Below are 226,562 nucleotides of genomic sequence, written 5' to 3'. Positions count from 1 at the left end.
CGCGGCTTGTTGCATGCCGACCACGGCGACCCCGCGCAGGCCATCGCCGACCTGGAAGCCTACCTGGCGCATGTGCCTGACAAAACCACAGAACAGAACGCGCGGGAAACCGCCGCGATTGCCGAGCGCCTGCATGCGCTTCGGCGCAGCGTCGGGTTTTGAGGTTCCGCCGGATGCGACCAGGAGCGCCGCAGCGGTCAACCCGCGGCACGCACCCTGCGCGGCACGCTGGCGCTGGCGCGGCTGCCCAACGCGGATTCGTAAGTGCTTTCGGCGCCTGCCGCGCCCAACAAAGCGGCGGCCTGCCGGCTCGTGGCGGCAGACAGGCGCAGGAGGTTTTCACGCTGGATCGCCAGCAGACTGCCGATGGCCTGGATGCGCCGCCGCAGCGCCGCGGGCAAAGCCGTTGGGTCGGGCACTTGCGCCATGGCCCGGGCAAAGGTCAAGGCCGCGTCGCGCAGCGTGGTGCTGCACTGTTCGAGTCGCGGAGCATCGGCCGCAAGCAAAGCTGTCGAAACCTCTTGCAGGTGCTGCTCAACCTCTAGCAGTTTTTGTTCCAGCGCCATGGGGAAAACCTGGGTGCGTCGGGTGGGGGGAATAGGACAAGAAGGGACAGCTCAAAACCGCCAAAGCACGCAAGGCTGGCAGTCCAATGTCAACCACGCACGCGGCTGATCATCTCCTCGGCGTTAGCCAGCATCTTGTCCGCGATGGCTTCGGCGTTGACTTTGAACGTGCCCTTTTCGATGGCGCTGCGCACGGCTTTGACCTTGTTGGCATCGAAGTCTGCGCTGGTGCGCCCATTGGCCCCCAGTGCTTGCGCCGCCAGCGATGAAACGGTCACCGCAGCGCTAGGCGTAGCGGCCGTGGAAGATGCAGTGGGGGCCGCATTGGCGCCCTTGGTCGCATCTTCAGCAGCGGCCGCAGGACTCCTGGCCTGCTTGGCGGCAAGCCCTGTCTGCGCCGAGGCGCCTGCAAGTTCGGGTGGTGTACCAATTTTCATCATTTTCTCCGCCGCCCCTCGTGGCCCGTGAGGGCATGGGATAGAGGCATCTTGCCCACTCTTTCGACCGATTGGCGTGAGACTTTAGCGTTTTTTGTCTCGGCGCTACAAAGCCACCTCTACGGCACCTTCGCCGTTGACCACGCCCGAGACGATGCGCCCATTGGCCATGCGCACGCGCACCGTCTGGCCAGCGCCGCCTGCGCTCAAGGCCTGGCCGTCGGCCGTGACGGCGTAGCCTGGCCCCTGCGCCAGCACCTTGACCTGCGCGCCCGCGCCGAACAGCTCGGGCGGGCGCACCATGGACTGGCGCAGCGCCTGCCCCGCCATGAGCGTGCGCGCTGCCGTCTGGCCCACCCAGAGCTCGGGCTTGGCGAGCACGGCGGCCGGCTCCGCAGCCCAATCGACCTCGGCCTCGATGGCGTCCTCGGCCCTGAGCACCGCGCCGTTGGCGACGTTGCTGCGCAACACCCAGGCCGGGCCGAAAGCCTTGACCGTGACGGGCAAAAACACATTCCAGGGGACGCGCCCCTGTACACAGCGCAGCCCCAGGCGCGTGCGCCCCCACAGGCGGCTGCCCGGCGGCAGGTAGGGTTCGACGCGCGCGCAGGGTGCGAGCTGCAGGCGCGGATCGAGCGCACCGACTTCGACCTGCATGCGCAAAGGCAGCGCGCCCGAGGGCTCGCTCGCGAGCGCGTCCTGCAAAAAGCGCTGGCCTAGCGTGCCCAGGCGTGCGCCATCGTCGGCGCCCGCGCCGCTGGTTTGCGCGAGCGCCGCGGAGCAGCCCAGGGCGAGCAGGCCGCGAAAAATATGCATCAAAATGGCATTGAAGGCAGATAGAGACTGCATAAGAAGCTCCTGAATCATGAGCAATGTGCGCAGCCTTCGCCCATTCCTGCAAGGCGGACACCAAGCCCATTTCACCCGCCCTACTGTAGGCGCCGCGCGCGCCGCCCATGCCGGGAATTGCGCGCCGATTCGGCCCGTTTTCGGGCTTTAGGAAAAAACTGCGCTTCCCATAATCGACGCCACACCGCAGCCCAGCCTGCTCCGTACCTCCACCCCACGCAACCACGCGAGGCCCCCGATGCTCAACAAGATGACCCAGTCGCTGGATTTCCAAGGCCAGGCGCTCTTGCTGCGCGCCGAGCGCCAGCGCGTGCTGGCCAGCAACATCGCCAACGCCGACACGCCCGGCTACACGGCGCGCGATTTCCCCTTTGCCGACGCGCTGCGTGCGGCCAGCGGCGCTGCATCTTCGGGCGCCACCGTGCGCCTGGAACTGCCTGTGCAAGCGAGCGCCGGCGCTGCCGATGCTGGCGTCAGCGACCCACGCCACATCCCGCTGCCCCTGGCGCAAGTCGGCGGCCTGGGCTCGGGCGTGGTCGGTGAAAAGCTCGGCTACGCCGTGCAGACCGAGCCCAGCCTGGACAACAACAGCGTCGATCTGGACCGCGAGCGCGCGAACTTCGTCGACAACGCCGTGCGCTACGAAGCCACGCTGCGCTTCATCAACAGCCAGGCCAAGACCATGCTCAGCGCCATCCAGGGGCAGTGAGCGCAGCGCTGCGGCAAAGGAGCAAGACCATGTCCATGTTTTCGATCTTCAATATCTCGGGCAGCGCCGTGAGCGCGCAGGCGCAGCGCCTCAACGTGGTGGCGAGCAACCTGGCCAACGTCGATGCCGTCGCAGGCCCCGATGGCCAGGCGTACAAGGCGCGCCAGGTGGTGTTCCAGACCACCCCCATGGGATCGGACGGCGCCGCCGGCGTGCGCGTGAGCGCCATCAATGAAGACAACACCCCGGGCCGGCGCGTGCACGAGCCAAACAACCCCATGGCCGACGCGCAGGGTTACGTGACCTACGCGAACGTGAACGCGGTCGAGGAGATGGTGAACATGATCTCGGCCTCGCGCTCGTACCAGAACAACGTCGAAGTCATGAACACGGCCAAGTCGCTGCTGCTCAAGACCCTACAAATGGGGCAGTAAACCCATCGTTTCTCAGGAGCCAACGCCATGAGCACCACCATCAACCCCGTCGGACAGACGACTTCATCGAGCAGCACCTCTGCCGTCGGCGCTGCGGCCAACGCTGCCGCCGACCCCGCCGCGGCGCAGGATCGCTTCCTCAAGCTGCTCGTGGCGCAGCTCAACAACCAGGACCCGATGAACCCGCTAGACAACGCGCAGATGACCTCGCAGATCGCGCAGATCAACACCGTCACCGGCATCCAGCAGCTCAACGACACGGTCAACAAGTTCGCGGGCCAGCTCGCGGTGCAGCAGCTCGTGCAGGGCAGCAGCCTGGTCGGGCACCGGGTGCTGGTCGAGGGCGACACGCTCGCCGTCGATGCGCAAAGCGGCCAGGCCACCGGGGGCTTCGACCTCGCAGCCTCGGCTGCGAGCGTCACGGTGCAGGTGCTGGACGCGAGCGGCAAGCAGATCGGCACGGTGGACCTGGGCGCGCTGCCTGCAGGCCGTCATGGCTTCGCCTGGGACGCCTCCAGCTACCAGGGCAGCAGCGCGCCGCACTTCAAAGTGGTTGCGAGCAACGGCGCCGCGGCGGTGAGCGCTACACCGCTGGCCACGCAGCAGGTGAGCGCGGTGAGCGTCTCGAACGGCGCGTTGCAACTGCAGCTGAGCGACGGCAGCAGCGTTGCGCAAAGCGCCATCAAAGCCGTCCAGTGATTTTCAAACACTTTGTTTTCAGGAGCACACCATGGCCTTCCAACAAGGACTTTCGGGCTTGAACGCTGCCAGCAAAAGCCTGGACGTGATCGGCAACAACATCGCGAACGCAAACACCACGGGCTTCAAGTCCTCACGCGCCGAATTCGCCGACATGGTGGCCTCGGCAATGGGCGTCGCGGGCGGGTCTGATGCGGGCATTGGAGTGCAGGTGGCGGACATTGCCCAGCAGTTCACGCGCGGCAACATCAGCACCACGGGCAACAACCTCGACGTGGCCATCGACGGCGGCGGTTTTTTCAAACTACAACAGCCTGATGGCAGCATGGCTTACACGCGTGCGGGCAATTTTCAGCTCGACAAAGCGGGTAACCTGGTGACCAACACCAACGCCAAGGTGCTGGGCTACACCGTCGATCCGACCACGGGCAAGCCGGTCAGCGGCGCGAACCCGGTGCCGCTGGTGTTCCCGACCTCTGCGCCGATCGCGGCCAAGCAGACCACGACAATCAACGCATCGTTCAATCTTGATGCAAGGGCAACCGATGCCGCAGGGAACCTGAGTGCCACGCCACCGATACCAGCAACCCCGCGCACCACCTACAGCACTTCTATCAACGCATACGACAGCCAAGGGGTAGCCACGCCCGTAAATCTTTATTTTGAAAAAAATGGCGCCAACACTTGGGATGTCTATGACAAGCTCGATGACTTGACCACCACCCCTGCGACTGTGCCTCCTGCCGCAGGTCGCATGATTGCGGACAAAAACGGAAAGATCGTTGCGACCGTGGAGCCCATTGCGAGCTCTATCGTCAATGCAGACCCAACCAAGACAAAAGTTGACGACTTTCCTACGGAATTTACCTACAAGTTCTACGGGCCCGATGCGAATGGGGTCTATGCCATACGAGAAGCAAAGCTCACTTTTGCAAATGCCACGGACGCATGGGACTTCACCTATTCCGATTCGCCTGCAAATTCACTTGTGGCATCGGCGCGACTTAAAAGCAACCTCATTGATTATGCGACGGGCACACCGGCCACTGGAGGGACATTGAGCGTCACAGCGTTGACTGATGCCCCGGCTGCAGCCAAGCAATCCTATGAGCTCGGGTTGATGGTGAATCCGAGTCCGGCCAACCCCAACAGCCCGCCGGCTACCGGAAGCAATCCCGCGCCGGCGCCGTTTGCCGTGACGCTCAACTTAGATCAGGTGACCCAATACGGCAGCAGCTTTGCTGTTGCTACGCAAAGCCAGGACGGCTATGCAGCGGGCGAGCTGACCAGCGTGAACATCGAAGACAGCGGCATGGTCATGGCCACGTACTCGAACGGTGTGACGCGGGCCGAGGCGCAACTCGCATTGGCCAACTTCCGCAATCCGCAGGGGCTGCGCCCCATTGGCGGCAACAATTGGGTGGAGACATTCGAGTCCGGTGCGCCCGTGGTGGGGGCGCCCGGCACGGGCAGTCTGGGGGCATTGCGCTCCGGCGCACTTGAGGATTCCAACGTCGATCTCACGGCCGAGCTCGTCAACCTGATGACCGCGCAGCGCTACTACCAGGCGAACGCGCAGACCATCAAGACGCAGGATCAGGTGATGTCCACGCTGGTCAACCTGCGGTGATGGGCGCTGCTCTTTTTTGATACCGAGGGATTGCCATGGATCGCATCATCTACACCGCGATGACAGGCGCGAGCGCTGCGGCGCAGCGCCAGGCCGTGCTCTCAAACAACCTGGCCAACGCCTCGACCAACGGCTTTCGCGCCGAGATGTCGGCGTTTCGTGCGGTACCGCTGCGCGGCGACGGTGCGACCACGCGCGTGTTTGCGCTCGAAGCCACGGCGGGCCATGTCGATACGCCCGGCCCGGCGCAGCAGACCGGGCGCAACCTCGATGCCATGGCCGTGGGTCAGGCCTGGTTTGCCGTGCAAGGGCTCGACGGCACCGAAGCCTACACGCGCGCCGGCCGCCTCGAAGTCTCCACCGACGGCCAGCTCGTCAACAGCATGGGGCAGCCGATGTTGTCCGACCAGGGCACGCCCATCGACGTGCCGCAGGGCGCCGAGGTCACGCTGGGCGACGACGGCACCGTCACGGCGCGCATTCCCGGGCAGCAGCCCACCACGGTGGGGCGCCTGAAGCTCGCCACGCCCACGCCGGACGATCCGCTCAAGCGCGGCGACGATGGGCTTTTTCGCACCGCTTCGGGCGATCCGCTGCCCGCCGACCCGAACGCCAAGCTGCAAAGCGGTGCGCTCGAGGGCTCGAACGTGAACTCGGTGCAGGCCATGGTGGACATGATCACCGCGGCGCGCCAGTTCGAACAACAAATGCAATTGCTGCAGACGGCGCAGTCCGACGACAAGGCCGCGAGCCAGTTGCTGAACATGAACGCATGAATCGGCGCAGGAGCAGCCGCCGCTGCATTCCACCAAGGAGCAAACCGCCATGATGAATTCGCTGTGGATCGCCAAGACCGGCATGTCCGCCCAGCAGACCGAGCTGGACGTGATCTCGCACAACCTGGCCAACGTCTCGACCACGGGCTACAAGCGCAACAGCGCCCAGTTCGCCGATTTGATCTACCAAAACCTGCGCCAGGTGGGCGCCAACGCCGACGAGCAAAACCAGCTGCCCACGGGCCTGCACCTGGGCCTGGGCGTGCGCACCGTGGCCACGAGCCGCAACTTCACCCAGGGCACGCTGCAAGAGACGCAAAACAGCCTGGACGTGGCCATCAACGGCAATGGCTTTTTCCAGGTGACCATGCCCGACGGCACGCTGGCCTATACGCGCGCGGGCTCGTTCCAGCTCGACGGCGCAGGCCGCCTCGTGACGCCCAGTGGCTTGCCCGTGGCCAACGGCATCACCGTGCCGCCCGGTGCCACGAACGTGAGCATTGCCACCGACGGCACGGTGTCGGCGGTGCTCGCGGGCGCCACGGCGCCTTCCACCATAGGCACGCTGGCGATGGTCAACTTCGTCAACCCCGCGGGGCTCGAGCCCGTGGGCGACAACCTCTACAAAGAGTCGGTTGCCTCGGGCACACCGCAGGGCGGCACGCCCGGCACGAACGGCCTGGGCACGATCAAACAGGGTTTTTTGGAGAACTCCAACGTCAACGTGGTGGAGGAGCTCGTGAACATGATCCAGACGCAACGCGCCTACGAGATGAATTCCAAGGCGATCCAGACGGCAGACCAGATGCTCGCCAAGCTGGGCCAACTCTGAGCGCCGCAGACCGCACGCTTTTGCGAGGATTTTTTGCCATGGCCCGCCTTTTTGTCTCTGTTCCTGCGCTGCTGCGCCTGCTCGTGTGCGCCGGCGCCGCCGCGCTCGTGGGCTGCACCAGCCTCATGGAGCCGCCGCCCGTCGATGTGCTGCCGACCAAGCCGCCGCAACTGCCGCCGGCCGCCGCGGCGCGGCCCGCGAACGGCAGCCTGTTCAGCGCCGCGACCTACCGGCCCGCGTTCGAAGACCGGCGCGCGCGCTTCGTGGGCGATACGGTGACCATCATGATCGTGGAAAACGTCACGGCCAAGCAGGAGTCTTCGTCCGGCATTGACCGCAGCGGCTCGATCTCGGGCGGCATCAAGTCCTTTCCGTTCGTGAGCAATTGGCTGGCGAACAAGTCCACCATGGACGTGGGCTCGGAAAACAAATTCAGCGGCCAGGGCAACACGCAAAGCACCAACACCTTCACGGGCTCCATCACCGCGACGGTGGTCGAGGTGCTGCCCAACGGACACCTCGTGGTCACGGGCGAAAAGCAGATCGGCGTGAACCACAACGTCGATGTGCTGCGCTTTTCAGGCACGGTGGACCCGCGCAACCTGCTCGCGGGCAGCGTCGTCAACTCGACCCAGGTCGCGAACGTGCGCATCGAGTCGCGCGGCCGCGGCGCCCAGGCCGAGGCCCAGGCCATGGGCTGGCTCGGGCGGTTTTTCAACATGGTGACGCCGTTTTGAGCGGGTTTGCGGCGCGCGGCAATGGGAATCTTGGGAATCGTGGGAATCTGACCCCCATGCGCACCTCGAATTACTCGTTTTGCGCGGCGGCGCGCAGCACCTGACGCGCCACTTCGGCGCCAAAGCCGCGCGCGGCGAGAAAGCGCATCTGCCGCGCCTGCTCTTGCGCATTGGCGGGCAGCGTGCCAAAGCGCCGCTGCCACACGGCCTGGGCGCGTGCGAACTCGCTCGCGCGCAGGCTGTCGGCGGCGGCACGCACCAGTTCTGCGTCGAGTCCTTTGTGGCGCAGCTCCTGCAGCACGCGCTGCGTGCCCAGGCGCGGCGCGCGGCGGCGCAGCAGGGATTCGGCGGCGCGCGCGTCGCTCAAAAAACCTTTTGCTTCGAGCTCGCCCAGCAGTGCTTCGAGGTCTTCCCCGGCCTGCACGTGCGGCGCGAGCTTGGCGGCGAGCTCGGCGCGCGCGTATTCACGCCGCGCCAGCAGGCGCAGCGCACGGCCTTTGAGCGACGGCGTGGCAAAGCCCATGGAAAGACTACGTTAACGATAGCTACTAGCGCTTGCTGCATAAGCGCTAGAGCCACTTTTTGTGCTTCATTTTCGAAGTGGCTCAAACCGGCTCGCCGCCCGTGGCCGGCGCCACGGCGGGCGGCAGTTGCGCGATGCCCAGCTGGGCGCGCACGAGGTTTTCGATCTCGCGCGCAAGCTCGGGGTTGGCGCGCAGGAACTCGCGCGCGTTGTCGCGGCCCTGGCCGATTTTTTCGCCCTTGTAGGCGTACCAAGCGCCGGATTTTTCGATGATCTTGGCGTTCACGCCCATGTCGATGATCTCGCCTTCGCGGCTGATCCCTTCGCCGAACAGGATGTCGAACTCGGCCGTCTTGAACGGCGGGCTGACCTTGTTCTTGACCACCTTGACCTTGGTTTCGTTGCCTATCGATTCCTCGCCCTTTTTGATCGTGCCGGTGCGGCGGATGTCCAGGCGCACCGAGGCGTAGAACTTGAGCGCATTGCCGCCCGTGGTGGTTTCAGGGCTGCCGAACATCACGCCGATCTTCATGCGGATCTGGTTGATGAAGATGACCATGCAGTTGGTCTTTTTGATCGTGGCGGTGAGCTTGCGCAGCGCCTGGCTCATGAGGCGCGCCTGCAGGCCGGGCAGCGCGTCGCCCATTTCGCCCTCGATCTCGGCCTTGGGCGTGAGCGCCGCGACCGAGTCGATCACGATCAGATCGACCGCGCCCGAGCGCACCAGGCTGTCGACGATCTCGAGCGCCTGCTCGCCGGTGTCGGGCTGGCTGATGAGAAGGTCGGGCAGGTTGACGCCGAGCTTTTGCGCGTATTGCACGTCGAGCGCGTGTTCGGCATCGACGAAGGCGCAGGTGCCGCCCTGCTTTTGCATCTCGGCAATGACCTGCAGCGTGAGCGTGGTCTTGCCCGAGCTCTCGGGGCCGTAGATTTCGATCACGCGCCCGCGCGGCAGGCCGCCCACGCCGAGCGCGATGTCGAGCCCTAGCGAGCCGGTGGAGACGACCTGGATGTCCTCGATCGCCTCGCCTTCGCCCAGGCGCATGATGGTGCCCTTGCCGAACTGCTTTTCGATCTGCGCGAGCGCCGCTTGCAGGGCCTTGGCTTTTTCGCTGTTCGCGGAAGATGCGAGGGGGCTGCCCTTGGTGGCCATGTCCATGAAAAACTCCTTCAAAAAAAGCGGGTGGTGAGCCGGGCGGGTGCGCGGAACTCCTGTGCTGCCCGCAGGGAAAACTGGATACTTGCACAGTAGTTTATGCGCGCAATGCGTGAATTTGGCAGATAATTTAGTCAGTTTGATTGACGAATTGCCATGAGCGAAATACCTCTGCCGACTGCTGCCGACGACGCCTGGCGCCAGACGCACCTGGGCCGCTTGCTCGGCCATGCGCTGCGCCGCTTCGATGCGCGCGTGCTGGAGTTGATGGCGCACAACGTCGAGGTGCCGCTCGCGCTGTCCAACCTCGCGGCACGCAACCAGGTGTCGGCCGCGCACATCCACATCACGCGCCATCTGCGCCTGCAGGGCGACCGCCTGACCGACCTGGCCGCGCGCGCAGGCATGAGCAAGCAGGCCATGGCGGCGCTGGTCGATCAGTGCGAGGCTTGGGGTCTGGTCACGCGCTGCGCCGACGCGCACGACGCGCGCGCTCGGCGCGTGCACTTCACGCCCACGGGGCTCGCGTGGCTGCAGGCCTTTCGCGACGCCGTGGCGCAGGCCGAGGCCGAATTCCGCGCCGAGGTCGGCCCCGAAGTGGCGACCGTGGTGGCATTGGGGCTGGAGGCCTACGCGCAGGGGCTAGCAGCCTGTCGGACTTTGGAATCGTCGGCTGCGAATGCGCCGCAGCGGCCCATTTTTTACCGTCTTCTTGCCCCATAGTCCCGCTATGGGGCGGCGAATCCGGCAAAAACTGGCCTCGCTGGGGCACATTCTCGCTATCGACGCCCAAAGTCCGACAGGCTGCCAGAGACGCCTTGAGGGCCGCAGACAGTGTGCGGGCTGGATTCCAAGTTCGACAAAAGCCTAGCGCGCACCCTGCGCGAGCATGCACACCTGCTGCGCCAGGCGCTGCAATGCCTGCCAGCCGTCGTTGGGCCAGTCGGGCTGCGGCAGGCCCTTGACGATGCCATCGACGACATGCGCGGCTTGCAGCAGCTGCGCGAGCGTGGCTTCGTTCAGGCGCGGCAGCAGGCGTTCGAACAGGCGCTCCTTGGGGCCCCAGATGCGCTGCTCGCGCAGCACCATGGGCAAGGGGCGGCCGGCGTTCAGCGCAGCTTTGGCGCGGTGCAATGCGCGGATGTCTTCGGCCAGCGCCCAGTGCACGAGCACCTCGGCCTCGCCTTCGGCCTGCAGGCCGTCGAGCAGGCGCTGCACGCGCGCCGGCTGGCCGCCGAGCACGGCCTCGGAGAGCTGGAATACGTCGTAGCGCGCGACGTTGAACACGGCCTCCTGCACCTGCGCGAGCGTGAGCTCGCCCGGCGGGTAGAGCAAGGCGAGCTTTTGCACCTCCTGGTGCGCAGCGAGCAGGTTGCCCTCGACGCGGTCGGCAAAGAGCTGCAGCGTGCGCTGCCCCGCCTCGCCCGCGGCCACGCGCTGGCCCTGCTGCTGCAGGCGCTGCGCTATCCATTGCGGCAGCGCGGCGCGCGCGATGGGCTCGATCTGCACGGTGACGCCGTGCGCATCCAATGCACCGAACCACGCCGTGCTCTTGCCGGCCTTGTCCAGCCGCGGCAGGTGCACGAGCGTGAGCGTGCCGCCGCCATCCTGCGCTGCGGCAGCGAGCTCCTGCAAGGCCGCAGCGCCCTCCTTGCCGGGCTTGCCCGAGGGGATGCGCAGCTCGATGATCTGCCGGTCGGCGAACAGGCTCAGGCTGTTGCCTGCGGCGAGCACGCCGCTCCAGTCGAAATGCGCACCGCTCACGGTGAATACGCTGCGCTCGCTGTAGCCACGCGCGCGCGCTGCGGCGCGGATGGCGTCGGCCGCCTCCTGCAGCTGCAGCGGCTCGTCACCGTGCAGCGTGTAGAGCGCACGCAAGCCTTTTTGCAGGTGGGTGGCGAGCTGGTTCAGGGCGAGCTGCATGGCAAAAAATCAAGAACTGAATCGGCCTGTAGTGCATTGTTCGACGCTGTCTGCGACATAAAACCGCGTCTTTTCGGCCTGGGCCGCGTTGCAAATCCTCGCGATACCACCCGGTATCGCTGCGGTTTGCGCCTTGCCCAGACCAAAAATCCATCGGTTTTATTTGTCGCATCAAGCATCAAACACTGCACTAGCCCAGTAAATACGAGCGCTGACAGCTACTCAAAACGCAGCATCACGGCATGCGCACCGCCGCGAGCCGGCGCATGAGCTGCTGCACGATGTCGGTCTGCATGGCACGAAACTGCAGCGCTTCTTCGGCCTCCTTGGCGAGTGCGATCGATTCGCTGTAGCTGATGTCGCGCTTTTGCAGGAGCTCGGTGGTTGGGATCAGCTCCACACCCGTGGGCGTGCGCAGCCGGAACTGCACGCGCAGGCGCAACTCGAGCTCGCGCACCTCGCCCGAAGCGTTGCGGCCCACGACGACGCGCTCCTGCCGTGCCGATGGCAGCTCGAGGATGACGTCGGCCGTGGGCATCGCGGCCGGATCGGTGATGAGCTGCAGTTTGCTGCCCGAGGATTCGATGGTGCGCTGGAGCTCGCGCGCGAGCGGCATGCCCGGCGGCGCCATGATGTAGAGCGAACGGAAGTCGAACTCCGGCACGCCGCGTAGCCGAAAGCCGCAGGCCGAGAGCGCGAGTGCGGGCGCGACCGTGGCGGCGAGCGTGCTGACCCCGCCGAGCAGACGCCGTCTGGACGGGTTCGGCACGGCCGGCACAGCGGACGCATCCGTGGGCGCATCCGTAGATGCAGGAGGCGGGTAGTGCAGCGTGCGCATGGCGTTCAGACCACGATGTTCACGAGCCGACCCGGCACGACCACGATTTTTTTCGCGGCAGCGCCTTGCGCGTGCTTTTGGAAGGCTTCGCTCGCAAGCGCGATCTGCTCTATCGCCGCCTTGTCGGCCTGCGCGGGCACGTGGATCGCGCCGCGCAGCTTGCCGTTGATCTGCAGCACGAGCTCGACCTCGTCCTGCACCAGCGCGCCGGGATCGACCTGCGGCCAGGGCGCGTCGAGCAGCTCGCCGAACGCCTTGGCGTAGCCGAGCGCCTGCCACAGATGGTGCGTGATGTGCGGCGTGGCCGGGTACAGGCAGCGCAGCAAGATGCCAAAGCCTTCCGCGAGCGCGATCTGCGCGCCGGCGTCGTCCGCCGCGGCAGCGGCGCGGAAGTCCTCGAGCGCGTTGAGCATCTTCATCGCGCCCGAGACCACGGTGTTGTATTGCATGCGCTGGTAGTCGTAATCGACCTGCTTGAGCACGCCGTGCACCTCGCGGCGCAGCGCCTGGGCCTGCTTGCCGAAGCGCACGTCCTGCAAGCCTTTGGAGTCTTTTTGCCCGCCAAGGCTTGCTGCAAGAGCGCTGGCAGCTTCCATATTCATAGTGGAGAGCTGCACGCCGAATTGCCACACGCGGCGCAAAAAGCGGTAGCTGCCTTCGACGGCGGCGTCGTTCCATTCGAGCGTGGCCTCGGGCGGCGCGGTGAACATGGTGTACAGGCGCGCGGTGTCGGCGCCGTACTTTTCGATCAGGTCCTGCGGATCGACGCCGTTGTTCTTGGACTTGGACATGGTGCCCACGCCCTCGTAGTCTATGGGCGTGCCTGCGGGCAGGTCGCCCACGGCGTGCTTGAGGCGCGCGCCCACGACCTTGCCGTGCTCATCGAACACCTGCTCCACGTCCTGCGGCCAGAAGTATTCCTTGCCGCCTTTTTCATTGCGCCGGCTATAGATGTGGTTGAGCACCATGCCTTGCGTGAGCAGGCGCGTGAAGGGCTCGTCGATCTGGATCAGCCCGAAATCGCGCATGACCTTGGTCCAAAAGCGCGCGTACAGCAGGTGCAGGATGGCGTGCTCTATGCCGCCGATGTATTGGTCCATCGGCATCCAGTAGCGCGCGCCCTCGGCCACCATGGCCTGGTCGTTGTGCGGGTCGCAATAGCGCATGAAATACCAGGAGCTGTCCACGAAGGTGTCCATGGTGTCGGTCTCGCGCCGCGCGGGCTTGCCGCAGCAGGGGCAGGCGACGCGCAAAAACGCCTCGCACTTGGCGAGCGGGTTGCCGCTGCCGTCGGGCACGAGGTCTTGCGGCAGCACCACGGGCAGGTCTTTTTCGGGCACGGGCACGGCGCCGCAGGTCTCGCAGTGGATGATGGGAATCGGCGTGCCCCAGTAACGCTGGCGGCTGATGCCCCAGTCGCGCAGGCGCCAGGTGGTTTTCTTCTCGCCCAGGCCCTTGGCCGCGAGCGCGGCGGCCACGGCATCGACCGCAGCTTTGCATGACAAGCCACTGAACGGGCCCGAATCGACCGTGACGCCGCGCTGCTTGTCGGCGTACCAGTCCTGCCAGCGCGCAGGATCGAACTGCTCGCCGGGCACTTGCACGACCTGCTTGATCGGGATGCCGTACTTGCGCGCAAACGCAAAATCACGCTCGTCGTGCGCGGGCACGCCCATCACGGCGCCGTCGCCATAGCCCATGAGCACGTAGTTGCCCACCCACAGCGGCAGCGCCTCGCCCGTGAGCGGATGCGTCACCGTGAGGCCCGTGGGCATGCCCTTTTTCTCCTGCGTGGCGAGCTCGGCCTCGGTGCTGCCGCCGGTCTTGCACTCTGCGATGAAGGCCGCGAGCGCGGGATTGCCACGCGCGGCGTGCGTGGCCAACGGGTGCTCGGGCGCGACGGCGCAGAAAGTGACGCCCATGATGGTGTCGGCGCGCGTCGTGAACACGTACAGGCGCCCCGCACCAATGAGCGCGCCGTCGTCGCCGCGGATGTCGTGCAAAAAGGCAAAACGCACGCCCTCGCTCTTGCCGATCCAGTTCTCCTGCATGAGCTTGACGCGCTCGGGCCAGCCCGGCAGCTTGTCGCCCGTGACGTAGTCGAGCAGCTCCTCAGCGTAGTCGGTGATCTTGAGGTAGTAGCCCGGAATCTCACGCTTTTCCACGAGCGCACCGGTGCGCCAGCCGCGCCCGTCGATCACCTGCTCGTTCGCGAGCACGGTTTGATCGACCGGGTCCCAGTTCACCACCTGCGTCTTGCGGTAGGCGATGCCTTTTTCCAGCATCTTCAGAAACAGCCATTGGTTCCACTTGTAGTAGCTCGCGTCGCAGGTGGCGATTTCGCGGCTCCAGTCGATCGCCAGGCCCATGGCCTGCATCTGCCGCTTCATGTACGCGATGTTGTCGTACGTCCACTTGGCGGGCGGCACGCCGTTTTTCAGCGCCGCGTTTTCCGCCGGCAGGCCGAAGGCGTCCCAGCCCATGGGCATGAGCACGTTGTAGCCCTTCATGCGCAGCTGGCGCGTGAGCATGTCGTTGATGGTGTAGTTGCGCACGTGGCCCATGTGCAGCTTGCCGCTCGGGTAGGGCAGCATGGAGCAGGCGTAGAACTTGGGCTTGCTTGCGTCTTCGGTCACGCGGTAGGCGTCGCGCGCGGCCCATTCGGCCTGGGCTTGGCGCTCTATGTCTTGGGGGGAGTATTTTTCTTGCATGGGGGCGGAGGAAAAAAAGGGGCCTGCGCAGGCCCGGCCGCGCCGATTTTAGGCTTAGGCTTCGGGCGGCCTCTCTGGCTGGATGCCGACGGCGCCGCGGCGCATCAGCGCGCCGGTTGCGGCTCGGCCACGAAGCCTAGGCGGTGCAATCCCGCCTGGTGCGCGAGGCCCATGACTTCGACCACGCGGCCATAGGGCACGCGGGCGTCGGCGCGCAGCTGCACTTCGGTGTCGGGCTGGCTGGCGCCAATGCGCGCAAGGCGCTCGGCCAGTTGCGCCTGCGTGAGCGGCTGGTCGCCCAGATAAGCCTGCCCCGCGCGATCGAGCACCAACGTGACCGCAGGCGCCGCTGCGCCGGTCGTAGAGGTGCCTTGCGCGCGCGGCAGCTCCAGGCGCAGGGCGCTCGCGAGCAGCGGCGCCGTGAGGATGAGGATCACCACCAGCACCAGCATCACATCGACCATGGGCGTGATGTTGATCTCGCTCATGGGCTGCGGCGCAGCGCGGCGTTCGAGGCGGCCAAAGGGCATGGTGCGGGCACCTCAAAAGTTCGAATGCGCGGTTTCGGCGGACGCTGCCGGCGCAGACGCGCCGCGCCCGCCATCGGCGAGCAATTCGCGCAGGTCGAGCGCAAAGCCTTCGAGCTCGGCCTCGATGCGCGCGAGCACGCGGCCGAAGCCGTTGTAGGCGAGCACGGCGGGAATCGCCACCGCCAGGCCCGCCGCGGTCATGACCAGCGCTTCGCCCACCGGGCCCGCGAGTTGCGCGAGCGTGACCTGCGCGCTCGAGGTCTGGGCCAGCACGCGCAGCGCGTGGTGGATGCCCCACACCGTGCCGAGCAGCCCGACGAACGGCGCCGTGGCGCCCGCCGTGGCCAGCAGCACCTGGCCCCATTGCAGCCGTGTGAGCACCCCATGCAGCGCGTCGCGCAGCGCGCGCGTGAGCCGCTGCGCGCGCGCCCCCGCCGTGGCGAGCGAACCGTCGGCCGTTTGCGTTGCTACCGAATTCGCAGCCACCACCATAGGCAGGACGAGCGCCTCACGGTCGAAATGCTCTAGGCTTTGGGCCGCCGCGGCGAGATCGGGCGCCTGCCAGAACGCCGCGAGGCAGCGCGGCAGGTCGGCACTCGCGCGGCGCAGCTGGCGCGCCTTCCAGAGGATCACCACCCAGCCCATGACGGACATGGCCAGCAGCACCAGTGCGGCAAGCTGCGTGAGCGCGTCCGCCTTGAGCCACCAAGCGAGCAAGGACATGCGCTACGCCCGCCGCCTACAGGCCCAGCACGTCGGCCATGTCGAACAGGCCGCGCTCGCGCGTCAGCACAAAGCGCGCCGCGCGCAGGCTGCCCTGCGCGTAGGTGGCGCGGCTCGACGACTTGTGCGTGATTTCGATGCGCTCGCCCGTACCTGCGAACAGCACCGTGTGGTCGCCCACGATGTCGCCGCCGCGGATGGTCGCAAAGCCTATGCTCGAAGGGTCGCGCTCGCCCGTCACGCCGTGGCGCTCATAGACCGCGCAGTCCGCCAGATTGCGCCCCAGCGCCCGGGCGACGACCTCGCCCATCTGCAGCGCCGTGCCCGAGGGCGCATCGACCTTGTGGCGGTGGTGCGCTTCGATGATTTCGATGTCGTAGCCCGTGGCCAGCGCTTTTGCGGCCAGCTCGAGCAGCTTGAGCGTGACGTTCACGCCCACGCTCATGTTGGGCGCAAACACGATCGCCGTGCGCTGCGCATAGGCTGCGATTTCGGCCTTTTGTGCCTCGCTGAAGCCCGTGGTGCCGATCACCGCCTTCACGCCCAGCGCGCTGCACACCGCGAGGTGCGCGAGCGTGCCCTCAGGGCGCGTGAAGTCGATCAGCACATCGGCGCCTTGCAAGCCGGCCTGCAGGTCGTCGGTGATCAGCACACCGCTGCTTTGACCCAGGAAGGCCGCTGCGTCGGTGCCCACGGCCGGGCTGCCACGCTGGTCGAGCGCACCTGCGAGGACGCAGTCGCTGCTGGCTCGCACGGCCTCGATCAGCATGCGGCCCATGCGGCCCGAGGCGCCGGCGACGGTGATGCGGCAAGGTTGCGCGGTGGATGGAGGAGCGGAAGGAGATGTCATGAGAAGCAAGCGAGCAAATGGAGACGGGCGGCCTTTCGGGCGCAGCAGCTTGTCAGTGCAGCGAGGATTCGAGCGGCGGGTAGCTCACGGGTGGCGCATCGCTGGAGGCCGATGCGGCGGCGCCGGGCGGGGCTGCAGCATCCTCGGCCGCCGGTTCGGAGGCCGCCGTGCGCGGCGGCGCCGGATAGCGCGCGAGCTGCTCCGGCGTGGCTTCGAGCGGCGGCACTTTGCCAGGCTTGGACTGCTTGCCCAACGATGCGACGAACTCGGTTTCCGAAGGCATGGGATCGCCCTCGTAGCGCTGCAGCACGTCGTTTTCGAAAAACACCGTCAGCCTGCGCGTTTGCGGTTGCTCACCGGGGCGCTTGATCGTGAACACGTAGTCCCAGCGGTTCGCGTGGAACAAACTCGTGACCAAGGGCGTCCCGAGAATTTCGCGCACCTGCTCGCGGCTCATGCCGGGCTGCAGGGCCTCGACCTGCTCGCGCGAAACGAAATTGCCCTGCACCACTTCCACGCGGTAAGGGGTGACCATGCCGGCCAGGCTGTTCGTGGCATTGTTCAGGCTATTGCACCCGCCCGCGGCCAAGGTGACGGCGAGCAAGACGAACCGGCCCAGGCGGGCACTGCGATGGGCATTGACGGACATGGAAAGAGCACGCGGGATATGATCGAGTCATTGTAGCGGTTGGGCCACGCAGGCCCGCCCATCAACCAATCCCATGGCCAACATCGACGAACTCAAGAGCACCGGCCTCAAGGCCACTTTACCGCGGCTGAAGATTTTGGAGATCTTCCAGCGTGGCAGCCAACGCCACATGACCGCCGAAGACGTCTATCGCGTGTTGCTCGAAGAGCGCTCCGACATAGGCTTGGCGACGGTCTATCGCGTGCTGATGCAGTTCGAGCAGGCGGGCATCCTGATCCGCAGCAATTTCGAAAGCGGCAAGGCGATTTACGAAATCAACGAAGGCCAGCACCACGACCACTTCGTCTGCACCTCGTGCGGCAAGGTCGAGGAGTTTTACGACCCCGAGATCGAGCGGCGCCAGCAAGCGATTGCCAAAGCCAAGGGCTGGCGCGTGCTAGACCATACGCTCGCCCTGTATGGGCAGTGTGCCAGTTGCGCCCAAAAGCAAACGCACACGGATTGAGCGCGCGCGGTACGCCGAGATTCACTCCGTCTGCGCGGCTTCACCCAACATCGCCCGGCGATGGCGCGCAACGAACTCCTGATAGGTATTGATACCGCGCATCTGCAAAATGGTGTTGCGCACTGCGGCCTCGACGAGCACGGCCATGTTGCGCCCGGCAACCACCTGGATCACCACCTTGCGGATCGGCACGCCCAGCACATCCTGCATGAGCGGCTCGTGAGGCAAACGCTCGTACTCGCGCTCCATCGTTTCCTTGCGCACCAGGTGCACGATGAGGCGCAAGCGCATCTTGCGGCGCACGGCAGCTTCGCCAAAGATCGCGCGAATGTCGAGCAAGCCAATGCCGCGAACTTCGAGCAGGTTTTGCAGCAGTTCAGGGCAGCGACCCTCGATCGTGGCCTGGTTGATGCGGTACAAGTCCACCGCATCGTCGGCCACGAGGCCATTGCCACGCGAAATCAGCTCGAGCCCGAGTTCGCTCTTGCCCAGGCCCGACTCCCCCGTGATCAGCACGCCCAGGCCCAGAATGTCCATGAACACGCCGTGCATGGTGGTGCGCTCTGCGAAGTATTTGGACAAATATGCGCGCAGCACGTCGATCACGAAAGCCGAGGATTCGCGCGTGGCAAACATCGGAATTTGGGCACGCTCGCACATCGAGATCAATGCGTCCGGCGCCACTTGGCCGTCGGCCAGTATCAACACAGGCGGCTCCAGCGTCACGATGCGCGCAATGCGGCGCTTGCAATCTTCAGGCGTGGCGTTGGTGAGGTAGGCGATCTCACGCGCGCCCAGGACTTGCACCCGATAGGGATGGATGTAATTGAGGTGACCGACCAAATCGGCGCCCGAGTGTGCTGCACGCACGACCTCCTCATCGAAGCGCCGCTCGGAAGCACCCAGGCCAGCGAGCCACTCCCACTTCAAGGTGCTGCGAAACTCCTCGAACAAGACGTCCGCGCTAATGGCGTGGGGTTTCATGGCATCCGATTCAGACGGGCTGGGCCGACTGCCAGCGGGCGATCAGGTCGTGCAATTCGGCGGCATCCGTGGAGGTCTTGAGCTTTTCCCGTAAGTTCGCGTCGCTGAGCAATTCCGCAATCTCGGAGAGGATCTGCAAATGCTTTTGCGTCGCAGCTTCGGGTACGAGCAAAAAAATCAAAAGGCTCACGGGCTGCTCGTCCGGCGCGTCAAAGCCAATCGGCTTTTGCAGCTGAAACACCGCTGCCATGGGCGCTTTGAGCCCCTTGATGCGGCCATGCGGGATCGCCACGCCGTGGCCCAGCCCGGTCGAACCAAGGCGTTCGCGCGCAAACAAACTGTCGGTAATCAGCGCACGCGACAGACCCTGCTGACTTTCGAACAAAAGCCCGGCCTCTTCAAAGGCACGCTTTTTGCTTGTAGCATCGACGCCCACGAGCACTTGTGTCACGGGCAAGATAGCGGCGAGTCGGTTCATGGCAATGAGTGGGCGATTATGCACTGGTTACAACCCTTCCCAGGTAGCGCAGCAAAAACCGCCCGAAGGCGGTTGCGGCTGCGCTGCAAGCGACAGCCGAAGGTCAGGCCTGAAGTTCACGTTTCACAGGTTCGTGGTGGTGATTTTGCACCCGGTCTTTGTGGCGCACGACCTGCCGATCCATTTTGTCCATCAGCTCGTCCACGGCCGCATAGAGATCGGCATGGGCGCTTTCTGCGAACAAGTCGCAACCCTTGACGTGGATATTGCACTCGGCGCGCTGGCGCTTTTCTTTCTCTTTTTGCTTTTCCACGGTAAGAAGCACTTTGATGTCGACCACTTGGTCGAAGTGGCGCGTGACGCGCTCCAGCTTGCTGATGACGTAATTGCGAAGCGCAGGCGTGACTTCGAGGTGGTGACCGCTGATCGTCAGGTTCATGGGAAAGTCTCCTAAGTTCCTAAGGCTTCGAGGGAAAGGAGCGCAGCCCCGCAGCGAGGCCACGCAGCAACGAAAGCAGTTTCACTATGCGCCGGTATGCCATGAAAAGCAATATGGCGTCGTACATCCCTTGCGCTGAACAGGAAACGACTGCACATTGCCCGCCGGCCTGGAACGTAGAATCGATCTTTCGCCTTTCTCGCCTTTCTTCACTTTCCCTATGATGCCGTCGAGCCCACCCGCCCTGCATACCTCCCATTTGCATTCGCTGCCGCTGCTGGCGCGCGGCAAGGTGCGGGACAACTACGCTGTCGGCACGGACCGCATCCTCATGGTCGCAACCGACCGGATTTCGGCATTCGATGTGATCATGGACGACCCGATTCCGGGCAAAGGGGTGCTGCTGACGCAGATGGCCTTGTTCTGGTTCGACAAGCTGCAAGCGATCTGCCCCAACCATCTGACCGGCGAAACGCCCGAGAGCGTGGTGCAGCCCGATGAGGTCGAGCAGGTGCGCGGCCGCTCCATGCTCGTGCGACGCCTGCACCCCGTGCCCATAGAAGCCGTCGTGCGCGGTTATCTGGCCGGCAGCGGCTGGCAGGAATACCAGGCCACGCAAACGGTCTGTGGCGTGCCGCTGCCCGCGGGTCTCTCGAATGCCGCGCGCTTGCCTGAGCCCATTTACACCCCTGCGGCCAAAGCAGCGGTGGGCGCGCACGACGAGAACATCACCTACGAGCGCACGGTGCAAATGGTGGGGCCCGAACGCGCGGCACGCATTCGCGATCTGAGCCTCGCCCTGTATCGCAGCGCAGCACAGTTTGCGCTCACGCGGGGCCTGATCATCGCCGACACCAAGTTCGAGTTCGGTCTTGCGGCCGATGGCAGCCTGGTGCTGATGGACGAGGTACTCACGCCTGACAGCTCACGCTATTGGCCCGTCGAAGGCTATGAGGAGGCCTTGGCGGCCGGCGCAAACCCGCCGAGTTTCGACAAGCAATTTTTGCGCGATTGGCTCGAGCACGCGCAAATCGATGGCAAGCCGTGGAACAAAACGCCACCCCCGCCCCGCCTGCCGCGCGAGGTGATCGAAAAGACCGCCGAAAAATACCGCGAGGCGTTGCAGCGGCTCATGGGTTGATCGCAAGGATCACGGGCGTGGAGATACCGATGAACATTCTCAGCACCGCAGGCAGCAAAGCGCCCGTATCCGACAGCATGACCCGCTCTGTGCACTGGGTCGTGCGCATGAACCACCGCAACCGCACGATGTCTTTCGTCTGGGTGCTGTTGATGCTCGCATCCCACATGTGGGAGCGCGGCTATGGCCCGGTGGCCTGGATGCTGCTGTGCCTGCAGTTTCTGGTCTATCCCCACGTGGTGTATTTCGTCGCGGCACGTTCGAAAAACCAGTTGCGCACCGAACTCGGCAACATGCTGCTCGACGGGCTGATGTTCGGCATCTGGATGGCGGCGCTGAAGTTCCCGCTCTGGATCAGCTTCACGCTGTTCATCTGCGCGGGCATCAACATGACGGTGTTCCGCGGCGCCGCAGGGGCCTTGCTGGCTGCGGCGGTCATCGCCTGCGGCACGCTGGTGGGGGCGGCAGTGTTCGGCCTGCATGCCGAACCCGCTACGGGGACGCTGACGACCAGCCTGAGCATTGCCACGCTGTCGCTGTACCTGCTGGTCGTGGCCAAGGACGCCTATGCCCGCTCAGTGATGCTTTTCCAGACGCGCCAGCAGTTGCGCGCCAAGATGGATGAAGTCATGGCGCTACAGCAGCAGCTGCAGGAGCAATCGACGCAGGACCCGCTCACCGGCCTGTTCAACCGCCGCTACCTCGGGGATGCCATGGCGCGCGAGCTGTCGCGCTGCGCGCGTTCGGGGCTGCCGCTGAGCATCCTGCTCGTAGACATAGACCACTTCAAGCGCATCAATGACGCCTTCGGTCATCAGGCGGGCGATGCCGTCATCGTGCACCTTGCCCAGCTGCTGCGCGAGCACGCGCGCGCGGCCGACGTCGTCTGTCGCTATGGTGGCGAAGAATTCTTGTTGCTGTGCCCCGAAATGCCACTGGCAGCGGCACTGGAGCGCGCACAGCAGTACCGCACGAGCTTTGCCGCGCAGCCACTGCAAGCCGGAGCGGTGTCGATTGCGGTGACTTTGTCTGCAGGCGTCGCGACGTTCCCGCAGCAAGGCGAATCGGCTGAGGCGCTGATTCGCAGCGCCGACCAAGCGCTGTACCGCGCCAAGGCCGCGGGCAGGAACCGCATTGAAGTGGCAAGCCTGGCGCAGTGAGGGCCTCCGACCGGCCCAGGAGCCCGGGCGCCGTGGCCTCTCAGGGTTTGTTTCCGGTCGGGAAGGGCCACGCAACTTGCGGATTCAGGGTCGTTTGTGCCGCAGGAACGGCTGAAGGAACCGCTTTGGCGCGTTTTTTTGCTGGCGCAGCAGCCTTCTTCGCGGGAACCGCCGCTTGTTTCGCAGGAGCAGCGGCTTTTTTTACCGGGGCAGCCACTTTCTTTGCGGGCGTTGCGACTTTCTTGGCGGCTGGAGCCGCTTTCTTTGCAGAGGTCGCCACTTTTTTCGCAGGGGTACCCGCGGCTGTCGCAGGTGCGGCCGCCTGCACTTTCTTTGCAGCCGCAGCGACTTTTTTGGTGGGGGCGGCCGCCTTCGTCGCAGGTACAGCAGCCTTTTTCGCGGGTGCTGTGCTGGCCTTCTTGGCGGGTACCGCTGCCTTTTTTGCGGCGGCTGTGGCTTTCTTCGTGGCCAGGGCTATGGCCGACTTTTTCGCGGGCGCTGCGCTTGCCTCCTTCACAGGTGCGGCGGCCTTTTTTGCAGGTGCCGCGGCTTTCTTCGTGGCCGGGGATGCGGCCGATTTTTTGCCAGTTGCCATCAGTTTCTCCTTGGGTCGATTTGCAGTGGGCACACTCTCGTAATGCTGGGTCGGAGGCAGTCCGTGAAGATGAGGCTCGGCTCCTTGCGCATGAACATGCAAAGCCCCTCGCCAGATCCCCGGGGGAACAACAAATGGGCGGCAGGGGTCATGGTCATGGCTTTCGTGCACCCTGACAGGATCAATCCCAGGAGAGTGCGCCTCCAGACTGGTATTCGATGACCCGCGTCTCGAAGAAATTGCGCTCCTTCTTGAGGTCGATCATCTCGCTCATCCAGGGGAAGGGGTTTTCTTCGTTGGGGAAAAGGGGTTCAAGGCCGATTTGCGTGGCACGGCGGTTCGCGATGTAACGCAGATAGCCTTTGAACATGGAGGCGTTCAAGCCCAGCACGCCACGCGGCATGGTGTCTTCGGCGTAGCGGTATTCGAGCTCGACCGCTTTGAGGAAGAGCTCCTTGACCTCGGCTTTGAACGCTGGCGTCCACAGCTGCGGGTTCTCGAGCTTGAGCTGGTTGATCAGGTCGATGCCGAAGTTGCAGTGCATGGACTCGTCGCGCAGGATGTATTGGTACTGCTCGGCCGCGCCAGTCATTTTGTTTTGCCGGCCCAGCGCCAGGATTTGCGTGAAGCCGACGTAGAAGAACAGCCCTTCCATCAGGCAGGCGAAGACGATCAGGCTCTTGAGCAGGGTCTGGTCGGCCTCGGGCGTGCCGGTGTGGAAATGCGGGTCCATGATCGCGTCGATGAACGGGATCAGGAATTCGTCCTTGGCGCGGATCGCGGGAACTTCATGGTAGGCGTTGAAGATTTCGCCCTCGTCGAGCCCCAGCGACTCGACGATGTACTGGTAGGCGTGCGTGTGGATGGCTTCTTCGAAGGCCTGGCGCAGCAGGAACTGGCGGCATTCGGGCGCCGTGATGTGGCGGTAGGTGCCGAGCACGATGTTGTTGGCGGCCAGGCTGTCGGCGGTGACGAAGAAGCCCAGGTTGCGCTTGACGATGCGGCGCTCGTCCTCGGTCAGGCCGTTCGGGTCTTTCCAGAGCGCGATGTCGCGCGTCATGTTGACCTCTTGCGGCATCCAGTGGTTGGCGCAGGTCGCGAGGTATTTTTCCCAGGCCCATTTGTATTTGAAGGGCACGAGCTGGTTGACGTCGGTCTGGCCGTTGATGATGCGCTTGTCGGCGGCGTTGACACGGCGCTCGGACATTTTTTGCGCCGCGGCCTGGGGCCTGGGGGCGGCGAATGCGGCCGCCGCATTTTCGGGGGCGCGGGGTGCAAGAAACGACTGCGTGCCGAGCATAGTACCGCCGGGAGGCAGTGCAATGCCCGGTGCGACAGATGCGGCGGGGGTGGTTTCTTCGTCCCAATTCAGCATGGTTTTTTCCGTGCAAGGATTATGAAAGCAGTGCTGCAAAATGAAAAGCACTCCAGCGCGTTCTGGCAAGGTTTTTTTGCATTCGAGCGCGTCTGGAGTGTCGGCAGCGCAGGTTATTGGCAGGCTTCGCAGGTCGGATCGTCTATGGCGCAGAACTTGACGTCCGTCGCCGGCAGTGTGGGCGTTGCGGCGGTGGCAAAAGCCGCTGGCGCGCCGCCTTGGCCCGTGCCCACGGCATTGAGCTGCTGGCGGTTCACGGTGCTCATCTCGACGTGCGTGGCGCTTTGCGTGCGCAGGTAGTACGTCGTCTTGAGGCCGCGCAGCCAGGCGAGCTTGTAGGTTTCGTCGAGCTTCTTGCCCGAGGCGCCGGCCATGTAGATGTTCAGGCTCTGCGCCTGGTCGATCCACTTCTGGCGGCGCGCGGCGGCTTCGACCAGCCAGCGCGGCTCGATCTCGAAGGCGGTGGAATACAGCGCCTTCAGGTCGGGCGGCACGCGGTCTATCGGGTGCAGCGAACCCTTGAAGTGCTTGAGGTCCAGCACCATCACGTCGTCCCACAGGCCCAGGCGCTTGAGGTCGCGCACGAGGTAGCCGTTGATGACGGTGAACTCACCCGAGAGGTTGCTCTTGACCGACAGGTTGCCGAACGAAGGCTCGATCGAGGCATCGACGCCGACGATGTTGCTGATGGTGGCCGTGGGCGCGATGGCCACGCAGTTGGAGTTGCGCATGCCGTCCTGTGCGATCTTGCGGCGCAGCGCGTCCCAGTCCAGGCGCATGCTGCGATCGACTTCGAGGAGCCCGCCGCGCGACTGCGCGAGCATGTCCAGCGTGTCGAAGGGCAAGATGCCGCGCTCCCAGAGCGAGCCTTGGTAGCTCGAATACCTGCCGCGCTCGCGCGCGAGCTCGCTCGAAGCCCAGTAAGCGTAATAGCACAGCGCTTCCATAGAAGCATCGGCGAATTCCACCGCCTCTTGCGAGGCGTAGGGGATGCGCAGCTCGTACAGCGCGTCCTGAAAGCCCATCACGCCCAGCCCCACGGGGCGGTGGCGCAGGTTGGAGTCGCGCGCCTTGCGCACGGCGTAGTAGTTGATGTCGATCACGTTGTCGAGCATGCGCATGGCCACGGACACGGTTTTGCGCAGCTTGTCGTGGTCCAGCACCTTGGTGGGCTGGCCATTGGCATCGAGCGGGCCGTCCTTGAGGTGCTGCAGCAGGTTGACCGAGCCGAGGTTGCACACCGCGGTTTCGCTGTCGCTGGTGTTGAGCGTGATTTCGGTACACAGGTTGGACGAGTGCACCACGCCCACATGCTGCTGGGGCGAGCGCACGTTGCAGGCGTCCTTGAAGGTGATCCAGGGGTGGCCCGTCTCGAACAGCATGCTGAGCATCTTGCGCCACAGATCGACCGCCTGCACGGTCTTGCTGGGTTTGATCTCGCCGCGCGCGGCCTTCTCTTCGTAGGCCACGTAGGCAGCCTCGAAGTCGGCGCCGAATTTGTCGTGCAGGTCGGGCACGTCGGAAGGCGAGAACAGCGTCCATGGCCCCTTTTCCAGCACGCGCTTCATGAACAGGTCGGGAATCCAGTTGGCCGTGTTCATGTCGTGCGTGCGGCGGCGGTCGTCGCCGGTGTTCTTGCGCAGCTCGAGGAACTCCTCGATGTCCAGGTGCCAGGTCTCGAGGTAGCAGCAGACGGCGCCCTTGCGTTTGCCGCCCTGGTTCACGGCCACGGCCGTGTCGTTGACCACCTTGAGGAAGGGCACCACGCCTTGCGATTCGCCGTTCGTGCCCTTGATGTGGCTGCCCAAGGCGCGCACGCGCGTCCAGTCGTTGCCCAGGCCGCCGGCAAATTTGGACAGCAGGGCGTTTTCCTTGATGGCTTCGTAGATGCCGTCGAGGTCGTCGGGTACCGTGGTCAGGTAGCAGCTCGAGAGCTGCGAGCGCCGCGTGCCGCTGTTGAACAGCGTGGGCGTGCTGCTCATGAAGTCGAAGCTGGACAGCACTTCGTAGAACTCGATTGCGCGCGCTTCGCGCTCCACCTCGTTGAGCGCCAGCCCCATGGCCACGCGCATGAAAAAGGCCTGCGGCAGCTCGATGCGCGTCTTGCGCACATGCAGAAAGTAGCGGTCGTACAGGGTTTGCAAGCCCAGGTAGTCGAACTTCAGGTCGCGCTCGGGGCGCAGCGCGGCCGCCAGGCGCGGCAGGTCGAACTGCAGCAGGCGCTCGTCGAGCAGCTCGTTGTCCACGCCTTTGCGGATGAACTGCGGAAAGTAATCGACGTAGCTTTGCGCCATTTCGCCGGGTGCGACATCGCGCCCCAGCACCTCGCGCACGATGGTGTGCAGCAGCAGACGCGCGGTGGCGTAGGTGTAGCCAGGGTCTTTTTCGATCAGCGTGCGCGCCGCGAGGATGGCGGCCTTGTAGACCTCGTCCATGGGCACGCCGTCGTAGAGGTTGCGCAAGGTCTCGACGACGATGGGCTGCGCCTGCACGTCCGCGCCCAGGCCCTGGCATGCCGTGGCGATGAGCGACTCGAGCCGCTGCAGGTCGAGCGCCACGCGCGCGCCGCCGTCGAGCACGTGCAGCTGCGGTGCCGCTGGCGCCTGCTGCGCCGCCTGCTGGGCGCGCTCCTGCGCACGGCGCTCGCGGTAGAGCACGTAGGCGCGCGCCACCTCGTGGTGGCCGCCGCGCATCAGACCGAGTTCAACCTGGTCTTGTACGTCTTCGATGTGGAAGGTGCCGCCGCCCGGGCGCGAGCGCAGCAGCGCGCGCGTGACGGCCTGCGTCAGGCCATCGACCACTTCGCGCACGCTGGCCGAGGCCGCACCCTGCGTGCCGTGCACCGCGAGAAAGGCTTTCATCATCGCGATGGCGATTTTTTGCGGCTCGAAAGGCACGACGGCGCCGTTGCGGCGGATGATCTGGTAGTGCGCAAAGGCGCTGGCGCCGGCAGACGTTGCAGCGGCGGCTGGCCCTTGCGGGGCTGGAAAGCCAAGGGGCTCGGGAGATGGCATGGCAGCTTGCATGGGAGTCCTCTCGTCCTTTGGGGAACGGTCGTGAAAGCGGGGGGGGCGCGCAGGGCGCCGTGGCGAGTGCTTCGGGCGGTGACTATAACACTAGATTTAGTGTTTTGAAGTCATGAAAAACGCTACAGGTAGCGTTTGCTTTTGTACGCACCGGGCGCACGAGGCCATTGGGAGCTGCGCCTCAGCCTCGGTGGGCCGGCTGCGCAGCGAAGGGAAAACACGCGGCTGGCCAGGCGAGCGCGGCTCGCAGACGTGCCCAGTCGAAGCCGGCGCCAGGATCGTGCTTGCGCCCGGGCGCGACATGCTCGTGACCGGCCACGTGGGTGATGGGGTAACGCCCGGCGAGGTCGCGGCACAGCCCGGCCAGGACCTCATACTGCGCCGAATCGAAGGGCCCGCCTTCGAGTCCTTCGAGCTCTATGCCCACCGAATAGTCGTTGCAGTTGCTCCTGCCTTGATAGCTAGAAGCGCCCGCGTGCCAGGCGCGCTGGTCACAATCGACGAACTGCCACAGGCGCCCTGTGCGTGCTATGAAAAAATGCGCCGACACTTCGAGGCCGCGGATGCTCTGGAAGTAGGGGTGTGCGTCCCAGTCAAGGGTGCCGGTGAAGAGCTGCTGCACGGCCTGCGTGCCGTATTCGCCCGGTGGCAGGCTGATCGAGTGCAGCACGATCAAACTGACCTCGGCTCCGGCCGGCCGAGGGCCGAAATGCGGCGACGCGAGCCAGAGGGCGCCCACATGCCGGCCGCCGGCCCGCCACGGCGTGGCCGTCTCAGTCTTGGGCATCGCGTGCGTCCTGCGGCATGTCGGGCTCGCCAGGCAGCGCGATCTGCAACCGGTCGATGCGGTAGCGCATCTGGCGCAGACTGATACCCAGGCGCGCGGCGGCTGCGGTGCGGTTGAAGCCGCATGCGTGCAGGGCGCGCACCAGAATGTCGCGCTCCTGCCGGTCGAGCCAGGCCTGCAGGTCTTTGGGCAGTTCTTGTGGCGTGGCGCTCGGCGGCGCGACTTCTGTCGTCTCTCCTGCCCCTGCCGCCTCCCCAGCCGCTTGTGCCGCGCCGCCGGGCGCTGCAGTGGCAGGAGTAGCAAGGGAGGAACCGAGCGCCGCCTCGAGTTCGAGTTCGGGGCCGTCGCTGAGCGCCAGCGCGCGGTGCAGCAGGTTTTCGAGCTCGCGCACGTTGCCCGTGAGCGGGTGCTGCACCAGTGCGGCGAGCGCCCGCTCGGTCAGGCGCGGTGCGGGGACGCCGCTCTCCTGCGCGATGCGCGCAAGCAACGCCGCGCACAACGCAGGCAGGTCTTCGCGCCGCGCGCGCAAGGGCGGCACCAGGACTTCGATCACGTTCAGGCGGTAATACAAGTCCTGCCGGAAGCGCCCGGCCTGCACGTCGGCTGCGAGGTCGCGGTGCGTGGCGCTCACGATGCGCACGTCCACGCTCTCTTCCTGCGTAGCGCCGAGCGGGCGCACGCTGCGCTCCTGGATGGCGCGCAGCAGCTTGGACTGCATGGCCAGCGGCAGTTCGCCGATTTCGTCGAGGAACAGCGTGCCGCCGCGCGCGGCCTGGAAGTAGCCCTCGCGGTCGGCCGTGGCGCCGGTGTAGGAGCCCTTGCGCGCGCCGAAAAATTCCGCTTCGAGCAGGTGCTCAGGTATTGCGCCGCAATTGACGGCAACGAGCGGGCCGTCGGCACGCTGACTGCAGGCGTGCAGCGCCTGCGCCACCAGCTCCTTGCCGGTGCCCGATTCGCCCAGGATCAGCACCGGCGCCATGCTTTTGGCGACTTTGGCGATGCGCTGCTTGACCTGGGTCATCGCGGGCGAATCGCCGACGAGCCGCGCCAGGGCGACCTTGGCGCTGGCCTCTGCCGTCCCCTTGTCGGCGTGCAGCTCGGATGTGCTGCGCGCGGCGCGCGGCGCGGGCACGCCGCCCATGCCTTGCACCGCCGAGGCCACGACGGCACGGAATTGCTTGAGATCGACGGGTTTGGTGAGGTAGTCGAACGCGCCCGCGCGCAGGGCCTCGACGGCGTTTTCGGCCGATCCGTAAGCGGTCATGACCACGCAGCGCTCGCACCTTTGCTGTGCACGCACTTCCTGCAGCAGCTCCATGCCAAAGCCGTCGGGCAGGCGCATGTCGGTGATGACGGCGTCAAATCGCTGGCGTTGCAGCTGCGTGCGCGCTTCCTGCAAGGTGGCGGCGGTTTCCACGCGGTAGCCTTCGCGCAGCAAGGTCAGCTCGTACAGGGTGCGCAGGTCGGGTTCGTCATCGACGACGAGGATGGAGGCGGGGCTGGTCATACGGAAAGAGTCAAACCACGAAGGTGTCGAACAGCGAAGCCGGGGCAGCGGACTGGGCCGTGGGGCGGAAGATGACCGTGAAGGCGTTGCCTTCGACATCGCCGCGGCGGGTGGGCCGGGACAGGCGCTGGTAGCCGATGCTCGCGCCGTGGCGCTGGCACAGCTCGCGGCAAATATAAAGGCCCAGGCCGCTGGAGCGGCTTTGCGACGAGAAAAAAGGCTCGAACAAGTGGCGCTCGACCGATGGATCGAGCGGTGCGCCGTCGCTCCAGACCTGCAGGCTGGCCTGGCCGCTGGGTGTGGTGCGCGTGCTTACTTGTAGCCCGTCAGGCTCCGGACTTTTGTGGCGCAGCGCGTTGTCGAGCAGGTTGTAGAGCACGCGGCGCAGGTGCTCGGTGTCGAACCCCACCTGCACATTCCCCGCCTGCAGGGCCACATTGACGCGGCGCCGGGCCGGCTCCTGCGCCTGCCATTCGCTGCAAATGCGCGCCACGCAGTCGTCGAGTGCCAGCGTGGCGTCGGGCGCGAGTTGCGCCTGTTGCTGCACGCGCGCGATGTCGAGCACGTCCTCGACGATGCGCGCAAGCCGCTCGGCGTTCTCGCGCACCATCTGCGCAAGGCGCCGTTGCGCCGGATCGTGCAAGTCTTCTTCGAGCAGCGCGTTGGCCTGCGTGATGGCTGCGAGCGGGTTGCGGATTTCATGCGCCACCGCCGCCGACATGCGGCCCATCGCGGCGAGCTTTTCGGTGCGCAGCCGCGCCTGCATGGCGCGCAGGTCGTGCAAAAACATCACGCAAAGGCGCTCGTTGGCGCGCGCCGTCAAAGCGGGCTGGGGGGGGGCGCCAGGGGCGGTGCGCGATGGAGTCAGCCAGGTGCGCACATGCAGCGCCACGGGGCTTTCGTCGGGGTGCTGCAGATAGACGTCGGCGGCTTGCGCGTGGCCTTGTACGAAGCTGCGCTGCGCCAGTGCGACCAGCGGCTGCCAGGCGGCGCTGCGCGTGTCGTCTGTCAGAGAGAAAGGTACGGCGGTCGGGTGCCTACCTCCGAGCAAAAGCAGGGCGGCCGGGTTGGCCATGTGCACGTCGGCGTGCGCATCGAGCACCAGCACGCCCTCCTCCAGACTCTGGATCACGAGCGCGCTGACCTCGGACTGCAGCTGCGCCGTCATCAGGCTTTGCTGGGCGTGCTGCTGCTCCCGCACCAGGCGCGCGGCCAGCTCGTGCGCGAGGTAGGCGACGATGAAATAGCCCATGCCGGCGAGCGCGCCTTGCAGGTAGTTTTGCGCCGCGTCCCCAATGCCATGCGCATTAAGCCACCAGGCCCAGGCGAGCAGCAGCAGGCTGACGACGGCCGTCGTCCCCAGCGCCAGCAGCAGCGTGCCATGCACGGCGGCGAGCAAGATGGGCAGGCCGAACAAGGGCGTGTAGTTCATCCCGCCTGCCTGCAGCCATTGCAGGGCACAAACGACGGCCAGATCCATCCCGATGCTCACCATCCATTGTGGCCCTATGGCAGGTGTTGGCGGCGCATTTCGCTTCCAAATGCGTAGCACCAGCGCGGCGCCAAAATAGGCCAGAGAGATCGCCAGCGCGGCAGGCTCCGAGGTGTGGTTGAGCGCCTGCCACAAGATCTGCAGCACCAGCAAGGCCAGCGCCACCATGACCCGCCCCGTGAGAAAGCCGCGCCACAACCGCACGAAAGGCTTGTCGTCCAGGGCCGAGAGGGTGAGCAAAGCCATGGTCAGCGCGGCCGTGCAGGCGCGGGCGCAGGGCGCGGCAGGTGCGCCGTCGAACAATAAAACTTTCCCTCCTGCAGCAGGGCTTCGGAGCGCGGCAGGTGCACGCCGCAGTGGGCGCAGGCCACCATGTCTTCAGGGGCCGCGCGCCGCGGTGCGGGCTTGGAGCGCACGCTGGGCGCCTGTTGACTGCGCCACCAGGCCGCACCCACGGCCACGACGATAAGCACGAGCAGGTACTTCATACGCCGCGGTGCAGGATGACTTCGAGCACGAAGCGCGAGCCCACGTAGGCCAGCAGCAGCAACGCGGCACCGGCGTAGAGCACACGCACGGCGCTGCGCCCGCGCCAGCCAAAGCGCGCGCGCCCGAGCAGCAGCACGGCAAAGGTGAGCCAGGAGAGCAGCGAGAACACCGTCTTGTGTTCCCAGCGCCAGGCGCGCCCGTAAAGTTGCTCACCAAACAGCATGCCCGCGAGCAGCGTGGCCGTGAGCAGCACGAAGCCTGCCGCGACGAAGCGAAACGTCAGGCGCTCGAGCGTGAGCAGCGGCATGCCGCTGTCCGGGTCTTGGCCCGAGCGAATGCGGCGTTCGGCGCGCGTCATGAGCCAGGCATGCACCACCGCGATGGCAAACAGGCCATAGCAGGCGATGCCCAGCGCCAGATGCAGCGGCAGCCAGGCAGAGGCCGTGGCGTGCAGCGGCTGGCCCGGAAACACCTGCGCGAGCAGCAAGGCCAGCGCCGCCAGCAGCGCCAGCGCCCAGCGCGCGCGCAGCTGCGGAAACTGCTGGCGTTCGATGGCGTACACCGTGAGCGCGAGCCAGGCAGTCATCGACAGCGCCGGCGCAAAGCCAAAGCGCGGCGCCTCGCCCCACAACCCCCAGCCGAGCGCCCCGGCGTGCAGCACCCAGGCCAGGCGCAGGGCGCGGCGCGCCCAACCCTCGCGCAGGCGCGCGGCTGCGAGCGCCGGCGCAGCGTAGGCCAGCGCTGCCGCGAGCGCGAGCAGCCAGCCGATCGGAGAGGCACTCGGTAAAATCATGGGCCGCAGTTTATCCCGCGGCGCTCGTCAAAACGCCTTTGCGGCATGCTTTGCAGCGCTGCACTGCACTGCACCGATCCTCCACCTCCAGCCCCTTGCTCCTATGGCCTCCGCTCTGACCGACAAACTCTCGCGCCTCGTCAAAGAAATGCGCGGCCAGGCCCGCATCACCGAATCCAACGTGCAGGACATGCTGCGTGAAGTGCGCATGGCCTTGCTCGAAGCCGACGTGGCCCTGCCCGTGGTACGTGACTTCATTGCGCGCGTCAAAGAAAAGGCCCTGGGGCAGGAGGTGCTGGGCAGCCTCAAGCCCGGCCAGGCGCTGGTGGGCATCGTGCACCGCGAGCTCGCCGCCACCATGGGCGAGGGCGTGTCCGATCTGAACCTGGCCACGCAGCCGCCTGCCGTGATCCTCATGGCCGGCTTGCAGGGCGCCGGCAAGACGACGACCACGGCAAAAATCGCCAAGTACCTGATCGAAAAGCGCAAGAAAAAAGTGCTCACCGTTTCGGGTGACGTGTACCGGCCTGCGGCCATAGAGCAGCTCAAGACCGTGACGCGCCAGGCCGGGGCCGAATGGTTTCCGAGCTCGCCCGAGCAAAAGCCGCTCGAGATCGCGCGCGCCGCACTCGACTACGCCAAAAAGCACTATTTCGACGTGCTGCTGGTGGACACCGCCGGGCGCCTCGCGATCGACGAGGCGCTGATGCAGGAGATCAAGGAGCTGCACGCGGCGCTGCAGCCGGTCGAAACCCTGTTCGTCGTCGATGCCATGCAGGGCCAGGATGCCATCAACACGGCGCGCGCCTTCAAAGAAGCGCTGCCCCTCACGGGCATCGTGCTCACCAAACTGGACGGCGACGCGCGCGGCGGCGCGGCGCTGTCGGTGCGCCAGATCACGGGCGCGCCGATCAAGTTCGCCGGGGTGTCGGAAAAAATCGACGGCCTCGAAGTGTTCGACGCCGAACGCCACGCGGGCCGCGTGCTGGGCATGGGCGACATCGTCGCGCTGGTCGAACAGGTCACGGCCAACGTCGATCTGGACGCCGCGCAAAAGCTCGCCGCCAAAGTCAAGAGCGGCAATGGCTTCGACCTCAACGACTTCCTCGCGCAGATTCAGCAGATGAAGCAGATGGGCGGGCTCTCCAGCCTCATGGAAAAGCTGCCCACGCAGCTGAGCGCGCAGGCGGGCAAGGTCGACATGGGCAAGGTCGAAAAAGACATCCGCCGCAAGGAAGGCATCATCCAGAGCATGACGCCGCTGGAGCGCCGCAAGCCCGAGATCATCAAGGCCTCGCGCAAAAAGCGCATCGCCGAGGGCGCGGGCGTGCAGGTGCAAGAGGTCAACCGCCTGCTCAAGGAGTTCGAGCAGATGCAGGAAATGATGAAAAAAATGAAGGGCGGCGGCCTGATGAAAATGATGAAGAGAATGGGCGGCATGAAAGGCCTGGGCGGCGGCATGCCCAAAATGCCTTTCTGACAACTTCTGAAATTTCAAGCCATTTTGGCCTCTAGCGCTGATCCAGAAAGCGCAGACAGCTATAAATTTAGGATTTTCGCACTCAGCGCGTGAGCGGCAGGGCCAACCCCATGGCCGCGAACAGGCCGCCGCAGACGCGGTTGAAGCGTTTGCCGAAACGCTCGAGCGCCGGGCGGATCAGGTGCGCGAGCCGCGCGAGCAAAAATTCCACGCAGCACTCGGTGACCATGAAGGTGCCGGCCATCACCACGAACTGCAGCCACAGGCTGCGCGCCGGGTCGATGAACTGGGGCAGAAAGGCGCCGTAAAAAAGCAGCGCCTTGGGGTTGGAGACGGCGGCGAACAGCCCCTGGCGAAACAGCTGCGCGCGGCGCGGAAAGAGCGCCTCGTCCACCGCCTGCAACTGCAGCGGTGGCGCGCGCCACAGCTGAATCCCGAGCCACACGAGATACGCCCCGCCCACCCACTTGAGCACCGTGAGCGCGTGTGACAAGGCCTGCAGCAGCGCACCTATGCCCAGCATCGACAGGGCGATCAGCAGCATGAAGCCGAGCGCACCGCCGGCGATCGTGAACAGCGTGCGCCGGTGCCCGTGCAGGGCGCCGTGCGTGAGCGCGAGCAGGCTGTTGGGGCCGGGCGTAAGCGACAGGCCCACGGCGGCGAGCAGATAGATCAACCAGGTGTGCCAACTCATAGCGAATGGAATGCGGTTGCGAAATTGCGCTGGCAGCGCAGCAAAACAAGCCCCGAGTGTGCCGCAGGTCAGGCGATAGGGCGCGGGCGAGCCGGCACAATCCTACCCTTCTCGGAAACCTCCCCGCCCGTGCGACCGACATGGCCCGATTCGAACCACGCTCCTTTTTTACCTGCAGGCAGCCCTGACGCTGCCGTGGCTGTCCTACCGCGCTTATGGCTGGGTAGAGCGCCCCGGTATTCCCCGCCCTACGCTGCGCCCTCCAAGAGCCGCACCGTATTGACATCGGCTTGGCCCTCATAGAAAGCGTCCAAGGCGTGACGGAACACGTCTATTTGCGGCGCAGCGAGCATGAATAGCGTCATGCACGACTGGAACTTGCGGTCGTCGGGCGCGCCAAAGATCTCGTGCGCGGTCTTCTTGCCCGCATGCGCGAGCACGGCCCGGGTGCAATCTAAGAACCTGTTCAGAGTCTTTTCATGGGGTACGCATGGCAGCAAACGGTCACGGTCTAGGCGCCTGCCGCAGCCCATGCTGGCGGCCTGGGCAAGGCGGGCAACGACGAGCGTGGCCGTTTGCTGCCATGCCCTTCGGGTTGCCCCGCAAAGGCAGCGTCTGCGGCGTTGCCCATCCTCGCCGCACATCAGTGCGGCTTGCGGTGGGCGCCTTGCATCCACTGCCTTTGCGGGGCAACGTACCCCATGAAAAGACTCTGAACAGGTTCCAAGAGCCGCGCACCGAGCACGGGATGCGCGAGATACGCCAGGGCCTCGGCCAGGTCTTCGAGCCCGTAGAACTTTGCCGTGGCGCTATGGCCCAGCGCCTTGAGCTGCGGAAAGACGAACCACATCCAATGGCTTTGCTTGTGGCCGGCCTGCAGCTCGGCCATCACCTGGGTCATGACGGGCGCCTGCGCCGTGAGGAATCGCTCCAAGTCCATCACGTTCAGACCCCCGGCGGGAGCTTGGCGGCCATCATCTTGCGTCGGTCCATCCGGCGCCCATCGACGATGAAGGTGCCATCGCCCACCGCGTGCAGCATGCGCTGCTCCTTGCGCCCGGTGTCGAAATACGCCGCGAGCCCCTGCAGCACGACGATGTCATGCTTTTCGATGATGTCCGTGACCTTGCACTCGATGTTGGCCAGACATTCCTCGATCAAAGGCGCCGCGACATGCCGCGCCGGCGCCCGCGTCAGTGCAAAGCGGGAAAACTTGTCGGTGTCCGCGCCCGAGCAAGTGCCTATGCCGACCACCTCGTCGAGCATGTCCACGGTGGGAATGGCGAGCACGCATTCGCGGTTTTTTTGCAGCGCATGAAAGGAATGGTTCCACGCCCCCGTGGTGATGGCGAAGACGGGGCTGAAGTCCATCACCATGGTCCAGGAGATGGTCATGACGTTGTCCTTGCCCGCGTCGCGGGTGGTCACGAGCACCACCGGCCCCGGCTCTATCAGGGTAAAGGCTTTGCTCAGGCTGAATGGCTGCATGAAAGCACCTCTGAAAATGGCACCGAGCTTGCGCGCTCGCGCTCCTGGTGTCAATGGTGGGGAGATGGGCAGATGGGCAGATGGGCAGATGGGCAGATGGGCAGGTGCGCTGCCCACCGTCACCAGGACCTACCTGCAGGGCGCGGCAGCCACGCTTTTGGAACTTGTATCGCGAGGAAAGCTCGAAACGTCCTGCTGCCGCACCAGTCAAAACCTTGATCCAGGGCAAGATTTCGGAACTTTGCGCATCGGCTTTTGCGCGCCCCAGCCGAACCGAGCCCACAATGCGTGGCCCCATTGAACGAACGGTATTGGGGCGAAAAGTGCACCAACAGAGCCTGTTTTTGCCATCGACCCCATTTCAATGGGAGCAAAAAGCAGTCTTTCGCATTAGCACTGTGACAGGGAACTTCGGCGTTAGCACTCTATCTAAGCGAGTGCTAACATTCATTGTCGGCACACGAAAGAGAGGATTCCTGATATGACTACTGCATCTGCAAGCACTACGGCACTGGCCCCTGCCAACCCCTGGGCGCTGGTGCCACCGTTGGGGAATCTGGACGCTTATATCGCAGCGGTCAACCGCCTGCCCATGCTCACGTACGAGGAAGAGCAGCGCTATGCCCGCCAATTCAAGGAACACGGCGACATCGAGGCCGCAGGACGACTCGTGCTCTCGCACCTGCGCCTGGTGGTGTCGATTGCGCGCCAGTACCTCGGCTATGGCCTGCCGCACGGCGACCTGATCCAGGAAGGCAACGTGGGCCTGATGAAGGCCGTGAAACGCTTCGACCCCGACCAGGGCGTGCGCCTCGTGAGCTACGCCATGCACTGGATCAAGGCCGAGATCCACGAATACATCCTGCGCAACTGGCGCATGGTCAAGATGGCGACGACCAAAGCGCAACGCAAGCTGTTTTTCAATCTGCGTTCGCTCAAACAGGGTTTCAAGGCCGACGCTGCCGACACCGACACCTACCGCGAGACGCTGTCCGAGCATGAAATCGACGCCGTGGCTCGGCAGCTCAAGGTCAAGCGCGAAGAAGTGATCGAGATGGAAGCGCGCATGGCCGGCGGCGACGTGCTGCTCGACCCGGCCCCGAGCGAGGACGGCGAGCAGGCGTTCGGCCCCATCGCCTACCTGGCCGACGCGGCGCACGAGCCCACCGCCATGCTCGAATCGCGCCAGCGCGAAATGCTGGCCACCGACGGCATCGCCACCGCGCTGCAAACGCTGGACCCGCGCAGCCGCCACATCGTCGAAGAGCGCTGGCTCAAGGTCAACGACGATGGCTCGGGCGGCAAGACCCTGCATGATCTGGCCGCCATTTACGGCGTGAGCGCCGAGCGCATCCGCCAGATCGAGGCCGCTGCGATGAAGAAGATGAAAAAGGCGCTGGCGCAATACGCCTGATGGTCGCGCTGGCGCAGCCGCGTTTGCGGGCTGCCAAACGATACGAAAAGCGCCGCTCGTAGCGGCGCTTTTTGTTTTCACCCCCCCTGCTGCCGCAGCCGAAACTCACGCGCCTTGCCGAAGTGGCCGCAGCCGATGAAGGGCTGCGGCGGGCGTTCGGCCGAAAGCGGCGAGGGGTGGTTTGCCGTGAGCACGAGGTGGCGCGGGTCGTTGCCGATGAGCGCGCGTTTGTTTTGCGCGTGCGCGCCCCAGAGCATGAACACGACCGGCCGCGGCCCCTGCGCGACATGGCGGATGACGGCGTCGGTGAGCTGCTCCCAGCCCTTGCCGGCGTGGCTCGCGGGCTGGCCTTCTTCGACCGTGAGGCAGGCGTTGAGCAGCAGCACGCCATGGCGCGCCCACTGGGCCAGGCTGCCGCCGGGCTGCGGAAAGGGCGGCGGCGGCACACCGAGGTCGCGCTGCAGCTCGCGAAAGATGTTGCGCAGCGAGGGCGGCAGCGGCACGCCCGGCGCCACCGAAAACGCCAGCCCCTCAGCCTGGCCGCGCCCGTGGTATGGGTCTTGCCCGAGGATCACCACGCGCACCGCCTCGGGCGGCGTGAGTTCGAGCGCGCGCAGCGGCTGCGGCGGGAAGATGGTTGCGCCGGCGTCCAGCCGCGTTTGCAAAAAGCGCAGCAGATTCTGCCCTGTGGGGCTCGCAAAAAACGCATCGACGAGCGGCCGCCAGCCCGGCGCCACGGGCCAGTCGGCGGGATTGGCGCTTTGCAACTGGGTGGAGGGTGGCGGCGCGGCGTTCATGGTTTTTTGGTCAAAATGGGCTTTTGCGCTTGTTGCACCTGCGTAAGCAGCTATTTATTTGATACTGACGAAAATAGTCAGGCAAACAACTCCGCAAGCGCCTCGCCGGGTTCGGCGGCGCGCATGAAGGCCTCGCCCACGAGGAAGGCGTGCACGCCCGCGGCGCGCAGGCGCTCTACGTCCGCGCGCGTGGCAATGCCGCTTTCGGTCACGAGCAGGCGCTCGGGGGGCAGCGCGGGCAAAAGGTTTAGCGTGGTTTCGAGCGACACCTCGAAAGTGCGCAGGTTGCGGTTGTTGACACCGATCAGCGGCGTTTGCAGGCGCAGCGCGCGTTCGAGCTCGGGCTGGTCGTGCACCTCCACTAGCACGGCCATGTCCAGGCTTTGCGCGATGGCCTCGAACTCGGCCATCTGCGCGTCATCGAGGCAGGCGGCGATGAGCAGGATCGCGTCGGCGCCGATCGCGCGCGCCTCATAAACCTGCCAGGCGTCGATGAGGAAGTCCTTGCGCAGCACGGGCAACTCGCAACTGGCGCGCGCCTGTTTGAGGTAATCGATGCTGCCCTGGAAAAACTGCTTGTCGGTCAGCACCGAGAGGCAGGCCGCACTGACCTTGCCGCCGCGGTCGGTGTTGCCCACGGCGTAGCTTTGCGCGATGTCGGCAGGGATGAAGTCGGCGCGCAGCACGCCCTTGCTCGGGCTGGCTTTTTTGACTTCGGCGATCACTGCGGCCTGGCCTGCGGCGATCTTGGCACGCAGCGCCCCCACGAAGTCGCGCGTGAGCACGCGGCTTTCGGCGTCGGCACGCATGGCCGCAAGCGGCATCTTCCTGCGCCCGGCGGCGACTTCTTCGCGCTTGACGGCGACGATTTTGTCGAGGATGTTACTCATTATCTGATAGCTCCTTGCGCTGATCTGGTGCGGGATCTTTGAGGATTTTGATGAAAACATGGCGCATCACGAGCGCCGCCACGATGGTGACCAGCGTCACGCCCAAGGCGATCCACAGGCCTTCGTCGTGCCAGAGGGGGCTCATCGCTCAACCCGCCGCCCGGCTGAACGCCACCACCTGCTCGAGCTTGGCCTGTGCGGCGCCCGAATCGATCGCGTTGCGCGCGCGCGCGATGCCGGTGGCGATGTCGGGCGCCACGCCCGCGGCGTAGAGCGTGGCGCCGGCGTTGAGCAGAACGATGTCTCGGGCCGCGCCGGGCCGGCCTTCGAGTACGCCGCGCAGCATGGCGAGTGATTCTTCGGGCGTGTTCACCTTAAGGCTGCGGTTGCTCTGCATGGCCAGGCCGAAGTCCTCGGGGTGGACCTCGTATTCGCGGATTTCACCGTCCTTGAGCTCACCCACCATGGTGGCCGCGCCCAAGCTGATTTCGTCCATGCCGTCGCGGCCATGCACCACGAGCGCGTGTTCAGCGCCCAGGCGCTGCAGCACGCGCACCTGGATGCCCACGAGGTCAGGGTGGAACACGCCCATGAGGATGTTGGGCGCGCCCGCGGGGTTGGTGAGCGGCCCGAGGATGTTGAAGATGGTTTTGACGCCCATTTCCTTGCGGATGGGGGCGACGTTTTTCATCGCCGGGTGGTGGTTGGGTGCGAACATGAAGCCCACGCCCGTCTCAGCCACGCAGCGCGCGATCTGCGCGGGCGCGAGGTGGATGTTCACGCCCAGCGCCTCCATCACGTCGGCGCTGCCCGATTTGCTCGACACGCTGCGCCCGCCGTGCTTGGCCACCTTGGCGCCTGCGGCGGCGGCCACGAACATGCTGCAGGTGCTGATGTTGAAGGTGTGCGCGCCGTCGCCGCCCGTGCCCACCACGTCGACGAGGTGCGTCGCGTCGGCCACCTGCACCTTGGTCGAGAGCTCGCGCATCACCTGCGCGGCGGCGGTGATCTCGCCTATCGTCTCCTTTTTCACGCGCAGGCCGGTGATGATGGCGGCGACCATCAGCGGCGAAATCTCGCCGTTCATGATCAGGCGCATCAGGTGCAGCATCTCGTCGTGAAAAATCTCGCGGTGCTCGATGGTGCGCGCCAGCGCTTCCTGGGGGGTGATGGGCATGGGCTATGTCTCCGAATCGTTCAAAAAACCAGAAAAATCAGCGCGCCCCCGGCGCCTGCGTGAGCGCGAGCTTGACGCCAAACACGATGAACAGGCCGCCAGCCACGCCGTCGAGCCAGCGCAGCGCGCGCTGCAAGGCGCCCGCACGCCGCGCTGCCCAGGCCGCCACCCAGGCCCAGCCCAGGCACACGAGCAGGCCGTTGACGGTAAACAGCAGGCCGAGCAGCAAGAACACCGCGCCCGTGTGCGCCGTGCCCGGCGCGATGAACTGCGGCACGAAGGCCAGGAAGAACAGCGCCACCTTGGGGTTGAGCACGTTGGTCAGAAAGCCGCGGCGCAGCACGGTGGCGAGCGCGACAGGTGGAGCGGGCGTGGCCGGGGCGGCACTTTCGGCGGCCGGATTTTTGGCATCAAAAATGCAGCTAGTGCCCGTCCCACCTGCGCTAGCAGCTATCGATTTGGAAGTATCCTGCGCGCCACCCGCACGCCAGGCCGCGCGCAGCATCTGCACGCCCACCCATACCAGATACACCGCGCCCGCCCATTTGAGCAGCGCAAACGCCGTCGCGCTGGCCGCGAGCAGCGCCGACACGCCCAGCGCCGCCGCCGCCACATGCACCAGGCACCCCGCCGCAATCCCCAGCGCCGCCGCCACGCCCGCGCGCACCCCGGCGCGCACCGCGTTGGCGACGATGAACATCACATCCGGCCCCGGCGTGAGGTTGAGCACCAAACCGGCGGCGAGAAAGAGCAGGAGGTGGTGGGCGTCAGGCATGGGATTCATCCCTTTGCAATGCGCTCGCGCTCAGCGCAAAAAGTTCGCCAGCATCGCGTGCCCATGCTCGGTCAGGATGCTTTCGGGGTGGAATTGCACGCCCTCGATGCGCACGGCGTCGGCAAAGCCGGTGTGGCGCACGCCCTGGATTTCGCCGTCGTCGTCGCTGGTGGCGGTGATGTGCAGCTCAGGTGGGCAGCTCGTGCGCTCGATCACGAGCGAGTGGTAGCGGTTCACGATGAACTGCCGCGGCAGGCCCGCGAACACGCCTTGCTGCGTGGTGGTGATGGGGCTGGTCTTGCCGTGCATGAGCGTGCGCGCGCGCACGATGCGCCCGCCGAAGGCCGCGCCTATGGCCTGGTGGCCCAGGCACACGCCCAGGATCGGCAGCTTGCCGGCAAAGTGGCGGATCGCGGGCACCGACACGCCGGCTTCGGCGGGCGAGCATGGGCCGGGGCTGATGCACAGGCGCTCGAAGCGGCGGGACTGGAACAGCGCGTCGAGTTCTTGGAGCGTGACTTCGTCGTTGCGCAGCACCTGCACCTGCGCGCCGAGCTCGCCGAAATACTGCACGAGGTTGTAGGTGAAGCTGTCGTAGTTGTCGATCATGAGCAGCCGCACGGCGTGCGCCGCGCTGGCGGGCGCGCTGGCAGCAGTGCCGGCCGATGGGACGTTGGCATTCTGGCCGCTCGCAGGTTGCATCGGCGCGCTGTGCAGGCGGTCGAATGCGCGCTGCTCGAAGGCGATGCAGGTTTCCATGAGGGCGCGGTAGATTTCTTCGAGCACCTCGGGCGGGCCGCCTTCGGCCTGGGCGCGTGCGCGCACGCGCTCCACGATGGCGGCGATGCGCGCCTCGTCGCGCACCTGCTCGGGCGCCTGCTTGATGCGCGCGGCCTGCAGCATGTAGCCCAGGCGCTGTACGAGCAGGGGCACCAATGCGTCGTCGAGCGCATCGACGGCGCGGCGCACTTCGCTCATGGTGGTGCAGTGCAGCACCTGTTCGATGGCCTTGGTCATTCCAGCCCCTCCTCGACGAGTTCGGCGGCGCGCAGCAGCGCGCGCGCCTTGTGTTCGGTTTCGCGCCATTCGAGCTCGGGCACGCTGTCGGCCACCACGCCGGCGGCCGCCTGCACGTAGAGCGTGCCGTCCTTGACGATGCCGGTGCGGATGGCGATGGCCACGTCCATGTCGCCCGCGTAGCTCAGATACCCGCAGGCGCCGCCGTAGATGCCGCGCTTGACGGGCTCGAGCTGGTCGATCAGCTCCATCGCATGCACCTTGGGCGCGCCCGTGAGCGTGCCCGCGGGGAAGGTGGCGCGCAGCACGTCCATGTTGGTCATGCCGTCTTGCAACATGCCTTCGACGTTGCTCACGATGTGCATGACGTGGCTGTAGCGCTCCACGGCAAAGGCTTCGGTCACCTTCACGCTGCCGATCTTGGCGATGCGGCCGATGTCGTTGCGCGCGAGGTCGATCAGCATCACGTGCTCGGCGCGCTCCTTGGGGTCGTTGACGAGCTCGCGCTCGGCGGCCAGATCGGCCTCGGGCGTGGCGCCGCGCGGGCGCGTGCCCGCAAGCGGGCGGATCGTGACCTTGGTGCCCGCGTCGGTGCGCTCCTGGCGCACCAGGATTTCGGGGCTGGAGCCCACCACCTGAAAGTCCCCCATGTCGTAAAAATACATGTAGGGCGACGGGTTGAGCGAGCGCAGCGCGCGGTACAGCGCGAGCGGGCTTTGGTCGTAGGGCTTGTGGATGCGCTGGCCCACCTGCACCTGCATGAAGTCGCCCGCGGCGATCAGCTCCTTGGCGCGCAGCACGGCGGCCAGGTAGTCGTCCTTGGCAAAGTCGCGCTGCGTGGGCGCGCTGGCGCTGGCGCGCAGCACGGGCGGGTGCACGGGGTTTTGCAGCTGCGCGCGCAAGGCGTCGAGCCGTGCGCAGGCACGCGCGTAGGCCTGCGGCGTGGCCGGGTCGGCATAGACGATGAGCGAGAGCTTGCCCGAGAGGTTGTCGATGACGGCGAGCTCCTCGCACTGCAGCAGCAGGATGTCGGGCGTGCCCAGCGTGTCGGGCGGACAGCTGGCCACGAGCTTTTTCTCGATGTGGCGCACTGTGTCGTAGCCAAAGTAACCCGCGAGCCCGCCGCAAAAGCGCGGCAGGCCGGGGCGCAGCGCGACCTTGAAGCGTTGCTGGTAGGCCGCGATGAAGTCGAGCGGATTGCCCGGCGCCGACTCGACCACCTGGCCGTCCGTCACCACTTCGGTGCACGCCTGCTCACCAAAGCCGCGCGCGCGCAGCAGCGTGCGCGCCGGCAGGCCGATGAAGCTGTAGCGCCCGAAGCGCTCGCCGCCGACCACCGATTCGAGCAAAAAACTATAGCTGCCAGCGCTTGATCCATCTGCCTTGCAGGCCAATTTGAGATACAAAGACAGCGGGGTTTCGAGGTCCGCAAAGGCCTCAGCTACAAGTGGGATGCGGTTGTAGCCGGCAGCGGCCAGGGCTTGGAATTCTGCTTCTGAGATCACCGGGGACTCCTGGGGAGAAAGCGGCACCGCGTCGCGTCGAAAGGCTGGCTGAAAGCCGGGTGCCGCCTCGTTCATTCGATTCAAACTTGATCCAAACGGCCCGAGGCTGGGCCGCGCGGGTGCGTCCGATCGCTGCGCCGGACGCGATCAACAAAGGTGTGCTCGTCGCCAGGGCCAGGCTCCCCGGTCGCTGCGACCTGCGGTGGACGTGCGGTGAATGAACATGGGCGCAAAGTGTAGCAAAGCGCCCTGGCGCTTTGGGCCCTGCCCGAGCGTGGGCGGCAAGTGATTGCGCCGCGACGGGCGCCGCCACCGGCGCTGTTTTGTCATCGGCGTTTGGCGCAGGACTTGCTAGGAGCCTGTCGGACTTTGGGCGTCGAAAGCGAGAAGGTGCCCCAGCGAGGCCAGTTTTTGCCGGATTCGCAGCCCCATAGTGGTGCTATGGGGCAAGAAGCCGGTAAAAAATGGGCCGCTGCGGCGCATTCGCAGCCGACGATTCGAAAGTCCGACAGGCTCCTAGGCTCAGAACAAGCAAGTCCCACCCTCTGCGAAAGACGCCCCATGGCCATCCACGTCGCCCTGAACCACATCACGCACTACCGCTACGACCGCCCCGTGCGCCTGGGCCCGCAGGTCGTGCGCCTGCGCCCCGCGCCGCACAGCCGCACCAAAATCCTCGCGTATTCGCAGCGCGTGGAGCCGGCCAAACACTTCATCAACTGGCAGCAGGACCCGTTTGCCAACTACCAGGCGCGGCTGGTGTTCCCCGAGCCCACGACCGAGTTCAAGATCACCATCGACCTGGTCGCGGAAATGGCGGTCTATAACCCCTTCGACTTTTTCCTCGAGCCCTACGCCGAGGAGTTTCCGTTTCGCTACGAGAGCGCACAGCAGCAGGAGCTTGCGCCCTACCTGGCCAAGGAGCCGCTCACCCCGCTCACGCCGCTGTTGGCCGACTACCTCGCGCGCATAGACCGCACGCCCCGCCGCACCATAGACTTTCTGGTCGAGCTGAACCAGCGCCTGCACGCCGACGTGGCCTACACCATCCGCATGGAGCCGGGCGTGCAAAGCCCCGAAACCACGCTGCAGCTGGCGCGCGGCTCGTGCCGTGACAGCGGCTGGCTGCTGGTGCAACTGCTGCGCCACCTGGGGCTTGCGGCGCGCTTTGTCTCGGGCTACCTGATCCAGCTCGCGCCCGACGTCAAGGCCATCGACGGCCCGAGCGGCCCCGACAAAGACTTTACCGACCTGCACGCCTGGTGCGAGGTGTTTCTGCCCGGCGCGGGCTGGATCGGGCTGGATCCGACCTCGGGCCTGCTCGCGGGCGAGGGGCACATTCCGCTGGCCTGCACGCCGCAGCCCTCGAGCGCCGCGCCCGTGGAGGGGCTGGTCGATGAATGCGAGGTGACGTTCAGCCACCACATGCAGGTCACGCGCGTGCACGAGTCGCCGCGCGTCACCAAGCCCTACACCGAAGAGCAATGGGCGCACATCCTGGCGCTGGGCGAACAGGTGGACGCCGACCTGCAACGCCACGACGTGCGCCTCACGCAGGGCGGCGAGCCCACCTTCGTGGCCACGAGCGACCGCGACGCGCCCGAATGGAACACCGACGCGCTGGGCCCGACCAAGCGCGGTTTCGCCACCGAGCTGCTGGGGCGGCTGCGCGCGCACTACGGCGCGGGCGGCTTCATCCACATGGGGCAGGGCAAGTGGTATCCGGGCGAACAGCTGCCGCGCTGGGCGCTGTCGGTGTTCTGGCGCGCCGACGGGCGCCCCTGCTGGCACGACCCGGCGCTGCTGGCCGACGAGCGCGAGAGCGCACACTACACGCACGAAGACGCGCAGCGCTTCATCCGCACGCTGGCCGAGCAACTGCGCATTAGCACGAACTGGATCGAGGCCGGCTACGAAGACACCTGGTACTACCTGTGGCGCGAGCGGCGCCTGCCCGTGAACGTGGACCCGTTCGACAGCAAGCTCGACGATCCGCTGGAGCGCGCACGCCTGCGCCGCGTGTTCGGCCAGGGGCTGGACGCCGTGGTGGGCTACGTGCTGCCGCTGCAGCCGTATGCGCCCGCGTTTTTGGCCGAAGACGGCACGGCCACGCGCACGCGCTGGGCCAGCGGGCCGTGGTTTTTGCGCGACGAGCGCATGTACCTCATGCCCGGCGACTCGCCCATGGGCTGGCGCCTGCCGCTCGACTCGCTGCCCTGGGTGGCGCAGGCCGACTACCCGTACCACATCGAGCAAGACCCATTCGCCCCGCGCGCGCCGCTGCCCGCCTACACGCCACTGCGCACGCAAAGCACGGGCCACGCTGGGCCGGGCCACGGTATTGCGCCGCACCAGATCGGCGGCGGCTTTGCCGAAGGCGGCACGGTGGCCGTGCAGGGCGTGAGCGTGGGCAAGGGCGTGGAGGGCGATGAGGCCCCCGGCACCGGCCTGTCGCCCGCCGTCGCCCCCGGCGTCGGAGCCTGTCGGACTTTGGGCGTCGATAGCGAGAATGTGCCCCAGCGAGAGCAGTTTTTGCCGGATTCGCCGCCCCATAGCGAGACTATGGGGCAAGAAGACGGTAAAAAATGGGCCGCTGCGGCGCATTCGCAGCCGACGATTCCAAAGTCCGACAGGCTCCTAGACACGCGCATGCCGCGCCTGGGCGAATCGGCTGCCTGGCTCACGCGCACCGCGCTGTGCGTGGAGGCGCGCGACCCGCAGCGCGCCAACGGCCCGCTGGCCGAGCGCACGCAAGGCGGCCAAAGTCAGCACCTGTACGTGTTCATGCCGCCGCTCGCGCGGCTCGAGGACTACCTGGACCTGCTCGCCGCCGTCGAAGCCACAGCGCAGGCGCTGGGCGTGAAGATCATCCTCGAAGGCTACCCGCCGCCGCGCGACCCGCGCCTGAAGATGCTGCAGGTCACGCCCGACCCCGGCGTGATCGAGGTCAACATCCACCCCGCGCACGACTGGGCCGAGCTCGTCGAGCACACCGAATTCCTCTACGCCGCGGCGCACGAGACGCGCCTGTGCGCCGAAAAGTTCATGACCGACGGCCGCCACACCGGCACCGGCGGGGGCAACCACTTCGTGCTCGGCGGCGCCACGCCGGCCGACTCGCCCTTTTTGCGCCGCCCCGAGCTGCTGGGCAGCCTGGTGGCGTACTGGCACAACCACCCCTCGCTGTCGTACCTGTTCAGCGGCCTGTTCATAGGCCCCACGAGCCAGGCCCCGCGCGTGGACGAGGCGCGCAACGACCAGCTTTACGAGCTCGAAATCGCGCTGCGCGAAATCGCGCGCAACCGCGCCCTGCACGGCCAGGAGATGCCGCCGTGGCTCGTCGATCGCACGCTGCGCAACATCCTCATCGACGTCACCGGCAACACGCACCGCAGCGAGTTCTGCATCGACAAGCTGTATTCGCCCGACTCTGCCACGGGGCGCCTGGGGCTTTTGGAGCTGCGCGCCTTCGAGATGCCGCCGCACGCGCGCATGAGCATTGCGCAGCAGCTGCTGCTGCGCGCCCTCGTCGCGCGCTTTTGGCAGCAGCCCTGGAGCGGCACGCTCACGCGCTGGGGCACCGAGCTGCACGACCGCTTCATGCTACCGACCTTCGTGCGCATGGACTTCGAGGACGTGCTCAGCGAGCTCGCCGAATTCGGCTACGCCTTCGACATGGCGTGGTTCGCGCCGCACTTCGAGTTCCGGTTCCCGCTCATCGGCCAGGTCACCGCGCGCGGCATGGCGCTCACGCTGCGCAACGCGCTCGAGCCCTGGCACGTCATGGGCGAAGAAGGCGCCATAGGCGGCACCGTGCGCTACGTCGATTCGTCGCTCGAGCGGCTCGAAGTGCACGTGAGCGGCTACAACGACAGCCGCTACGTCATCACTTGCAACGGCCAGGCACTGCCGCTGCAGCCCACCGGTACCGCGGGCGAATACGTGGCCGGCGTGCGCTACAAGGCCTGGGCGCTGCCCTCGGCGCTGCACCCCACGATAGGCGTGCACGCGCCGCTCACCTTCGACATCGTCGATCGCTGGATGCAGCGCTCGCTCGGCGGCTGCCAGTACCACGTCACGCACCCGGGCGGGCGCAGCTACGACAACTTCCCCGTCAACGCCTACGAAGCCGAGAGCCGGCGCCTCGCGCGCTTTTTCCAGATGGGGCACACGCCGGGCAAGCTCGACGCCGCGCCGGCCACGCCCAGCCGCGAGTTCCCGTTCACGCTGGACTTGCGGCGCACCTGAGCGCGCCCCCGCCGCCCACCCGCGCCAACGCCAACGCCCCGCGACACGCCGCCGCCCGCGTTTTTTATGCCAAAAGACCCGTCAGACGGCTCTGCGCCTGCGCAAGCAGCTACGGATTCCAAAGCATCCACGACAGCGGATGGGCACGCAGTCAAAGGTGCAGACGGCCCGGCCCGGGCAAACGGCCCAGCCCGGGCGGGGCCGCCCCACCCTGCCCCGCCCGGCGCGGCCGCCAGCGCCCGCACGAACGCCCAGACCCAGCGGGCATACTCGGGCCCCATGTCCGCCCCTGACATTCCCCTGCCCGGCCTCGACCCCGCTGTGCTGCCGCTGCGCAGCGCCCCGGCCGCGCCGGGCCACTTCGACGAACTGTTCGGCGCCGCCACGCCGGTCACGCCCGATGCCACGCATGCCTCGCAAGTCGCCGACGGCACTGCAGCGCAGCCCGCGCGCAGGCTGAACCCGGTCTGGGCGCGCTTTTTTGCCTATCTGGACAAGGACGACCTCGCGCGCCGCAACGACAACCTGCAACGCCAGCTGCGCGACAACGGCGTGACCTACAACGTCTATGCCGACGCCTCCGCGGGCCTGCAGCGGCCCTGGGCGCTCGACCTGCTGCCGCTGATCGTGAGCCCGCAGGACTGGGCGCAGATCGAGGCCGGCGTCGTGCAGCGCGCGCGCCTGCTCGACGCCATGATGGCCGACCTGTACGGCCCGCGCACGCTGCTGCAGCGCGCGCTGCTGCCCGCCGCGCTGGTGCAGGGCCACCCTGGCTACCTGCGCCCCATGCTGGACGTGCGCCCGCCCGGCGGCACCTGGCTGCCCATCGTGGCGCTCGACCTCGCGCACGGCCCCGACGGGCGCTGGTCGGTGGTAGGCCAGCGCACGCAGGCACCCTCGGGGCTGGGCTATCTGCTCGAAAACCGCATCGCCGTCTCGCGCCAGTTCCCGCACGCTTTCGCGGGCATGAAGGTGCAGCGCCTCGCCGCGAGCTACCGCGCGCTCATGGAGGGCCTGCAAAGCCGCCTGCCCGAAGGCGAAAACGCGCGCATCGCGCTGCTCACGCCCGGCCCGTACAACGAGACCTACTTCGAGCACGCCTACCTCGCGCGCTACCTGGGCCTCACGCTCGTCGAGGGCAGCGACCTCACGGTGCGCGACCAGCGCCTGTACCTCAAGACGCTGCAGGGCCTGGAGCCCGTGCACGCGCTCATCAAGCGCCTGGACGACGAATGGCTGGACCCGCTGGAGCTGCGCGCCGACTCCACGCTCGGCGTGCCCGGCCTGCTGCAGGTGCTGCGCGCGGGCAATCTGCTCATGGCCAACATGCCGGGCTCGGCGCCGCTCGAGTCGAGCGCGCTGCTGGGCTTTCTGCCCGCGATCAGCGAACACCTGCTGGGGGAGCCGCTGCGCCTGCCGTCGCTCGCCACCTGGTGGTGCGGCGAAGAAGCCGCGCTGCGCGAGGTGCTGCCGCTGCTGCCCACGAGCGTGATCCGCCCCACCTACCCGAATGCACGCATGGACACGGTGATGGGCCGCAGCCTGGACGAGCGCGCGCTCGACGAATGGGCCGGCCGCATCGCGCGCCACCCCGAGGACTACACGGTGCAGGCCTGGCTGCCGCTGTCGCAGACGCCCACCTGGACGCCGGACGGCCTGGTGCCGCGCTCGGCCATCCTGCGCGTGTTCGCGCTCGCCGACGGGCCGCAGTCGTGGCGCGTGCTGCCCGGCGGGCTGGTGCGGCTCGCGCCGCGTGGCGAGCTCGTCGCGGCCATGCAGCGCGGGGGCAGCAGCGCCGACTGCTGGGTGCTCACCGACGGGCCGGTGGACCGCACCAGCATGCTCCACCCCGCCACCGGCGTGCCCACGCAGGCGCAGCCCAAGCGCCCCGTGACCAGCCGCGCGGCAGAAAACCTGTTCTGGCTCGGGCGCTACACCGAGCGCGCCGAAAACAGCGTGCGCATGGCCCAGCTCGTGCTGCGCCAGCTCTCGGGCGACGAGCCCGGCGCGCGCCCGCTCGTCGCCTGGCTCTCGGCGCTGGCGCGCGAAAACGCGCTCGTGCTGCCCGACGTGCCCGGCGCCGAGCAGTCGCCGCGCGTGTTCACGCGCAGCCTGATCGCCGCGCTCGCGCCCGCGCCGGGTACGCCGCTGGCCGGGCAGTCGTACAGCGTGGGTTTCAACCTGCGCGCGCTCAAATCCGCCGCCGCGCAGGTGCGCGAGCGCCTGTCGCAAGAGCACTGGAACCTCATCAAGCGCACCGAGGGCGACTTCGCGCGCGACTGCGCCGCGCTCTCGGGCAACGCCGAATACGCCACCGCCGAGGCGCTCGTGGCGCTGCAAAACGCGAGCGAGCTGCTCGCCGCCATCACCGGCGCGCAGACCGACCGCATGGTGCGCGACAGCGGCTGGCGCCTGCTGTCCATAGGCCGGCACATCGAGCGGCTCGTCACCCTGGCGCGCGCGCTCATGCTCGGGCTGGAGCAGCGCAGCCTGCAGGACATCGACGGCTTCGAGGCCATGGTGGCGCTGTTCGACAGCACCATCACCTTCCACGCACGCTACCAGCAGCGCCGCGACATGGCCGCGCTGCTCGACCTGCTCGTGCTCGACCGCGACAACCCGCGCTCGCTCGCCTGGGTGCTGCACTCGCTGCGCGCGCGCCTGCTGCGCCTCGCCGAAAACACCTCTCCCGCAGATACGGCGCTGGCGCTGGCCCTGCCGCAGTCCGAAACCTGGCAGCTCGCCGCCCTGGCGCAGCCCGGCAGCGAGCGCAACTTTGGCGCGCTGCACACGCTGCTGGCCGACTGCATCGCCGCTGCGGGCACGCTGTCCGACGAGATCACGCGCTTGCACTTCAGCCACGCCGACCGGCCCAGCCAGAGCCTCGAAATCTAACCCCCCAAAACCCATGCTGCTGCGCATCCTGCACCGCACCTGCTACCACTACCAAGGCCCGGTGGACCACGCGCAGCACATGCTGCACCTGAGCCCCGTCGATACCGCCGTGCAACAAGTGCGCGCCCACACCCTGCGCGTCACCCCCGAGCCCGCCGCGCAAAGCCAGGCGCGCGACACTTTTGGCAACCTGCGCAGCTTCTTCACGCTGCAGGCGCCGCACGAGAGCCTGTGCGTAGAGGCCGACAGCCTGGTGCAGACGCACGCCCCCGCGCCCCTGCCCCTCGTGGCCGCTGGGGCAACCGTTGCAGCATCAGCAACTGCGGCGGCACCCGCTGCGGCAAGTACCGCCGCTGCCCCTAGCGTTTGCGCGGCGGCGGCCAAAGCCCTTTCCCTCGTCCCTGCCAGCGCCGCAACCGATGCGGCCACCACCGACGCACCTTCCACCGACGCACCGACCGCCCCCGCGTGGCACGCGCCCTGGCAAGCCACTTGGGAGGCCGTGCGCGAGCACTATCGCTACCGCGCCGGCGCGCCCTACGACGCCGCGAGCGAATTCCTCTTCGCCTCGCCGCACGTACCGCGCGACGACGCCTTTGCCGCGTTTGCGCGCCCCGCGTTCGCGCCCGGCACGCCGCTGTTGGCCGCCGCGCAGGCGCTCATGGAACGCATCCACCGCGAGCTGCGCTACACCCCCGCGAGCACGCAAGTTAACACGCCCGCGCTGCAGGCGCTCGCACAGCGCAAGGGCGTGTGCCAGGACTTCGCCCACATCATGCTCGGGTGCCTGCGCAGCCTGGGCCTGCCCGCGCGCTACGTGAGCGGCTATCTGCTCACGCGCCCGCCACCGGGCAAGCCGCGGCTCATAGGCGCGGACGCCTCGCACGCCTGGGTCAGCGTGTATGTGCCGTGGCTGGCCGCCACCGAGGAAAGCGCCACGCCGCCGCACGACACCGACCCCACGAGCGCCTTGCTGCACACGCAGGCGCAGCAGGTGGGCGGCAGCTGGTTCGACTTCGACCCCACGAACCGGCGCAGCGGCTGGGGCAGCCCCGGCGAGGACTACGTCACGCTCGCCGTGGGGCGCGACTTTTCCGACGTCTCGCCCATGCGCGGCGTGATCCAGGGCGGCGGCGCGCACACGCTCGAAGTCGGCGTCACCGTGGCCCCGCCCGACGAGCTGCAGGCCCTGCTCGCGCGCCGCGAGGGCGAGGCGGGCGCACGGGCTGCCAAACCGCAGCCGCCGAAATAACCCCATCCTGCGCAACCCGCACGAAATTGCGGGCTTCCCATGACGGTTGTGGGTTGAGCCGTTGACCGCTCGAAACTAGGACTTTGGGCGTCGAAAGCGAGAATGCGCCCCAGCGAGGCCAGTTTTTGCCGGATTCGCCGCCCCATAGCGGGACTATGGGGCAATAAGACGGTAAAAAATGGGCCGCTGCGGCACATTCGCAGCCGACGACTCCAAAGTCCGACAGGCTCCTAGCCCCAAGGCCGCATGGGGGCCACGCGCTCTACGCCCCGCGGCACTGCAGGGTGGAGCCAACTGCGAGGCTCACGTCGCAATGGGGCCGGCGTGGCCGTCCTCGACGATGAAGCGGGCTTGCGTCGTGACGCCGCTGTCCGCATTCATTGCATCGTCGAGCACGCGCAGCGAAGTCGTCCAGCGCGCAGGCGTAATGTCCGCCAAGCCATAGCCGCGCTGCTCGCAGCGCGCAAACAGCACATGCGGGTTGTGGCGCACGACGGCATCGACGCGGGCTTGCGTCGTGCCGCTGCGCGAGCTGATCGATGTGCCGCAAAACTCGCTTGCGAGCACGCGCGGCGCGGCAGGGCTGCTGGGCACTGCGTCCTCGAGCACCCGGCACACGTAGTTTTGGTGGATGTCGCCGCCCTGCAGCACGGTATTGCGCGGCGCATGTTCGGCAATCGAGCGCAGCAGGCGCGTGCGTGCGGCCGGATAACCATCCCACGTGTCGGTGGATTGCAGGCCCGAAGGGTAGCGGCGCGGCGAAAACAGCGTTTGCTGTGCGATCACGCTCCACTGCGTGTGTCCATGCTGCGCATCTGCTGCCAGCCCTGCGTCGAGCCAGCGCTCCTGCGCCATACCCAGCAAGCTGCGTTGCGGATCGGCAAGCTCGGGGCACGCCTCGGGGCGCACGGCACCCGCGCCATGGCTGCCGGGGGTGCGGCAGGCCTGCCAGCTGCGGTACTGGCGGGCGTCGAGCAAATGCAGGTGCGCAAGCCGCCCCCAGCGCAAACGGCGATACACCTGCAACGATGCAAACTCCGCCCCCAACAAGCTCGTGGCTCGCAGCGGCATGTTTTCATAAAACGCCTGCCACGCCGCATTGCGCTGCGCCACGAAAGCTGCGGGCGCATCCAGGCTACCCCGGTCGGCCGCGTAATCGTTTTGCACTTCATGGTCATCCCACACCACGGCCCAAGGACAGGTGGCGTGCGCCGCCTGCAGCGCCGGGTCACTCTTGTGCAGCGCGTAGCGTGCGCGGTAATCGGCCAGCGTGCGCGCCAATGGCAGCGCGTGCGTGCGGGCAAGCCCGGTGCTGCCCGCAGCGATGGCGTTCTCGTAGATGTAGTCGCCCAAAAACAGCACGAGGTCGGGCGCGTCGGCACACACGTGGCGCCAGGCCGCGTAATGGCCGTCCTCCCAGCGCTGGCACGAAGCAAAAACCAGGCGCAATGCCGCAGGAAGTTGCGTTTGCGCGGGGGCCGTGCGCGTGCGCCCCGTGGCGCTCACGGCGTCCCCGAGCATGAAGCGGTAGTAATACCAGCGATCGGGCTGCAATCCGCGCAACTCCACGTGCACGCCGTGGCCGAGCGCAGGCCAGGCCTGCGCCTGCCCGCGCTGCACGATGCGCCTGAAGGCCGCGTCGTGCGCGAGCTCCCAATGCACGGTGAACGGCTCCCGCCAGCTCTTAGGCTCGGTTTGCGGCGCTTGCACGATGCGCGTCCACAGCACCATTCCATCGGCCGTGGGCTCGCCGCTGGCCACGCCCAGCGCAAACGGATCGTGCTGCAGCGCCTGATTCTGGCTCCAGGCCCACCGTGGCAGGCTGCCGGCCGCTGCGGCCAGACTCGCAAACCGCAAAAAGGCGCGTCGGTGCAAGTTCATGTTCATGATGGATGCCTCTGATGCCGCAGACCAGGAATTCAGGCTGCCACGACGCGGTTCTTCCCGGCGCGCTTGGCCAAATACATGGCAGCGTCGGCACGCAGCAAGGCTTCGGCGCTGGTTTCGGTGTCTTGCAATTGCACCACGCCTGCGCTGAACGTGATCAGCACCTTTTCCTTGCCTTGCATAAACAGGCGCGTGGAGAGTTCACGCTGCAGGCGCTTCATGGCTTCTACGCCGCTTTCCAGCGTTGTGTCAGGCAGCAGCAGCACGAACTCTTCGCCACCGTACCGACCCAGCAAGTCTTGGGAGCGCATCACCGAGCGCGTCACTTCCGCCAAGTGCACAAGGGCGGCGTCCCCCGTCACGTGACCCAGGCGGTCGTTCAGCTCCTTGAAGTTGTCCAAATCCAGCAGCGCCAGGCACAGCGGCGCGCCCAGCCGACGCGCCCGTGCGATTTCGCGCTCCATGGCTTCGTCTAGCCCTTTGCGGTTGAGCGCACCCGTCAACGGATCATGGCGGACTTGCTCACTGACTTGCGCGAGCTCTTCCTGCAGGCGCACGATTTCGGCCTGGCGCTGCTCGGTGCGGATGCGCAAATCCTCGAGTTCAGCGTGGATCAAGCGACTGTCCAAGGCCATGCTGCGGGTCGCTTGCATGGCCTCTTGCAGCACAGGGGCGATTTCTTCGAGCGTCGTTGCCTGACCGATTTGCGTCGCGCAACGCTCCAGGGTTTCGTGATAAACGTCGCTGGCCACAGTCATCTTGGCCAGGCGTTCGATGAAGCTTGAAAGCAAGGCCTTCATCTGCTCCTGCGCCTCGAGGCTGCGCCCATGCGCCTGCGCCTGCTTGATGATGACGTCCTTGAGGCGGCGCTGTACGCCGTCGAGCCGGCGCAAAGTGATCGGCGGCGTGGTGGCGGCTTTCAAGGCCTCGGCCTGCCCTTGCAGCCAGAGATCATTGGCGCTGAGCACCGCGATGTTTTCGAACACCATGTGCAGCAATTCAAGCAAACGCTCCCGAATGGCCGCCTGCTCTTCGGTGGTAAACGACAGGCGGTAGCTGAAGTTGCCAAGCATTTGCTGCGCCGTGGCAATCGAGGGCCGGGGCGAGCGCAAAAATGCCGTGAGTTGCTGCGCCATCTCATGGATGCGCACGTCTTCCTCGCCGAGCGCGGGCAGCGTGGTTTCCACGAGCCGCGCCAGCAACTGAGCAAACTCCTCGGGCAACACGGACGGTTCGGCGGCATTGTCGGGGCCATCGGCAGCGACAGCAACTGTGGCAACGGCGCTCAATCCTTGGTTCGCATACCCCACCAAGGTGCTTTGCAACAAAGCCCAGTCTTTTTGCGTCACTGCGCGCTCGAACTGTTCCAGCAGGCGTTTTTGCGCCGGCGTCTGCGCCGGCATCACGCGCAGGATGCTGCGCAAGCCGGCCTCGGGAAAGGGCGCCGGGCCGCGCACTCCGGCAATCTCCTCGTACAAAGCACGATAGTTGTCCGGAGTGGGCGGCAGACGGCGCGCCGCCAGTTGTTTGAGCGTTTCGCGCGCAATCTCGGAGGCTGGACGGTCGGCCATGGGACGGCTTCAGGGCAAGGGTCGAGGTGGAGGATAGGGTGGATTCAGGCGTTCACCAGCACCAACTTGCCTCGCACGCTGCGCGCGCCCATGTGCGCATAGGCCGCCGGCAATTCGGTCATGGGCAAGGTGCGGTCGATCACGGGCTTGATCTTGCCCTGCAGATACCAATCGACCAACTCGGCCATCATCTTGGCGTACGCCTGTGGCTCGCGTTTGGCGCATTCGCCGAGCGACACGCCCACGACGGAAGCTCCGCGCAGCAAAACCAGATTCAAAGGCAGGGACGGAATGGTGCCCGAAGCGAACCCCACGACCAGATAACGGCCGCGCCAGGCGATCGAGCGGAAGGCCGGTTCAGCCAGATCGCCCCCCACGGGGTCGTAGATCACCTCGGGCCCCTTGCCGCCCGTGAGCGCCTTGAGGGCCTCGCGCAGGTTTTGCTGGCTGTAGTTGATGGTCTCGTCGGCGCCTATGGAGCGGCACAAGGCGCACTTGCTGTCGCTGGATGCTGCCGCGATCACGCGCGCTCCCAGGTTCTTGGCGATCTGGATGGCCGCCGTGCCCACGCCGCCCGCCGCACCGAGCACGAGCACGGTTTCACCTGCCTTGAGCTGCGCACGATCGACGAGCGCATGGTGCGAAGTGGCATAAATCATCACGAAAGCGGCCGCATCCTCGTGCGAAAAACCCGCGGGCAACGGCAGACACTGCGCGGCCGGCACCACCGCGTGCGTGGCAAAACCGCCCACGCCCGGCATGCACACCACATGCTGACCCACCTGCAACTGCGTGACGCCCGGCCCGAGCGCCTGCACCACGCCGGAAAACTCCGAGCCCGGAATGAAAGGCAGCGGCGGCTTCATTTGGTATTTGTTCTGCACGATCAGCAAGTCGGGAAAATTCAGGCTCGCCGCCTTGATCTCTATCAGGACCTCGCCCTCCTTGGGCGTGGGAGTGGGCAGTTCGCTCCAGGTGAGCGCTTCGACACCGACGGGGTTGCTGCAAAGCCAAGCGTGCATGGAAAGTCTCCTATCGTGAATATGGGTTCCAACGGTCTGGACGCGGGATCATAAGCGCGCCGTGCTCCTACAATGCCAGCCCATCCCCGCACTCGCATCCAGGATGAAAATTCTCCTTTGCAACGACGACGGCTACCAGGCCCCGGGCATCGTGGCCTTGCATGCAGCGCTCCAATCCATCGCCGAGGTGGAGGTGGTCGCGCCCGAGCACAACAACAGCGCCAAGTCCAACGCCCTCACCCTGCATTCGCCGCTGTACGTGCACCGCGCGGCGAACGGCTTTCGCTACGTGAACGGCACGCCGGCCGACTGCGTGCACATCGCCCTCACGGGCTTGCTCGGCTACCGGCCTGACCTGGTGGTCTCGGGCATCAACAACGGCGCCAACATGGGCGACGACACGATTTACTCGGGCACCGTGGGCGCCGCCATGGAGGGCTATCTTTTCGGCATCCCGGCGATCGCTTTTTCGCAGGTGGACAAGGGTTGGGGCGAACTCGAGGCCGCCGCGCACAAGGCGCGTGAGGTCGTTCAGCAGCTGCTTGCGCTGCCGCGGCCCGATCAGGAGCCCTGGCTGTTCAACGTCAACATCCCGAACATGCCGCTGACTGCCTTGCGCGCGCCCAAATTTTGCCGGCTCGGGCGGCGCCACGCCGCCGAGCGCGTGATCACCCAGCAGAGCCCGCACGGCGAGGTGATGTATTGGATCGGCGGCGCAGGCCCGGCCAAAGACGACGCCGATGGCACGGATTTTCACGCGACGGCGCAAGGCCATGTGTCCATCACGCCGCTGCAGATCGATCTCACGGATCACGCCAAACTCGCCCACTGGGCCCGCGTCGCGGCGTATTGGACGGGCGCCGAGCAGCCTGCGGTGCTTTGATGGCCCGTAAACCTGGTTTTCCCGCCCAGCTCGACCTGCCAGGGGCCGCCGCCAAAGCTGCGCGTGCGGCACCAGCATCGCTGCCAGCCAGTACCGCCATACCGCAGGGACTGGGCCTGGACTCGGCGGCAGTGCGTGCGCACATGGTGCAAAAACTCGCCCGCAATGGCATCCGCAATGCTGCCGTATTGCACGCCATGGCCACCGTGGAGCGCCATCGCTTCGTGGACAGCGCTCTCGTCACCCAAGCCTATGAAGACATCAGCCTGCCCATCGGACTCGGGCAAACCATCTCCAAACCGAGCATCGTCGCGCGCATGGCCGAACTCTTGCTCGGTGCGCCGGCCGCCCAGCATGGCCTGGGCCGCGTGCTCGAAATAGGCACCGGTTGCGGCTACCAGGCAGCGGTGTTGAGCATGATGGCGCGCGAGGTCTACAGCATGGAGCGTTTGCGTCAGCTGCACGAAAAGGCCCGCCACAACTTGCGCCCGCTGCGGCTGGCCAATGTGCACTTGCTGTTCGGCGATGGCATGCTGGGCTACGCCCAAGGCGCTCCCTATGCCGGCATCCTGGCGGCGGCTGGCGGTCAAGCCGTGCCTCAGCCATGGTGCGACCAACTGGCCGTGGGCGGACGGCTGGTGGCTCCCATGGCGGTGGCGGGTGGGCAGCAAGTGCTGCTCGTGCTCGACAAAACCGCACACGGGCTGCAACAAACCCTGCTCGAGCCCGTGCACTTCGTCCCTCTAAAATCGGGGATTGCCTGAAGGAAAGTCGATCATGAGGGTTTTTCCGAATTTCGTCACCACTGCGCTCGTCGCACTTGCCGCGGCACTGCTCGTGGGTTGCAATTCAACCCCACTGAACAAAGCTCCTGTAGAAGATCGCAGCAAAGGCGCCTCTGCCAGCAGCACCAGTGGTACAGCCCCAGCCCCCAAACCACCGCCAGGCATCGAAAATGCAGGTAAGCTAGGGTATTACACTGTAAAGCCAGGTGACACCCTGATACGCATCGGCCTGGAAAACGGGCAAAGCTGGAAAGACATCGCACGCTGGAACAACCTCGACAACCCCAATTTGATCGAAGTCGGCCAAGTGCTACGCGTAGCGCCGCCGGGCGCGCAAACCGCGTCTTCGACCGCCCCAGCCAGCGGTGGCGCAGTCACCCACCCCGTGGCTTCTTCGACCGCGGCAACAGCGGCGCCCACTGCCTCGTCTGCCAGCGCGTCCAAATCGTCGGCGGCGCCCGCTGGCTCCGCGAGCACGGCAGTAGCGACTGCCGCGCCCAGCCCTGCCGCGTCGGCCACTCCATCGAGCGCCATGGCCGAAGATGACATCTCTTTCATCTGGCCTGCCTCGGGCAGCTTGATCGCCGGCTTCGACGAAGCACGCAACAAGGGTTACGACATCGCCGGCAAAGCGGGCGACCCCGTTTACGCGGCCGCCGACGGGCGCGTGGTGTATGCGGGCGCGGGGCTGCGCGGCTACGGCAACCTCATCATCCTCAAGCACAACAACACCTTTTTGACGGCCTACGCGCACAACCAGACCCTGCTCGTCAAAGAAGACCAGACCGTGAAGCGCGGACAGAAAATCGCCGAGATGGGCAACACCGACGCCGACCGCGTGAAGCTGCACTTCGAAATCCGCAAGCAAGGCAAGCCGGTCGATCCGGCGCGCTATTTGCCTCCTCGCTGAGCCCTGCTGGGCCTTGCTCCAACCCCGTGCAGCACCACCCGGAGCCCGCATCCCCGATTGAGACGCCTTCATCCGCCACGCCTGCCGAGTCGAGTGGCGCGGACATGCTGGCAGATGAGGGGGACGAGCTCGCCGCTGCCGCCGCCGAGTTGCGCCAGCTCGAGATCGGCGCCGCCCAGCATGGCGCGCGCCTCGATCGGGCGCTGGCCGAACTGGTGCCCGAGTTCTCGCGCAGCTACCTGCAGCAGCTGCTCGCGCAGGGGCTGGTGCAGCGCAACGGCCAGCCCGCGCTCAAAGCGGCCGCGCGCGTGCAGGCGGGCGACCGGGTGTTGGTGGAACTGCGCCCCACCCAGCAAAGCCAGGCCTTCAAGCCGCAGGCGCTGCCGCTGGACGTGGTCTATGAAGACGCCCATCTGCTCGTGATCCACAAACCTGCCGGCATGGTGGTGCACCCGGCGCCCGGCAACTGGAGCGGCACCCTGCTCAACGGCCTGCTCGCGCGCGACCCCAAGGCTTTCGAGGTGCCGCGCGCGGGCATCGTGCACCGGCTCGACAAAGACACCAGCGGCCTGCTCGTGGTGGCCCGCGAGCGCAGCACCATGGACGCGCTGGTGCGCATGATCGCCGCGCGCAGCGTGCGCCGCGAGTACCAGGCCATCGCGCACCAGCGCTGGACGGGGCCCGCACTGCGTCGCATCGACGCGCCGATTGGCCGCGACCCGCGCAACCGCCTGCGCATGGCCGTGGTGGACTTGTCCGTCCATGCCGGCAAACCGGCGCGCACCGACGTGCGCTGGCTCGGCGGCGATGACGCTTTTTGCTGGGTCGAGTGCAGCTTGCACACGGGCCGCACGCACCAAATTCGCGTGCACATGGCTTCGATAGGGCATCCGCTGGTGGCCGATGCCTTGTACGGAGGCACTCCCGCGCTGGGCCTGCAGCGCCAGGCCTTGCATGCCTGGCGCCTCGCCTTCGCGCACCCGGTGACGGGGCAGGCCATGGAATTCGTCGCGCCCGTGCCGCAAGACATGCGCCAGGCCTTGCAAAGGCTGGGCTACAATCCGCCCTGATTTTTTGGCTCATCTTGATGACGAGCCCGCCCGGTGTGACAGGCCAGCGCAGCGCGCAGGCACTCCAGGGTGATGGACGCGCAAGGGGCCATGCCTTGGTGGCAAAACCCCATGACTTACGCAAATCAGGCCTGGCAAGGCGCTCGCCGCGTGGCAAGACACTTCGCTGCATCCTTGTTTGCATAAGTCGAGCCACCATTTACGCAGCAATTTTCCTGAATCAATGAATACGATGGATGCCCCGCGCGTCCTCGAAGCCGCCTTGCTTTGCGCGCCGCAAGCACTCACGACGCGCCAGTTGCGCGCCTTGTTCGACGATGCGCTGGATGCCCAGGCGCTGGAGCAGATATTGCGGGCCTTGCAACAGGAATGGGCTGGGCGTGGCCTCGAGTTGGTGCAAGTCGCGGGCGGCTGGCGCTTTCAAAGCCGGCCGCAGCTGCAGCCGTATCTGGAGCGGCTGCATGCAGAAAAGCCGCAGCGCCATTCGCGGGCCGCGCTCGAGACGCTGGCCATCATCGCGTACCGGCAGCCGGTCACGCGCGGGGACATCGAGGAGATTCGCGGCGTCACCGTGAACAGCCAGACGCTGCGACAGCTCGAAGAGCGCGGCTGGATCGAGGTCGTGGGGCACAAGGAAACGGTGGGTCGGCCGGCGCTGTTTGCGACCACGCGCCAGTTTCTCGACGACCTGGGGCTGCAGTCGCTCGACCAGCTGCCTGCGCTCGAGGATCTCGCGGGCGGCGCGCAGGCATTGGTGGACAGAGTCTCGCAGGTCCAGGATGGCACCGCGAACGCTGCGCGCGAAGTGGCCCGCCCCCCGCAGCTGACGCTGGTGGAGCAGGCTGGGCCGGGCGCGAGTGATTTTTTGCGCGCATGAAAAAAGTGAGGCGCCCGAAGCGGTGCCCGGAGGAAGTGATTGATGAACGATTCCACGCTGGACTTGCAAAGTGCCGCCACCGAAACCGCACCCGCTGCCAAGCCGGCGCGCCAACGCCCGGCACGCCCCAAAAAGGCGGCGTCCGAGAGCGCTGCGGCGGCCACGGCAGCGCCCGTTGTGCTCACCGACGATCCCACGTCGCAAGCGCCGCTGCCGGGGCAGGCCGCCGTGGGCGGTGATGGTGCGCAGGCGGGGCCCCCAAGGGCGCGTGGTGATGCGCCGCGCGCGCGCAGCCAAGGGGCGCGCGGCAAGCAGCAGCAGCCCGCAGCAGCCCTCGGCGCACAGGGTTACCAGTTCGCCGACGTGGTCTCGGGGCGCTTCGATGCCGACGAAGCCAGCGCGCCAGCTGCGGTGCACAAGCGCGTGCTGCTGCCGCAGGCCGAAACACCCAAGCTGCACAAGGTGCTTGCGCAGGCGGGGTTGGGGTCGCGCCTCGAGATGGAGCAGTTGATCCTCGAAGGGCGCATCTCGGTCAATAACGAGCCTGCGCACATCGGCCAGCGCATCCAGTACGGCGACCAGGTCAAGGTCAATGGCAAGCCGCTGCGTGTGCGCATCGCCCCGCCGCCCACGCGCGTGATCGCCTACCACAAACCCGTGGGCGAGGTGGTGACGCACGACGACCCGCAAAACCGCCCGACGGTGTTCCGCAAACTGCCCAAACTGGTGCAAGGCAAGTGGCAGTCCGTGGGGCGGCTGGATTTGAATACCGAAGGGCTGCTGCTCTTTACCAATTCCGGTGCGCTGGCCAACCAGCTCATGCACCCGCGCTTCGGCCTCGAGCGCGAATACGCGGTGCGCGTGCTCGGCGCCCTCAGTGAAGAGGAAAAGCAGCGCCTGCTCGAAGGCGTGCGGCTCGAAGACGGCATGGCCTCGTTTCGCAGCATCGAAGAAGGTGGCGGCGAGGGTGCGAACTGCTGGTATCGCGTCACGATCGCCGAAGGGCGCAACCGCGAGGTGCGGCGCATGTTCGAAGCCGTGGGCCACGCGGTCAGCCGCCTGATCCGCATCCGCTACGGCGCCATGGTGCTGCCACGCGGTCTGCGGCGCGGCGCCTGGCTGGAGCTCGACCCGCAGGAGGTGCGGGCGCTGATGCAGGCCGCCGGTGTCGATGTCGATGAAGGCGAGGGCCGCCGTGCCAACGCCGCACGCCAGCGCGGCGCGAAACAAGGCGGCGAAAAACAAGGTGGCGCACCGGCGGGCAAAGGGGGCCCTTTGCGCAGCCCCCCATCCCGGCGTGGCAAAGCCGAAGGCCAGGGCCCGCGCGCGAATGCCCAGCCCGACCCCATGAAGACCTCGGTAGGCTACATCGGCCGGGACAGCCTCTCGCGCCAGCGTCAGACGCAGCGGCGCTCCGGCAGGGGGCGTTTTGGCGGCGGGCGCTGAGTGCACGCAGCGATGCGCAAATTCGGCGGTTTAAAATCAAAAACTTTGCCCTCTGGGTGAGAATTTTTCAACTTACGCAAATCGGGCTCAGGCAAGGCGCTCGCCCCATGGCAAAACACTTTGCTGCATTCTTGTTTGCGTCAGTCCAGTTTCAAAACCACCAAGGAAATTTTTATGGCCATCGAACGCACCCTTTCCATCATCAAGCCTGACGCCGTCGCCAAGAACGTGATCGGCCAGATTTACGCCCGCTTCGAAGCCGCCGGCCTCAAGATCGTGGCCGCGCGCATGGCGCAGCTCTCGCGCCGCGAAGCCGAGCAGTTCTACGCCGTGCACAAAGAGCGCCCCTTCTTCAAGGACCTGGTGGACTTCATGGTTTCCGGCCCGGTGATGATCCAGGTGCTCGAAGGCGAAAACGCCATCCTCAAGAACCGTGAGCTCATGGGCGCCACCGACCCCAAAAAGGCGGCCCCCGGCACCATCCGCGCCGATTTCGCCGACAGCATCGATGCCAACGCCGTGCATGGCTCCGACGCTGCCGAGACCGCCCAGGTCGAAATCGCCTTCTTTTTTGCCGGCATGGACATCTGCTCGCGCTGACGTGCCGACCTGCGCCTGACCTGGCGCAGCGAGTGCAGGCACGGCACACCCGGGCAAGGGGATGCGTATGACGACCAATCTGCTGGAGTTCGACCTCGACGGGCTCGCGGCTTGGTGCGCGCAGCTCGGGGAAAAGCGCTTTCGCGCGACGCAGCTGTTTCGCTGGATCCACCAGCGCGGTGCGCGCGATTTCGACGCCATGAGCGACCTCGCCAAGTCGCTGCGCGACAAGCTCAAGGCGCTGGCCTGCGTTGCGCCGCTGCCCGTGGTGAGCGAGCAGGTCTCGCGCGACGGCACCATCAAGTGGTTGTTCGACGTGGGCGACGGCAATGCGGTCGAAGCGGTCTTCATCCCCGAAGACGACCGCGCCACCCTGTGCGTTTCGTCGCAGGCGGGTTGCGCCATCGGCTGCCGCTTTTGCTCGACCGGGCACCAGGGCTTCAGCCGCAACCTCACGACGGGTGAGATCGTCGCCCAGCTCTGGTGGGCCGAGCACGAGTTGCGCCGGCGCTTTGGCACGAGCGAGCGCGTCATCTCCAACGTCGTGATGATGGGCATGGGCGAGCCGCTGCAGAACTACACGGCGCTCGTGCCGGCGCTGCGCGTGATGCTCGACGACCATGGCTACGGCTTGTCGCGCCGGCGCGTCACCGTGTCCACTTCGGGCGTGGTGCCCATGATGGACCGGCTCGCGCAGGACTGCCCCGTGGCGCTGGCGGTGTCGCTGCACGCGCCCAACGATGCGCTGCGCGACAACCTGGTGCCGCTCAACCGCAAATACCCGCTGCACGAGCTGCTCGATGCCTGTCGGCGTTACCTGGCGCATGCGCCGCGCGACTTCATCACCTTCGAATACTGCATGCTCGACGGCGTGAACGACCAGCCCGAGCACGCCGCGCAGCTGATCGCCCTGCTGCGCCCCGGTGCGGCCGGTGGCGGCGTGCGCTGCAAGCTCAACCTCATTCCGTTCAACCCCTTCCCGGCCTCGGGCCTGCAGCGCTCCCCGGCAGCGCGGGTCGCGGCCTTTGCCAAAATGCTCAACGATGCGGGTATCGTCACCACCGTGCGCAAGACGCGTGGCGACGACATCGACGCGGCCTGCGGACAGCTCGCCGGCGACGTGCAAGACCGCACGCGCGCCGCCGAACGCATGGCACGCCAGCGCACCGTGGTACTGCACCGGGCCCCGGCGCAGCCGCGCGATTCCGTCCGGCCATAGGTACGACCTGGAGGTGTTCCGAATGAGTGCGAAAGAGGTTCTTGGCAGACCATTGCCGCGCGGGAGCTGCCGCTGGGCGCTCGCAGGCTTGCTGGCGGCCGCTTTGGTGGGTTGCGCAACGCCCCCAGGGACGGCGACGGCGGCGCGTTCGGGCGACATCGTCACCTCGTCCGACGAGACGGAAGGACAGCGGCGTGCGCGCATCCGGCTGGAGCTGGCGGCAGGTTATTTCGAGGCCGGCAAAACCACGGTCGCGCTCGATGAAGTCAAACAGGCGCTCATCGCAGACCCGAATTCCGCCGACGCTTACAACCTGCGCGGCCTGATCTACATGCGCTTGAACGACTTCGGGATTGCCGAAGACAGTTTTCGGCGCGCGCTGGCCTTGCGCCCTGGCGATCCCGACTTGCGGCACAACTATGGCTGGCTGCTGTGCCAGCAGCGCCGGTTTGCCGAGGCCGACCAGAATTTTGTCGCCGCCCTCGCCAGCCCCATCTACCAAGCCAAGGACAAGACGCTGATGGCGCGCGGTCTGTGCCAGGAAGCTGCGCAGCAATACGCCGAGGCCGAGCAGTCCTTTTTCAAGGCCTATGAACTCAATCCGGGCAATCCCGTGGTCGGCTACCACCTGGCCTCCCTGCTGCTGCGCCGCAACGATGCCGAAAGGGCACGCTTTTACATCCGGCGCGTGAACAACAGCGAGTTTTCGAACGCCGAGTCGCTGTGGCTGGGCATCAAGATAGAGCGTGCCTTGGGCAATGCCGTGGCCATGGGGCAATTGGCCGAACAGTTGCACAAGCGCTACCCCGATTCCCGCGAATGGGCCGCCTACGAGCGCGGAGCTTTCAATGACTGATTCGCATGTAGCGCAGGTAGAGCCTACGCAAGAAGCTCCCAAAAACGAAGCGGATGCGGTGCGTGCGGGTGCTCTGCTGCGGGCCGCGCGCGAGGCCGCGGGGGTGCATATCGCCACCCTGGCAGGAACGCTGAAAGTGCCACTCGACAAGCTGCAGGCATTGGAAAACGGCGATCTCGCCGCGCTGCCGGACATGGTGTTTGCGCGCGCGCTGGCTTCGAGCGTGTGCCGTAGCCTCAAGATCGACCCTGCGCCCGTGTTGGCGCTATTGCCCCGCGCGGCGCCGGGGCCGCTACCCGAACAGAGCGCAGGCATCAACACCCCCGTCAAGCACATGGCCGGCAAGTCGCTGGATTTTTCCCCCTCCCACGGCAAACACCGCTGGCTGGGCTGGCTCGTGCTGGCTTTGCTGCTGGGCGCTCTGGCCCTCCTTTTCTGGCCGCACGGTGCGCCAGACAGAAGCACCACAGAGCCAAGCCCGGTGAGCGCGGCTGCCGTGGGCGCTGCTGCCGCTACGGCGCCGCAACCGCTCGAGGCGCAGAGCGCGCTGGCGCCAGCGCCTGGGCCCGCGGTGGCACAAGTGGTCGAGGCGCAAACCCCTGCCCCCGCCCCTGCTTCTGTCGCTTCTGCGGCTTTTGCCGTGACCGTCGAAACGCAGCGCCCCAGCGCCTCGGCCACGGCAGCCGCGCCGGACGGCGGCGGCGCAGCCGCTGCTTCGGCTGCGGCGTCTTCATCCCCCGCCCCAGCGCTTGCCGGCTCTGCGGCGGGCACGGACCTGCTGCTTTTGCGCGCGCGCAGCGCTTCCTGGGTACAGGTGCGCGACGCTGCCGGCAAGGTGGTGCAGGAGCGCACGCTGCAAGCCGGTGAATCCTTGTCCGTGACGGGCACGCCGCCGCTCGCGGTGGTGCTCGGACGCGCCGATGCGGTCGAGGTGTTCGTGCGCGGCCAGCCGTTCGCGCCGCCTGCGGTGTCCAAAGGCAAGGTGGCCCGTTTCGAGGTGAAGTAGTGGCAAACAACGCTCCTGGCAGTTCTCTTTCCCCTGCGCCCATCCCCCTGGCGCAGCCGGCGCCGCGGCGCGCGCGCCAGGCGCGCGTGGTCTGGGGCGGGCATGTGGTCACCGTGGGCGGTGACGCGCCCGTGCGCATCCAGTCGATGACCAACACCGACACGGCCGACGCCGTGGCCACGGCGATCCAGGTGCGCGAGCTCGCGCGCGCGGGCTCGGAGCTCGTGCGCATCACCGTGAACACGCCCGAGGCTGCGGCCGCCGTGCCCTACATCCGCGAACAGCTCGACCGCATGGGCGAGAGCGTGCCGCTGGTCGGCGACTTCCACTACAACGGCCACCGCCTGCTCACCGAATACCCGGACTGCGCGCAGGCGCTGTCCAAATACCGTATCAACCCCGGCAACGTGGGCCACGGCGACAAGCGCGACAAGCAGTTCGCGCAGATGATCGAAGCCGCCGTGCGCTGGGACAAGGCCGTGCGCATCGGCGTGAACTGGGGCAGCTTGGACCAGGCCCTGCTGGCCGAGCTCATGGACGCCAACAGCCGCCGCAGCACGCCCTGGGACGCGCGCCAGGTGATGTACGAGGCGCTCATCAGCTCGGCCATAGACTCCGCACGCCAGGCCGAGCGCCTGGGGCTTGCGGGCGCGCAGATCATGCTTTCGTGCAAGGTCAGCGGCGTGCAGGATTTGATCGCGGTGTATCGCGAGCTCGCGCGCCGTTGCGACTACGCGCTGCACCTGGGCCTGACCGAGGCGGGCATGGGCACCAAGGGCACGGTGGCGTCGAGCGCGGCGCTCGCCATCTTGTTGCAGGAGGGCATCGGCGACACCATCCGCGTCTCGCTCACGCCCGCACCCGGTGAGGCGCGCACGCAGGAAGTCGTGGTCGCGGCAGAGATTTTGCAGGCGCTCGGGCTGCGCAGCTTCGTGCCCAGCGTCACGGCCTGCCCCGGCTGCGGGCGCACGACCAGCACCACCTTCCAGGAGCTGGCCAAGCAGATCGACGACTTTTTGCGCGCGCAAATGCCGCAGTGGCGCGCGCGCTACCCCGGCGTCGAGGGCCTCAAGGTCGCGGTGATGGGCTGCATCGTCAACGGCCCCGGCGAGAGCAAGCACGCCGACATCGGCATCAGCCTGCCCGGCACGGGCGAGGCGCCGGCCGCACCCGTGTTCATCGACGGCGAAAAAGCCCTGACCCTGCGCGGCGAACACATCGCGCGCGATTTTCAGCAGGTGGTGGAAAACTACGTGCAACAGCGCTTCGGCGCGCGGCAGGACGCAGCGCAAACCCCGAACGCGTCGGTTTGACGCGAGGGCACTCTCGGGCAATTCAAAAACAGGCAAAACCGCCCGCAGCGCAGTATGGGAGCGCGTTGAACCATCAAAAAACAGAGCAAGCATGACAGAGAACATCGAGAAAAAAACGCCTGCGGCCAAGCCTGAAAAGCTGGTCGCCGTGAAAGGCATGAACGACATCTTGCCGCCCGAATCCGCGCGCTGGGAATGGCTCGAAGGCAAGGTGCGCAGCCTCATGGAGCGCTACGCCTACCGCAACATCCGCACGCCCATCGTCGAGCCCACGGCGCTGTTCGTGCGCGGCCTGGGCGAAGTGACGGACATCGTCGAAAAAGAGATGTATTCGTTCGAAGACAAGCTCAACGGCGAACACCTGACGCTGCGTCCCGAGGCCACGGCCGGTGTGGTGCGCGCCGTGGTCGAGCACGCACTGCTCTACGACGGCGGCAAGCGCCTTTACTACATGGGGCCGATGTTCCGCCACGAGCGGCCGCAGCGCGGGCGCTACCGCCAGTTCCACCAGATCGGCGCCGAGGCGCTGGGCTTCGCGGGCCCCGAGGTCGATGCCGAACTGATCTTGCTCGCGCACGCGCTGTGGCAGGAGCTCGGCCTGCGCGACGTGCGCCTGGAACTCAACAGCCTGGGCCAGCCCGAGGAGCGCAAGGCGCACCGCAGCGCCTTGATCGCGCACTTCGAGCAGCACCTCGAGCAGCTCGACGAGGACGCACGCCGGCGCCTGCACAGCAACCCTTTGCGCATCCTCGACACCAAAAACCCGGCCATGCAGCCCATCGTCGAAGCCGCGCCGCGCCTGCTCGACTTCCTCGGTGCGGCGTCGCGCGCGCACTTCGAGCGCGTCACGGCGATTCTGGACGCGAGCGGCGTCGCCTGGCGCATCAACCCGCGCCTCGTGCGCGGCATGGACTACTACAACCTCACGGTGTTCGAGTTCATCACCGACCAGCTCGGCGCCCAGGGCACGATCTGCGGCGGCGGGCGCTACGACTACCTGATCGAGCAGATCGGCGGCAAGCCCGCGCCTGCCGTGGGCTGGGCGCTCGGCGTCGAGCGTGTGCTCGAGCTCGTCAAAGAGCAGGGTGAAGCCCCGCCTGCGCCCGTGCCCGACGCCTATGCCATCGTGCCCGACGCAGCCGCGCTGCCCACCGTCATGGCCACGCTGCAAGGCTTGCGTGCGCTGGGCGTGCGCGTGCAGATGCACGCCGCGCCGAGCGCGGACGCAGGCATGGGCAGCATGAAGTCGCAGTTCAAAAAGGCCGACACGAGCGGTGCACGCTTCGCGCTCGTGTTCGGCGCGGACGAGCTCGCGCGCGGCGCGCTCACCTGCAAGGCGCTGCGCGACGGCAGCGGCGCGCAAACCGAGCACGCGCTCGCCGACCTCCCCGCCCTGGCCGCCACCCTACAATCGCAGCGCTGATTTCCCCTTCACCACCCATGGCCCAACACCTAGACCTCGAAGAACAAGAGCAGATCGAGCAGATCAAGCATTTCTGGAACACCTGGGGCAACCTGATCACCGCCGTGCTCGTGCTGGCGTTCGGTGCGCTCGCTGCCTGGAACGGCTACCAATACTGGCAAAACCGCCAAGCCACGCAGGCCGCCGGCCTGTTCGATGCCTTCGACATGGCTGCGCGCGCCGGCGACATGCAAAAAATGGAGCAGGCTTTTGGCGATCTGCGCGCCTCTTACGCCAGTACGGTGCAAGCCGCGCAGGCCGGCATGCTGCTCGCCAAGGCGCAGGTGGACAAAGACCAGCTCGACGCGGCCAAGGGCACGCTGGCCTGGGTGGCGAGCCATGCGGGCGACGAGGCCTACCAGGCGCTCGCGCACTTGCGCTTATCGGGCGTGCTCATGGAGCAAAAAGCCCTGGACGAGGCGCTCCAGCAAGTCGCGGGCAATTTCCCCGCGCCATTCGAGGCGCTCGCGGCCGACCGCAAGGGCGACATTCTGATGCTCATGGACAAACGCAAAGAAGCTGCCGCGGCCTACGCACAGGCTTACAAAACCTTCGCCGTCGAGAGCCAATACCGCCGTCTCGTCGAAATCAAACTGCAGGCGCTGGGCGCGGCGCCCGAGGCGAATGCAGCTTCTGCCCCCAGCCCGGCCACGAAAGGATGACGCCCATGACGACCCAAGCCAGCGCCTTTTTGCGCTTTGCGCTCCTGCTGGTGTTCAGTGCCGTGCTCAGCGCCTGCTCGTGGCTGGGCATAGGAAGCAGCGCCAAGCAAAAGCCCGCCGATCTGGGGCCCAATGTGCCTGTACTCGGCGTGCGCCAGTCGTGGACAGCAACCATAGGCAGCGTCGAAGGCCTGCCGCTCGAGGTGCAGGTCAACGGCCATGTCGTGACGCTCGCCGCGCGCGACGGCACGGTGGCGGCGCTCGATGGGCGCACGGGCGGCGACATCTGGCGCACCCAGCTGCGCACCCCGCTGTCCGCAGGCGTGGGCAGCGACGGTAAGTGGACGGCCGTGGTCACGCACGACAACCAGCTCGTGGTGCTCGAAGGCGGCAAGGAGCTGTGGCGCCAGCGCCTGGGCACGCAGGTGTTCACGGCGCCGCTGGTGGCGGGCTGGCGCGTGTTCGTGCTCGGCGCCGACCGCTCCGTGAGCGCGTTCGACGCCGCCACGGGCCGACGCCTGTGGGCGCAGACGCGCACCAGCGATCCGCTGGTGCTGCGCCAGGCCGGGGTCTTGCTGCCCGTGCGCGATACGCTCGTGGCCGGCATCTCGGGGCGCATGGTGGGCTTCAACCCCGACAACGGCAGCATCCGCTGGGAGGCGCCGATCGCGAGCGCGCGCGGTGCGAACGACCTCGAACGCCTGATCGACCTCGTCGGGCGCGTGAGCCGCGAGGGCGACAGCGTCTGCGCGCGCGCTTTCCAGGCGGCCGTGGGTTGCGTGGACACGGCGCGCGGCACGGTGGTCTGGACGCAGCTCGCAAGTGGCGCCGAGGGCGTGCACGGCGACGCGGACTACGTCTATGGCACCGAGAGCAACGGCCTCGTCGTGGCCTGGCGGCGCCTCGACGGCACGCGCGCCTGGACGGTGGACCGGCTCAAATTCCGCAAGCTCACCGCGCCGCTCGCGCTCGGCCGCGCCGTGGTGATCGGCGACAACACCGGCTTGGTGCACCTGCTCGCACGCGACGACGGCGCGCCGCTCAATCGCCTGAGCACCGACGACTCCGGCGTCGCCACGGCGCCCGTCGTGGCCGGCGAAACGCTGATCGTCGTTACGCGCAAGGGTAGCGTGTATGGTTTTCGCCCCGAATGATGGGTACCCAACGCATGAAACCCGTGATCGCCCTCGTCGGGCGGCCCAACGTCGGTAAATCGACGCTGTTCAACCGCCTCACCAAGTCGCGCGATGCCATCGTGGCCGACTTCGCGGGGCTCACGCGCGACCGCCACTATGGCCAGGGCCGCCAAGGCAAGTACGAATACATCGTCATAGACACTGGCGGCTTCGAGCCCGACGCGGCCAGCGGCATCTACCACGAGATGGCCAAGCAGACGCAGCAGGCCGTGGCCGAGGCCGATGTGGTGTTGTTCATCGTCGATGCGCGCGCGGGCCTTTCGGCGCAAGACCATGACATCGCGAACTACCTGCGCCGCCTCGGCAAACGCTGCGTGCTCGTGGCCAACAAGGCCGAGGGCATGCGCGAAGGCGCGCAGCTCTCCGAGTTCTACGAGCTCGGCCTGGGCGAGGTGCACCCTGTCTCGGCCGCGCACGGCCAAGGCATACGCAGCCTGATCGAGTTCGCGCTCGAACCCCTGCAAGGGCCCGAACCCGAGGAAGCGCCCGAAGACACGGCGACGGCGGACGTGATCCGGCTCGCCGTTGCGGGACGGCCGAACGTGGGCAAGTCCACGCTCATCAACGCCTGGCTCGGCGAGGAGCGGCTCGTCGCATTCGACCTGCCGGGCACCACGCGCGATGCCATCCGCGTGCCCTTCGAGCGCAACGGCCAGCGCTTCGAACTCATAGACACTGCGGGACTGCGCCGCAAGGGGCGCGTGTTCGAGGCGATCGAAAAATTCTCCGTCGTCAAGACCCTGCAGGCCATAGAGTCGGCGCATGTGGTGCTGCTGCTGCTCGACGCGACGCAGGGTGTCACCGACCAGGACGCGCACATCGCAGGCTTCGCGCTCGAGAGCGGCCGCGCCGTGGTGCTCGCGGTCAACAAATGGGACGCGGTGGACGAGTACCAGCGCCAACTGCTCGAGCGCTCGATCGAAACGCGGCTGGCCTTTCTGAAGTTCGCCAAGATCCACTTCATCTCGGCCAAAAAGCGCCAGGGGTTGGGCCCGCTATGGGCTTCGATCATCGAAGCCTACCAGTCGGCCACGCGCAAAATGCCCACGCCCCAGCTCACGCGCGTGTTGCACGAGGCCGTGCAATACCAGGCACCCAAGCGCGCCGGCATGTTCCGCCCCAAGCTGCGCTACGCCCACCAAGGCGGCATGAACCCGCCCGTGATCGTGATCCACGGCAACTCGCTCGAGCATGTCGCGGACGCTTACAAGCGCTACCTCGAAGGGCGTTTTCGCAAGGAGTTCAAGCTCGTGGGCACGCCCTTGCGCATCGAGTTCAAAACTTCGCAAAACCCCTACGCCGACAAAGGCGAGTGAGCGCAGCAGCTGCGTTGCGCGCTCGGCACAAACCACTTTCAGGTTGTCCGTGAAACGGTGCGGCGCGCGGGCGCTGATGGATGTTTTGGGCCACGGCAAAGCAATCCGTGTCACTGCGAGCCCCGCAGAGGCGTCGCAATCCAGTCCCGTCCATTGCGGCGTGCGCAAGCGCTGTTACGCAGGCTCCATGCATGTCATTGAGGTCACATTCCAATTTCTGGGTGGCGTTGACGGGGCAAAGGGAGGATGCCGGGATATGCGCCCGGCGGCGCACCTTCTTTTCTTGTCTCGCCAAGAAAAGAAGGCAAAAGAAGGCGACCCTGCTGTCTGCGTCCCTGTGCGCCTGCTCGGCGCCCAGGGCAACCTGCGGTGCTCGCGCCCGGCGGGGTCGCGCGAAACTCGCTGCGCTCAAACAATCGCGCGCCCTTGATCCGCCGGGCGCTGCGCTCCTCGGCGCAGCCAAAAAGGGCGGGATACCCTGCGGGCCTTCGCTGTGCTCGGCCCTTTGCAAGAAGGCACCCGTCATTGCGGCGTGCGCAGGCGCTGTTGCCAAGGCCCCATGGATTGCCGCGGGCCTTCGGCCCTCGCAATGACGGAGAAAGAGCATCCAGCGCCCTCTTGAACCATCTTTAACCCAGATTGTCCATTAGGCGGTGCTGCGCACCTACGCGGGCGTTGGCGGACGTCTGCCGGTCATTTTGGCCGCGGCTTCGGCGTCCATGGCACTGGCCATGGACTTCTCACCCGCGACCAAACTGCCGCGCCAGCCGCCTCGCCACCATCCCGCGTCCTAATGAACAATCTGGGTTTAAGAGAGAACGCCTTTCAGGCGCCGTCCGCTGCCTCCATGCGCGCAAGGGCGTCGAACGGCAGGGTCTGCTTGACCAGAATCAGCGTGCAGGGCGCGTCGCGCGCCACGCGCATGGGCACCGTGGCAATGAAACGTTGCAGCTGCAGGCCGTGCGTGGCCGCGCCCAGGATCATCAGGCTGACGTGGTTGCCGGCGGCGTAGCGCACCAGCGCCTGCGCCACGTCGCTCGCTTCGAGCACATGGAAGCTCACGCTGTGGCCCTGCAAGTCGAGCGGCGCGGCCCATTGCTTGAGACGCGCGATATGTTGGCGGTGCAGGCTGGTTTCGCTGCGTGCGCCGTCGCTGGAACTGCTGGCCGAGGGCGAGAGCACCGTCACGCAGGCCAGGCGCGCGCCAGGACGTATCCCCAGCGAGCGCGCCACCGCCTGGCGCAGCGAATACAGCGTGGCGTCGCTCGCATCCTCATGCGGCACGGCCACCATGACGATGGGCACCTCTTCGATCTGGCGCGCAGGCAAGGGGCTGGGCTGGTAGTGCATGCCCATGGCCTTGATCCAGCGCCGCAGCTGGCTGCGCAGGGTGGGCCCGCGCACCTGCTGGCCGCGTTCGGTCAGGGGCACTTGCGCGGGGTTGCGAAGGTCGAAAGCCAGGTGCGCGGCCGAAGGGTAGCGCTGCGCGGCCTCGGCTTCGAGGCAGCGCAGGATGACCTCCTGCAGCCAGGGCGGCAAGTCGGGGCGGTGGCGGCGCGGCGGCGTGGGCGCCATCCACAGGCGCTGGCGCATGCCGCCGCGCGTGGTCGGGGCGCCAAAGGGCAGCTCGCCTGTCGCGAGCTCGTAGAGCATCACGCCGATCGCGAAGATGTCGCTGCGCGGGTCGCCGCGCACGCCCACCACCTGCTCGGGCGCGATCCACGCGGGCGAGCCCACCGCCAGGCGCAGCTCCTCGGCGAGCAAGTCGGGGTAATGCGCATGCCACGACAGCCCGAAGTCGAGCAGTACGGCGTGGTCGGGCGTCTTGAACAGCACGTTGCCGGGCTTGAGGTCGAGGTGGCAGGCGTTTTGCTGGTGCAGGCTGTGCGCGGCGTCGGCCATGGCAGCGCCCAGGCGCGCGATCTCTTGCGGCTCCAGGCGCTGGCCCAGCCAATGCTCGAGCGTCTGTCCAGGCACGTACTCCATCACCAGGTAGGGCAGCCGCTGCAGGTCGCCTGCTGCGACGAAGCGCGGCACGTGCGGGCCCGTGAGCGCGGGCAGGATTTGCAGCTCGACCTCGAAGCTCACGATGTTCTCGGCACCGTCGCCCGCGGTCATGCGCGGGATTTTCATGGCCATCGGAAAGCCCGGGTCGGGCGCGCCCTGCGCGTACTCGACGCGGTAGATGTGCGCCATCCCGCCCGCGTGTATGCATTCGAGCACGCGAAAGCCGTCGACCAGCGTGCCGGCCTCGAGCAGCTTCATTGCCCACGCTCCAGCCGCTGGGCGAAAAACTCCGGCAGCGCGCCCGTGGCACGGATCGCCGCAGCCGCCGCCGCATGGTCGTACGCCACGCGCTCGAAGCGCAGCAGCCAGGCGCGCGTGTCGAGCAAGGCGTACATGGCGCGCGCATCGCCGTCGCGCGGCTGCCCGACCGAGCCCACGGTGGCCAGCCACTGCCGGTGCGGCGCAACCGGGATAGCCACGCCCGCCACCGGTGCAAAGCGCATCAGGCTGCGCCCCGTGCCGCGGTAAAAAAGGCTTTGCTGGTGCACATGGCCGCAAAACACGTGCTGCACACCCGGGTGCTGCGTGGCGGCGTCCAGGCTTTGCTGCGCGACCACCGCGTTGTCTGCGTAGCGCCAGCGCTCGGGCGCATCGGCGGTGGCGTGCACCAGCAAGATGCCATCGACCACCGCCGTGAGCGGCAGCGCCGCGAGGAAGTCGCGCTCTTCGGCAACAAGCTGCGCATGCGTCCAGGCCGCGCTCAGCGCCGCCATCGAAGGGGCCTGCTGCGCCGCTGCCGGCTGAGGACGCACGGCCTGCGCATCGTGGTTGCCTTGCACGAGCAAAGCGCCCTGCGCCGCGAGCGCCATCGCCTGCTGCACCACGTAGCGTGGATCGGCGCCGTAACCCACGAGGTCGCCGAGCAGCGCAAAGCGCTCGGCGCCTTGTGCGCGCGCGTGCGCCAGGCAGGCATCGAAAGCCTGGCGATTGGCGTGCAGATCGGACAATAAGGCGAGTTTCACGGCATTGATCGTAACCTCGGCAGCTGCAGCGTGCGGCAAGCATGGGTGACGCCACGCTCGCCGGCTCCGTTACCATCGGCGCATGATTTGGTTGTCCCTGGTGGCCTTTTTTGTGGCTTGGCTGTCTTCGGGCTTGGTTGTGCGCTGGCTGCGCGGCCATGCGCAACGCTACGGCCAGAATGTGCCGCAGCGCTTTCATTCGGGCGACGTGCCGCGCCTCGGGGGTGCGGCAATGCTGCTCGGCCTCGCTTGCAGCTGGCTGCTGGGCATCTGGCACACCAGCGCCGGCAATGTCAGCAACTTGTACCTCGGCAGCTGGGTGGGCGCGTGGCTCGTGACGCTGCTGCCCGCGGTGCTTGGCGGCATCGCCGAAGACCTGACGCAGCGCCTGCCGGTGCGCTCGCGCCTGGTCTTGACCGGCGTCTCGGCGGTGCTCGCCGTTGCCTGGCTGGGCCTTGCCGTGCCGCGCCTGGGGCTGCCCTGGCTGGATGCGCTGCTCGCCGCCGCGCCGTGGCTGGGCGCAGGCATCGCGCTGCTCGCGGTCGCGGGCCTGCCGCATGCGTTCAACATCATCGACGGCTACAACGGCCTGGCCGGCATGGTGGCGCTGATCGTGTGCCTCGCGCTCGCGCACGTGGCGCTGCAGGTGGGCGACCGCGCGCTCGCGGCGCTCATGGTGTCCACGGCGGCCGTGACGGCCGGCTTTTTGCTGTGGAACTACCCGCGCGGCGTGTTGTTTGCCGGCGACGGCGGCGCCTACCTCTGGGGCGTGGTGATCGCGCTCGCAAGCATCGCGCTGGTGCAGCGCCACCCGCAGGTGTCGCCGTGGTTTCCCATGCTGCTGCTCATCTACCCGGTGTGGGAGACGCTGTTTTCGATCTACCGCAAGCTCGCGCGCGGGGTGTCGCCGGGCGTGGCCGATGCGCTGCATTTTCACCAGCTGATCTACCGGCGCATCGTGCGCAGCGTGTTCCACGACGACGAGGCGCGGCGCATGCTGATGCGCAACAACCGCACCGCGCCCTATCTGTGGGGCTTCACCATGCTCTCGGTGGCGCCGGCGGTGCTGTTTTGGGGCAATACGCCGGTGCTCATGGCGTTTTGCCTGCTGTTCGTCGTGCTCTATGTGGCGGCCTACCTGACCATCGTGCGCTTCAAGGTGCCGCCCTGGCTGCAGCGTTGAACCGCTTTTGCCGTCATGGCGATGCGGCACAATTTGCGCTTTGTGCATCAACCACCGAACGGCCCGCCGCCATGACCGACCTGCTCTCGATTTCCCCGCGCGACAAGGCAGAAATCCTCGCCCAGGCGCTGCCCTACATCCGCAAGTTCCACGGCAAGACCATCGTCATCAAGTACGGCGGCAACGCCATGACCGACCCGGCGCTGCAGGCCGATTTTGCCGAGGACGTGGTGCTGCTCAAGCTCGTGGGCATGAACCCCGTGGTGGTGCACGGCGGCGGCCCGCAGATAGAGACGGCGCTGCAGCGGCTGGGCAAGAAGGGCGAATTCATCCAGGGCATGCGCGTGACCGACGCCGAGACCATGGAAGTGGTCGAATGGGTGCTGGCCGGCGAGGTGCAGCAGGACATCGTGGGCCTGATCAACCAGGCCGGCGGCAAGGCCGTGGGCCTCACGGGGCGCGACGGCGGCATGATCCGCGCGCAAAAGCTGCGCATGCTCGACACCAAAGACCCGAGCATCGAGCACGACGTGGGCCAGGTCGGCGACATCGTGGCCATTGACCCCAGCGTGGTCAAGGCGCTGCAGGACGACGCCTTCATCCCCGTCATCAGCCCGATCGGCTTTGGCGAGAACAACGAGAGCTACAACATCAACGCCGACGTGGTCGCGAGCAAGCTCGCGGTGGTGCTGCAGGCCGAAAAGCTCATGCTGCTGACCAACACCCCGGGTGTGCTCGACAAGGAAGGCCGCCTGCTCACCGACCTCACGGCGCGCGAGATCGACGCCCTGTTTGCCGACGGCACCATCTCGGGCGGGATGCTGCCCAAAATCTCCGGCGCGCTCGACGCCGCCAAGGCGGGCGTGCACGCCGTGCACATCATCGACGGGCGCGTGCCGCATGCGATGCTGCTCGAAATCCTGACCGACCAAGCCTACGGCACCATGATCCGCAGCCATTGAAGAGGCCCTGCAGCGCACCTGCCGGACGGCTCGAAAATGCTTTTTTGATAGCTGCCAACGCCTATGGCGCCTTGGTTTGCGGTCGATTTGATGCTTATTCCGTGGCACTGCCGGCCTGCGATGCCAACAGGCACCTGCAGGCGCCGAGGCCGAAAGTCAAACCAGGACAAGGGCCTTTTTCTATCTATTGAACCCAGATTGCCCATTAGGCGGTGCTGCGCACCTACGCAGGCGTTGGCGGACGTCTGCCGGTCATTTTGGCCGCGGCTTCGGCGTCCATGGCACCGGCCATGGACTTCTCACCCGCGACCAAACTGCCACGCCAGCCGCCTCGCCACCATCCCGCGTCCTAACGAACAATCTGGGTTGAATAGCAATCAACGCTTGCCATTCCTGGGCTAAAGCGCATTTTTTTCGATCTTTTCGCCCCGGCGACTTGCGCGCGCCCGGGGGGACGCGACTGACCCGCAGCGGACTTGCGGCAAAATAGCACGGTCGTTCTATTTTTTACCATGTCCGCACCGCCCAAACCCCGCCTCCTGGCCACGAAACCACGCGCTGCCAAGCCCAGCGCCGCGCGCGCCTTGCAAAAAGGCCGGCAGACCAAGGCCGCGATCGTCGATGCGGCGCTGGGGCTGGCGACGCACATCGGGCTCGAAGGGCTCTCGATGGGGGCGCTGGCCGAGCTCATGGGCATGAGCAAGTCGGGCGTGTTCGCGCACTTCGGCTCGCGCGAGGAGTTGCAGATCTCGGTGATCCGCGAATACCACGCGCGCTTCGAGCAAGAGGTGTTCTACCCCGCCTTGCAGGCGCCGCGCGGCGTGGCGCGTCTGCGTGCGCTGTTCGAGCGCTGGATGGCGCGCACCTCGGTCGAGATCGACTCGGGCTGCATCTACATCAGCGGCGCGGTCGAATTCGACGACCGCCCCGGCCCCGTGCGCGACGCGCTCGCGTCTTCGGTGCGCACCTGGCACGCGGCCCTGAAGCGCGCGATCGTGCAATGCAAGGAGTGCGGCGAGTTGCGCGCCGACACGGACGAGGAGCAAATGCTGTTCGAAATCCACGGCCTGATCCTCGCGCTGCACTACGAGGCGCGCTTTTTACAGACGCCCGGATCGCTCACGCGCGCGCTCACGGGCTTTGACCACATCCTGCAGCGTTATGGTGCAAAAGTGCCACCAATGCAGGTTTTACCTTCACCCTCCACTCCCAAGGAATGAGCACCATGCCGACTTACACCCCGCCCTTGCGCGACATCGAATTCGTCCTGCACGAAGTCTTCGGACTCAGCGACGAGCTCAAAGCCATGCCGCCCTACGCCGATTTCGACGCCGACACGCTGCGCGCCGTGCTCGAAGAAGGCGGCAAGTTCGCCGCCGAGGTGATTTTCCCGCTCAACATGAGCGGCGACACCGAGGGCTGCACGCTCGACCCAGCGACGCACGCCGTGCGCACGCCGACCGGCTTCAAGGAGGCTTACGCGCAGTACGTGGCCGGCGGCTGGCCTGCGCTGTCGTGCGACCCGGCTTACGGCGGCCAAGGGCTGCCCATGGTCATCAACCAGTGCTTTTATGAAATGCTCAACGCCGCGAACCAGGCCTGGACCATGTACCCCGGCCTCTCGCATGGCGCCTACGAATGCCTGCACACGCACGGCACGCCCGAGCAAAAGCAGCTGTACCTGCCGCGGCTCACGAGCGGGCACTGGACGGCCACCATGTGCCTGACCGAGCCCCACTGCGGCACCGACCTGGGCCTGCTCAAGACGCGCGCCGAGCCGCAACCCGATGGCAGCTACAAGCTCACCGGCACCAAGATTTTCATCAGCGCGGGCGAGCACGACCTGGCGGAAAACATCGTGCACCTGGTGCTCGCGCGCCTGCCCGACGCACCTGCGGGCAGCAAGGGCATCAGCCTGTTCGTCGTGCCCAAATTTCTGCCGCAGGCCGACGGCAGCCTTGGCGCGCGCAATGCGATCTACTGCGGCGGCCTCGAACACAAAATGGGCATACGCGCGAGCGCCACCTGCCAGATGGTGCTCGACGGCGCCACGGGCAGCCTGGTGGGTGAGCCGCACAAGGGGCTGGCCGCGATGTTCGTGATGATGAACGCCGCGCGCCTGGGCGTGGGCGTGCAGTCGCTGGGCCTGACCGAGGTGGCCTACCAGAACGCGCTGGCCTACGCCAAGGAGCGCCTGCAGATGCGCAGCCTCTCGGGCCCCAAGGCCAAGGACCAGCCCGCCGACCCCATCATCGTGCACCCCGACGTGCGGCGCATGCTGCTCACGGCCAAGGCCTGGGCCGAGGGCGGACGCGCGCTCGCGATCTACTGTGCGCTGCTCGTGGACAAGGAGCTGCACCACCCCGACGAGAAGGTGCGCGCCGAAAGCGCCGAGCTCGTCGCGTTGCTTACGCCCATCGCCAAGGCCTTCCTCACCGACAACGGCTACCAGGCCACCACGCTGTGCCAGCAGGTCTTCGGTGGCCACGGCTACATCAAGGAGTGGGGCATGGAGCAATTCGTGCGCGATGCGCGCATCAACATGATCTACGAGGGCACGAACGGCATCCAGGCGCTCGATCTGCTCGGGCGCAAGGTGCTCGCCAACCAGGGCGCGACGCTGCGCAAGTTCGGCAAGCTCGTGGCCGCGCTGGCGCAGCAGGAAGCCGCGAACCCGCAAATGGCCGAATTCATCCAGCCGCTGGCGGGCCTGGGCGAAAAAATGACCCAGTTCACGACCGAAATCGGCATGAAAGCCATGCAGAACCCGGAAGAAGTGGGCGCCGCCGCGACTGACTACCTGCGCGTGGCCGGGCACCTGGTGTTCGGCTACCTGTTTGCGCGCATGGCGCAAGCGGCGCTGCGCCAGATCGCCGCGGGCCATGCCGAACCGTTTTACCGCGCCAAGCTGCAGACGGCGCGCTTTTACTTCGCGCGCCTCTTCCCCGAAACCGCCGCGCTCATGCGCAGCGCGCGCTCGGGCAGCCAGGTGCTGATGGACACCGAGGCGGCGCTGGCCGAATGATTGAACCCAGATTGTCCATGAGGCGGCGCTGCGCGCCTACGCGGGCGCTGGTGGACGTCTGCCGGTCATTTTGGCCGCGGCTTCGTCGTTCATGGCCCCGGCCATGCACTCCTCAGCCGCGACCAAACTGCCTCGCCAGCCGCCTCGCCATCATCCCGCGTCCTAATGGACAATCTGGGTTGAGAGCCATTTTGGCCTCTAGCCCTTTACCAGCAAGCGTTACAAGCTATTTTTAAAAGAGTAATGGGCCGATGCCGCGTGCGGGACTCCAGCATTGCGCTGATACTCGGCCTCTATTCCTTGCCTTCCCTACACCGATCGAGGAGACCCGTTTTGACGACCCCCACCCCCGCTGCACCACACCCTTTCGACGAGGCCATGGCCTTCACGCCCTGCGATGCACCCGCAGGCTGGCCCGGCCATGCGGGCACGCGCTACTGGCAAGGCCGCACGCACCCGGGCTACGCGAACATGGTCGGGCCTTTCGGCGGCATCACCGCAGCGCAAGCGCTCAACGCCGTGATGCTGCACCCCGAGCGCCTGGGCGAGCCGCTCGCCCTCACCGTGAACTTTGCCGGCCCGCTGGCCGACGGCCCGTTCATCGCCGCGGCCACGCCGCTGCGCACCAACCGCTCCACGCAGCACTGGAGCGTGGCGCTGCTGCAGACCGACGCAAACGGCGCGCTCGCCGTCACCACCACGGCCACGGCCGTGACCGCGGCGCGGCGCGAAACCTGGAGCGTGAGCGACACGCCCGCGCCCCCCGTGCCGCGCCCGCACGAGGTGTTGGCCGAAGCACGCGGCGGCGTGCCCATGGAGTGGCGCAACCGCTACGAGATGCGCGCGATCGTCGGCGACTTTCCGCGCGTATGGGACGACAGCCACGGCCACAGCAGCCTCACCCAGCTATGGATGCGCGACGCGCCGCCGCGGCCGCTCGACTTCTGCGCGCTCGCGGCGCTGTGCGACCTGTTTTTTCCACGCCTGTTTTTGCGCCGCGCGCGCCGCGTGCCCATTGGCACGGTGTCGATGACGGTGTATTTCCACGCTGGCAGCACGGAGCTCGCGGCCACAGGCACCGGCTACCTGCTCGGCCAGGCACAGGCACAGGAGTTTCGCAACGGCTTTTTCGACCAGACCGCGCAGGTGTGGAACGAAGCCGGCACCATGCTCGCGACCACGCACCAGGTGGTCTATTACAAAGAATAAGGCCCGCACGAAGCCGCGGACGACACGCACTTTCCCCCATCCTTTGAGAACCCCCCATGAGCTCCAGCAACCAGGACATCCTGCAGCACACCGAAGCCGGCGTGTGCACCATCACCTTCCACCGCGTGGACAAGAAAAACGCCTTCACTGCGGCCATGTACGCCACGCTGGCCGCCACGCTCGCTGCGGCCGAGGCCGACCCGCAGGTGCGCGTGCTCGTGTTCCAGGGCGACGCGACCGTGTTCAGCGCGGGCAACGACATTGCCGACTTCCTCGAGCGCCCGCCCGCCGGCCCAACCGCGCCCGTGTTCGACGTGCTGCGCGGCCTCGCGACCTTCTCCAAGCCCATGATAGCCGCCGTCTGCGGCCCGGCCGTGGGCCTGGGCACGACCATGCTCTTTCATTGCGACCTGGTCTATGCGGGCGACAACGCGGTGTTTTCCATGCCTTTCGTGAACCTTGGCCTGTGCCCCGAGGCCGGCTCCAGCCTGCTCGCGCCGCAAATCCTCGGCTACCACCGCGCGGCCGAGGCGCTGTTGTTCGGCGAGCCCTTCCTGGCCGAAGCCGCGCTCGAAGCCGGCCTGGTCAACCGCGTGGTGCCGCCCACCGAATGCAACGCGCTGGCCCAGGCGCAAGCGAAAAAGCTCGCGGCCAAGCCCTTGAGCTCCCTCATCGAGACCAAGCGCCTGCTCAAAAAAGGCCAAACCCCCGCCGTGCTCGAGCGCATCGCCGAAGAGGCTGAAACCTTCAGCCGCCTGCTCACCGCCCCGGCCGCGCGCGAAGCCTTCACCGCGTTCCTCGAAAAGCGCCGCCCCGATTTCAGCAAGCTCTGAAAGCGCCGCCCGCGCCACGCGGCGAAAGCGTCTTGTGTGCTAGGAGCCTGTCGGACTTTGGGCGTCGAAAGCGAGAAGGTGCCCCAGCGAGGCCAGTTTTTGCCGGATTCGCAGCCCCATAGTGGTGCTATGGGGCAAGAAGACGGTAAAAAATGGGCCGCTGCGGCGCATTCGCAGCCGACGATTCCAAAGTCCGACAGGCTCCTAGTGCAGTGTTCGACGCTATCTGCGACATAAAACCGCGTCTTTTCGGCCCGGGCCGCGTTGCAAATCCTCGCAATACCACCCGGTATCGCTGCGGTTTGCGCCTTGCCCAGACCAAAAATCCATCGGTTTTATTTGTCGCATCAAGCATCAAACACTGCACTAGCGCAAGGCTTGTAAGCGCATGCAACGACCGAGCGCTTTGCTTACCGCTTTTGCGCGTTGCGGCAGGACTCCCAAGGGGCGCGGCGCCTACGATGAAGGTTCTTTTTCGAGGAGAACCGATGGCCGTGCAATCCCCCTTTTTCGGCAAACGTGAACCCGATGCGTTTGCATCGCGCCACAGCACCATGCCCGCCACGGGCACTTCCAGCGCGCCGGCGCCGGCAAGCGCCGGCGCCGCAATGTCCAAAACCGCGCCCGACAGCCAGGGCAGCAAGCTCATCGTCGGGCCCAACATCAAGCTCAAAGGGGTCGAAATCACCGATTGCGACACCTTGGTGGTCGAGGGTACGGTCGAAGCCACCATGGACTCGCGCGTGATCCACATCGCTGCACAAGGCGCCTTTCGTGGCTCGGCAGAGATCGACATCGCGGAAATCCATGGCGAATTCAACGGCGCGCTCACCGTGCGCCAAAAGCTCGTGATCCACAGCACGGGCAAAGTCAGCGGCAAGATCCGTTATGGCAAGCTGGTGGTCGAAGAAGGTGGCCAGCTCGCGGGCGAGGTTGGCGTCGGCGTGGGCACTCCCGCGCATGCCGGCACTGCGGCAGGCACAGAAGCCGGGCCGCATGCCGTCGCTGCCTGACGGACTGCGCACGGGGCACGTTGCCCAAAGCTGCTGAAGAAGCTGCTGACGAACGCCGGGGCACTATCATCCCCGCATGCTGATCGAGACCCTGGAGACCGCGCGCGATCTGGGACGCCTCAAGGAAATCCTGGGCGTGCTGGTGCGCCATGGCTTTGGCGACACGGTGCGCCGGCTCGGCCTGGCCGACAAGCTCGAGCGCGCGGGCGCGAAGCTGCACTGGCACCTGCCCACGGATTTGGCGCGGCTCGAGCCGCCCGTGCAGGTGCGCCTGGCGCTCGAGGAGCTGGGGCCGACTTTCGTCAAGTTCGGGCAGATCCTCGCGGGTCGCGCCGACCTGTTCAGCCCACCCTGGATCGCCGAATTCGAAAAGCTGCACAGCAACGTGCCTGCGCTGCCGCTGGACGCGCTGCGCCCGCAGCTGCGCGCCGACCTCGGTGGCGAGCCCGAAGAGGTGTTCGCGCGCTTCGACCCCGAGCCGCTCGCCGCCGCCTCGATCGCGCAGGTGCACCGCGCACAGCTGCACGACGGCACCGAGGTCGTGGTCAAGATCCGCCGCCCCGGTATCACCGAAATCATCGAAGCCGACCTGCGCCTGCTGCAGCGCCTGGCCGCGCTCGCCGAAGTCGAGCTGCCCCACCTCAGGCCCTTCCACCCGCAGGAGCTGGTGCGCGAGTTCGCGCGCTCGCTGCGGCGCGAGCTCGATCTCGCGGCCGAATGCCGCAACGCCGAACGCATCGCGGCCAACCTCGCGGCGCTGCCCTACATCATGATCCCGCGTGTGCACTGGCGCTACACCGGCGAGCGCATCAACGTGCAGGACTTCATCGCGGGCGTGCCCGGCAACGCGCTCGAACAGCTCACGCCCGAGGCCGGCTTCGACCGTCAGCTGCTGGCGCGCCGCGGAGCACTCACAGTGCTCAAAACCATCGTCGAGGACGGCTTTTTCCATGCCGACCCGCACCCCGGCAATGTGTTCTACCTGCCCGGCAACCGCATCGCCTTCATCGACTTCGGCATGGTCGGGCGGCTCTCGCAGCGCCGGCGCGACGAGCTTTTGCACCTGCTGCTGGGCCTCGTGGAGCCGCAGCCGCCCACGGTGGCCGAAGTCTTGCTCGACTGGACCAGCAACGCGCACGCGGTGAGCCTGTCGCAGCTCGAGTCCGAAATCGAGGATTTCGTCGACCAGTACCAGGGCGTGCCGCTCGCACAGCTGAGCCTCGCGCAGATGCTCACCGACGTCACTGCGATCCTGCGCACGCACCGGCTGGGCCTGCCCTCCGACCTGGCGCTGCTGATCAAGGCCTTCATCACGCTCGAAGGCATGGGCCGCGGTCTGGACCCCGACTTTCACATGGCCGCCGAGGCCGAGCCGCTGCTGCAGCAGGTCGCGCAGGCCCGCTACACGCCGCGCGCCGTGGGCCGGCGTGCCTGGCAGACGCTGCGCCGCAGCCTGAGCACGCTGGAACACCTGCCCGAAGATCTCACGCGGCTGCTGCGCAACGCACGGCGCGGGCGCGTGCAGGTGCACGTGGAGGTCGCGCACCTCAAGCGCGTGGGCGACCAGATCGACCGCTCGGCCAACCGCCTGGCCATGGCGCTGGTGATCGCCGCGCTGATCGTCGGCTCGTCCATCGTCATGACCGTGCGGGGCGGCCCCACGCTGTTCGGGCTGCCGGCCTTCGGCTTCCTGGGCTTCCTGGCGGCCGTGGTCTGCGGCCTGTGGCTGGTGCGCGCGATCTGGCGCAGCAGCCACCGCGGCGAGGATGAGTGAACCCGCCACGCGTGAACCCGACTGCTCGGCCGCGCGCGCCGGGCCGGCACACGCATCCTCAGGGATAACACCGCCACCGCACCACCCGTTGGGTGCGTACAGTGCTTCGTACAATGGGGGGTTCGTCCGACCGTGCCCACTGCGCCCCTTGATCGATGGGCCGGGCTCGTGTACCGCCTTACCAAGGAGACAGCATGCAGGCATTGCTCAAATTATCCAAAGCGATCGACTGGCTCAACGCCCAGGTCGGCAAATACGCCATCTGGCTGATTTTTGCCGCCACCCTCATCAGCGCGGGCAATGCGGTGGTGCGCAAAGTATTCAACTACAGCTCCAACGCCTGGCTCGAAGTGCAGTGGTACTTGTTCGCCTGGTCGTTTCTGGTGGCCGCCGGCTACACGCTGCTGCAGCGTGAGCACGTGCGCATCGACGTGCTCAACAGCCGCCTGCCCAAGAAGGTGCAGGTGTGGATAGACATTCTGGGTTTTGCCTTTTTCCTCACGCCGCTGTGCGTGGTGGTGCTCTACCTGAACATCCCGATGGTGATCGAGAAGTTCCAATCAGGCGAAATGTCGGCCAATGCCGGTGGCCTGGTGCGCTGGCCCGTGTGGCTCGCGCTGCCCGTGGGCTTTGCGCTGCTGCTCTTGCAGGGCTGGTCGGAGCTGATCAAGCGCGTCGCCTACCTGCGCGGCCAGGGGCCGGACCCCATGGGGCGCCTGGGTGAGAAATCGGCCGAGGAAGAACTCGCGCAAGAACTGTTGCGCGCCGCCCAGAACAACGACACCGCGCCCGCTGCCGGCGGCGCTCGCTAACCCCCGGCAGGAGCCTGCACCATGGAATTGTTGACCGCCAACTTCGCCCCCTTCATGTTTGCGGGGCTGATTCTCTTTTTGCTGCTGGGCTTTCCCGTGGCCTTCAGCCTCGGGGCCTGCGGCCTGTTCTTCGGCTTCATAGGCATAGAGCTCGGCGTATTTCCGGCCTCCATCGTCGCCTGGCTGCCGCAGCGCCTGATCGGCATCATGGCCAACGACACGCTGCTGGCCGTGCCCTTTTTCACGCTCATGGGCCTGATCCTCGAGCGCAGCGGCATGGCCGAGGACTTGCTCGACACGGTGGGGCAGGTGTTCGGCCCCGTGCGCGGCGGGCTCGCGCTGGCCGTGATCTTCGTCGGCGCACTGCTCGCCGCCACCACGGGCGTGGTCGCGGCGTCGGTCATCTCCATGGGCCTGATCTCGCTGCCCATCATGCTGCGCTACGGCTACAACCGCCCGGTCTCGGCGGGCGTGATCGCGGCCTCGGGCACGCTCGCGCAGATCATCCCGCCGTCGCTGGTGCTGATCATCATGGCCGACCAGCTAGGCCGCAGCGTGGGCGACATGTACAAGGGCGCCTTCCTGCCGGCCTTCATCCTGGTGGGCTTTTATGTGTTGTTCGTGGTGGCGCTGGCCATTTTCCGCCCCGCGATGGTGCCCGCGCTGCCCCCCGAGGCGCGCACCTACCGCGAGCCCAACGGCAGCAGCGGCTACCCCTCGCTGTTCGTGGTGCTGGCCATCTCGGCGGTGGTGGCGGGCGCCATGGCGCACTACATGCCGCAATTGCACACCTGGTGGCAGGGCGAAGCGGTCGATGTCGTGCCCACCGACGAAAAAGTCGTGGTCGCCATGTGCGGCGGCGTGTTCGTGGCCTGGCTGATCGCGGCGCTCAACCGCCTGCTCAAGCTCGGCCTGCTGTCGCGCCTGGCCGAGCGCGTGACCTTCGTGCTGATTCCGCCGCTGCTGCTGATCTTCCTCGTGCTGGGCACCATCTTTCTGGGCGTGGCCACGCCGACCGAAGGCGGTGCCATGGGTGCGGTGGGCGCGCTGATCATGGCCGCCTTGCGCGGGCGCATGAGCTGGTCTTTGCTCAAGCAGGGGCTGGCGTCGACCACCAAGCTCGCCTCGTTCGTGATGTTCATCCTGATCGGCTCCACCGTGTTCAGCATGGTGTTCCAGGCCGCAGACGGACACAAATGGGTGGAGGAGCTGCTGCGCAACCTGCCCGGCGGGCAGGTGGGCTTTCTGATCTTTGCGAACCTCGTGGTGTTTTTCCTCGCGTTTTTCCTCGACTATTTCGAGCTCTCGTTCATCGTCGTGCCGCTGCTCGGGCCGGTGGCGGACAAGCTGGGCATAGACCTGATCTGGTTTGGCGTGCTGCTCGCGGTCAACATGCAAACCTCGTTCATGCACCCGCCCTTTGGCTTTGCGCTCTTTTTCCTGCGCTCGGTGGCGCCCGAAAAGCCTTATATCGACAAGGCCACCGGCAAGCGCATGGAGCCCGTGACCACCATGCAGATCTACAAGGGCGCGATTCCGTTCGTGCTGATGCAATTGGTCATGGTGGGCGTGCTGATCACCTTCCCCGGCCTCGTGACGGGCAGCCTGGACGCGCAGGTCAAGGTCGATATGGACGCCGTGGGTGCCGAGATGCGGGAAAGCCTGGAGGGCAGCAGCGGCTACGGCACGGGCGACGACGCCGCGACCACGCCCGCTCAGGATGCCGCCAGCGATGCGCAGGCGCCCGCCGCGGCGAGCTCCGCCGAGCCCACCCCACCCGGTGCAGAGGGCTACGGCGCAGAAAGCGACGACCCGATGAAGGCCATGAACGATGCCTTGAAGAAGAAATAGCGCCGAGCATTTCGATCCACAAAAAAGCCGCGACATGTCGCGGCTTTTTTGTGCGGCGCCTGGGAAAGGTTCGTATCCCAGACCCCAGACCCTGTTTCGAACCTCTCAGATTTTGACGGTGTTCATGTATTGGTTGTACGGGAACTCCGAGAAGCGGTTCCACAGAATCTGGTCGCGCTGGAAGGTGCGCATGTCATCGTAGATTTTCTTGAACTCGGGCGACTTGGCGCAGTGCTCGTCATAGACCTCCATGGAGGCCTTGAAGCCCGCATCCATGACCGGCTTGGGAAACATTTTGAGTTTGGTGCCGCTGGCCACGAGGCGCTTGAGCGCGATCGGGTTCAGGGCGCCGTACTTGGCGGTCATGTCCGCCGCTGCAACCGCACCGGCCGCCTTGACGATGGCCTTGTTTTCGGCCGAGAGCTTTTCGAAGGCCTTGTTGTTGATGAAGAACTCGAGGTCGGCGCTGCCCTCCCACCAACCGGGATAGTAATAAAAGGGCGCAACCTTGTTGAAGCCCAGCTTTTCGTCGTCGTAAGGGCCGACGAACTCCACGGCGTCGAGGGTGCCCTTTTCGAGCGCCTGGTAAATATCGCCGGCAGGCATGCTTTGCGACACCACGCCCAGCTTGGCCATGGCTTCACCAAAAATACCGCCACCCAGACGCATCTTGAGCCCCTTGAGGTCGGCCGGCGTCTTGATTTCCTTGCGGTACCAGCCACCCATCTGCGTGGTGGTGTTGCCCGCGCTCATGGTGCGGAAGTTGTATTTGGCGAAGAAGGCGTCGAGCAGCTTGCGACCGTTGCCGTGGTCTTTCCAGGCGCTCATCTGCAGCGTGGTCGGGCCAAAGGGCACGGCGCAGCTCATGGAGAAGATGGGGTCCTTGCCGGCAAAGTAATACGCTGCCGTCAGCGCCATTTCGATCGTGTCTTTTTCGAGCGCGTCGACCACGCCGAATGCCGGCATCAGCTCGCCCGCGGGGTGCACGGAGACCTCGAACTTGCCGCCCGAGAGTTCCTTGACGGTTTGCGAAAATTTTTCACCGCTACCGAAAATGGTGTCGAGCGACTTCGGGAAGCTCGCTGCCATGCGCCAGCGCACCGCCGCCTGGGCGTGCACTGCGGGGGCTGCACCTGCGGCCAGCACGCCAGCGATGCCGGCATTTTTGATCAACGATCGACGATCCATAAGATTCTCCTGAATAAAAACATAGGCTGTACGCACCGCGCGCCAACCCCCGAAACAGGGATTGTAAAAATCTGCAGCCCATCCGCCCTACGGGAAAACCCGTGTCTTCACCCCGAAGCGGCGTGCAATGCATCGCCCGCTTACACCGTCGCCGCAGGCAGCTCAAAGCGCGCACGCACGCTGCGCTCTATACCTGCCGCGTCCAGGCCCTGCAGCGCGAGCAGCTTGGCCGGGTCGCCGTGCTCGATGAAGCGGTCGGGCAGGCCCAGCTGCAGCACGGGCCGCAGCAGGCCTGCGGCGTTCAGCGCCTCGGTGACGGCGCTGCCCGCGCCGCCCATGATGGCGCCTTCTTCCACGGTCACGAGCGCGTCGTGGCTCGCGGCGACTTCGAGCAGCAGATCTTCGTCGAGCGGCTTGGCCCAGCGCATGTTGACCACCGTGGCGTCGAGCGCCTCGGCGGCCTGCAGCGCGGGGTACAGCAGCGTGCCGAATGCGAGGATGGCGATGCGCGGCGCGGTTTCGGGCGCTTCGCCCGCGTGGCCGCGGCGCAGGCGGCGGATTTCTCCTTTGCCGAAGGGCAGCCCCTCAAGGTCTGACAGCGGCGCCACCCCCACGCCCGCGCCGCGCGGGTAGCGCACGGCCACGGGGTGGTTCTGCGCATACGCGGTGCTCAGAAGCTGGCGGCATTCGCGCTCGTCGGCCGGGCAGGCCAGCGCCATGTTGGGAATGCAGCGGATGAAGGCGATGTCGTACGCGCCCGCATGCGTGGGGCCATCGGCGCCGACCAGGCCCGCGCGGTCGAGCGCGAACACCACGGGCAGGTTTTGCAGCGCCACGTCGTGGATCATCTGGTCGTAGGCGCGCTGCAAGAAGGTGGAATAAATCGCCACCACGGGCTTGAGGCCCTCGCAGGCCAGGCCCGCGGCAAAAGTGACGGCGTGCTGCTCGGCAATGCCCACGTCGAAAAATCGTGCGGGAAAGCGCTGGTGGAATTCGACCATGCCCGAGCCTTCGCGCATCGCCGGCGTGATGCCCACGAGGCGCTCGTCCTGCGCCGCCATGTCGCACAGCCACTGGCCGAACACCTGCGTGAAGGTCTGGCGCGGCGCCACGGCGGGCGGCACCAGGCCCACGGCAGGGTCGAACTTGCCGGGGCCGTGGTAGGCCACGGGGTCGGCCTCGGCGAGCTTGTAACCCTGGCCCTTCTTGGTCACCACGTGCAGAAACTGCGGGCCTTTGAGCTCCTTGAGGTTTTCGAGCGTGGGGATCAGCGAATCGAGGTCGTGGCCGTCGATCGGGCCGATGTAGTTGAAGCCGAATTTCTCGAACAGCGTGGCCGGCACCACCATGCCCTTGGCCTGCTGCTCGAAGCGCTTGGCGAGCTCGAGCAGCGGCGGCACGGGGCGCAGCATGGTCTTGCCGACGTTTTTTGCCGCAGCGTAGAAATGTCCGCTCATGAGCTGCGCGAGGTAGCGGTTGAGCGCACCCACGGGCGGGCTGATGCTCATGTCGTTGTCGTTGAGGATGACGAGCAAGTCGGCCTCGGCCACGCCCGCGTTGTTGAGCGCCTCGAAAGCCATGCCCGCCGTCATGGCGCCGTCGCCGATCACGGCCACGCAGTGGCGCTGCACGCCCACGAGTTTGGCCGCGATCGCCATGCCCAGCGCCGCCGAGATGCTGGTGCTCGAATGCGCGGTGCCGAAAGCGTCGTAAGGGCTTTCGCTGCGCAGCGGAAAGCCCGAGATGCCGCCGAGCTGGCGCAGCGTGGCCATGCGCTCGCGCCGGCCCGTGAGGATTTTGTGCGGGTAGGTCTGGTGCCCCACGTCCCACACCAGGCGGTCGTGCGGCGTGTCGAAGACGTAGTGCAGCGCGATGGTCAGCTCCACCGTGCCGAGGTTGGAGCTCAGGTGCCCGCCGGTCTTGGAGACGCTGTCGAGCACGAAGGCGCGCAGCTCGGCAGCCAGGCGCTTGAGCTCCGCGCGCGGCAGACGGCGCAGGTCTGCCGGGTCATCGATGGTCTGCAGCAAAGCGTAAGGTGACTGGGACATATCCTACTTTTTTAATAGCTGCTTGCGCTTATGGGATAAGCGTTAGAGGCCAATTTGACATAAACATTTGAAGGACTGCATGGCGCCTTCAGTGTTCAGGAGGAGCGGCACACCACCATCTCGGCGAGCGCCGCGAGGGCGCGCGTGTCGGGCAGGCTGCTGGCTTCGAGCGCGGCCTGCGCCTCGGTGAGCAGCTGTTGTGCCTGCGCCTGCGCGCCCGCCAGGCCGAGCAGCGAGACGTAGGTCGGCTTGCCGTGCGCGGCGTCCTTGCCCGCGGTTTTGCCCAGCGTGGCCGAGTCGGCGGTCACGTCCAGAATGTCATCGACCACCTGGAAAGCCAAGCCCAGCGCAGCGCCGTAGCGCGCCAGAGCGACCCACGCGGGTGCGTGCGACAGCATCGCACCGGCGCCGCAGGCCGCACCCATGAGCACGCTGGCCTGCAGCAGCGCACCCGTCTTGAGCTCGTGCATGCGGCGCAGCTGCGCGAGGTCGAGCGTGCGCCCCACGCTCGCGAGGTCTATGGCCTGCCCGCCCGCCATGCCCGCGGAACCCGCAGCGCGCGCAAGCAGGCGGCACAGTGCGGCCTGCACCTCGGCGCCAGCGCGCCCATCGTCGGGCGTGAGCAGCTCAAAGGCAAACGCCTGCAGCGCGTCGCCTGCGAGCAGCGCCAGCGCCTCGCCATACTGCACGTGCACCGTGGGCTTGCCACGGCGCAGCACGTCGTCGTCCATGCAGGGCATGTCGTCGTGCACGAGCGAATAGGCGTGGATCAACTCCACCGCGCAGGCCGCGCGCAGCGCCATGTCTTCGAGCGCAGCCTGCGTTTTTTCGTCCTGCGTGGCCGCGCCGCTGCGCATGGCCTCGAACGCCGCGCGCACGAGCAATGCGCGCAGGCGCTTGCCGCCACCGAGCACGGCGTAGCGCATGGCCTCACCCAGACCATCGGGCGCGTCCACGCCCACCCATTGCGACAACGCCTGTTCCACGCGCGCGAGCTCGGCGCGGCTCCAGGCGTCGAGCACAAATTCCGGGGGCTTGGCGACTTGCACGCGGCTCATTCCTGCGTCCAGGGTTGCAGCTGGCCGCCGTCGAGCACCTTGATCTGCTCCTGCACGGCTTCGAGCCGGGATCGGCAAAAGGCCAGCAGCGCCGCACCGCGCTGGTATGCCGCGAGCATGTCTTCGAGCGGCAGCTGCCCCGATTCGATGCGCGCCACGAGCTGTTCGAGCTCCGCGAGCGCGGCTTCATAGCTCGCGGGCATGGTGTCGGAAGAAGAAGCGGTTGCAAGGGCCTGAGGCATGGGCAAGAAGGGCTGGCCGGGATGAAAACGGCGATTCTAGACCGCTGCCTCAAGAACGCATGGCGCCAGGGCATCGCGCTGCAAACGCCAACGCCAGCACGCCACCGATGCCTACCCCACCCCGCAGACCTGCCCGCCCGGGTCGTTGTGCGCGAGCTCGCGCAGGTCCTTGGCTTGCGCCACGTCGAGGTCGCGCGGCAGGGTGACGCCGTTTTTCACGGCCAGGATTTCGGCCATCACGCTCACGGCGATTTCGGGCGGCGTCTTGCTGCCGATGTAGATGCCGATCGGGCCGCGCAGGCGGCGCAGACTCTCTTCGGTCTGGCCGAAGTGCTCGATCAGGCGCGCGCGGCGTGCGGCGTTGTTGCGGCGCGAGCCTATGCCGCCGATGTAGAAAGCCTCGGTCTGCAGCGCCTCGATGAGCGCGAGGTCGTCGAGCTTGGGGTCGTGCGTGAGCGCAACCACGCAGCTGCGCCGGTCGGGCTTGAAGGCCTGCACCACGTCGTCGGGCATGTCGGTCACGAGGGTGGCGCCGGGCACCTGGAAGGCGCTGCGGTATTCCTCGCGCGGGTCGCAGACCGTGACGGCGAAGCCGCAGAACAGCGCCATGGTGGCGAGGTATTCGGCGAGCTGGCCCGCGCCGATCAAGAGCATGCGGTAGCCGGGGCCGAAGGTATTGGTGAGCTGCTGCGCGTCCAGCGTCAGCGCGGCAGGCGCGGCGGCGGGCGTGAGCGTGACCGCGCCGTCGGCCAGGCGCACGCTGCGCTGCACGAGCCGCCCCGCGTCGAGCGCGGCGATCAGCTCACCCAGCGGCGCGGGCGCGGGGTCGTATTCGAGCAGCAGCTCCAGCGTGCCGCCGCAGGGCAGGCCGAAGCGGTGCGCCTCGTCGGCGCTGATGCCGTATTTGACGAATTCGGGCGCGCCGGGCGCGATGCGGTGCGGGTCTTGGCCCTGTTGCGGCGCGGGCGCCTGCGCCGCTGCAGGCCGCTGGTAGCGGCTGGTGTAGCGCGCGATGAGGTCGTCTTCGATGCAGCCGCCCGAAACCGAGCCGACCACCGCGCCGTCTTCGCACAGCGCCATGATCGAGCCCACGGGCCGCGGCGACGAGCCCCAGGTGCGCACCACCGTGGCCAGCAGCGCATGCCGGCCCGCTGCGCGCCAGCCGTGCAGGCTGCGCAGCACCACGAGATCGAGGTTTTCCATCGTTCGCTCCTTCAGTCACGCATTTGTGCACCAAGCCATCGGTCAGGAGGGCTCACTTCGCGAACCACCAGACGAGCAGCAGCACCACCACGGCGCCGCCCACGGCCCAGACCCAGGTCGGGATGCCGCCCGCAGCCGGCGCGGGGACCGGCGCCGGGGCCGCCGCTGCGGCAGCGGGCGCCGGGTAGCGGCGCTGCAGCTCTTCGTCGAAGCGCTGGAAAAAGTCCTCGGCCATGGACTTGGCCGCGCCGTCGATCAGGCGCTGGCCCAGCTGCGCGATCTTGCCGCCCACGGTGGCGTGCACGGTGTAGCGCAGCTCGCAGCGCGGCCGCCCGGATTCGTCGGGCGGCAGCGCTGCGAGCTGCACCTGCGCCGTACCCTTGCCGAAGCCCGCCACGCCGCCCGAGCCTTCGAAGGCGAGCGTGTAGCTTTGCGGCGCGACGATGTCCGAGAGCTTGATCTTGCCCGCGAACTTGGCCGACACCGGACCGATCTTGAGCGCCTGCGCGACGCTGAACTGGTTCTCGCCCGTGGCTTCGATCTTTTCGCAGCCGGGGATGCACAGTTTGAGCACCTCGGGGTCGTTGAGCGCATCCCAGGCCTGTTGCTGGCTCACGGCGAGGGTGCGGCTGGCTTGCATTTCCATGATTTTTTCCTTTATTGCAAGAAATTTGGATGATCGGCGATGCAGTGAATCTATGCACGCAGCAGGCGCGCGAGGCTCGCGGCGAGCTGCTGCAGGTGTTCGAGGTTGTGCACGGCGAGCATGGCGTGCGCCTGGCGGTGCAGCACCGTGGCGCCGCGCGCGCTGGGCTTGTAGTCGGCAAAGCGCAGCAGCGGATTGAGCCACAGCATGCGCGCGCTGTGGCGCCGCAGCCAGGCAAGCTCTTGTTCGAGCAGCGCGGGCGCGCCGGTGTCCAGGCCGTCGCTGATGAGCAGCACCAGCGTGCGCCGCCCGACGAGGCGGCGCGCGTGCCGCGTGCGCAGCTGCGCCAGGCTCGCCCCCATGCGCGTGCCGCCCGCAAAGTCGGTGATGGCGCGGCCCGCCGCGGCGAGCATGGCGTCGGTGTCGGCCTGGCGGAACGCGGGCGTGAGGTCGGTCAGGTCGGTGCCGAAGGCGAACACGTCGCGCCGCAGCGCGCCTTGCGCGCCACCCGATGCCGTGGCCGCATGCAAAAAGGCGAGCAGCAGGCGCGCGTAGCGCTCCATCGAGCCCGACACATCGACGAGCACCAGCAGCGGCAAGGGGCGCGCCTGGCGCGCAAGGCGCGGCAGCTGCACGATTTCGCCACCGTGGCGCGTGGCGCGGCGCAGCGCGCCGGGCCAGTGCAGGCGCGCGCCGCGCGGGCCGGGGCGCGTGCGCCGCGCGGCGTACTGCGGCAGCGGCAGCGCAATCTCGCGCGCCAGGCGCTCCACGAGGCGATATTCGCTCGCCGAGAGCTGCGCAAAGTCGGCCTGGCGCAGGCGCTGCAGTGTGCTTGGGGCCAGCGCGGCGTCGAGCTCGAACTTGTCGTCCGCGGGTGGCGGCGCCGCGCGCGCTGCCTGCAAGGGCGCGAGCGCCTCGGCCACGCGCGGGCGCCGGGGCGGTGCGGGTGCCGGGGCAGGGCCGCGCGGCAGCATTTGCGCGAGCAGTTTCTGCGCGACTTCGGGGTTGCGGAAATACAGGTCGAACAGCTCGTGGAACACCGCGCGGTCTTCGGCGCGGCTCACGAACACGGCCTCGAGCGCGGCGCGAAAGTCCGCGCGCTCCAGCCCCACGAGCAACAGCGCCTGCTGCGCCAAGGCCATGCGCGCGGCATCGACGCGCACACCGGCGCGGCGCAGCGCGCGGCCAAAACCGGCGAGGTTCTCGGCGAGCTTGCCGCGGCGCGCGTCGCCGAGCTGGGACACCGCAGGCGCTGGCGCGCCATAGCCCGCCCGATCAGGCCCACCCTCGGCCTCAGCTCGGCCCCCCGCTCGGGCTTCGGCTGCGGCTTGGATTCCCTGCGAAAAGCCCGTCATCGCCTTGCTCCTGCGCTGCACCCCGACATGGTGCCTCACACGGCTTCTACGGGCTGCAGCAGCGCGGCGGCCATGTCCTGCGTGAGCGCGGCCACGTCCTCGCGCTGCTTGAAGAGCACGCCCGCGGTGTCGCGCACCACTTCGGGATCGACGACCAGCGTGTCGAGCGCAACGAGCGCCTTGGCCCATTCGACGCTCTCGGCGATGCCGGGCACGCGCTGGAAGGCGTCGGCAAAAGGCTGGCTGCGCAGCCGCGCCACGAAGTCGGCCACCTGCGCCGCGAGCGCCGCGCTCGCCCCGGGCACCTGCGCACGCACGATGGCGAGCTCGCGCTCGCGCTCGGGGTAGTCGAGCCAGAGGTACAGGCAGCGGCGCTTGACGGCGTCGTGCAGGTCGCGCGTGCGGTTGCTCGTGAGGATGGTCACGGGCGTGGCCTGGGCGCGGATGGTGCCAAGCTCCGGGATGCTGACCTGGTACTCGCCGAGGTATTCGAGCAAAAAGGCCTCGAAAGGCTCGTCGGCCCGATCGACCTCGTCGATCAGCAGCAGCGCGCCGGGCGCGGGCGCCTGCAGCGCCTGCAGCAGCGGGCGGCGGATGAGGTAGCGCTCCTGATAGACCTCGCGCTCGAGCTGCGCGGTGTCGGCGCCGCTGCGGCCTTCGGCGGCGCGCATGTGCAAGAGCTGCGCGGCGTAGTTCCACTCGTACAGCGCCTCGCGCTGCTCGAGGCCGTCGTAGCACTGCAGCCGGATCAGGCTGCGCGCCAGCACGCGCGCGAGCGCCTGCGCAAGCGCCGTCTTGCCGACGCCAGGCTCGCCTTCGAGCAGCAGCGGGCGCTGCAGCCGCAACGCCAGGAACACCGCGGTGGCCAGGCGCCGGTCGGCAAAGTAGCCCTCGGCTTGCAGGGCGTGCAGCAGGGCATCGACGCTGAGGGGTTGTGGTAGGGGGGCGGGGGCTTGCATTGCTTACTTTTTAATAGCTGCTAGCGCTTGCTACATCTGCACAAAACGGCTATTTTGCTTAAATTTCAACGGCTGTGCAGTACCCCCGGTGCATGCAAGGGCTCACCCCAGCATCTGCGCCACGGCGCGCTGCGTCAGCACGCTGATGAGCTGCGCGCGGTATTCGGCGCTGGCGTGGATGTCGGCGTTGAGCTCGCTCGCGTCGATTTTCACCGCGGCGGCGGACTCGGGCGTGAAGCGCTGGTTCAGCGCCGCCTCCAGCCCCGCGTGGCGGAACACGCAGCCCGCGGCGCCCGTGACGGCCACGCGCACGCCACCCGCCGTCTGCGCCGCGAACACGCCCACGAGCGAAAAGCGCGAGGCCGGCTGCTTGAACTTGAGGTAGGCCGCGCGCTGCGGGATGGGGAAGCGGATCGCGGTGATCAGCTCGCCTTCCTCAAGCGCCGTGGCGTACATGCCGAGGAAGAAGTCGTCCGCGGCGATCTCGCGCCGGTTCGTGATCACGGTGGCGCCCAGGCCCAGCACGGCGCTCGGGTAGCAGGCTGCCGGGTCGTTGTTGGCCACCGAGCCGCCCAACGTGCCGCGCGCGCGCACCTGGCGGTCGCCGATGTGGGCGGCAAGGTACGCCAGCGCAGGGATGGCCGACTGCACCTCGGCGCTCGCGGCCACGTCCATGTGGTGCGTCATGGCGCCTATGCGCAGCGCCTGGCCCTCGCGGCGGATGCCGGCGAGTTCGGCGATGCCGTTGAGGTCGACGATGCGCTCCGGGTTGGCCAGGCGCAGGCGCATCGAGGGCAGCAGGCTCTGCCCGCCGGCGATGGGTTTGCCGCCGGCCGCGGCCAGGCTGGCCGCCTCGGCCACGCTGGCGGGGGTTTCGTAGGTGAAGGCGTACATGCGGGTTCTCCTCAGGCTTTGGCGTTCTGGATGGCTTGCCACACGCGGTGCGGCGATGCGGGCATGTCGAAGTCTTTGACACCCAGCGGCCGCAGGGCGTCGAGCACGGCGTTGATGACCGCGGGCGGCGAGCCGATCGCCCCCGCCTCGCCGCAGCCCTTGGAGCCCAGCGGGTTGTGCGTGCAGGGCGTGCACACGTGGCCGAGCTGGAAGTTGGGGAAGTCGTCCGCGCGCGGCATCGCGTAGTCCATGTAGCTGCCCGTGAGCAGCTGGCCGGTTTCGCGGTCGTACACACAGTTTTCGAGCAGCGCCTGGCCGATGCCTTGCACCAGCCCGCCGTGCACCTGGCCTTCGACGATCATGGGGTTGATGATGACGCCGAAGTCATCGACCGCGGTGAAGCGATCGACGCGCGTGGCGCCCGTGGCCGGGTCCACCTCGACCTCGCAGATGTAGGTGCCCGCGGGGAAGGTGAAGTTGGTCGGATCGTAGAACGCGGTTTCATTCAGGCCCGGCTCGAGCTTGTCGAGCGGGTAGTTGTGCGGCACGTAAGCGGTGAGCGCGACCTGCGCGAAGGGGATCTTCTTGTCGGTGCCGCGCACGATGAATTCGCCACCCTGGAAGTCGATGTCGGCATCGCTCGCTTCGAGCAGGTGCGCGGCGATCTTCTTGGCCTTGGCCTCGATCTTGTCGAGCGCCTTCATGATCGCCGAGCCGCCCACGCTGAGCGAGCGCGATCCGTAGGTGCCCATGCCGAAGGGCACGCGCCCGGTGTCGCCGTGCACGATATCGACGTTTTCGACCGGGATGCCCAGGCGCGCCGCCACCACCTGCGCGAAGGTGGTCTCGTGCCCCTGGCCGTGGCTGTGCGAGCCGGTGAACACCGTCACGCTGCCCGTGGGGTGCACGCGCACCTCGCCGGCCTCGAACAGGCCCGCGCGCGCACCCAGCGCCCCCGCGATGTTGCTCGGCGCGAGGCCGCAGGCTTCGATGTAGCTGCTGTAGCCTATGCCGCGCAGCAGACCTTTGGCGGCGCTCGCAGCCTTGCGCGCTTCGAAGCCGGCCACGTCGGCGAGCTCCTGCGCCTTGTTCATGCAGGCGTGGAAGTCGCCCGTGTCGTACTGCAGCGCCACCGGCGTCTGGTAGGGAAACTGCGTAATGAAGTTGCGCTTGCGGATTTCGTCCTGCGACAGGCCCATCTCCCAGGCGCAGCGCGACACCAGACGCTCTATCAGGTAGGTCGCCTCGGGCCGGCCTGCGCCGCGGTAGGCATCGACGGGCACGGTGTGGGTAAACCAGCCATCGACCTGCGCAAAGATCTGCGGTGTGCCGTACTGGCCTGCGAGCAGCGTGGCGTACAGGATGGTGGGCACCACGGTGGAGAAGGTCGAAAGGTATGCGCCCAGGTTGGCGTGCGTGTGCACGCGCAGTGCGAGGAACTTGCCGTCCTTGTCCATGGCCATTTCGGCGTGGCTCACGTGGTCGCGCCCGTGCGCGTCGCTCACGAAGGATTCGCTGCGCTCGGCCACCCATTTGACGCTGCGGTTGAGCTTTTTCGCGGCCCAGGTCACGCACACGTCCTCGGCGTAGAGATAAATTTTGGAGCCGAAGCCGCCGCCCACGTCGGGCGCGATCACGCGCACCTTGTGCTCGGGCAGGCCCATCACGAAGGCCGTGAGCAACAGGCGCTCGACGTGCGGGTTCTGGTTGGCCACGTAGAGCGTGTATTCGTCGCTCGCGCGGCTGTAGGCGCCGATCGCGGCGCGCGGCTCCATGGCGTTGGGGATCAGGCGGTTGTTCACGAGGTCCAGGCGCGTGACGTGCGCCGCGCCCGCAAACGCTGCATCGACCGCGGCCTTGTCGCCAATGGCCCACTGGAAGCAACGGTTGTCGGGCGCCTCGTCGTGCACCACGGCGCCGGGCACCGCGCCCGCTGCGGCGTCAGCCACGTTGACCACGGCGGGCAGCACGTCGTAATCGACCTCGACGAGCTCGGCTGCATCGCGCGCCTGCTGCTGCGTGAGCGCCACCACCATGGCCACCTGGTCGCCCACGTGGCGCACCTTGCCCTGCGCCAGGATGGGGTGCGTGGGCTCCTTCATGGGCTGGCCGTCGGTGCTCGTGATGAGCCAGCCGCAGGGCAGGCCGTTGATCTTGTCGGCAGCGACGTCCGCACCCGTGAATACGGCAAGCACGCCGGGCGCGGCCTTGGCGGCGTCGGTGTTGATGCTGTTGATCTTGGCGTGCGCATGCGGCGAGCGCACGAACACGGCGTAGCTTTGCGCGGCCAGCGTGATGTCGTCGGTGTACTGGCCTGCGCCCGTGAGGAAGCGGTAGTCCTCCTTGCGGCGCACGGATTCGCCGATGTGCGGCAGGCGGGAAAAGTCGGAAGCACCCATGTCTGATCTCCTTGAAAGGTGGTGGGTGGGTTCAGGCGCCCATGGCCTCGCGGCCCTGCTGCACCGCGCGCACGATGTTCTGGTAGCCCGTGCAGCGGCACAGGTTGCCTTCGAGCAGCTCGCGGATCTCGGCCTCGCTGGCCTGCGGGTGGTGTTTGACCAAGTCCACTGCGCTCATCACCATGCCCGGCGTGCAAAAGCCGCACTGCAGGCCGTGGCACTCCTTGAACGCGGCCTGCATGGGGTGCAGCGTGCCGTCGGGCGCGGCCAGGCCCTCGATGGTCTGCACCTCGGCGCCCTGTGCCTGCACGGCCAGCATCGCGCAGGACTTCACGGCGCGGCCGTTGACGAGCACCGTGCAGGCGCCGCACTGGCTGGTGTCGCAGCCTACGTGCGTGCCGGTGAGCGCGAGCTGCTCGCGCAGCGCGTGCACGAGCAGGGTGTTGGGGGGCACATCGACACTGGCGGCGCGCCCGTTGACGGTGAACTGGACTTGCATCGGTTGGTCTCCTCGAAGCGGGTGGGACGGGGTGAATCGCCTGCCATTGTGGGCCGCGTCCGTGCGCCGGTTTTCGGGGGAAAACCCTGAATTTCCTTGGGGTCTGCGCGGATATTCTCAAAATGCGACAAACCGCACGCTGCGGCTGGGCATGATCTTTCCCCGCCCCGCTGCCCAGCACTTCACACCTTCGAGAGGCCCGGATGTCCGTCATCGCCCCGCCATCGTCCACCGATCGCTGCGCACTCGTCGCGCAGGCACGCCAGGCGCTGCGCGACGCGCCTGGCGCAAATGCCGGTGCCATGCTGGCCGCTGCTGCGGGCATGGAGCCCTGGATCGCGCGCTCGTGGCAGCGCTGCCTGTCCAGCGGCCTGCAGCCCACGCAGCGCGTGGTGTTCGACGCCGTGAGTGCCACCGCCTTGCGCCGCATCCACGAGCAGCACCATGGCTTGCTGCAGGCGGCGCGGCCCGTGCTCGAGCAGCTGGCGCGCACCATCATCGGCATGCACTACTTTGCCCTGCTGACCGACGCGCGCGGCATCGTGCTTGCGGTGCAGGGCCTGCAGGGGAACAGTGATCCGCGGGCACATGCCATCGCGCGTGTGGGCATCGACCTGTCCGAGGCCGCCGTGGGCACCACGGCCATAGGCGCGGCGCTGACCGAGCGGCAAGCCGTGTGGCTGCACCGTGGCGAGCACTTTTTCGAGGACAACACTTGCTATAGCTGCGCCGGCGCACCGCTGTTCGACCCCTGGGGGCGCTGCATGGGCATGCTCGACCTGACCGGCGTCGATGTGCCCGAGCGCCCCGAGCTGCGCCACCTTGCGACACGTTCGGCGCGCGCAATCGAAGACGCGTTGCTGCAACAGCAGCCACACAACCTGCTGCTGCGCCTGAACTGGCCCGGCTGCCCGCTTGGCGGTGAAGGCGATGGTTTGCTCGCGCTCGACGCCGACGGCCAGGTGCTCGGCAGCAACGGCATGGCGCGCCAACTCATGCCGCTGCCCCAACTGCCGCCGGGCACTGCCTTGCACTGGAGCCACCTCTGCGCGCTCCCCTGGGGCATGTTGCGGGATGCGGCTGGTCAGGCCGCACGGCACGGGCCCGCAGCGCTCGAACTGCCGCTCTGGTCGGGCCTGCGCCTGCACGGCCTGGCACTGCCGGCCGCTCCCAAACGCACGCTCGTTTCCCTGCCCGTACCGCCCGGTGCGTCTGGTGCCAACGCCGAAACCGCAGCCGTCGCGCCCGCGCCGCTGCGCGAAACTGAAACGGCGCTGATCCGCCAGGCCGTCTGGGCTGCACGCGGCAACGTCGCGCAGGCGGCGCGGGCCCTGGGCATCAGCCGGGCCACGGTTTATCGCAAACTTGGCGTGCCCAAAAAGCAACTCCCATAACAAAATCCCGCCAATTCACGCACGCGCGCTACGGGAATCGCCCCCGAAATAACCCTACTGGCTACAATCCCATCCCCTTGCCGGCAGGTGGCCAGTGCTCCTGCCGGTTTCATTGTCCAGATGCACGGCGCATCCTCCCTGTGGGGAGTCTTTAGGTCAGGTCACCCATGTCTGATTTAAGTCTTCGACTGCAGCAGGCCGCAAGCCAACTACCCGTTTCCAGCTACTTCGACGAGGCGCTGTTCCAGCGCGAGCTGGAGCGCATCTTTCAGCCTGGGCCCCGCTATGTGGGGCACGAACTCTGCGTCCCGAACGCGGGCGACTACTACGCCTTGCCGCAGGAAAACGGCGGCCGCGCGCTGGTGCGCGATGCGCACGGCCAAGTGCAGCTGATCTCCAACGTCTGTCGCCACCGCCAGGCGGTGATGCTGCAAGGGCGCGGCTCGCTCTACACGCAGCAAAAAGGCAGCGCGGGCGGCAACATCGTGTGCCCGCTGCACCGCTGGACCTACAGCGCGCAAGGCGCACTGCTGGGTGCGCCGCATTTTGCGCAAGACCCATGCCTGAACCTGCGCAACTACCCGCTGCGCTCCTGGAACGGTTTGCTGTTTGAAGACAACGGCCGCGACATAGCCGCCGACCTTGCACAGCTCGGCCCGCGCGCCGAGCTCGACTTCAGCGGCTACGCGCTCGACCGCGTCGAGTTGCACGAGTGCAACTACAACTGGAAAACCTTCATCGAGGTCTATCTCGAGGACTACCACGTCGGCCCCTTCCACCCTGGCCTCGGCAACTTCGTCACCTGCGACGATCTGCGCTGGGAGTTCCGCGAGAACTTCTCGGTGCAGACCGTGGGCGTGGCGGCAACGTTCGGGCGGCCCGGCTCGGACGTTTACAAGAAGTGGCACGAGGTCTTGCTCAAATACCGCAACGGCAAGATGCCCGAGCGCGGCGCGATCTGGCTCACGTACTACCCGCACATCATGATCGAGTGGTACCCGCATGTGCTCACCGTCTCCACCGTGCACCCGATCAGCCTGAACAAGACGCTGAACATGGTGGAGTTCTACTACCCCGAGGAAATCGTCGCCTTCGAGCGCGAATTCGTCGAGGCGCAGCAGGCCGCCTACATGGAGACCTGCATCGAAGACGACGAAATCGCCGAGCGCATGGACGCGGGCCGCAAGGCGCTGTTTGCGCGCGGCGACAACGAAGTCGGCCCCTACCAAAGCCCCATGGAAGACGGCATGCAGCACTTCCACGAGTGGTACCGGCGCGTGATGGGCATGAGTGGGGCATGAGTGTCACCGCCTGAAAACTACTTTAACCCAGATTGTTCATTAGGACGCGGGATGGTGGCGAGGCGGCTGGCGTGGCAGTTTGGTCGCGGGTGAGAAGTCCATGGCCAGTGCCATGGACGCCGAAGCCGCGGCCAAAATGACCGGCAGACGTCCGCCAACGCCCGCGTAGGTGCGCAGCACCGCCTAATGGACAATCTGGGTTTAACAATAGCGGCCTGCGCGCATCCACAAAGCACGCAGGCCGTTTTTTATTCATAATTTTCGCCATGCAAGCCGCCTGGATGATCGCCGCCGCGCTCTTTTTTGCGCTCATGAGCGTGTGCATCAAATTCGCGTCGCCCTATTTCAGTCCGCTCGAGATCGTCTGCTACCGCGGTGCCATCGGCATCGTCTTCATGTGGGCGTGGGCGCGCTCGCGCAAAGTGAGCCTGCGCACCCAGGTGCCCATGATGCACGTGTGGCGCAACATCGTCGGGGTGAGCGCGTTGTCGGCCTGGTTTTACGCCATTGCGCACCTGCCGCTGGGCACGGCCATGACGCTGAACTACATGAGCGGCGTCTGGGTGGCAGCGTTTTTGGTCGGCGGCACGCTGCTCATGGGGCGCATCGCCGACATACGCCGCCAAGGCCCGCTGGTGCTCGCAGTGATGGCCGGATTTGCCGGCGTGGTCATGATGCTGCGCCCCACGCTCGCGCAAAACCAGCTGTTTGCCGGCCTGATCGGCCTGCTCTCGGGCCTGATGTCGGCGCTCGCGTACCTGCAGGTGGCGGCGCTGGGCCGCGTGGGCGAGCCCGAGGCGCGCACGGTGTTCTACTTTTCTGTGGGCGCCGCGCTCGCCGGCGCCGTGGGCATGCAGTTTTTCGAACTGCACCGGCTCGACACCGTGCAGGCGTTGTGGCTGCTGCCCGTGGGTGTGCTCGCTGCGCTGGGTCAGCTGTGCATGACGCGCGCCTATACGCGCGGTGCGACCATGATCGTCGCCAACCTGCAATACTCGGGCATCGTGTTTGCGGCGCTGTTCGGGCTGCTGTGGTTCGACGACCAGATCCCGCTCATCGGTTGGCTGGGCATGGCCACCATCATCGCGAGCGGCATCGTCGCCACGTTTTTGCGCGCCCGCGCGCTGCCCCAGCCACCCGCCGAGGAGCATTGACATGCCAGCCCACACCACCCTCATCACGCCCGCCGAGCTGCAAACCCTGCAAGCGGGCGGCGCACCGCTCTTGATTTTCGACTGCAGCTTCGACCTCGCGCAGCCCGACGCGGGCGCGCAGCTGTACCACGCGGCGCACATCCCCGGCGCGCTCTACGCCCACCTGGACCACGACCTGAGCGCCGCGCCGCAGCAGCCGCGCGCCTCGGGCGGGCGCCACCCGCTGCCGCTGCGCGAAGTGTTCGCCGACTGGCTCGCGCGCCGCGGCCTGCGCCGCGAGATGCAGGTCATCGTCTATGACCGCAACGGCGCCAATTTTTGCGGGCGCCTGTGGTGGATGCTCAAGTGGCTCGGGCACGAGGCCGTGGCCGTGCTCGACGGCGGCCTGCAAGCCTGGCAGGCCGCGGGCGGCGCGGTGCGCAGCGGCCCCGAACCTGCGCCTGATCCAACGCCGTTCATCGCCGGCCCCGCGCTGCGCCGCCTGGTCAGCGCAGCCGAGGTACTGGCCGCATTGGACAAGCCCACGCAAACCCTCATCGATGCGCGCGCCACGCCGCGCTACCGCGGGGAAGTCGAGCCGCTGGACCCCGTCGCGGGGCACATTCCAGGTGCGCTGAACCGCCCGTTCACGCTCAATTTTCAAGATGACGGGCGCTTCAAACCCGCGGACCAGCTGCGTGCCGAGTTCGAGGCATTGCTGGAAAACCGCGCGCCCGCGAGCGTGGTGCACTACTGCGGCAGCGGCGTGAGCGCGATCCCGAACCTGCTCGCGATGGAAGTGGCCGGCCTCGGGCAAACGGCCCTTTTCGCCGGCAGCTGGAGCGAATGGTGCAGCGACCCCGCCCGGCCCGTGGCGCGCGGCTGAGGGCGCGTCTCGCTCACGAAAGCCGTGCGGCGGGGTGGCGTGCAGCAGGTGCGCCCAGTGCAAAAAGCGCTTTTTACCTGCGGCGCTTGTCAGGCAAATTCCTACACGGATAGGCGCGCAGCCTGACACACGAAACCGCCAAACGCCGACTTAATTTTTGATTGGGGCGAAATCACAATCCATTTCAACGGATCGCGCAACGGCACTTCTGCCATGCAAGCGCTCCGACCTTGAAAGGATTGCCGCCATGACCAACGAACAACTCCTCGCCGAAATCCGCGAAGCCAACCTCACCTACCTGATGTTGGCGCAAAACCTGATTCGCCAGGACAAGGCCGAAGCCGTGTTCCGCCTGGGCATCAACGAAGACGCTGCCGACATTCTGGCATCACTGTCGGCCGCGCAAGTGCTCAAACTGGCCTCGAGAAACACCCTTCTTTGCAGCTTCCGCGTCGATGACAACCTGGTCTGGAGCCTGCTCACGAACCACACGCAGAAAAAGTCGGACAACGAAGCCGTCAACACCCTGCACGCGAACATCCTCATGGCCGGGCGCATCTCCGAAGTGCTCTGAGCAGGATTTATCGATAAAAGGACGCCATCATGACCGCCGCCATTGCCGATACAGCTACGAAAACAAAAGCAACAACGCCCGCGAAGTCGAGCCCCAAGAGCGTGCTCGACGAGTCCCGCCAGATCGAGCGCGCGGCCATGCTGATACAGATGGGCGCGCGCATGCAGGTGCTCGAGTCGGAAACCACACTGTCCTACGAGCGTCTGATCCGGCTCTACAAAGAAATTGCCGGCAAGTCACCCTCCAAAGGCCAGTTGCCGTTTTCGACCGACTGGTTCCTGACCTGGCAGGAAAACATCCACAGCTCGCTGTTCCTCAACATTTACGAATACCTGTCCAAGGGCGTGAGCCTGGACGCCGTGGAGCTATTGACCAAAGCCTACCGCCTTTACGACGAGCAGATGCGCATGGCACAAATCGAGCCGCTGCTGTCGTTCACGCGCGCGTGGCGCCTCGTGAAGTTCGTCGATGCGGGCATGCTCACGCGCACGGCATGCAAGCAATGCGGCGGCCAGTTCGTCACCGAACCCTATGAAAACGCGCGCCACTACACCTGCGGCCTGTGCAATCCGCCCGCGCGCGCCGGGAAAAGCAAGAGCGCTGGCGCGCTGACTCTGTAGCCAAAGTCAGCGCGGGGCAAGCAGCCTGTCGGGCTCAGAGTTTGATCTTGGTGATCTTCGAGCCCTGCAACGACACGCCAGCTTCGAGGCCGGCGTTGCTCATCACGAAGCCGACCACGGGCTGTTTGGCGGTCTCGGTGTCTATGCTGCCATTGGCGCCGATGTGCGCCACGGCCACGGTGGCATCGACGCCGGCCACCCAGCCTTCGCTGCTGAGAAACTTCTGCAGCGCGTCGCTGGTGTTGAAGACGTAGATGATGGCCTTGGACTGCGCGCCGATCTGCCAGCCGAGCGAGCCCGCACCCAGGCTGTAGTAGCCCTGGATGCGGCCGTGCTGCAGCAGCGCGCCGCGGCCATATTCGGCACCCACCACGAAGCTGCCGCCGACTACCGACGGAAACACCAACACGCCGGCAGCCTTGGCCACCATCTCACGCGCATCGGGCGATATCTTGTAGAGCCGGTTCAGCGTGGCATTGACGTCGGCGTCGAGCGCGGCGCGCGCCGAGGGTTTGGGCGCCGTGTCTTTCTCGCCCGTGGTCGTGCAGGCGGTCAAGAGCATGCTGCCAGCCACCGCGGCCAGCGCCAAAGTACGCAAAATGGGAGAACGCATGGTCAAACTCCTTTGCTCAGTGAAAAAACCGATCGAACCTGCCCCCCGCGCAGCACCGGAAAAGCCGCACGCTCCGCGCGCATTTTATTGATGCAAACAGCCCGCTCACAGGCTGATGCGCGAAATCTTCGTGCCCTGCAGCGACACGCCGGCCTCGAGCCCGGCATTGTTCATGACGAAACCGACCACGGGCTGTCGGATGGTTTCGCTGTCTATGCGGCCGTTCGCGCCGATGTGCGCCACCGCCACGGTGGCATCGACGCCCGCGACCCAGCCCGTGCTGTCGAGAAACTTCGCCAGGGCTTCGCGGGTATTGAACACATAGATGACCGACTTGGACTGCGCACCGATCTGCCAGCCAATGGAGCCCGTGCCCAAACTGTAATAACCCTGCGTGCGCCCGTCCACGAGCATGGCACCCCGCCCATAGCCGCCACCCACCACGAAACTGCCGCCGATGACCGAGGGGAACACCAGCACGCCGGCGGCCTTGGCCACCATCTCGCGCGTGTCGGGCGCGACTTTGTATAGGCGGTTCAGAGTGTCATTGACTTCGGCATCGAGCGCCACGCGCGCCGAAGTGTTGGGCGCCGTGTCCGTCTCGCCGGTGGTCGTGCAGGCCGTCAAGCCCATGCTGCCTGCAAGTGCGGCCACGGCCAGCGTACACAGAAAGGGAAAACGCATGAACAGACTCCTTCGCAGAATGCCAACGGGCCGCAGTGTAAAGGCAAGACACTCTCCAAAACCGTAGCAATCTTGCGCCTTTGTTTGTGCATGTTTCCGCAGCTTATCCGCTCTCTTGCGGTTGCGCCGCGCTCTGCTGCGGCATGGCCAGAACCTTGTCGATGCGCTTGCCATCGAGGTCCATCACCTCGAACACCCAGCCGGCGCAGCTGATGCGCTCGCCCACTACCGGCAAATGGCCCGACTCGGCCATCAGCAGCCCCGCGAGGGTGTTGTAGCGCGCACGCTCCTCGTCGGGCAGCTCGCGTATGCCCAGGCGCGCCTTGAGCTCATTCACGGGCATGAGGCCGTCGAGCAACCAGCTGCCGTCTTCGCGCTGCGTGGCCCAGGCTTCGCTCGCGGCACCGGGCTGCAGCTCGCCGGTGATGGCTTCGAGCAAATCGTGTGGCGTCATGATGCCTTGCACCACCCCGTATTCATCGACCACGAACACCATGCGCCCCGCACGCGTGCGAAATTGTTCGAGCAGCTCCATGCCCGTGAGCGTCTCGGGCACGAAAACGGCCGGCTGCACATGCGCCTCTATGCTGCCCGGCGTCTCGGGCCCGAGTGCGAGCAGGCGCGCCACACTGATGATGCCGACCACGTCATCGAGCGAGCCGCGGCACACCGGATACCACGAGTGCGCACGCTCGCTCTGCGCGACGAGGCGCAGGCACTCGGCCACCGACGCGCGCGCGTCCAGCCACTGCACGTCAGTGCGCGGCACCATGAGCGAAGTCAGCGGGCGGTCGTCGAGATGAAAGACGTTGCGCACCATCTGGTGTTCATGCTGCTCGATCACGCCCGCAGCGCGGCCTTCTTCGAGGCTCGCGATGATCTCTTCCTCCGTCATCGGGCGCACGGCCGAATCGTCGACGCGCAGCAGGCGCAACACGGCCTGCGTGGAGAGCGCGAGCAAGCGCACGAAAGGCTTGGCCACGCGCGCCACCCAGGTCATGGGCAGCGCGATCATCCGCGCCACGGGCTCGGGGTAGAGCTGCCCCAGACGCTTGGGCACGAGCTCGCCGAACACGATGGTGATGAACGTGATCACCGTGATGACCAGCGCCGTGGCCACGATGCCCGCCGCACCCGAAGCCATGCCCAGGCTTTGCAGCCCGTGCGCGAGTTGCTCACTGAACGCGGCCTCGCCGATGATGCCGTTGAGCATGCCGATCGAGGTGATGCCCACCTGCACCGACGAGAGGAATTGCGTGGGATCGTCGAGCAGCGCGAGCGCCGCCTGCGCACCCTTGTCGCCCTCTTCGGCCAGGGCCGCGAGGCGCAGCTTGCGGCTCGACGCGAGCGCGAGCTCGGACATCGCGAACACGCCATTGAGCAGCGTCAGCAGCGCGATCAGCAGAAAATCCATGGATCTTGGCTAAAAATTGAACACCATGGCACTTTACTGTATCGGCGACGTGCAAGGCTGCGACCGCGCCTTGGGACAGCTACTCGAGCTGATCGGCTTTTCCCCGAGCCGTGACACCGTCTATCTGCTCGGCGACCTCGTCAACCGCGGGCCCGACTCGGCCGCGGTGCTGCGCCGCTGCATGGCGCACGGCGACGCGCTGCGCCCGCTGCTGGGCAACCACGACCTGCACCTGCTCGCGCTGGCGCACGGCGCGCGCAAACCCGGCCGGCAGGACACTTTGCAGGAATTGCTCGCCGCGCCCGACCGCGCGGCCCTGCTCGACTGGCTGCGCCAGCAGCCGCTCGCGCGCCAGCATGTGCATGGGCGGGACGAAGAAGCGCTGCTGCTCGTACACGCAGGCGTGCTGCCGCAGTGGAGCGTGCAAGACACCCTGGCCCTCGCCGACGAGGTGCACGCCGTGCTGCGCAGCGCCGACCTGCGCGACTTCCTGCGCCAGATGTACGGCAACGCGCCCGCGCAGTGGCACGACGGCCTGCGCGGCGTGGAGCGCCTGCGCGTGATCGTCAACGCGCTCACCCGCCTGCGCTTTTGCACGCCGCAAGGTGCCATGGATTTTTCGAGCACCGAAAGCGCCGGCGCCGCCCCGCCGGGCCTGTTGCCCTGGTTCGACGTGCCCGGGCGGCGCACCGCGGGCCACCCGATCGCCTTCGGCCACTGGTCCACGCTGGGCTGGCTCAACCGCCCCGACCTGCTCGCGCTGGACACCGGCTGCGTCTGGGGCGGCGCCCTGAGCGCCGTGCGCTTCGGCCACACCCTGGCCGAGCGCGAGCTGCTGCAGGTGCGCTGTGCCCAGGCCCAGAGACCGGGGGCATGATGCTATTGTTTTGTTAGCTGCTTGCGCTGAAAGGACAATGGTAAAAGACCAAAACAATCGTAATTCACCACGACTGACGCAAATCGGGGTGAGGCAAGTCGTGCGCCCCCCATGGCAAAACACGCTGCGGCATCTTTGTTTGCGTAAGTCCAGTTCACGTGTATTTGGGATGAGATTCCAATCTCCCCAAAAGGGTCGAGCGCAGCGATGGCCCGTGTGGTATCCCCGCCCTTCTGTATGCGCCGAGGAGCGCAGCGCCCGGCGGGTAAAGGGCGCGCGATTGTCTGAGCGAAGCGCAGCGCAGCGAGTTTCGCGCGACCCCGCCGGGCGCGAGCACCGCAGGTTGCCCTGGGCGCCGGTCAGGCGCTCAGGGACGCAGACAGCAGGGTCGCCTTCTTTTGCCTTCTTTTCTTGGCGAGACAAGAAAAGAAGGTGCGCCGCCGGGCGCACATCCCGGCATCCTCCCTCAGCCCCGTCACCTTCGCCAATCGCTGGAATCTGACCCCAATTCCTTGGCTATTTTTGGCTCAGGAACCCGCCTTGAGCAGCGCGGCGATCTTGCGCTTGGGTTTGATGTTGGGCGAGACGCTGTTGCGCGGCGAAGGTAGCGCCTTCTCGACGGCTTCCCATGCCGGCGGCGTTGCACCGGGGTTGGGCTCGTAGGGCTTGTCGAACAAGGGGTCGTGGATCGGCGCGGTTGGGCGAAAGCCGCGCCTTGGGCGCTCCTCCCGTGTCGATCCTCGGGCCGGCTCCCGCCCCCCCTGCTCGCGTCCCGACGTCCGCCCTGCACCCTCGGCCGACGCGTAGCGGCCCTCGCGGCTGCGCGGGCGCTCGTGCTCGAGGGCGAGCGGCTCGGGGACGATTTTTTTCTTGAGGAGTTTTTCGAGCTCGGCCACGAGGCGCGCATCACCGGGCGCCACTAGCGTGACGGCCAGACCCGAGGCGCCCGCGCGCCCCGTGCGGCCGATGCGGTGCACATAGTCTTCGGCGTGGAATGGCACGTCGTAGTTGAACACCGCAGGCACGTCCTTGATGTCGAGCCCGCGCGCGGCCACGTCGGTGCACACGAGCAGATCGACCTCGCCGCGCTTGAACGCTTCGAGCGCCTTCAGGCGTTCGTCCTGGCTTTTGTCGCCGTGCAGTGCCGCCGTTTTGAAGCCCTCGCGCTCAAGGGCACGGGCCAGGCGCGCGCAGCCGAGTTTGCTGTTCACGAAGATGAAAGCCTGCTTTATTTGCAGTGTCCGCAGCAACTGCTGCAGCGCGCTGCGCTTGTCGTCCTCGCCCACGGCGTAAAAGCGCTGCTCCACGGTGGCGGCCGTCTCGTTCGGGCGCGCGACCTCGATGGTCACGGGGTCGTTCAGGTAGCTTGCCGCGAGGCGCTTGATTTCGGGCGAGAAGGTGGCCGAGAACAAGAGCGTGGTGCGCTGGCGCGGCAGGTAGGCGAGGATGCGCTGCAGGTCGGGCAGAAAGCCGATGTCGAGCATGCGGTCGGCCTCGTCGAGCACCACGTATTCGACCTGGTTGAGCACCACATTCTTGGCCTCGATGTGGTCGAGCAGCCGCCCCGGCGTCGCGACGAGGACTTCCACGCCTTTTTTGAGCTCCAGCGTCTGCGGCTTCATGTCCATGCCGCCGAACACCACGGCGCTGCGCAGCTTGGTGTATTTGGCATAAAGCGCGATCTGCTGCGCCACCTGGTCGGCGAGTTCGCGCGTGGGCAGCAGCACGAGTGCCCGCACCGGATGGCGTGCGGGCGAGGTGGAGCTGTTTTCGTGCACCAAGAGGCGCTGCAGCAGCGGCAGCGAAAACGCCGCCGTCTTGCCCGTGCCCGTCTGCGCCGCGCCCATGACGTCGCGCCCCTGCAGCACGACCGGAATGGCCTGCGCCTGGATGGGCGTCATCGCCGTGTAGCCCATTTCGGCCACGGCACGCGCCAGCGGCTCGGCCAGCGAGAGATTGGAAAAAGAACTTGTCATGAGCTCGCTATTGTCGCACTGCAGCACACGCGCGGCATCAAGCCGCCGCATGACGCGGCGACCGAGCGGCCCGACGTCGGGTGGTGCTGCGCGCCTCACGCCTTGGGCAGCGTCACCCCCACCTGTCCCTGGTACTTGCCGCCGCGGTCTTTGTAGCTGGTTTCGCAGACCTCGTCGCTCTCGAAAAACAGCACCTGTGCGCAGCCTTCGCCGGCATAAATCTTGGCGGGCAGCGGCGTGGTGTTGCTGAATTCGAGCGTCACGTAACCCTCCCACTCGGGCTCGAAGGGGGTGACGTTGACGATGATGCCGCAGCGCGCGTAGGTGCTCTTGCCCAGGCAGATGGTGAGCACGTTGCGCGGAATGCGGAAGTATTCCACGGTGCGCGCCAGCGCAAAGCTGTTGGGCGGGATGATGCACACCTCGCCATGAAAATCGACGAAGCTCTTTTCGTCGAAGTTCTTCGGATCGACCACGGTGCTATGGATGTTCGTGAAAATTTTGAATTCGGGCGCGCAGCGGATGTCGTAGCCATAGCTGCTGGTGCCGTAGCTCACGATCTTGCGCCCATCGACCTCGCGCACCTGGCCGGGCTCGTAGGGTTCGATCATGCTGTGCTGCTCGGCCATGCGGCGGATCCATTTGTCGCTTTTGATGCTCATGCTGGGGCCCTGGTTGTGCCGCGGCATTGTAAGCAGGGGCTCGTCGAGCAGGGTCGAGCAGGGCCAGGAGCGCGGCCCGCTCGGCCATCGCTGCATGCCACAATCGCACGAGAAACCAAAGCCCCCCGGAGACGAGCCCCATGCGCATCCTCATTGCCGAAGACGACCAGGTGCTGGCCGACGGCCTGCTGCGCACGCTGCGCAATTCGGGCGCGGCGGTGGACCATGTGTCCAGCGGCAGCGAAGCCGACGCGGCGCTGATGACGCACACCGAGTTCGACCTGCTGATCCTCGACCTGGGCCTGCCGCGCATGCACGGGCTCGAAGTGCTCAAAAAGCTGCGCGGCCGCGGCTCCACGCTGCCGGTGCTCATCCTCACGGCCGCCGACAGCGTGGAAGACCGCGTGCAGGGGCTGGACTTCGGCGCCGACGACTACATGGCCAAGCCCTTCAGCCTGCAGGAGCTCGAGGCGCGTGTGCGTGCGCTCACGCGGCGCAAGGCTGGTGCGACGAGCAGCGTCATCCGCCACGGGCCGCTGGTGTATGACCAGGCGGGGCGCGTGGCCACCATAGACGGCAAGATGGTGGAGCTCTCGGCGCGCGAGCTCGGCTTGCTCGAAGTGCTGCTGCAGCGCGCGGGGCGCCTGGTCAGCAAGGATCAGCTGGTCGAGCGCCTGTGCGAGTGGGGCGAGGAAGTGAGCCTCAACGCCATCGAGGTCTATATCCACCGCCTGCGCAAGAAAATCGAACGCGGCCCGATCCGCATCGCCACCGTGCGCGGGCTTGGTTACTGCCTCGAAAAAATCCCCGGATGACTCGCAAAATAGGAGCTGCTTACGCAGCATCTACGGGCGTAAAAAGCACTTTTTACTTATAACCTTGAAAATCTTCCAGCGCACGCAGCGCTCGTTGTTCGGTGAAATCCTCGACTGGATGCTCACGCCGCTGCTGCTCTTGTGGCCGCTGAGCCTCGCGCTGACCTGGCTGGTCGCGCAGACGCTCGCGAACAAACCTTTCGACCGCGCGCTCGAACACCACGCGCAGACGTTGGCCCAGCTCGTGAGCGTGGTGCACGGCCAGGTGCAGTTCCGCCTGCCGCAGCCGGCCTATGAAATGCTGCGCGCCGACGCCGCCGACACCGTGTATTACCAGGTGCTCGCCCCCGATGGTGCACTGCTCGCGGGCGACGCGAGCCTGCCGCAACCCGCAGGGGACGCACGCCCGGATCAGGATGCCGTCGATACGGTGTGGCTGCGCGACGACGAGTTGCGCGGCGTGGACATCCGCGTGGCCGCGGTTTGGGTGCCGCTCGCACTGCCTGCGGAGCAGGGCCGCCCCGCGCTGGCCCTGGTGCAGGTGGCCGAGACGCGCGAAAAGCGCGGCATGCTCGCGACCGAAATCGTCAAGGGCGTGATGCTGCCGCAGTTCGTGATCCTGCCGCTCGCGGTGCTGCTGGTGTGGCTGGCGCTTGCGCGCGGCATCCAGCCGCTGAGCCAGATCGAGCAGCGCATCCGCGCGCGTCGCCCCGACGACCTGAGCCCGCTCGATGAACGCACGGTGCCGCTCGAGGTGGCGCCGCTCGTGGCTTCGGTGAACGACCTGCTCACGCGGCTCGACGACTCCATCGCGACGCAAAAGCGCTTCCTTGCCGACGCCGCGCACCAGCTCAAGACCCCGCTCGCGGGCCTGCGCATGCAGGCTGACCTCGCGCAGCGCGAAGGCACGAGCACCGAAGACCTCAAGCGCTCGCTACAGCAGATCGGGCGCGCGAGCGTGCGCGCCACGCACACGGTGAACCAGCTGCTCGCGCTCGCGCGGGCCGAGGCCAGTGGCGCACGCCTCGCGCACCAGCCCTGCAACCTCGCGCGCCTGACCATGGAAGTGGTGCGCGACTCGGTACCGCGCGCGCTCGACAAGCACCTCGATCTGGGCTACGACGGCGCCCCGCCCACGGCGCCCGGCGTGTGGGTGCAGGGCAACCCCACACTGCTCAAGGAGCTGGTGCGCAACCTGCTCGACAACGCGATCAACTACACCCCATCGAGTGCCGCGCAGCCCGGCGTGGTCACCGCGCGCGTGCTCGCCGACCCGCCAGGCCAGGTCGTGCTGCTGCAGGTCGAGGACTCGGGGCCGGGCGTGCCCGAGGCCGAGCGCGAGCTCGTCTTCCAGCCCTTTTACCGCGCGCTTGGCAACGAGGCCGACGGCTCGGGCCTGGGCCTGCCCATCGTCAGCGAGATCGCGCGCCAGCACGGCGCGCAGGTGCTGCTCGAAGACGCGCATCCGGGCCGCCGCCCGCCGGGCGCGCGTTTCACGGTGCGCTTTGCGGCGCTGCCCGTGCAGCAAGACACGCCCGCGGACGATGCTCTATAGTGCCGCGCCTGCAAGCTCTCGCCCCGTCGCGTATTCCTGCCCCATGGCCAAAGAAAAAACCCTGTTCACCTGCAGCGCCTGCGGCGGCACGAGCCCGCGCTGGCTCGGCAAGTGCCCGTCCTGCGGCGCCTGGAACACGCTCGTCGAAACCATGCCCGAGGCCGAGCCGGGCAAGAACCGCTACAGCGCCGCCCCCTTCGCGGGGCTCGCGCAGGCGCAGGCCGTGCAGCCGCTCGCGGCGATCGAGGCGCGCGACTTTGCACGCACGGCCAGCGGCCTCGAGGAACTCGACCGCGTGCTCGGCGGCGGCATCGTCGAAGGCGGCGTGGTGCTGATCGGCGGCGACCCGGGCATAGGCAAGTCCACCCTGCTGCTGCAAGCGCTCGACGCGCTGCAGCGCACGGGCTTGCCCACGCTGTACGTGACGGGCGAGGAAAGCGGCGCGCAGGTGGCGCTGCGCGCGCGCCGGCTCGGGCTCGAGCACAGCCCCGTGCAGGTGCTGGCCGAGATCCAGCTCGAAAAAATCCTCGCCACCATGGATGCGCAGCAGCCCGCCGTGGCGGTGATCGACTCGATCCAGACCGTGTATTCCGACCAGCTCAGTTCGGCGCCGGGCTCGGTCGCGCAGGTGCGCGAGTGCGCGGCGCACCTCACGCGCGCAGCCAAGTCCTCGGGCATGGCCGTGGTGCTCGTCGGGCACGTGACCAAAGAGGGCGCGCTGGCCGGCCCGCGCGTGCTCGAACACATGGTCGATACCGTGCTGTATTTCGAGGGCGACACGCACAGCCCGTTCCGCCTCGTGCGCGCCATCAAAAACCGCTTCGGCGCGGTGAACGAGATCGGCGTGTTCGCGATGACCGAACGCGGCCTCAAGGGCGTGAGCAACCCGAGCGCGATTTTTCTGAGCCAGCACAGCACGCCCGTGCCCGGCAGCTGCGTGCTCGTCACGCTCGAGGGCACACGCCCTCTGCTGGTCGAAATCCAGGCCCTGGTGGACAGCGGCGGCCCGAGCCCGCGGCGCCTGAGCGTGGGGCTGGACCGCGACCGCCTGGCCATGCTGCTGGCCGTGCTGCACCGCCACGCGGGCGTGGCCTGCGCCGACCAGGACGTGTTCGTGAACGCCGTGGGCGGCGTGCGCATCAGCGAGCCCGCGTCCGACCTTGCCGTGCTGCTGGCCATCACCTCGAGCCTGCGCGGCAAGGCGCTGCCCAAGGGGTTTTTCGCGTTCGGTGAGGTCGGCCTCGCAGGCGAGGTGCGCCCCGCGCCGCGCGGCCAGGAGCGCCTGCGCGAAGCTGCCAAACTGGGCTTCAGCGTGGCCGTGGTGCCCAAGGCCAATGCGCCCAAAAAGCCCATCGAGGGCCTCACCATCCATGCCGTGGAGCGCGTGGAAGAAGCGCTCGAAGTGGTGCGCGGCCTCGGGTGAGGTCACCCAGAAATTACAAGCAAAATCGGCACTTCAGGCAGATCTGGCAAGCGCTGACAGCTCCTCAAAACAGAGCGATGCAGGTGCAGCCCGCACGCATTGCAGGGTTCCTCAAATCCGGTGGTGCAGCCGCTCGGTGCTGCTGCGCAGGCGCGCGAGCAGCGCCGGGGTGATCTGCGGCAGCGGCAGCACCTCGTCGGCGGCGCCATGCGCGATGGCTTCACGCGGCATGCCGAAAACGACGCACGTGGACTCGTCCTGCACGTAGTTGTAGGCACCGGCGTCTTTCATCTCGCGCATCGCGGCCGCGCCGTCGTTACCCATGCCGGTGAGCATGATGCCGTAGGCATTGGGCCCGGCCGCGGCCGCGACCGATTTGAACAGCACCTCGACCGAAGGTTTGTGGCGGTTCACGGGCGGGCCATCATCGACCACGGCGACATAGTTGGCGCCGCTGCGTGCGACGCGAAACTGCTTGCCGCCGGGCGCGATGTAGGCGTGCCCCGGCAGGATGCGCTCGCCGTTTTCGGCCTCCTTGACGCGGATGCGGCACAGGCTGTCGAGGCGCGCGGCGAAACTCGTGGTGAAGCCCGGCGGCATATGCTGCGTGATGACGATGGCCGGCGCGTCAGCGGGCATGGGCAGCAGCACCTCCTTGATGGCCTCGGTGCCGCCCGTGGAGGCGCCGATGGCGATGAGCTTTTCGGTCGAGATGCGGCCCAGGGGCGGCGCAGGCGCTGCGCTGGCCGGCCCCGCAGCGGCAGCGGCGTGTGCACTGGCTGCAGCCCGGGCCGCCGCCTTGGCGACGATGCGGTGCACGTGCGAGGCCGCGGCGATGCGGATCTTTTCGACGATCTCGTCGGCGAGTGCGTTGATGCCGCTCGCAAGCCCCACACGCGGCTTGGCGACGAAGTCCACCGCACCGAGCTCGAGCGCGCGGATCGTGACCTCGGCGCCGCGCTGCGTGAGCGTGGAGACCATCACCACCGGCATGGGGCGCAGGCGCATGAGGCGCTCGAGAAAGTCGATGCCATCCATGCGCGGCATTTCGACGTCGAGCGTGATCACGTCGGGGTTGCGCTCGCGGATCATCTCGCGCGCGATCAGCGGATCGTTGGCCGTGCCTACGCACTCCATGTCTGGTTGGCGGTTGATGATCTCGGCCAGCAGGCTGCGCACCAGCGCCGAGTCATCGACCACGATCACGCGGATTTTTTTCTTCTCTGGCATGGCTGTCGAATCACAAGAGCATCAAAACAGATCGATCGAACCACCGGCTGCGGTTTTGGCGAGCAGCGCCGCGTTGCCGCGGGTCTCTTGCGCCTCGAGCGTTTCGGGATGGGCATGGGCGAGGCGCTTGACCATGGCTTTGCCCGTCATCGGAAAGAACGCGACCTTGCGCGGGTAGATGTCGAGCACGTCGTCTGCAACGATGGGAATGTGCTCGGTGCGCAGGTATTCGTGCACGAAGCGCGTGTTGCGTTCGCCCACGTTCATGGTGGTGAAATTGTGCATGACCTGCCCGCCGCCGAAGATTTTGGCCTGCAGACGCTCACGCCGCGCACCGAGCTTGAGCATCTGGTTGATCAGCAGCTCCATCGCGTAAGAGCCATAACGGCCCGAGGCGTCGCCCTGCTCGCCTTCGGGCAGCATGAAGTGGTTCATGCCGCCAATGCGCGCTTGGCCATCCCAGAGGCACGCTGCTATGCACGAGCCGAGCACCGTGGTGATGAGCATATCTTCGCCGGTCACAAAGTATTCGCCGGGCAACACCTTCACGGCGACGCGACCAAAATGGTTGTCGATGTAAAAAAAGCCCGCCTCGCCTGGCTGGCGCGGGCGCGCCTTGAGCTGCGCGAGCAAAGCCCGCTGCGCAGCGCTTGCGGCATGGTGCTGGGCAGTGGGACGATGCGGCTCAGCGACGCTCATAGACGGTCTTTCCGCGCAACGTGAAAAGGTCGCGGGCTTCACTGAAGTTTTCGGCATGACCCACGAACAGCAAACCGCCCGGCTTGAGCACACGGTGGATGCGCTCGAGCACGCGCCGCTGCGTGGGCGCGTCGAAGTAAATCATGACGTTGCGACAAAAAACGAAATCAAAAGGCTCTTTGAAGGGCCAGGAGTCGCTGACCAAATTGACCTGCAGGAATTCGATCAGGCGGCGCAACTCGGGCTTGACGCGCGCCAGCCCCGCATTGGCGCCCTTGCCACGCAGGAAAAAACGCTGCAGGCGCTCGGCGCTCAAGCCTTTGAGGCTATCGAGACGATAAACCCCCTCTGCGGCTTTCTTGAGTGCGTGCATGTCGATATCGCTTGCCATCAACTTGAAAGGCGCATGCGGGCCCAAAGTCTCCACGACCGTCATGGCGATCGAATACGGCTCCTCGCCCGTGGAGGCTGCGCTACACCAAGCGTGCCAAGGCGTGCCTGCAGGCTTGCTGCGCAAGTGCGCGGCAAGCAGCTCGAAATGGTGCGGCTCGCGAAAGAAAGCCGTCAGGTTGGTCGTGAGCGCATCCACGAACTCCTGCCATTCGCCGCCTTCGCGGGGGTCTTGCGACTCGAGCCAATCGAGGTACTCCCGAAAGCTTCGGTGCCCCGTTTCGCGCAGGCGGCGCGCGAGTCGGCTGTAGACCATGGCCTGCTTGCCCTCGTGCAGGCTGATGCCCGCGTGCTCGTAGATGAGCTTGCGCACGCGCGCAAAATCGGCTGGCGTCCAGGCGAATTCGCGACTCTGCAGCGCAGCATCGGTGGCAAGCGCAGCATCGGCGGCATGGCGTGCAGCCACCGCCCGCTTTTGTACGCGCCCCTCTTGTGCTGGCGCGGGGCGAACCATTGCGTCCATGGAACGAGCACTGCCCTACAAAGGACTACACCAACCCCATTTCCGGGCTGGTCATGAGCTTTTCGATGTCGAGCAGGATCAGCATGCGCTCGCCCACCGAACCCAGGCCGGTGATGCAGGCCTTGTCTATGCTGCTCTCGACCTCGGGCGCAGGGCGGATTTGCTCGGGCAGGAGTTCGAGCACGTCGCTGACCGAATCGACTACGATGCCCACCACGCGCTGGTGCAGGTTGAGCACGATGACCACGGTGAAGCTGTCGTACGCGGCCTGCGCGCAGTGAAAGCGCAAACGCATATCGACGATGGGCACGATGGTGCCGCGCAGGTTGACCACGCCCTTGACGAACTCGGGCGCATGCGCGATGCGCGTGGGCGGCTCGTAGCCACGGATTTCCTGTACCTTGAGGATGTCTATGCCGTATTCCTCCTGCCCGAGGCGAAACGTGAGGTATTCGCGCGCGGCGGCCGTCGTGGCTTCTTCGGTCTTGCTGGCTACTGCTTCCATGGTTTTCCCTCTGCAAAATCAATGCCGTGCACGGCGCACCAGGCCCGCGGTGTCCAGAATCAGGGCCACGCGACCATCGCCCAGGATGGTGGCGCCGGAGACGTTGGGCACCTTGCGGTAGTTGGTTTCGAGGTTTTTCACCACCACCTGGTGCTGCCCCAGCAATTCATCGACGAGCACGGCGACGCGGCTGCCGTCGGCCTCCACGACCACCATGATGTCGCTCGACTTGCTGGTATCGAGGCGCGGCACCTCGAAAATCTTCTCGAGCGCGATCACGGGCATGTATTCATCGCGCACCTTGACGAGCTGCGCCCCCTGCGCCACGGTGTTGACATCGCTGGGCTGCACCTGGAAAGATTCCACCACCGAGGACAGCGGCAGGATATAGACCTCGTTGTCCACGCCCACCGACATGCCGTCCATGATGGCCAGCGTGAGCGGCAGGCGCACGGCCACGCGCGTACCCTGGCCTTCGACCGAGTCGATTTCGACCGTGCCGTTGAGCGCCGTGATGTTGCGCTTGACCACGTCCATGCCCACGCCCCGGCCCGACACGTCGGTGACCACATCGGCGGTGGAAAAACCCGGCGCGAAAATGAGCTGCCAGACTTCGGCGTCGCTCATCTGGTCGGACACGTCCAGGCCGCGCTCGCGCGCCTTGCGCAGGATTTTCTCGCGCGACAGGCCCTGCCCGTCGTCGCGCACCTCGATCACGATGGAGCCGCCCTGGTGCGAGGCCGCGAGCGTGATGGTGCCGTGCTCGGGCTTGCCCTTGGCGCGGCGCTCGGCGGGCAATTCGATGCCGTGGTCGCAGCTGTTGCGCACCAGGTGCGTGAGCGGGTCGGTGATTTTTTCGACCAAACCCTTGTCGAGTTCGGTGGCTTCGCCCACGGTGACGATCTCGACTTTCTTGCCGAGCTTGTGCGCAAGGTCTCGCACCATGCGTGGAAAGCGGCTGAACACGACCGACATCGGAATCATGCGGATGGACATGACCGCCTCTTGCAAATCGCGCGTGTTGCGGTCGAGGTCGGCCAGGCCCGCGAGCAGCTGCTGGTGCACGGCCGGATCGAGCCCGCGGCTGTTTTGCGCGAGCATGGCCTGCGTGATGACGAGCTCACCCACCAGGTTGATGAGCTGATCGACCTTGCTCACGGCCACGCGGATCGTCGTCGATTCGAGCGACTGCGCCGGTGCGGCGTGCGCCGCCTGCACCGCCTGCGGGGGCGCGCTGCGCGGCTCGGCAGCTGGCGTGGCGGGGGCGGGGGCGGGGGCGGCCGGAGCCTGCGCCGCAGCTGCAGCCGGCGCGGCGGTCGCCTCGCCAAAAAATCCATAGCCGACCGCATCCGCAGCCGACGCAGCCGCTGGCGGCACAGCGCGTTCGGTGATGCGCACCTGATCCTTGGCCACGTGGAATGCGAGCAGGTCGAGCAGATCTTCATTGGAAGCGCTGGTCTGCACGGCAAAGCGGCGCATCTTCGGGTCAGAGGCCGGCAGGTCGCTGATCGTGCCCAGGCCCGGGATGTCGCGGAACAGCTCTTTGATCGCGTCGCCCAATTCAGCAGGCCGCGCAAGCGGCCCGACTTCGATCTCGAGCTGACGCGGCTGGCCCGCAGGCGGACTTGCCACGGCAGGAGCGGCAACGACCACAGCGGCAGGTGCCGGGGCGGGACTGGGTGCCGGGGCGGGTGCCGGCGCGGCGGCTGTCACGGCCCCTGCAGCGAGGGCGCCAATGCGACGCACCAGTTCGTCCGTGGGCACGGCCGCCCCCTGCTCGCCCGCTTGGTGGCGCGCGAGCAGGCTGCGCACCGCGTCTGCAGCCTCGAGCAGCACATCGACCATTTCAGGTACCGGCTGCAGTTCGTGGCGGCGCAGACGGTCGAGCAAGGACTCCATCTGGTGCGTGAGCTCGGCCACGTCGGTGAAGCCGAAAGTGGCGGCACCGCCCTTGATCGAATGCGCACAACGAAAGATGCCGTTGAGTTCTTCGTCGTTCGCGCTTTGCAAGTCCAGGTGCAGCAGGATCTGCTCGAGCTGGTCGAGGTTTTCGCCCGCCTCTTCGAAAAAGATTTGGTAGAACTGGCTCAGATCGAAATCCGCGCCGGCACCCGTTGCTTCATGCTGGGTCTGCGCCATGGGGGCTCCTGTGTGCTGCGATATGTGCCCGGCAAGGGACTGGGTCTAGGAATGCTCAAGAAACGAGCTTCTTGATGACTTCGATCAAGCGCTTCGGATCGAAGGGCTTGACCAGCCAGCCCGTGGCTCCGGCGGCGCGTCCGGCCTGCTTCATCTGGTCGCTCGACTCCGTCGTCAGGATCAGGATGGGCGTGGTCTTGAAGTGCGGCAGCTCGCGCAGCTTGCGCGTGAGCCCTATGCCATCGAGCCGGGGCATGTTCTGGTCCGCCAGCACCAGGTCCACGGCCTGGGCTTGCGCTTTCTCGAGGGCATCCTGCCCATCGACGGCCTCGATGACTTGATAGCCTGCTGCCGTAAGGGTGAACGCCACCATTTTCCGCATGGAAGGTGAATCATCAACGGCAAGAATCGACGGCATGGAACACTCCAAGAAACTGAAACGGGCAAAAGTGCATAGGTTAACTGTAACTTTGCAAGACGACGCGCCGCTCAAAACAACTCCACCGAGCCCGCATCCATCTCGCCTTGCGTCACGGGGTTGGGCCGCTCGGGCAGCATGGGCATGCATGGCGCCACCTCTTCGCCCTCCTCCGGCGGCATGGCTTCGGCCGCGAGCCGGAATGCACAGCCCTGCAATACCTTTTGGGTGTGCGCGATCAACTGCACCGCCATATCGTGAAACTGCAACTCCGTCACCGCACCGTGCAGTGCTTCACGCACTGCCGCGAACTGGGGAGATGCGGCCACGGATGCATCATCCAGCAAAGCATTGGCATCTTGAAAGCGAGCGAGCAGGTTTTCTGCCGCATGATCGAGCAGCCCTTCGAGACGCCGCAAGTCGTGCATGACGACCAACAGCGCGTCCTGGATCTCCGCCACGGCCACGACGGGCACCTCGACCTTGGGCTCCTGGGATGTCTGTGCCATGACTTGCATAGGGTGAGTGTGTCGATGCACGAAACGAAAGAAAGGGTTTTACCGCAGCGGATGCCCAACGGCTCGTAGGGACAAATTCGATGCGCTTGCGCTACATTCGAAGCGACTGTTTGTTCCAAAATGTATCGCTTTCTATGATAACGCCGTTATGCAACGTGCTCCATCAGGCCAAGCCCTGAATATTCTGCACCTCGAAGACTCGCCCGCGGACCACGCGCTCGCGCGCCTGGCGCTGCGCCGCGCGGGCATGGAGTGCACGCTGCAGCAGGTGGAGACGCTCGCGGACTTCGCGCACGCTCTCGCCGCGCAGCGCTTCGACGTGATTCTGGCCGACTATCGGCTCGCGGGCTTCACCGCGCTCGACGCCTGGAAACTGGTCGAAGCGCTGCCTGTACCACCACCTTTCGTGCTGCTGTCGGGCGCGATCGGTGAGGCCGCCGCCGTCGATGCGATGCGCCTGGGCATGGCCGACTTCGTGGCCAAGGACGACATGGCGCGCCTCGCGCACGTGATCAGACGCGCCATCGAGGTGCACGAGGCCCGGCGCGCGCGCGAACTGGCCGTGGCCGAGCTCGCAGCATCGCAGCGCCGCCTCGCCGAGCTCACCGAGCACCTGCAAAGCTCGATCGAGCAGGAGCGCGCCGCGATCGCGCGCGAAATCCACGACGACATCGGCGGCGCGCTCGCCGCGCTGCGCTTCGACCTCGCCTGGATCCGCCGCCACAGCCATGACCCCGAGCTGCAGCAGCGCGCCGACGCCGCCGCCGACACGCTGCAACAGGCACTTAGCGCGAGCCAGCGCATCATGATGAACCTGCGCCCGCCCATTCTCGACCAGGGTTTGGTCGCGGCCGTGCAGTGGCTCGCGGCGAACTTCGAGCGGCGCACCGGCGTGCCCGCGCAGGTGCGCACGAGCCGCGAGCACATCGCCGTGCCGCCCGCAGTGCAGCTCGTGGCCTATCGCACCGCGCAAGAGGCGCTCACCAACGTCGTCAAGCACGCCCAGCCGCGCCAGGTACACATCGAGCTCGCAGACAGCGAAGGCATGCTCACGCTGGAAATCAGCGACGATGGCCGTGGCATGGCGCCCGCACAACGCGACAAACCCAAAGCCTTCGGCCTCAAGGGGCTGCAAGAGCGTGCGCGCACGGTCGGAGGCTGGCTCGACGTGAGCAGCCAGCCCGGGCGCGGCACGAGCGTAGTTCTCTCCGTGCCCCTGCCACCCTCGCCGACGGCCGCCGCGCCAACCAAGGACTTGCCATGATCCATGTCGTCCTCTGCGATGACCACGCGGTGCTGCGCCGCGGCATTCGTGACACGCTCAGCGAAGAGCCCGACATCCGTGTGACGGGCGAAGCCGGCAGCTACGGCGAGCTGCGCGAAGTCTTGCGCAGCGCGGCCTGCGATGTGCTGCTGCTCGACCTGAATCTGCCCGGGCGCAGCGGCCTCGAAGTGCTCGCGAGCCTGCGTGAGACGCACCCCGCGATCAAGGCGCTGGCGGTTTCGATGTACCCCGAAGACCAGTATGCGCTGCGCTGCCTGCGCGCCGGTGCGCAAGGCTACGTCAACAAGGCCAGCGACCCCGCCGCGCTCGCCCAGGCCGTGCGCACCGTAGCCCAGGGACGCAAGTACCTCACGCCCGAAGTCGCACAACTTCTCGCTGACAGCCTTGCGCAGCCCAGCCCTGAACTGCCCCACGCCGCACTTTCGGAGCGCGAATTGCAGACCCTCATCAAAATCGCTTCCGGCCGCAAGCTCTCGGACATCGCCGAGGAGCTCATGCTCAGCCCCAAGACCGTGAGCGTCTATCGCGCGCGCGTGCTCGAAAAACTCAAACTCTCGAACAACGCCGAACTCACGGTCTATGCGATCCGCAACCATCTGGTGTGACCGCCGGTCTCATCCGTGCGGGCAAGCGAAAAATCAAGCGCCGGCCGGCGGCTTGCGGTAAAACGCCCGATACCAGTCTACGAAGCGGCGCACCCCCTCTTTCACCGGCGTCGCGGGCGCGAATCCCACCCACCTTTGCAGCGCACTCGTATCTGCCGCCGTGCTTTGCATGTCGCCCGGCTGGCGTGGCAGCAGGCGTTTTTGGGCCCTCACGCCCAAGGCTTCTTCGAGCGCTGCTATGTAATCGAGCAATACGGTGGGCCTGCCATTGCCGATATTGAAAATGCGATAAGGGGCGGAGCTCGTCGCAGGGTTCGGATGCAGCGGGTCGAACTGCGCATCGGGCGTGGCCGGCTTGTCGAGCACGCGCAATACACCTTCGACGATGTCGTCGATATAGGTGAAATCGCGCACCAGCTGACCATCGCCGTAAACGTTTATGGTCTCGCCCGCGAGCATGGCGCGCGTGAACTTGAACAAGGCCATGTCGGGCCGGCCCCAGGGGCCATACACCGTAAAAAAGCGCAGACCGGTCATGGGGATGCCATAGAGGTGCGCGTAGGTATGCGCCATGAGCTCGTTGGCCTTTTTGGTCGCAGCGTAGTAGCTGATCGGATGGTCTACCGCATCGCTTTCAACGAAAGGCATCTTGGCATTGCTGCCATAGACGCTCGAGCTGCTCGCGTAAACCAAATGCTCGACCCGATGCCTGCGACAGCCTTGCAAGAGATTGGCAAAACCGAGCAGGTTGGCATCGGTGTAGTCATCCGGGCAGTCGATCGAATAGCGCACCCCTGCTTGGGCTGCGAGGTGCAGCACGCGGCAAGGACGCACTTCATCGAACAATGCGGCCAAACCTTGTCGGTCGGCCAGATCCAGCTTGACGAAGCGAAATCCCGGCCGCGCCTGCAGCTGCGCGAGGCGCGCCTGCTTGAGCGCCACGTCGTAGTAGGGGTTGAGGTTGTCGATGCCGACGACGGTGCCGCCGCGCTCCAGCAAGCGTAGCGCGCAGTGCATGCCAATGAACCCGGCGCAGCCGGTGAGGAGAACGACATTCATGGGGTGATGGGGGCCGGCAGCCATACGTATTCATACCGCAGGGGCGGCGTGTTGCGGGGCATTTTGTCCAGGGGAAGATCGAGCGCGTGCACTGGCACAGAAGGCAGAACGGCAAAAACGCCATCCCACCAACCCGCGGGAGCGCGATCGCCGCGTGCCACGAGCAACAGCCCCACGCCCGCCGCAAGAGCGCGCTCGCGCGCCGCGCGAATGCAGCCTGCCTGGGCAGGGCCGGATTCAGCACACGCGAGCGCAAAGCCTTGCGGAAAACGCGAATGCAGCATGGCCGCGATCATGTGGTCGGAGCCGACGATCACGCCGCGACCATCGTAGCCGGCGCGCGTGAGTTGCGCCGCAAGCATGGGCACGGGGTGGTTGAGCTCATCGGCATCACCACGCCAGCCCGCAATCCAGGGGCGCACCGTGGCCAGCACCAGAAACGACAGAGCCACGCAGACCACGGCGCTGGTGTAGCCGCGGCCCACGGCGGGCGCGAGCAAAGCCGGACGCCAGACATACAGCGCCAACGGGGCGATCGACAGCAGGGGCAGAACCCAGCGCTGCTTGAAATGGCTCACGCCGCCGAACAGCACCATTCCGACGAGGGCCAGGCACACGAGGAGCAGATACCGTCCCAACAGCGGCCAGGCCCAGCTGCGCCAGTCAGGGGCACACCCGTCAGGGGCACCAGTGGCAGCGCGGGCAGAGGCGTCGTCGGGGCTGCGGCAAAAGTCCGTGCGCCACAAATGACCACGGTAACTGAGCAGCACGACCAGCAGCCACAGGCCCAGCGTGGAAAGCACCGCCAACCCCAGACTGGCTAAGCCCTGCACCCATGCTCTTTGGCTCGAGATGTCCATCTTTTGCAGGGTTTCCGCGGTCGCCTGGTGCCAATGCGAAAGCAACCAAAACCCATGCGGAGCAAAAATCAGCAGCGCAAGGATCGGTGCCAGCCACCAGCCACGCGCCAATAGAGCACGCCGCGTCTGCGGCACGCTGGCGGCAGCGAGCAGCAAGGCCGCAAGGAACAGCGCAAAACTGTATTTGGACAGCATCCCCAAACCGCAAAACAACCCAAGCCAGGCAAAATTCGCCGGCCGCGGCGCACGGATTTGACGCAGCAGCGCCCACCAAGCCCCAAAACCCATCGCCGTCACCAAGACGCTGTGCGTCTGGTCGCGCAGCGCATGCCAGCCGAACGGCAGCATCAGCACCAGCGCGCCGGCGACACGCCAAGCGCCCTGCGGCCCAAGCAAGGTGCGCGCCGCTTGCCAAGCGAGCACGTAGGTCAGGGCGATCAGCATGTGCTTGACGAGCGCGAGCGCGAGCACGCTTGGCCCCAGCAATTGGCACACCGCCCATTGAATCCAGGTGTAGAGCGGTGGCTGCGGCCCATAGCCAAGGGCAAACTGCTGCGCCCACAGGATCTGCTCCGATTCATCCCACTTCATGCCCGGCGAAATCGCTACGCGGGAGACCACATGTGCCACTGTCAGCAACACCAGCCACGCGAGCGGGTGCGCGTACAGGCGGGCTTGCCAGTCTCGGGAGGACGGTGTTTGCGCGGACGTCATGGAAAAAGCTGCGGGCATCGGCACAAGGGCTGTTGGCGCGGCTGCCGCAGACAGGCACTGGATGAAGGGCTTGCTGCTGCAAAGGCGCGGCAGCACGGCAGCGGGGTAGTATAGGAGGCTACCGTCTATTCTTTGGAACCTGCGCCCCGTGACTGCACCTGAGCCCGACGTTTCCATCGTCGTCCCCATTTACAACGAATTCGACAACCTGCCCGAGCTGGTGGAGCGCATAGACGCGGCCATGCGCATGCAGCCGCTCAGCTACGAGTTGATCGCGGTGGACGATGGCTCGACCGACGGCAGCGCCCAGCGCTTGCGCGAGCTCGCCGCTACCCGGCCCTGGCTGCGCGCCGTGTGCCTGGTGCGCAACTATGGCCAGTCGAGTGCCCTCCAAGCGGGCTTCGACCGCGTGCGCGGCCGCTACGTGGTGACCCTGGACGCCGACTTGCAAAACGAGCCCGGCGACATCCCGCTGCTGCTCGAGCGGCTCGAAACCGACCCTAGCGTGGACATGATTTCCGGCTGGCGCAAGAACCGCCAGGACAAAGCCCTGTCGCGGCGCCTGCCGTCGGTGCTCGCGAACCGGCTGATTTCCCGCGTGACGCAGGTGCAATTGCACGACTATGGCTGCGCCCTCAAAGCCTACCGCCGGCCCATCATCGAGCGCATCCGGCTCTATGGCGAGCTGCACCGCTTCATCCCCTCGCTCGCGCGCGACGCGGGCGCGCGCATCGCGGAGGTGCCCGTGCGCCACCATGCGCGCACACGCGGCGTCTCCAAGTACGGCATAGACCGAACGTTTCGCGTCATCCTCGACCTCATCTTCATGGTGTTTTTCATGCGCTTTCGCCAGCGTCCGCTGCATGCTTTCGGCGGCCTGGGCCTGTGGCTGGCCACGCCCGGCATGCTGATTTTGGCCTGGCTGCTGGTGCAAAAGCTCCTGGGCGCAGACATCGGCGGGCGGCCCCTGCTGTTCGCAGGTGTGCTGCTGGTGCTCATGGGCATGCAATTCATCGCCGTGGGACTCGTGGGCGAGCTGCTCACGCGCATCTACTATGAATCGGGCGGCGGGCACCAATACTATGCGCATGAATATGGTGCGTTGGCGCAAGCGCTGACCACGCCAAGCTCCGACGGCCAAGCGCAGGCGCCCTCCGCCCCGGCACGCTCTACGGTTTTGCCGTGATCGGTTCGCGCAAAGCCTGGCTCAAAGGGCTGGGCGGGTTGGCCTTGCTCGCGCTCGTGGCCTACCTCGCAGACCCGGCGGCCCTGCTCCTGAGGCTGCGTGCGGCCGACGCGCGCTGGCTGCTGCTCGGCCTCATGGCCTCGATAGCCTCGAACATGGCTTCTGCATGGCGCTGGCACGCGCTGGCGCAGTGGCTGGGCCTGCCCATGCGTCGAATGGACGCGCTGCGCTGGTATTTTCAGGCCATAGGGCTGAACGTGCTGTTGCCTGGCGCGGTGGTCGGCGGCGATGTCTATCGGGCCATGGTGGCTTTCAGCACAGCCCAATCCGTAGCGGCCCCGGCACCGATGCACGCCGTGCATGCGAAGGCTGCAGCGTCGTTGTCCGTGTTGTTCGATCGCTTGAGCGGCGTGTGGATGCTTTGCGCCATGGGCGCATGTGGCGCCGCAGCTTCGGCATCGGTGCTTGCGCCCGCGCTGCACATGACACCGAATGCCTTGGTCATGGCAGCCTGCGCGGGAGGCCTCGTCTGGCTCTGCCTGCCCTGGGCACTGCTGGTGTGGCTGCGCAAGCGTGACCCCAGTGCTTTCCCAGCCTGGATCGCGCCCTTGGCCTATGCCGCCGCACGCCCCGATGCCATACACCAGGGACTGGTGCAGGCTTTGGCGTCGGCGCTGGTGCAATGCCTGTCTGCGGCGGCGCTGGCCTTGGGCGGTCTGGCTTTAGGCGTCGATGTGCCTGCCGCCGCCTGGGCCTTTGCCATGGCACCGATCTTTTTGCTGGCCGCACTGCCTGTCAGTGTCGGCGGCTGGGGCACGCGCGAAGCCGCTAGCATCGCGGCCCTGGCCCCTTTCGGCGTTCCCGCCGCCGCCGCCGTCGGCGTGGCGCTGATTTATGGAGCGTATGCCCTGGCGCAAGGAGCGCTGGGTGCCCTGGCATTTGGTCTGCCCGGCAAAAGCCGCCAAAAAGACCCCCGCCCTCGCTGATGGGGCGCAAGACACCATGGCAGCGGCACGCATGGACGAAAGCCCGTCAGACATCAGCCTGCACTGCTTGCGCGTCGTGTTGCCATGGCGGCAGCAGCGCTCCGCAGTGCATGCAAAAGCGCGCTTCGGGCAAATGGCCTTCGCTCAAACACTCGGGACAGGTGCGCGTGGTGACGGGAGTGGGCGCAAGTCCTAGCATCGCCTGGCGCTGCGCGGCCATCTCGGCCGTCACGATGCCCGTGGGCACGGCCAGCGTGCCCCAACCCAGCAACATCATCATCGAGGAAATGAATCGACCCAACTCGGTCTTGGGCGCGATGTCGCCGAAGCCCACGGTGGTCATCGTGGTGATGGCCCAATACACGGAGGTGGGAATGGTGGTGAAGCCGTTGGCCGGGCCTTCGATCACGTACATCAAAGTCCCGAGCACCAACACCACCATGAGCACGCCGGTGATGAACACCGTGATCTTGCGCCGGCTGGCGCGCAAGGCCAGCGCCAGACCGCGGTACTCGGTCATGTAGGCGGTGAGCTTGAACACGCGAAACACGCGCAACAGGCGCAGCACGCGCACGTCGATCAGCACATGCGCTTCGGGCAGCAGCAGGGCCAGATAGGTGGGCAGCAGCGCGAGCAGATCGACGATGCCGAAAAAGCTCGTGGCGTAGCGCCATGGGTGCGGCACGCAGGCCAGGCGCAGCAGGTATTCGAGCGTGAACAGCAGCGTGAAGGCCCATTCGGCGCTCGTGAAAAGGCCGCTCCAGTGCTGGTGCAGCGTGGGCACGCTGTCGGCCATGACCACGGCCACGCTGAGCAGGATCGCCACGATCAGGCCCTGGTCGAACCAGCGTCCGGCGCGCGTGTCCGATTCGAAAATGATGGTATAGAGGTGCAAACGCCAGCCCTGTAGCGGCTGACCGGCCAAAGCTTTGCGTGACGGCAACCCCGGCCGCTTGCCTCTTTTTTGATACATTTTTTCGTTCCGCTCCACTTCGACCGCACTCCTTCCCATGCTTCCGCTGCTTCACATCGATGGTGCCGTTGCCACCATCACCCTGCGCCGCCCGCGCGTGGCCAACAAGCTCACGCCCGAGGATTTGCCCGAACTCATCCGCCACGTCGCCACCGTCAACCAGACGCCCGGCGTGCTGGTGCTGGTGCTGCAGTCCGAGGGTAAGCATTTTTGCAGCGGCTACGACATCGGCCAGGTTGCGCAGAGCCAGAACAAGGGCAGCGCTTTCGGCGAAATGGTCGATGCGCTCGAAAACTGCCGCGCCGTCACCATCGCGGCGATCCAGGGCGGCGTCTACGGCGGCGCCACCGACATGGCGCTGGCCTGCGATTTTCGCGTGGGCACCAGCGCAGCCGAAATGTTCATTCCGGCCGCACGCCTGGGGCTGCATTTTTACCAAAGCGGCCTGGAGCGCTATGTCAGCCGGCTTGGGCTCGACATGGCCAAGCGCCTGTTCCTCTGCGCCGAAAAACTCGACGCGCGTGCCATGCACGCCTGCGGCTATCTCACGCACCTGGTCGAGGGCCCCGACCCTGCCGAGGCCGTGCGCGCCCTCGTGCAGACGCTCGCGGCCATGGCGCCGATTGCCTTGCTGGGCATGAAAAAGCACCTGAACCAGATCGCGCGTGGCCGCGCCGACGCCGAGAGCATCGCGCGCGAAGTGCAGCGCAGCGCGGCCTCGCAGGACTTGCGCGAAGGCAGTCTGGCCTGGCAGGAAAAGCGCGCGCCGGTCTTTCAGGGGCGCTGAATTTTTTGCCCCTATTTTTGATAACCCACGATTGATTCTTCCCATGTCCATCTGGAAAAAACCCATTTCACTGCAAGCGCTGCAAGACGCCCAAACCAACACTGCCGCGAGCCACCTCGGCATAGAAATCACCGAAATCGGCCCCGACTTCCTGCGTGGGCGGGTGCCCGTGGACGCGCGCACCAAGCAGCCGTTCGGTCTACTGCATGGCGGCGTGAGCGTGGTGCTGGCCGAATCGCTGGGCTCCATGGGCGCCTACCACGCCTGCCCTGAGGGCCACCACGCCGTGGGCCTGGAGATCAACGCCAACCACATCCGCTCGGCCACGCAGGGCTGGGTCACCGGCACGGCACGCGCCGTCCACATCGGACGCTCGACCCATGTGTGGCAGATCGACCTCGTGAACGAGGACGGCCAGTTGACGTGCACCTCGCGCCTGACCATGGCGATCCTCGCGCCGCGCTGAGTGTAAATATCGGTAAAGAGGGCTTGTGGCGCAGCGATAGGCGCGGTAGCGTTCGCTGCACCATGTCCAGCTTAGCCCACCCCGCCGCCAAAATCGACCTCACGGGCTTGCTCGCGGCCATATCCCAGGCCAACGCGGAGGATAGCCTGAACAACCCGCTATCGCCTGCGCAATGGGAGCTTCTGGGCAGTTACCTGCAGCCGCTGAGCGTGCCCAGTGGCCATGTGCTGTTTCCCCAAGGCTCCCTCGATCGGACTTTGTATTTCATCGAAAGCGGCAACCTGAGCGTGCACTACCAAGACGATAAAGGGCGCCTTCGCATCGCCCTGGTCGGCCCTGGCACCATCGTCGGGGAAGGGGCGTTCTTCGCGCATCGCCCACGCAGCGCGACCGTACAGGCAACCGCTGCGAGCAAACTCTGGTCGATCGCCGCATTGCGGTTTTCCGAATTGTCCAACCGCCAGCCGGCCATCGCGCTCGGTGTGGCGATGGCGGCTGGCGCGGTGATGGCCAAACGTCTGGCAAACCGCAGGCGACGTATCGCCATCACCTGAGTCACATTCCGGGCGCATTCGAGCGCTGCCTGAGCAACTTGGCCCTGTGCGGGACGCTAAACTCCTGACTCTGCTTCCCTCGCGATCAGAAGTTACACACATGTCTTTGCTCGACTGGTTCACCCGCAAACCTTCCAAAGCGGCTCACGATGCGGGCGGTGCGCGGGCGGCACAGCCAGAGCAGGCGGCCCGTCCCCTGCTCTCGCCCACTCCGAACTCCGCATGGAAAAATGAACGCATGGAGCGGCGCGAACTTTTGTATGGCGTGGTGCGCAATGCAATGATTCGCGCCGGGATTCTGTCGGCCAGCTACAAGTTCAAGGTGCTGTCGCTGGACCCACGCGGACGCGAGTTCGTCGTCATGATGGACTTGGCCAGCGAATGCGTTGCCCACCCTGGTCGCCTCAGCGGCATCGAAGCCTTGATCAGTGAAGCTGCAAAAAACCACCACGAGATTGTTGTCAAAGCCGTTTATTGGCGCATCAAGGATTTCGCCACCACCAGCCCCGCCGCACCGTATATGGCCGATTCTTCTATGGTGCCCGACAAGATCCCCGCCATCCATCTGCCCCCTGAAAGCCCCCCGGCGCCACGCTCTTACGACCCCATCGCCGAAGACGAGGTAATGGCATTCAAGCGCGCTGTCGCTGCCGCCCAGGGCGGGAAGGCCAAGCCAGCCGCATTCAGCCAGACTGGCGCCACTGTGTCTTCAGGCCCTTTGCTCTCCCCGGCCCGCCCCACAGACCACGAAGCCCCTGATAAGCCCGATGTGGACGCGCACGCGCACATCCTCGGCAACACCCAATATGGCACGCTGACCTGACCGCGCCTGCATTCCTGCCCCGCTCGGTGGCATCAGCCCTGCAGTAATTTGTCCTCAGCCAAGGCGAGTGCGGCTGGCTGGCCCGAAAGCACCAACGTGTCGCCATCTGCCAGCACCCAATCGTCCGCCGCCTCGACCAGGCGACCATTGGCGCGCCGCAGGCCGACCACCCGCACACCGACCGCATGCAAGGCCAGGTCGCCCAGCTTCTGCCCGATGGCCCGCGCATCCGGGGGCAAACTCACCGTGGCCAGGCGCTCTTGCTCGCGCTCGGTGGCGCCATCGTCGTCCGCGCCGTGGAAATAGCCGCGCAACAGGCGATAGCGTGCGTCGCGCTGCTCCTGCACGAGGCGCAGCACGCGGCGCATGGGCACCCCCACCAGGGCGAGCGCATGACTCGCCAGCATGAGCGAGCCCTCGATGGTCTCGGGCACGACCTCGGTCGCTCCGGCTTCGCGCAGCTTTTCGAGTTGCAAATCGTCCTGCGTGCGCACCACCACGGGCACCTGTGGCGCATGCGTGCGCGTATGCGCCAAGACTTTGAGCGCACTCGGGATGTCGATATAGGTCACGACGACCGCGCTTGCGCGCGCCAGACCTGCCGCCATCAGCGCCTGCGGGCGGCTCGCATCGCCATAGACCACCGATTGCCCTGCCGCCGCGGCCTGGCGCACGCGGTCAGGGTCCAGGTCGAGCGCGATGTAGGGAATGTTCTCGCGCTCGAGCATGCGCGCCAGGTTCTGCCCACAACGGCCATAGCCGCAGATGATCACGTGCCGGCTGGTGTTGATGGTCTGGCGCGCGATGGCCGTCACCTGCAGCGATTGCTGCAGCCAGTCGCTCGCCACGAGGCGCATCACGATGCGGTTGCTGTACATGATGAGAAACGGCGTGGCCAGCATCGACAGCACCATGGCCGCAAGTATCGGATGCATGAGCGCCGGCCGCACCAGTCCTTGATCCTGGGCCAGCGACAGCAGCACGAAGCCGAACTCTCCTGCCTGCGCGAGATAAAGCCCCGTGCGCAGCGCCACCCCCGTGCTCGCACCCATGCCGCGCGCGAGCAGCAGGATCAGCGCCGTCTTGAGCACCAGCGGCACCATGAGCAGCACCAGTACCAGCACGGCATGGTCGACGAGCACATGCCAGTCGAGCATCATGCCAATGGTGATGAAAAACAGGCCCAGCAGCACGTCGTGAAAAGGACGGATGTCCGTGCCCACTTCATGGCGGTACTCGGTCTCGGAAACCAACACCCCGGCGATGAAAGCGCCCAGCGCCAGGCTCAGACCTGCTAGCTCCGTGAGCCAAGCCAGGCCCAGCGTGATCAAGAGCAGGTTGAGCATGAACAGTTCGTCGCTCTTGCGGCGTGCCACCAGCGTGAGCCACCAGCGCATCACGCGCTGGCCGCCGCTGAGCAGCAGGCCCACGAGCAAAGCCGCCTTGAGCAAGGCCCACGCGAGCGAAGAAAACAGCGCCTCGGGCGCCGCGCCGAGCGCAGGAATCAGCACCAGAAGCGGCACCACGGCCAAATCCTGGAACAGCAGCACGCCCATCACGCTGCGGCCGTGTTCACTTTCGAGCTCGGCGCGCTCGGCCATGAGCTTGACGACAATCGCCGTGCTGCTCATGGCCAGAGTGCCCGAGAGCGCGAGTGCCGTCTGCCAGCCCATCTCCCAGATGCCGCCGAGCACGCGCCCCAACAGCAGCAGCAGGGCCGTCACGACGAGCATGGTCGCAAGCACCTGCAGCAGGCCCAGGCCGAACACCTGCCGGCGCATGGCGCGCAGCTTGGGCAGGCTGAATTCGAGCCCGATCGCGAACATCAGAAACACCACGCCGAACTCGCCCAGATGGCGCGCCCCTTCAGGGTTGCGCGCGAGCCCGAGCGCGTGCGGCCCGATCAGCACGCCCGCCGTCAGATAGCCCAGCATGGGCGGCAGCTTGAGGCTGCGAAACACCACCACGCCGAGCACGGCAGAGAGCAGATACAACAAAGTCAGCGCGAGTGAAGACATGGGGCCGATGCTATCCCACAGCTCTATAAAATCGCCCGAATGACCCCAGCCTCCGGCGCCCCGCGCCTCTTCGATGCAGAGCAGACCCTGCGCCTGGCGCGCGAAACCTTCGAAATCGAAGCCGCCGCGCTGCGCGCCCTGGCCGCGCGCGTGGATGCGCGCTTTGCCCAGGCGGTGCAGCTGGTATTGCGCACCAAAGGCCGCGTGGTCGTGATGGGCATGGGCAAGAGCGGCCACATCGGGCGCAAGATCGCTGCCACCCTGGCCTCCACGGGCACGCCCGCGTTCTTCGTCCACCCGGCCGAGGCCAGCCATGGTGACTTGGGCATGGTGACGGCCGACGACCTGGTGCTGGCCATCTCCAACAGCGGCGAGAGCCACGAGCTCACGGCCCTGCTGCCCGTACTCAAGCGCCTGGGCGTGCCACTCGTCGCGCTCACCGGCCAGCTGCAATCGACCCTCGCGCGCCATGCCGACCTCACGCTCGACTGCAGCGTCGAGCGCGAGGCCTGCCCGCTCAACCTCGCCCCCACCACCAGCACCACGGCGCAGCTCGCGATGGGCGACGCGCTCGCCGTGGCGCTGCTCGAGGCGCGCGGCTTTCGGCCTGAAGACTTCGCGCGCTCGCACCCCGGCGGCGCGCTCGGGCGCAAGCTGCTCACGCACGTGCGCGACGTGATGCGCACGGGTGACGCCCTGCCGCGCGTGCGCCCCGAAGCCACGTTCAGCACCCTGATGCGCGAGATGAGCGCCAAGAGCCTGGGCGCCGCGGTGATCGTCGATGCGCAGGATCGCGTGCTCGGCATCTTCACCGACGGCGACCTGCGCCGGCGCATCGAAGCCGGCGCCGAGCTGCGCACGGCCACCGCCGCGCAGCTGATGCACGCGAACCCGCGCTGCATCGCTCCCGACGCCCTCGCCGCCGACGCCGCCGAGCTGATGGAGCGCCACGCCATCACGAGCGTGCCCGTGGTCGATGCGCAAGGCACGCTGCTGGGCATGGTGCACATCGGCGACCTCATGCGTGCCAAGGTGATCTGATGCGCACCACCCCTTCTGCGAACCGCGCACCCGCACAGTCCTTCGCTCCCGAGCTGCTGCTCGCCGCGCAAGGCGTGCGCGTGGCATTTTTCGACGTGGACGGCGTGCTCACCGACGGCGGGCTGTATTACAGCGCCGAAGGCGAGTCGCTCAAACGCTTTTCCACCCTCGACGGGCACGGCCTCAAGCTGCTGCGCCAGGCCGGTATCACGCCGGCGGTGGTCAGCGGGCGCGACTCGGCGCCGCTGCGCCTGCGCCTGCAGGCCCTGGGCGTGGAGCATGCGGTGTTCGGCACGGAAGACAAGGCCCCCGCGGCCGAGCGCATCCTCGCCGCGCTGGGGCTGGACTGGGCGCAGGCCGCCGCCATGGGCGACGACTGGCCCGACCTGCCCGTGCTGCTGCGCAGCGCCTTCGCCTGCGCGCCGCCTGAGGCACACGTCGAGGTGCGCCGCGCGGCACACTACGTCACCGCGGCGCGCGCCGGCGCCGGCGCGGTGCGCGAGCTGTGCGACCTGCTGCTCATGGCGCGCGGGCGCTACGCGGCCTTGCTCGAAGCGTACCGACCATGAGTGCACGCCGACCGCTGCGCGCCGTGCTGCGCCAGACAACGGAAAGACTCTCGCTCTATCTGCCCATCCTCGTGATGGCGGTGCTCGCGCTGGGCTCCTGGTGGCTCGTGCGCAATGCCCCGCGCGCACCCGGTCTCACGGGGGCCCAGCCCGTGCGCCACGAGCCCGATTACTTCATGCGCGACTTTGCCGTGAAGAACTTCGACGCCACCGGCCGCCTGAAAAGCGAAGTGCGCGGCGCGGTGATGCGCCACTACCCCGACACCGAGACGCTGGAGATCGACGAGGTGCGCATGCGCGCGCTGGGCCAGGATGGACGCTGGAGCGTGGCCACTGCCAGGCGCGCGCTCAGCAACGCCGACGGCTCCGAGGTGCAACTGTTCGGCAACGCCGTCGTCACGCGCGAGCCGCTACCGCCGCAGCCGGGCAAAACGCCCCAGCCGCGCATGGAATTTCGCGGCGAATTTCTGCACGCCTTCACGCAGACCGAGCGCGTGCGCTCCAACCAGCCCGTGACCCTGATTCGCGGCGACGACCATTTCACGGCCGACGCCATGGAATACGACAACGTCGAGCAGGTGTTGCAGATGCGCGGCCGGGTGCGCGGCATCCTGATGCCCAAGCCGGGGCGCTGAGCGAGAGGCTCGCCGCCCCAATTGCTCCTTTTTTGATTGCAAATAATGGGGCAAAAAAAAGCCACTAGCGCTCATTCAGCAAGCGCTAGCAGCTCTTCTTTTTGCATCAAAATCCCATGATTTCATGCCCTGTACCCCGTGCCGAACCGTCACAGCGCTTGCGCCACGGCGTAGCCTTCTTCGCGAATGGCGGCGGCCAGCGCCTCGCGCGGTGCGCTGCTGTCCACTTCGACCTTGCCTTGCGCGCGGTCGATCTGCACGCGGGCTTGCGGATCGACCTGCTGCAGCGCCTGCGTCACGGCGCGCTCACAGTGCGCACAGGTCATGCCCTGGACTTGAAACGTGTATTGCATGGCGGATGTCCTCTTGCTGAAAAAATAGGATGATGCCCTCTTTGCGAACGCTATAGGGTGCTTCATGGACATTGCTGAGCCTGCTTCAGGCGATTGTTGCGAGTTGGACCTGGGCATAGGCGGCATGACCTGCGCGAGCTGCGTGAGCCGCGTGGAACGTGCGCTGCGCAAGGTGCCCGGCGTGCAGCAAGCCACGGTGAACCTGGCGACCGAGTCGGCGCGCATCGTCTATACCGTCCCGCCGGGGCAGGACGCGCAGGCCGTCGAAGCTTTGCTGCGCCGCGCCGTGCGCAATGCCGGCTACGAGCCGCGCAGCGCCGAGGCGCAGCTGCAGGCCGAGGACGCCTCGCCCTGGGCGGGCTTTGGGCCGGTGGCGCTGGGGCTGCTGCTGTCGGCGCCCCTCGTGCTGCCCATGCTGGGCGAGCTGGCGGGCAGGCACTGGATGTTGCCGGCCTGGCTGCAGTTTGTGCTCGCGACGCCCGTGCAGTTCGTGCTCGGGGCGCGGTTTTACAAGGCGGGCTGGCATGCGCTCAAGGCGCGCGCGGGCAACATGGACTTGCTCGTGGCGCTGGGCACGAGCGCGAGCTGGAGCCTGTCGCTGTGGCTGTGGCTGACGGCGCCGCCCGAGCAGATGCCGCACCTGTATTTCGAGGCGTCGGCGGTGGTGATCACGTTGGTGCTGCTGGGCAAGTGGCTGGAAGCGCGCGCCAAGCGCCAGACCACGGCGGCGATCCGCGCGCTGCATGCGCTGCGCCCCGAGGTGGCGCACCTGCTCGGGCCGCAGGGCGAGGCGGATGTGCCCGTGGCCGAGGTGCTGGTGGGCGACCGCCTCGTGGTGCGCCCGGGCGAGCGCATCCCCGTCGATGGCCGGGTGCTCGAAGGGCAGACGCAGGTCGATGAGTCCATGCTCACGGGCGAGCCGCTGCCGGTGGCGCGCGGGCCGGGCGATGCGCTCACGGGCGGCGCAATCAACGGCGACGGGCGCATCGTGATGCAGGTGACGGCCGTGGGCGCGCAGACGGTGCTCGCGCAGATCATCCGCCTGGTCGAAGACGCGCAGGCGGCGAAGGCGCCGATCCAGCGCCTGGTCGATCGCGTGGCGGCAGTGTTCGTGCCCGTGGTGCTCGCCATTGCGCTGCTGACGCTGATGGCCTGGCTTGCCGCGGGCGCGGGGCTGGAGGCGAGCCTGATCCATGCCGTGGCGGTGCTGGTGATCGCCTGCCCCTGCGCGCTCGGGCTGGCCACGCCCGCAGCCATCATGGTGGGCACGGGCGTGGCGGCGAAAAACGGCATCCTCATCAAGGACGCGCAGGCGCTGGAGATTGCGCACAAGGTCGATACCGTGGCCTTCGACAAAACCGGCACGTTGACCGTGGGCCAGCCGCGCCTCACGGCGTTCGAGCCGCTTGCCGAGCGCGACGCGGCGGCATTGCTGTGCGCCGCCGCAGGTCTGCAAAGCGCCAGCACGCACCCGCTCGCGCGCGCCGTGCTGCAGGCGGCGCAGGAGCGCGGTGTGCAGCCCGGCGCCGCAGCGGCGGTGCAGGCCGTGCCGGGGCGCGGCATGGAGGGCGAGGTCGATGGCCGCCGCTACCTGCTGGGCAGCCTGCGCTGGTTGCAGGAGCTGGGCGCCGATCTTGGTGCGCTGGCGGAGCGCGCGCAAGCATTGCAACAGCAAGGCGCCACGGTATCGGCGCTGGCCGAGCGCAGCGCGCAGGGCCTGGTCATTTGCGCGCTGCTGGCCTTTGGCGACGCGCCCAAGCCCGGCGCGCGCGCGGCGATCGCAGCGCTCAAGGCGCGCGGGCTGCGCACGGTGATGCTGTCGGGCGACAACCGCGGCGCGGCCGAGGCCATGGCGCGCCAGCTGGGCCTCGACCCCGACGCGGGCGAAGTCATCGCCGAAGTGCTCCCCGGCGACAAGGCTGCGCACGTGCGCGCGCTGCAGGCGGGCGGCCACGTGGTGGCGATGGTGGGCGACGGCGTGAACGACGCGCCGGCGCTGGCCGCGGCCGACGTGGGCCTGGCCATGGGCAACGGCACCGACGTGGCCATGCACGCGGCCGGCATCACGCTGATGCGCGGCGACCCGCATCTCGTGGTGGCGGCGCTCGACATCTCGCGCCGCACGGTGCGCAAGATCCGCGAAAACCTGTTCTGGGCCTTTGCCTACAACGTGGCCGGCATCCCGCTCGCGGCGCTCGGCTACCTGAGCCCGGTGGTCGCCGGCGCCGCCATGGCGCTGAGCTCGGTGAGCGTGATGACGAATGCCTTGTTGCTCAAACGCTGGCGCATGCCCGAGTAAGCCGCTTTGGGTCGTAAAAATGGCGGAATTGTCTGGCACACTGCAACATCTTGTTGCACGTCCTGGTGTGCAAGCAGTTTTCCCGGCAATTGAGGTAGGCAAGCCATGAATTTCATGTTTTGGATGATGCGCCAGTTCACGATCCGTCTGCGCATGCTCGGCGCCATCGGCGTCGTGTTGCTGCTACTGGTTTTGGTTGGGGGTGCGGGGATGTACGGCATGCAGCGCATCTACGCCTTGAGCGAGGACTTTTTGGCACGCTCGTTTACCGACATCAGCCGTTTGGCCGAGCTGCAGGTTGCAGTCGGGGCGATCCGACAGCATGAAAAGAACATGATCATCCAGTATGAAAAGCCCGAGGCCGTGCGGCAGGCATACCAGCAGTGGCTTGGTGCCTTGCAAGAGGCCGAGAAAGTGGCCACCCGGTTTCAAGAGAGCGGGGACGGGCCGAAAAAATCCCTGACAGTGCAGATCCTGCAGCGACTGAACGCCTATCGCACCCAATTCGCGCCCATAGCACGGCAACTCGAGGCCGGCGGCTACGACACGGCCACGGTGGCCCATCGCATGAGCAGCAAGGCGGTCGCCCAGATCCAGGATGCATCCAAAATGCTTCAAGACTTAGAGCGCCTGCTGCGAGCCGAAGCTGCAGCAGCCATAGAAAAGCAGCATGCCGTTGCAACACAGACGCGCTGGTGGTTCATGCTGGCATTGGCGCTTGCGGTGCTCGTGGTGGTGCCGCTCACCCTGCTCAACATGGAGTCGATCTGCCGCCCCTTGGCGCAGGCACGCCACATGGCGCAGGCCATCGCTGGCGGAGACCTGTCGCAAACCATCGCGGCAGAGGGCCGGGACGAAGCCGCCGACCTGTTGCGCGCCTTGGCCGAGATGCAAGCCGGCTTGAGCACTTTGGTGGCGCAGGTGCGCGACGCCAGCGGCCAGATCGCCATGGCCAGCCAGGAAATCGCCGCCGGCAACGAAGACCTTTCCGCCCGCACCGAACAAACGGCAAACCACACCCAGGCGGTGGCTGGTTCGATCACGCAGCTCACAGGCGTGATCGAACACACGGCAACGGAATCTCAGCAAGCGCGCCAACTCGTCGCAGTAGCGGCAGACACTGCCACGCAAAGCGGCTCTGTGGTGCAAAAGGCCGTGGCGAGCATGCACGAAATCGCGGCCTCGAGCCGCAAGATCGGCGACATCATCGGCCTGATCGAAGCGATTGCGTTCCAGACCAACATCCTCGCGCTCAACGCCGCGGTCGAAGCCGCGCGTGCCGGCGAGCAGGGACGGGGCTTTGCCGTCGTAGCCAGCGAGGTGCGCAGTCTCGCGCAACGTTCAGCCACCGCGGCGAGCGACATCAAGGATTTGATCGACGCCAGCGTGTCCGCAGTCCAAGATGGCGTGCGTCACGTCGAAGGTGCAGGACGCGCCATGCAGGACATCGTGACAGGGGTGCAGCGTGTACGCGACATCATCGGCGAAATCACGGCGGGCGCGACCGAGCAATCCGCGGGCATTGCCAAAGTCCACCAGGCCATGAGCGAGATCGACCACATGACGCAGCAAAATGCCGCGCTCGTGCAAGAGTCCGCCGCAGCCGCGCAGTCGCTGCGCGAGCAAGCCCAACGGCTCTTGCAAGTGGTAGAGCAGTTTCATCTGGCGGCGCAGACACGCCCCACGGCGATCGCAGCCTGAGGGTACCTGCTGTCATACGTGCGCCGAACAAAGAGGGGGGCGGGAAATCCCCAATGCACCAAAGCAGTGAAGGCGCGTACAGTGAGCCCCACTCGAAAGCGCTGCCTGCGCCAAACGAGGGAGCCGAGGAGACACCCACAAGCCAACAATCCTTTCAAAGCGCCCACCGAGGCGCACCTTTTTCGATGCGCCGGCGATCCCGGCGCTTTTTTTTGTAAAATTGGCACAAAAGCCTGATGTCTCAAGCGCTTTTTGCTATTTATTTGATATTTATTTGATACTGACCCAAGGCTGCGACAATCGCCCTATGGAATGGATTGCCATGGCACTCGCGGCAATGCTCGCCGGAGGTATCGATGCCATCGCCGGCGGAGGCGGGCTGGTGATGCTGCCGGCCTTGTTTGCGGCCTACCCCACCACTGCTGCGGCCACGCTCTTGGGCACGAACAAAGCCACCTCGGTGTGGGGAACGGCCATGGCCGCCTGGCGCTACAGCCAGCGCGTCCCTTTGTGCTGGCGCACCATGCTGCCAGCGGCAGCGAGCGCTTTTGTCGCCTCCTGGGCGGGCGCTTGGACGGTCACCTTGCTTCCTTCGGACGTGCTGCGCCGCCTGCTCCCCTTGGTACTTCTGCTGGTACTGCTGTATACGCTCTCCAAAAAAGAGTTCGGCAGAACGCACACACCAAGATTTTCTGGCAAAAAAGAGGTGCTTTTTGCGAGTCTGATCGCCGTCAGCATCGGTTTTTATGACGGTTTTTTTGGGCCAGGCACCGGTAGTTTTTTCATCTTTTTGCTGGTGCGCGTGCTCGGTTACGATTTTCTCCATGCCTCTGTGTCCGCCAAACTGCTGAATTTCTCCACCAACGTGGCCGCGATCGTGCTCTTTGGCAGCAAAGGCCATGTCTGGTGGCCCCTCGCGCTCACGCTGGGCGCGGCCAACGTCGTTGGCAGCCTGCTTGGCACCCATCTTGCGTTGCGTCACGGGGCTGGTTTCGTGCGCGGCATTTTCATCGCGGCGGTGGGGGTGTTGATTCTCAAGACAGGCTGGGATGCGTTCTTGCGCTGAAACCGCACCGCACGCAGCACAGCTTGCCGCGATGGGGCGAAGAATCTTTGACATGGGCACCTCCCAGACGTTATAGTTTTCAGAGCGCTTGCAGATCCAAGCCGTATGCGAAGCTCTTCAAAATACCAGGCTCAAACGATCAAGTTTCCTATGAAATTCTTTCGCATCCTCGCCACCACCCTGCTCACCCTGAGTCTGCTCGGCGCGGCCCAGGCGCGCTCGCTCGACGTCATCCGCAAGGACGGACGCATCATCGTCGCCACCGAAGGACAGTTCGCGCCTTTCAATTATTTCAAAGGCAGCACCTTGACGGGCTTCGAAGTCGAACTCGCCGAACTCGTCACGCAGCGCATGGGGCTCAAGACCGAATGGAAGACGGTGGGCTTCGACGCCCTGCTCACGGGCTTGCAGCAAGACCGCTGGGATCTGGTGATCGCCTCGCACGGCGTGACGCCCGAGCGCGCCAAGGCCGTCACCTTCACTGCCCCGCATTACTGCTCGGGCGGCATCGTGGTGTCGCTCGATCCGGCGATCCGCAGCGCCAAGGACTTGGCCGGCAAGGTGGTGGCCGTGCAGACGGGCACGAGTTACCTCGAGAGCGTGCAAAAAATCCCTGGCATCAAAGAGATGAAGAACTTTCCCACCGACGTCGATGCCCGCAGCGCACTGCTCTCGCACCGCGTCGATGCCTGGGTCACTGACCGCTTCGTGGCCAAAGAGATGATCGCGAAGGCTCCAAACGCCGGCATGAAGCTCGGCGACATGGTGTTCGTCGAGCGCATCGCCGCGGCCGTCGCCAAGGGCAACCAGGCGCTTGCCGACGCCTGGTCCAAAGCACTTGCGCAAACCATGGCCGACGGCAGCTACACCGCCTTATCGCAAAAATACTTCGGCGAAGACGTGCGTTGCCACTGAGTCTGCAAACGCTGCCGCCTTCGCTTTACGACCTGCATGTTGACCGCCCTTTGGCCTGCGCACTGGAGCCGCTCGCAGCGCAGCAACGCCACGTTGGTGGCCGCCGTCATTCTCATGGTGCTGGCCCTGGCCCTGCTGGGGCAGTTGCTGGCTTTGCTGCCCGAGCCGATCGGCCCAAACGCGCAGGCTTTTTCTGACGGCGCGCGCACTACGCTGTGGCTCACCTTGCTCAGCGGCACGCTGGGGCTGGTGCTGGGCGTGTGTGCAGCGCTTGCCCGCACGGCCCGCTGGGCCCCGCTGCGCCGCGTCGCGGGGTTTTACATCTGGGTCATGCGCGGCACGCCCTTGCTGGTGCAGATTCTGTTCGTTTACTTCGCGCTGCCGGCCTTGATCCCGGGGCTCAATCTACCGGAGTTTGCGGCTGCGGTGCTGGCGCTGGGGCTCAACGTGGGCGCATACAACGCCGAGGCTTTGCGCGCCGGCCTGCTGGCCGTGCCGCGGGGCCAGACCGAAGCGGCGCGGGCGCTGGGCCTCACGCGCCGGCATGTGTTTTTCGACGTGGTGTTCCCGCAGGCGTTCAAGATCGCCCTGCCGCCGCTGGTGAGCAACTTCGTCGCCCTGCTCAAAGATTCGTCGCTGGCCTACGCGATCGGCGTCGTCGAACTCACCAACGTGGGCAACCGCATCCAGTCGGCCACGTTCCAACCCGTGGCCACGCTCAGCACCGTGGCACTCACGTATCTGCTGCTCACCACGCTGGTGACGCAGGTCTCGAATGCGCTGGAGCAACGCTTGGACATCGAGGGGCGCTTGCAATGACGGCCGCCCGCCTCTCCGACACGACAACGGCCGCACCCACCACACGTGGCGTGCCCTACATCGAGGTCGAGAACGTCAGCAAGTCCTTTGGCAACCATCAGGTGCTGAAAAACGTGAGCACGCAGTTTTATGCGGGTGAGGTGAGCGTCATCATCGGCGCTTCAGGCTCGGGCAAGAGCACCCTGCTGCGCGCCATCAACCGGCTCGAGCCGCACGACAGCGGCAGCATCCGCATCGCGGGCGTTCCCGTCACCGACGACCCGGCCACCCTGCAGCAGCAACGTTGTGAGGTCGGGATGGTGTTCCAGCAGTTCAACCTGTTCGGCCACATGAGCGTGCTCGACAACGTGGCGCTGGCGCCGCGCCGGCTGCGCCACCTGAAGCGCCCCGAAGCCAATGCGCTGGCCCTCGAACTGCTGGCCCGCGTGGGCATGCAGGCGCATGCGCACAAATACCCCTGGCAGTTGTCGGGCGGGCAGCAACAGCGCGTAGCCATCGCGCGTGCGCTCGCCATGGCGCCCAAGGTGATGCTGTTCGACGAGCCGACCTCGGCGCTCGACCCCGAAATGGTGCAGGAGGTGCTCGACGTGATGCGCGGGCTGGCGCGCGGCGGCATGACCATGATCGTGGTCACGCACGAAATGGGCTTTGCGCGCGAGGTGGCCGACCGCGTACTGTTTTTCGACCAGGGCCGCATCGTGCATGATGCGCCGCCGGCGGAGTTTTTCAAGCACCCGCCGAACGAACGCATTCGCGCTTTCATTGGCCGCTTGGGCGCCTGACTCCTAAAACACACAGCAACCATGGGCAGCTGCGCAGGCGCGCCGACGCTCAGTGGCGGAACAAATCCAGGATGCGATTGCGCTCCTCGCTCGAAGGCGGCGCAGCAGGGGCCGTTGCGGTAGAGGCTGGAGCAGAAGCACCGTCGAGACCCAGGCTGGTCACCCCGGCGTTGCGCGCGTATTCTTCATAAAACCACTCGCCGCCCACGTTCACCACGCCGGGCGGCACCGCGGGCTCGGAAACAGGCACGCCGCGCAGCGCGTGCTCCATGAAGCGAATCCACACCGGCAGGCTCAAACCACCGCCCGTTTCGCGGCTGCCGAGGTTGCGCGGTGTGTCGTAACCTATCCAGGTGATCGCGGTCAAGGTCGGTTGGTAGCCTGCAAACCAGGCATCTATCGCATCGTTGGTCGTCCCCGTCTTGCCGTAGAGGTCGGGTCTTTTGAGCGTGGCCTGCGCGCGCGCCGCCGTGCCCGAACGCGTCACTTCCTGCAGCAAGGTGCCCATGACGAAGGCATTGCGCGCGGGGATGGCGCGTGCGCTGTCATCGAGCGCGGGAGGCTTGGTTTCGGAGAGCACGCGCCCCTTGTGGTCGGTCACACGTGCGATCAACCAGGGGTTGACGCGGTAGCCCCCATTGGCGAAGACGGAATAAGCCGTCGCCATCTGCATGGGCGTGACCGAGCCCGCACCGAGCGCCATGGTCAGATAGGCGGGATGCTTTTCGGCCTCGAAGCCGAAATGGGTGATCCACTCCTGCGCCGTTTTGGGCCCCACTGCCTGGAGCACGCGAATCGAAACCATGTTCTTGGACTTGGCCAGTGCCGTGCGCAAGGTCATGGGGCCGTCGTATTTGCCATCGTAGTTTTTCGGCTCCCAAGGTTGCGCGCCAGTGGCACCGGCATCGAAAAACAGCGGCGCATCGTTGACCACCGTGGCTGGCGTGAAGCCCTTTTCGAGCGCTGCCGAATAGATGAACGGCTTGAAGCTCGAACCCGGTTGACGCCAGGCTTGCGTGACGTGGTTGAATTTGTTCTTTTCGAAATCGAAGCCGCCCACCAAGGCCTTGATGGCACCTGTGCTGGGATCGATGGCCACGAAGGCCCCCTCGACCTCCGGCAATTGGGTGATCTCCCAGGTATTTTTGGGCGTTTTGATGATGCGGATCACGGCGCCTTGGCGAATCTTGATGTTGGGTGCGGCCTTGTCGCTGAGGCCCGATTCCGCAGGTTTGAGGCCGTCGCCAGTGATTTCTATGCGGTCGCCGTTGGCACGCAGCGCTACCACTTTGCGCGGGCTCGCCTCGAGCACCACCGCGGCGAGCACGTCCCCGTTGTCTGGATGGCCCGCCAGCACATCGTCGACGGCATCTTCAAGCTCTTGCGGATCACTGGGCAAAGTCACGAACTGCTCGGGACCCCGATAGTGCTGACGGCGCTCATAGTCCATGATGCCACGGCGCAAAGCTTGGTACGCGACATTCTGGTCGCCCGCATTCACGGTGGTATAGACGTTCAGGCCGCGCGTATAGGCTTCATTGCCATATTGGGAGAAGACCAGCTGACGCACCATCTCGGCCACGTATTCGGCATGCACGCGTGCGCTGTCCGATGCGGTTCGTAGCTTTACCACCTCCTGGCGCGCGGCAGCGGCTTGCTCGGGCGTGATGAAGCCGTTTTCCTCCATGCGGTCGATGATGTAGAGCTGCCGTGCCCGTGCCCGTTTGGGGTTGCTGATCGGGTTGTAGGCCGAAGGCGCTTTGGGCAAGCCCGCCAGCATGGCCGCCTCGGCGATCGTGATCGACTTCAGCGGTTTGCCAAAGTACGCCTCCGAAGCCGCGGCAAATCCATAAGCGCGATTGCCCAGGTAGATCTGGTTCATGTAGATCTCGAGGATCTGGTCTTTGGTCAGCGAGTGCTCGAGCTTGAACGTGAGCAAAATCTCATAAATTTTGCGCGTAAAGGTCTTTTCGGAAGAAAGATAGACGTTGCGCGCAACCTGCATGGTGATGGTCGAAGCGCCTTGGCTTTTCACATGGCCAAGGTTCGCGAGCGCCGCGCGCAGCATGCCTTTGTAATCGACGCCGCCATGCTCGAAAAAGCGCGTGTCTTCGATCGCCAGCACGGCGTCTTTCATCACCTTGGGGATCTCATTGATCGGCGTGAGCGTGCGCCGCTCCTCGCCGAACTCGCCGAGCAGCGCGCCCTCGGCTGAATAAACGCGCAGCGGCAGCTTGGGCCGGTAGTCGGCGAGGTCGGAAACGTCCGGCAGATTGGGATAGGCCATGGCCAACGCTACGGCAATGACGAACGCCAAGGCCAGCGCGCCGGCAAGCGATAGTCCACCTATCCACACGAGGATGCGCATGCTCCAGCGCAGCCAGGCAGGACGCTGGCGGGAGGCTGAGGCCACCGGGGCGGATGGCTCTTTATTCGAGGAAGGCGACATGGAGACTCGGAAGCGAAAGCCTTGGATTATCCCAAATTCGTCATTTGAGCGCTGTTGAGCGCATGTAAGTATTTGATTTCATGCGCATTTCCGCATGAAAAGCATTTCCCTGGCCAGCGTCACTGCGCGCCAACCCCGATGTTTCGTGCATTTTTGGGCTGGTTGGGGAAATGTTCTGGACATTTCACGCACTCGCAATGCCGGCGGCCAGCGCGCGGACTTGCCGCAATGGCCGCATGCCCTGTGCGCCCGCACCGAGCCGCGCTGGCGTTTCGTCTGCTTTTGACAACGCGTATCCGCAGTCATCAGCAGCAAACATTTTGTTCGGGAACTATCTTGCTGATAGCATCCACGGACAGTATGAAGTTATGTTGCATTGATTTGGCGAGTTGTTACAGGGGGCGATCTTGATCTCTTTGGGGTCTTTATTTCGTCGAGAGCCAGCGCCGCTGCTCGGCATCGACATCAGTTCTTCCAGCGTCAAGCTCGTCGAACTCGGACGTGACAAGTCGGGCCGCTTGGTTGTGGAGCGTTGTGCCATCGAGACGCTGGAACGCGGCTGGGTCAACGAGGGGAACATCGAAAACTTCGACGAGGTGGCTGGCGCCTTGCGACGTCTCGTGCACAAATGCAGCACCCGCACCAAGAACGTCGCACTAGCCCTGCCGTCGTCGGCGGTCATCACCAAAAAAATCACTTTGCCGGGCGGTATGACGGAACAAGAGCTGGAAGTTCAGGTGGAGTCGGAGGCAAACCAGTACATCCCTTTTTCTCTCGATGAGGTGAGCCTCGATTTCTGCGTGATCGGCCCGAACAAAAATGCTCCAGAAGAGGTGGACGTACTGCTCGCAGCATCCCGCCGCGAAAAAGTGCAAGACCGTCAAGCCTTGGCGGAAGCTGCCGGGCTCAAGGCAGTGATCGTGGACATTGAATCGTACGCGGCCCGCCTCGCGGCAGGGCGCTTGATCAAGGCTCTGCCGGGCAAAAGCGAAGACGCTTTGGTGGCCTTGTTCGAAATTGGTGCGCTCACGACCAGCATGCAAGTCATTCGCAACGACGACTCTCTCTATGAGCGCGACCAAGCCTTTGGCGGCGCTCAGTTGACGCAACTGATCGTACGCCAGTACGGCTTCTCACAAGAAGAAGCGGAGAGCAAAAAACGCAATGGTGAACTCCCCGAAGATTACACCTCCACCATCTTGCGTCCGTTCGTGCAAAGCATGGCCCAAGAGCTCAGCAGGGCATTGCAATTCTTTTTCACCAGCACCCCCTATAACCGTGTCGATCACATTCTATTGGCAGGAGGGTCAGCACCATTGCCGGGACTGCCCGAAGCAGTGACCCAGCAAACGGGGTTTTCCTGCAGCGTGGCCAATCCGTTCGAGGGGATGGAAATCGGCAGTGCCGTACGCCTGAAGAAAATGGCACGAGAAGCGCCTTCTTATTTGACGGCGTGCGGATTGGCCATGCGGAGGTTTTTACAGTGATTTTGATCAATCTACTCCCGCATCGCGAAGCTGCGCACAAGCGGCGGCGTGAGTTATTTCAAGCCGCGATGGTCGCATCACTATTGGCTGGCTTTGCTGCGTCTGGACTCATTTACCTTTGGCTGCAGAACAAAATCAGCGATCAGCAAGAAAGAAACGGATTTTTGCAAAGCGAAATCAAAGTCCTCGAAGGACAAATCAAGGAGATTGCCTCGATCGAGGAAGAAATTGCCGCATTGCGCGCGCGCCAGAAAGCCGTGGAAGACTTACAGGCAGATCGAAATCTTCCTGTGCATTTGCTCAATGAACTGGCGCGCCAGCTGCCCGAGGGCGTTTATGTGACCAGCCTCAAGCAGACCGGGCAAACCATAGCGATGCAGGGAATGGCGCAATCCAACGAGCGAATATCAGAATTACTACGCAATCTAAGCGGCAACACACCTTGGTTCTCCAAGCCCGAACTGATTGAAATCGTGGCCAGCAATGTCTCCCTGAGCCCCCGTGACCAGCGGCGCGTAGCCGCCTTCAGCTTACGCTTTCAGCTGATGCGCTCCAGCGAGGTACAAAAATCTATGCCGGATGGCAACGTAGCGCAGACAACGAGCTCTGCACACTGACGAAAGTGAGCCATGGCAAAAAAACTTTCACAAAAAATTGATCTTGCAGCGTTGCAAATCATATTGCGCCGGCAATTCACCAACCTTGACACCAAAGATCCGTCCACATGGCCCATTGCTCCTAAAATATTGTTGTGCCTTTTCTTGGTCATCGCAGTAGTAGTTTTTTCTTGGTACATCAAACTGACGGATTACCAAGCAGAACTGGAAAGCGAACAAAACAAAGAGGTCGCATTACGCGAAGACTACCAGAAAAAATTGGTCAAGGCGGTCAGCCTGGATGCGCTAAAAAAACAACGCGAACAAATACAGCAGTACGTGATTCAGCTGGAAAAACAACTCCCGAGCAAAGCAGAAATGGCAGCCCTGCTTTCAGACATCAACCAGGCTGGACTCGGGCGCAGCCTGCAGTTCGATCTATTTCGCCCAGGTCAGGTAATAATACGAGATTATTATGCAGAGCTGCCCATCAACATTCGGGTCACGGGCAAATATCACGACATCGGTGAATTTGCTTCCGATATCGCGCATCTCCCGCGCATCGTCACGTTGAATGACATCTCCATCGTCCCTAGCAGTAAAGATGCCGGCGGCAGTTTGACAATGGATGCCACAGCGCGGACTTTTCGCTATTTGGATCCAGACGAGATACAAGCGCAAAAGAGGGGAGGAAAGAAATGACGAGCCGCCTACGCGCCCTTCTCCTGTTATGTTCTTTATTGGGGTTGGTGGCTTGCGGCGCTTCCAATGAAGATGAGCTGCGTCAGTGGATGACAGAGCAGCGTGCAAATACCAAACCGCATGTCACGCCGATTGCCGAGCCAAAAAAATTTCAGCCCCAGGATTATACTGCGGGTAACGAAATTGACCCATTCAGCCCTGTTCGACTGACGCAGGCGTTGAAAAAAGACTCGGCGCGCATCGCCTCCAATGCCGCCTTGATTGCCCCAGAAATGGCGCGACGTAAAGAACCTCTGGAAGCCTATCCACTCGATGCCATGACCATGGTTGGGAGCATGAACAAAAATGGCAAGCCCGTAGCCCTGCTCAAAGTTGACAACCTCTTATACCAGGTGCGAATCGGAAACTATCTAGGGCCGAACTACGGCAAAGTCATTGGAATCACCGAAACGGCAATCCAAATCCGCGAAATAGTGCAGGATGCAACGGGCGACTGGACGGAGCGCATTGTATCGCTCGAACTACAAGAGGGTAAGAAATGACAATCACGAAATTATGGCCCATAAGGCAATGGCGCAATGTTTGCGTGGCTCTGGTCGGGCTCACCTTGGCCACCATCGCTGCGGCTCAGAATTCCATCACCTCCGTCACAGGAAGCATCCAAGGTGGATCTGAGGTGCTTCGGATAGACCTGTCCGAGCCGATTTCGAGCGCACCCAGCGGCTTCGTCATTCAGTCTCCTGCACGCGTGGCACTGGATTTTCCCGGCGTTACCAACGCTTTGGGTCGTTCTACCGTGGAGATCAACCAAGGGAACCTGAAGTCTGTCAACGTAGTGCAGGCCGGGGACAGGACCCGTGTCGTATTGAATTTGAAACAGGCCACACCCTATCAGACTGAAATACGCGGCAAATCCCTTTTTGTCTCGCTGACTCCCATCACCAGCACCACGGTGGCAGCGCCACAAGCAACGACTTTTGCAGAAAATTTGAACAGCGACGTTCTGCCATTGAAAGACGTGGACTTCCGTCGCGGCAACGATGGATCCGGGCGGATCGTCATCAGCCTCGCAAACAACCAAGTTGGCGTGGATCTGCGCAAACAAGGCAAAGGCTTATCGGTGGATTTTTTAAAAACTTCGCTCCCGGAAGGTTTGCGCCGCAAATTGGATGTTACGGATTTCGGCACTCCCGTGCAAACGATCACGACCACGCAACAAGGCGATCGTGTGCACATGACCATAGACATTGCCGGAGATTGGGAACATAGCGCCTACCAAGCGGATACGCAATTCGTCGTAGAAATACGGCAACAAAAGAAAGACCTCTCCAAACTTACTCCTGGCCCCGGTTTCACGGGTGAGCGACTGTCGCTGAATTTTCAAAATATTGAAGTGCGATCGCTTTTGCAGGTGATTGCGGATTTTACCAACTTCAATATCGTGACATCGGATACCGTTACCGGGTCTTTGACTCTCAGACTCAAAGACGTGCCATGGGATCAAGCCTTGCAGATCATCATGGACGCCAAAGGCTTGGGCATGCGCAAATCAGGTTCCGTACTTTGGATCGCCCCAAAGGATGAAATAGACGCGCGTATCAAAAAAGACCTGCAAGCGGCAGATGAAATACGCAAACTGGAACCACTGAAAACCCAATCCTTTCAGCTCAACTACGCCAAGGCCAACGACATCGTCAGTCAGTTGACCAACACCAACACCGGAGGCACTGGTGGCAACAATACGCGTTTTCTTTCCGACCGCGGCAACGTGATTGCCGAACCGCGTACCAACCAGATCTTCGTGACTGACACCCCCAGCAAACTGGAAGACGTGCGCCAATTGCTGTTATCTCTCGACGTGCCCGTGCGTCAAGTGTTGATAGAAGCACGCATCGTGGAAGCGCGGGATTCGTTTGGGCGGTCGCTGGGGGTTCGTCTCGGTGGAGCTGATCTGCGCGCACAAAATGGCGGCGACGGCGGCTACAAGCTGAGTGGAAACAACCGGGTTGTTTTTGGCACGAGTTATAGCAATGCAGTGGCCTCTGCGGGTGCTGGAGGTACCGTTGATACGACGGGAAGCTTCGTAAATTTGCCAGCCAGTCTGCCAAACGTCAATGGAGCAGCCAGCTTTGCGCTTTCGATTTTCAACTCCGCCGCGAACAGGTTTCTAACATTGGAGCTCTCGGCGATGGAGGCGGACGGCAACGGCCGCATCGTCTCAAGTCCGCGTCTGATCACCGCAGATCAAACCAAGGCATTGATTGAACAGGGCACTGAATATCCTTACTCCGTGACTGCCCCCAACGGAGCCACATCGATTGCCTTCAAAAAAGCCGTTCTCAAACTGGAAGTGACGCCACAAATCACGCCGGAAGGCAACATCATTCTGGACTTGGATGTCAACAAAGACAGCCGCGGCGAGACGACAACACAAGGCGTCGCCATAGATACCAAGCACGTAAAAACCCAGGTACTTGTAGAAAATGGTGGGACGGTGGTCATCGGCGGCATATTTTCGTTGGATGAAAGCGATCAGATCAACAAGGTTCCCCTTTTGGGGGACATCCCTGTCATGGGAAATTTATTCAAAAACAGAACCAAACAATCTACAAAACAAGAAATGCTAGTTTTTATCACCCCGAAAATCATCAGTGATCGCGGCCCGACCCGATAGGCAGATGAAATACTCAATTTAGGAGTTCCAGATGAAGTTACACATCATTCCAGTTTTGGCGCTGGTAGCCGCTTTGACCGCTTGCGGTGGTGGAGGAGGAAGCCCCGGAACCTCACATTTCGGAAGTGGAAGTAGTCAAACAGTGAGCAGTGACCCAGTCATAAAATCCGCGTCTTTGCTCGATTCGAGCGGTGCTGCAACGACGTCAATCGCAGCATCTGGTTTCACGCTGTTGAGCGTCAAGCTCACCGACCCTAAGGGGAATCCACTCCCGAACCAGCTCATCGATGTGAGTGGAGATACAAACCAAGTTGCTTTTCCTGAAGGCCCATCTGGCCTTACCAATGCCTCCGGGGTGGCCACCATCAAACTCACGCGTGCATCCTTGACTGCCACTGGCGCCGGATCCTTAACCGTAACTTATAGTTATAGAGTAGGTAATTTTTCCGCCTATCCCGATGGATCACCTGCCCCGACGGCGGACAAGGTCATCACTGCCTATGTGGGTTACCAACTGGCTGCGGCCAATGTGACGCTCTCGAATTTGGACGTTGGTGCTTCAACTTTACCTGCCTATGGCACTCGACCTATATCCGTGCAAGCGACCATCAATGGCGCACCGGCCACCTCGCCAGTGCAGGTGACCTTTTCCGCATCCTGCGGGCAAATATCTCCCTCCTCTGCCTCGACGAACAGCAGTGGTATCGCGCTCGTAAGCTATTCTGCTACCGATCCTGCCGGCGCCGCGCAAAGTACCCAAGGCTGCAGCGGTCAAACGGTACAAATCACGGCGAGCATTTTGGGTGGAAGCTCCTTGTCGGCCAACTTGAATGTCCAAAGCGCGCCAGCCACGAACATGAGCTTCGTCGATGCGACTCCTACCCGCATTTATCTGGCAAATTCGGGCGGGCCGACACAATCCATCGTTCGCTTCAAACTTGTGAACGCTCGTGGAGAGCCTTTGCTCGGGCAAAGCGTGACTTTGAGCTTAAAGACATTGAATGGCGGAATCCCTAAAGCCACTTTGGGAACCGTTGGCAACACGAGTCCCATCACGAGCACCACGGATGCCAATGGTATGGTTTCCGTCGCGGTGTTTTCAGGCACAGTACCCACCAATGTATTGGTTAACGCAGCCTTGACCAGTAACTCCGCGGTGCAGACCGATTCGGCCGTGCTGGCCATTGCATCGGGGCGCCCAGTGCAATCGCGAGTGAGCTTGTCGCTTGAAAAATTTTCTATTGAAGGCTGGAACACCGATGGGCAAGAAGCCACGGTGACGATGTCTTTGGCGGATCGCCAAGGCAACCCGGTTCCCGATGGAACCGTGGTCAACTTTGTCACCTCTGGGGGGGTGATGATTCCCCCCACTTGCACCACGGGATCTGCCCCTGGCGATTCGCGCTGCACGGTCAGCATCCGTGCGCAAAATCCGCGCCCCACGGGTGGTCGAGTGGCCATCATGGCCTATTCCCCAGGGGAAGAAGATTTTGTCGATGCCAACTTCAACAACGTCTATGACTGTGGCGAGTCCTTTACGGATCTGGGTACGGCTTATCGCGACGATAACTTCAATGGCATTTTTGATAGCGGAGAGTTTTCCGTACCACGTGCAGCAGAGCCCAGTGCCTGCGCAGTGGCGGCGGTAACGCCCACTCCTACGCATGGTGACGGGGTTTGGGGTGCGGCAGATGTGCGTGGTCAAATTCCCATTGTGTTTGCTTCTAGCCAAGCAATCATCGGCGGTAGTTTTAGCGGCTCCACCTTCACGACGACCGTTAGGGATGTCAACGGCAATAGCATGCCGACCGGCAGCCAAATCACAGTGACTGGCGCCGCTACGGGTACCGATGGCCATACCTGCACGATCAAATCGGATGCCACACTGACGATTCCCAACACCTACGGTGCCACGGCATTTCCAGTGGTCTTTGCATGCAACTCCGGAGATGTCCTGACCGTGAAAGTCACCACCCCCCTGAACGTCGTCACTACCAGCAACTTCACCGTTCAATGATGCGCCAAGCCGCATTTGGCGAGTGCGTCGCCCTCATCGGCCTCCCAGGCTCGGGCAAATCCACCGTGGGTCGGCAGCTCGCGCGGCGCCTGAAGGTGGGGTTCGTCGATTCCGACCAGGTGCTCGAACGGCGCCTGGGGTGCACGATCCGGGAGTTTTTCGAGCGCGAGGGTGAGGAGCGTTTTCGGGACTTGGAGCAGCGGGTGCTCGACGAATTGACGCGCGCTGCCGATTCCCACGAGTCTTGCGTGCTCTCCACGGGGGGCGGGGCGGTGCTGCGTGCGGCAAACCGGGCAGTGCTGCACGAGCGCTGCACCGTGGTGTATTTGCGCTCGTCGCCCGATGAAATCTTCCGGCGCCTGCGGCACGACAAGTCGCGTCCGCTGCTGCAGGTGGCGGACCCGCTCGCACGTTTGCGCGAGCTGTACGCGCAGCGCGACCCGCTGTACCGTGAGACGGCGCATTTCGTGATCGACACGGGACGCCCTTCGGTGGCCACCTTGGTCAACATGATCGTCATGCAGCTGGAATTGGCGGCGCAGTCCGTGGCTGCCACTGCGGCTGCCGGAACAAAGGCGGGGCGCGGTTGATTTCCATCCGGTAGCGGCACACCATGGCGGCGCGTGGCGGTGCGCGTGGCTGCTCTACACTTGCCGGTATGCCTGCAGTGAACCGTCCCGCCTCGTCCGGCGCCCCTCCCGACTCCTCCCCGACTTTGCACCGAGCAGCCCCGACTGGTGGACGCACGCCTGTGCAAGAGGTGCGCATCGCCTTGGGCGAGCGCAGCTATTCGATCTTCATCGGCAGCGGTTTGCTCGGCGATGCAGCGTGCTACGCTGGCTTGCCCACCGCTTCGGCGGCGCTGATCGTGAGCAACACCACCGTCGCGCCTTTGTACGCCGAGCGCCTGCGCGCCGCTTTGCAGGGCATTTATCCCACGGTGCATTGGCTCGCGCTGCCCGACGGTGAGCAATACAAGGACTGGCAGACGCTGAACCTGATTTTCGATGCGCTGCTGCAGCACGGCTGCGACCGCAAGACGGTGCTTTTTGCACTCGGCGGCGGTGTGGTGGGCGACATGACGGGGTTTGCGGCCGCGTGCTACATGCGCGGCGTGCCGTTCGTGCAGGTGCCGACGACCTTGCTCGCGCAGGTCGATTCGTCCGTGGGCGGCAAGACCGGCATCAACCATCCGCTGGGCAAGAACATGATTGGCGCGTTCTACCAGCCGCGCCGCGTGGTGTGTGACCTCGACACGCTGGACACGCTGCCCGCGCGCGAATTCAGCGCGGGGCTGGCCGAAGTCATCAAATACGGGCCCATCGCCGACATGGCCTTCATGGATTGGCTCGAGACGGCCATGGACGCGCTGCGGGCACGCGACCGCGGCGCCCTCGCGCATGCGGTGCGGCGCAGTTGCGAGATCAAGGCCGCGGTGGTGGGGCAGGACGAGCGCGAGTCGGGCTTGCGCGCGATTCTCAACTTCGGCCACACCTTCGGCCACGCGATCGAGGCGGGCCTGGGCTACGGCCAATGGCTGCATGGCGAGGCCGTGGGCGCGGGCATGGTGCTCGCGGCCGAGCTGTCGCGCACGCTGGGGCTTGTCGATGCGGCATTCACCGCACGCCTCGTGCGCCTGATCGAGCGCGCCGGGCTGCCGGTGCGCGCGCCGGTGCTCGATGCCAAGGACAACGCGGGGCGCTACCTCGAGCTCATGCGCGTGGACAAAAAGGCCGAAGGCGGGGCGATCCGCTTCGTGCTGATCGACGGCCCCGGGCGCGCAGTGCTGCGCGCCGTGCCCGATGCGCAGGTGCGCGCGGTGATCGATGCCTGTTGCGGCTGAGCGCGGCCTGCGAAAATACTCCTGTATGGATAGCTGCTTGCGCTTGATACATAAGGGCTAGAGGCCGATTTGATTCAAAATTCAGAGCTTGCCCCTTACGCCTGCGACCCCGCGCATTCGCGTGGGCGGCGCTACCCGCAGGCGGCCGCACCGACGCGCAACGCGTACCAGCGCGACCGCGACCGCATCGTGCATTCGACGGCGTTCCGGCGCCTGGTCTATAAGACGCAGGTGTTTTTGAACCACGAGGGCGACCTGTTTCGCACGCGGCTCACGCATTCGCTCGAGGTGGCGCAGCTTGGGCGTTCGATCGCGCGCACGCTGCGGCTGCATGAAGACCTGGTGGAGGCGATCTCGCTCGCGCACGATCTGGGCCACACGCCCTTCGGGCACGCGGGGCAGGACGCGCTGCACCGCTGCATGCAGGCGTGGGGCGGCTTCGAGCACAACCTGCAAAGCCTGCGCGTGGTCGATCATCTCGAAGAGCGCTACCCCGACTACGACGGGCTCAACCTCACATTCGAGACGCGCGAGGGCATCCTCAAGCACTGCTCGCTGGAGCATGCGCGGCAGCTCGAGGCGCAGGAGCCCGGCGGCGTGGGGGCACGCTTTTTGCGCCGCGAGCAGCCCAGCCTCGAGGCACAGCTGTGCAACCTCGCCGACGAGATCGCCTACAACGCGCACGACATCGACGATGGCGTGCGCTCGGGCCTGATCACGCTCGCGCAGGTGGCCCAGGTGCCGCTGTTTGCGCAGTTCATGGCCCAGGCGCTGGCCGAGCACCCGCAGCTGCAGGCGCCCGAACGCCAGCGGCGGCTGCTCTACGAGGCCACACGCCGCATGCTGAGCGCGCAGGTGTACGACGTGATCGACGCGACGCGGGCCGCTTTGGACGATGCAGGCGTGGCGAGCGTGCAGGAGGTGCGCGCCCAGGCTGCGCCGCTGGTGCGCTTCAGCCCGGACATGCGCGCGCAGTCCGCGGCGCTCAAGCGCTTTTTGTTCCAGAACCTGTACCGCCACCCGCAAGTCGTCGAGACCACGGGGCGTGCACAGCGCGTGGTGGAGGAGCTTTTTGCAGCCTATTGTGCGCACCCCGCGCAGATGAAGCCTGGCTTTGCGCAGCGCGCCCTGCAAGGCGACGCGGCCGCGCGGGCGCGTGCCGTGGCCGACTTCATCGCGGGCATGACGGATCGCTTCGCGCTGCGCGAGCACCAGCGGCTCACGGGCCGGCATTGGCTCGATTGACGCCGGGCGCGTGCCGCTCCTGTGCTGGCTCCGGTGCCTGCGCCGCAGCCGCGGCATCGGCACCCCACGCGCGCTGCCAGCGTGCATAGTCTGCCGGGTAGGCAATGCGGTAGCGCAGCTCCTGCTCGGCCGCCACGTCGCTGCGCCCGAGTACGCGCGCGCTGACGATCAGGGGCTCGATCACGCGCGGCTCTGGCGAAAAATGCAGCAGGCTTTGCGCGAGCGTGAAGGTCTGCGCCGCGTTCGCGGGCGTGATCGCCGTGAGCGGCGTGCTTGTGAGCAGCGCGAAATCGACCGAGTCGGCAAAAAACAGGGTGTCGGAGACTTTGGCGATGGTGTTTTCGCGCAGCGCGGCAGGGCGTTCGGACACCGGGCGGTAGATCTGGCTCACGCGCCAGTAGTCCCAGCCCGCATAGGCGCCCAGGCCCAAAATACCTGCCCAAACCAGCGCTGCGCCAGAGCGCAACAGCGCAGAACGCTCCCAAAACCGGGGCAAATCGCGCCACAGCAGCGCCACGGCGACGAGCGCCGCGAGCTGGAACGGCCCGTACCAGAGCGGAAACTCCACCAGGCTGTGCAGCCCGATGAGTGCGAGCACGCCCCAGGCGAGCTGGCGCGCGGGCTCGGCCTCGCGCCAGGGGCGCGCGCGCCAGACCCAGGCCAGCACGGCCACGCAGGCCAGCAGCGCCACGGGCACGCCCAGCTCCACGGCCAGGTGCAGCGGCAGGTCGTGCGCGTTGTCGAGCAGCAGGCAAAAGCGCGTGCCGGGGAACAGCGTCATGTAGTGCGCGTAGTCGAGCTCGCCCCAGCCCCAGCCCGTCCAGGGCTTTTGCGCGATCAGGTACAGCACGTTCGACCAGAGCACGCGCCGGCTCACGCACGCGCGGCCCGCGCCGCCAAAGCGCAAAAACAGGTCTTCGGCCTGAAAACCCGTCCACTGCAGCAGCCAGCCCGGCAGCAGCCAGGCCCAGGCCAGGTACAGCAAGACACCCACGACCGCCAGGCCGAGCGCCAGCCGTCCCGTGCTGCGCCGCCACAGCGCGAGCAGCGCCACGATCACGAGCCACTGCAGCGCGCCGGTGCGCGAAGTGGTCGCCGCGCTCGCGAGCGCGATCCAGGCAAGTGCCCACGCGAGCAGCACGCCCGCCAGCACGGGCCACACCTTCCTTGCGCCCCGCGCCGGTGGCTGCTGCAGCTGGGCCTGCGCCTGCACCACGAGCCACAGCAGCGCCCACGCGCCCAGCGCGAGCAGCGTGGCCTGCTGGTTGCGCTGGCGCAGATTGCCTATGGCCTGGCCGGGCGTGGAAGGCTGCACCCACGGCGCGAGGCCCACGTCGCCCCAGAAATACTGCACCAGCCCGACGCCACCCGCCACGAGGGCCGCGAGCACCAGCCCGAACGCGCATTGCGTGGCAAAAAATTCCGGCCCATCGCGTCCGGTGCAGATGCCCGCACGCCGCCGCGCCGCCGCGCGCACGCCCGCGAGCGCCGCGAGCAGCAAAATGCAGGCCCACGCACCCCACACGGGCCAGAAGTTGCTGAGTGGCGGCGCCGTGTACGAAAACACGAAAGGCCAGGCCACGGCCAGCAGAGTGAGTGGCGCGACGAAGGCATCGAGGGGCATGGCGTGGGCAAATGCGCTGCAAAGAAGGCGGGGACGTGAGCGGCGAATCATAGGCGCATGGGACAATCCGCAGGATGTACGCATTGTTTGAAGAGGCCGGCAAATTCCTCACCGGCCGCATCCTCTCCGAAGCCGAAAGCTCCGCGCAGGTCGAGCTCGAATCGGGCAAGCGCATGAAGGTCAAGGCGGCGAACCTGCTGCTGCGCTTTGCCCAGCCCGAGCCGGCGCCATTGCTGGCGCAGGCGCAAGAAGTGGCGCAGGGCATAGAGCTCGACTTGGCCTGGGAGTTCGCGCCCGAGGGCGAATTTGGCTTTGCCGATCTGGCGCGCGAGTATTTCTCGGCGAGCGCGCCGCTGGCCGAGCAGGTCGGCATGCTCTTGCGTCTGCACGAGGCGCCGCACTACTTTCGCCGCGCGGGCAAGGGCCGCTTCAAGAAGGCGCCGCCCGAGGTGCTGCAGCAGGCGCTCGCCGCGCTCGAGAAGAAAAAGCAGCAGCAGCAGCAAATCGCCGACTGGGCGCAGGAGCTCGCCGCGGGCCGCTGCCCCGCGCCGATCCGCGCGCAGCTCTACAAAATCCTGTTCAAACCCGACAAGAACGCGCCCGAATACAAGGCCGTGGTCGAGGCCAGCCGCGCCACGCACACCGCGCCGCTCGCGCTGCTGCAAAAGGCCGGCGCGATCGACTCGGCCTACCAGTTCCATTGGCAGCGCTTCTTGTTCGAAAACTTCCCGCAGGGCACGGCCTTTCCGCCGCTGCCCGTGCCGCCGCCGCCCGAGGATTTGCCGCTCGCACCCGTGCAGGCGTATTCGATCGACGACTCGCACACCACCGAAATCGACGACGCGCTCTCGCTGCAGGGCCTGGGCACGGGCACCGTGGTGCTGGGCATCCACATCGCGGCGCCGGGACTGGGCCTGGCGCCGGGCAGCGCGCTCGACCAGGTGGGGCGCCGGCGCCTTTCCACCGTGTACATGCCGGGCTACAAGATCACCATGCTGCCCGAAGACGTGGTGCAGGCGTACACGCTGGAAGCCGGGCGCGCGAACCCAGCGGTGTCGCTGTACGTGACCATCGACGAGGCCACGCTCGACATCCGCGCGAGCGAAACGCGCCTGGAGCGCGTGCCCGTGGCGCACAACCTGCGCCACGACCAGCTCGACCACATCGTCACCGAAGCCTGGCTCACCGACCCTACGGTTCAATACGAAAACACGCCTGAGCCCTTGTTGGAACTGCGTGAGCAGCTCACTTTTTTGTACCGCCTTGCGCTCGCCCTCAAGGCGCGGCGCGAAGTCGTGCGCGGCAAGCCCGAGAACTTCACGCGGCCCGACTACAGCTTTCGCCTCGTGGGCAACGACGGCGCCGAGCCCACGGGAGATGAGCAGGTGCAGATCAGCGTGCGCCGGCGCGGCGCGCCGCTGGACTTGATCGTGGCCGAGGCCGCGATCGTCGCCAACAGCCGCTGGGGCGCGTGGCTGGCCGAGCTGGGCGTGCCCGGCATCTACCGCAGCCAGGCCAGCATGGCGCCGGGCATGAAGGTGCGCATGGGCACCAAGGCGCTGCCGCACGCAGGGATTGGCGTGCCGTGCTACGCCTGGAGCACCTCGCCGCTGCGCCGCTACACCGACCTCGTGAACCAGTGGCAGATCATCGCCTGCGCGCGCCATGGCCGCACGGCCGCGCTCGCCGCGCCCTTCAAGCCCAAGGACGCCGAGCTGTTCGCCATCCTCAGCAGCTTCGACGCCGCCTACAGCAGCTACAACGCCTACCAGGCCAGCATGGAGCGCTACTGGACGCTACGCTATCTGCAGCAAAACGGCATCACCGAGCTCACCGCCACGGTGCTCAAGGAAGGGCCGCAGGGCGACGCGCTGGTGCGCGCCGACAGCCTGCCGCTGGTCTTTGGCGTGCTCGGCGCGCAAGGGCTGCCGCGCGGCGCGCAGGTGCGCGTGCAGCTCGGCGCGATCGACGAATTCACGCTCGAGGTGCGCGGCACCGTGCTCGAGCGCCTGGACACCGGCACGCCCGCTGGCGCCGAGGAAGCGCTAGACTTGGACGAAGGCGGCGAAGAAGGCGAAGAAGCCACCGCCTCCGGCGCCATCACCATCGCGCTCGATCTGGCCGGCGACGCAGCCGCGGACGCCACCACGGGCGCCGCGCCGGTGGCCGAGCCCGATTCCGTCCCAGCCGATCCCATCCAAGCCACCTCGTTCGCACCGTGAACCCGCTCGCGTCGCTGCGCTCCCTCGACCTGTTCCAGCGTGCCCTGCTGTTTTCCGTGGCCGTGCACGCCGCGGTGCTCACGGTGCGCTTCGTGAACCCCGTCGCGGTGCAGCGCGTGTTTCAGGACACGCCACTCGAAGTCATCCTCGTCAACGCGCGCTCCGACGAGCGGCCCGACAAGGCGCAGGCCATCGCGCAGACGCAGCTCGCCGGCGGGGGGGAGGCCGAGCGCGGGCGCGCCACGAGCCCGCTGCCCTATTCCGCGCTGACCGCCGAGGGCGACGACTTCGAAGATGCGCAGCGCCAGGCCGACGCCCTGCTCGCGCAGCAAACCCAGCTGCTCGCGCAGCTGCGCCGCCAGCTCGCCAACCTGCCGCCGCCCGACCCGCGCCCAAGCAGCGACAACCCCGGCGCTACGGCGCAGGAAGACAAGCGCCGCCAGCTGCTCAAGCTGCTCGCCGAGATCGAAAAGCGCATCAACGAGCAAAACGCCCGCCCGCGCAAGCGCTACATCAGCCCGAGCACGCGCGAAGCCGCCTACGCGATCTACTACGACGCGCTGCGCCGCCGCGTCGAAGACAAGGGCACGGAAAACTTCCCTGAATCCCAGGGCAGAAAGCTCTACGGCGAGCTAACCATGATCCTCACCGTGAACCACGACGGGCGCGTGCTCGCCACCGAGGTCGTGCAAAGCTCGGGCAACGCGCTGCTCGATCGGCGCGCCGAAGCCATCGCACGCGCCGCCGGGCCCTTCGGCCCTTTCAGCGCCGAAATGCGGCGCCAGGCCGACCAGATCGCCATGGTGGCGCGCTTCAAGTTCACGCGCGAGCAAACCCTCGAAACCAACATGCGTTCCGCGCCATGACCCTTGCCGCGACCCCAACCCCGGTGCCCTCGACCGCCGCCCCCGACCTCTATTGCGTCATGGGCCACCCCGTGGCGCACAGCCGCTCGCCCGCGATCCACCGTCGTTTTGCCGAACTCACGGGCCAGCACATTGCCTATGACGCCTGCCTGCTGCCGCTCGACGGCTTTGCGCAGGGCGTGCGCGACTTCATCGCGCGCGGCGGGCGCGGCTGCAACGTCACCGTGCCCTTCAAGCACGAGGCCGCGCAGATCGCCACGCAGCGCAGCGCGCGCGTGGCGCTGGCCGGCGCCGCGAACACACTCATGTTCATGGCAGGCGGCGGCATTTACGCCGACAACACCGACGGCCTGGGCCTGGTGGCCGACATCACGCGCAACGCGGGCGTGGCGCTTGCCGGGCGCGACGTGCTGCTCGTGGGCGCGGGCGGCGCGGCCGCGGGCGTGCTCGGGCCGCTCATCGAAGCGGGCGTGCGCCGCCTCACCGTGGCGAACCGCACGTTGGCCAGGGCGCAAGCCCTGGTGCAGGCGCATGCCGACCTCGCGAAACTCCTGAAAGTAGAGCTTCTTGCGCAGTCTCCACAAGCGCTGGAGGCCGATTTCGATGTGGTCATCAACGCCACCGCGAGCAGCCTTGCAGGCGCCGAGGTGCCCGTGCCCGCGCGCGTGCTGCGCCCCGGCAGCCTGGCCTACGACATGATGTACGGCCCCGCTGCGCAGGGCTTTTTGCGGTGGGCGCAGCAGCACGGCGCGCACCCGCGCGACGGCCTGGGCATGCTCGTGGAGCAGGCGGCCGAATCGTTCGCGCTCTGGCGCGGCGTGCGCCCGCCCGCGGCGCAGGTGCTGGCCGAGCTGCAGGCGCAGCTGCAGGCCGAGGTACCCGCCGCCGCTCCCGTCCAGGCGCCGGCGCAGCCACCTGCAACCCTGCGCAAAGCCTGAACCCCGAGACCCCGCGATGAAACCGCTGCTGCGCTGGCTCGCTCTGGTGCTGCTCGCCGCCGTGGCGCTGGAGCTGTTTTTCGTGCTGCGCATCGCGCTCATGGCCGTGGTCGATCCGCAGTCCACGAGCTTTCAGCGCTCCGAAATCTGGGCGCAGCTGCACAGCCGCGGCAGCCTGCGCTGGCAGCAGCAATGGGTGCCGTATGCGCAGATTTCCGACCACCTCAAACGCGCCGTGATCGCGTCCGAGGACGACGGCTTCGTGAACCACGAAGGGGTGGACTGGAACGCCGTCGAAAAAGCCTGGGAGCGCAACGCCCGGGCCGAGGCGCTGGCGCAGGCACGCGCGGCCAAGGCCGGCAAAGCGGCACCTGCAGCCAGCCCCGCGCAGCCCCAGCGCGTGCCCAAAATCCGCGGCGGCTCGACCATCACGCAGCAGCTCGCGAAAAACCTGCTGCTCTCGGGCGAGCGCACGCTGCTGCGCAAGGGGCAGGAATTCATCCTCACCATGGCGCTCGAGCTTTTCCTGAGCAAGCAGCGCATCCTCGAGATCTACCTCAACAACGTCGAATGGGGCGAGGGCGTGTTCGGCGCCGAAGCCGCGGCGCAGCACTACTACCGCAAGAGCGCCGCGCGCCTGGCGCCCGCCGAGGCCGCGCGCCTGGCCGTGATGCTGCCCGCGCCCAAGCGCTTCGAGAAAACGCCTGGCTCGGCCTACCTCGCAGGCCGCACGCGCACCATCCTCGCGCGCATGGGCAGTGCACAATTGCCGTGAGTGCGCTTCTGTTTTATGAATGAAAATGGCTTCCAGCCCTCATCCAGCTTGCGCTAGCAGCTATCATAGGAGTAGCGTATGCGCATCCTGGGCATAGACCCCGGCCTGCAGACCACGGGCTTTGGCGTGATCGAGGCGCAGGGCCAGGCGCTGCGTTACGTGGCCAGCGGCACCATACGCACCACGGCGCTCGCGCTGGGCGACCTGCCCGGGCGGCTCAAGCTGCTGTTCGACGGCATCGGCGAAGTCGCGCAGCGCTACCAGCCCGCGGCCGCAGCGGTGGAGATCATCTTCGTCAACGTCAACCCGCAATCCACGCTGCTCTTGGGCCAGGCGCGCGGCGCCTGCATCACCGCGCTCGTCGCGCGCGAGCTGCCCGTGGCCGAATACACCGCGCTGCAGATGAAAAAAGCCGTGGTCGGCCACGGCCGCGCCGCCAAGACCCAGGTGCAGGAGATGGTGCGCCGCCTGCTGCAGCTGCCCGGCCTGCCCGGCCCCGACGCCGCCGACGCGCTGGGCCTTGCGATCACGCACGCCCACGCCGGCGCCGCGATGGCGCGCCTGGGCAACGCCGCCACCCTGCAGCGCCGCCAGCACGCGATGTTCAAGGGCGGGCGCAGCTATTGAGCCGAAAACGGCCGAAGAGACCGTAGCGCTGTGCACCCTGGCAGCGCCGCGGGAAAACCGGCCCGGCTATCATTGCCGGCCCCGGCGTGGCAGGCTTGCCCCATCGCTCGTGTTCGTTTTCATTGGCTTTGCGCCCCGCTCCCATGTCCAAAGGCTTGAACCTCGCCCAGCTGCAGGCCGTGCACTACACGCAGGGCGCGTGTCTGGTGCTCGCCGGCGCCGGCTCGGGCAAGACGCGCGTGATCACGCACAAGATCGCGCACCTGATCGACGCACACGGCCTTGCGCCGCAGCGCATCGCGGCCATCACCTTCACCAACAAGGCCGCGGCCGAGATGCGCGAGCGTGCCGCGGGCCTGATCGGGCGGCGCGCCAAAGACCTGCTGCTGTGCACCTTCCACGCGCTCGGCGTGCGCCTGCTGCGCGCCGACGGCCAGCGGCTCGGGCTCAAGCCGCAGTTCAGCATCCTCGACAGCGACGACGTGCTCAGCATCCTCAAAGACGCTGCGGGCGGCAGCACCGACGCGGCCACGGCGCGCCAGTGGCAATGGGCGCTGAGCCGCTGGAAAAACATGGGCCTGAACGCCGCGCAGGCGCTGGCCCAAGCCAAGAACGAAGAAGAACACCAGCTCGCGCGCATCATGGCGCGCTACGAGGAGCGCCTTGCGGCCTACCAGAGCGTCGATTTCGACGACCTCATCGGCCTGCCGCTCAAGCTGCTGCGCGAGCATCCCGAGGTGCGCGAAAAATGGCAGACGCAGCTCGGCTACGTGCTCGTCGACGAATACCAGGACACCAACGCCACGCAGTACGAGCTGCTCAAACTGCTCGTGGGCGCGCGCGGCCACTTCACCGCCGTGGGCGACGACGACCAGAGCATCTACGGCTGGCGCGGCGCCACGCTGGACAACCTCAAGCGCCTGCCGCAGGACTTTCCGCAGCTCAAGGTCATCAAGCTCGAGCAGAACTACCGCTCGACCAGCGCCATCCTGCGCGCGGCCAACAACGTCATCGGGCCCAACCCCAAGCTGTTTCCGAAAACGCTGTTTTCCGAACTCGGCGAGGGCGAGCCCGTGCGCGTGATCGACGCCGACAACGAAGAACACGAGGCCGAGCGCGCCGTCGCGCGCATCCAGAGCCTGCGCGCCGCGAGCAACCCGCCGCCGGCTTGGCGCGACTTTGCCATCCTCTACCGCGCCAACCACCAGGCCAAGCCCTTCGAAAAAGCGCTGCGCCGCGCCAATATCCCCTACAAGGTTTCGGGCGGCACGGGTTTTTTCGACCGCGCCGAAATCCGCGACCTGTGCGCCTGGTTTCGCCTGTGGAGCAACAACGACGACGACCCGGCCTTTTTGCGCGCGATCACGAGCCCGCGGCGCGGCATAGGCCCGCAGACGCTCGCGCAGCTGGGCCAGTTTGCGGGCCAGCACAAGCAAAGCCTGTTTGGCGCGCTCTTCAACGCCATGCTGCCCGCTGCCGTGCCGCGGCGCGCGCTCGACGGCCTGCACGAGTTCGGGCGCTGCGTGAACGATCTCGAATACCGCGCGCGCCACACCCTGGGCGCCGAAGCGGCGCGCGCCTTTCTGGCCGACTGGCTGCAGGAGATCGGCTACGAAAAGCACCTCTACGAAAGCGAAGACAGCGACAAGGTCGCCGCGGCGCGCTGGAGCAACGTGCTCGAATTCTGCGACTGGATGGCCCAGCGCGCGGGCGGCCAGGCCGACGATGCCGCGGGCGGCGTGGTGACCACGCAGGCCAAGAGCCTGCTCGAAGTCGCGCAGACCATCGCGCTGCTCTCGACCATCGCCGACCGCGAGCAGGATCAGGACTGCGTCACGCTCTCCACGCTGCACGCAGCCAAGGGGCTGGAGTGGCCGCACGTGATGCTCGTGGGCGTGACCGAAGGCATGCTGCCGTTCCAGCCCGGCCAGGCTGACGATGGCGAGGGCGCCACGCGCACCCCGAGCGCCGACGAGCTGCAGCGCCTGCAGGAAGAGCGCCGCCTGATGTACGTGGGCATCACGCGCGCGCAGCGCACGCTCGCCGTGAGCTGGAGCAAGCGGCGCAAAAAGGGCCGCGAGATGGTGCCCACGCGGCCCAGCCGCTTCATCGCCGAAATGGCGCTGCAGGCGGGCAGCACGCGCGAAGACCCGCGCGCCAAGCTCAAGGCGCTGCGCGCCGAATTCGCAGCCAAGGCGCAGCCGCAAACTGGTCAAACAGCCAGCGCGAGCGCCGGCACGCAAGTCCCATGAAATCCCACATTGCTCTTTTATTGATAGTTACTTGCGCTTGCGTATCAAGCGCCAGAGGCCAAAATGACATAAATTCGTCCGCGCCCTGCCCCGCTGCCGTGGACACCAGCCAGGCGCAGCTTTTGGGCCGCTGGCGCGCCGAGTTGCCAGGCCGCAGCGCGCCCGTGCTGCTGCAGCTCACGCCGCACCCCGAATTGCGCGAGAGTGTGCATGGCACACTGCAGCGCGACGGCACCACGGTGCTGCTCAGCGGTGACGTCGATCAAGGCCAGCTCACGCTCGAGGAATCCACCGACGGCAAGCACATCAGCGCGAACTGGCTGGGCACCGTGCAAGAAGGCAGTTGCGGCAAGGAGATACGCGGCACATGGAACAGCGACACCACCCCACCGATCAGCATCCCCTTCGTTTTGCGCAAACAAGCGCCCGAATGAGCGCGGCGCGCCTGCTTTGCGGCTGGCTGACCTTGACCGGCTGCGTCGGCGCGCTCGCCCCGGCCGCGGCGCGCGCCCAAGCCCCCGCTGCGCCGGCACTCGAGCCAGCGTCCGAGCCGGCCCCTGCATCTTCGCGCCTGCCCTCACCTTCTGCATCCCCATCGATTGCAACGCCTGGGCCAGCGGCAAACGCAGCCGCTTGGCAGCGCTGCACCGCGTTGCCCGACGACACGGCGCGCCTGGCCTGCTTCGACCAGTGGGCGGGCCAGCAGGCTTGGCAGCGCGCGCCCACGCAGTCCACGGCCGCCGCAGGATCGCCCCCGGCCAGCGCCGCACGCTCACCCACGACCCCCGCCAGTCCCACACCCGCAGACCTGCCTCCGACGCCCGAACCCATCCTCGTGCAGGTCGACGGCTGCCGTGACACGCACTACAGCCTGCTCGCGCGCTTTTGGGAGCTCGAACCAGGCTCGAGCTGCGGCGTGTTCCGCTTTCGCGGCTACCGGCCGATCACCGTCTCGGTGGTCGGCGCGAACACCGTCAACGACCAGCCCAGCTCGCCCGCGCCCGGCCACACCGCCACGCCGGTCAACTACCGGCGCACCGAGATGCGCCTGCAGCTGTCGGTGCGCACCAAGCTCGCGCAAGGGCTGCTCACCCCGGATGCCTCGCAGCGCCTCGATTCGCTGTGGTTCGGCTACACGCAGCAGTCGTACTGGCAGCTTTTCAGCGGCGACATCTCGCGCCCGTTTCGCAACACCGACCACGAGCCCGAAGTCGTCTATGTGTATCCGACCGACGCGCAGCTGCCCGGGGGCTGGCGCTGGCGCTACAGCGGCGTGGGGCTGGTGCACCAATCGAACGGCCAAAGCCTGCCGCTGTCGCGCAGCTGGAACCGCGTCTATCTGATGACCGGCGTGGAACTCGACACCCGCTGGGCCGTCACGGCCCGCGTGTGGCACCGCATCGCGGAAAACGCCACCAACGACGACAACCCCGGCATCAGCAACTACGTGGGCCGCGCCGAGCTGCAGGCCACCTGGAACCCTGATCAGGTCAACACCTACATCGCCACGCTGCGCAACTCTTTCGGCAGCGCCTGGCGCGGCTCGGCACGGCTCGAGTGGCAGCACACGCTGGGCGAAAAGCAAAGCAACCTGCGCCTGCACACGCAGCTCTTCAGCGGTTACGGCGACAGCCTGGTGGACTACAACCGCAAGCGCACGGTACTGAGCCTCGGCGTGAGCCTGGTGGATTTCTGAAAATCGTTACAAAAAAGACCGACTTCCCCGCGTTTTCTCTGGAACCACGGCGCGCCGCAAGCCGCAAAATGCCTCGCCAGAGGAGAACGCGATGGACCTGCAATACCAGATCAAAGCCGGCAGCTATTACCTGTACGACCTGCGCGAAGCGCCCAGCGCCGTCACGGGCGAGCGCCGCTTCAAACTCAAGACGGACACGGTCGCGCTGGCTTTCGACCGCCACACGGGGCAATTGCACCAGCATGGCAGCCCTGCGCGCATCCTCTCGTGGGCCAGCATGGTGCGGCGGCGTCTGCGTGCCGCAGGCGCGCCCGAGGTGGCCAATGATCTGGTCGTGGTCTCGGGGCCGCTGCCCGTCGATGAGCTCAACAAATGCCTGCGCATCCAGGGCTACTGCCGGCGCCTGCTGCCGCGCCTGGCGAGCCTGCCGCACGGCAAATTCCAGCGCCCCGCGCCTGCGCACGCGCATGCCCACACCGCGTACCGCAAGGCGGCGTGAGCCAGCCGCGGCTCAGCTCAGCACCACGCTCGACAGCCGCCGGCGGTAGCTCGCCACCACCGGGTCTTCGGGCGGAATCTGGCCTTCGGCCACCTTGGGCTTGGGCGGCTCGATGAGCTCGAGGATGGCGACGTAGGTCTTGCGCGCGGCGTCATCGTTCCAGTGCTTGTCGCGCATGAGGATTTCGAGCAGCTCGTCCATGGCCTCGGTCCAGCGCTGCTGCGCCATGAGCCAGCGCGCACGCGCAAAGCGCGTCTCGAAGTCGCGCTTGTTCGCCGCGATCTTTGCCGCGAATTGGGCGTCGGCGTCGGGGCCCAGTCCTTGCGCAGCCACGAACTCGATCGCATCGAGCCAGGCTTTGAGCGCCCCGAGCCGCCGATCCACCGCCGCCTTGGCCTGCACGGGCGCGAAGGCGGCCTGGGCTTCGGCGACGCGGCCCAGTTGCAGCAGCAGCTTGACGTAATCGAAGCGCGCCTCGTCGTTGGCGGGGTCGGTGGTCACGGCGTGCTGCAGTTTTTCGAGCGCGGCGGCCACGTCGCCCGCGGCCAGGGCGTCCTGGGCCGAGGCTTCCTGCACCTCGGCTGGCGCCGGCGCCTCATCGGCAGGGGGCACGTGCTTGTCGAGAAAAGCGCGCACCTGGCCCTCCGGCAGCGCACCCATGAAGCCATCGACGGGCTGGCCGTCCTTGAGCAGCACGCAGGTCGGGATGCTGCGGATGCCGAACATGCCCGCGAGCTCCTGCTCCTCGTCGGAGTTGATCTTGACCAGCTTGAAGCGGCCCGCGTATTCGGTTTCGAGCTTTTCGAGGATGGGGCCCAGCGCGCGGCACGGGCCGCACCACGGCGCCCAGAAATCGACCAGCACGGGCACGCTCAGCGAGGCGTTCACGACCTCGGTTTCAAAGTTTTCCAGGGTGACATCGATCATGGGAGGTGGCCTCGAAGGGGCTTGAGAATGGCAAAAGTAAAATCGCGCGCTGCCAACACCACTACCGGCCCGGCCGGCGGCGCAGCGCCGCACCTTCAGCATTATGACCAGCATCCAGATCGGCGTCGTCATGGGTTCCAGCAGCGATTGGGACACCATGCAGCACGCAGTAGCGATTCTCCAGCAATTCGACGTCGCCCACGAGGCGCGCGTGGTCTCGGCGCACCGCATGCCCGACGACATGTTCGCCTACGCCGAGGCCGCCGCGGGCCGCGGGCTCAAGGCCATCATCGCGGGCGCGGGCGGCGCGGCGCACCTGCCGGGCATGCTCGCGGCCAAGACGCCCGTGCCCGTGCTCGGCGTGCCCGTGGCCTCGCGCCACCTGCAGGGCGTGGATTCGCTGCACAGCATCGTGCAAATGCCCAAGGGCATCCCGGTGGCCACGTTCGCCATCGGCACGGCGGGCGCGGCGAATGCGGCGCTGTTTGCAGTGGCGCTGCTGGCCAACGAAGACGCGGCGCTGCGTGCGCGCCTGCTGGCCTTTCGCGCCGAGCAAACGGCCGCCGCGCGCGCCATGACCCTGCCCCCGCCCGCCGCCGTATGAAGCCCGCCGCCACGCCCCTTTTGCCCGGCGCAACGCTGGGCGTGCTCGGCGGCGGCCAGCTCGGGCGCATGTTCGTGCACGCGGCGCAGAGCATGGGCTACTACACCGCCGTGCTCGACCCCGACCCGCACAGCCCCGCTGGCCGCGTGAGCCACCACCACATCCAGACCGCCTACAACGACCACGAGGGCCTCGCGCGCCTCGTGCAACTGTGCGACGCCATCACCACCGAGTTCGAAAACGTGCCCGCACAGGTGCTGGAGGCGCTCGCGCAGCGCCGCCGCGTGGCGCCGGCGGCGGCAGCCGTGGCCGTGGCGCAGGACCGCGCCGCGGAAAAGGCGCATTTCGTGCGCTGCGGCGTGCCCTGCGCGCCGCATGCGCTGATTGCGAGCGCACAGGACTGCTCCGCGCCCGCGCACGCCGCGCTGCTGCCGGGCATCCTCAAAACGGCGCGCCTGGGCTACGACGGCAAAGGCCAGGCGCGCGTGCACACGCTGCCCGAGCTCGCCGCCGCCTGGCAGGCGCTGGGCGGCGTGCCCTGCGTGCTCGAACAGCTGCTGCCGCTCGATTTCGAATGCTCGGTCATCGTTGCGCGCGGCAGCGACGGCCAGTGCGTACACCTGCCGCCGCAGCGCAACCTGCACCGCGACGGCATCCTGGCCGTGACCGAGGTTCATGCACAAAATATGCCGCCAGCGCTCATGCAGCAAGCGCTGGAAGCTGCAATTTCAATAGCAAATGGCCTGGCCTACGTGGGCGTGCTGTGCGTGGAGTTCTTCGTGTTGCAAGGCGGCCGCCTGGTCGTGAACGAGATCGCGCCGCGCCCGCACAACAGCGGCCACTACAGCCTCGACGCCTGCGATGTATCGCAGTTCGAGCTGCAGGTGCGCACGCTCGCCGGCCTGCCGCTCACGCCGCCGCGCCTGCACAGCGCCGCCGTCATGCTGAACCTGCTCGGTGACCTGTGGTTCACGCGCGGCGAGGCGGCACAAACCCCGCCTTGGGCCGCACTGCTCGCGCTGCCCGGCACCCACCTGCACCTGTACGGCAAGGCGCAGCCGCGGCGCGGGCGCAAGATGGGCCACCTGACCGTCACCGCGGCCACGCCCGAGGCCGCGCGCGCGGCCGCCCTGCAAGCCGCGGCGCTGCTGGGGATCGATCCCTTCTGAATCGTCCACCGGCCCGCACCATGATCCTGCCCGGCACCGACCCCGCCGCCATCGCCGCCGCCGCGCACGCCTTGCGCACCGGCGCGCTCGTGGGCCTGCCGACCGAAACGGTGTATGGCCTCGCAGCCGACGCCGACAACCCGGCCGCGGTGGCGCAGATCTTTGCGCTCAAAGGCCGCCCGAGCGACCACCCGCTGATCGTGCACGTGGCCGACAGCGACCGTGCCGCGGCCGTCGCGCACTTCGCGAGCGAGGTGCCGCCGTTCGCGCAGGCGCTCATGGATGCGTTCTGGCCCGGCCCGCTCACGCTGATCCTGCCGCGCCGCGCGGGCGTCGCCACGGCCGCGGCGGGCGGCCAGCCCAGCGTGGGCCTGCGCTGCCCCGCGCACCCCGTGGCGCAGGCCGTGCTGCGCGCCTGCGCGGCGCCGCCCGATGCGGGCAAGGGTGAGCGCCGCGTCCTGGCAGCCTGTCGGACTTTGGGCGTCGAAAGCGAGAATGGGCCCCAGCGTGACCCGTTTTTGCCGGATTCGCCGCCCCATAGCGGGACTATGGGGCAAGAAGACGGTAAAAAATGGGCCGCTGGGGCGCATTCGCAGCCGACGATTCCAAAGTCCGGCAGGCTGCTGGGCCTCGCCGCGCCCAGCGCCAACCGCTTCGGCCGCGTGAGCCCGACCACGGCTGCGCACGTGCAGGCCGAATTTGGCGACGGGCTCCTCGTGCTCGACGGCGGCCCTTGTGCGGTGGGCATCGAATCGACCATCATCGACTGCACGCGCGGGCGGCCCGTGCTGCTGCGCCCCGGCGCCATCACGCGCGCGCAAATCGCGGCCGCCTGCGGGCTCCAACCGCTCTCGAAAGAGGAGCTTCCAGCGCAGACCCCGCGCGCCTCGGGCACCTTGGAAGCGCACTATGCACCGACGGCCAAGGTGCGCCTCATGGACGCGCGCGCGCTGCAGACGGCGCTCGACGTGCTCGGCGCCGATGCGGCGCGGCTCGGCGTGTATGCGCGCACGCCGCTGCGTGGCGTGGCGCCGCAGGTCGTGCTGCGCCGCATGCCCGAGGATGCCGCCGCCGCGGCGCAAGAATTGTTCGCCGCGCTGCGCGCCTTCGACGCCGCAGGCGTGGCGCTGATCTGGATCGAAACCCCGCCCGACACCCCCGCCTGGGAGGGCGTGCGCGACCGACTGCAGCGCGCAGCGGCGGCGGCTTGAGCCTCTTCGCTGGTACGCACCCGCCTTGCGCGCCACCTTTCTTTTCTCTGCATCGTTAAACTTAGCGCTTCGTTTTTGGAGAAACTTCTATGGCAGCAAATTGGATGCGCCGCATCGCCCTCGCTTTGTTTGCGGGGGCCACGGCCATGGTGCTCGCAGCCTGCGGCTCGAGTTCGGTCGCGTCGGCACTCACGCCGAGCCGCTTCATCGTCTTTGGCGATGCGCTCAGCGACATCGGGCAAAACGGCGGCAAGCGCTACACGGTCAACGACGGCTCGGTGAACAACTGGACGCTGCAGCTCGCTTCGCACTACGGCAAAACCATCGCGCCCTCGTCTGCGGGCGGCCTGAGCTACGCCACGGGCAACGCGCGCGTGCTCGCCACGCCCGACGCCGCAGGCGGCAGCGCGCCCCCGCTTTCCGCGCAGATCGACAGCTTTCTCGCTGCGAACCAGTTTTCTTCGAGCGACCTGATCGTGATCGACGGCGGCATCAGCGACTTGATCGTGAACATGCAGGCCGTGCTCGCGGGCAGCATGACGCCCGACGCCATGGTTGCTGCCGCAACCCAAACCGGCGCAGACCTGGGCGCGCAGGTGCGCCGCCTCGTCAATGCCGGTGCCAAGCACGTGCTGCTCGCAGCCGCCTATGACCTCAGCAAGACGCCCTGGGCCGCGACCATCAACCAGAAAGACCTGCTCTACAAGGCCAGCCGCGCGCTCAACGACAGCCTCAAGGTCAGCATCGTCGATCTCGGCGCCAACGTGCTGTACGTCGACACCGAGTATTACGTGAACCTCTACGTCAACTCGCCCGGCTCGTTCAGCTTTTCCGTGACCAACACGCCCGTGTGCACGTCCATAGACCCGGGCAACGGCATTGGCATAGGCACGAACCAGGTCAACTCGCTGCTTTGCACCAGTTCGACGCTGGTCTCCGGCGCCGACCCGACCAAGTACGTCTTCGCCGACCCGATCTACCTCACGCCCTCGGCGCACCGCCAGTTTGGCGATTACGCCTACGACCAGCTCACGCTGCGCTGGTAAAAGCTGCCGCTAAACCAAAAAGCCGCCCTTCGAGGCGGCTTTTTCGTTCCCGACGCTGGCAATCACTTCACGCTGTCGAACAGCGCTTTGGCATAAGCGTGGCAAAACGGCGGCTCGTAGCTGCCGTGGTAATTGCCGTAATAGGTCGCATAGTCGGCGGACGTGGGGTCGGTCGGCGCTGCGCCGCCCGGGCCGAACGTGGCCTGCACCTGTGCATCGACATCGACCGACACGACGTTGGTGATGCCGCGGGCGTCGAAGTCGGCCTTCAGGACGTTCTGGTGCACCGCGGGCGGGATGGTCGGGTCACCGGCGCCGCCGCACAGCAGCACCTTGGCGCGCGGCGTCCAGCCCAGCAGGTCATTGCGGCGCGCCGCGATTGCCAGCGGGTGATTCGGGTCGGTCTGTATGCCCGTGATGAACGCGGGCTGGAACAGCGCGTCGCGCGCCTGCGTGGGCGTGCCGCCAGGCAGCTTGCCTGTCGTGACCAGCGTGGTGTAGGTCAGCGTGGGGCTGGGCAGCAGATTTTCGATCGTGGCCGCGTAAGGGTCTTTGAACACCGAACGCACGTCGGTATAGACATCGCCGTAGATTTTTTGCCAAGCCGTGATGAAAAACGGCACGAAGAACTGTATGCCCGCGATGGCTTCGGGCACGCGCAGCGAACCCGAGAGGTTGTAGGGCCCGGCCATGTGCGCGGCGGCCACGATGTTGAATTCCGCCGGTGCGTCGCGTTCGGCGGCGCGCTGCGCCGCGGCCGAAGAATGTCCGCCCTGCGAATAACCGGCCAGCATGGTCTTGCCCGACAGGCTGGCCCCCACCGAGGAAGCGGCCGTGCGTGCCGCGCGGATCGCGTCGAGCACCGAACTGGCCTCCGAATCCGCGTGCAGATAGGGGTGGAAACTGTAGCTCGACTTGGCGTAGCCCAGGTAATCGGTCGCCACCACCGCATAGCCCTGCGCAGCGTACATGGCCGCGAGCAGGAAGGTTTCGCCGTTTTGCGGGTTGGCGAGGGTGCGCGGCTTTTCCACCGAGGTGCCGGGTGCGTAGGCGACGAGCGCCGCAGGGCCGGTGCAAGCAGCCGCGCTCCCCGCCGGCACGAGCAGCACGCCCGAGGCATCGCTGTGCTCGCCCGCACGCGCGCCCGGCGTGGCGTAGTGCAAGGCCACCACCTTGACGTCGCATTGCGCCGTGCCGCTCAAGGGCTGCAGGCCCAGGCTGGCAGAAGTCTCATTGATTTGCGCGGCACTGAGCGTAGCCACCGTGGCGGGCGGCTCGAGCAAGGCGCCGCGGCCCGGCTCGTCGGAGCCGCCGCCGCAGGCGCTCAGGGCCAGCAGACTCGCAGCGATGCAGGTGAGGCGAAAAGGCAGCATGGGAATCCTTTGTTGGACAGAGAAGGCCCATCATGCACGCACTTTTCCCGCCCCATCTATCGGGATTAACTCGGATCAGACCGGATCGTCCCCAGACCGGGGGAAAGACCATCCCGCGTCCTCATGGACCATCTGCGCTCAATCCACCTGCAACGCCAGCAGCACGCCGAAGCCGAGCACCAGGCTGCGCAGCACCCCCGCGGCCTGCGCGTCGGAGGAGAACGCCGTGGTCAGCTTCGGGCGGCGTGCGTCCACGATGTGCAATTCGCCCCATTCGGCTTGCAAAGTCTGCGTCAGCTCCTCCAGCGGCCCCGTGGCCAGCACTGGCGTGGCCTGTGCGCCGCGTTCTTGCAGCCAGGGCAGCATTTGCGCAAACAATTTTTCGGCCCAACGCTTGCGCCAGTTTTCGCGGCTGCTGTGGCTGACCCATTTGCTGATGCGGTGCGTGATGCGCGGCGCGCAGGCCACCAAAATCCAGCGCGAGCTTTGCGCTACGGCCGGGTTCGCTGCAATGTGCTGCTGGGCGTGCGCCGCGTCGTCAACATAGACGAGTACGGGTTTGGCGGCAGCGGCAGGCGTGGCAGCGTCGTGAGGAGGTTTCGGTGTGGTGTTGTTGACATTCATGGCGACCTCAATGGACCGTTTGTGGGTTCTTGCCAGTAGCCTGACGACGTTTTTGCCAAGCGCCGGCGCCGAGCACGCCCACGATGGCCAACGCGATCAAGCCCCAATACGCGAGCTGGTGCGCCACTTCGGGGCCTTTGAACACGGGGGCGAGCAGCTTTTCGTTGACGATCATCTTGCCCGCCGTGAACGCCAGCACCGCCGCCCCGAGCTGGATGATGGCCGGAAAGCGCTCGACCAGCCTGAGCACCACGGTGCTGCCGAACACCACGATGGGCACGCTGATCAAAAGGCCGGCGATGACCAGCGCCATCGAGCCTTGCGCCGCACCCGCGACGCCGAGCACGTTGTCTATGCCCATGAGCGCGTCGGCGACGATGATGGTCTTCATCGCGCCCCAGAAAGAGGTGACCGTGGCTGCGCCGTGCGCGTCGTCCTCGTCTTTTTCGGCCAGCAGCTGGTAGGCGATCCACAGCAGGCCCAGGCCGCCGACGAGCATGAGGCCAGGAATCTTGAGCAGCCACACGACCACCAGCGTCATGAGCGCGCGCACCACGATCGCGCCCACCGTGCCCCAGACGATGGTCTTGCGCTGCAGATGCTTGGGCAGGCTGCGCGCAGCCAGCGCGATCACGATGGCGTTGTCGCCCGCGAGCACGAGGTCTATGAGAATGATGGCCAGCAGGGCCGTGAACCATTGGGGAGAAAAAATTTCCATGGGCAGTTCCAGTCGGGTGAAGACACACAAATCACCCACTGCCCGCTGGACTTTGCTGCCCTCCCCGCTGCGCAAAAAAGCAGGACGCAAGCACGCTTCGGCCAACCCGGCAATGGGTCCAACCGAAGGTCTTGCTCGGCAAACGGCGCAAACCATTTGCCCGGAAGGCCGGAGGCGCCACGGTTTTACCCACCATCGCGCCTCGTACTGACGACGTTTCCGATACCGCGTAGGCCAGCGCAAGCGGCGTTGCGGCGGGAGCTACTCCCCTTCGAGGGGGCGATTGCACCATGTTTCGAGCGCCGGCACAAGATGCACTGGCGCTCAAGGAAGTGTGGCGACGGCGGCTTCGAGCGCGGAGATGAACAGATGCGCCACGTCACAGCCGGTTTGCGCGTGGATTTCCTGAAAACAGGTGGGGCTCGTGACGTTGATCTCGGTGAGGTAGTCGCCGATCACATCCAGCCCCACGAGCAGCAGACCGCGCGCATGCAAGATGGGCGCGAGCGTGCGCGCGATTTCCCAGTCGCGTGGCGACAGCGGCTGGGCCACGCCCTTGCCGCCCGCGGCGAGGTTGCCACGCACCTCGCTGCCCTGCGGGATGCGCGCAAGGCAAAAGGGCACGGGCGCGCCGCCGATGAGCAGCACGCGCTTGTCGCCCTGCACGATCTCGGGCACGAACTTTTGCACCATCACGGTCTGCGCGCCGTGGCGGTTCAGCGTCTCGGTGATGCTGCCCAGGTTCAGGCCGTCGGGCCCGACGCGGAAAATGCCCATGCCGCCCATGCCGTCGAGCGGCTTGAGGATGATGTCCTGGTGCTCGGCGTGGAAGGCGCGGATCTCCTGCGCGTCGCGCGTGACCAGCGTGGGCGCGCAAAACTGCGCAAACTCCATGATCGCGAGCTTTTCGGGGTGGTCGCGCAGCGCGCGGGGCTGGTTGAAGACGCGCGCCCCTTCGCGTTCGGCCTGCTCGAGCAGGTGCGTGGCGTAGAAGTATTCGCTGTCGAAGGGCGGGTCCTTGCGCATGAGCACGGCGTCGAAGTCGGCCAGCGCGACCTGGCGCAGCGGCCCGGCCGTGTACCAGTCGTCGGCGCGGCCCGTGAGCGCGACCTCGCGCACCTGCGCGTGCACGCGAGCGCCGCTGCGCCATGAAAGCTGGCTGGGCTCGCACACGGCCAGCGTGTGGCCGCGGCGCTGCGCCTCGCGCATCATGGCGAATGTGGTGTCTTTGGCGATCTTGAAGGTTTCGAGCGGGTCGGCGATGAACAGCAGGTGCATGGTGAGAGAGGAAAAAAGGAAGCGAATGTCAACCGCGCGCGACACGTCCGCGCTGCAAGCCCTGCACGGCGAGTGCGAGACTGCCCGCAACCACGCCCCAAAAGGCCGAGCCCACGCCGGCCAAGGCCACGCCGCTCAGGGTGACGAGGAAGGTGATCAGCGCAGCCTCGCGGTGCGCTTCCTCGCGCAGCGCCCCGGCCAGGCCGTTGCCTATGGTGCCCAGCAGCGCGAGGCCCGCGATCGCCGCGACCAGCTCTTTCGGGAAGGCCATGAGCAGGCTCGTGATGATCGCGCCGAACAGGCCGACGACGACGTAAAACGCCCCGCACGCAACGGCGGCGGTGTAGCGCTTGGCCTGGTCTTCATGCGCCTCGGGGCCCATGCAGATCGCGGCGGTGATGGCGCTCAGGTTGAGCGCGTGCGCGCCGAACGGCGCGAGCACCACGGTGGCAAGGCCCGTGAGCGTGATGAGGCGCGAGACCTGGATTTTGTAGCCCGTCGCGCGGATCACGGCCACGCCGGGCAGGTTCTGCGAGGCCATGGTGACGATGAAAAGTGGCACCGCGAGGCTGATGGTAGCCGACAGGCTGAACACGGGCGCCGTGAACACCGGGCGCGCGAGCTCCAGATGCACGCTGGTCCAGGCCAGTTCGCCGCGCAGCAGCACCCAGGCCACGCCTACGGCCAGCGTGACGACCACCGCGTAGCGCGGCACGAAGCGGCGCGCGAGCAGGTAGCCACCCAGCATCAGCAGCACCAACGGCAGCGCCGTCTGCGCCGCAGTGAAGGCCTGCAACCCGAAGCGCGCGAGCACGCCGGCGAGCAGCGCCGAGGCGATCTCCATTGGAATGCGGTTCATCGCGCGCTCGAACCAGCCGGTCGCGCCGGCGAGCGTCATGAGCACCGCGCAGACCAGAAACGCGCCCACGGCGTGCGCCATGTCGAAGCCGCCTTCGATGCCGGCCGTGGCGATCACGGCGAGCCCTGGCGTGGACCAGGCCACCATCACCGGCATGCGCACGAGCAGCGAGGGCACCAGCGTGCACAGCCCTGCACCCAGCCCCAGCGCCCAGACCCAGGAGGTGATTTGCGCCGGCGTGGCGTGCAGCGCCTGCGCGGCCTGGAAGATGATGGCCACGGAACTCGTGAACCCCACGAGCATGGCCACGAAGCCTGCGGTGACGGCCGAGAGGCTGAGGTCTTTGAACAACTGCATGGCCGCGATTCTGGCATCGCCGGCGCTGGCGTGCTGGGCAGGGGCATCGGGCCCAGCGGCTTTATACGGCACCGCGCGTGACCAGCGCGGGCAAGACGCCGGAACAAGTCCAAAAATACTACGTTATCAGTAGTTGCCCGCGCTTGATGGCCCTTGGCTCAGGGCCAAAAACGCTCAAGAATCAAATCTCGATCTTGGAGCCGAGCTCGACGACGGCGTTGTTGGGCAGATTGAGGAAGTCCGCTGCCCCGCTCGCGTTGTGGTGCATTTGCGCGAACAGTTTTTCACGCCACGGCGCCATGCCGCCGCCCATGGTCGGAATGACGATGTCGCGCGAGAGAAAGTAGCTGGTGTTCATCGGGTCGAGGTCGCAGCCATGTCCGCGCAGCAACTCGAGTGCGCGCGGCAGATCGGGGTCGTTTTTGAAACCGTAGTGCACGATCACCTGCCAGCAGTCGCGCCCCAGCGACTCGATCTCGACGCGCTTGTCCAGGCCGATCCAGGGCACCTCGTGGTTGCGCACGGTGACGAACAGGTTTTGCCGGTGCAGGACCTTGTTGTGCTTGAGGTTGTGCAAGAGCGCGTTGGGCACGATGCCCGGCTCGGCAGAGAGAAAAACCGCCGTTCCATCGACGCGCGTGGGCGGATGCAAAAACACCGCCGCGAAAAAATCACGCAGCTTGAGCGCATCCTGCCGCAGGCGCGCGTTGAGCAGCGCCCGCCCTTCTTTCCAGGTGGTCATGACCACGTACAGCGCTGCGGCCATGGTGAGCGGAAACCAGCCGCCTTGCACGATCTTGAGCGCATTCGAGGCAAAGAACAACAAATCGATGGCCAGAAAAAAGCCCGTCGCTGCTATGCACAGCAAGAGCGGGTAGCCCCAGCCGTAGCGCAGCACGAAAAAGGTCAGGAGGGTCGTGATCACCATCACCAGGCTGACGGAAATGCCGTAGGCCGCCGCCAGCGCCGTCGAAGAACCGAAAAAAGTCACCGCCACGACCACGCCCACGAGCAAAGCCCAGTTCACGGCCGGTATGTAGATCTGGCCCGTGTCACGGATGGAGGTGTGCAAGATGCTCAGACGCGGCAGGAAACCCAGCTGGATGGTCTGCTTGGTTGCCGAGAAAGCGCCGGAAATGAGCGCCTGCGAGGCGATCACCGTCGCCGCCGTGGCGAGCACCACCAGGGGCAAGAGCGCCCAATCGGGCGTCATCATGAAAAACGGGTTGGCCACGGCCGAGGCGTCGGCCAGCACGAGCGCTCCCTGGCCGAAATAATTCAGCACCAGGCAAGGCATGACGAGGCCGAACCAGGCGATACGGATCGGCTGCTTGCCAAAATGCCCCATGTCTGCATACAACGCTTCGGCCCCCGTGAGACACAGGAACACCGCGCCCAGCGTGATGAAGGCGAGCCTTGGATGTGCAATGCCAAAGCCCACGGCGTGCCAAGGAAACACGGCGCGCAGCACAGAGGGATTGCCCACGACCTGCAGCAAGCCCAGCACCCCGATCGAGAGAAACCACAGCACCATCACCGGGCCGAAGAATTTACCGATGTCCCCGGTGCCGCGGCGCTGAAACACGAACAGCAAAAACAGCACCACGAGCGACAAAGGCACGACCAGGCCCTTGGCTGCCGGCGTCAATACCTCCAGACCTTCGACGGCAGAGAGCACGGAGATCGCGGGCGTGATCACGCCGTCACCAAAAAACAGCGCCACGCCGAATACGCCGACGACGAGCAAGAGGCTGCGCAGGCGCGGGTTGTCGTGGATGGACAGCGAAGCGAGCGCGAGCAAGGCCATGAGGCCGCCTTCGCCGTGGTTGTCCGCGCGCATGATGAGCGCGACGTATTTGAGCGAGACGATCAAGGTCAGCGCCCAAAAGAACATGGACAACACGCCAAGGATGTTGTCGTGCGTCAACGGCACGTGGCCATTGATGAACACTTCCTTGAAGGCATAGAGCACGCTGGTGCCGATGTCGCCATAGACGACACCGAGGGCGCCGAGCGAGAGCGCGGCAAGAGAGGATTTCGAGCTTTGCACGGAGATGCTCCCGGCCGCCAAGCCTGGGAGTTTCGTTACATCGAAGGCACTGATTGTGCCCTCAGCGCAGGTTTTCAGTGCGCGTGCGATCGCCTCTGTTGCAGTGCGGCAACTGCCGTGCGCGCCGCAGGCTGCAATCGGCGCTCAGTCATAGACCTCGGCATTGGGGTCGGTGGCCTCGAGCTCGTAGCTCGAAGCGAGCATCGCCAGGCGCGCCACCACGCCGTACATGTAAAAGCGGTTGGGCGCGCTGGTGCCCGGGCGCATGCCGGGCTGGGGCATTTGTGTGCTGTGCGCGAAGGCGAGCGGCACGAAGCTCGCGCCCGGTGCATTGAGGTTCTCGTTCATGCTGCGCTCGGGGTGTACGCGGTAAACGCCGCCGATCACGTAACGGTCCATCATGTAAACCACCGGCTCGGCCACGGCCTCGTGCACGCGCTCTTGCGTGGACACCCCCTCCTGGATCAACACGGCCTGCACGGGCAGGCCGTCCTTGGTGACGGCCATTTTGCTGCGCGCCTTGCGCCCCAGTGCTTCGAGCTCCTTGGCGTCGTGCACGGGCATGGCCCCCGTGCTGTAAGACCCCTGGTCGGCTTTGAGGATCACGAAGGGTTTTTCGTGGATGCCATATTCCTTGTATTTGCGCCGCACTTTCGCGAGCAGCGCATCGACCTCGGACTGCAGGCGCTCGATGCCCTGCCCCTGGGCCCAATCGACGTCTGCGCACAGCGCGGAAATCGGGTGGATCAGCCAGTGGTCTATGCCCAGCATCTTGCCGAAGCGCTTGGCCACTTCTTCGTAGCACTTGAAATGCGTGCTTTTGCGCCGCACCGTCGCGCCCGCGTGCAGCGGCGGCAGCAGGTATTGCTCGTACAAGTCCTCAAGAATGCCCGGCGTGCCGGTGGCCAGTTCGTTGTTGAGCAAGATGGTGCAAGGGTCGAAATGCTTGAGCCCGAGCCGCCCGCCCGTGCGGATCACGGGCTCGAGCACCACGCTGTCGCCATTGGGCAGCTCGATGCGCTCGGTTTTTTTGACGCCGGGGTCGATCGAGCCCACGCGCACGTTCAGCCCCGCGCGTTGAAAGATGCGCTGCAGCTGCACCACGTTGGCGAGATAAGACGGGGTGCGCGTGTGGTTTTCGGGGATGATGAGCAGATTGCGCGCCTCCGGGCAGATCTTTTCGATCGCGGCCATCGCGGCTTGCACGGCCAGCGGCAGCATGTCCTCGGCAAGGTAGTTCCAGCCGCGCGGAAACAGGTTGGTGTTCACCGGCGCGAGCTTGAAGCCGGCGTTGCGCAAATGGGCCGAGGCATAAATCGGCGGCGTGTGCTCCATCCACTCGAGGCGAAACCAGCGCTCTATGGCCGGCATGGCGTCGAGCATGCGCTGTTCGAGTTCGTTGATCGGCCCCGTGAGGGCCGTGATGAGGTGCGGAACCATGGATGCTCTTTGTCTGATACGACGCCGGGGATTGTAGGGGGCCGTTTTGCGCCAAAGCCACGCGGCGCAAGGCTCAGCGAAACACCACCGTCTTGTGCCCGTTGAGCAGCACGCGGTGTTCGCTGTGCCACTTCACGGCGCGCGCGAGCACCAGGCTTTCAGTGTCGCGCCCGCGTGCGGCGAGGTCTTCGACGGTGTCGGTGTGGTCGGCGCGCGCCACGTCCTGCTCGATGATGGGGCCTTCGTCGAGCGCGGCCGTCACGTAGTGCGCCGTCGCGCCGATGAGCTTGACGCCGCGCTCGTGCGCCTGGCGGTAGGGGCGCGCGCCCTTGAAGCTGGGCAAAAAGCTGTGGTGGATGTTGATCGCGCGGCCTTCGAGCCGGGTGCACATGGCGTCGGAGAGCACCTGCATGTAGCGCGCGAGCACCACGAGCTCGGCGCCTTCGGATTCGATGATTTCGAGCTGGCGCGCCTCGGCCTGCGGCTTGGTCGCGGCCGTCACGGGGATGTGGTGAAAGGGCACGTCGTAGCTCGCGGCCAGCTGGTAAAAATCGCGGTGGTTGCTGATGATGGCGCGGATGTCCAGGCGCAGCAGCCCGCTTTTGTGGCGAAACAGCAAGTCGTTGAGGCAATGGCCCTCGCGGCTGACCATGAGCACGGTCTTCATGGGCGCGGCCGCGGCGTGCAGGCCCCAGCGCATCTGGTAGGGCTGGGCGAACGCGGCCCAGTCGGCCTGCAGGCTCGCGTAGTCATGTGCGCCGCAGGCGAACTGCACGCGCATGAAAAACAGGCCCGTGGCGTGGTCGTTGAACTGCGCGGCTTCCTCGATGTTGCCGCCGCGCTCGAGCAAAAACCCTGAGACGGCATGCACCAGGCCCCTGCGGTCGGGGCACGAGAGGGTGAGAATATAGGTTTGGTTCGCGGAAGGGGTCATAAGCGCACGATTGTCGCAGCCCCGCGTGCGCGAACCTTTTGCTTTTGCAGACAGATAGACAAACAGTGGAAATGAAACCATCCCGCAGCACCGCCGCAAGCGCAGACGCAGGCGCGTACCGCCCGCCGCGCGGGCTCGCGCCCTGGCGAGGGGCGTTGCTGTACCTCGTCTTTGGCGCGCTCTGGATTTATGGGGGCGACGCCTTGCTCGAGCGCTGGGCCAGCGACACCGCCGAGCTCACGCGCTGGCAGACCATCAAGGGCTGGCTGTACGTGCTGCTCACGGCGCTGCTGGCCGGCGTGCTGCTGCGGCGCGCACAACAGGCGCAGGCCGAAAGCGCCAGCAGCGCGGAGCGCCAGCGCCTGGCGCACACGGCGGTCGATCACACCGTCGAGGGCGTGGTCGTGACCGATGCAGACAGCCGCATCCTCTCGGTCAACGCGGCGTTCACGCGCCTCATGGGCTACACCGAGCAGGAGGTGCTGGGCCAGACGCCGCGCCTGTTCAAGTCCGGGCGGCACGACCAGGCGTTCTACCAGGCCATGTGGGCCCAGGTGCTGAGCAAAGGCCACTGGCAGGGCGAAATCTGGAACCGGCGCAAAAATGGCGAAATCTTCCCCGAGCACATGTCGTTGAGCGCGGTGCGCAACGCCGCGGGTCAAATCACACACTATGTGTGCGTGTTCAGCGACATTTCTGCCGAAAAGGCGCAGCACGAGCGCATGGAGTTCCTCGCAAACCACGACCCGCTCACGGGCCTGGCCAATCGCCTGTGGCTGGTGCAGCAGCTCGAAACCGCCGTGCAGCAGGCGCGTGCGAGCGGCGAACTCCTGGCCGTGCTGCAGCTCAACCTCGATCGCTTCAAGGACGTGAACGACAGCTACGGCCACACCGTGGGCGACCAGGTGCTGCGCCACATCGCGCAGCAGCTGCAGTCGGTGCTGCGCCCCGGTGACCTGCTGGGGCGCATGGCGGGAGACGAGTTTGCCGTAGTGGCGCGCCATCTGCGCCACCCCGACGAGGCCGCCACCGTGGCGCGCCAGTTGATCGCCGCGGTGGCCGTGCCCTGGCGCTCGCCCGAGGGGTTCGAGGTCGAGTGTGGCGCCAGCGTGGGCATTTGCCTGTTCCCGGAACATGCGGACACCGCCACGGCGCTGCTGCAGGGCGCGCACGCCGCCGTCTATGGCGCCAAGGCGCAGGGGCGCGGCGCCTGGTGTTTTTACGCCGAGGAAATGACGCAGGCCGCGCGCGAGCGCCTCACGCTCGAGTCGCGCCTGCGCCGGGCGCTGCAGCAAGGGCAACTCGTGCTGCACTACCAGCCGCAGATCGACATCGCCACGGGCCGCATCGTGGGCGCGGAAGCGCTGGTGCGCTGGCTCGACCCCGACGAGGGCCTGATTTCGCCGGCGCGCTTCATTCCGCTAGCCGAGGTCTCGGGCCTGATCGAGCCGCTGGGCGCCTGGGTGCTGGCCGAGGCCTGCCGCCAGGGGCAGGCCTGGCGCGCCGCGGGCTTGCCCGAGATCACGCTCGCGGTGAACGTCTCGCCGCGCCAGCTGCGCCAAAGCGACCTGCCCGCCGCGGTGGCGCAGGCGCTGGCGCAAAGCGGCTTTTCCGCAGCGCAGCTGGAGCTCGAGATCACCGAGAGCGCGCTCGCCGAAAACCATGAACACGCGCTGCGCATCCTGCACGAGCTGCGCGCGCTCGGCGTGCAGCTGGCGATCGACGACTTCGGCACCGGCTACTCGTCGCTCGTGCAGCTCAAGCGCTACCCGATCCAGGTGCTCAAGATCGACCAGGGCTTCGTGCGCGACATCCCCCACAACAAGGACGACATGGCCATCAGCGCTGCCATCGTCGCGATGGGCCACAGCATGGGCCTGCGCGTGCTCGCCGAAGGGGTGGAGACCGCGGAGCAGCTCGAATTCCTGCGCGCGCAGGGCTGCGACCGCTACCAGGGCTACCTGCGCAGCCGCCCCGTGCCCGCAGCGGAGTTCGAAGACTTGCTGCGCGCCGAGGCGCCGCACTGAACTGCAGCCGCACCAGCGCTGCTGCTAGGGCGCTGGCGGGCGCCTGCCGGTCATTTTGACCACGGCAAAGAACCCTAGTGCAGTGTTTGATGCTTGATGCGACCAATAAAACCGATGGATTTTTGGTCCGGGCAAGGCGCAAACCGCAGCGATACCTGGTGGTATCGCGAGGATTTGCAACGCGGCCCAGGCCGAAAAGACGCGGTTTTATGTCGCAGATAGCGTGGAACACTGCACTAATCATTGCGAGCCCCACGAGGGGCGCGGCAATCCCGCTCTGTCCATTGCAGGAAATTGGGGGGGCCAGATTCCAATTTCCGGCCGGTGGTGATGGGGCAAAGGGAGGGTGCCGGGATGTGCGCCCGGCGGCGCACCTTCTTTTCTTGTCTCGCCAAGAAAAGAAGGCAAAAGAAGGCGACCCTGCTGTCTGCGTCCCTCTGCGCCTCGCGGCGCACAGGGCAACCTGCGGTGCTCACGCCCGGCGGGGTCGCGCGAAACTCGCTGCAGCGCTGCTGCAGCTCAAACAATCGCGCGCCCTTTTCCCGCCGGGCGCTGCGCTCCTCGGCGCAGCCAGAAAGGGCGGGGATACCTCACGGGCCTTCGCTGCGCTCGGCCTTGGTCTGACAAGCTCCCGTCGTTGCGAGCCCCACGAGGGCGCGGCAATCCAATCGTGTCCATTGCGGCGTGCGCAATCCTCACGGATTTCCGCTGCGCTTGCGCGCTCGCCGTGGCGGTCTCATGCGCGCGGCTTCGATTGCCGTCGTCGCGTGCGCACTGCTTCGGCCAGGCCGCGCAACACAGGCACGGTCTGCGCCCAGCCGATGCAGGCGTCTGTCACCGAGACGCCGTGGCGCAGCGGCTCGCCGGGCACGATGTCCTGGCGGCCTTCGTGCAGGTGGCTTTCGATCATCACGCCCATGATGCGCGCGTCGCCCGCGGCGATTTGCTGCGCGACCTCGGCCGCGACCGCGATCTGGCGCTGGTGCTGCTTGAGGCTGTTGGCGTGCGAGACGTCGATCATCACCTGCGGGCGCAGCCTCGCGGCCTGCAGCAGCTGGCACGCGGCGTCCACGTCGGCAGGGCCGTAGTTGGGCTGCTTGCCGCCGCGCAGGATCACGTGGCAGTCCTGGTTGCCGCGCGTCTCGAAGATCGCGGCCTGCCCCATCTTGGTCATGCCCATGAAGGCGTGCGGCGCCTGCGCGGCCACAATGGCATCGACGGCCACCTTCACGCCGCCGTCGGTGCCGTTCTTGAAGCCCACGGGGCACGAGAGGCCGCTCGCGAGCTGGCGGTGGCTCTGGCTTTCGGTCGTGCGCGCGCCGATCGCGCCCCAGCTCACCAGGTCGCTGATGAACTGCGGGCTCAGCAAGTCGAGAAACTCCGTGCCCACGGGCAGGCCCAGCGCGAGCACGTCGAGCAGCAGCCGGCGCGCCATCTCCAGCCCCTCGTTGATGGCAAAGCTGCCGTCGAGGTGCGGGTCGTTGATGTAGCCCTTCCAGCCCACCGTGGTGCGCGGCTTTTCGAAATACACGCGCATCACGACGAGCAGCGCGTCCTGCAGCGCCTGCGCCTCGCCCTGCAGGGCGCGCGCGTATTCGAGCGCCTGGTCGTGGTCGTGGATCGAGCAGGGCCCGACGACGACCACGAGCCGGTCGTCCTGTCCGTGCAGCACGCGCGCGATCGCGGCGCGGCTTTGCTCCACGAGCTGCTGCGCGGCCTCGGGCGCGGGCAGCCACTCCTGCAGCAGCGCCGGCGTGACCAAGGGGCGCACGGCCTTGATGCGCGTGTCGTCGGTGCGCGTGTGGTCGTGCGTGGAGAGCGGCGCGGCGGCGGGGAGGACATGCTGGGTCATGGTGGTTTGCTATTAATTCAGGATCGATTTTTACAAAAGAAAACGGCCTCTTGCGCAGATTCATCAAGCGCAAGCAGCTATCGAATCAAGTGCGGATTTTGCCTATTTTTGCAGCCGTATCCGCGGCCTCGTCGGCCCCTGCGTCGGCACTGTCTCCTGCCGCCTGGCGCGCAAGCCAGCGCGGCACGGCGGGCCGCGCGAGGCGCTGCAGCTGTTGCAACATGCCGAAGTCCGGCTGCGCCACGCCCCAGTGCGCACGCAAATCGTGCTGCATGCGCGTGAGCAGCGCCGCGGCCATTTCGGCGTCGGCGAGCGCGCGGTGCGCGCGGCCCGTGGCCGGCAGCTGCAGGTGCGTTGCCAAGTGGCCCAGGCTGTGGCTGCCCGCCTGCGGATACAGGCGCCGTGCGAGCAGCACCGTGCAAACGAAGGGCTGCGGCGCCGCGAGCCCGGCCAGCGCGAGCTCGTGTTGCCAGAACTTGCGGTCGAACGCGGCATTGTGCGCGACCATGGGCACGCCCTGCACCAACCGCGCCGCCTCGCGCATCACCTCGGCCGCGGGCGGCGCCGCATCGACCATGGTCTGCGTGATGCCTGTGAGCCGCGTGATGAACGGCGACACCCAAGCACCGGTGCGCATCAGGCTTTGAAAGCGCTCCACCACGCGCCCGCCTTCGAGCAGCACCACCCCCACCTCGGTCGCCCGCGCCCCATCGCCGGGCGCCATGCCCGTGGTTTCGAAGTCGATGACGGCGATGCGGTGTGGCATGGTGCTGAGGAGAAATTGGGGCAGAAATCGGGGTCAGAAATCGGGGTCAGATTCCAATCAGAAATTGGGGTCAGAAATTGGGGTCAGATTCCAATTATTGGCGAAGGTGACGGGGCAGAGGGAGGGTGCCGGGAGGTGCGCCCGGCGGCGCACCTACTTTTCTTGTCTCGCCAAGAAAAGTAGGCAAAAGAAGGCGACCCTGCTGTCTGCGTCCCTGTGCGCCTGACCGGCGCCCAGGGCAACCTGCGGTGCTCGCGCCCGGCGGGGTCGCGCGAAACTCGCTGCGCTGCGCTTCGCTCAGACAATCGCGCGCCCTTTCCCCGCCGGGCGCTGCGCTCCTCGGCGCAGCCAGAAGGGCGGGGGTACCACACGGGCCTTCGCTGTGCTCGGCCTTTTTGGTGGGGGCAGATTCCAATTTCCTGCGCGGCTTTCTTCGAGGCGAAGATTGAAACATGCCTCGGTTGGAGAATCATAGCCAAATACGCCTTTCAGGCAGATTTATCAAGCGCAAGCAGCTACTGATAAAAGAGCAATCAGCCTACCCCACCCTCACACCGCCGCGCGCTGGCGCAGCGCAAAGGGCGGGAGACCCTGGAGCAGGCGTTGGCCGTAGGCCGTGCGGGTGAGGCGGCGGTCGTAGCAATAGACATGCGCCTGGTCTTGCTCGGTGCGGATCGCGCGGCCCACCCACTGCGCGAGGCGGATGGCCGTGGCGGGTACCACGAGTTCGCTGAAGGGGTCGCGCCCCACGGCGCGCAGCCACTCGGCGCGCGCTTCGCCCACGGGGTCGTCGGGCGGGGCGAAGGGCAGCTTGGCGATGAACACCGATTCGCACAGCCGCCCCGGCAAGTCCAGCCCTTCGCCGAAGGACTGCATGCCGAAGATGATGGAAGGCTCGCCCGCGGCCACGCGCGTGCGGTGGCGCGCGAGCAGCTGCGCGCGCGGCAGCGTGTTTTGCACCAGCACCACGCCGCGCAAGGCGGTGGGCAGCGCCTCCACGGCAAGGCGCATTTGCTCGCGCGAGGTGAACAGCACGAGTGCGCCGGCCTGCACGTGCACGAGGTCGTGCAGCAGCGCATCGACCATTTCGGCACCGTAGGCGCGCGCGTCGCGCGGGTCGGCGCGCGTTTCGGCGGCGATCAGCGTGCCCTGCGTGCTGTAGTCGAACGGGCTGGGCACTTCGAGCGTGCGCACCGCCGCGTCGCCGTGCAGGCCTGCTTCGCGCAGAAAGAAGTCGAACTGTCCGCAGCTCGTGAGCGTGGCCGAGGTGAGCACCGCGGCGCGCACCTCGCTCCACAGCCGCGCCTTGAGCATGGGCCCCGGCAGGATGGGGCTGGCGTGCGCGCGCAGCACGGCAAAGTCGCCCGCGCCTTCGAGCGTGAACCATTTGGCGTAGGGGGCCGCTGCGGATTCGCCGCCCGCTGCGACGTCGGGCCCGGCATTTCCTCGCGCGCCCTCCGCCCCGTCCTTGCCTTGCGTCCGCTGTGCCCGCTGCGCCGACGCTTCGATCAGCAGCGCCTGCGCGCAGGCGTGCAGGCCTTCGAGCCGCGGCGCCAGCGTGCCGACTTGCGCGTACAGCAGCGAGAGCGTGCGCGCCTCTTGCGGGCGTTCGCGTATGGCCTCACGCAACGCCTGCGCGACGGCGCTCAAGCACGACAGATACTCCGCAGCGCTTGCGGCCAAGCTGTTCAAGGGCTCGACGAGCGCCTCGGGCAGCACGCCGCGCGGCACGCGCACGCGCGCGCTGCTCCAGCCCTCGCCCCAAGCCCGGCCCGGCCCGGCGGATGCGCCCTGCGTGGCCGGGCGCAGCGCCGCGCCGTAGTGGTCGAGCACGCAGCGTCCGAAGTCCTGCGCACCCTGGCGCAGCTGCGCTGCGTGGCGCGGCAGCTCGGCGAGCTGCGGCACCTCCACCAGCGTGGCCACGCGCAGCGCGCGGCTCGTGAGCCGGTCTATCCAGCCCAGCCGGCTCAAGTCCATGCTGCTCGCGAACTGGCTCAGCGCCGTGGCGGGCAGGTGGTGCGCCTCGTCGAGCACCAGCAGGCAGTTGTGCAACTCGGGCAGCGTGCGCGAGCCCAGCGACGACAGCAGCAAGTCGTGGTTCACGACGATCACCTGCGCGCCCACGAGCTCCTTGCGCTTTTCGAAATAGCTGCAGTGCGCGAACGCCGGACAGTATTTGCCCGTGCACGAGGCCGCCTCGGCCGCCACGGGCGCCCAGAGCTCGGCCTCGGGCGGCGGATCGAGGGCGTCGCGGTCGCCGTCCCAGCTGCCGCGCGCGAGCGATTGCGCCAGCGTGGCGTAGAACTGCTGGCGCGCCTCGGCCGCGTGGTGGGGCTCGGCGGCGCGTGCGGCGGCCTCCTCGTCGGGGAAGAAGTCGTCCTCTGCCATGCCAGACTCACCGCTTGGCGCCGCGAGCCGGTCGAGCTTGAGCTGGCACACGTAGCGCCCGCGCCCCTTAGCGAGCGCGAACTTGAAGGGCTGCGGCAGGCGCGCGGCCAGCGCGGGCAAGTCCTTGTGCACGAGCTGCTCCTGCAGCGCCACCGTGGCCGTGGAGATCAGGACGCGCGTGTTGCGCGCGAGCGCCAGTGCCACCGCGGGCGCGCCATACGCGAGCGACTTGCCCACGCCCGTACCCGCCTGGATCACGGCGATCGCACGACCTGGGTTGGCACCGCTCTCGGCCGCAGATTCCGCGGCGGGGGGGTCACTGGCTGGCACCTTGTCGGGCGCAGCCTCGGATTCGGCGCCCGGGCCCTTGCCCAGCGTGGCCACACTGAACACGCGCGCCACCTCCTCGGCCATGCGCCGCTGCCCCGCGCGGCTGCGAAAACCCTCGGTGGCCTGTACCACCGCATCAAACGACTGCAGGGCCGCAGCGGCCCATTCACTGGAAGACATGGGCGAGAGTGTGGCACGGATGCCGGCGTGGCCCTGCGCGACACTTGGCAGCGCACCTGGCGACCAAGCGACGCGCGCGTTCGGTGCTACTCATGCCTGCGCCGACGGCCCTATCTCCGTCTCCGACCGGCGCGAGCGCGGCATCTGCACCACGGCTTCCTGCGCCGCGCCAGCGGGCGGCTGGGCGGCCTCGGTGCGCGTGCTCGCGCAGCCCGGCGCACAACTGCTGCACCCGCCGCAGCCGGACGGCGCCGGCAGCGCACGCGCGAGGCGCGGGTGCACGCGCGCCAGCCGCGCGCGCCAGCCGGCCGGCAGCCAGCGCCACAGCAGATAGGCCAGCGCCAGCGCGACGAGAGCGATGCTCAAGACTTGTTGCCACATACCCTACCCTCCGAAGGCCAGCGCCACGCGGTACGTGATGAAGCTCGCCACATAGGCGAGCGCAAACAGGTAGCCCGCCAGGATCAAGGGATAGCGCCAGCCGTTGGTTTCGCGCCGCACCGCCGCGAGCGTCGAAATGCACTGCGGCGCGAACACGTACCACACGAGCAGCGCGAGCGCCGTCGCGAGCGACCAATCCTGCGCAAGCACCGGGCCGAGTTGCTCGGCCACGTCATCGCCCGTGGCCGAAAGCGCATACACCGTGCCGAGCGCGCTCACGGCCACCTCGCGCGCGGCCATGCCAGGCACCAGCGCCACGGCGATCTGCCAATGGAAACCGATCGGCGCGACGAGCGGCTCGAGCAACCGGCCTATGCGCCCGGCGATGCTGTATTCGATCGCCGCGCCCGCAGCCCCCGCGGGCGGCGCCGGGTATGAGGAAAGGAACCACAGCAGGATGGACACGGCCAAAATGATGCCGCCCACGCGGCGCAGAAAGATCAGCGCGCGCTCGTACAGCCCGAACGCCAGGCTGCGCAGGCTGGGCCAGCGGTAGGCCGGCAGCTCCATGAGCAAAGGCGTGGGCCGCGGGTTGCGACGCGCCCACTGCGCGAGCGCCGCCACAGCCATGGCGCTCACGATGCCGCCCACGTAAAGCGCAAACAGCACCAGCCCCTGCAGGTTGAAGACGCCGCCCACGCTGCGCGCAGGGATGAAGGCGCCGATCAGCAGCGCGTACACCGGCAGCCGGGCCGAACAGGTCATGAGCGGCGCGATCATGATGGTCACGAGCCGGTCGCGCCAGTGCGTGATCGAGCGCGTCGCCATCACGCCGGGCACGGCGCAGGCAAAGCTCGACAGCAGCGGGATGAACGAGCGCCCCGACAGCCCCACCTTGCCCATCAGGCGGTCGAGCAAAAAGGCCGCGCGCGGCAGGTAGCCCGAATCCTCGAGCGCGAGGATGAACAGGAACAAGATCAATATCTGCGGCAAAAACACCAGCACGCTGCCGGCGCCGCTGAGCACGCCGTCGGCGAGCAGGCTGCGCAAAGGGCCGGGCGCCATGTGCGCGCGCACGCCGTCGGCAAGCCAGGCCACGCCGCCCTCGATCGCGTCCATGGGCCACTGCGCCCAGCTGAACACCGCCTGGAACATCAAAAACAGCGTCACCGCGAGCAGCAGCATGCCCCACAACGGGTGCAGCACCACGGCGTCGATGCGGTCGTCCAGCTGCAAGGTCTGCGCGGGCGCGCGCACCGCCAGCGCGAGGATGCGCCGCACCTCCTGGTGCATGGCGAGCACGCGCTGCGCCGGGTCTGCGGGCAAGGCCGCGAGCGCCGGCGGCACGGGCTGCGGCGCCATGGCCTGGGGCGCAGCGGCGACGGTGTCCAGCCACTGCAGCAGCTCGCGCGCGCCGTCCTGGCGCACGCCCACCGCCGCGAGCACGGGCATGCCGAGCTCGCGCGCGAGCACCTCGCGGTCGATCGCTATGCCCTGGCGCTGCGCCACGTCGCTCATGTTGAGCACCAGCACCGCGGGCAAACCGAGCGCGCGCACTTCGAGCACCAGGTGCAGGTTCAAGCGCAGGTGCGTGGCGTCAGTCACGCACACGAGCACATCAGGGCGCGGCGCGTCGGCACGGCGCCCGAGGATGATGTCGCAGGTCACGGCCTCGTCGAGGCTGTGCGCGTCCAGGCTGTAGGTGCCCGGCAGGTCGAGCACCTGCACGCGCCGCCCGCCCGGCGTGCGCAGCAGCCCTTCCTTGCGCTCCACGGTCACGCCCGCGTAATTCGCCACCTTCTGGCGTGCGCCGGTCAGCAGGTTGAAGAGCGCCGTCTTGCCGCAATTGGGGTTGCCCAGCAGCGCGATGCGCAAGTCGCGCGCCTCCTTGCTCAGATCGGTATGCGCAGCAGTGGCGGCACTGGTCATGGCGTTGGCTCCGGCCGCACGCGCACCAGCGCAGCCTCGGGGCGGCGCAGCGCGAACGTCGCCTGCCCCACGCGCACCGCCAGCGGATCGCCGCCTGGAAAGCCCCGCGCCAGCACCCGCACGGGCTCGCCGGGCAAAAAGCCTATCTCCATCAGGCGCAGCAGCACCTCACGCTCCTCGTCGTCGCGCGCCGGCTGCAAAGCCACGACTTCGGCGGGCACCCCTTTGGCGAGCGCGTCCAGGCCCACCGCTGGGGCCGGGGGCGCACCGTCAGGCGCCACAACGGCACCATCGTTCATCGCGGTCATGATAGAGAAGGAAACCCAAAGATGATAGTAATTCTCATTTTAGCGCGGTATCTTCCGCGCACCATCGTCGATGGCATATTCACGGCCTTTGGCTTTGGAAAGCACAAGCACACAGGAAAGTCGTCACGCCCATGAACCCCTGCCTACACTGCGGCGCCTGCTGCGCGAGCTTGCGCGTGGATTTTGCCGTGTTCGAGCTGCAGTCCCAAGGCGGCACGGTGCCGGACGGCCTGGCGGTGGAGGTCAACGCCCACCTCTGCCGCATGCGCGGCACCGACCATGTGCCCCCACGCTGCGCTGCGCTTTGTGGCAGCGTCGGCGTGCAAACGAGCTGCGGCATCTACGAATGGCGTCCCGCACCCTGCCAGGAGTTCGCCGCCGGCAGCCCCGCCTGCAACCGCGCGCGCCTGCACCACGGGCTGGCGCCGCTCGACGACTGAAAGCTCCCAGCGCTAGGAGCCTGTCGGACTTTGGGCGTCGAAAGCGAGAAGGTGCCCCAGCGAGGCCAGTTTTTGCCGGATTCGCAGCCCCATAGTGGTGCTATGGGGCAAGAAGCCGGTAAAAAATGGGCCGCTGCGGCGCATTCGCAGCCGACGATTCCAAAGTCCGACAGGCTCCTAGACGTGGGCACGTCCCACGGGCAGACGTAAACAATTTGTCACAAGCCATAGACACAATGCGCGGCCATGCGCTCGGCGGGGTGCGCTGACGTCTTGTGGATGCGCGCTTTCGCAAGCCACTTTTTCAAGCTTTTTTGTCGTCAAAGCGTCGTATTTCCATCGCCATCCACTATGAAAAATGATTTTTCGCACGAACCGGCAAAACCCAGAGGCCGCCTGGCCCGACGACTGCTGTGGGCCTTTGCTGCAGTGCTGTTGCTGGCGCTGATGGGCACGACCATAGGCATCTGGTCGCTGTGGCAGATCCGCACCGCCACCGAGCACATGGTGCGCTACCACATAGGCAACGAGCGCCTGGTGGCCGATGCCTTCCGCTTGCAGGCCATCAACGCCGAGCGCTACAAGGCGATTTCGCTGAGCTCCGAGCCCGAGGTCAGTGAGGTGCTGGGTGCGGACATCGCCGGCACGCAGCAGCAGTACGACGCGCTCTTGCAGCAGTTGGGCCAGCGCCTGCAAAGCGCCGACGAGCGCACACTGCTCACGCGCATCGAAGCCGCGGGCAAGGACTTTGCCCAGGCACGCGCCGAACTCGTGGCCGCGCGCGACTCGAACTTCACCGAGCGCATTCGCAAGGTGTATGGCGAGCGCTTTTTGCCCTCGTCGCAAGCCCTGCTGAGCGCGCTCGAAACGCTGAGCAAGACGCAACGCAAGGCCATTGACGGCGCCGCAACAGAGATTGACCGCCTGAGCGCGCTGGCGCGCGGGGCACTGCTGGCGTTCAGCGCGCTCGCGCTGCTGCTCGGCGGCCTGCTCGCGCTGTGGCTGGTGCGCCGCATCACGCACCCCATTGCGCTCGCGGGCGCCACGGCCGAGCGCGTGGCCCGACTCGACCTGGGCCATGAAATCACCGGCCACGAGCACGACGAGGCCGGGCGCATGCTGGGCGCGCTCGCCGTGATGCAGGACGCGCTGCGCGCGCTGGTCACGCAGGTGCGCCAGTCGGCGCAGAACATACGCACGGCGTCCTCGGAAATCGCCAGCGGCAACGCGGATCTTTCCAGCCGCACCGAGGCCGCCGCGGCGAGCCTGCAGCAGACTGCCGCAGCGCTCGAACACCTGACGGCGCGCGTCACGCAGGCGGCGGCCGCCGCCGAACGCGCACAGGAAATGGCGAGCCACGCCGCCGCCGAAGCCCGGCAAGGCGGCGGCGTGGTCACGCAAATGGTGGCCACGATGCAAGGCATCCACCAGGCTTCCGGCAAGATCGCGGAAATCACCGGCGTGATCGACGGCATTGCCTTCCAGACCAACATCCTTGCGCTCAACGCAGCCGTGGAGGCTGCGCGCGCAGGCGAACATGGCCGCGGCTTTGCCGTGGTGGCGACCGAAGTGCGCCAGCTGGCCACGCGCTCGGCCGAGGCCGCGCGTGAGATCAAGGCCTTGATCGGCAGCTCCACCGAGCGCGTGCAAGCGGGCTCGGAACTCGCCGCCGCCGCGGGCAGCGCCATGCAGCGCATCGTCGGCTCGATCGAGCAGGCCGCAACGATGATGGCCGAAATCAACGCCGGCACGCAGGCCCAGCACCACGACATAGGCCAGATCCACAGCGCCGTGGCACAGCTCGACCGCATGACGCAGCAGAACTCGGCCCTGGTCGAAGAATCCGCCGCCGCCGCGGCCAGCCTGCACGGCCAGGCGCAGGAACTCGCGGGCCTGATCAGCCGCTTCGTGCTGCCAGGGGTCTCTGAGCTCCCGGGCGAAGACGCTCCCTACCCGCGACCCGCCCCGCGCCAGCCGCTGCGGCTCGCCGGCGCCTGAAGGCCGCGCGGTAAAACTCAGCCCTAGCAGCCTGTCGGACTTTGGAATCGTCGGCTGCGAATGCGCCGCAGCAGCCCATTTTTTACCGTCTTCTTGCCCCATAGTCCCGCTATGGGGCGGCGAATCCGGCAAAAACTGGCCTCGCTGGGGCACCTTCTCGCTTTCGACGCCCAAAGTCCGACAGGCTCCTAGGCCGGCGTGCGCGGCACGTAAAGCTCGCCGCCAGCGCTGCGAAATTCCACGGCTTTTTCCTGCAGGCCCTTGGCGGCAAAGTCGCGCACTTCCTGCGTGATCTTCATCGAGCAGAACTTGGGGCCGCACATGGAGCAAAAGTGCGCGACCTTGGAGGCGTCCTTGGGCAGGGTTTCGTCGTGGAATTCGCGTGCGGTTTCGGGGTCCAGCCCTAAATTGAACTGGTCTTCCCAGCGAAACTCGAAGCGCGCCTGGCTCAGGGCGTCGTCGCGCGCGCGTGCGCCCGGGTGGCCCTTGGCGACGTCGGCCGCGTGCGCGGCGATCTTGTAGGCGATGATGCCCTGCTTGACGTCGTCGCGGTCGGGCAGGCCCAGGTGCTCCTTGGGCGTGACGTAGCACAGCATGGCCGTGCCCATCCAGCCGATCATCGCGGCGCCGATGGCGCTGGCGATGTGGTCGTAGCCGGGCGCGATGTCTATGGTCAGCGGGCCCAGGGTGTAGAACGGCGCCTCGTGGCAGTGCTTGAGCTGCTCGGCCATGTTCGCCTGGATCATGTGCATGGGCACGTGGCCCGGGCCTTCGATCATGGTCTGCACGTCGTGCTTCCAGGCGATTTGCGTGAGCTCGCCCAGCGTGTGCAGCTCGGCAAACTGGGCTTCGTCGTTCGCATCCGAGGCGCAGCCGGGGCGCAGGCCGTCGCCCAGGCTGAAGGCCACGTCGTACTGCTTCATGATGTCGCAGATGTCCTCGAAATGCTCGTACAGAAAGCTCTCGCGGTGGTGCGTGAGGCACCATTTGGCCATGATGGAGCCGCCGCGCGAGACGATGCCGGTGCGCCGCCCCGCCGTGAGCGGGATGTAGGCCAGGCGCACGCCCGCGTGGATGGTGAAGTAATCGACCCCTTGCTCGGCCTGCTCGATGAGCGTGTCGCGGAAGATCTCCCAGGTCAGGTCTTCGGCCACGCCGCCGACTTTTTCGAGCGCCTGGTAAATCGGCACGGTGCCGATCGGCACGGGGCTGTTGCGGATGATCCAGTCGCGCGTGGTGTGGATGTTTTTGCCCGTGGACAGGTCCATCACCGTGTCGGCGCCCCAGCGGATGGACCAGACGAGCTTTTCGACCTCTTCCTCTATGCCCGAGGTCACGGCCGAATTGCCGATGTTGGCGTTGATCTTGACGAGGAAGTTGCGCCCTATCGCCATGGGCTCGATTTCGGGGTGGTTGATGTTGGCCGGGATGATCGCGCGGCCGCGCGCCACCTCGTCGCGCACGAATTCGGGCGTGATGCGCTCGGGGATGCTCGCGCCCAGCGGGTTGCCGCGCAGGCGCTGCTCGCGCGCAGCGTCCTGCAGGTATTGCTGCATCCAGGCGCGGCGGCCGTTTTCGCGGATGGCCACGTATTCCATTTCGGGCGTGACGATGCCGCGGCGCGCGTAGTGCATTTGCGTGACGTTGTGCCCGCTGCGCGCGCGCAGCGGCTGGCGCTGCAGACCGGCCGATTCGGCACGCAGCTGCGCGAGGCGCTCGGCGTCTTCGCTCTTTTGCCCGTCGTCGAGCGCTACGGGCGGGCGGCCTGCGTAGGGCTCGGTGTCGCCGCGCGCGGCGATCCAGCCGCTGCGCACGCCGGGCAGGCCGCGGCGCACGTCGATCACCACGTCGGGGTCGGTGTAGGGGCCGGAGGTGTCATAGACGCTGACCTGCTCGCCATTGGTGAGCGTGATGTCGCGCACGGGCACGCGCAGATCGGGGTGCAGCTGGCCGGGCAAATAGGCTTTGCACGAGGCCGGGAAAGGGGCGCGCGTGAGAGCGAGCAGCTCGGTGAATTTTTCACGCGCAAGGGCGTCGGGGGCGTTCATGGGCAGGTCTCCTGGTTCCGGATGGGACGGGCTGCTCCGAAATGAACCTGCTGCCCTCCCCCGCACACAGACGCGTTGGGGCGGCACATCGGGCTCTTCTTCCGCCGGTATGAACCGGATCAAGTTCGTCGGGTTCGCAGCGGGTTTGTCATGCAAACCCGCTGCATCTCAGCGCCTTGGCACACCCCGGAGCAAGGACAAGTATAGGCGGCTGCGGATTTTTGCGTACGCCTGTGCGTACGCCTCGGCGTCCATGGCACCGGCCACGGACTTCTCGCCCGCGACCAAACTGCCACGCCAGCCGCCTCGCCATCATCCCGCGTCCCAATGAACAATCTGGGTTGAACACTGCACTAGTGTAGTGTTCGATGCTTGATGCGACAAATAAAACCGATGGATTTTTGGTCTGGGCAAGGCGCAAACCGCAGCGATACCGGGTGGTATCGCGAGGATTTGCAACGCGGCCCGGGCCGAAAAGACGCGGTTTTATGTCGCAGATAGCGTCGAACACTACACTAGAATCAATGGGTTTTGCTTACAACGACTCATAACGCGAGACAAACCATGTACGGAGAGTTCAGCCTCTATGGCGTCTTCATCCCCACCCTCGTGGGGCTGATGCTGCTTGCTTATCTGCTGCACAACGGCGTGCGCCTGGTGCTGCTGCGCACTCAGGTGTACCGCTACGTCTGGCACCCGCCATTGTTCGATCTGGCCCTGTACGTGCTGGTACTCGGCGCCTTGTTTGCGCTCGTGCGCACCTGGGCGGCCTGAGCCATGGCGCGCAGGATCATTTCCATCGTGGTGACGCTCGCGGTCACCATCGCGGCCTTGCTCGTGCTGCAGCACTTGTGGCGTTATTACATGCGCGACCCGTGGACGCGCGATGCGCACATCGGCGCCGAGGTAGTGCAAATCGCGCCTGACGTCTCGGGACTGGTGTCCGACGTGCGCGTGCGCGACAACGCCGCCGTGCGCCGTGGCGACGTGCTGTTCGTGGTCGATCAAGCGCGCTACAAGATCGCGCTCGAGCAGGCACAGGCGGCTCTCGCGCAAAGCAAGGCGAGCCTCGCGCAGCACAAGGCGAACCTCGCGCAAAGTCTGGCATCCGAGCAGCAATTGCAGCGCGAAGCACAGCGCGACCGCAGTCTCAAAGACCTCGTCGCCACCGAAGAGATCGAGGCGCGCCGCGCCAATCTCGACAAAGCCCATGCCGGCGTCGAAGCCGCCAAAGCCAACATCGCCGCCGCCGAGGCCAGCGTCGCCACGGCGCAGGCGGCGCTCGACCTCGCACGCTTGAACCTCGAGCGCACGGTGGTGCGCAGCCCCGTCGATGGCCGCGCGAGCGACCGCACGGTGCGCGTGGGCGACTACGTGACGGCCGGCAAGGCGGTATTCGCCGTGCTCGACACGGGCTCGTTCCGTATCGACGGCTACTTCGAGGAAACGCGCCTGCGTGGCATTCATGAAGGCGATCCCGTGGACATCCACATCATGGGCGAGCCCGGCGTGCTGCACGGTCATGTGCAAAGCATCGCCGTGGGCATCGAAGACCGCTTTCGCAGCGACGGCGCGACGCTGCTGCCCAACGTGCAACCGGCGTTCGACTGGGTGCGGCTTGCGCAGCGCGTGCCCGTGCGCATCAGCATAGATGCGGTGCCGCAGGGCATGCACCTGATCGCGGGCCGTACGGCCACCGTGAGCATTGAGGCGGGCAAAGCAGAATCCCAGCCCGCGGCACCCACAGCCCCGGCATCTTCCGCGCACGCATCATGAAACGCTTGCTGCAAGGGGGTGTGCTGGCGCTGGTGCTTGCCGGTGTGGCGGCGTGCACGACCGTGGGGCCCGACTATGCGCTGCCCAAGGATTCGCGCTTTGCCCAGACGCAGCAGCAGCCCGTGGCGCTGGACGCGCGCGGCTCCAGCGCCGTGGATGCGGCGCACGCGGCCGTCGCGGGGCGCTGGTGGAAGCTCTACGACGACGCACGGCTCGATGCGCTGGTCGAGCAGGCGCTGCAAGGCAACGTCGAGCTGAAAGTGGCTGCGGCACGCCTTGCGCAGGCGCAGGCACGCTACACGCAAGTGCTCGCACTCGGCGGTGTGAACGGCAACGTCGAGGCCGCCGCGGTGCGGGGCCGCATCTCCGCCGAGTCGCTGCTGCAGCCCGAAGTGCTGCCCGTGGCCAATTTTGCGAACGCAAGTCTGTCCGTGTCCTACCAGCTCGACCTGTTCGGCAAGATTCGGCGCGCCGTGGAAGCCGCGAGCGCCGACGCCGAGGCTGTGCAGGCGGCCAGCGACCTGGCACGCATCAGCGTCGCTGCCGCCGTGGTCGGCGCCTACGCCGAGATTTGCCACGGCAACCATGAACTCGCCGTGGCCCGGCATTCGCTCGAGCTGCAGCAGGCCAGCCGCCAAGTTGCCGCGCGGCTGCACGCGAGCGGCCGCGGCACCGTGACGGCGGTGAAGCGCGCCGAAACCCAGGTGGCAACCCTGCAAGCGGCATTGCCGCTGCTGCAGGCGCGCAAGCAGGCCGCCGCCTACGAGCTGGCCGAGCTGCTGGGCCGCACGCCCGACCAGGTACCCGCCGAGGCCCTGGACTGCGCCGAGGCGCCCGAGCTCAAGCAACCCATCCCAGTCGGTGATGGTGCCGCCTTGCTGCGCCGGCGCCCCGACGTGCGCCAGGTCGAGCGCGAACTCGCAGCCGCCACGGCCGAGATCGGCGTGGCCACTGCCGAGATGTACCCCGACGTGTTCATCGGTGGCTCGATCGGTGCGAACGGCCTGCTCGACGACTTCGGCAAGAAAGTCACGCAGCAGTTCACCTTCGGGCCATTGCTCAGCTGGTCCATCCCGGGCCGCGGTGCGCGGGCGCGGGTGCGCGGCGCGTCGGCGCGTGCCGACATGATGCTGGCCGAGTTCGATCGCGTCGTGCTGCAGGCCCTGCGCGAAACCCAGACCATTTTGAGCAGCTACGCCGAAGACCTGCGCCACGTCGCGGCCCTGCGCGAGGCGCGCGACCGCGCCGAGGTCGCCGCCGCCGACATGCGCCGCCTCTACCAAGGGGGCCGCGTACCCTACCTTGCGAGCCTGGACGCCGAGCGCACCCTGGCTTCGACCGAAGCCAGCCTCGCGGCGGCCGAGGCGCAGGTCTCGAAAGACCAGATCCGTCTGTTCCTCGCGCTCGGTGGCGGCTGGGCCGATCAAGCCGCGGCTACGTCCGCGGGTGCGGCGCACTGAAAGCGCGAGGCCCAAGGCATGCTGCTGCTCGATCGCCAGGCGTGGCTGCATTCGGCCAAGTCATTTCTCGCCTCCATCATCGCGCTCTACATCGCCCTGGCCGCCGACCTGCCGCGGCCCTACTGGGCCATGGCCACTGCTTACATCGTGATGCAGCCGGTGCTCGGCGGCACCAATTCGCGCGGGATTTACCGCATTCTGGGCACCTTGCTCGGATCTTCGGCCGTGATCGTGCTCGTGCCCAATTTGCTCCACGTGCCCGAGGTGCTGAGCCTGGCGCTCTCATTGTGGCTAGCGGGCTGCATGTTCGTTTCGCTGCTGCACCGTGGGCCGTCCTCGTACATCTTCATGCTGGCCGGCTACACGGCTGCCTTCGTCGGGTTTCCCGCGGCGATGCAGCCGGACACGATCTTCGACACCGCCCTCGCGCGCAGCGAGGAAATCGTGCTGGGCAGCCTGTGCGCGGTGGTGATCGGCGCGGTGGTGTTTCCTGTTTCGATCAAGACGCAGCTCCTGCCGCGCATGCAGGCCTTGATGCGAGATGCGCGCTCGTGGTGCGCACAGGTGCTCGCGCACCACGGCAGCCCCGGCGAGCTGCGGCGACGCCTTGCGATGGACTTGTCGCAGCTGGACCTGGTGATCCCTTTTACGCGGCGCGACGATCCGCGCCACCGCGCCCTGGGCGACTGGCTCGCCGAGCTGCGTGCGCGCCTGCTCGGCATGCTGCCCGTGCTGGCCGCGGTCGAGGCCCGGCTCGACGAGCTCGGCGCCGCTGCCAGTGAAGACGCCGAACTGCAGCGGCTGCTCGCAGATCTGCGCAGCTGGATCGAGCAGGAAGCGCCACCCACACAGGCCAGCCTGGACGCATGGCGCACACGCATCGATGGCCTGCGCACGCCGCTCGACCCCGACAGCGCGGCGCTGTTGCGCAACAGCCTGCTGCTGCGCCTGGCGGAACTCGCCGAGCTCTGGTACGACTGCCGTCACCTGCAGCAAGCCATCATCGAAGGCGCGCCACCGCCCGCGCCGGCATTCGGCCTCAACCTGCGGCGCCTCGTGCACATCGGCAACCGCCACATCGATTGGAGCATGGTGAGCTTTTCCGCCCTGGCCGCGGGCGCGACCATGTTTTCGTACTGTCTGCTCTGGCTCGCGCTGGGCTGGCCCGATGGTGCCTCGGGTGCGATGATGGCCGGCGTTGCCGCGGCGTTCTTTGCCGCGCAGGACGACCCGGCGCCGAGCATCGTGCTGTTCCTCAACTGGATCGTGATCGCGACGCTCGTGGCAGGTGTGTACCTGTTCGGCATCCTGCCCGCGATCCATGACTTCGTGCCGCTGGTGCTGGTGGTGGCGACAGTGCTTTTGCCTGCGGGCCTGATGGCGCTGCGCCCCACGCTGTTTTTGCCGGGCATGGTGCTGGTGACGAATTTCGCCACGCTGCTTGCGATCCAGAACCGCTACGAGGCCGACTTCACGCGCTATGTGAATTCATCGCTGTCCACCGTGATCGGCATGCTGTTCGCGCTCGTGGTGACGCGGCTGTTTCGCTCGATCGGCGCCGAATGGAGTGCGCAGCGCCTGGTGCGCCAGGGCTGGGGCCTGCTGGCCGAGGCAGCGGAAGGCAGCGGCACGCAAAACCGTGAACGCTTCATGATCCGCATGCTCGACCTGCTCGGCCTGCTAGCACCACGGCTGGCGTCGCTGCAGCCCGGAGAGGACGTCGCCGGCGTGGATTTGCTCGGCGAAATCCGGCAGGGGCTCAACATCCTCAACCTGCGCCGCGCGCGCAATGATCTGCCAGAGGTCAACCGCGCCGCGCTGAACCGCCTGTTGGGCATGATTGCTGCGCACTACCGCAACCTCCAGCGCGCCGGACGACCACTGCCGCCGCCTGAAGAACTGCGGCTCGCGCTCGAAGCGTCGCTGTCGCGCTTGCGCACCTTGCCGCCTGGCAGTGCGCGCGATGAAGCCCTGCTGGGTTTGATCGGCCTGCGCCAGGGCCTGTTTGCACGGCAGCCTTTGCAAGGCAATGTGGAAGGCGAGAAACTGCCGATCCCCGGCGTGCCGCCGGAAGCGAGCGACAGCGCGCCTGTTTGAAGGACACCCGCTGAACGTTCCCCGTCATAGCGAGGGACTAAGGCCCAGGGCAATGCATGGGGCTTTGGCAACAGCGCCTGCACACACCGCAATGGACAGGACTGGATTGCCGCGCCCCGGCGGGGTTCGCAATGACGGGGCTCTTTGCGGGGGCCAAAATGACCGTCAGACGGTCGTGCGCTTAGCGAAAAGCGCGAGTGAATAAAAAAGTTGCGAAGCGTCCTAGAGCAAACAAGAGAGGGAGGGAGGAGGACACCCCAGGAGGTTCATCCAGTGCGTGGCGCACTGAAAGGCTTCGCAACATCAAAAATCATCAGAACAGGCTCTTGGTCTCGGCACCAAAAACCGTTCCATTGCTGAATATCGTAGAAGATAGAGGATTCTGCCTTGCGCAGAGTTTCTTTGCTCTGCGCAAAGAAATGTAACTTTTTGTGCAGTTGTGGTTGTCGTCAAGACAGGCGTGGTTTTCCTGAATGTCCCTGCGGCTATATCAATGAGAGCAAGCGATCCAACGGAGTGATGATCCGTACGTCTTTTTGGGGTACGGCGGATACGATGCGCCATTCGGGCTGAGACGTGTCACGGGGGATGGGCTCGCCCGGGGGGAGCCCATCGCGCTTGAGCACGACCGCCACGCGCGGAGTGCCGGCCGTCGTGCCGCGCCGCAGCACGACGGCCACGTCTGCGCTCGCCAGGCGCACGAAGGTTCCCGGCGGATAGATGCCCAGTGCCTTGATGATGGTGGCGCCTATGGCATCGGGTTGGCGTGCCTCATCGAAATAGCTCGCGCGCATTGCGGCCGCCACGTCCATAGGGGCGCGGGTGGCACGCGGCGCGATGCGCGCTGCAAATTGATCAGCGCGCTGGATCAGTCGCGCGAGCTGCTGAGCTTCAGGCGTTTGCTCCCACGGCCCCTCGAAGCGCTGGTGGTGACAGCGCACCGCTTCGAGCCAGACCGGGTCGGCTACGCCGAGCTGGCGCAGCAGGGCCGCAGACCGCACAGAGTGCTCGGCGATGGCGGCGATCTGGGCGGCGCTGAGCGGCTCGCTCTGGCGCGCCAACTGGTCTTGCAGGCCGGTCATCGCGATGTTCATGCTGAGCGCTGCGCGGCCCACTTGCAACATGCGCGCATCGGGCCAGCGCAACACCTCCCGCGCGACGATCATGCAAATACTGGCGACGAGCAGCGCATGGGTTGCGCTGTACATCGCGGTTTCCTGCGCCGAGAGATACACCAATGCAAACAAAGTCGCATCGGGCTGCGTAATGCAGCTGCGCACCACAATGGCGTGCAACTCCTGAAAACGCTCGGCAAAATCGTGGACTTGCGGGGTGCGCAGCAATTGGGTGGCGCGCAGTTGCAAGTCCAGCCAATCGATTTTTTCCTCGCTTGGACGTGCGGGGCTTTGCAAGTCCTCCGGACGCAGCGGGGTCGCGGTGATCTTCCCGAGAGGTTCGGACGAAAAAACCATTTTCTGGAGGTGCCGCAAATAGGCTCGCTGCACCTCTTGGGTCTCGTCGGTATCGATGAAGATGGCCGGATTGAGCTTGAGCACGCGCTGTAATTCTTCTTTGTCCGCGATCACATAGCCTTTGCTCGCGAGCAAAACGCCCTTCGGGCCGTACAAAGTAAACGGCAAAGGACGGCCGACGGGGATCGCCGTGGGATCGATGGGCAAAAGATTCATGACGCTGGACGATGCCGTACCAGTCGCTCCTGCCCGGCGCAGGAGCGACTGGAAATAAGCAGTTTTCGTAGCATCATGCGCTCATTTTGATTGGGCTGGTGCGCAATAAAGCTCAGGATTTGGGGTCTTTTTCCAAAGCATCGTGCCCGAAGATCGTGTGCCACAGCGCGAGGATGGCGTCGCGCTGCGCCTGCACGGCGGCGGGATCGAACTGTGCTGGCGCTTCGTCGAGCCGCGCGCGGTGCTGCAGGCGGCGCAGTTCACGGTAGGCGTCGGCGGCGGCGTGCCCGACGCCCGCGGGCAGCAAGCCGGCGTGTTCGGCGCGTTGCAACAAAGCGATGTTGCCTACGTTGTCTATCAGCTCGTCGTGGGTTGCGGCATGCGCGAGCACGAGGTATTGCACGGCGAATTCGGCGTCGAGCATGCCGCCGGGGCTGTGCTTGACGTCGAATTTGTCCGCCGGCACGCGCTGCGCAGCGCGCACGCGCGCACGCATGGCGACGATCTCCTGGCGCAGCGCCTGGGCATCGCGCGGGGCGGTGAGTACGGCGCGGCGCACGGCGTCGAAGCGCGCACGCAGGTCTTCGCTGCCGAGTACGAAGCGCGCGCGCGTCATGGCCTGGTGTTCCCAGGTCCAGGCGGTGTTGCTGCCGCGCTGCTGCTGGTAGTCGGCGTAGGCTTTGAAACTTGTGACCAACAGGCCCGAGTTGCCGTTGGGGCGCAGCGCGGTGTCGATCTCGAACAGATCGCCCTCGCCGGTTTTGACGGTGAGCCAGTTGATGAGCTTGCGCACGAAGGCGGTATAGACCTCGGGCGCGCGCTCGTCCTCGTCGTCGAACACGAACACGATGTCCAGGTCGCTGCCGTAGCCCAGTTCTTTGCCGCCGAGCTTGCCGTAGCCGATGATGCCGAACTGCGGCACCTCGCGGTGGCGGTTTTTGAGGCGGCTCCAGCACCAGTCCGAGGTGACGCGCAGCACGCTGTCGGCGAGCGCGCTGAGGTCGTCGGCCACCTGCTCCACGGTGATGCGGCCTTCCACGTCGCGCGCGAGGATGCGAAAGGTTTCGGCGTGGTGCGCGCGGCGCAGCAGGTTGAGCAGGGCCTCGTCGTCGTCCTCGCCCGTGGACTGCAGCGCGGCGCGGCGCAACGCGAGTTCGCGCTCGAAGTCAGCGGGTACGAAGCGCTCGGCAAACAGCGCTTCGGACGCGAGCTCGTCGATCACGCCCGGGTGCTGCTGCAGATAGCGCGCGAGCCAGCGCGCCGCGCCCAGCAGGTGCAGCAGCTGCTCGTGCACGGCGGGGCGCTCCAGCAGCAGCGCAAGGTAGCTCTCGCGGCGCAGCAGCGGCTCGAGCCAGTCGATCATGCGCACGGCGGCCTGGACGCTGGTGCGCCCCTCGTTGAGCCATTGCGCGGTGCGCAGCACGAGCCGGAACAGGCGCGCGCGTGCCTCGTCGCGCAGGGCCGCGATGCGCGGCAGGGTGCGCCACTGCGCCACGCGCTCGCGCAGCGCAGCGGGCAGTTGTTCGAGCAGGCCATCGAGGTCGGGCGGCGGCAGCTTGCCATGGCCCGCGCCGCAGCTGCGGCCGTTGCACGCGCGCTTGCCCGCGGCTTCCTCATCGCCGCCGAGCAGGTGGTCGAACTCCTGCGCGACCAGTTCCCGGTGCGCGTCGAGTGCGTGCAGAAAAGCGCAGCAGTCGCCGTAGCCCATGGTCTGCGCGATCCAGGCCAGGTCGTCGTCGCGCGTGGGCAGCAGGTGCGTCTGCTGGTCGTCGAGGTACTGGATGCGGTGCTCGACGCGGCGCAGGAACACGTAGGCCTGCGCAAGCGCCTCGGCCGTGGCCTGCGGCATCAGCCCTGCCTGGGCCAGGCGCGGCAGGGCTTCGAGCGTGGCGCGCCGGCGCAGTTCGGGAAACTGACCGCCGCGCACCACCTGCAGCAACTGCACGATGAATTCGATCTCGCGGATGCCGCCGCGCGAGAGCTTCACGTCGTTGGCGCGCTCGGGGCGGCCGGCGCTGCGCCGCGTGGCGTGGTCGCGGATCTGGCGGTGCAGCGTGCGCAGGGATTCGAACACGTTGTAGTCCAGGTAGCGCCGGAACACGAAGGGCAGCACGATGTTGCGCAACTCGCGCACCTGCGGGTGGGCCAGGCTGGTGCGCGGCGCCACGACGCGGCTCTTGAGCCAGGCAAAGCGCTCCCATTCGCGCCCCTGCACCTGCAGATACTCTTCGAGCGCGGCGAGCGAGACGGCGGGCGGGCCGGAGTTGCCGTTAGGGCGCAAGGCCAGATCGACGCGGAACACGAAGCCGTGCTCGGTGGGCTCGCCGACCAGCTGGTAGATCGCTTTGACCGCGCGCGCGAAATACTCGTGGTTGGAGGTGCGGTTGCGCCCTTCGGCGTTGCCCGCGGTTTCACCGTCCTGCGCATAGACGTAGATCAGGTCGATGTCGCTCGAGACGTTGAGCTCGCGCGCGCCGAGTTTGCCCATGCCTATGATCCACAGCGGCACTGCGGCGCCCTCAGCCCCATCAGCCCCGCCATCCAAGCCCAGCGGCCGGCCATGGCGCTCGTCGAGCTCGGCACAGGCGTGCATGCAGGCGCGGTCGAGCGCGAACTCGGCAAGCTCCGTGGCAGCGCGGGTGATCACGGACAGCGGCGCCTGCGCCTCGCAATCGAGGCGGATCAGCCGCTCCATGACCAGTTGGCGCAGCACGCGCAAGGCCGTGCCCACGTCGTAGCCGCGCGCTTGCAGCGCCGCGAAGGCGGGCTCCAGGGTGGCATGGCATGGCGCGCCGGGGGGCAGCAGGGGGAGCTCCTGTGCGTAGCGCCGCTGCAGACGCTGGAAGAAGCGCGAGTGCTGCGCCAGGCCCGCAGTGGGCGCGGCGGTGTCAGGGCTGAGCGAGGGGTTGGTCGGCATGGCGAACGCGGCGTGCGAGAGGGAGGGGGGAAAGAGCGAGCGCAAAGACGGTTTGCCGGCGAAACAAAAACACACGAGGCGAAGGTTTCGCGCCAAGGAGCACGCCGGCCCTGCGGGTCATAATTTCGGCCACTTTACGCCCGCCAATGACAGACTCCGCCGCCCGCCCCTCGCGCGTTCTGCGCATCGTCGCCGCCAGTGCGCGCTGGGCGCTGGGCTTGTTGCTGGCCTTCTGGCTGTTGCTGGCCATCGTCTGGGCGGGTTTGCATGGCTGGATTGTGCCGCGCATCGGGGACTTTCGCGCATCCCTGGAGGCGCAAGCCACGCGCATCGTGGGGGTGCCCGTGCGCATTGGTGCGATCACGGGGCGCTCGACGGGGCTGATTCCTTCCTTCGAGCTGAGCGACGTGACGCTGCTCGACGCGCAGGGGCGGCCCGCGCTGCAGCTGCCGCGCGTGGTGCTGGCGCTGTCGCCGCGCGCCTTGCTCACACGCGGCTTCGAGCAGCTGTACCTCGAGCGCCCGCAGCTCGACGTGCGCCGCACGGCAGACGGGCGCATCCTGATCGGTGGCATCGCGCTGGCGCAAAGCGGTGGCGACAGCGCCTTTGCCGACTGGTTTTTCGCCCAGGCCGAGGTGCTGATCCGCGGCGGCAGCGTGCGCTGGTTCGACGAGCAGCAGGCGGCGCCCGCACCGCTGGAGCTGCATGAGGTCGATGTGCTGCTGCACAACCACGGCTGGCAGCACAACCTGCGTGTGGACGCCACGCCGCCGCCGGCCTGGGGCACGCGCTTCACGCTCATGGCGCGCATGCGCGCCCCGCTGCTGCATCCCCGTGACGGCCAATGGCAGCATTGGAGTGGACAGGTATTTGCCGACTTCGCACACCTCGATCTGGCACAGCTGCGCACGCAGCGTATCCTAGACGCTCCTTTAGATATAGCTAGTGGAGCAGGCAGAATGCGCCTTTGGGCCGATTTAGACCATGCAAACTTGGTGGGAGGTGTGGTCGATGTGGCTATGCACGGACTGCATGCCACCTTTGCGCCCGGGCTGCAGCCCTTGGAGCTCACCGCGCTGGCCGCCCGCATCGGTGGCCAGCGTCGCGCTGACAGCTATGCCATCTTCAGTGAAGGGCTGCGTTTCATCACCGAAAGCGGTTTGGTTTGGCCTGGCGGCAATCTGCGCTTGCAGCACACGGAGGCGACCGCGCACCTGCCTGCACGGACGCAGTTGGAGGCCGAGCGCTTGGATTTGGCGGCACTCGCACAAATTGGTGCCGACCTGCCACTCGGCGCGGCCGTGCACTCGGCGCTGCGCCGCTATCGGCCGCAAGGGCATGTAGATACGCTGCAAGCGAGCTGGCGAGGGGCGCTCGATGCGCCGACGCAATACCAGCTGCGCGGCAAGGTACGAGGTTTGGCTTTCGCCAGCCCGAGCCTGGCCGACGCGGCGGGCCAAAGCGCTTCCATCGGCATGCCAGCGTTGCGTGGAGCAACGCTGGACTTGGACCTGAGCCAAGACGGCGGGCGGGCCACTCTAGCGATCGACGATGGCGCCCTGGTGCTGCCGGGCATTTTCGAGGAGCCCGAGGTGCCCATAGACCATTTGGACGCCGAGTTGCATTGGCAGGTGCAAAGCCTGCGCAGCCAGGGGGCCAAGTCCGCCGCCTTGGCGCCCTCCATCGCACTGCAGGCGCGCAACGTGCGATTTGCCAACGCCGATATGCAGGGCGAAGCGCAGTTCAGCTGGCATACCCTCGATGGAGAAAAGAGCGCAGCCGAAGCGCGTTTGCCTGGCGTGCTTGACCTCACGGGCAGCCTGAGTCGTGCCAACGGCACGCGCGTGTGGCGCTATTTGCCCTTGGGTATTCCGGCAGAGACGCGCCACTATGTGCGTGACGCCGTGCGCGCAGGCCAGGCCAGTCGGGTGCAGTTTCGCGTGCGCGGCGACTTGCGCCACATCCCCTTCAGCGACCCGCGCCAAGGAGACTTCCACATCACGGCGCGAGTGAGCGATGTCAACTATGCCTATGTGCCTACGTCCCCAGCGGGTGCCTTGCCCTGGCCTGCCTTGACCGACTTGAGCGGCGAGCTGGTATTCGATCGCGTCAGCATGAGTGTGCGCGGCGCGAGCGGCAGCTTCGCGGGGTTCCCGACGCTACGTTTGTCCAAGGTCGAGGCGCGCCTGCCCGACCTCGAACACCCCACGGTCGGTGTGAGTGCCGACGCGCAAGGGCCCCTGCCGCAGTTGCTGCAACTCGTACGCAACTCTCCACTCGCCCGCTTGACGGGCAATGCACTCGACCAAGCCAGTGGCACGGGCAATGCGGCACTGCAATTGCACTTGCAGCTTCCGATCAGCCACATCGAACAATCCAAGGTGCAAGGAAAAATTCAGTTTGCGGGCAACGATTTGCGCATCACCCCTGACACCCCCTTGCTCACGCGCTGCGCGGGCATGGTGCAGTTCAGCGAGACGGGGTTTAGCCTGGCTGGCGTACAGGCACGCACCTTGGGGGGCGATGTGCGCCTCGAAGGCGGTATGCGTCCTGTGGTCGGGGGGGCTGCCGAGAGTGCGCCAATCCAGCTGCGCGCGCAGGGCACGGCCAGCGCGCAGGGCTTGCAACAGGCGCGCGAGCTGGGCTGGCTCGCGCAGCTCGCGCGCCACGCGAGCGGTAGTGCCGCATACACCCTGAATGTACGTGTGCGCCAGGGAGTTCCAGAGCTACAGCTCAACAGCAATCTGCAAGGAATGGCGCTGGCTCTGCCGGCGCCACTTGCCAAGCCGGCGCAGAGCAGCTTGCCATTGCACTATGAAAACCAGTTATTGCATGAGTCCATGGCGGGGGTTGGAGGCAGCCCGGCAGCGGTGCTGCGCGACCAGCTCTCCGTCGATCTGGGGGGCGTGGGCACGGCCACGTGGCAGCGTGAAATACGTGCTGGACAGACGCGCGTGCTGCGTGGCGCTATCGGTTTGGGGCTACCCCCATGGGAGAGCCCGCCCTTGCCGGCAGAAGGTGTGCGCGCCGCAGTGCAGATAGCTCGACTGGACATGGAGGCATGGGAGAAGGTGCTGACACCCCTTGATTCAAGTGCCGTGGTTGCAGCACAGGCAGCGGCCCGCAGTGCCGTTGGCATGGCGGACTACCAGCCGACGGTGCTCACCTTGCGCGCCGACGAGCTCGTCCTGCAGGGGCGCACCTTGCACCATGTGCTGCTCGCAGGGGCCCGCGACGACGCCGTATGGCGTGCCAATCTCAGCGCGGTCGAGCTCGAAGGCTACCTCGAATATCGCCCCGGTGCGCGGGAGAGCGAGGCCGCAGAGGCGGCGCCGGGCCAGCTGTACGCGCGGCTCACGCGCCTGCAACTGCCGTCCGGCGAAGCATCGCAGATCGAGGATTTGTTCGCTCAGCAACCGCGCACCCTCCCTGCGCTCGATGTGGTGGTCGACGACTTCGAGCTGCGCGGCCGCAAATGGGGTCGGCTGGAGGTGCAAGCCCAAAACCGTGGCGTGGGAAACGCAGCTTGGGAGTGGCGGCTCGCCAAGCTGAACATCACGACACCCGAAGCCAGTCTCCAGGCGACGGGCAACTGGGCATTGCTGGGCGACACGGGCGGCAAGGTCGCCAGCATGGCGCGACAACGGCGCACAGCGCTGAATTTTCGCCTCGACATCCGCAACGCTGGCGACCTTTTGGCGCGTTTTGGCATGGCCCATGTGGTGCGCCGTGGCAAAGGGTTCATGGAAGGCCAGGTGGCCTGGACGGGCGCGCCCATGAATCCAGACTACCGCAGCATGACGGGACAGGTGCATTTGGATGTGCAATCGGGCCAGTTCCTGCAGGCCGATCCTGGGCTGGCCAAGTTGTTGGGCGTATTGAGTCTGCAGGCATTGCCGCGCCGGCTGACGCTGGACTTTCGGGATGTGTTCAGCGAGGGTTTCGCCTTCGATTTCGTGCGCGGCGACGTGCGCATAGACCAAGGAGTTGCCAGCACCAACAACCTGCAAATGAAAGGTGTGAATGCCGCCGTGCTGATGGAAGGCAGTGCCGATTTGAACCGGGAAACCCAGGACTTGTATGTGGTTGTGGTACCCGAGCTCAACGCCATGACGGCCTCGCTCGTGGCCACGGCCATCAATCCCGTGGTCGGCCTGGGCAGCTTTCTTGCGCAAATGGTGCTGCGTGGCCCTTTGACGGAAAAAACCACGCGTGAATTCCACATCGACGGACCTTGGGCCGACCCGCATGTCGAGCGTGTCGCCATTCCTGCGCATGGCAAGCCGCTGCCAGGCAAAGATCCAGCAAGTCCCGCCGCTGCCGACGCACCCGCCGCGCCGGTTCCCGCTTCACCCACCACCTCGCCGCAAGGAGCACCCTCATGAAAATCGCTGCCATCCAGATGGTCTCGGGCATAGACGTCCAGAGCAACCTCGCCACCGCGCGCAGCCTGCTCGAACAGGCTGCAGCCCAAGGGGCTGAACTTGCCGTATTGCCGGAATACTTTTGCTCCATGGGACGGCGTGATGGCGACAAGCTGCAGCTGCGTGAAACGCCGGGCGACGGCCCGATACAGGACTTTCTTGCGCGCTGCGCACGCGAGTTGCAACTGTGGATCGTGGGCGGCACGCTGCCGCTTTTTGCGAGCGACGCCGAACACGTGCGCAACAGTTCGCTGGTCTATGACCCGGCGGGCCGCTGCGTGGCGCGCTACGACAAGATTCACCTCTTTCGCTTCGCCAACGGCCGCGAGCACTACGACGAAAGCCGCACCATTGAAGCCGGCACCGAGCCGGTGCAGTTCGAGCTCATGGCGCGCTCGGGCGCACGCTGGCGCGTCGGCCTGAGCGTGTGCTACGACCTGCGCTTTCCCGAGCTGTACCGCGCGCATGCGCGCGCCGGCGCCGATCTGCTGCTCGTGCCCAGCGCTTTTACCTACACCACGGGCGAGGCGCACTGGGAGATTTTGCTGCGCGCCCGCGCCATCGAGAATCTGGCCTACGTGCTCGCGCCCGCACAAGGTGGACAGCACGAAAACGGCCGCCGCACCTGGGGCCACAGCATGCTCATAGACCCATGGGGCAGCGTGCTTGGTGTGCTTGCGCAGGGCCCTGGTGTGGTGCTGGGTGAGCTCAGCGCGCCGCGCTTGCGTGAAGTACGCACGCAGCTACCCGCCCTCGAGCATCGCATCTTGCCCTGAGGCTCTGGCTCGGGTCGCGCTTCATTGGGGAGGTTCTTTGGGGGATTTTTGCGCGCCTTCGGCGACCGGGGGCGTGGCTTGCGTCGTTTCGTCGTGGCGCGGCGCCTGTCGCAGTTCCCCGCCTTTGCGACCGGAAAACATCGTCCACCAGACGATGAGCAACAACAATGCGAGCGCGAGCAGCGCTTCGAGCAAAATCATTCCCATGAGACTGAACCTCCTACGCCTTGTGGCGACGGTTGCCATTGTAGGAACGCTGGTCGCCTGCTCTACGGTACAACGTGGCTCGGGACGTTCCGACGTTTCTGCGCCGCTTATTCCACCAGCGGCCCCTGTGTCATCGAACCCCGCCCCTGCGAGCGCGGGCAAGAGCCGCTGGGTGCCCGCGTCCTGGGACGAGCTGCCCGGCTTTGCCGACGACACGCTGTATGAAGCCTGGAATGCCTGGATCAAAAGCTGCGAACGCCCTGCCCCCGCCTTTGCCCCCCTCTGCCGCGAGGTGCGCCAGCTCAGCATCGCCAGCGGCGAGGAGCAGCGCGTCTGGATGGTCGCGCGCTTGCAGCCGTATCGCATCGAGTCCGCGGATGGCAATCCGGAAGGCTTGCTGACGGGTTATTACGAGCCGCTCTTCGACGCTGCGCGCAAGCCGGGCAACGGCTTCAACGTCCCCCTCTATGGATTGCCCGCAGGGTACGGCACGCGCCGTCCTTGGTTCACGCGCCAGCAGATCGACACCCTGCCCGAAGCCCAGGCAGCGCTGCAAGGCCGCGCGATCGCCTGGCTGCGCGATCCGCTCGAGGCGCTGGCGCTGCATATCCAGGGCTCGGGTCGGCTGCGCATCACCGAGCCCGACGGCAGCGTGCGCCTGGTGCGCCTGGCCTTTGCCGGCACCAACGACCAGCCCTACCAGAGCGTGGGCCGCTGGCTGCTCGACCAAGGCCTCACGCGGGATGCCACCTGGCCCGGCATACGCGCCTGGCTGGCGCAAAACCCCACGCGAGCCAGCGAACTGCTGTGGGCCAATCCGCGCTACGTGTTCTTTCGCGAAGAGCCGCTGAGCCCGCTGGACGCGAATTTCGGCCCACGCGGCGCGCAGGGCGTGCCGCTCACGCCAGGGCGCTCGATCGCCGTCGATCGCCAGAGCATCCCCTACGGCACGCCGGTCTGGCTGGCCTCCACAGGGCCGCAGGTGCAGTTGCAGCGCCTGGTGCTCGCACAGGACACGGGCAGCGCGATCGTCGGCGCCGTGCGCGCCGACTTCTTCACCGGTTGGGGCCCCGAGGCCGGCGACCTGGCCGGGCGCCTCAAGCAAAATCTGCGCTTGTGGGTGCTGTGGCCGCGCTGAGGAATGAATCTCGTGTTGTCCCGCAGGCGGTACTGCGCGCGGGCGCCAGTGCAGTGTTTGATGCTTGATGCTTGATGCGACCAATAAAACCGATGGATTTTTGGTCAGGGCAAGGCGCAAACCGCAGCGATACCGGGTGGTATCGCGAGGATTTGCAACGCGGCCCAGGCCTAAAAGACGCGGTTTTATTTCGCAGATAGCGTCGAACACTGCACTAGCGAACATCTGCCTGCCATTGGGGACGCTGCAGAGCAACCCGTCATTGCGAGCCCCGCAGAGGCGCGGCAATCCAGTCCTGTCCACTGCCAAGAGCGCAGGCGCTGTGCGCCATGGCCTTTTGAGACGCCAGAGCGGCGTGAGCCCTCTGGATGGTGCGCGGCGCCATGATATAAATCCGCGCAATTCCATCATTCTTTTTTCTGTTTTGCTGCGGTACCTCGTCTTCTTGGGTGCGCGACGGCCCGCGTCTCTTCGGTTGTTGAGCGGGTCAGGCATGCCCTTGCCCGCTTTTCTTCTCTGCTCCCGATGAAGCGCGGTTTTTACACCATCATGGCGGCGCAGTTTTTCAGCTCGCTGGCGGACAATGCCTTGTTCGTCGCGGCTGTTGAATTGCTGCGTACCAGCGGCGCACCGGAGTGGCAGCGTGCCGCGCTGGTGCCGATGTTCGCCCTGTTTTATGTGGTACTTGCCCCCTTCGTAGGAGCCTTCGCTGACGCTCTGCCCAAGGGGCAGGTGATGTTTCTGAGCAATGCGGTCAAAGTCGTCGGGTGCATGCTGATGTTGCTTGGCGCGCATCCGCTGCTGGCCTACGCTGTGGTGGGGTTGGGCGCCGCAGCTTATTCGCCCGCCAAGTACGGCATCCTGACCGAATTGCTACCAGCCTCGCAATTGGTGCGCGCCAATGGCTGGATAGAGGGGCTCACCATCGCCTCCATCATCTTGGGTGTATTGTTGGGCGGGCAGCTCGTGGGCCCGAATTTGTCGCATTGGCTGCTTTTGTTCGATTTCCCTTTCATTGAAACCGGGGTGGACACTCCGGCCGAGTCAGCCATCGCAACCTTGATCGTCGTCTATGCGCTTGCTGCGTGGTTCAATACCCGTATCCCGCATACCGGAGTAGAGATGCGTGCACTGCGCCAGCACGCCGAGCATGGAGTGCTGCGCAGTGCACTCGCCTTGTTGCCCGATTTTTGGGATTGCAACCGGCGTTTATGGCGCGATAAATTGGGGCAAATTACGTTGGCCACGACCACTTTGTTTTGGGGTGTGGGCGGCAATCTCAAGTTCATCGTCCTGGCCTGGGCTGCGGTGGCGTTGGGGTATGACACTTCGCAGGCATCGACGCTGACAGGGGTGGTGGCGCTGGGCACGGCCATAGGAGCCGTGGTGGCATCCCTGCACATGCGCCTGGATCATGCAACGCGCGTGTTACCCATGGGGATAGGTATGGGGGTGATGCTGGTGCTGATCATTTTCATTCATCAGGTTGGCGTAGCCGTTCCATACCTGATCCTGTTGGGCGCGCTCGGTGGGGGGCTTGTGGTTCCCATGAATGCGTTGCTGCAGCACCGCGGACATCGCTTGATGGGGGCTGGGCGCTCCATTGCGGTGCAAAATTTCAACGAGCAGGCGAGTATTCTTGGTTTGGGAGTGTTCTATAGCCTGGCGCTCAAGTTGGGGTTGTCGGTATTTGGTGCCATCATGGTCTTTGGTGTGGCAGTAGCGGGGATGATGTGGTTCATTCAGCGCTGGCACGCCTACAACTGTCGGCACTATGGGCCCGAGCTCGAGCATCTATTGCGCTTGGCAAGGCAGGAAATCCATCACTGACCTCTCGCCCTGAGGGCTCATTCGGCAGCGCTTCGCGTCTATGTATCGCCGGGGTGATTATTCTTGCCGTTACCACTGCTCATGGCATGGGCTGTTTTACAAGCCCTGATCGAGGGGCTTGGGTGAGCCAGTCAAAGGGCCCCGTGTTCCCCGCCGATGGCCGCTTTGCAGTCCATCGGAGCGACGCCAAGCCAGCCGTCGCGGGTCGCGCTCGGCGCAAGTCCTGGCGGCCCATCGGAGGAATCGTTTTGCGCGGGCGGGGTTCGACGGTTTTTGTTCACAATCCGGCGCTACTCTATACAATCGCGCCCCGGTGCCAGGGCTATGCGGCCAAAGGTCGGCAAAAAGTGGCTTGTTATTGCGCCACTTCGGCTTGTTGTGGCTCCAAAGTTTGACGGGCGTCCAGTGATCGTTTGAGGCGGTCTGCGATCTACCGATAGCGAGGAGATGAATTTCCTGTGAAAACCAAAACAAGTGACTCGGGCGTGGCTAAAAATAAAAAGGCCTTGGTTGACGTGGCTGCCCCGGCGTCTGATACCGTTGCCCCTTCGCGGGAAAAAATGGCCAAAAATGGCAAGGGTGGCGTTGTGCCGCTCACCCATCTTCATGGCATTGATTCCGAAAAAAGCCCGAATCGCGCTCCTGAAACTATTCACGCTAGCTCTTCATCCATCATGTCCACTGCTGTCGTACCGCAAAAACCTGTAGCTCCCAAGAAGAATCCCAAACTTGCCGAAAACTGGAAGACCAAGCCTGCCGAGGAGTTGACGGACGAAGAAGTGCTTGCCATGCCCGAGAGCGAGTACATGAATGAAAAGCAATTGGCTTTTTTCCGCCACAAATTGCTGCGCCTGCGCCAGGAAATCCTCCACAGCGCGGACGAAACTACCGAGCATCTGCGTGAAGAAACGGTGGTCGTTCCCGATCCCGCGGACCGGGCAACCATAGAAGAAGAGCATGCCCTCGAGCTCAGGACACGCGATCGCGAACGCAAACTGCTCAAAAAAATCGAACAATCGCTCGCGCGCATCGATTCCGGCGACTATGGGTATTGCGCCGAAACGGGGGAGCCTATCGGTGTCGGCCGGCTGATTGCGCGTCCCACCGCCACCCTGTCGCTCGAAGCGCAGCAACGGCGTGAACTCAAGCAAAAACTGTTTGGAGACTGACCCGTTTTCGGCCTTCATGATGCACAAGGCTTTGCTGGCCGCACCATGCCATGAGTAAGGAAGAATCTTCCCGCGGGGGGCTGCTTTCCAAGGTGGTGCGATTCGTTCGCAACCCTACCGTGCCCTGGTCAGAGCTCGATGCACTGGAAAACGAGCATGCGGGCGACTACAGCAAACAAGCGCTCAAGGAGTTGCTGGAGCGCAAGCGGCGCAATGATTTCGTGCGACGCAGGGAGTTCGCCCAATTGCGTCAGCTGCGGCAGCGCGACGCCAAACAGCAGCAGCGCAGTGAGGAGCAGGCTACAGCGCCGTCTTTCCATGGTGAGCCGCATTCGCCCGGCGAGCGTGCCGTAACCTTGCAGAAAATCGATGAAATCGAAGCGCAAATGTCGCAGCAATGGTGGAAGACGCCCGACGTGCGCGTGGGCCCGGTGCCCGATCTTCCTGCGCAGGCCCCTGCTATGCCGGCTTCAGCGGGGGGTGCTGAAAGTGCGGCGCAAGCCTTCGCGCCGACCGAGGCAATGGCCTTGTCTGCCGTGATCGGGGAGGACGGTGAAATTGGCGGCTCGACGGGCGCTGCGATGCACGCAAACGCGGGCTCAGTTGCTGAGCCGGGCTTGGGGCAGCAGCAAGCGCAGGCGGGTCAGATCATGTGCCAAGGCTCTGAAGCCCAGGTGCCCGGCGGGGCAGGGTTGCCGCCAGAGAAGTTCGTTCACCTCCCTGAACTCGAAGAAGCCGCAATCCAATTTGCTCAAGGCGATTTGGCAAGCGCCGAGAGGTCTTTGCTGGATATTCTGGCGCAGCAAAGGCCCGATGAGCCGGCGCAGTCGCACCACGCCGAGGTCTGGATGGCTCTGTTTGACCTGTACCGGGTGACCGGTCAAGCCGAGCGGTTCGAATCATTGGCGATTGATTTCGCAGCCCGTTTCGGTCGTTCGGCGCCTTTGTGGTTTTCTTGGTCCGGCGATCGATTGTTGGCCGGCGCCGCAGGTGCGACAAATGCCGGCGCTCACAGGGGCTTCCATTGGCATGCGCCATCGACCCTGACCGTTTCGGCGCTTGCCGCTCTGCGCAATGCGCTGCCATCAGCGGCGCGGCCGTGGACGCTGGTTTGGTCGCGCGTCAAGGCCATAGATGAAGAGGCCGTGCCGGTTTTGACGGAGTTGTTTGGCTGCTGGGCACAGGATTCGACGGCCCAGTTCGTATTCGAGGGTGTGCAGGCGCTGCAATTTTTACTTGCAGACAAAACCCCTTCGGGGGAAAAGAGCCAGACGGGCCACTGGTGGCTGCTGCGCATGGCATTGTTGCGCCTCATGGGGCGCATAGACGAATTCGAGCTGGTCGCGCTCGACTATTGCGTCACTTTCGAGGTGTCCCCGCCCGCCTGGGAAGCGCCGCGCTGCAGCTACGCCGACGGCGAGGAGGCTGATTCGGCGCCCTCGCACGATGCCCCTCCCTCAGAAGATTTTTTCGAGAGCACTACTGGCGCTTTTTCGCTTCCTGCACCGCTTGATCCCGGCCCCATGGCATCGCTCAGCGGTGAGGTCGAGGGCGATGCGACGCCATTGTTGACGCCGCTGGAAGCGCAAATGCAAGCAGGCATACCTTTGGTCATCGATTGCGAACACCTCATACGCATGGATTTCGCTGCGGCCGGGACGCTGCTCAATTGGGTGGCCGAGCAGCAATCGAAAGGCCATCAGGTGCAATTGGACAAGCTGCACCGCTTGGTGGCAATTCTGTTCAACGTGATCGGCGTCGATGAGCATGCCTGGGTGGTGGTGCGTAAAAATTGACTTTTGCTGATTGCGGCAGCACGTGTGCCGGCCCATGGGCATGAAAAGCCCGCGCTCTCAACGATCGGCGTTCCGGCGGCTTGTCTGCAGACGCTGCACCCTCATCTAAACCCACTATGCAAGCTTCGACCGAATTTCCCACCTTCCACGGCACCACCATCCTGTGCGTGCGCCGCCAAACCGCCGATGGCGTGCAGGTTGCCCTGGGCGGCGACGGCCAGGTCACGCTGGGCAACATCGTCGTCAAAGGCACGGCGCGCAAGGTGCGCAAGCTGCACCACGGCAAGGTGCTGGCGGGCTTTGCTGGGGCCACGGCCGATGCCTTCACGCTGTTCGAGCGCTTCGAGGCCAAACTCGAAAAGCACCAGGGCCACCTGGTGCGCGCCGCGATCGAGCTCACCAAGGACTGGCGCACTGACCGCGTGCTGCGCCGCCTCGAAGCCATGCTGGCCGTGGCCGACCGCGAGGCCTCGCTGATCATCACGGGCAACGGCGACGTGCTCGAGCCCGAGCATGGCATCGTCGCCATAGGCTCGGGCGGTGCCTACGCGCAGTCTGCGGCCAAAGCCTTGCTCGACCATACCGAACTGCCCGCGCACGAGGTCGTGAAAAAATCGCTGGAGATCGCCGGCGAGCTGTGCATCTACACCAACATGCACCACACCATAGAGACGCTGTGAATCCGGCAGTCTGCGGAATGCCTCTGTTTTGATAGCTGCTTGCGCTTGATACATCAGCGCATTCGGCACTTTTGATACAAATTTTTATGTCGTCCATGACCCCCCAGGAAATCGTCTCCGAGCTCGACCGCCACATCGTCGGCCAGGCGGCGGCCAAGCGTGCCGTGGCGATCGCGCTGCGCAACCGCTGGCGCCGCCAGCAGGTCGACGCGGGCCTGCGCCAGGAGATCACGCCCAAGAACATCCTCATGATCGGCCCCACGGGCGTAGGCAAGACCGAGATCGCGCGGCGCCTCGCGCGCCTGGCCGACGCGCCTTTCATCAAGGTCGAGGCCACCAAGTTCACCGAGGTCGGCTACGTGGGCAAGGACGTGGACAGCATCGTGCGCGACCTCGCCGAAGTCGCCGTCAAGCAGATGCGCGAGGCGGAGATGCGCAAGGTGCGCACCCTGGCCGAAGACGCTGCCGAGGAACGCATCCTCGACGTGCTGGTGCCGCCCGCGCGCACCGGCGCCGAGCCCGCCGACAGCACCGCGCGCCAGGTGTTTCGCAAGAAGCTGCGCGAGGGCCTGCTCGATGACAAGGAAGTGGACATCGAGCTTGCCGAAAGCCGGCCCACGCTTGAAATCATGGGCCCGGCGGGCATGGAGGAAATGGCCGAGCAATTGCGCGGCATGTTCAGCCAGCTCGGCCAGGACAAGCGCCGCACACGCCGCCTCAAGATCGCCGAGGCGCGCAAACTGCTGACCGAGGAGGAGGCCGCCAAGCGCGTCAACGAGGAGGAAATCCGCACGCGCGCGCTCGCCAATGCCGAGCAAAACGGCATCGTCTTCATCGACGAGATCGACAAGGTCGCCGCGCGCCAGGAAACGAGCGGTGCTGACGTCTCGCGCCAGGGCGTACAGCGCGACCTACTGCCGCTCGTGGAAGGCACCACGGTGTCCACCAAGTACGGCATGGTCAAGACCGACCACATTTTGTTCATCGCTTCGGGCGCGTTCCACCTCGCCAAGCCGAGCGATCTGATCCCCGAGCTGCAGGGGCGCTTTCCGATCCGCGTCGAGCTCGAATCGCTCTCGGTGCAGGACTTCGAGGCCATCCTCACGCAGACGCACGCCAGCCTGGTCAAGCAATACCAGGCGCTGCTCGCCACCGAGGGCGTGCGGCTGGAGTTTCTGCCCGAAGGCATCACGCGCCTCGCGCACATCGCCTTCGAGGTCAACGAGCGCACCGAGAACATCGGCGCGCGCCGCCTGGCCACGGTGCTGGAGCGGCTGCTCGACGAGGTCAGCTTCGAGGCCACGCGCCTTGCAGGCCAGACCGTGACCATAGACGCCGCCTACGTCGATGCCCGGCTGCAAAGCCTGAGCCAGAACGAAGACCTGTCGCGCTACATCCTCTGAATCCCGCGCGCGGGTCAGGTGCCCCGGAGCTTGCGCGCCGAGCACGGCGCCGTGGGGTGCAGCCCGCCATGCCTTCTGGCTGGGCCGGCCTCGCGGCCGCCCCCTTTTCTGAATGTGCCACATGCAAAGCCTGCGCTAAGTGCCTATACGGCAATGGTTTTTCTTTTTCCGCTGTTTGCATTCGGCGGATAAGTCCTTGATTTCATTACAAAAAAATCCCGCAAGGGCCCTTGCGCGGCCGGCGTTTCCTGCTACAGTGCAAAAAAGTGCAATGAAGTGGTGAAAAGTGCCATAAATCCCCGATTCCTGGGGTGCAGTGGCTTCAACCGAGCTGGGGAATCTTCGTCGTGTTCCAGGGTGCCTCGTCGCTGAGTCTCGATGCCAAGGGGCGGCTGTCCGTGCCGACCCGGCACCGCGACGTCCTGCTCGCGACGGCGGCAGGCCAGCTCACGATCACCAAGCACCCGCACGGCTGCCTGATGGTGTTCCCGCGCCCCGAGTGGGAAAAGTTCCGCGAACGCATTGCCCAGCTGCCCATGTCGGCGCAGTGGTGGAAGCGCATCTTCCTGGGCAACGCAATGGACGTGGAAATGGACGCCACGGGCCGCGTGCTGATTTCGCCCGAACTGCGTGCGGCCGCCGGCATCAGCAAGGAATCCATCCTGCTGGGCATGGGCAGCTACTTCGAGCTCTGGGACAAGGCCAGCTACGACGCGCAGGAAGCGCAGGCCATGCAGGGCGAGATGCCCGACGTCTTCAAAGATTTTTCTTTCTGAGGCGCGTGGTGAGTCGGGAGTTACAACACACCACGGTCCTGCTCGAAGAGGCCGTGCAAGCCCTGTTGGGCGGCGCGGGCCCCGCACCTGCGGGCCTGTGGGTCGATGCGACCTTCGGCCGCGGCGGCCACGCGCGGCGCATTTTGCAGCGCCTGGGGCCGCAGGCGCGCCTCTTGGCGTTCGACAAAGACCCCGAGGCCGTCGCCGCGGCAGCGCAGATCGACGACGCGCGCTTTGCCATCCGCCACGAGGGGTTTGCGCACCTGGCCGACTTGCCCGCGGGCAGCGCCTGCGGCGTGCTGATGGATCTGGGCGTGAGCTCGCCGCAGCTCGACGCGGCCAAGCGCGGCTTCAGTTTTCGTTTCGATGGGCCGCTGGACATGCGCATGGACCCCACGCGCGGCCAGAGCGTGGCGCAGTGGCTGGCCGAGGCCGATGAGGGCCAGATTGCGGAGGTGGTACGTGATTACGGCGAAGAACGGTTTGCTGGCGCCATTGCAAAGGCGATTGTTGCTCGGCGCGCGCAGCAGGGAGCGCTCACGCGCACCGGCGAGCTCGCCGAACTCGTGGCTGGCGCGGTCAAGACCCGCGAGCCCGGCCAGCACCCTGCCACGCGCACCTTTCAGGCTTTTCGGATTTTCATCAACGCCGAACTGCAGGAGCTGCAGCAGGCGCTAGAGGCGAGCCTCAGGGTGCTTGCGCCGGGCGGGCGGCTCGTGGTGATCAGCTTCCATTCGCTCGAAGACCGCATCGTCAAGCAGTTCATCGCGCACCACTCCAAGGAGGTGTTCGACCGGCGCACGCCGTTTGCCGCGCCTGCGCCGCTGCGCCTCAAGGCATTGGGGCGCATACGCCCTGGCGCGGCCGAGCTCGCCGCGAACCCGCGCGCGCGCAGCGCCATCCTGCGCGTGGCCGAGCGTACGGAGGTGCCCGCATGACGCGCCTGAACCTCGTGCTGCTGCTCGCGGTGTTGGCCAGCGCGTTTTACGTGGTCAACCTGCAGTACGAATCGCGGCGCCTGTTCACCGAACTCGACCGCGCCAAGGCCGAGGCGCGGCGCCTCGAGACCGAGCACCAGCGCCTGCAGGTCGAAAAGCGCGCACAGGCCACGCCGCTGCGCGTGGAAAAAATCGCGCGCACGCAGCTGCAGATGCGCACCGCGACGCCGGCGATCACGCAGTACGTAGCCGATCCGGCGGCGGAGTCCGTGGCTAGCTCCGCGGCTGGGTCGGCGCCAGCGCAGCGTGGAGGCCAGCCATGAGCCGCAGCGTGTGTTATGGCTCCAGCCCTTTGCTGACCAGCCGCACTCCGCTGTGGCGCAGCAAGTTCATCGTCGCGCTGCTCGCGCTGGGCTTCGTCGGCTTGGCGGCACGCGCGGCCTATGTGCAGGTGGTCGCGAACGACTTTTTCCTGCGCCAGGGCGAGGTGCGCTTTGCGCGCACGCTCGAATTGCCCGCGCACCGCGGCCGCATCCTGGACCGCAACGGCCTGCTGCTCGCGTCGAGCGTGCCCGCGGCGAGCATCTGGGCCATTCCCGAGGACGTGGAGCAGGACGACCCCGAGGTGCGCGCCAAGCTGCCCAAGCTGGCGCAGCTGCTGGGGATGTCGCTCGCGGATTTGCAGCGCAAGCTGGCCGACGAGGACAAGACCTTCGTCTGGATCAAGCGCCAGCTCGACTGGGACGTGGGCCAGCAGATCGTCGCGCTCGATCTCAAGGGGATCTATTTGCGCAAGGAATACAAGCGCCAGTACCCCGAGGGCGAGGCGGCCGCGCATATCGTGGGCTTCACCAACGTCGAAGACCAGGGCCAGGAGGGTATGGAGCTGATCTTCAACCAAGACCTCGCGGGCAAGCCCGGCTCGCGCCGCGTGATCAAAGACCGCATGGGGCGCATCGTCGAAGGCGTGGGCGAGGACGTGCCGCCCGTGGATGGGCGCGACATCCAGCTCTCCATAGACAGCAAGGTGCAGTTCTTTGCCTACCAGAAGCTGCGCGACCAGGTGCAGGAGCACAAGGCCAAGGCCGGCAGCGTGGTGGTGCTGGACGCGCACACGGGCGAGGTGCTGGCGCTGGCCAATTACCCGAGCTACGTGCCCGACGATCGCCGCAACCTCACGGGCGAGCAGCTGCGCAACCGCGCGCTCACCGATGTATTCGAGCCCGGCTCGACCATGAAGCCCTTCACCATAGGCCTGGCGCTCGAAACCGGGCGCGTGCGGCCCGACACCATCATCGACACCAACCCCGGGCGCATCACCATCACGGGCTCGACGATTTCGGACACGCATAACTACGGCGTGCTCACGGTGCAAGGCGTGATCCAGAAGTCGAGCAACGTGGGCACGACCAAGATCGCGATGCAGATGTCGCCGCGCGAGATGTGGGAAACCTTCTCGGCCGCGGGCTTCGGGCAAAAGCCGCAGCTCGCGTTTCCGGGCGTGGTCAGCGGGCGCCTGCGCCCCTACAAGACCTGGCGCCCGATCGAGCAGGCCACCATGTCCTATGGCTACGGGCTTTCGGCCAGCCTGTTCCAGATGGCGCGCTCGTACACCGTGTTTGCCAATGGCGGGCGCGTGATTCCGGCCACCCTGCTCAAGAGCAGCACGCCCGCGGTCGGCGTGCCGGTGTTTTCCGAGCACACGGCCGACGAGATTCGCAAAATGCTGCAAATGGCCGCCGGCCCGGGCGGCACGGGGCAGAAGGCGCAGACCGTGGGCTACTCGGTGGGCGGCAAGTCGGGCACGGCGCGCAAGCAGCAGGGCAAGGGCTACGCCTCCGGCAAGTACCGTTCGTGGTTCACCGGCATGGCGCCGATCGACAAGCCGCGCATCATCGTCGCGGTGATGATCGACGAGCCGAGCAATGGCCAGGTCTATGGCGGCCTGGTCGCCGCGCCGGTGTTCAGCGTGGTGGTGCAGCAGACGCTGCGCCTCATGGGCGTGCCGCCCGACATGGACGTGAAGCCGCAGATCGTCGCCGACGTGGAGGAGCCGCTGTGATGCGCATACTCCAAAGCGCCTCCGAGGCCGTGCAATGGCTGCGCACGCTGCTTGCGCCCGGCCGCGGCACGCTGCAGACCGACAGCCGGCAGATTGCGCCCGGCGACGCCTTCATCGCCTGGCCTGGCGCCGCGACCGACGGGCGTGCGCACGTGGCCGATGCCCTCGCGCGCGGCGCTGCGGCCTGCCTGGTCGAGCAAGAGGGCGTGGAGGCGTTTGCGCTCGATGCGCGCCACCCCGACGCCGCCATCGCGGCGCTGCGCGGGCTCAAGGCCGCGACCGGCGAGATCGCCGCGCAGTGGTTCGGCCACCCCTCGGCAGAACTCGACGTGATCGCCATCACGGGCACCAACGGCAAGACCAGCACCGCTTGGTGGCTCGCGCATGCACTCTCGAAAAAGGAGCTGCATGGGCACACTGGATGCGGGCTCATAGGCACTTTGGGCATAGGAACGCCGGGCCAGCTCGAAGGCTCTGGCCTGACCACGCCCGACCCCGTGCGGCTGCAGCGCGCGCTGCGCCAGATGGCCGACCAAGGGCTCGCGGCCTGTGCCATCGAGGCGTCCTCGATCGGCCTGGCCGAGCAGCGCCTC

Annotated in this window: 199 protein-coding genes, 1 pseudogene and 1 riboswitch (2 of these 201 only partly in view); of the genes and pseudogenes, 111 read left to right on the top strand and 89 right to left on the bottom strand. The window is 66.3% G+C overall.

Features of this window, described 5'->3' with window-relative positions:
- Window positions 1-162: the final stretch of a SirB1 family protein gene (locus DFR45_RS04745; RefSeq protein ID WP_114482535.1), read on the top strand. Its footprint begins 708 nt before the window's first position; 162 of the gene's 870 nt are visible here — the last part of the coding sequence; its start codon lies beyond the left edge, outside the window; its stop codon occupies window positions 160-162.
- 35 nt (window positions 163-197) lie between these two features.
- Here DFR45_RS04745 and DFR45_RS04740 read toward each other — a convergent pair whose 3' ends face one another.
- The 3 genes from DFR45_RS04740 to flgA all read right to left on the bottom strand — a co-directional run bounded on the left by DFR45_RS04740 (window position 198) and on the right by flgA (window position 1,852).
- Complete coding sequence (locus tag DFR45_RS04740) at window positions 198-566, bottom strand: hypothetical protein (protein ID WP_114482534.1); 369 nt, start codon at window positions 564-566, stop codon at window positions 198-200.
- A gap of 89 nt (window positions 567-655) precedes the next feature.
- Window positions 656-1,003, bottom strand: coding sequence for a flagellar biosynthesis anti-sigma factor FlgM (gene flgM / locus DFR45_RS04735; protein WP_114482701.1), 348 nt, complete (start codon window positions 1,001-1,003; stop codon window positions 656-658).
- Between the two features lie 105 nt (window positions 1,004-1,108).
- Window positions 1,109-1,852: a flagellar basal body P-ring formation chaperone FlgA gene (gene flgA / locus DFR45_RS04730; RefSeq protein ID WP_114482533.1), complete on the bottom strand. Its 744-nt coding sequence runs from the start codon at window positions 1,850-1,852 to the stop codon at window positions 1,109-1,111.
- Window positions 1,853-2,090: 238 nt separating this feature from the next.
- Between flgA and DFR45_RS04725 the strand changes: the two genes are divergently transcribed.
- The 7 genes from DFR45_RS04725 to DFR45_RS04695 are packed head-to-tail and all read left to right on the top strand — an operon-like array spanning window position 2,091 to window position 7,669.
- Window positions 2,091-2,561 carry a flagellar basal body rod protein FlgB gene (locus DFR45_RS04725; protein WP_114482532.1) on the top strand — a complete coding sequence of 157 codons (471 nt, stop codon included), beginning with the start codon at window positions 2,091-2,093 and terminating at the stop codon, window positions 2,559-2,561.
- A 29-nt stretch (window positions 2,562-2,590) separates the two neighbouring features.
- The gene (gene flgC, locus DFR45_RS04720; protein WP_114482531.1) at window positions 2,591-2,995 is read left to right on the top strand and encodes a flagellar basal body rod protein FlgC; all 405 of its coding nucleotides are present in this window, start codon (window positions 2,591-2,593) and stop codon (window positions 2,993-2,995) included.
- A 27-nt stretch (window positions 2,996-3,022) separates the two neighbouring features.
- Complete coding sequence (locus tag DFR45_RS04715) at window positions 3,023-3,694, top strand: flagellar hook assembly protein FlgD (protein WP_114482530.1); 672 nt, start codon at window positions 3,023-3,025, stop codon at window positions 3,692-3,694.
- 31 nt (window positions 3,695-3,725) lie between these two features.
- Complete coding sequence (locus DFR45_RS04710) at window positions 3,726-5,324, top strand: flagellar hook protein FlgE (RefSeq protein WP_114482529.1); 1,599 nt, start codon at window positions 3,726-3,728, stop codon at window positions 5,322-5,324.
- Window positions 5,325-5,359: 35 nt separating this feature from the next.
- The gene (flgF, locus tag DFR45_RS04705) at window positions 5,360-6,100 is read left to right on the top strand and encodes a flagellar basal-body rod protein FlgF (protein ID WP_114482528.1); all 741 of its coding nucleotides are present in this window, start codon (window positions 5,360-5,362) and stop codon (window positions 6,098-6,100) included.
- Between the two features lie 49 nt (window positions 6,101-6,149).
- Window positions 6,150-6,932 (top strand): flagellar basal-body rod protein FlgG, encoded by a 783-nt coding sequence (gene flgG, locus DFR45_RS04700; protein ID WP_114482527.1) that lies wholly within the window; start codon window positions 6,150-6,152, stop codon window positions 6,930-6,932.
- A gap of 38 nt (window positions 6,933-6,970) precedes the next feature.
- Window positions 6,971-7,669, top strand: coding sequence for a flagellar basal body L-ring protein FlgH (locus DFR45_RS04695; protein WP_114482526.1), 699 nt, complete (start codon window positions 6,971-6,973; stop codon window positions 7,667-7,669).
- A gap of 70 nt (window positions 7,670-7,739) precedes the next feature.
- On the opposite strand, the gene recX is transcribed toward DFR45_RS04695, so the two are convergent.
- On the bottom strand, window positions 7,740-8,192 hold the full coding sequence (gene recX / locus DFR45_RS04690; protein ID WP_114482525.1) for a recombination regulator RecX: 453 nt from the start codon (window positions 8,190-8,192) through the stop codon (window positions 7,740-7,742).
- A gap of 82 nt (window positions 8,193-8,274) precedes the next feature.
- Window positions 8,275-9,351, bottom strand: a complete 1,077-nt coding sequence (recA, locus tag DFR45_RS04685; protein WP_114482700.1) for a recombinase RecA — start codon at window positions 9,349-9,351, stop codon at window positions 8,275-8,277.
- Window positions 9,352-9,504: 153 nt separating this feature from the next.
- Here recA and DFR45_RS04680 point away from each other — a divergent pair, with 153 nt between their 5' ends.
- A complete protein-coding gene (locus DFR45_RS04680; RefSeq protein WP_114482524.1) occupies window positions 9,505-10,071 on the top strand; it encodes a MarR family winged helix-turn-helix transcriptional regulator in 567 nt (188 codons plus the stop codon).
- A gap of 144 nt (window positions 10,072-10,215) precedes the next feature.
- Here DFR45_RS04680 and holA read toward each other — a convergent pair whose 3' ends face one another.
- The 7 genes from holA to DFR45_RS04645 form a co-directional block, all read right to left on the bottom strand.
- Window positions 10,216-11,271 (bottom strand): DNA polymerase III subunit delta, encoded by a 1,056-nt coding sequence (gene holA, locus DFR45_RS04675; protein WP_114482523.1) that lies wholly within the window; start codon window positions 11,269-11,271, stop codon window positions 10,216-10,218.
- A 235-nt stretch (window positions 11,272-11,506) separates the two neighbouring features.
- Complete coding sequence (locus DFR45_RS04670) at window positions 11,507-12,109, bottom strand: LPS-assembly lipoprotein LptE (protein ID WP_114482522.1); 603 nt, start codon at window positions 12,107-12,109, stop codon at window positions 11,507-11,509.
- 5 nt (window positions 12,110-12,114) lie between these two features.
- On the bottom strand, window positions 12,115-14,820 hold the full coding sequence (gene leuS / locus DFR45_RS04665) for a leucine--tRNA ligase (protein WP_114482521.1): 2,706 nt from the start codon (window positions 14,818-14,820) through the stop codon (window positions 12,115-12,117).
- Window positions 14,821-14,924: 104 nt separating this feature from the next.
- Window positions 14,925-15,350, bottom strand: a complete 426-nt coding sequence (locus tag DFR45_RS04660) for an ExbD/TolR family protein (protein WP_114482520.1) — start codon at window positions 15,348-15,350, stop codon at window positions 14,925-14,927.
- A 12-nt stretch (window positions 15,351-15,362) separates the two neighbouring features.
- Window positions 15,363-16,073 carry a MotA/TolQ/ExbB proton channel family protein gene (locus DFR45_RS04655; protein ID WP_114482519.1) on the bottom strand — a complete coding sequence of 237 codons (711 nt, stop codon included), beginning with the start codon at window positions 16,071-16,073 and terminating at the stop codon, window positions 15,363-15,365.
- Between the two features lie 16 nt (window positions 16,074-16,089).
- On the bottom strand, window positions 16,090-16,923 hold the full coding sequence (gene dapB / locus DFR45_RS04650) for a 4-hydroxy-tetrahydrodipicolinate reductase (RefSeq protein WP_114482518.1): 834 nt from the start codon (window positions 16,921-16,923) through the stop codon (window positions 16,090-16,092).
- Between the two features lie 52 nt (window positions 16,924-16,975).
- Entirely contained in the window at window positions 16,976-17,572 is a 597-nt protein-coding gene (locus tag DFR45_RS04645) for an outer membrane protein assembly factor BamE (RefSeq protein ID WP_114482517.1), read from the bottom strand.
- 73 nt (window positions 17,573-17,645) lie between these two features.
- On the opposite strand from DFR45_RS04645, the gene fur reads away from it, so the two are divergent.
- Window positions 17,646-18,077: a ferric iron uptake transcriptional regulator gene (fur, locus tag DFR45_RS04640; RefSeq protein ID WP_114482516.1), complete on the top strand. Its 432-nt coding sequence runs from the start codon at window positions 17,646-17,648 to the stop codon at window positions 18,075-18,077.
- A gap of 21 nt (window positions 18,078-18,098) precedes the next feature.
- Here fur and hprK read toward each other — a convergent pair whose 3' ends face one another.
- The 3 genes from hprK to hpf all read right to left on the bottom strand — a co-directional run bounded on the left by hprK (window position 18,099) and on the right by hpf (window position 19,978).
- A complete protein-coding gene (gene hprK / locus DFR45_RS04635) occupies window positions 18,099-19,061 on the bottom strand; it encodes an HPr(Ser) kinase/phosphatase (protein ID WP_114482515.1) in 963 nt (320 codons plus the stop codon).
- Between the two features lie 10 nt (window positions 19,062-19,071).
- Window positions 19,072-19,539: a PTS sugar transporter subunit IIA gene (locus DFR45_RS04630; protein WP_114482514.1), complete on the bottom strand. Its 468-nt coding sequence runs from the start codon at window positions 19,537-19,539 to the stop codon at window positions 19,072-19,074.
- Window positions 19,540-19,642: 103 nt separating this feature from the next.
- Complete coding sequence (hpf, locus tag DFR45_RS04625; RefSeq protein ID WP_114482513.1) at window positions 19,643-19,978, bottom strand: ribosome hibernation-promoting factor, HPF/YfiA family; 336 nt, start codon at window positions 19,976-19,978, stop codon at window positions 19,643-19,645.
- Between the two features lie 223 nt (window positions 19,979-20,201).
- Between hpf and DFR45_RS04620 the strand changes: the two genes are divergently transcribed.
- Window positions 20,202-21,119: a phosphoribosylaminoimidazolesuccinocarboxamide synthase gene (locus tag DFR45_RS04620; RefSeq protein WP_174564675.1), complete on the top strand. Its 918-nt coding sequence runs from the start codon at window positions 20,202-20,204 to the stop codon at window positions 21,117-21,119.
- Between the two features lie 29 nt (window positions 21,120-21,148).
- Window positions 21,149-22,279, top strand: coding sequence for a sensor domain-containing diguanylate cyclase (locus DFR45_RS04615; protein ID WP_114482511.1), 1,131 nt, complete (start codon window positions 21,149-21,151; stop codon window positions 22,277-22,279).
- A gap of 40 nt (window positions 22,280-22,319) precedes the next feature.
- Here the strand turns inward: DFR45_RS04615 and DFR45_RS04610 are convergent, their stop codons facing one another.
- The 8 genes from DFR45_RS04610 to DFR45_RS04575 form a co-directional block, all read right to left on the bottom strand.
- Complete coding sequence (locus tag DFR45_RS04610; protein WP_114482510.1) at window positions 22,320-22,874, bottom strand: histone; 555 nt, start codon at window positions 22,872-22,874, stop codon at window positions 22,320-22,322.
- Window positions 22,875-23,055: 181 nt separating this feature from the next.
- Complete coding sequence (locus tag DFR45_RS04605) at window positions 23,056-24,249, bottom strand: ribonucleotide-diphosphate reductase subunit beta (RefSeq protein ID WP_114482509.1); 1,194 nt, start codon at window positions 24,247-24,249, stop codon at window positions 23,056-23,058.
- 113 nt (window positions 24,250-24,362) lie between these two features.
- The gene (locus DFR45_RS04600) at window positions 24,363-27,275 is read right to left on the bottom strand and encodes a ribonucleoside-diphosphate reductase subunit alpha (protein ID WP_114482508.1); all 2,913 of its coding nucleotides are present in this window, start codon (window positions 27,273-27,275) and stop codon (window positions 24,363-24,365) included.
- Between the two features lie 181 nt (window positions 27,276-27,456).
- The gene (gene ampD / locus DFR45_RS04595) at window positions 27,457-28,062 is read right to left on the bottom strand and encodes a 1,6-anhydro-N-acetylmuramyl-L-alanine amidase AmpD (RefSeq protein ID WP_114482507.1); all 606 of its coding nucleotides are present in this window, start codon (window positions 28,060-28,062) and stop codon (window positions 27,457-27,459) included.
- The gene (locus tag DFR45_RS04590; protein WP_114482506.1) at window positions 28,049-29,569 is read right to left on the bottom strand and encodes a sigma-54-dependent transcriptional regulator; all 1,521 of its coding nucleotides are present in this window, start codon (window positions 29,567-29,569) and stop codon (window positions 28,049-28,051) included. Before DFR45_RS04590 ends, ampD begins: the two co-directional genes overlap by 14 nt.
- Window positions 29,570-29,579: 10 nt before the next feature.
- Window positions 29,580-31,307, bottom strand: a complete 1,728-nt coding sequence (locus DFR45_RS04585) for a sensor histidine kinase (protein ID WP_114482699.1) — start codon at window positions 31,305-31,307, stop codon at window positions 29,580-29,582.
- 2 nt (window positions 31,308-31,309) lie between these two features.
- On the bottom strand, window positions 31,310-31,549 hold the full coding sequence (locus DFR45_RS04580; protein ID WP_114482505.1) for a PP0621 family protein: 240 nt from the start codon (window positions 31,547-31,549) through the stop codon (window positions 31,310-31,312).
- Window positions 31,546-32,343, bottom strand: coding sequence for a cytochrome C assembly family protein (locus DFR45_RS04575; RefSeq protein ID WP_114482504.1), 798 nt, complete (start codon window positions 32,341-32,343; stop codon window positions 31,546-31,548). The genes DFR45_RS04580 and DFR45_RS04575 overlap by 4 nt, the downstream gene beginning before the upstream one ends.
- Before the next feature lie 103 nt (window positions 32,344-32,446).
- On the opposite strand from DFR45_RS04575, the gene ffh reads away from it, so the two are divergent.
- Window positions 32,447-33,823 carry a signal recognition particle protein gene (gene ffh, locus DFR45_RS04570; RefSeq protein WP_114482503.1) on the top strand — a complete coding sequence of 459 codons (1,377 nt, stop codon included), beginning with the start codon at window positions 32,447-32,449 and terminating at the stop codon, window positions 33,821-33,823.
- An 82-nt stretch (window positions 33,824-33,905) separates the two neighbouring features.
- Here the strand turns inward: ffh and DFR45_RS04565 are convergent, their stop codons facing one another.
- The 4 genes from DFR45_RS04565 to DFR45_RS04550 form a co-directional block, all read right to left on the bottom strand.
- Complete coding sequence (locus tag DFR45_RS04565) at window positions 33,906-34,517, bottom strand: LysE family translocator (protein WP_114482502.1); 612 nt, start codon at window positions 34,515-34,517, stop codon at window positions 33,906-33,908.
- 248 nt (window positions 34,518-34,765) lie between these two features.
- Window positions 34,766-35,050 carry a DUF1810 family protein gene (locus DFR45_RS14650; protein WP_277752671.1) on the bottom strand — a complete coding sequence of 95 codons (285 nt, stop codon included), beginning with the start codon at window positions 35,048-35,050 and terminating at the stop codon, window positions 34,766-34,768.
- A 110-nt stretch (window positions 35,051-35,160) separates the two neighbouring features.
- A complete protein-coding gene (locus DFR45_RS04555; RefSeq protein ID WP_114482500.1) occupies window positions 35,161-35,457 on the bottom strand; it encodes a DUF1810 family protein in 297 nt (98 codons plus the stop codon).
- 5 nt (window positions 35,458-35,462) lie between these two features.
- A complete protein-coding gene (locus DFR45_RS04550; protein ID WP_114482499.1) occupies window positions 35,463-36,005 on the bottom strand; it encodes a flavin reductase family protein in 543 nt (180 codons plus the stop codon).
- 481 nt (window positions 36,006-36,486) lie between these two features.
- On the opposite strand from DFR45_RS04550, the gene rpoH reads away from it, so the two are divergent.
- Window positions 36,487-37,419 (top strand): RNA polymerase sigma factor RpoH, encoded by a 933-nt coding sequence (gene rpoH / locus DFR45_RS04545; RefSeq protein ID WP_114482498.1) that lies wholly within the window; start codon window positions 36,487-36,489, stop codon window positions 37,417-37,419.
- Between the two features lie 77 nt (window positions 37,420-37,496).
- On the opposite strand, the gene DFR45_RS04540 is transcribed toward rpoH, so the two are convergent.
- The 8 genes and pseudogenes from DFR45_RS04540 to trpE all read right to left on the bottom strand — a co-directional run bounded on the left by DFR45_RS04540 (window position 37,497) and on the right by trpE (window position 43,580).
- The gene (locus tag DFR45_RS04540; protein ID WP_114482497.1) at window positions 37,497-38,216 is read right to left on the bottom strand and encodes a uracil-DNA glycosylase; all 720 of its coding nucleotides are present in this window, start codon (window positions 38,214-38,216) and stop codon (window positions 37,497-37,499) included.
- 77 nt (window positions 38,217-38,293) lie between these two features.
- Window positions 38,294-39,106, bottom strand: coding sequence for an indole-3-glycerol phosphate synthase TrpC (gene trpC, locus DFR45_RS04535; RefSeq protein WP_114482496.1), 813 nt, complete (start codon window positions 39,104-39,106; stop codon window positions 38,294-38,296).
- Window positions 39,099-39,251, bottom strand: a complete 153-nt coding sequence (locus DFR45_RS14475) for a hypothetical protein (RefSeq protein ID WP_170132841.1) — start codon at window positions 39,249-39,251, stop codon at window positions 39,099-39,101. The genes trpC and DFR45_RS14475 overlap by 8 nt, the downstream gene beginning before the upstream one ends.
- 3 nt (window positions 39,252-39,254) lie before the next feature.
- Window positions 39,255-40,283 (bottom strand): anthranilate phosphoribosyltransferase, encoded by a 1,029-nt coding sequence (gene trpD, locus DFR45_RS04530; protein WP_114482495.1) that lies wholly within the window; start codon window positions 40,281-40,283, stop codon window positions 39,255-39,257.
- A 37-nt stretch (window positions 40,284-40,320) separates the two neighbouring features.
- Window positions 40,321-41,058 carry a LysE family translocator gene (locus tag DFR45_RS04525; RefSeq protein ID WP_114482698.1) on the bottom strand — a complete coding sequence of 246 codons (738 nt, stop codon included), beginning with the start codon at window positions 41,056-41,058 and terminating at the stop codon, window positions 40,321-40,323.
- A gap of 30 nt (window positions 41,059-41,088) precedes the next feature.
- On the bottom strand, window positions 41,089-41,679 hold the full coding sequence (locus DFR45_RS14645) for an aminodeoxychorismate/anthranilate synthase component II (protein WP_170132844.1): 591 nt from the start codon (window positions 41,677-41,679) through the stop codon (window positions 41,089-41,091).
- A gap of 123 nt (window positions 41,680-41,802) precedes the next feature.
- A pseudogene (locus DFR45_RS14640) lies at window positions 41,803-42,036 on the bottom strand (chorismate mutase); the annotation flags it as partial.
- 35 nt (window positions 42,037-42,071) lie between these two features.
- Window positions 42,072-43,580: an anthranilate synthase component I gene (trpE, locus tag DFR45_RS04515; RefSeq protein ID WP_114482493.1), complete on the bottom strand. Its 1,509-nt coding sequence runs from the start codon at window positions 43,578-43,580 to the stop codon at window positions 42,072-42,074.
- A gap of 561 nt (window positions 43,581-44,141) precedes the next feature.
- Between trpE and DFR45_RS04510 the strand changes: the two genes are divergently transcribed.
- The 3 genes from DFR45_RS04510 (at window position 44,142) to DFR45_RS04500 (ending at window position 51,975) form a co-directional block, all read left to right on the top strand.
- On the top strand, window positions 44,142-47,828 hold the full coding sequence (locus tag DFR45_RS04510; RefSeq protein ID WP_114482492.1) for a transglutaminase family protein: 3,687 nt from the start codon (window positions 44,142-44,144) through the stop codon (window positions 47,826-47,828).
- Between the two features lie 279 nt (window positions 47,829-48,107).
- Window positions 48,108-50,723: a circularly permuted type 2 ATP-grasp protein gene (locus tag DFR45_RS04505; RefSeq protein ID WP_114482491.1), complete on the top strand. Its 2,616-nt coding sequence runs from the start codon at window positions 48,108-48,110 to the stop codon at window positions 50,721-50,723.
- 13 nt (window positions 50,724-50,736) lie between these two features.
- On the top strand, window positions 50,737-51,975 hold the full coding sequence (locus tag DFR45_RS04500) for a transglutaminase family protein (protein WP_114482490.1): 1,239 nt from the start codon (window positions 50,737-50,739) through the stop codon (window positions 51,973-51,975).
- A gap of 303 nt (window positions 51,976-52,278) precedes the next feature.
- Here the strand turns inward: DFR45_RS04500 and DFR45_RS04495 are convergent, their stop codons facing one another.
- From DFR45_RS04495 to DFR45_RS04485, 3 genes are read right to left on the bottom strand one after another with little or no spacing between them, the layout of a single operon-like run.
- Complete coding sequence (locus tag DFR45_RS04495) at window positions 52,279-53,862, bottom strand: alkaline phosphatase D family protein (protein WP_114482489.1); 1,584 nt, start codon at window positions 53,860-53,862, stop codon at window positions 52,279-52,281.
- 32 nt (window positions 53,863-53,894) lie between these two features.
- Complete coding sequence (locus DFR45_RS04490) at window positions 53,895-55,433, bottom strand: GGDEF domain-containing protein (RefSeq protein WP_114482488.1); 1,539 nt, start codon at window positions 55,431-55,433, stop codon at window positions 53,895-53,897.
- Window positions 55,434-55,477: 44 nt separating this feature from the next.
- On the bottom strand, window positions 55,478-56,455 hold the full coding sequence (locus DFR45_RS04485; RefSeq protein ID WP_114482487.1) for an NADPH:quinone oxidoreductase family protein: 978 nt from the start codon (window positions 56,453-56,455) through the stop codon (window positions 55,478-55,480).
- 103 nt (window positions 56,456-56,558) lie between these two features.
- On the opposite strand from DFR45_RS04485, the gene surE reads away from it, so the two are divergent.
- The 15 genes from surE (at window position 56,559) to der (ending at window position 72,056) form a co-directional block, all read left to right on the top strand.
- Window positions 56,559-57,338 (top strand): 5'/3'-nucleotidase SurE, encoded by a 780-nt coding sequence (gene surE / locus DFR45_RS04480; protein WP_114482486.1) that lies wholly within the window; start codon window positions 56,559-56,561, stop codon window positions 57,336-57,338.
- Window positions 57,338-58,102, top strand: a complete 765-nt coding sequence (locus tag DFR45_RS04475) for a protein-L-isoaspartate(D-aspartate) O-methyltransferase (RefSeq protein ID WP_114482485.1) — start codon at window positions 57,338-57,340, stop codon at window positions 58,100-58,102. Before surE ends, DFR45_RS04475 begins: the two co-directional genes overlap by 1 nt.
- A gap of 13 nt (window positions 58,103-58,115) precedes the next feature.
- Window positions 58,116-59,033 carry a peptidoglycan DD-metalloendopeptidase family protein gene (locus DFR45_RS04470; RefSeq protein ID WP_114482484.1) on the top strand — a complete coding sequence of 306 codons (918 nt, stop codon included), beginning with the start codon at window positions 58,116-58,118 and terminating at the stop codon, window positions 59,031-59,033.
- Between the two features lie 104 nt (window positions 59,034-59,137).
- Window positions 59,138-60,103 carry an RluA family pseudouridine synthase gene (locus tag DFR45_RS04465; protein ID WP_114482483.1) on the top strand — a complete coding sequence of 322 codons (966 nt, stop codon included), beginning with the start codon at window positions 59,138-59,140 and terminating at the stop codon, window positions 60,101-60,103.
- Window positions 60,104-60,326: 223 nt separating this feature from the next.
- Window positions 60,327-60,980 carry an SMC-Scp complex subunit ScpB gene (gene scpB / locus DFR45_RS04460; protein WP_114482482.1) on the top strand — a complete coding sequence of 218 codons (654 nt, stop codon included), beginning with the start codon at window positions 60,327-60,329 and terminating at the stop codon, window positions 60,978-60,980.
- Window positions 60,981-61,022: 42 nt separating this feature from the next.
- Window positions 61,023-62,426 carry a pseudouridine synthase gene (locus tag DFR45_RS04455; RefSeq protein WP_114482481.1) on the top strand — a complete coding sequence of 468 codons (1,404 nt, stop codon included), beginning with the start codon at window positions 61,023-61,025 and terminating at the stop codon, window positions 62,424-62,426.
- 174 nt (window positions 62,427-62,600) lie between these two features.
- Window positions 62,601-63,026: a nucleoside-diphosphate kinase gene (gene ndk / locus DFR45_RS04450; protein WP_114482480.1), complete on the top strand. Its 426-nt coding sequence runs from the start codon at window positions 62,601-62,603 to the stop codon at window positions 63,024-63,026.
- Window positions 63,027-63,093: 67 nt separating this feature from the next.
- Entirely contained in the window at window positions 63,094-64,245 is a 1,152-nt protein-coding gene (gene rlmN, locus DFR45_RS04445) for a dual-specificity RNA methyltransferase RlmN (protein ID WP_114482479.1), read from the top strand.
- 22 nt (window positions 64,246-64,267) lie between these two features.
- Window positions 64,268-65,101, top strand: a complete 834-nt coding sequence (gene pilW / locus DFR45_RS04440) for a type IV pilus biogenesis/stability protein PilW (protein ID WP_114482478.1) — start codon at window positions 64,268-64,270, stop codon at window positions 65,099-65,101.
- Window positions 65,094-66,107 carry a RodZ domain-containing protein gene (locus DFR45_RS04435; RefSeq protein ID WP_114482477.1) on the top strand — a complete coding sequence of 338 codons (1,014 nt, stop codon included), beginning with the start codon at window positions 65,094-65,096 and terminating at the stop codon, window positions 66,105-66,107. The genes pilW and DFR45_RS04435 overlap by 8 nt, the downstream gene beginning before the upstream one ends.
- Window positions 66,107-67,420: a flavodoxin-dependent (E)-4-hydroxy-3-methylbut-2-enyl-diphosphate synthase gene (gene ispG / locus DFR45_RS04430; RefSeq protein WP_114482476.1), complete on the top strand. Its 1,314-nt coding sequence runs from the start codon at window positions 66,107-66,109 to the stop codon at window positions 67,418-67,420. The genes DFR45_RS04435 and ispG overlap by 1 nt, the downstream gene beginning before the upstream one ends.
- Before the next feature lie 91 nt (window positions 67,421-67,511).
- Window positions 67,512-68,843 carry a histidine--tRNA ligase gene (gene hisS / locus DFR45_RS04425; RefSeq protein ID WP_114482475.1) on the top strand — a complete coding sequence of 444 codons (1,332 nt, stop codon included), beginning with the start codon at window positions 67,512-67,514 and terminating at the stop codon, window positions 68,841-68,843.
- A 17-nt stretch (window positions 68,844-68,860) separates the two neighbouring features.
- Window positions 68,861-69,544: a YfgM family protein gene (locus DFR45_RS04420; protein ID WP_114482474.1), complete on the top strand. Its 684-nt coding sequence runs from the start codon at window positions 68,861-68,863 to the stop codon at window positions 69,542-69,544.
- Window positions 69,545-69,549: 5 nt separating this feature from the next.
- Window positions 69,550-70,698, top strand: coding sequence for an outer membrane protein assembly factor BamB (bamB, locus tag DFR45_RS04415; protein WP_114482697.1), 1,149 nt, complete (start codon window positions 69,550-69,552; stop codon window positions 70,696-70,698).
- Between the two features lie 14 nt (window positions 70,699-70,712).
- A complete protein-coding gene (gene der / locus DFR45_RS04410; protein ID WP_114482473.1) occupies window positions 70,713-72,056 on the top strand; it encodes a ribosome biogenesis GTPase Der in 1,344 nt (447 codons plus the stop codon).
- Between the two features lie 825 nt (window positions 72,057-72,881).
- Here the strand turns inward: der and DFR45_RS04405 are convergent.
- Entirely contained in the window at window positions 72,882-74,321 is a 1,440-nt protein-coding gene (locus DFR45_RS04405; protein WP_114482472.1) for a bifunctional serine/threonine-protein kinase/universal stress protein, read from the bottom strand.
- Window positions 74,318-75,085, bottom strand: a complete 768-nt coding sequence (locus DFR45_RS04400; RefSeq protein WP_114482696.1) for a metallophosphoesterase family protein — start codon at window positions 75,083-75,085, stop codon at window positions 74,318-74,320. Before DFR45_RS04400 ends, DFR45_RS04405 begins: the two co-directional genes overlap by 4 nt.
- An 82-nt stretch (window positions 75,086-75,167) precedes the next feature.
- Between DFR45_RS04400 and DFR45_RS04395 the strand changes: the two genes are divergently transcribed.
- From DFR45_RS04395 to DFR45_RS04350, 10 genes are all read left to right on the top strand, one after another.
- Window positions 75,168-76,268, top strand: coding sequence for a glycosyltransferase family 4 protein (locus tag DFR45_RS04395; protein ID WP_114482471.1), 1,101 nt, complete (start codon window positions 75,168-75,170; stop codon window positions 76,266-76,268).
- A 71-nt stretch (window positions 76,269-76,339) separates the two neighbouring features.
- On the top strand, window positions 76,340-77,230 hold the full coding sequence (argB, locus tag DFR45_RS04390) for an acetylglutamate kinase (RefSeq protein ID WP_114482470.1): 891 nt from the start codon (window positions 76,340-76,342) through the stop codon (window positions 77,228-77,230).
- Between the two features lie 512 nt (window positions 77,231-77,742).
- Window positions 77,743-78,450 carry a TetR/AcrR family transcriptional regulator gene (locus DFR45_RS04385; protein ID WP_114482469.1) on the top strand — a complete coding sequence of 236 codons (708 nt, stop codon included), beginning with the start codon at window positions 77,743-77,745 and terminating at the stop codon, window positions 78,448-78,450.
- Between the two features lie 5 nt (window positions 78,451-78,455).
- On the top strand, window positions 78,456-80,255 hold the full coding sequence (locus DFR45_RS04380) for an acyl-CoA dehydrogenase C-terminal domain-containing protein (protein ID WP_114482695.1): 1,800 nt from the start codon (window positions 78,456-78,458) through the stop codon (window positions 80,253-80,255).
- 333 nt (window positions 80,256-80,588) lie between these two features.
- Window positions 80,589-81,464, top strand: coding sequence for an acyl-CoA thioesterase (locus DFR45_RS04375; protein WP_421782900.1), 876 nt, complete (start codon window positions 80,589-80,591; stop codon window positions 81,462-81,464).
- A gap of 56 nt (window positions 81,465-81,520) precedes the next feature.
- On the top strand, window positions 81,521-82,297 hold the full coding sequence (locus tag DFR45_RS04370; RefSeq protein ID WP_114482467.1) for an enoyl-CoA hydratase: 777 nt from the start codon (window positions 81,521-81,523) through the stop codon (window positions 82,295-82,297).
- A 488-nt stretch (window positions 82,298-82,785) separates the two neighbouring features.
- Window positions 82,786-83,310 (top strand): bactofilin family protein, encoded by a 525-nt coding sequence (locus DFR45_RS04365; protein ID WP_114482466.1) that lies wholly within the window; start codon window positions 82,786-82,788, stop codon window positions 83,308-83,310.
- A gap of 76 nt (window positions 83,311-83,386) precedes the next feature.
- The gene (locus DFR45_RS04360) at window positions 83,387-85,084 is read left to right on the top strand and encodes an ABC1 kinase family protein (protein ID WP_114482465.1); all 1,698 of its coding nucleotides are present in this window, start codon (window positions 83,387-83,389) and stop codon (window positions 85,082-85,084) included.
- Between the two features lie 194 nt (window positions 85,085-85,278).
- Window positions 85,279-85,896, top strand: coding sequence for a TRAP transporter small permease subunit (locus DFR45_RS04355; protein ID WP_114482464.1), 618 nt, complete (start codon window positions 85,279-85,281; stop codon window positions 85,894-85,896).
- A 21-nt stretch (window positions 85,897-85,917) separates the two neighbouring features.
- Entirely contained in the window at window positions 85,918-87,747 is a 1,830-nt protein-coding gene (locus DFR45_RS04350) for a TRAP transporter large permease (protein WP_114482463.1), read from the top strand.
- A 105-nt stretch (window positions 87,748-87,852) separates the two neighbouring features.
- Here the strand turns inward: DFR45_RS04350 and DFR45_RS04345 are convergent, their stop codons facing one another.
- The 11 genes from DFR45_RS04345 to DFR45_RS04295 all read right to left on the bottom strand — a co-directional run bounded on the left by DFR45_RS04345 (window position 87,853) and on the right by DFR45_RS04295 (window position 100,238).
- The gene (locus DFR45_RS04345; protein WP_114482462.1) at window positions 87,853-88,935 is read right to left on the bottom strand and encodes a TRAP transporter substrate-binding protein; all 1,083 of its coding nucleotides are present in this window, start codon (window positions 88,933-88,935) and stop codon (window positions 87,853-87,855) included.
- A 140-nt stretch (window positions 88,936-89,075) separates the two neighbouring features.
- Window positions 89,076-90,983 (bottom strand): 1-deoxy-D-xylulose-5-phosphate synthase, encoded by a 1,908-nt coding sequence (gene dxs, locus DFR45_RS04340; RefSeq protein WP_114482461.1) that lies wholly within the window; start codon window positions 90,981-90,983, stop codon window positions 89,076-89,078.
- A 95-nt stretch (window positions 90,984-91,078) separates the two neighbouring features.
- On the bottom strand, window positions 91,079-92,041 hold the full coding sequence (locus DFR45_RS04335; RefSeq protein ID WP_114482460.1) for a polyprenyl synthetase family protein: 963 nt from the start codon (window positions 92,039-92,041) through the stop codon (window positions 91,079-91,081).
- Window positions 92,038-92,283 (bottom strand): exodeoxyribonuclease VII small subunit, encoded by a 246-nt coding sequence (locus tag DFR45_RS04330; protein WP_114482459.1) that lies wholly within the window; start codon window positions 92,281-92,283, stop codon window positions 92,038-92,040. Before DFR45_RS04330 ends, DFR45_RS04335 begins: the two co-directional genes overlap by 4 nt.
- Before the next feature lie 111 nt (window positions 92,284-92,394).
- On the bottom strand, window positions 92,395-93,486 hold the full coding sequence (locus tag DFR45_RS04325) for an XdhC family protein (protein WP_114482458.1): 1,092 nt from the start codon (window positions 93,484-93,486) through the stop codon (window positions 92,395-92,397).
- Window positions 93,487-93,538: 52 nt separating this feature from the next.
- Window positions 93,539-94,132, bottom strand: a complete 594-nt coding sequence (locus DFR45_RS04320) for an SRPBCC family protein (protein WP_114482457.1) — start codon at window positions 94,130-94,132, stop codon at window positions 93,539-93,541.
- A 50-nt stretch (window positions 94,133-94,182) separates the two neighbouring features.
- Entirely contained in the window at window positions 94,183-95,487 is a 1,305-nt protein-coding gene (locus DFR45_RS04315; protein WP_114482456.1) for a vWA domain-containing protein, read from the bottom strand.
- A gap of 35 nt (window positions 95,488-95,522) precedes the next feature.
- Window positions 95,523-96,446, bottom strand: coding sequence for an AAA family ATPase (locus DFR45_RS04310; protein ID WP_114482455.1), 924 nt, complete (start codon window positions 96,444-96,446; stop codon window positions 95,523-95,525).
- Window positions 96,447-96,548: 102 nt separating this feature from the next.
- The gene (locus tag DFR45_RS04305) at window positions 96,549-97,340 is read right to left on the bottom strand and encodes an FAD binding domain-containing protein (RefSeq protein WP_114482454.1); all 792 of its coding nucleotides are present in this window, start codon (window positions 97,338-97,340) and stop codon (window positions 96,549-96,551) included.
- Window positions 97,341-97,351: 11 nt separating this feature from the next.
- Window positions 97,352-99,739, bottom strand: coding sequence for a xanthine dehydrogenase family protein molybdopterin-binding subunit (locus DFR45_RS04300; protein WP_114482453.1), 2,388 nt, complete (start codon window positions 99,737-99,739; stop codon window positions 97,352-97,354).
- A 31-nt stretch (window positions 99,740-99,770) separates the two neighbouring features.
- The gene (locus tag DFR45_RS04295; RefSeq protein ID WP_114482452.1) at window positions 99,771-100,238 is read right to left on the bottom strand and encodes a (2Fe-2S)-binding protein; all 468 of its coding nucleotides are present in this window, start codon (window positions 100,236-100,238) and stop codon (window positions 99,771-99,773) included.
- Between the two features lie 203 nt (window positions 100,239-100,441).
- Here DFR45_RS04295 and DFR45_RS04290 point away from each other — a divergent pair, with 203 nt between their 5' ends.
- The 6 genes from DFR45_RS04290 (at window position 100,442) to flhC (ending at window position 106,146) form a co-directional block, all read left to right on the top strand.
- Window positions 100,442-101,632, top strand: a complete 1,191-nt coding sequence (locus DFR45_RS04290) for a helix-turn-helix domain-containing protein (RefSeq protein ID WP_114482451.1) — start codon at window positions 100,442-100,444, stop codon at window positions 101,630-101,632.
- 167 nt (window positions 101,633-101,799) lie between these two features.
- Entirely contained in the window at window positions 101,800-102,933 is a 1,134-nt protein-coding gene (locus tag DFR45_RS04285; protein ID WP_114482450.1) for an aromatic ring-hydroxylating oxygenase subunit alpha, read from the top strand.
- Window positions 102,934-103,199: 266 nt separating this feature from the next.
- The gene (locus DFR45_RS04280; protein ID WP_170132840.1) at window positions 103,200-104,087 is read left to right on the top strand and encodes a DMT family transporter; all 888 of its coding nucleotides are present in this window, start codon (window positions 103,200-103,202) and stop codon (window positions 104,085-104,087) included.
- A 1-nt stretch (window position 104,088) separates the two neighbouring features.
- Entirely contained in the window at window positions 104,089-104,952 is an 864-nt protein-coding gene (locus DFR45_RS04275) for a sulfurtransferase (protein WP_114482449.1), read from the top strand.
- 247 nt (window positions 104,953-105,199) lie between these two features.
- Window positions 105,200-105,526, top strand: a complete 327-nt coding sequence (gene flhD / locus DFR45_RS04270) for a flagellar transcriptional regulator FlhD (protein ID WP_114482448.1) — start codon at window positions 105,200-105,202, stop codon at window positions 105,524-105,526.
- A gap of 29 nt (window positions 105,527-105,555) precedes the next feature.
- Window positions 105,556-106,146 (top strand): flagellar transcriptional regulator FlhC, encoded by a 591-nt coding sequence (gene flhC / locus DFR45_RS04265; protein ID WP_114482447.1) that lies wholly within the window; start codon window positions 105,556-105,558, stop codon window positions 106,144-106,146.
- 34 nt (window positions 106,147-106,180) lie between these two features.
- Here flhC and DFR45_RS04260 read toward each other — a convergent pair whose 3' ends face one another.
- From DFR45_RS04260 to DFR45_RS04250, 3 genes are all read right to left on the bottom strand, one after another.
- Window positions 106,181-106,759 carry a BPSL1445 family SYLF domain-containing lipoprotein gene (locus DFR45_RS04260; protein ID WP_114482446.1) on the bottom strand — a complete coding sequence of 193 codons (579 nt, stop codon included), beginning with the start codon at window positions 106,757-106,759 and terminating at the stop codon, window positions 106,181-106,183.
- A gap of 105 nt (window positions 106,760-106,864) precedes the next feature.
- On the bottom strand, window positions 106,865-107,443 hold the full coding sequence (locus DFR45_RS04255) for a BPSL1445 family SYLF domain-containing lipoprotein (RefSeq protein ID WP_114482445.1): 579 nt from the start codon (window positions 107,441-107,443) through the stop codon (window positions 106,865-106,867).
- A gap of 103 nt (window positions 107,444-107,546) precedes the next feature.
- Window positions 107,547-108,857, bottom strand: a complete 1,311-nt coding sequence (locus tag DFR45_RS04250) for a hemolysin family protein (protein ID WP_114482444.1) — start codon at window positions 108,855-108,857, stop codon at window positions 107,547-107,549.
- A gap of 25 nt (window positions 108,858-108,882) precedes the next feature.
- Here DFR45_RS04250 and DFR45_RS04245 point away from each other — a divergent pair, with 25 nt between their 5' ends.
- Window positions 108,883-109,734 (top strand): symmetrical bis(5'-nucleosyl)-tetraphosphatase, encoded by an 852-nt coding sequence (locus tag DFR45_RS04245; protein WP_114482443.1) that lies wholly within the window; start codon window positions 108,883-108,885, stop codon window positions 109,732-109,734.
- 527 nt (window positions 109,735-110,261) lie between these two features.
- On the opposite strand, the gene DFR45_RS04240 is transcribed toward DFR45_RS04245, so the two are convergent.
- Both DFR45_RS04240 and dcd read right to left on the bottom strand, forming a co-directional pair.
- Window positions 110,262-111,710 (bottom strand): DEAD/DEAH box helicase, encoded by a 1,449-nt coding sequence (locus DFR45_RS04240; protein ID WP_114482693.1) that lies wholly within the window; start codon window positions 111,708-111,710, stop codon window positions 110,262-110,264.
- Window positions 111,711-111,805: 95 nt separating this feature from the next.
- Complete coding sequence (gene dcd / locus DFR45_RS04235; protein ID WP_114482692.1) at window positions 111,806-112,372, bottom strand: dCTP deaminase; 567 nt, start codon at window positions 112,370-112,372, stop codon at window positions 111,806-111,808.
- A gap of 140 nt (window positions 112,373-112,512) precedes the next feature.
- Here dcd and DFR45_RS04230 point away from each other — a divergent pair, with 140 nt between their 5' ends.
- The 3 genes from DFR45_RS04230 to radA all read left to right on the top strand — a co-directional run bounded on the left by DFR45_RS04230 (window position 112,513) and on the right by radA (window position 116,165).
- Window positions 112,513-113,187 (top strand): response regulator, encoded by a 675-nt coding sequence (locus DFR45_RS04230; RefSeq protein ID WP_114482442.1) that lies wholly within the window; start codon window positions 112,513-112,515, stop codon window positions 113,185-113,187.
- A gap of 64 nt (window positions 113,188-113,251) precedes the next feature.
- Window positions 113,252-114,742 (top strand): sensor histidine kinase, encoded by a 1,491-nt coding sequence (locus tag DFR45_RS04225; RefSeq protein WP_114482441.1) that lies wholly within the window; start codon window positions 113,252-113,254, stop codon window positions 114,740-114,742.
- 43 nt (window positions 114,743-114,785) lie between these two features.
- Complete coding sequence (gene radA, locus DFR45_RS04220; RefSeq protein ID WP_114482440.1) at window positions 114,786-116,165, top strand: DNA repair protein RadA; 1,380 nt, start codon at window positions 114,786-114,788, stop codon at window positions 116,163-116,165.
- 111 nt (window positions 116,166-116,276) lie between these two features.
- Here radA and DFR45_RS04215 read toward each other — a convergent pair whose 3' ends face one another.
- The 7 genes from DFR45_RS04215 to DFR45_RS04185 all read right to left on the bottom strand — a co-directional run bounded on the left by DFR45_RS04215 (window position 116,277) and on the right by DFR45_RS04185 (window position 122,587).
- Entirely contained in the window at window positions 116,277-117,395 is a 1,119-nt protein-coding gene (locus tag DFR45_RS04215; protein WP_114482439.1) for a protein-glutamate methylesterase/protein-glutamine glutaminase, read from the bottom strand.
- Between the two features lie 21 nt (window positions 117,396-117,416).
- Window positions 117,417-118,094: a chemoreceptor glutamine deamidase CheD gene (gene cheD, locus DFR45_RS04210; protein WP_174564665.1), complete on the bottom strand. Its 678-nt coding sequence runs from the start codon at window positions 118,092-118,094 to the stop codon at window positions 117,417-117,419.
- Window positions 118,081-118,998: a CheR family methyltransferase gene (locus DFR45_RS04205; RefSeq protein ID WP_114482438.1), complete on the bottom strand. Its 918-nt coding sequence runs from the start codon at window positions 118,996-118,998 to the stop codon at window positions 118,081-118,083. Before DFR45_RS04205 ends, cheD begins: the two co-directional genes overlap by 14 nt.
- A gap of 34 nt (window positions 118,999-119,032) precedes the next feature.
- A complete protein-coding gene (locus tag DFR45_RS04200) occupies window positions 119,033-119,512 on the bottom strand; it encodes a chemotaxis protein CheW (RefSeq protein ID WP_114482437.1) in 480 nt (159 codons plus the stop codon).
- An 18-nt stretch (window positions 119,513-119,530) separates the two neighbouring features.
- Complete coding sequence (locus DFR45_RS04195; RefSeq protein WP_114482436.1) at window positions 119,531-121,651, bottom strand: chemotaxis protein CheA; 2,121 nt, start codon at window positions 121,649-121,651, stop codon at window positions 119,531-119,533.
- Window positions 121,652-121,706: 55 nt separating this feature from the next.
- On the bottom strand, window positions 121,707-122,069 hold the full coding sequence (locus tag DFR45_RS04190; protein ID WP_114482435.1) for a response regulator: 363 nt from the start codon (window positions 122,067-122,069) through the stop codon (window positions 121,707-121,709).
- 71 nt (window positions 122,070-122,140) lie between these two features.
- Window positions 122,141-122,587, bottom strand: coding sequence for a hypothetical protein (locus DFR45_RS04185; RefSeq protein WP_114482434.1), 447 nt, complete (start codon window positions 122,585-122,587; stop codon window positions 122,141-122,143).
- Between the two features lie 148 nt (window positions 122,588-122,735).
- Between DFR45_RS04185 and DFR45_RS04180 the strand changes: the two genes are divergently transcribed.
- A complete protein-coding gene (locus tag DFR45_RS04180) occupies window positions 122,736-123,851 on the top strand; it encodes a hybrid sensor histidine kinase/response regulator (protein WP_114482433.1) in 1,116 nt (371 codons plus the stop codon).
- Window positions 123,848-124,477, top strand: a complete 630-nt coding sequence (locus DFR45_RS04175) for a response regulator (RefSeq protein ID WP_114482432.1) — start codon at window positions 123,848-123,850, stop codon at window positions 124,475-124,477. The genes DFR45_RS04180 and DFR45_RS04175 overlap by 4 nt, the downstream gene beginning before the upstream one ends.
- 33 nt (window positions 124,478-124,510) lie before the next feature.
- Here DFR45_RS04175 and DFR45_RS04170 read toward each other — a convergent pair whose 3' ends face one another.
- Window positions 124,511-125,536 carry an NAD-dependent epimerase gene (locus DFR45_RS04170; protein WP_114482431.1) on the bottom strand — a complete coding sequence of 342 codons (1,026 nt, stop codon included), beginning with the start codon at window positions 125,534-125,536 and terminating at the stop codon, window positions 124,511-124,513.
- Entirely contained in the window at window positions 125,533-127,110 is a 1,578-nt protein-coding gene (locus tag DFR45_RS04165; RefSeq protein WP_174564664.1) for an ArnT family glycosyltransferase, read from the bottom strand. Before DFR45_RS04165 ends, DFR45_RS04170 begins: the two co-directional genes overlap by 4 nt.
- A 139-nt stretch (window positions 127,111-127,249) precedes the next feature.
- Between DFR45_RS04165 and DFR45_RS04155 the strand changes: the two genes are divergently transcribed.
- Together DFR45_RS04155 and DFR45_RS04150 are read left to right on the top strand one after the other, a co-directional pair.
- On the top strand, window positions 127,250-128,296 hold the full coding sequence (locus DFR45_RS04155) for a glycosyltransferase family 2 protein (RefSeq protein ID WP_114482428.1): 1,047 nt from the start codon (window positions 127,250-127,252) through the stop codon (window positions 128,294-128,296).
- A complete protein-coding gene (locus DFR45_RS04150) occupies window positions 128,293-129,282 on the top strand; it encodes a lysylphosphatidylglycerol synthase transmembrane domain-containing protein (protein ID WP_114482427.1) in 990 nt (329 codons plus the stop codon). Before DFR45_RS04155 ends, DFR45_RS04150 begins: the two co-directional genes overlap by 4 nt.
- A gap of 46 nt (window positions 129,283-129,328) precedes the next feature.
- Here the strand turns inward: DFR45_RS04150 and DFR45_RS04145 are convergent, their stop codons facing one another.
- Window positions 129,329-130,255, bottom strand: a complete 927-nt coding sequence (locus DFR45_RS04145) for an ion transporter (RefSeq protein WP_114482690.1) — start codon at window positions 130,253-130,255, stop codon at window positions 129,329-129,331.
- A 37-nt stretch (window positions 130,256-130,292) separates the two neighbouring features.
- Between DFR45_RS04145 and DFR45_RS04140 the strand changes: the two genes are divergently transcribed.
- The 4 genes from DFR45_RS04140 (at window position 130,293) to DFR45_RS04125 (ending at window position 132,885) form a co-directional block, all read left to right on the top strand.
- A complete protein-coding gene (locus DFR45_RS04140; RefSeq protein WP_114482426.1) occupies window positions 130,293-131,042 on the top strand; it encodes an enoyl-CoA hydratase/isomerase family protein in 750 nt (249 codons plus the stop codon).
- A 43-nt stretch (window positions 131,043-131,085) separates the two neighbouring features.
- On the top strand, window positions 131,086-131,508 hold the full coding sequence (locus DFR45_RS04135; protein WP_114482425.1) for a hotdog fold thioesterase: 423 nt from the start codon (window positions 131,086-131,088) through the stop codon (window positions 131,506-131,508).
- Between the two features lie 62 nt (window positions 131,509-131,570).
- Window positions 131,571-132,062, top strand: coding sequence for a Crp/Fnr family transcriptional regulator (locus tag DFR45_RS04130; protein ID WP_114482424.1), 492 nt, complete (start codon window positions 131,571-131,573; stop codon window positions 132,060-132,062).
- 100 nt (window positions 132,063-132,162) lie between these two features.
- Window positions 132,163-132,885: a hypothetical protein gene (locus DFR45_RS04125; protein WP_114482423.1), complete on the top strand. Its 723-nt coding sequence runs from the start codon at window positions 132,163-132,165 to the stop codon at window positions 132,883-132,885.
- Window positions 132,886-132,917: 32 nt separating this feature from the next.
- Here the strand turns inward: DFR45_RS04125 and DFR45_RS04120 are convergent, their stop codons facing one another.
- The gene (locus tag DFR45_RS04120; protein ID WP_114482422.1) at window positions 132,918-134,903 is read right to left on the bottom strand and encodes a monovalent cation:proton antiporter family protein; all 1,986 of its coding nucleotides are present in this window, start codon (window positions 134,901-134,903) and stop codon (window positions 132,918-132,920) included.
- Window positions 134,904-134,942: 39 nt separating this feature from the next.
- Between DFR45_RS04120 and DFR45_RS04115 the strand changes: the two genes are divergently transcribed.
- Genes DFR45_RS04115 through lptC form a run of 3 tightly spaced genes read left to right on the top strand, consistent with a single transcriptional unit; the run spans window position 134,943 to window position 137,148 of the window.
- Window positions 134,943-135,944 (top strand): KpsF/GutQ family sugar-phosphate isomerase, encoded by a 1,002-nt coding sequence (locus DFR45_RS04115; protein WP_114482421.1) that lies wholly within the window; start codon window positions 134,943-134,945, stop codon window positions 135,942-135,944.
- On the top strand, window positions 135,944-136,513 hold the full coding sequence (locus tag DFR45_RS04110; RefSeq protein ID WP_114482420.1) for a KdsC family phosphatase: 570 nt from the start codon (window positions 135,944-135,946) through the stop codon (window positions 136,511-136,513). The genes DFR45_RS04115 and DFR45_RS04110 overlap by 1 nt, the downstream gene beginning before the upstream one ends.
- 14 nt (window positions 136,514-136,527) lie before the next feature.
- Window positions 136,528-137,148: an LPS export ABC transporter periplasmic protein LptC gene (gene lptC / locus DFR45_RS04105; protein ID WP_114482689.1), complete on the top strand. Its 621-nt coding sequence runs from the start codon at window positions 136,528-136,530 to the stop codon at window positions 137,146-137,148.
- A 149-nt stretch (window positions 137,149-137,297) separates the two neighbouring features.
- On the opposite strand, the gene DFR45_RS04100 is transcribed toward lptC, so the two are convergent.
- Window positions 137,298-137,501, bottom strand: coding sequence for a heavy-metal-associated domain-containing protein (locus tag DFR45_RS04100; protein ID WP_114482419.1), 204 nt, complete (start codon window positions 137,499-137,501; stop codon window positions 137,298-137,300).
- Between the two features lie 64 nt (window positions 137,502-137,565).
- On the opposite strand from DFR45_RS04100, the gene DFR45_RS04095 reads away from it, so the two are divergent.
- From DFR45_RS04095 to DFR45_RS04070, 6 genes are all read left to right on the top strand, one after another.
- Window positions 137,566-139,800, top strand: coding sequence for a heavy metal translocating P-type ATPase (locus DFR45_RS04095; RefSeq protein ID WP_114482418.1), 2,235 nt, complete (start codon window positions 137,566-137,568; stop codon window positions 139,798-139,800).
- A gap of 105 nt (window positions 139,801-139,905) precedes the next feature.
- The gene (locus DFR45_RS04090; protein WP_114482417.1) at window positions 139,906-141,501 is read left to right on the top strand and encodes a methyl-accepting chemotaxis protein; all 1,596 of its coding nucleotides are present in this window, start codon (window positions 139,906-139,908) and stop codon (window positions 141,499-141,501) included.
- A gap of 307 nt (window positions 141,502-141,808) precedes the next feature.
- Window positions 141,809-142,567 (top strand): sulfite exporter TauE/SafE family protein, encoded by a 759-nt coding sequence (locus DFR45_RS04085; RefSeq protein WP_114482416.1) that lies wholly within the window; start codon window positions 141,809-141,811, stop codon window positions 142,565-142,567.
- 150 nt (window positions 142,568-142,717) lie between these two features.
- Window positions 142,718-143,482 carry an ABC transporter substrate-binding protein gene (locus DFR45_RS04080; RefSeq protein ID WP_114482415.1) on the top strand — a complete coding sequence of 255 codons (765 nt, stop codon included), beginning with the start codon at window positions 142,718-142,720 and terminating at the stop codon, window positions 143,480-143,482.
- Between the two features lie 36 nt (window positions 143,483-143,518).
- Window positions 143,519-144,301: an amino acid ABC transporter permease gene (locus tag DFR45_RS04075; protein WP_114482414.1), complete on the top strand. Its 783-nt coding sequence runs from the start codon at window positions 143,519-143,521 to the stop codon at window positions 144,299-144,301.
- A complete protein-coding gene (locus DFR45_RS04070) occupies window positions 144,298-145,083 on the top strand; it encodes an amino acid ABC transporter ATP-binding protein (RefSeq protein ID WP_114482413.1) in 786 nt (261 codons plus the stop codon). The genes DFR45_RS04075 and DFR45_RS04070 overlap by 4 nt, the downstream gene beginning before the upstream one ends.
- 49 nt (window positions 145,084-145,132) lie before the next feature.
- On the opposite strand, the gene DFR45_RS04065 is transcribed toward DFR45_RS04070, so the two are convergent.
- Entirely contained in the window at window positions 145,133-147,451 is a 2,319-nt protein-coding gene (locus tag DFR45_RS04065; protein ID WP_241659325.1) for a penicillin-binding protein 1A, read from the bottom strand.
- Window positions 147,452-147,939: 488 nt separating this feature from the next.
- On the opposite strand from DFR45_RS04065, the gene DFR45_RS04060 reads away from it, so the two are divergent.
- From DFR45_RS04060 to DFR45_RS04025, 9 genes are all read left to right on the top strand, one after another.
- Window positions 147,940-149,019 (top strand): pilus assembly protein PilM, encoded by a 1,080-nt coding sequence (locus tag DFR45_RS04060; protein WP_114482411.1) that lies wholly within the window; start codon window positions 147,940-147,942, stop codon window positions 149,017-149,019.
- Window positions 149,016-149,636 (top strand): PilN domain-containing protein, encoded by a 621-nt coding sequence (locus DFR45_RS04055; protein WP_114482410.1) that lies wholly within the window; start codon window positions 149,016-149,018, stop codon window positions 149,634-149,636. Before DFR45_RS04060 ends, DFR45_RS04055 begins: the two co-directional genes overlap by 4 nt.
- Before the next feature lie 12 nt (window positions 149,637-149,648).
- Window positions 149,649-150,317, top strand: coding sequence for a type IV pilus inner membrane component PilO (locus tag DFR45_RS04050; protein ID WP_114482409.1), 669 nt, complete (start codon window positions 149,649-149,651; stop codon window positions 150,315-150,317).
- A complete protein-coding gene (locus DFR45_RS04045) occupies window positions 150,314-150,859 on the top strand; it encodes a pilus assembly protein PilP (protein ID WP_241659313.1) in 546 nt (181 codons plus the stop codon). Before DFR45_RS04050 ends, DFR45_RS04045 begins: the two co-directional genes overlap by 4 nt.
- Window positions 150,856-152,991, top strand: coding sequence for a type IV pilus secretin PilQ (locus DFR45_RS04040; protein ID WP_114482408.1), 2,136 nt, complete (start codon window positions 150,856-150,858; stop codon window positions 152,989-152,991). The genes DFR45_RS04045 and DFR45_RS04040 overlap by 4 nt, the downstream gene beginning before the upstream one ends.
- A gap of 31 nt (window positions 152,992-153,022) precedes the next feature.
- Window positions 153,023-155,008, top strand: a complete 1,986-nt coding sequence (locus tag DFR45_RS14335; RefSeq protein WP_144686913.1) for an Ig-like domain-containing protein — start codon at window positions 153,023-153,025, stop codon at window positions 155,006-155,008.
- A complete protein-coding gene (locus DFR45_RS04035) occupies window positions 155,005-155,598 on the top strand; it encodes a shikimate kinase (RefSeq protein ID WP_241659312.1) in 594 nt (197 codons plus the stop codon). Before DFR45_RS14335 ends, DFR45_RS04035 begins: the two co-directional genes overlap by 4 nt.
- A 68-nt stretch (window positions 155,599-155,666) precedes the next feature.
- Window positions 155,667-156,851 (top strand): 3-dehydroquinate synthase, encoded by a 1,185-nt coding sequence (gene aroB, locus DFR45_RS04030; RefSeq protein ID WP_114482407.1) that lies wholly within the window; start codon window positions 155,667-155,669, stop codon window positions 156,849-156,851.
- A gap of 72 nt (window positions 156,852-156,923) precedes the next feature.
- Window positions 156,924-158,096 carry a deoxyguanosinetriphosphate triphosphohydrolase gene (locus tag DFR45_RS04025; protein ID WP_114482686.1) on the top strand — a complete coding sequence of 391 codons (1,173 nt, stop codon included), beginning with the start codon at window positions 156,924-156,926 and terminating at the stop codon, window positions 158,094-158,096.
- Here DFR45_RS04025 and DFR45_RS04020 read toward each other — a convergent pair.
- Window positions 158,071-159,720: a PglL family O-oligosaccharyltransferase gene (locus tag DFR45_RS04020; RefSeq protein ID WP_114482406.1), complete on the bottom strand. Its 1,650-nt coding sequence runs from the start codon at window positions 159,718-159,720 to the stop codon at window positions 158,071-158,073. The two genes, DFR45_RS04025 and DFR45_RS04020, sit on opposite strands and share 26 nt — an antisense overlap.
- 74 nt (window positions 159,721-159,794) lie before the next feature.
- On the opposite strand from DFR45_RS04020, the gene DFR45_RS04015 reads away from it, so the two are divergent.
- The 9 genes from DFR45_RS04015 (at window position 159,795) to DFR45_RS03975 (ending at window position 169,595) form a co-directional block, all read left to right on the top strand.
- Window positions 159,795-161,942 carry a ribonuclease catalytic domain-containing protein gene (locus DFR45_RS04015; RefSeq protein ID WP_114482405.1) on the top strand — a complete coding sequence of 716 codons (2,148 nt, stop codon included), beginning with the start codon at window positions 159,795-159,797 and terminating at the stop codon, window positions 161,940-161,942.
- The gene (locus tag DFR45_RS04010) at window positions 161,939-162,808 is read left to right on the top strand and encodes an energy transducer TonB (RefSeq protein WP_114482404.1); all 870 of its coding nucleotides are present in this window, start codon (window positions 161,939-161,941) and stop codon (window positions 162,806-162,808) included. The genes DFR45_RS04015 and DFR45_RS04010 overlap by 4 nt, the downstream gene beginning before the upstream one ends.
- Window positions 162,805-163,746: a shikimate dehydrogenase gene (gene aroE, locus DFR45_RS04005; RefSeq protein WP_114482403.1), complete on the top strand. Its 942-nt coding sequence runs from the start codon at window positions 162,805-162,807 to the stop codon at window positions 163,744-163,746. The genes DFR45_RS04010 and aroE overlap by 4 nt, the downstream gene beginning before the upstream one ends.
- 16 nt (window positions 163,747-163,762) lie before the next feature.
- Window positions 163,763-164,521, top strand: a complete 759-nt coding sequence (locus DFR45_RS04000; protein ID WP_114482402.1) for a transglycosylase domain-containing protein — start codon at window positions 163,763-163,765, stop codon at window positions 164,519-164,521.
- A gap of 78 nt (window positions 164,522-164,599) precedes the next feature.
- Window positions 164,600-165,148, top strand: a complete 549-nt coding sequence (gene ruvC / locus DFR45_RS03995; protein WP_114482401.1) for a crossover junction endodeoxyribonuclease RuvC — start codon at window positions 164,600-164,602, stop codon at window positions 165,146-165,148.
- Between the two features lie 143 nt (window positions 165,149-165,291).
- Complete coding sequence (locus DFR45_RS03990) at window positions 165,292-167,400, top strand: ATP-dependent helicase (protein ID WP_114482400.1); 2,109 nt, start codon at window positions 165,292-165,294, stop codon at window positions 167,398-167,400.
- Window positions 167,401-167,498: 98 nt separating this feature from the next.
- A complete protein-coding gene (locus DFR45_RS03985; protein WP_241659310.1) occupies window positions 167,499-167,834 on the top strand; it encodes a hypothetical protein in 336 nt (111 codons plus the stop codon).
- On the top strand, window positions 167,831-169,096 hold the full coding sequence (locus tag DFR45_RS03980) for a phospholipase A (RefSeq protein ID WP_114482398.1): 1,266 nt from the start codon (window positions 167,831-167,833) through the stop codon (window positions 169,094-169,096). The genes DFR45_RS03985 and DFR45_RS03980 overlap by 4 nt, the downstream gene beginning before the upstream one ends.
- Before the next feature lie 91 nt (window positions 169,097-169,187).
- Window positions 169,188-169,595 (top strand): hypothetical protein, encoded by a 408-nt coding sequence (locus DFR45_RS03975; RefSeq protein WP_114482397.1) that lies wholly within the window; start codon window positions 169,188-169,190, stop codon window positions 169,593-169,595.
- 12 nt (window positions 169,596-169,607) lie between these two features.
- Here the strand turns inward: DFR45_RS03975 and trxA are convergent, their stop codons facing one another.
- Complete coding sequence (gene trxA, locus DFR45_RS03970; protein ID WP_114482396.1) at window positions 169,608-170,522, bottom strand: thioredoxin; 915 nt, start codon at window positions 170,520-170,522, stop codon at window positions 169,608-169,610.
- 103 nt (window positions 170,523-170,625) lie between these two features.
- Here trxA and purE point away from each other — a divergent pair, with 103 nt between their 5' ends.
- The 4 genes from purE to DFR45_RS03950 all read left to right on the top strand — a co-directional run bounded on the left by purE (window position 170,626) and on the right by DFR45_RS03950 (window position 174,552).
- Window positions 170,626-171,126 carry a 5-(carboxyamino)imidazole ribonucleotide mutase gene (purE, locus tag DFR45_RS03965; protein ID WP_114482395.1) on the top strand — a complete coding sequence of 167 codons (501 nt, stop codon included), beginning with the start codon at window positions 170,626-170,628 and terminating at the stop codon, window positions 171,124-171,126.
- Window positions 171,123-172,295, top strand: a complete 1,173-nt coding sequence (locus DFR45_RS03960) for a 5-(carboxyamino)imidazole ribonucleotide synthase (protein WP_114482394.1) — start codon at window positions 171,123-171,125, stop codon at window positions 172,293-172,295. The genes purE and DFR45_RS03960 overlap by 4 nt, the downstream gene beginning before the upstream one ends.
- A gap of 20 nt (window positions 172,296-172,315) precedes the next feature.
- A complete protein-coding gene (locus DFR45_RS03955; protein WP_114482393.1) occupies window positions 172,316-173,506 on the top strand; it encodes an L-threonylcarbamoyladenylate synthase in 1,191 nt (396 codons plus the stop codon).
- Between the two features lie 89 nt (window positions 173,507-173,595).
- Window positions 173,596-174,552 carry an SGNH/GDSL hydrolase family protein gene (locus DFR45_RS03950; RefSeq protein ID WP_114482392.1) on the top strand — a complete coding sequence of 319 codons (957 nt, stop codon included), beginning with the start codon at window positions 173,596-173,598 and terminating at the stop codon, window positions 174,550-174,552.
- Between the two features lie 62 nt (window positions 174,553-174,614).
- Here DFR45_RS03950 and DFR45_RS03945 read toward each other — a convergent pair whose 3' ends face one another.
- From DFR45_RS03945 to purU, 8 genes are all read right to left on the bottom strand, one after another.
- Complete coding sequence (locus DFR45_RS03945; RefSeq protein ID WP_114482391.1) at window positions 174,615-175,925, bottom strand: lipase family protein; 1,311 nt, start codon at window positions 175,923-175,925, stop codon at window positions 174,615-174,617.
- Window positions 175,926-176,063: 138 nt separating this feature from the next.
- Window positions 176,064-176,549, bottom strand: a complete 486-nt coding sequence (locus DFR45_RS03940) for a hypothetical protein (RefSeq protein WP_241659309.1) — start codon at window positions 176,547-176,549, stop codon at window positions 176,064-176,066.
- A 7-nt stretch (window positions 176,550-176,556) separates the two neighbouring features.
- Window positions 176,557-177,267, bottom strand: a complete 711-nt coding sequence (locus DFR45_RS03935; protein WP_114482390.1) for a TerC family protein — start codon at window positions 177,265-177,267, stop codon at window positions 176,557-176,559.
- Window positions 177,268-177,591: 324 nt separating this feature from the next.
- On the bottom strand, window positions 177,592-178,545 hold the full coding sequence (gene gshB / locus DFR45_RS03930; protein WP_114482389.1) for a glutathione synthase: 954 nt from the start codon (window positions 178,543-178,545) through the stop codon (window positions 177,592-177,594).
- Window positions 178,546-178,573: 28 nt separating this feature from the next.
- Window positions 178,574-179,761 (bottom strand): benzoate/H(+) symporter BenE family transporter, encoded by a 1,188-nt coding sequence (locus DFR45_RS03925; protein ID WP_114482388.1) that lies wholly within the window; start codon window positions 179,759-179,761, stop codon window positions 178,574-178,576.
- A 181-nt stretch (window positions 179,762-179,942) separates the two neighbouring features.
- Entirely contained in the window at window positions 179,943-181,811 is a 1,869-nt protein-coding gene (locus DFR45_RS03920) for a potassium transporter Kup (protein ID WP_114482684.1), read from the bottom strand.
- A gap of 144 nt (window positions 181,812-181,955) precedes the next feature.
- A complete protein-coding gene (gshA, locus tag DFR45_RS03915; RefSeq protein WP_114482387.1) occupies window positions 181,956-183,251 on the bottom strand; it encodes a glutamate--cysteine ligase in 1,296 nt (431 codons plus the stop codon).
- A 73-nt stretch (window positions 183,252-183,324) separates the two neighbouring features.
- Window positions 183,325-184,185: a formyltetrahydrofolate deformylase gene (gene purU, locus DFR45_RS03910; protein WP_114482386.1), complete on the bottom strand. Its 861-nt coding sequence runs from the start codon at window positions 184,183-184,185 to the stop codon at window positions 183,325-183,327.
- Between the two features lie 71 nt (window positions 184,186-184,256).
- Between purU and DFR45_RS03905 the strand changes: the two genes are divergently transcribed.
- On the top strand, window positions 184,257-186,212 hold the full coding sequence (locus tag DFR45_RS03905) for a putative bifunctional diguanylate cyclase/phosphodiesterase (protein ID WP_114482385.1): 1,956 nt from the start codon (window positions 184,257-184,259) through the stop codon (window positions 186,210-186,212).
- 736 nt (window positions 186,213-186,948) lie between these two features.
- Here DFR45_RS03905 and DFR45_RS03900 read toward each other — a convergent pair.
- From DFR45_RS03900 to DFR45_RS03875, 6 genes are all read right to left on the bottom strand, one after another.
- Entirely contained in the window at window positions 186,949-188,064 is a 1,116-nt protein-coding gene (locus DFR45_RS03900) for a 3-deoxy-7-phosphoheptulonate synthase (RefSeq protein WP_114482384.1), read from the bottom strand.
- 85 nt (window positions 188,065-188,149) lie between these two features.
- Window positions 188,150-188,830: a 3'-5' exonuclease gene (locus DFR45_RS03895; protein ID WP_114482383.1), complete on the bottom strand. Its 681-nt coding sequence runs from the start codon at window positions 188,828-188,830 to the stop codon at window positions 188,150-188,152.
- A 549-nt stretch (window positions 188,831-189,379) separates the two neighbouring features.
- Complete coding sequence (gene dinG, locus DFR45_RS03890) at window positions 189,380-191,728, bottom strand: ATP-dependent DNA helicase DinG (protein WP_114482382.1); 2,349 nt, start codon at window positions 191,726-191,728, stop codon at window positions 189,380-189,382.
- A 90-nt stretch (window positions 191,729-191,818) separates the two neighbouring features.
- Window positions 191,819-192,109 carry a hypothetical protein gene (locus DFR45_RS03885; protein ID WP_114482381.1) on the bottom strand — a complete coding sequence of 97 codons (291 nt, stop codon included), beginning with the start codon at window positions 192,107-192,109 and terminating at the stop codon, window positions 191,819-191,821.
- A 3-nt stretch (window positions 192,110-192,112) separates the two neighbouring features.
- Window positions 192,113-194,038: a ferrous iron transport protein B gene (gene feoB / locus DFR45_RS03880; RefSeq protein ID WP_114482380.1), complete on the bottom strand. Its 1,926-nt coding sequence runs from the start codon at window positions 194,036-194,038 to the stop codon at window positions 192,113-192,115.
- Window positions 194,035-194,346, bottom strand: coding sequence for a FeoA family protein (locus DFR45_RS03875; RefSeq protein ID WP_421781689.1), 312 nt, complete (start codon window positions 194,344-194,346; stop codon window positions 194,035-194,037). Before DFR45_RS03875 ends, feoB begins: the two co-directional genes overlap by 4 nt.
- Window positions 194,347-194,477: 131 nt before the next feature.
- Here DFR45_RS03875 and DFR45_RS03870 point away from each other — a divergent pair, with 131 nt between their 5' ends.
- Together DFR45_RS03870 and DFR45_RS03865 are read left to right on the top strand one after the other, a co-directional pair.
- Entirely contained in the window at window positions 194,478-194,786 is a 309-nt protein-coding gene (locus DFR45_RS03870; RefSeq protein ID WP_114482379.1) for a YkgJ family cysteine cluster protein, read from the top strand.
- A 351-nt stretch (window positions 194,787-195,137) separates the two neighbouring features.
- Window positions 195,138-196,784, top strand: a complete 1,647-nt coding sequence (locus DFR45_RS03865; RefSeq protein WP_114482378.1) for a methyl-accepting chemotaxis protein — start codon at window positions 195,138-195,140, stop codon at window positions 196,782-196,784.
- A 188-nt stretch (window positions 196,785-196,972) separates the two neighbouring features.
- On the opposite strand, the gene thiC is transcribed toward DFR45_RS03865, so the two are convergent.
- Entirely contained in the window at window positions 196,973-198,832 is a 1,860-nt protein-coding gene (thiC, locus tag DFR45_RS03860) for a phosphomethylpyrimidine synthase ThiC (protein ID WP_114482377.1), read from the bottom strand.
- 79 nt (window positions 198,833-198,911) lie between these two features.
- Window positions 198,912-199,031, bottom strand: a riboswitch (TPP riboswitch).
- A 365-nt stretch (window positions 199,032-199,396) separates the two neighbouring features.
- Here thiC and DFR45_RS03855 point away from each other — a divergent pair.
- Genes DFR45_RS03855 through DFR45_RS03840 form a run of 4 tightly spaced genes read left to right on the top strand, consistent with a single transcriptional unit; the run spans window position 199,397 to window position 204,165 of the window.
- Window positions 199,397-199,606, top strand: coding sequence for a DUF1656 domain-containing protein (locus DFR45_RS03855; RefSeq protein ID WP_114482376.1), 210 nt, complete (start codon window positions 199,397-199,399; stop codon window positions 199,604-199,606).
- 3 nt (window positions 199,607-199,609) lie between these two features.
- Window positions 199,610-200,608, top strand: a complete 999-nt coding sequence (locus DFR45_RS03850; protein WP_114482375.1) for an HlyD family secretion protein — start codon at window positions 199,610-199,612, stop codon at window positions 200,606-200,608.
- A complete protein-coding gene (locus DFR45_RS03845) occupies window positions 200,605-202,068 on the top strand; it encodes an efflux transporter outer membrane subunit (protein WP_114482374.1) in 1,464 nt (487 codons plus the stop codon). Before DFR45_RS03850 ends, DFR45_RS03845 begins: the two co-directional genes overlap by 4 nt.
- 18 nt (window positions 202,069-202,086) lie before the next feature.
- Entirely contained in the window at window positions 202,087-204,165 is a 2,079-nt protein-coding gene (locus tag DFR45_RS03840) for an FUSC family protein (protein WP_114482373.1), read from the top strand.
- A gap of 485 nt (window positions 204,166-204,650) precedes the next feature.
- Here the strand turns inward: DFR45_RS03840 and DFR45_RS03835 are convergent, their stop codons facing one another.
- Both DFR45_RS03835 and glnE read right to left on the bottom strand, forming a co-directional pair.
- The gene (locus DFR45_RS03835) at window positions 204,651-205,853 is read right to left on the bottom strand and encodes an HD-GYP domain-containing protein (RefSeq protein WP_114482372.1); all 1,203 of its coding nucleotides are present in this window, start codon (window positions 205,851-205,853) and stop codon (window positions 204,651-204,653) included.
- Between the two features lie 112 nt (window positions 205,854-205,965).
- Window positions 205,966-208,770, bottom strand: a complete 2,805-nt coding sequence (gene glnE / locus DFR45_RS03830) for a bifunctional [glutamate--ammonia ligase]-adenylyl-L-tyrosine phosphorylase/[glutamate--ammonia-ligase] adenylyltransferase (protein ID WP_114482682.1) — start codon at window positions 208,768-208,770, stop codon at window positions 205,966-205,968.
- Window positions 208,771-208,916: 146 nt separating this feature from the next.
- On the opposite strand from glnE, the gene DFR45_RS03825 reads away from it, so the two are divergent.
- The gene (locus DFR45_RS03825; RefSeq protein ID WP_114482371.1) at window positions 208,917-213,155 is read left to right on the top strand and encodes a YhdP family protein; all 4,239 of its coding nucleotides are present in this window, start codon (window positions 208,917-208,919) and stop codon (window positions 213,153-213,155) included.
- Window positions 213,152-213,970 carry a carbon-nitrogen hydrolase family protein gene (locus DFR45_RS03820; protein WP_114482370.1) on the top strand — a complete coding sequence of 273 codons (819 nt, stop codon included), beginning with the start codon at window positions 213,152-213,154 and terminating at the stop codon, window positions 213,968-213,970. Before DFR45_RS03825 ends, DFR45_RS03820 begins: the two co-directional genes overlap by 4 nt.
- A 21-nt stretch (window positions 213,971-213,991) precedes the next feature.
- On the opposite strand, the gene DFR45_RS03815 is transcribed toward DFR45_RS03820, so the two are convergent.
- Window positions 213,992-214,177 (bottom strand): hypothetical protein, encoded by a 186-nt coding sequence (locus DFR45_RS03815; RefSeq protein WP_114482369.1) that lies wholly within the window; start codon window positions 214,175-214,177, stop codon window positions 213,992-213,994.
- Between DFR45_RS03815 and mltA the strand changes: the two genes are divergently transcribed.
- From mltA to DFR45_RS03760, 11 genes are all read left to right on the top strand, one after another.
- Complete coding sequence (gene mltA, locus DFR45_RS03810) at window positions 214,110-215,315, top strand: murein transglycosylase A (protein WP_241659324.1); 1,206 nt, start codon at window positions 214,110-214,112, stop codon at window positions 215,313-215,315. The genes DFR45_RS03815 and mltA overlap by 68 nt on opposite strands.
- A 525-nt stretch (window positions 215,316-215,840) precedes the next feature.
- A complete protein-coding gene (gene lplT, locus DFR45_RS03805; RefSeq protein WP_114482367.1) occupies window positions 215,841-217,145 on the top strand; it encodes a lysophospholipid transporter LplT in 1,305 nt (434 codons plus the stop codon).
- Between the two features lie 458 nt (window positions 217,146-217,603).
- Window positions 217,604-218,314, top strand: coding sequence for an RNA polymerase-binding protein DksA (dksA, locus tag DFR45_RS03800; RefSeq protein ID WP_241659308.1), 711 nt, complete (start codon window positions 217,604-217,606; stop codon window positions 218,312-218,314).
- Between the two features lie 50 nt (window positions 218,315-218,364).
- Window positions 218,365-220,110, top strand: a complete 1,746-nt coding sequence (locus DFR45_RS03795; RefSeq protein ID WP_114482365.1) for an STAS domain-containing protein — start codon at window positions 218,365-218,367, stop codon at window positions 220,108-220,110.
- Between the two features lie 116 nt (window positions 220,111-220,226).
- Window positions 220,227-220,790: an ATP-dependent protease subunit HslV gene (hslV, locus tag DFR45_RS03790; protein WP_114482364.1), complete on the top strand. Its 564-nt coding sequence runs from the start codon at window positions 220,227-220,229 to the stop codon at window positions 220,788-220,790.
- Between the two features lie 86 nt (window positions 220,791-220,876).
- Window positions 220,877-222,193 (top strand): ATP-dependent protease ATPase subunit HslU, encoded by a 1,317-nt coding sequence (gene hslU / locus DFR45_RS03785; RefSeq protein WP_114482363.1) that lies wholly within the window; start codon window positions 220,877-220,879, stop codon window positions 222,191-222,193.
- 347 nt (window positions 222,194-222,540) lie between these two features.
- On the top strand, window positions 222,541-222,969 hold the full coding sequence (mraZ, locus tag DFR45_RS03780; protein WP_114482362.1) for a division/cell wall cluster transcriptional repressor MraZ: 429 nt from the start codon (window positions 222,541-222,543) through the stop codon (window positions 222,967-222,969).
- Window positions 222,970-222,977: 8 nt separating this feature from the next.
- The gene (gene rsmH / locus DFR45_RS03775; RefSeq protein ID WP_114482681.1) at window positions 222,978-223,907 is read left to right on the top strand and encodes a 16S rRNA (cytosine(1402)-N(4))-methyltransferase RsmH; all 930 of its coding nucleotides are present in this window, start codon (window positions 222,978-222,980) and stop codon (window positions 223,905-223,907) included.
- Window positions 223,904-224,230, top strand: a complete 327-nt coding sequence (gene ftsL, locus DFR45_RS03770) for a cell division protein FtsL (RefSeq protein WP_114482361.1) — start codon at window positions 223,904-223,906, stop codon at window positions 224,228-224,230. The genes rsmH and ftsL overlap by 4 nt, the downstream gene beginning before the upstream one ends.
- Complete coding sequence (locus DFR45_RS03765; protein WP_114482360.1) at window positions 224,227-225,969, top strand: peptidoglycan D,D-transpeptidase FtsI family protein; 1,743 nt, start codon at window positions 224,227-224,229, stop codon at window positions 225,967-225,969. The genes ftsL and DFR45_RS03765 overlap by 4 nt, the downstream gene beginning before the upstream one ends.
- Window positions 225,969-226,562, top strand: partial view of a UDP-N-acetylmuramoyl-L-alanyl-D-glutamate--2,6-diaminopimelate ligase gene (locus DFR45_RS03760; RefSeq protein WP_114482359.1) — the 5' portion only. Its footprint extends 948 nt past the window's final position; the window shows 594 of its 1,542 coding nt (coding positions 1-594); it begins with the start codon at window positions 225,969-225,971; the stop codon falls past the right edge of the window. Before DFR45_RS03765 ends, DFR45_RS03760 begins: the two co-directional genes overlap by 1 nt.

This window comes from Extensimonas vulgaris (assembly GCF_003337425.1).
Classification (GTDB): domain Bacteria; phylum Pseudomonadota; class Gammaproteobacteria; order Burkholderiales; family Burkholderiaceae_C; genus Extensimonas; species Extensimonas vulgaris.
Note: the sequence above shows the minus strand (reverse complement) of the source record. Positions and strands in the feature narration are given on the sequence as shown.

What these genes read in the sequence shown, in the direction of transcription:
- ruvC (WP_114482401.1), top strand. Translation starts at nt 164,600, where the DNA reads ATGCGCATCCTGGGCATAGACCCCGGCCTGCAGACCACGGGCTTTGGC.
- DFR45_RS04525 (WP_114482698.1), bottom strand. Translation starts at nt 41,058, where the DNA reads ATGCCTGACGCCCACCACCTCCTGCTCTTTCTCGCCGCCGGTTTGGTG.
- flhD (WP_114482448.1), top strand. Translation starts at nt 105,200, where the DNA reads ATGACCAACGAACAACTCCTCGCCGAAATCCGCGAAGCCAACCTCACC.
- rpoH (WP_114482498.1), top strand. Translation starts at nt 36,487, where the DNA reads ATGACTACTGCATCTGCAAGCACTACGGCACTGGCCCCTGCCAACCCC.
- ndk (WP_114482480.1), top strand. Translation starts at nt 62,601, where the DNA reads ATGGCCATCGAACGCACCCTTTCCATCATCAAGCCTGACGCCGTCGCC.
- DFR45_RS04170 (WP_114482431.1), bottom strand. Translation starts at nt 125,536, where the DNA reads ATGAATGTCGTTCTCCTCACCGGCTGCGCCGGGTTCATTGGCATGCAC.
- DFR45_RS04065 (WP_241659325.1), bottom strand. Translation starts at nt 147,451, where the DNA reads ATGCGCATCCTCGTGTGGATAGGTGGACTATCGCTTGCCGGCGCGCTG.
- DFR45_RS04000 (WP_114482402.1), top strand. Translation starts at nt 163,763, where the DNA reads ATGAAACCGCTGCTGCGCTGGCTCGCTCTGGTGCTGCTCGCCGCCGTG.
- DFR45_RS03950 (WP_114482392.1), top strand. Translation starts at nt 173,596, where the DNA reads ATGGCAGCAAATTGGATGCGCCGCATCGCCCTCGCTTTGTTTGCGGGG.
- dcd (WP_114482692.1), bottom strand. Translation starts at nt 112,372, where the DNA reads ATGAGCATCAAAAGCGACAAATGGATCCGCCGCATGGCCGAGCAGCAC.
- thiC (WP_114482377.1), bottom strand. Translation starts at nt 198,832, where the DNA reads ATGAACGCCCCCGACGCCCTTGCGCGTGAAAAATTCACCGAGCTGCTC.
- DFR45_RS03905 (WP_114482385.1), top strand. Translation starts at nt 184,257, where the DNA reads ATGAAACCATCCCGCAGCACCGCCGCAAGCGCAGACGCAGGCGCGTAC.
- DFR45_RS04630 (WP_114482514.1), bottom strand. Translation starts at nt 19,539, where the DNA reads ATGAACCGACTCGCCGCTATCTTGCCCGTGACACAAGTGCTCGTGGGC.
- DFR45_RS04435 (WP_114482477.1), top strand. Translation starts at nt 65,094, where the DNA reads ATGACTGATTCGCATGTAGCGCAGGTAGAGCCTACGCAAGAAGCTCCC.
- DFR45_RS04655 (WP_114482519.1), bottom strand. Translation starts at nt 16,073, where the DNA reads ATGTCCTTGCTCGCTTGGTGGCTCAAGGCGGACGCGCTCACGCAGCTT.
- dinG (WP_114482382.1), bottom strand. Translation starts at nt 191,728, where the DNA reads ATGTCTTCCAGTGAATGGGCCGCTGCGGCCCTGCAGTCGTTTGATGCG.
- DFR45_RS04080 (WP_114482415.1), top strand. Translation starts at nt 142,718, where the DNA reads ATGAAATTCTTTCGCATCCTCGCCACCACCCTGCTCACCCTGAGTCTG.
- hslV (WP_114482364.1), top strand. Translation starts at nt 220,227, where the DNA reads ATGCAAGCTTCGACCGAATTTCCCACCTTCCACGGCACCACCATCCTG.
- DFR45_RS04035 (WP_241659312.1), top strand. Translation starts at nt 155,005, where the DNA reads ATGATGCGCCAAGCCGCATTTGGCGAGTGCGTCGCCCTCATCGGCCTC.
- DFR45_RS03825 (WP_114482371.1), top strand. Translation starts at nt 208,917, where the DNA reads ATGACAGACTCCGCCGCCCGCCCCTCGCGCGTTCTGCGCATCGTCGCC.
- DFR45_RS04185 (WP_114482434.1), bottom strand. Translation starts at nt 122,587, where the DNA reads ATGCAAGTCATGGCACAGACATCCCAGGAGCCCAAGGTCGAGGTGCCC.
- DFR45_RS04565 (WP_114482502.1), bottom strand. Translation starts at nt 34,517, where the DNA reads ATGAGTTGGCACACCTGGTTGATCTATCTGCTCGCCGCCGTGGGCCTG.
- ftsL (WP_114482361.1), top strand. Translation starts at nt 223,904, where the DNA reads ATGACGCGCCTGAACCTCGTGCTGCTGCTCGCGGTGTTGGCCAGCGCG.
- DFR45_RS04645 (WP_114482517.1), bottom strand. Translation starts at nt 17,572, where the DNA reads ATGTCCGTCAATGCCCATCGCAGTGCCCGCCTGGGCCGGTTCGTCTTG.
- DFR45_RS04470 (WP_114482484.1), top strand. Translation starts at nt 58,116, where the DNA reads ATGAGGGTTTTTCCGAATTTCGTCACCACTGCGCTCGTCGCACTTGCC.
- gshA (WP_114482387.1), bottom strand. Translation starts at nt 183,251, where the DNA reads ATGGTTCCGCACCTCATCACGGCCCTCACGGGGCCGATCAACGAACTC.
- DFR45_RS04405 (WP_114482472.1), bottom strand. Translation starts at nt 74,321, where the DNA reads ATGAAGCTGCTCGAGGCCGGCACGCTGGTCGACGGCTTTCGCGTGCTC.
- DFR45_RS04455 (WP_114482481.1), top strand. Translation starts at nt 61,023, where the DNA reads ATGAACGATTCCACGCTGGACTTGCAAAGTGCCGCCACCGAAACCGCA.
- dxs (WP_114482461.1), bottom strand. Translation starts at nt 90,983, where the DNA reads ATGTCCCAGTCACCTTACGCTTTGCTGCAGACCATCGATGACCCGGCA.
- lplT (WP_114482367.1), top strand. Translation starts at nt 215,841, where the DNA reads ATGAAGCGCGGTTTTTACACCATCATGGCGGCGCAGTTTTTCAGCTCG.
- DFR45_RS03960 (WP_114482394.1), top strand. Translation starts at nt 171,123, where the DNA reads ATGAAGCCCGCCGCCACGCCCCTTTTGCCCGGCGCAACGCTGGGCGTG.
- surE (WP_114482486.1), top strand. Translation starts at nt 56,559, where the DNA reads ATGAAAATTCTCCTTTGCAACGACGACGGCTACCAGGCCCCGGGCATC.
- trxA (WP_114482396.1), bottom strand. Translation starts at nt 170,522, where the DNA reads ATGATCGATGTCACCCTGGAAAACTTTGAAACCGAGGTCGTGAACGCC.
- DFR45_RS04485 (WP_114482487.1), bottom strand. Translation starts at nt 56,455, where the DNA reads ATGCACGCTTGGCTTTGCAGCAACCCCGTCGGTGTCGAAGCGCTCACC.
- dapB (WP_114482518.1), bottom strand. Translation starts at nt 16,923, where the DNA reads ATGACATCTCCTTCCGCTCCTCCATCCACCGCGCAACCTTGCCGCATC.
- DFR45_RS04280 (WP_170132840.1), top strand. Translation starts at nt 103,200, where the DNA reads ATGCAAGCCGCCTGGATGATCGCCGCCGCGCTCTTTTTTGCGCTCATG.
- DFR45_RS04075 (WP_114482414.1), top strand. Translation starts at nt 143,519, where the DNA reads ATGTTGACCGCCCTTTGGCCTGCGCACTGGAGCCGCTCGCAGCGCAGC.
- DFR45_RS03765 (WP_114482360.1), top strand. Translation starts at nt 224,227, where the DNA reads ATGAGCCGCAGCGTGTGTTATGGCTCCAGCCCTTTGCTGACCAGCCGC.
- DFR45_RS04725 (WP_114482532.1), top strand. Translation starts at nt 2,091, where the DNA reads ATGCTCAACAAGATGACCCAGTCGCTGGATTTCCAAGGCCAGGCGCTC.
- DFR45_RS04350 (WP_114482463.1), top strand. Translation starts at nt 85,918, where the DNA reads ATGGAATTGTTGACCGCCAACTTCGCCCCCTTCATGTTTGCGGGGCTG.
- flhC (WP_114482447.1), top strand. Translation starts at nt 105,556, where the DNA reads ATGACCGCCGCCATTGCCGATACAGCTACGAAAACAAAAGCAACAACG.
- DFR45_RS04420 (WP_114482474.1), top strand. Translation starts at nt 68,861, where the DNA reads ATGGCCCAACACCTAGACCTCGAAGAACAAGAGCAGATCGAGCAGATC.
- DFR45_RS14650 (WP_277752671.1), bottom strand. Translation starts at nt 35,050, where the DNA reads ATGGGCTGCGGCAGGCGCCTAGACCGTGACCGTTTGCTGCCATGCGTA.
- DFR45_RS03885 (WP_114482381.1), bottom strand. Translation starts at nt 192,109, where the DNA reads ATGTGGCAACAAGTCTTGAGCATCGCTCTCGTCGCGCTGGCGCTGGCC.
- DFR45_RS04600 (WP_114482508.1), bottom strand. Translation starts at nt 27,275, where the DNA reads ATGCAAGCTGCCATGCCATCTCCCGAGCCCCTTGGCTTTCCAGCCCCG.
- argB (WP_114482470.1), top strand. Translation starts at nt 76,340, where the DNA reads ATGACCGACCTGCTCTCGATTTCCCCGCGCGACAAGGCAGAAATCCTC.
- DFR45_RS04715 (WP_114482530.1), top strand. Translation starts at nt 3,023, where the DNA reads ATGAGCACCACCATCAACCCCGTCGGACAGACGACTTCATCGAGCAGC.
- DFR45_RS04355 (WP_114482464.1), top strand. Translation starts at nt 85,279, where the DNA reads ATGCAGGCATTGCTCAAATTATCCAAAGCGATCGACTGGCTCAACGCC.
- DFR45_RS03945 (WP_114482391.1), bottom strand. Translation starts at nt 175,925, where the DNA reads ATGCTGCCTTTTCGCCTCACCTGCATCGCTGCGAGTCTGCTGGCCCTG.
- DFR45_RS04315 (WP_114482456.1), bottom strand. Translation starts at nt 95,487, where the DNA reads ATGACGGGCTTTTCGCAGGGAATCCAAGCCGCAGCCGAAGCCCGAGCG.
- DFR45_RS03845 (WP_114482374.1), top strand. Translation starts at nt 200,605, where the DNA reads ATGAAACGCTTGCTGCAAGGGGGTGTGCTGGCGCTGGTGCTTGCCGGT.
- DFR45_RS04330 (WP_114482459.1), bottom strand. Translation starts at nt 92,283, where the DNA reads ATGCCTCAGGCCCTTGCAACCGCTTCTTCTTCCGACACCATGCCCGCG.
- DFR45_RS04195 (WP_114482436.1), bottom strand. Translation starts at nt 121,651, where the DNA reads ATGGCGCAGACCCAGCATGAAGCAACGGGTGCCGGCGCGGATTTCGAT.
- flgG (WP_114482527.1), top strand. Translation starts at nt 6,150, where the DNA reads ATGATGAATTCGCTGTGGATCGCCAAGACCGGCATGTCCGCCCAGCAG.
- hisS (WP_114482475.1), top strand. Translation starts at nt 67,512, where the DNA reads ATGACAGAGAACATCGAGAAAAAAACGCCTGCGGCCAAGCCTGAAAAG.
- DFR45_RS04275 (WP_114482449.1), top strand. Translation starts at nt 104,089, where the DNA reads ATGCCAGCCCACACCACCCTCATCACGCCCGCCGAGCTGCAAACCCTG.
- DFR45_RS04110 (WP_114482420.1), top strand. Translation starts at nt 135,944, where the DNA reads ATGCGCACCACCCCTTCTGCGAACCGCGCACCCGCACAGTCCTTCGCT.
- DFR45_RS04500 (WP_114482490.1), top strand. Translation starts at nt 50,737, where the DNA reads ATGCTGCTGCGCATCCTGCACCGCACCTGCTACCACTACCAAGGCCCG.
- DFR45_RS04310 (WP_114482455.1), bottom strand. Translation starts at nt 96,446, where the DNA reads ATGCAAGCCCCCGCCCCCCTACCACAACCCCTCAGCGTCGATGCCCTG.
- purU (WP_114482386.1), bottom strand. Translation starts at nt 184,185, where the DNA reads ATGACCCCTTCCGCGAACCAAACCTATATTCTCACCCTCTCGTGCCCC.
- DFR45_RS04215 (WP_114482439.1), bottom strand. Translation starts at nt 117,395, where the DNA reads ATGCCAGAGAAGAAAAAAATCCGCGTGATCGTGGTCGATGACTCGGCG.
- hprK (WP_114482515.1), bottom strand. Translation starts at nt 19,061, where the DNA reads ATGAAACCCCACGCCATTAGCGCGGACGTCTTGTTCGAGGAGTTTCGC.
- DFR45_RS04550 (WP_114482499.1), bottom strand. Translation starts at nt 36,005, where the DNA reads ATGCAGCCATTCAGCCTGAGCAAAGCCTTTACCCTGATAGAGCCGGGG.
- DFR45_RS04290 (WP_114482451.1), top strand. Translation starts at nt 100,442, where the DNA reads ATGTCCGTCATCGCCCCGCCATCGTCCACCGATCGCTGCGCACTCGTC.
- DFR45_RS04020 (WP_114482406.1), bottom strand. Translation starts at nt 159,720, where the DNA reads ATGCCCCTCGATGCCTTCGTCGCGCCACTCACTCTGCTGGCCGTGGCC.
- DFR45_RS04395 (WP_114482471.1), top strand. Translation starts at nt 75,168, where the DNA reads ATGATTTGGTTGTCCCTGGTGGCCTTTTTTGTGGCTTGGCTGTCTTCG.
- DFR45_RS04370 (WP_114482467.1), top strand. Translation starts at nt 81,521, where the DNA reads ATGAGCTCCAGCAACCAGGACATCCTGCAGCACACCGAAGCCGGCGTG.
- bamB (WP_114482697.1), top strand. Translation starts at nt 69,550, where the DNA reads ATGACGACCCAAGCCAGCGCCTTTTTGCGCTTTGCGCTCCTGCTGGTG.
- DFR45_RS03925 (WP_114482388.1), bottom strand. Translation starts at nt 179,761, where the DNA reads ATGCAGTTGTTCAAAGACCTCAGCCTCTCGGCCGTCACCGCAGGCTTC.
- der (WP_114482473.1), top strand. Translation starts at nt 70,713, where the DNA reads ATGAAACCCGTGATCGCCCTCGTCGGGCGGCCCAACGTCGGTAAATCG.
- radA (WP_114482440.1), top strand. Translation starts at nt 114,786, where the DNA reads ATGGCCAAAGAAAAAACCCTGTTCACCTGCAGCGCCTGCGGCGGCACG.
- recA (WP_114482700.1), bottom strand. Translation starts at nt 9,351, where the DNA reads ATGGACATGGCCACCAAGGGCAGCCCCCTCGCATCTTCCGCGAACAGC.
- aroB (WP_114482407.1), top strand. Translation starts at nt 155,667, where the DNA reads ATGCCTGCAGTGAACCGTCCCGCCTCGTCCGGCGCCCCTCCCGACTCC.
- DFR45_RS04260 (WP_114482446.1), bottom strand. Translation starts at nt 106,759, where the DNA reads ATGCGTTCTCCCATTTTGCGTACTTTGGCGCTGGCCGCGGTGGCTGGC.
- DFR45_RS03820 (WP_114482370.1), top strand. Translation starts at nt 213,152, where the DNA reads ATGAAAATCGCTGCCATCCAGATGGTCTCGGGCATAGACGTCCAGAGC.
- DFR45_RS04305 (WP_114482454.1), bottom strand. Translation starts at nt 97,340, where the DNA reads ATGTACGCCTTCACCTACGAAACCCCCGCCAGCGTGGCCGAGGCGGCC.
- DFR45_RS04200 (WP_114482437.1), bottom strand. Translation starts at nt 119,512, where the DNA reads ATGGAAGCAGTAGCCAGCAAGACCGAAGAAGCCACGACGGCCGCCGCG.
- hpf (WP_114482513.1), bottom strand. Translation starts at nt 19,978, where the DNA reads ATGAACCTGACGATCAGCGGTCACCACCTCGAAGTCACGCCTGCGCTT.
- DFR45_RS04710 (WP_114482529.1), top strand. Translation starts at nt 3,726, where the DNA reads ATGGCCTTCCAACAAGGACTTTCGGGCTTGAACGCTGCCAGCAAAAGC.
- DFR45_RS04230 (WP_114482442.1), top strand. Translation starts at nt 112,513, where the DNA reads ATGCGCATCCTCATTGCCGAAGACGACCAGGTGCTGGCCGACGGCCTG.
- DFR45_RS04090 (WP_114482417.1), top strand. Translation starts at nt 139,906, where the DNA reads ATGAATTTCATGTTTTGGATGATGCGCCAGTTCACGATCCGTCTGCGC.
- DFR45_RS03875 (WP_421781689.1), bottom strand. Translation starts at nt 194,346, where the DNA reads ATGACCGCGATGAACGATGGTGCCGTTGTGGCGCCTGACGGTGCGCCC.
- DFR45_RS04345 (WP_114482462.1), bottom strand. Translation starts at nt 88,935, where the DNA reads ATGGATCGTCGATCGTTGATCAAAAATGCCGGCATCGCTGGCGTGCTG.
- DFR45_RS04590 (WP_114482506.1), bottom strand. Translation starts at nt 29,569, where the DNA reads ATGACCAGCCCCGCCTCCATCCTCGTCGTCGATGACGAACCCGACCTG.
- DFR45_RS03935 (WP_114482390.1), bottom strand. Translation starts at nt 177,267, where the DNA reads ATGGAAATTTTTTCTCCCCAATGGTTCACGGCCCTGCTGGCCATCATT.
- DFR45_RS03795 (WP_114482365.1), top strand. Translation starts at nt 218,365, where the DNA reads ATGAGTAAGGAAGAATCTTCCCGCGGGGGGCTGCTTTCCAAGGTGGTG.
- DFR45_RS04555 (WP_114482500.1), bottom strand. Translation starts at nt 35,457, where the DNA reads ATGGACTTGGAGCGATTCCTCACGGCGCAGGCGCCCGTCATGACCCAG.
- DFR45_RS04605 (WP_114482509.1), bottom strand. Translation starts at nt 24,249, where the DNA reads ATGCTGAATTGGGACGAAGAAACCACCCCCGCCGCATCTGTCGCACCG.
- DFR45_RS04360 (WP_114482465.1), top strand. Translation starts at nt 83,387, where the DNA reads ATGCTGATCGAGACCCTGGAGACCGCGCGCGATCTGGGACGCCTCAAG.
- DFR45_RS04120 (WP_114482422.1), bottom strand. Translation starts at nt 134,903, where the DNA reads ATGTCTTCACTCGCGCTGACTTTGTTGTATCTGCTCTCTGCCGTGCTC.
- DFR45_RS04125 (WP_114482423.1), top strand. Translation starts at nt 132,163, where the DNA reads ATGTCTTTGCTCGACTGGTTCACCCGCAAACCTTCCAAAGCGGCTCAC.
- DFR45_RS04320 (WP_114482457.1), bottom strand. Translation starts at nt 94,132, where the DNA reads ATGGAAATGCAAGCCAGCCGCACCCTCGCCGTGAGCCAGCAACAGGCC.
- hslU (WP_114482363.1), top strand. Translation starts at nt 220,877, where the DNA reads ATGTCGTCCATGACCCCCCAGGAAATCGTCTCCGAGCTCGACCGCCAC.
- DFR45_RS04180 (WP_114482433.1), top strand. Translation starts at nt 122,736, where the DNA reads ATGCAACGTGCTCCATCAGGCCAAGCCCTGAATATTCTGCACCTCGAA.
- DFR45_RS03870 (WP_114482379.1), top strand. Translation starts at nt 194,478, where the DNA reads ATGAACCCCTGCCTACACTGCGGCGCCTGCTGCGCGAGCTTGCGCGTG.
- DFR45_RS04510 (WP_114482492.1), top strand. Translation starts at nt 44,142, where the DNA reads ATGGCCATCCACGTCGCCCTGAACCACATCACGCACTACCGCTACGAC.
- DFR45_RS04190 (WP_114482435.1), bottom strand. Translation starts at nt 122,069, where the DNA reads ATGCCGTCGATTCTTGCCGTTGATGATTCACCTTCCATGCGGAAAATG.
- DFR45_RS04465 (WP_114482483.1), top strand. Translation starts at nt 59,138, where the DNA reads ATGCTGGCAGATGAGGGGGACGAGCTCGCCGCTGCCGCCGCCGAGTTG.
- trpC (WP_114482496.1), bottom strand. Translation starts at nt 39,106, where the DNA reads ATGAGTAACATCCTCGACAAAATCGTCGCCGTCAAGCGCGAAGAAGTC.
- rlmN (WP_114482479.1), top strand. Translation starts at nt 63,094, where the DNA reads ATGACGACCAATCTGCTGGAGTTCGACCTCGACGGGCTCGCGGCTTGG.
- DFR45_RS04660 (WP_114482520.1), bottom strand. Translation starts at nt 15,350, where the DNA reads ATGCCCTTTGGCCGCCTCGAACGCCGCGCTGCGCCGCAGCCCATGAGC.
- DFR45_RS04245 (WP_114482443.1), top strand. Translation starts at nt 108,883, where the DNA reads ATGGCACTTTACTGTATCGGCGACGTGCAAGGCTGCGACCGCGCCTTG.
- DFR45_RS14475 (WP_170132841.1), bottom strand. Translation starts at nt 39,251, where the DNA reads ATGAGCCCCCTCTGGCACGACGAAGGCCTGTGGATCGCCTTGGGCGTG.
- DFR45_RS04615 (WP_114482511.1), top strand. Translation starts at nt 21,149, where the DNA reads ATGAACATTCTCAGCACCGCAGGCAGCAAAGCGCCCGTATCCGACAGC.
- pilW (WP_114482478.1), top strand. Translation starts at nt 64,268, where the DNA reads ATGAGTGCGAAAGAGGTTCTTGGCAGACCATTGCCGCGCGGGAGCTGC.
- DFR45_RS04335 (WP_114482460.1), bottom strand. Translation starts at nt 92,041, where the DNA reads ATGAGCCGCGTGCAAGTCGCCAAGCCCCCGGAATTTGTGCTCGACGCC.
- DFR45_RS04130 (WP_114482424.1), top strand. Translation starts at nt 131,571, where the DNA reads ATGTCCAGCTTAGCCCACCCCGCCGCCAAAATCGACCTCACGGGCTTG.
- DFR45_RS04365 (WP_114482466.1), top strand. Translation starts at nt 82,786, where the DNA reads ATGGCCGTGCAATCCCCCTTTTTCGGCAAACGTGAACCCGATGCGTTT.
- DFR45_RS04380 (WP_114482695.1), top strand. Translation starts at nt 78,456, where the DNA reads ATGCCGACTTACACCCCGCCCTTGCGCGACATCGAATTCGTCCTGCAC.
- DFR45_RS04680 (WP_114482524.1), top strand. Translation starts at nt 9,505, where the DNA reads ATGAGCGAAATACCTCTGCCGACTGCTGCCGACGACGCCTGGCGCCAG.
- holA (WP_114482523.1), bottom strand. Translation starts at nt 11,271, where the DNA reads ATGCAGCTCGCCCTGAACCAGCTCGCCACCCACCTGCAAAAAGGCTTG.
- DFR45_RS04610 (WP_114482510.1), bottom strand. Translation starts at nt 22,874, where the DNA reads ATGGCAACTGGCAAAAAATCGGCCGCATCCCCGGCCACGAAGAAAGCC.
- trpD (WP_114482495.1), bottom strand. Translation starts at nt 40,283, where the DNA reads ATGCCCATCACCCCCCAGGAAGCGCTGGCGCGCACCATCGAGCACCGC.
- DFR45_RS04135 (WP_114482425.1), top strand. Translation starts at nt 131,086, where the DNA reads ATGTCCATCTGGAAAAAACCCATTTCACTGCAAGCGCTGCAAGACGCC.
- DFR45_RS04695 (WP_114482526.1), top strand. Translation starts at nt 6,971, where the DNA reads ATGGCCCGCCTTTTTGTCTCTGTTCCTGCGCTGCTGCGCCTGCTCGTG.
- purE (WP_114482395.1), top strand. Translation starts at nt 170,626, where the DNA reads ATGACCAGCATCCAGATCGGCGTCGTCATGGGTTCCAGCAGCGATTGG.
- DFR45_RS03940 (WP_241659309.1), bottom strand. Translation starts at nt 176,549, where the DNA reads ATGAATGTCAACAACACCACACCGAAACCTCCTCACGACGCTGCCACG.
- DFR45_RS04585 (WP_114482699.1), bottom strand. Translation starts at nt 31,307, where the DNA reads ATGGCTTTGCTCACCCTCTCGGCCCTGGACGACAAGCCTTTCGTGCGG.
- DFR45_RS04295 (WP_114482452.1), bottom strand. Translation starts at nt 100,238, where the DNA reads ATGCAAGTCCAGTTCACCGTCAACGGGCGCGCCGCCAGTGTCGATGTG.
- DFR45_RS04165 (WP_174564664.1), bottom strand. Translation starts at nt 127,110, where the DNA reads ATGACGTCCGCGCAAACACCGTCCTCCCGAGACTGGCAAGCCCGCCTG.
- DFR45_RS04145 (WP_114482690.1), bottom strand. Translation starts at nt 130,255, where the DNA reads ATGTATCAAAAAAGAGGCAAGCGGCCGGGGTTGCCGTCACGCAAAGCT.
- scpB (WP_114482482.1), top strand. Translation starts at nt 60,327, where the DNA reads ATGAATACGATGGATGCCCCGCGCGTCCTCGAAGCCGCCTTGCTTTGC.
- DFR45_RS04250 (WP_114482444.1), bottom strand. Translation starts at nt 108,857, where the DNA reads ATGGATTTTCTGCTGATCGCGCTGCTGACGCTGCTCAATGGCGTGTTC.
- aroE (WP_114482403.1), top strand. Translation starts at nt 162,805, where the DNA reads ATGACCCTTGCCGCGACCCCAACCCCGGTGCCCTCGACCGCCGCCCCC.
- DFR45_RS04045 (WP_241659313.1), top strand. Translation starts at nt 150,314, where the DNA reads ATGACGAGCCGCCTACGCGCCCTTCTCCTGTTATGTTCTTTATTGGGG.
- fur (WP_114482516.1), top strand. Translation starts at nt 17,646, where the DNA reads ATGGCCAACATCGACGAACTCAAGAGCACCGGCCTCAAGGCCACTTTA.
- DFR45_RS04255 (WP_114482445.1), bottom strand. Translation starts at nt 107,443, where the DNA reads ATGCGTTTTCCCTTTCTGTGTACGCTGGCCGTGGCCGCACTTGCAGGC.
- DFR45_RS04325 (WP_114482458.1), bottom strand. Translation starts at nt 93,486, where the DNA reads ATGGAAAACCTCGATCTCGTGGTGCTGCGCAGCCTGCACGGCTGGCGC.
- DFR45_RS04140 (WP_114482426.1), top strand. Translation starts at nt 130,293, where the DNA reads ATGCTTCCGCTGCTTCACATCGATGGTGCCGTTGCCACCATCACCCTG.
- DFR45_RS04015 (WP_114482405.1), top strand. Translation starts at nt 159,795, where the DNA reads ATGTACGCATTGTTTGAAGAGGCCGGCAAATTCCTCACCGGCCGCATC.
- flgC (WP_114482531.1), top strand. Translation starts at nt 2,591, where the DNA reads ATGTCCATGTTTTCGATCTTCAATATCTCGGGCAGCGCCGTGAGCGCG.
- DFR45_RS03980 (WP_114482398.1), top strand. Translation starts at nt 167,831, where the DNA reads ATGAGCGCGGCGCGCCTGCTTTGCGGCTGGCTGACCTTGACCGGCTGC.
- ffh (WP_114482503.1), top strand. Translation starts at nt 32,447, where the DNA reads ATGGCCTCCGCTCTGACCGACAAACTCTCGCGCCTCGTCAAAGAAATG.
- DFR45_RS04490 (WP_114482488.1), bottom strand. Translation starts at nt 55,433, where the DNA reads ATGGCCGACCGTCCAGCCTCCGAGATTGCGCGCGAAACGCTCAAACAA.
- DFR45_RS04620 (WP_174564675.1), top strand. Translation starts at nt 20,202, where the DNA reads ATGCCGTCGAGCCCACCCGCCCTGCATACCTCCCATTTGCATTCGCTG.
- DFR45_RS04095 (WP_114482418.1), top strand. Translation starts at nt 137,566, where the DNA reads ATGGACATTGCTGAGCCTGCTTCAGGCGATTGTTGCGAGTTGGACCTG.
- glnE (WP_114482682.1), bottom strand. Translation starts at nt 208,770, where the DNA reads ATGCCGACCAACCCCTCGCTCAGCCCTGACACCGCCGCGCCCACTGCG.
- DFR45_RS03865 (WP_114482378.1), top strand. Translation starts at nt 195,138, where the DNA reads ATGAAAAATGATTTTTCGCACGAACCGGCAAAACCCAGAGGCCGCCTG.
- DFR45_RS04580 (WP_114482505.1), bottom strand. Translation starts at nt 31,549, where the DNA reads ATGAAGTACCTGCTCGTGCTTATCGTCGTGGCCGTGGGTGCGGCCTGG.
- DFR45_RS03895 (WP_114482383.1), bottom strand. Translation starts at nt 188,830, where the DNA reads ATGCCACACCGCATCGCCGTCATCGACTTCGAAACCACGGGCATGGCG.
- DFR45_RS04050 (WP_114482409.1), top strand. Translation starts at nt 149,649, where the DNA reads ATGGCAAAAAAACTTTCACAAAAAATTGATCTTGCAGCGTTGCAAATC.
- DFR45_RS04495 (WP_114482489.1), bottom strand. Translation starts at nt 53,862, where the DNA reads ATGAACATGAACTTGCACCGACGCGCCTTTTTGCGGTTTGCGAGTCTG.
- flgM (WP_114482701.1), bottom strand. Translation starts at nt 1,003, where the DNA reads ATGAAAATTGGTACACCACCCGAACTTGCAGGCGCCTCGGCGCAGACA.
- DFR45_RS04175 (WP_114482432.1), top strand. Translation starts at nt 123,848, where the DNA reads ATGATCCATGTCGTCCTCTGCGATGACCACGCGGTGCTGCGCCGCGGC.
- ampD (WP_114482507.1), bottom strand. Translation starts at nt 28,062, where the DNA reads ATGCCCAAGACTGAGACGGCCACGCCGTGGCGGGCCGGCGGCCGGCAT.
- DFR45_RS03840 (WP_114482373.1), top strand. Translation starts at nt 202,087, where the DNA reads ATGCTGCTGCTCGATCGCCAGGCGTGGCTGCATTCGGCCAAGTCATTT.
- DFR45_RS03975 (WP_114482397.1), top strand. Translation starts at nt 169,188, where the DNA reads ATGGACCTGCAATACCAGATCAAAGCCGGCAGCTATTACCTGTACGAC.
- DFR45_RS03855 (WP_114482376.1), top strand. Translation starts at nt 199,397, where the DNA reads ATGTACGGAGAGTTCAGCCTCTATGGCGTCTTCATCCCCACCCTCGTG.
- DFR45_RS04385 (WP_114482469.1), top strand. Translation starts at nt 77,743, where the DNA reads ATGTCCGCACCGCCCAAACCCCGCCTCCTGGCCACGAAACCACGCGCT.
- DFR45_RS04540 (WP_114482497.1), bottom strand. Translation starts at nt 38,216, where the DNA reads ATGAACGCCGCGCCGCCACCCTCCACCCAGTTGCAAAGCGCCAATCCC.
- DFR45_RS03900 (WP_114482384.1), bottom strand. Translation starts at nt 188,064, where the DNA reads ATGACCCAGCATGTCCTCCCCGCCGCCGCGCCGCTCTCCACGCACGAC.
- leuS (WP_114482521.1), bottom strand. Translation starts at nt 14,820, where the DNA reads ATGCAAGAAAAATACTCCCCCCAAGACATAGAGCGCCAAGCCCAGGCC.
- gshB (WP_114482389.1), bottom strand. Translation starts at nt 178,545, where the DNA reads ATGCACCTGCTGTTCATCGCCGACCCGCTCGAAACCTTCAAGATCGCC.
- DFR45_RS04100 (WP_114482419.1), bottom strand. Translation starts at nt 137,501, where the DNA reads ATGCAATACACGTTTCAAGTCCAGGGCATGACCTGTGCGCACTGTGAG.
- DFR45_RS03815 (WP_114482369.1), bottom strand. Translation starts at nt 214,177, where the DNA reads ATGGGAATGATTTTGCTCGAAGCGCTGCTCGCGCTCGCATTGTTGTTG.
- feoB (WP_114482380.1), bottom strand. Translation starts at nt 194,038, where the DNA reads ATGACCAGTGCCGCCACTGCTGCGCATACCGATCTGAGCAAGGAGGCG.
- DFR45_RS04205 (WP_114482438.1), bottom strand. Translation starts at nt 118,998, where the DNA reads ATGGTTCGCCCCGCGCCAGCACAAGAGGGGCGCGTACAAAAGCGGGCG.
- DFR45_RS04740 (WP_114482534.1), bottom strand. Translation starts at nt 566, where the DNA reads ATGGCGCTGGAACAAAAACTGCTAGAGGTTGAGCAGCACCTGCAAGAG.
- DFR45_RS04115 (WP_114482421.1), top strand. Translation starts at nt 134,943, where the DNA reads ATGACCCCAGCCTCCGGCGCCCCGCGCCTCTTCGATGCAGAGCAGACC.
- DFR45_RS03835 (WP_114482372.1), bottom strand. Translation starts at nt 205,853, where the DNA reads ATGAATCTTTTGCCCATCGATCCCACGGCGATCCCCGTCGGCCGTCCT.
- DFR45_RS03990 (WP_114482400.1), top strand. Translation starts at nt 165,292, where the DNA reads ATGTCCAAAGGCTTGAACCTCGCCCAGCTGCAGGCCGTGCACTACACG.
- DFR45_RS04575 (WP_114482504.1), bottom strand. Translation starts at nt 32,343, where the DNA reads ATGATTTTACCGAGTGCCTCTCCGATCGGCTGGCTGCTCGCGCTCGCG.
- DFR45_RS04475 (WP_114482485.1), top strand. Translation starts at nt 57,338, where the DNA reads ATGGCCCGTAAACCTGGTTTTCCCGCCCAGCTCGACCTGCCAGGGGCC.
- DFR45_RS14335 (WP_144686913.1), top strand. Translation starts at nt 153,023, where the DNA reads ATGAAGTTACACATCATTCCAGTTTTGGCGCTGGTAGCCGCTTTGACC.
- DFR45_RS03955 (WP_114482393.1), top strand. Translation starts at nt 172,316, where the DNA reads ATGATCCTGCCCGGCACCGACCCCGCCGCCATCGCCGCCGCCGCGCAC.
- DFR45_RS04085 (WP_114482416.1), top strand. Translation starts at nt 141,809, where the DNA reads ATGGAATGGATTGCCATGGCACTCGCGGCAATGCTCGCCGGAGGTATC.
- DFR45_RS04040 (WP_114482408.1), top strand. Translation starts at nt 150,856, where the DNA reads ATGACAATCACGAAATTATGGCCCATAAGGCAATGGCGCAATGTTTGC.
- DFR45_RS03850 (WP_114482375.1), top strand. Translation starts at nt 199,610, where the DNA reads ATGGCGCGCAGGATCATTTCCATCGTGGTGACGCTCGCGGTCACCATC.
- DFR45_RS04285 (WP_114482450.1), top strand. Translation starts at nt 101,800, where the DNA reads ATGTCTGATTTAAGTCTTCGACTGCAGCAGGCCGCAAGCCAACTACCC.
- flgA (WP_114482533.1), bottom strand. Translation starts at nt 1,852, where the DNA reads ATGCAGTCTCTATCTGCCTTCAATGCCATTTTGATGCATATTTTTCGC.
- DFR45_RS04670 (WP_114482522.1), bottom strand. Translation starts at nt 12,109, where the DNA reads ATGCGCACGCTGCACTACCCGCCTCCTGCATCTACGGATGCGCCCACG.
- flgF (WP_114482528.1), top strand. Translation starts at nt 5,360, where the DNA reads ATGGATCGCATCATCTACACCGCGATGACAGGCGCGAGCGCTGCGGCG.
- DFR45_RS04505 (WP_114482491.1), top strand. Translation starts at nt 48,108, where the DNA reads ATGTCCGCCCCTGACATTCCCCTGCCCGGCCTCGACCCCGCTGTGCTG.
- DFR45_RS04300 (WP_114482453.1), bottom strand. Translation starts at nt 99,739, where the DNA reads ATGGGTGCTTCCGACTTTTCCCGCCTGCCGCACATCGGCGAATCCGTG.
- recX (WP_114482525.1), bottom strand. Translation starts at nt 8,192, where the DNA reads ATGGGCTTTGCCACGCCGTCGCTCAAAGGCCGTGCGCTGCGCCTGCTG.
- DFR45_RS04240 (WP_114482693.1), bottom strand. Translation starts at nt 111,710, where the DNA reads ATGACAAGTTCTTTTTCCAATCTCTCGCTGGCCGAGCCGCTGGCGCGT.
- cheD (WP_174564665.1), bottom strand. Translation starts at nt 118,094, where the DNA reads ATGAGCGTCGCTGAGCCGCATCGTCCCACTGCCCAGCACCATGCCGCA.
- DFR45_RS04070 (WP_114482413.1), top strand. Translation starts at nt 144,298, where the DNA reads ATGACGGCCGCCCGCCTCTCCGACACGACAACGGCCGCACCCACCACA.